The sequence below is a fragment of the Bacillus sp. RHFS10 genome, from assembly GCF_016757475.1.
Classification (GTDB): Bacteria; Bacillota; Bacilli; order Bacillales; family Bacillaceae; genus Bacillus; species Bacillus subtilis_G.
On record NZ_JAESPO010000005.1, the window covers coordinates 112,955 to 292,752 of the forward strand.

Consider the following 179,798-nt stretch of genomic DNA (forward strand, 5'->3'; position numbering starts at 1 on the left):
ACGTTTTCGGGAAATATTGAATCCATTTTAAATAAGCCTCGGAGGACAGTTTTTCTAATCGTTTGTATGCGTGTGAAAAGATATCAATTTTCTCAGATGCGAGTCCTTGAGACTCCAGTTCAGCCTGAAGGGCATTCGCCACATGGTGATGCCCTGTGGAAATGCTTAAAAAAGGAAAAATGAGAATGTTTTTCATGATGGTCCTCCTTAAAAAATATGGTAACTATATTTTGGGGAGAACGTTCACAAAATATAAGGGTGTTTTTGATCATAAGGAAGGTGAAGAGATGAAAACCTGTTTCCTTTCTATTTGGAGAGTGGTTGACCCGATTTATTTCTTTTTTTCAAGACTGACCTTGATTGACAAGGATCGAAAAAGCGTCTTTCGAGTCAGGCTGACGAAGTACAAAGGACATCAGGTCGTGCTGAGCGACGGAACGCATATCAGAAAAAATGATGTGCTCGTTAAAATCCATCTGCACAACATCAAGCTGATCAGGGAGCTGCAAAGCATTGAGAGCACAGTCAGAAAGGGAATCATTATCTATCAAAAAGTATACCAATCGATGCCGATGCTTTTGGATTACATCAACAAGCATAAAAAAAGTGAAAAAATTAAAGGGATTGTGGGCATTACAATGCTTGACAAAGGTGTGGAAAGGCTCGGCTTTGATGTGGTCACCCCGGTCAATCCTTTCTACAGATGTTTTAAAAAGATCACCCATATGCCGATTTTATATCTCACTTCAAAGCCGATGAGCGTGCGGCATTTACCGAATACATCCTATTTGTTTATTTCGAAAGAAAAGCTTCAGAAAACCTATCAAAAAAAAGACTGATGTCTGGGGTCAGCGCAGTCTTTTTTGTTTATATCTGATGAAATGTCACTTCTGGGCGGCTTCCGACACGGATATTTACACCGGTTTGTCCTAAACCTTCGCTGATATAAAACGGTTTATCGTGGTGATAATGAAGCCCTTTAATCATGTTCATGCGCACGAGCTTGCCCATTTTCACCAAGTGATACGGTTTTGGCCAGTGGATTTGCCCGCCGTGAAAATGGCCTGAGAGCAGGTAATCAAAATGAACATCTTTCATATCCAGAATAATGTTTGGGTCATGTGTTAATACGAGCTGATAGCCGTTTTCTAGATCTTGATAAGAGCCGGCAATATTACTGCGGTTCGTGCTGTAATCATCAATGCCGATAATATTGACAGGCCCCGCGGCCGTCTCAATTCGAACATGTTCATTTTGCAGCGTGATACAGCCGTTTTCCTCTAAAACACGCTTCAATCTCAGAAAGTCCCTATCTTTTAATACATAATCATGATTACCGAACACCGCGTACATTCCATATGCAGGTTCCAACTTTTGCAATGCGTTTAAGTAACCTGCCAGCTTCGGAATATTACGTTTCCGATCTAGAAAATCTCCGGTGAGCGCAATGATGTCCACAGGCTGATTTTTTGTTAAACGATATAGCTCTTCAGGTGAAACAGAAATGTTTTCTAAGTGAAAATCTGATAAATGAAGGATATTCAATTTTTTTCTAGCTGGAAGGCCGTCTTTTTGATCAATTGAAATGCTGTTGACCTTCACATCTTTTGTATTGCGGTTCGCTTTATATATAAATGGCACAGATACGAGTATGGCTAATGAAAGTAAGATTGTAAACAAAATATATCCCCTCCCTCCTATCAGTATAGTAAGTGATCATGCCTTAAAGATAGCGGGAATTAATGGGGAAGAGACAAGTTAAAAACGGAATGTCTTCTGATGAATGTTTTGGAAGGGAAAAGGGATAATAAATTTTGACACATGAGGCAGAACATGCCGGATATGGAGTCAGAATAACAGATGGATGTGTAAGCGATGTTACGATTGTTGAGACAACACAAAAAAGAAACATATTATCTCTGGATCGCATTATTTCTCCTTTTGCTGTATGTATCTCCGCTTTTTATTTTAAAGGAAGATGCCCATATTCGCGTCCACGATAATTTAGATTCCAATATCGCTTGGTACAAGGTTTTGGCGGATAGCGGAGAAATCATCGGCAAGGTTGACGCAGCCATTCCGCAAATTATTAACGGGCTGCCGAGAGATGCCTTTGGCACTGAGTGGAGCGGGATTGTTTGGCTGCACGCTTTCTTTTCTTCCATGACCGCCTATGCAATAAGCCAGACGATTACAAGGGTTGTCGCTTTTTTGGGAATGTATGTACTGCTGAAGAAACATGTGATTCCGGAGCCAAAAGCGGCTTTCATCCGAATTGGCGTATCGCTGGCATTTGCTTTAACACCTTTCTGGCCTTCGGGAATGCTGAGTACGCTTGGATATCCTTTGGCACTGTGGGCTTTTTTGAATATCCGAAAAGGGGATATCTCATGGAGAGAGTGGCTGACGCTCGGTTTGCTTCCTTTATATTCAAGCTTTGTCTTAGGTTTCTTCTTTTTCTTGGCAGGAATGGCGTGCTTTTGGCTGTATGATGCCATCACACAAAGAAGATGGAATTTGATGTTTTTAGGCAGCATTGCATTTATGACGAGTATTTACCTTTTCGTTGAATATCGGCTTGTGTATTCAATGCTGTTCTCCCACGCGCCGATGCATCGGATAGAATTTATTTCATCACGGCATGACGTATGGCATTCACTTCGTCTATCCGTAAAAAACTTTGTCTATGGGCATAATCATGTGATGACCGTTCACACCGTTGTCATCCTCCCGATCCTGCTGCTTATATTTGCAGCTATGCTGTTCAAGCGAAACCGGACAAAGCTAGAAAATGTTTATCTGTTTTTATTTACGCTTAATTACGGACTATCTTTATGGTATGCGTTTTGGTTCAACAAAATATGGACTGTGCCAAAGCAGAAATTTGCTTTTTTAGCTGAATTTAATTTTGCGCGTTTCCATTTCCTCCGGCCGCTTGTCATATATGTAAGCTTTGCGATAGCTCTATATCTCATATGGCGGATGGGGAGAGGGTGGAAATGGCTTGTATACGCCGCAGTCGCTGCACAGCTGATGGTTTTGGCGCCTTTTAATGAAGAGTATACGTATGGCGTTCACTACAATGCGCCGACATTCCGGGAGTTTTATGCATCTGAGCAATTCAAGGAGATTAAGGAGTATATCGGGCGACCGCAAGATTCGTACAGGGTGGCGAGCATCGGACTGCATCCGTCTATCGCCCAATATAACGGGTTTTACACGTTAGATACGTATAACAACCTGTACCCGCTTTCATATAAATATGAATTTAGAAAAATCATTGAAAAAGAGCTGGAAAAAAACGCTCGGCTGAAACAATATTTTGATGAATGGGGCAGCCGTTGCTACCTTTTCGTCGATGAGCTCGGGAAACGATATGATTTTAAAAAGAACTCGAAGAAAACGATCAACAATCTTCAATTAAATACAGATGTATTTAAAAAAATGGGCGGTCGTTACATTTTTTCTTCAGTTCCGATCATGAATGCTGATCAAAACCATCTCGCGCTTGTGAAGACGTTTGACCATATAGATTCGGCCTGGCGCATTTATTTATATGAAACAAGATAAGGAGGATATCGATTGAAACAGCCACAGCCAGTGTTAACCATCGTCGTTCCGTGTTTCAATGAAGAGGAAGTGTTTCAGGAGACCTGCCATCAGCTGACAGAGGTTGTAGACGGCTTGATTGAAGAAACATTAATCGCTGAAGACAGTAAAATTCTGTTTGTCGATGATGGCAGCAAAGACCGCACTTGGGCCTTGATTGCCATGGAAAGCATAAGAAACAAGAAGGTTGCCGGCTTAAAATTAGCCTGCAATGTCGGACACCAAAAAGCGCTTTTAGCCGGACTCCATAAAGCGAAGAACAAATCAGACTGTGTCATTTCAATTGATGCTGATCTACAGGATGACATTTCTGTTATCCGGGATTTTATATTGAAATATCATGAGGGCTGCGAGATCGTTTACGGCGTCCGCCGCAGCAGAAAAACCGATACCTTTTTCAAGCGAACGACCGCTTTAGGATTTTATCGCCTCATGAATAAGCTTGGGATTAAATTAATTTATAATCATGCTGATTTTCGACTAATGAATAAAAGATCGCTTGAAGAGCTTGCGCGCTATCCGGAAGCGAATCTGTTTTTAAGAGGAATTGTTCCCATGATCGGCTTTAAATCTGCCGAAGTCTTGTATGACCGAAAGGAACGTTTTGCCGGCAAAACGAAATATCCGCTGAAAAAAATGCTATCATTCGCTTTTAACGGGATTACATCATTCAGTGTCGCGCCGATTCGCTTTTTTACGCTTTTAGGTTTTGTTTTATTTTTCGTCAGCGCTGTGGCGGGAATCGGTGCATTTATTCAAAAGCTGCTCGGCCATACAAATGCAGGCTGGGCGTCGCTCATCATTTCCATTTGGTTTTTGGGCGGTCTGCAATTAATGGGAATCGGGATCATCGGGGAGTATATCGGAACCATTTTTTCAGAAGTGAAAAGCCGGCCGAAATATGCGATTGATATCGATTTGTATAATGAACCGCTGAGCCCGCTCCAGCGCCAGGAAAAAGAGCGGTTAGAAAAAAAGTACAGTTGAACGAAAAGAGCTGACTTATTTGTCAGCTCTTTCCGTTCAACTGATGTAAAATGGCGCTAAGAGGTTCGTCTTGCGGGCTGCGGTAAAAATCGAAAAATGGGCAGCCCTGCTTCTTTATCCGGTCGATGACGGTATCAATTGTAAACATAGCGGGTGTTAAGGACGTTTGTACCTCGTGCCAATAGAGCGGTGCCGCGACAGTGCCAAGCTCGTTCCCCCTTGTCGAATAAGGACAGATAATCGTTTTCCCTTCTGCATGCTGCAAATAATCAAGATACAATTTGCCGTGCCTGTTTTTGATCAGGCGTTCTGTGGTAAATAGCTCGGGAAATGCATTGGTGCAGTACTCTGCGACCAGCTGTGTAAATTGGCGTGTTTCTTCATACGTAAATGCCTCAGGGGACAAGGGGATATAAAGCTGGATGCCCTTGTTTCCGGACAGCTTCGGGTACGATGTGATGCCGAAGGAGTCAAACAGCCGTTTCAGTTCATTTGCAGCCTGCACGGCCATGGGAAAGTCCTCTCGTGAAGGCGGGTCCAAATCAATGACAATCTCAGCCGGGCGCCTGCTTTTAATGGTTTGAAAAGGAACATGAAACTCCAAAGCAAGCTGGTTGGCGAGCCATAACAATGTAGACATATCCTCGCAGACGATATGTTCATGGTTTCCGTCAAAAAAAGATTGAATAAAATCCGGCGCATAGTCCGGCTTATTTTTTTGGAAAAATGATTCGCTTCTTGATCCATGCGGATAGCGGATGACTGTGACAGCACGGTTTTTCAAAAAGGGAAACAGGTAGTCACTGACTTCAATCATGTACTGAATAAAATCTTCTTTTGTTTTTTTATTCTTTTCAAAAATGATTTTATCCAGGCTTGTGAACTGCAGCTTCGGATGGACCGGTTTGGAGTGGCGGATGACTTGCGCATACGTGCATTTGGTCCAGTCCATATGGAATTCAAAACCGACAAACGATACCTCTCTCAATGTGCCTTGGAGAATCGTTAAGTATTGAACGGCTGCACATATCGATGGTTCGAGCGTATATTCGCCTGATGGTGTTTGATGTCCGTGCTGTTCCATAATTTTGCGTACGGCATTTTTTTCTTCATCGCGCATTCCGTGTGAGACAGAGGCAATCGGTGTCATCACGCCGTTTTTTAACACAGATACTGTCAGAAATCCATTGTTGGGGTTGAACCCTGTTATACAAACATAAGCTTGTTTAAAGTTTTTATATTTAAGCCAATCGGATGACCGCTTCTTTTCAAGCCATTTGCTGTTTGTTTTCTTCGCTACAATTCCTTCTCCATCATATTTCGTAACCATCTCCCAAATCGTATCAAAATGGTCAAAGGAGGGGATATACTGAATGGTTTCCTTAGCATAAGGGTTTGGAGATGCAGGAAGTTTTGGCATAGCCATAAGGTCGTACAGCAATTTTTTTCGATCCAGGTACGAAAGTGACGATACATCTTCTCCGCGTCGCTCTAACAGATCAAAGGCGAGAAAGCAGCACGGCCGCGCGTTGGCCGATTCCCGGATTTTATCTGGCCTTTTCAAACGGCCCCGCACTTGAATGTGCTCAAAATCTGAACGATAAGGATTCACTAAACATACAATCTCGCCATCAAGTGTCAGCGGAAGATCTTTTTCTATGTGCTGAAAGGCGGTTTTGGCGAATTGTGTGATTTCAGGGAAGGTGCTGGTAAGCTCCAAGCCATTTCTGCTAGTTAAGGTCACACCTGCCGAATGGATGCGGAGGATACAGCGGTACCCGTCATATTTTACTTCGTAGCGCCATTCTGTTCCTATTGGCGGTGATGAAGTAAGGACGGGCTGCATCGTAAACGCCATGGACTATGAGGTGCCGGAGGCTTTTTTTCTAGTCGTTTTTTGTTTCTTATCTCCGGCTCCTTTCGGTTCAGCGGCTTGTGCTGGTGCAGCTGCCGGAGTTTCCCGGTTCGGCTTTCTGGTGCGGTCGATGCTGGCTTGCAGGGCGCTGACCAGGTCAATGACATCTTCACGAGGAGGCGCTTTATCAGGAGTGACAGCTGTTTCCTTATTTTCGAGCTTATCATTGACTCTTTGCAGCAATGCGTGCCGGTACGTGTCCTCATATTTCTCCGGCTCAAACTCAGCTGTCAGCTCATCTATTAATGTGATTGCCGTTTGCAGTTCCTTATCGTTTACATTCGATTGATCCGGTACACCTGGGACATGGACAGCGCTTCTGACCTCATCCGGATAATGGATAGACTCCATCACGATACAATTTTCATAAACGCGGAGAATGGCTAGCTGCTGCTTCGACCTGATTGTCATATTGGCGATGCCGATCTTTCCGGTTGAGCGCAGCGCTTCACGCAGCAGGGTATAGGCTTTCGTACCGTTATCTCCGGGTCCGACAAAATAGGAGCGATTAAAATAAATCGGATCAATGTCCTGAAGCTGAACAAAGTCAACAATCTCAACCGCTTTCTCCTCATGCTCCTGCTTTAAGCTTTTTAGATCTTCATCCGTCAGCACTACATATTTTCCTTTTACATATTCATATCCCTTCACAATTTCATCAGGACCGAGTGTTTTTTCGCAATTCGTGCAAATTTTTTCGTATTTGATAGGCGCGTGATCCTCTTTATGGAGGCTGCGCAGTTTAATGTCTTTATCTTCTGTGGCCGCATATAGCTTAATCGGGATGTTTACTAATCCGAAACTGATCGATCCCTTCCACATTGTATGCATATCAATAAACCCCTTTTTTCTTTTAGTGTGAAGAGGAGGAGAGCGATTCATGTGTAGTAACTTATGGGTAAAAAAACAGCCGTCGCTGTTAATGCGGCGGCTGTTCAAGAATGAGTTGTTCAAGTTGTTCCGGCGGTATGGGCCTGCTGAAAAAGAAGCCCTGTAAATGGTCACAGCCTTTTTCGTAAAGAAGCTGTTTTTGAGCTGAATTTTCCACGCCTTCAGCAATCACCTGCAAAGACAGCTGGTGGCCCATGGCAATAATGGCCCCGGTAATTTGCTCTGATTTCGGATGTGTCTGAATATCGTCGATAAACGATTTGTCGATTTTCAGCCTGTGAATCGGAAAGTCCTTTAAATAGCTAAGGGAGCTATGCCCCGTTCCGAAATCGTCAATGCTGATTCTAATTCCTAATTCCGTTAAAGACGACAACACCTTCTTGGAGTGATCGAGATTTTCCATTGTCATGCTTTCTGTTACTTCCACTTCCAGAAGCCGAGGAGGAAGCCGGTATTTAACAAGCGCCTCCTTGATTAGGGGAATCAGTTCTTCGGATTGAAACTGTCTGGCAGAAATATTAATGGCGACAGAAAGATCAAAACCTTTGTCATACCAAGCCCTTGCCTGCTTGCATGCTTCATCTATAATCCACTTTCCGATATCAATAATGAGACCCGTTTCTTCAGCAACACTGATGAATTCTCCGGGCGGACGCAGCTGCCCGGCAGGTGTGACAAGCCGTATCAGCGCCTCAGCACCCGTCATTTTTTGATTTTTCGCACTAAATTGCGGCTGATAATACAAGACAAATCTATCGTTTTCTATTGCCTCTCTGAGCTCCATCTCTTGGTTAAGCTTGACTGTTTCTTTGTTGCCGATTGCAAAAGAATAGAATCTGTATTTGCTTTTGTTTCGCTCTTTAGCGGCATACATCGCCATATCGGCTTTTTTCATCAATTCAAGACCGTCCGTCCCATCTTTTGGTGATATCGCAATCCCGATACTGACAGATGTAATAAGCGTTTGATCTTGAATTTCAAAAGGTTTTTTGAATTTTTGGATAATTTTTCTTGCTAAAATATCCGCTTCGCCTGTTCCAGTATTGGCGTTAGTCAAGATAATAATAAATTCATCACCGCCAAGACGAGCAATAAATCCATTATCAGGGACTACAGACGATAGACGTTTAGCTGTCATCTGAAGCAGCTGATCTCCGACATTATGTCCTAATGCATCGTTAATCACTTTAAACCTGTTTAAGTCCAGAAAGAAAACAACGGCGTTATAATTCAAGGTATGCTCGCGATTCAGCACCTCTGTTAAGTGCGAAACGGCATGCCGTCTGTTGGGTAAATCTGTAAGAGAATCATAATGAGCCATTCTATGGATTTCTTTTTCTGCCCTGTACTGCTTTGTCATATCTTTGCAAATGACATAAATGCTGTCCAGCTCTTGATTGACTTCAACAGGTATGAGCGTAATATTTAAGTGAAACTGGCCTTTTTCAGTGATCAGTTTGCTATCGCTGTTGATGGCTTGTTTATCTTTTTTGACCTGCTTAAAAAGGCGTTCAAGCTTCTGTGATATGTAATTTCTCCAATCGTGCATACTAAAGCCAAATTTGGTGATCATGTCCTCACCAGCATGATTGGAAGATATAATCTCTCCTTCTAATGACAAAATAAAGATCGCGTCAATATTATGGACGATTAAAGATTGAAATCTCTGTTCGTTATCCTTTATGCGCTCGCTCTGTTTAATAAACTTTCGATCGGCATGGGAACTGAATAACAATAGCGTTTGAATGCAGAAAATAATTAACGCAACAAAAACCGACCAATGAAATGTATGGATTTCCATATGGCTTCCGGGCGGGTCCGTATCCAAACGGAAAGTTGCCGCAAGCATCCCTGTATAGTGCATGCCTGAAATGCCTATTCCCATTACAATCGAACTGATGACTTTATAGAACATAAGGTGTTCAGAATGTTTTTTCATGGCCAAGTCAAAGAATATTTTTAATGAGATGAAAGATGCCGCAATCGCAATCAGAATGGATGCTGTAAAAAGAAGCGGTTCGTACATAATCATTACCCGGGAAATGGCAGACATTCCGATATAATGCATAGATGCAATAGACGCGCCAAGCACAACTGACCCGCTAAGCAGTCTGTAATATGTAAGAATGTGCCGGCTGACAAAATAGAGGGACACAAATGATCCGGAAACAGCTGCGCCAATCGACGCCATTAAAGGCATGAATTCATATTGCATCGGCATCTTGATATCGACGGCCATCATCCCGACAAAATGCATTGACCAAATCCCGAATCCCATAATAAGTGAGCCGCAGATCAGCCAAATCTTACTTTTTAAGCCTGTATGAATGGTGACTTTCCTTGACAGTTCAAGGGAAATATACGCTGCGGCACAGGCAATTAGAATTGATAAACATATGAGTGTTATATTATACGATACGTGTATTTCCAAATGGAGATTCCCCCCGTATGTTCCAGTCTTGTTGACTCTCATTATTATCGGCTGCTTAACCGCAGAATTTCAGCCTTTGAGACCATAGAAATTGCAAGAGATCTATTTTTAGTTCAGCTGACCGTGAAATATGTGTTAAAATCATGTTGACGTTTTCTGAAAAAAACAAAATGTATGATACATAAAGATGAAAAAAGGGAAGTGATGGATATCGAAGAACTGATTATGTCTTGGATAGAAGCATTTAAAAGCCTATCTTATTTTGGAATATTTCTAGCGCTCTGTATTGAGTTTATTCCTGCTGAAATCGTCCTGCCGCTTGCGGGTTATTGGGTATCTAAAGGTGATATGACGCTTACCGGCGCTGTTTTGGCGGGGTCGCTTGGGGGAGTTGCCGGCCCGCTCACGCTATATTGGATAGGCCGATACGGCGGGAGGCCGTTTCTTGAACGTTTCGGGAAGTATCTCTTCATTAAGCCTGAAGCTCTCGATAAGTCGGATGAATTTTTTAAAAAACACGGGGGGTTTGTGGCCTTCAGCGGCCGTTTCTTGCCAGGCATCCGCACATTGATCTCTATACCGTGCGGCATTGCAAAAATGAACGTTTGGGTATTTTCGATTTACACATTCATCGCCATGCTGCCCATTACATTTGTATATGTGTATCTCGGTGTGAAGCTCGGTGAAAATTGGAAGGAAGTCGGCTCTATTCTCGATCAATACATGCTTCCGATCGGGATTGCAATTTTAGCTTTGTTCGTGGTCTACTTGCTGATCAAAAAGAGGAAAAAACGCGCGCACTCAGAACATTTATCTGCATTTTTAAAAAATAAGCGTTGACAAATGATCTCGCTGCACATATCATTGACATATAATATTATATTTCTTGAAATCCCAAAGGGGAGTAGCGTCCGGATTTGTTTTCCGGAAACAAAGTCGTCATTCCATGGATTGTGATATCCATCGGCTTTGTTGGCATGCCTGAATTCATGTCTAGCAAGACCTTTGCCTTATGACGGCAAAGGTCTTTTTTGCATGGTCCGGCCGCCATAAGATCGGATGAAGAGAAAGAAAACAACTTTTTTGGGAGGGTATCATTTATGGATGCAGCATTATTATTGGAGTATGGTTGGGTTCTTCTCGTCTTGATCGGGCTGGAAGGTATTTTAGCCGCCGATAACGCGTTAGTGATGGCGGTAATGGTAAAACATTTGCCGGAGGAAAAAAGAAAAAAGGCGTTATTTTATGGGTTGGCAGGGGCTTTTGTTCTGCGATTTGGCTCTTTATTCGCCATTTCTTTTTTGGTCAACGTATGGCAGGTTCAAGCGATTGGCGCGATCTACTTGCTGTATATCTCAATAAGCCACTTATTGAAAAGATATGTGTTTAAAAAAGAAGACACGCATAAAGAGACGAAGCAAAGCGGTTTTTGGCCGACTGTTTTAAAAGTTGAATTGGCAGATATCGCGTTTGCGGTTGATTCCATCTTAGCAGCAGTAGCGCTGGCGGTTACGCTTCCTGCAACACCGCTTCCGCAGATCGGCGGACTTGACGGAGGGCAATTTGCCGTCATTTTGGCCGGAGGTATCATCGGCCTGGTGATCATGCGATTTGCGGCTTCAATGTTTGTTAAGTTATTAAAGGAACGACCAAGCCTAGAAACAGCAGCCTTTGTGATTGTCGGCTGGGTCGGAGTGAAGCTTGCTTTATATACACTTGCCCATCATGACATAGCGATTGTTTCTGAGCACTTTATCCATTCTGGAACATGGAAGCTGATATTCTGGGGTGTCTTAGCGGCAATCGCGGTTTCCGGCTGGTTCATGTCAGGTAAAAAACAGCCGGAGGGCACACAAAACGAACAAAATAACAGCAGCCGGGAAAGGGCGTAATCTGAGACTCTGCTTAAAAAGCAGAGTCTTTTCATGTTTAAAACGTTTTCATAGACGAAATAAAATAACATTTTTATAACAGCTTTGTTACAAAAAACACTGATAAAACCCCCTTAATTCTCTAGAAAGGCACGAAATCATGTATAGTACGTCAGAATGGTTTGTCATAATTGAGACATTGGAAATCAATATTTCTTTTTCTCCTTTGCGAATCCCTATCAAATTAGCTATCATTAATGAGTAGTTATAGGGAGGAACTGAGGTGAAACCAGTGCTTAGCCTTTTGTTTAAATTAGGAAAAAAGAAGCAAACGCTTGAAAAAACGGTTGAAAGTATACAAAAAGGCAATAAAGATCTGCAAAATGAATTAATACAGCAATATAAGCCATTTATCGCAAAGACGGTTTCATCCGTTTGTAAACGATATATAGATGAAAAAGACGATGAGTTCAGCATCGGACTCATCGCATTTAATGAAGCTATTGAAAAATACTCATCTGAAAAAGGAAATTCGCTGCTCGCATTTGCTGAGCTTATTATAAAAAGAAAAGTCATTGATTACATCAGAAAAGAAGCAAGAAGCGCACAGAATATCAATATCGATTTACAGGAAGGAGACGATCAGGAGTCATCACAAAGCCTGATCGAAGCCGAGCTTTCCATTGATGAATACCGCCGTCAGATTGAACAGGAGCAGAGGCGGGAGGAAATCCTCTATTTTCAAAAGCAGCTAAAAGATTATGGTTTATCGTTTAAAGAGCTGCTTGAAAACTCTCCAAAACATACGGACGCAAGGCAAAACGCCATAAAGGTGGCGATTACCCTTGTTGAACATGAAGAATTGGCCGCTATCCTGTATACAAAGAAACAGCTTCCGGTGAAACAGCTCGAACAGCTGGTCTCTGTAAGCCGAAAAACGATTGAGAGAAACAGAAAATATATTATTGCGATGTGTATTATCATTACGGGTGATTATATTTATTTAAAAGATTATCTTAAAGGGGTGCTGCACTCATGAGAAGAGGGATTATAGTAGAGAAAAATAGAAAATTCGTCACGTTGCTGACCCCTGACGGACAATTTTTAAAAGCTAAACATGATCGCAGCAGCTATGAAATCGGAGAAGAAATCATGCTTCCGAGTGAAACACGCATGGGCAGAAGGGCCAGCTTTTTTGATTTTTTAAAACTGCGCCCTTTCAAAATGGGGATCTTTGCGATGACTGCTATTATGCTTTTTATTTTTATAGTTCTCCCCGTTTTTTCAAATAATAAGGCCTATGCGTATATGACAATTGATATCAATCCAAGCTTTGAAATGGCGTTAAACAGCGATTACGAAGTGATTGAACTGACGCCTCTAAACGATGAGGGAAAGAAGGTCGTCAATGATATAGATAATTGGGAGAAGACTGATTTTAAAAAGGTGATTGATAATATTATTACCGACTGCAGTGAACATGGATATGTAAAGGAATCGAAAGAAATATTGATTTCCACTGTTTATGAAAATACGGAAGACAATACATATAAAAAAGCTGTGAAAAAACAGCTGAATGATGTGACGGAAAAATATAAAACGACATACCGCATGGAATCTCTTGAGTCAGATATGCAAACAAGGGAAAAAGCGAAGAAGGAAGGCGTTTCAACAGGCAGCTACATCAAATCAAACGAAAAGAATCACAATAAAGATTCAAAAGAGGACCCCAGCAAACCATCCGGGGAAGAGAATCAAAACAGTGCCGAAAATGAGGATGAAAAAAAAGATCAACCTGACGGCCAGGACAGCAAGCAAGGAGATAATGAACAGCAGGATGATATAGATTCCGGAGACCGGAAAAAAGATACTACGGATGGCCAGACTAACGATGGTGACAAAGATAAAAATGTAAAGGAATCAGATGAAAACACAAATGCTGAAAAAGATGGGGATCAGCAAACCCCAATACAAGATCCTCAAGATAAAGGAAATGAAGGAAACAGCGCTGAAAAGGATCAAAGCCAATATCACAGGGACTGGAATAACGGTGAACAAGGCAAGAATCGTTCTTCGTCAAACAGGGATAACGCTTCTGACCGCCGTAATCCAAACGGCTACAGCAGTGAAAATAATTCAGCTCAAACTGAAAATTCGCCGAGTGACCCCGGCGAATAAAGGCCTGAATTTATTTAGTTGTGCCATTTATTTGTGATTGTGCTTGCTGTACCAGCCGCTTTGTCATTTCCCCGCCTACAGAGCCGTTAGCGCGTGCGACTGTATCAGAACCAAGGTTCACACCGAATTCTTGAGCCACTTCGAGTTTGAATTGGTCTAGTGCCTGCTCCACCCCTGGAACAACGAGTTTATTTCTGCTCGCCATCTTTTTCATCTCCTTTTTCTATAAAGAATTCTTAACGCGTAGTTAGTTTGAAATGTACGGGGGTTATTTATGCTGGGAATTGTTGTGGAAAATAAGAAAGCCCCCGGTTTTTTAGCCGGGGGCACCGCAGTCTATAGAATGTCAGCTGTCATTTTATGTGCGGTTGCCTGAATATGGAATGTCAAAATGGAGAGAACTGTTATGGCAATAATCTGTCTGATTTTAAGCCATTGGCTGTCATTTAATTCTTCAAAACGATGGCGGAGACGATCTGTTTCCTGTTCGACGATCTCCTGCAGATTTGATTCCTTCATAGAAGGTGTGTCCTGGTGATGAACGGCATCAAGCACATATGCGCAGCTTTCATAATAAGAAATCGGACTGATGACATCATCGGTTCTGTCTGAGATGGTGTTAAACGCCACTCTTAAAATAGCCCGTATATGTTCAAAGTCATAAATCGATTTTAAATCACGTACAATTAAAAGTATGACTGCCTGTTCAACCGAATATTTTTTGCCCAGCTCAGGATGTCCGATCAGATCTTTGAAATCACGCTTTACCCAGTTTTGGATTGCGGTTGACTTTAACGAAGTCAGCTCGCATAGGTTGCCGAGTTCTACGATTTCGTTTGTAGAGAGACCGTATTCTTTTTTTTGTTTTTTTCGTTCATATCTTGTAAGAAATTCAGGAATTTCAAGATGATTGGCAGCTTTATCTGCTGACATGTTCGCTGATTGGACGACAATGTCGAGCGGGCTTATTTCTCCTTGTCCTTTTAGGGAATAGAGCAGCCGCACCATATCGGTTCGAGTGAGTTTGAAAATGTTCATTGTTCACCTCTTCAAAACAATTTGACGCGAATATAAGTCTATGTATGAATTTAAAATTTAAGCGTCAGCAATACATTAACATCATACGTCTAATTCCTTGCATTTTCAAACAGATGTTTTATAATTTAAATATACAAGTTCTTTTGAACTTAAAATAACGGAGGTTATTATGGCGAAAAGAATTTTTTTGTTTATTTTAACGAATATTTTGGTGCTTACAACAATCGGGATCGTTTTATCTGTTTTAAGCTCGGTTACCGGAGTCGGGACGTACTTTACCGCTGATGGCGGTATCGATCCAATTGCGCTCCTTGTGTTCAGTTTGGTTGTTGGTTTTGTCGGCTCCTTTATGTCTCTTGCGATGTCCAGATGGATGGCCAAGACGATGATGGGCGTCAAAGTGCTGAATCCGGAAAAACATACGCTCAGTTACGAGGAGCAGCAATTGGTTGATCGTGTTCATCGATTAAGCCGTTCTGCCGGTTTAACGAAAATGCCGGAGGTCGGCATTTACCGTTCGCCTGAAGTGAACGCGTTTGCGACTGGACCGTCAAAACGCCGTTCTCTTGTGGCGGTATCGTCAGGACTGCTGGAGCAAATGGATGATGCTGCGGTTGAAGGTGTGCTTGCCCACGAGGTCGCGCATATCGCTAACGGTGATATGGTTACGATGACGCTTTTACAAGGTATCGTCAATACCTTTGTCGTCTTTTTATCCCGTATCGCAGCATGGATTGCAAGCCGTTTTGTCAAGGAAGACCTTGCGCCGATCGTTCATTTTATTGCAGTGATTGTCTTTCAGATTGTCTTTTCCATTCTCGGCAGCCTGGTTGTGTTTGCGTACTCACGCCATCGTGAATTCCACGCTGACAGAGGAGGAGCCGATCTGGCCGGCAAGGATAAAATGATTCACGCGCTGCGGACGCTTAAGAGCTATTCTTCCCGCATTAAGGAAGACGATCAGACAGCTGTCCAAACATTAAAGATTAATGGCAAGAAGCGCTCTTCGCTTTTCTCTACTCACCCTGATTTAGATGAGCGAATCAGAAGGTTAGAAGCTAAATAATACAAACACCTTGTTCCTCTGAGAGAACCTCTCAGAGGTTTTTTATTTGATCCTTTGACTAAAATGATAAAAAAATAAGCAAGTTAAGAAAATGTTGCGTAAAAGCCTTTAAAATTGTGTCCAATATCTTTAGAATAATTACCGTACTTAAAAAGAGAGGCAGAAGGATTTTACATGAAATTAAAGTTTGGAAAATTGATACAGGCATTGTCACCGGCCCAGCTGATCGCGGTTTATTATTTTCTTGCGGTGACGGTTGCAGTTATTTTATTGAGTCTTCCAGTGGCCCATAAACAAGGAGCAGAATGGTCTTTTATCGATGCTCTGTTTACAGCAGTCAGCGCCGTGAGCGTAACCGGGCTTTCTGTTGTGAATACGGCTGATACATTTAGTACAACAGGAATTGTTATTCTTGCGTTTGTTCTGCAGTTTGGCGGAATTGGCATTATGACATTAGGCACTTCTGTTTGGCTGCTAATGGGCAAAAGAATAGGGTTAAAAGAACGGAAATTAATGATGGTCGATCAAAATCAATCACAATTTTCTGGGATCGTCAATCTTATGAAACAGATTCTCTTTCTCATATTATGGATTGAGCTCTTTGGCGCCATCATCCTTGGGACATATTTTTTAACCTACTACGATTCCATTCAAGATGCTTACTTGCATGGTTTTTTTGCGAGTGTCAGTGCAACCACAAATGCCGGTTTTGATATAACAGGCAGCTCTCTGATACCCTATCGGCATGATTATTTTGTGCAATTTATTACACTGTTATTGATTATTTTCGGAGCCATCGGTTTCCCTGTTCTAGTGGAAGTGAAAGACTTTTTGTTTTCCAAAAACCGGAGATATCCGTTTAGTTTATTTACAAAAATTACAACAACAATGTTTGGCGCACTTGTTTTGTTTGGTTCGATAGGGATTTATGTCCTTGAAGCAAATCATTTGTTTGCAGGTAAATCGTGGCATGATATTTTATTCCTTTCTCTATTTCAATCAACCACAACAAGGAGCGGAGGGCTTGCCACGATTGATATAAGCCAGCTGTCTGACCCGACCCTGCTATTTATGAGTGCGCTGATGTTTATCGGTGCGTCGCCAAGTTCAGTAGGGGGAGGCATACGGACAACGACTTTCGCCCTGAATCTTCTGGCGCTGTTTCATTTTGCCCGCGGCAATAAATCCGTAAAGGTATTCAAACGGGAGCTGCATCCTGCTGATCTCATGAAGTCGCTTGTTGTCACAATGATGGCGATTCTGCTCGTTTTTGGCGCGACACTCATTCTTACGATTACTGAAGAGCATTCCCTGCTTGAGATTTTGTTTGAAGTCTGCTCGGCATTCGGTACAACCGGTCTGTCACTTGGAATTACTGCTGATTTAAGCAACGTTGGAAAATGCGTTATTATGATTGTCATGTTTATCGGGCGAATCGGCATCCTGACCTTCCTGTATCTGATCGGAAGGAAGGAAATTGAAGCGAATTATCATTATCCGAAGGAAAGAGTGATTATCGGATAGAAAAACACCGCGTGTTTTGCGGTGTTTTTTGATTGCCAAAAAAAAGATGTGTGCCGCCGTTTGAGTTGGAGAACCTAACATCTACAGGTGCGGTTTAACGCTCCTGCATCTTTAGCGAAATCAAATGTCTGAAAAACAGGCGAGGAGGATTCGTATGAAGCGCAAAGCCGAAGTGGATGAGGCCATTAAAAATAACAATACACCTACCGAGAGCATGGACCCAAATTCATATAAGACACAGTATCATGACAACCCGAATTTTAGGGGTGCCAACCGCAATTCCAAACAGGGCCGGCAAGGAGGCATGTGATTTTGAAGAAAAACCGCCATAGCAGAGAGATGCAAAATCATAAAAAGCCAATGAATAAGAAGGTGCTGGAGGAAGAATTCTCAAGTGAATTAGGGGATTACAATGCCGGGAAGATCATCGAAACGCTAGAAATCACAAAGCCTGAAAAGAAAAAAGAGAACAAACGAAAATAAAAAAGACCTCTTAGGCGGCGTCCGCTTAAGAGGCGCTTTTCTATTTTAAATAAGCATTTTTGCCCGTTCCTCTGACAAATTGCGATAAGCTGGTCATTCTCAGCTCAATGAAGGGCTGAGCAACTGTCTTAACAAAATTGCTTGAGAGTACTGATGTCAGGGCTGCTGTTAAGAGTAAGAGAATCACTAAGTTTTGATAGTCAGTAAGCCCATCCTCAAGCCCGACCTGTCTCAGCGTTTTAATAATAAACCCGTGGAGCAAATACACGTAAAATGTCCGGGTTCCCCATTTCGTAAAGAAAAACCGTTTTTGCGGAACAAGCGCTAAAAAGCTGAAGGTTGCCGCAAAGGCGAGTACATACCAGCCGATTCGGGAAAGCCCGCTTGCCAAGGTAACGTCTCCAAATGAAGAATACGGTTTAGAGCCGAACAGTAAAGAATAGTCAAAGTCGACGCCCCAGCAGATGACGAATACGGCGGCAAGCACCCCGAGTGCAATTTGTTTGCCCCGTTTTGATCTCAATAAATCAAAATGGTGTTTATTCAGATAAAACCCGACAAGGAACATCGGTAAGAACACAAATGTCCGTGACAAGCTCAGCGTGCTGCTGACAAAGTCTAGATAACCGATCAGCACGGCAATACCGCAGCTGACAAACAGCGCCCACAGCTTTGAAAGCTTTGAAAAAGGATAAAGCAGCAGGTTCCAAAAGAATAAGCTTACGAGAAACCATAACGACCATTGCGGATCAATCGGATTCACATTTGCCATGCTTTCGTCTTGCATCATGTAATAAAATACGGAATAGATGATTTGGAAAATCAAATACGGAATAATCAGCTTGACCGCCAGCTTTTTCACATATCCAGCGCGTTTAAAGCCTTTCGCAAAATAACCGGAAACAAGAATAAAGGCAGGCATGTGGAATGTGTAAATGAACTTGTAAAGGTAGAGCATAAAGTTGTTATCATGAATAAAAGAACGAAGAATATGGCCGAATACAACAAGGAATATCAATAAGAATTTGGCATTATCAAAATAACTGTCCCGCGATTTACTCATAGCATCACCTTCTCTTTAATCAGTCATTAAGAGATTATTCCCTGGTGGTTTATATTTTAAAATAAAAGAAGAAAAATGAATTGAAAAACAGCTGATTGTTAGGTCGATGTAAAGTGGAGGTAAGGATCGTAGAAAATGTCTTCGTTATGTAACCGCGCTGAAATTTACTGAAATTTATAGGGCAAATGAAGGAAGTTCCTGCATTTTGTAGAAATATTGAGGGATAGGTTTTGAAGAAGGAGTGTACACGCATGGGAACTCTTGATGTCCAGACTAAGTCAGAGCTGCGGGAAGAACTGAAGCGAATCAAAGAAGAAAATGCACGGCTGAAAAAGGAGTTAGATCAGCATCAAGTGATTGTCAACAATACGCTCGATGCTATTTTTATATGTGATAATGAATTGAGAATCGTTCAGGCGAATGAAGCCACAGAAAGGATGCTTCAAGTTGATTCGGAGGATTTGAAGACTCGCTCCGTTTTGGATTTTTTGTTTTCTATCCCAAAGGATGAACTGAATCTTGCTGTAAAGAAGTTTTTTAAGAAAGGTTTCCTATGGAAGGAGGTGCCGGTCAGGCTTGATGGCGGAGCGACTAAATACATAGAGTTTCTGGCCAAAAGAGGGATTGGCGAGGATTTCTTTTTTGTTGTCATGAGAGACATATCTTCCAAGAAGATTCTAGAGCGGGAATTCTCTATGAATGAACAGCTTTTTAAGGACTTGTTTGACAGAGCGGTTGACGGAATCGTTCTGTTTGATAAAGATGGCGGTTTTATTGATGCGAATTTGTCCTTCTGTAAAAGTTTTGAAATCAATCAAAATGAGCTGTCTCATTTATCGTTGTACAAATTCATAGACAGCGGCTCACGTAAAGATTTCGATAATATTTGGAAGACGCTCAACCGCAAGGGGAAAGCGAAGGGGGAGCTGCCCGTCAAGCTTCGTTCAGGTGTCCAAAAGCTATTTGAATTCACGATCACGTCAAACATCATCAGCGGTTTTTATATGTCCATTATGAGGGACATTACAGAGAAGCGGTCTATGGAGCTGCAGCTCTTTAAAAGCGAGGAGCGCTTCAGAGAAATATTTGAAAATGCGATGGACGCCATTATCATCTGGTCAAATGACGGAAGAATCGTGAAGGCGAATCAGTCCGCCTGTAAAATCTTTGAGCTGCCGATGAATTTGCTGCTGAAACGAAAGGTGTGTGATTTTCTCGTTGACTCGCAGCGGAAATACAGCATAACGAAGAGGAAATACGCAAAATACGGAGAGATCAGAGAAGAGCTGCTGTTTCAAATGGCGAACGGGCAGTTCAAAGAACTCGAATTTACTTCAAAGCGGACCATACTCGAAAACCAGCACTTGACGATTTTAAGAAATGTCAGCGACAGAAAGCGGATGGAAAAGGAGCTTCGGGAAAGCGAGCTGAAATTCAGAAAAGTGTTCAACGGCTCAATGGACGGCAATGTATTGTTCGACAATCAATACAGGATCATCGACGCTAACCCGTTAGCAAGCCATATTTTAGGCCTGTCTTATGAAGAGATAAAAAAGCACAGCCTGTTAGATATTATTTCTTCGTATGAAATAGAAAATCTTGCATCACCGGCAAGGCAGATTAATTTTGATGAAATGGACAACGAAATTCCGTTTTTGCTGAGCAGCAGTGACAATAGAAAACTGGAATTCTCATTTAAACGAAATATCATTCAAAATATGAACCTGGCTATCTTTAAAGACGTAACGGAGCGAAAAGAGCTGGAGGAACGCCTGCGCAAGTCGGATACCCTTCATGTTGTCGGCGAACTCGCTGCCGGCATCGCTCATGAAATCAGAAATCCGATGACAGCACTTAAAGGCTTTATTCAGCTCCTGAAAGGAAGTGTGGAGGAAGACTATACCCTTTACTTCAACGTGATCACCTCAGAACTAAAGCGCATCGAATCCATCATCACCGAATTCTTGATTTTAGCCAAGCCCCAGGCCATTATGTATGAAGAAAAACATATCACCCAAATTATGAGAGACACCATAGACCTTCTGAACGCGCAAGCCAATCTCAGCAACGTGCAAATGCATCTTGATTTAATTGACGACATTCCTCCGATCTACTGTGAACCGAATCAGCTGAAACAAGTATTTATCAATATATTAAAAAATGCCATCGAAGTGATGCCCGACGGCGGAAACATTTTTGTGACGATAAGGACATTGGATCAAGATCATGTTCTCATCTCCTTAAAAGACGAGGGAGTCGGAATGACAGAAGATAAATTAAAACGCCTTGGTGAACCGTTTTACACGACAAAGGAACGGGGAACTGGACTTGGGCTTATGGTAAGCTATAAAATTATTGAAGAACATCAAGGCGAGATCATGGTAGAAAGTGAAGAAGGGAAGGGCACGGTTTTCCACCTTACGCTTCCCGTCAGACAGAATGCTCAAGAAAGAGGGAGTGAAGAGTGAACTACTATACGACAGCTAAAACGCCGCTCGGGGAATTTATGATTGCCGAGGCGGATGGCCATATCACCCGCCTATTTCTCAGCCAGGAAGATTGGATGGATTGGAAAGAAACCGTTCAGCATATAGAGCACAAGGAAACACCTTGTTTGGCGGAAGCGAAAAAACAGCTTCATGAATATTTTGCCGGCGAAAGAAAGACATTCTCACTGCCGCTGAGCCAAAAGGGCACTCCCTTTCAGCGAAAAGTATGGGAGGCGCTGGCGATGATACCATACGGAGAATCGAGAAGCTATGCTGACATTGCCGCTGCGGTCGGCAGTCCGAAAGCGGTGCGCGCCGTCGGACAGGCTAATAAACGAAATGACCTGCCGATTTTTGTCCCGTGCCACAGAGTGATCAGCAAAAACAGCGCGTTAACAGGATACGCCGGGAGCAAAACCGATATCAAAGCATTTTTGCTGAACATCGAGCAAATTTCCTACAAAGAAAAATAAAACGTATGGCACGTTCCCTTTTTTGCGGCCCGACATATCATTTTATTAGGTTAAAAAAGTTGGTCTGACGAAAAAGGAGGACAAAGCCATTGAAGCCGAGCCGCTCTGAAAAAATTGCCGCTTTTGCCGAACTGTTTGTGAAACTGCATATCTTATCAAGCGCTCAAAAAGATGAAATCATTCATATCAATCAAAACAAACAAAAAAACCGTTGACTTGGCCCATAATGAGCAAAGCCCAACGGTTTTTTAGTGAACCTTTTCGCCTTGAAACAGATGTTCAATTTCTTCTTCATAGTTATCGCTCATAATCCCTTTTTCTGTGATGATTCCCGAAATGAGATGATGCGGTGTAATGTCAAAAGCGGGGTTAAAGACAGGCACATCAGACGGAGCGGTCCGCACTCCGGAAATCTGCCTCACTTCCTCAGGATCCCGTTCCTCTATCGGGATATCGGCGCCGCTTTTCACTTTCGTATCAAATGTAGATAATGGTGCAGCGACAAAAAACGGAATATCAAAGGCGTTTGCTAAAATCGCGAGACCATATGTTCCAATTTTATTTGCCGTATCACCGTTCTTTGCAATTCGATCGGCTCCGACGATGACGGCGGAAATTTGTTTTTCCTTCATCGTGTGGGCGGCCATGCTGTCTGTAATCAAAGTGACATCGATGCCCCCCTGCATCAGCTCCCACGCAGTAAGTCGTGAACCTTGAAGGACAGGCCTTGTTTCACAAGCGTAAATATGCAGTCCCAAATCCTTTTGTTTGGCCAAGTAAAATGGAGCGAGTGCCGTTCCATAGCGGCTCGTCGCGATAGAACCGGCATTGCAGATCGTCATAATCCGGTCGCCTTTTTTGAAAAGCTGCAGGGCGTTTTGGCCGATCATCCGGCACGTTTCCTCATCCTCGACCTGTATCTGAATCGCTTCATGGACAAGGTTCGTTTTTGCTTCATTTACGGAAATGGCGTTTTCGATCGAATGGCTCAGTCTTTCAAGCGCCCAAGATAAATTAATGGCGGTAGGCCGTGAGCTGTTTAAATATTGTTTGATATCTTCAAGTCTGCTGCGGAATTCCGTGACATCATCTGTTTCTATGTCTTTTGCAGCAAGCGCAAGTCCGAAGGCAGCCGTAATGCCGATGGCCGGGGCGCCTCTTACCTTGAGCGTGACAATCGCGTCAAATACATCCTCTTTCGTCGTCAGCTCCACATATTCGGTCACGTCAGGAAGCTTTTGTTGATTTAAAATGGTAATAGCTGTTTCTTTCCATTCAACAGAACGTGGAACAGCAAATGAATGGGTCATGAATGGATCATTCCTTTACAAGTAACTTAAATAATTCAATAACATCTGTGATCGTTTTGAAGTCCGAACGTTTTTCAATAAAGGCTGTGCCGGTTTCGAGCGCCAGCCGTTTTCTGATGATTCGTTTATCAAACGGCACGATTGTATCCAGATCAGCCACATGGGAAAGGCCGATCGTCCGGCGTATCAGCTCGCAGCCTGCAAATCCGATCGCCTCTTCAAAAATATGACTGAGGGTGTCAGTAAGGTAACCGTCGATGTTGGCGTAAACATCCAGACTGTCCCTCTCCCAGGCTTCAGTGAATGTCTCTTGAAATGCTTCCCAGACCTGCTTGACATGGTGATATAATGGCTCTCTGTCATCACCGTCACGGCCGAGTGCGTTCAAAAATAAGTTGGAGATAAATTGGCCTATATCAAATCCGATCGGTCCGTAAAAAGCAAATTCAGGATCAATCACCTTTGTTTCAAGTTCGCTGGCGAAAATGCTTCCTGTGTGCAAATCACCGTGAATCAGCGTTTCTGCAGATGTTAAAAAACACTTTTTCAGTTTAGCGGCTTCGATTTTGACGTTGTCATTATTCCAAAGCTTTTCGACAAAAGGACGAAGCTCTTCTTCAAAATCATTTGTGTCATGGTCAAAGAAAGGATCTGTAAAAACAAGTCTTTCCGTAATGTCGCACAGCTCCGGGTTTGTAAACTGCTTAACAAGCTGTTTTTTCACCTTAGGTTCAAGCGCGTAATCTGAAGAATAGAAAAGGGTCTTTCCTAAAAATTCACCGATGTGCTGGGACAGGCGCGGATAGTTTTCGCCCTCAATGAGTCCTTTTCTTGCGATTTTTAAGTGAGAAAGATCCTCCATGACAGTAACTGCCATTTCTGTATCGGAATAAAACACTCTTGGAACCAGATGAGGGACATGCTCGCCTTGGCGGATGAGAGCGCTGCTTTCGATTCTGGCTCGATCGATTGTCAGCGGCCAGCTTTCTCCGACAACTTTTGCATAAGGAACCGCCTGTTTAATAATCAAAGCTCTGTCATGTTTTTGATCATAAATATGAAAAACGTAATTTAAGTTGCCGTCTCCGATCTCCTGGCATGTCAGCGTGCTTTTGCTTGGAAATAAGCCAAGCTTCACCGCAAGTGCCACAGCGGAGCTTTCATTTAACGTTTCGTATAAAGGTGTTTTTGTGACTGCCATTGTCATAACCTCCAATTATGTAATCTCTTGATATGTTTTCAGCTGAATGGCCGTAAAAAAGCCTCCTTCTCAGAGAGAAGGAGGCTTAACATATAATGTCCGCCTCTCTTATCTCTCAGATCAAATCTGATGGAATTAGCACCGTGCCTTAAGAGACGAACGTCTCGGCGCGAAAAAGATGCGCCCCATTTCACAATGGAATTACGGTCGGTTGCTGTTGGGGTCAAAAGGCCAATCCCTCGCCCAACTCTCGATAAGAGAATATATTCACTTGTTAAACAATTCTAATTTATCAGTTGATGAACATAGTAACAGGTGTTTAAGTAAATTGTCAATCTATTTTCTAATATAAATCTTTTCTGATATCATCGAAAACAGGAATGTTTTCCCGCACCTTAACGCTTTCCTGAAGGTCGATTTCCGCTCGGACAACGCCTTCTTCCCGGCCGCCTTCAGCTAGGACGCGCCCCCACGGATCAATAATCAGGCTATGCCCGGCAAATTCATTATTTGGATTTGAACCGGTGCAATTGCAGGCAGCGATAAAGCATTGATTTTCAATGGCCCGCGCAATAAGCAGGCTTTTCCAATGATCAAGGCGGGGAAGAGGCCATTCCGCAGAAATAAACAGCACGTTGGCACCTTTTGTCGTATGTTTTCTGATCCACTCCGGAAAACGGATATCGTAACAGATCAATCCTGAGCTTTTGACGCCATCAAGCTCAAAGTATCCGTCTTCGGAACCGGCTGATAAATACACATGCTCATCCATCAGCTGAAAAAGATGGGCTTTCCTGTACTCTTTAATGATTTGTCCTTCCTTATCCGCGATGTACATTGTATTATAAACATCAGAATCCTTTCTGACAGCAACCGATCCGGCGATAATATGAACGCCATGTTTTTTTGCCGTATTCTTCAGCCAGCTTTGAGCAGAACGTCCGTCTTCATCAGCGAGCTCATCAAGGTTGGCCAAGTCATATCCGGTTGTCCATAGTTCAGGAAGAACAAGAACGTCAGCATGTTTGCTTTCTTTTTCGATGAAGAATTCAGCCTTTTTTATATTTTCTGAAGGTTTTCCGTATGAAATATCAAATTGAAGACAAGATATCGTCCATTTCATCTTATTATCACTCCACATTTTTCTTTACTTTTTTTATTTAACCATATATGATGATGGACTATCATTTCAAGATTTTTTTAGAAGGTGAGAATAGATGAAATTTGAACAATCTGATGTATTGAAGGAGCTGCCTCAACAATTCTTCGCTTCTTTGGTGCAGCAAGTGAACCGAAAGCTCGCAGAAGGACACGACGTCATCAATCTCGGACAGGGAAATCCGGATCAGCCGACTCCGGAACATATCGTCGAGGAAATGAAACGGGCTGTTGCTGATCCTGAAAATCATAAATACTCGTCTTTTCGCGGCTCATACAGTCTGAAATCAGCAGCGGCAGCATTTTATAAAAGAGAATATGGCATTGATCTTGACCCGGAAACTGAAGTCGCTGTATTATTCGGCGGGAAAGCCGGTCTGGTTGAGCTCCCGCAATGCTTGCTGAATCCCGGAGATACCATTTTAGTTCCGGATCCAGGCTATCCTGATTACTGGTCAGGTGTGGCACTCGCGAAAGCGAAGATGGAAATGATGCCGCTCGTAAAGGACAGAGCGTTTCTTCCTGATTACAGCAGTATCGCCGCTGAAGTGAGGGAACAGGCGAAATTGATGTATTTGAATTATCCGAATAATCCGACCGGAGCCGTTGCTACCCCTGACTTCTTTGAAGAAACCGTGAGTTTTGCGAAAGAAAACGGGGTCTGTGTCGTTCACGATTTTGCTTACGGCGCTGTAGGATTTGACGGCGGAAAGCCTTTAAGTTTTTTGCAGACTGAAGGTGCCAAGGATATCGGTATTGAAATTTACACACTGTCAAAAACGTATAATATGGCAGGGTGGCGGGTCGGCTTTGCCGTTGGAAACGCTTCGGTCATTGAAGCGATCAATCTGTATCAAGATCATATGTTTGTCAGTCTTTTCAGAGCGACTCAGGAGGCTGCAGCGGCGGCACTGTTAGCTGATCAGACGTGTGTGGCGGAGCAAAATGCCCGATATGAAAGCAGGCGAAACGCTTGGATCGCGTCATGCCGGAAAATCGGCTGGGATGTGACAGCTCCGGCAGGTTCATTTTTTGCATGGCTGCCTGTGCCTGAAGGCTATACTTCCGAGCAGTTCTCAAACCTTTTGCTGGAAAAAGCGAATGTGGCGGTTGCAGCCGGAAACGGCTTCGGTGAATATGGCGAGGGCTACGTCCGAGTCGGGCTGCTGACAAGTGAAGAAAGGCTGAAGGAAGCCGCTTATCGAATTGGGAAGCTGAACCTGTTTACCCAAAAAAGCATTGACAAGACTTGATAACGATGGGATAATTCGAAATAATTTATAAAATCTATATTTTCTTATCAAGAGCAGGCAGAGGGACGAGCCCGATGAAGCCCGGCAACCGACTTGTAAAGCACGGTGCTAATTCTTGCAGCTGGCGGCTGAGAGATAAGATTCGGACGAGAAACGAAACCTCTTTAGACGCGATTGCTGTTTGAAGAGGTTTTTTTATATGGATGAAAATGAAAGGAGCTCTGGCATGAGTGAGTTATTGGCAACATATCTCCTGACCGAACCGGGAGCCGATACAGAGAAAAAAGCAGAACAAATCGCAACAGGATTGACAGTTGGCTCTTGGACGGATTTGCCCTTGGTGAAACAGGAGCAAATGCAAAAGCACAAGGGACGGGTGATAAAGGTCGAGGAAAGAGAGGGAACTCCTGCATCAGGAAAACAAGCGGTGATCACAATCGCCTATCCTGACATCAATTTCTCTCAGGATATTCCGGCTTTGCTGACAACAGTGTTTGGCAAGCTGTCGCTGGACGGAAAAATCAAATTACTCGATCTTCACTTCTCTGAAGCATTTAAGCGCACACTGCCGGGACCGAAGTTTGGCGTATACGGCATCCGGAAGTTGCTGGGGGAATTTGAGAGACCGCTGTTAATGAGCATATTTAAAGGGGTTATCGGAAGGAACTTGAGTGATATTAAAGAACAGCTCAGACAGCAGGCGCTTGGCGGAGTTGACTTGATCAAGGACGATGAAATTTTCTTTGAGACAGGTCCGGCGCCTTTTGAAACAAGAATTACAGAGGGAAAGCAAATATTGAAAGAAACGTATGAACAAACCGGGCATAAAACGCTGTATGCGGTCAATTTGACTGGACGTACGGCTGATCTGAAAGATAAAGCGAGACGCGCCGCCGAATTAGGAGCGGATGCGCTTTTGTTTAATGTTTTCGCTTACGGCTTGGACGTCATGCAAAGCCTTGCGGAAGATCCCGAAATTGCGATCCCGATTATGGCGCATCCAGCGGTCAGCGGGGCGTTCACATCTTCTCCGTTTTATGGCTTTTCTCACGCTCTTTTGCTCGGAAAATTAAACCGGTATTGCGGTGCTGACTTCAGTCTCTTTCCGTCGCCATACGGCTCGGTTGCGCTTCCGAAAGAACATGCGCTGGCGATTCATGAAGAATGTGTAAGAGAGGATGCCTTTAACCAAACATTTGCCGTTCCGTCAGCAGGCATTCATCCCGGTATGGTTCCGCTTTTAATGCGGGATTTCGGCATAGATCATATAATTAACGCCGGTGGAGGCGTACACGGACATCCGAACGGCGCTCAAGGCGGGGGCAAAGCGTTCAGAGCCATTATTGATGCGGTCTTAGAAGCCCAGCCGATTGATGAAAAAGCCGAACAATGCAAGGATCTAAAGCTTGCGCTTGATAAATGGGGAAAGGTTGAAGCCGTATGACGACCCGAAAACCTTTAATCATTTGTGACTTTGACGGAACCATCACGAGAAACGACAACATTATAAGCATCATGAAAACATTCGCTCCCCCGGAGTGGACGGCATTAAAAGACGGCGTCCTTTCCAAAACGCTGTCGATCAAGGAAGGTGTCGGGCGGATGTTCGGCCTTCTGCCTAGCAGTTTAAAAGAAGAGATTACAAGATTTGTATTGGAAGATGCAAAAATCAGGGAAGGCTTTCGGGAATTTGTAGCGTTTATCAATGAGCACGAGCTTCCGTTTTATGTCGTAAGCGGAGGAATGGACTTTTTTGTGTATCCTTTGCTTGAAGGCATTGTGGAGAAAGAACGTATTTATTGCAACCATGCGTCATTTGACAGCGACTATATTCATATTGACTGGCCTCATTCTTGCAAAGGATCATGCAGCAATCAATGCGGGTGTTGCAAACCGTCGGTGATACATGAACTTTCTGAAGCGGACCAATATCTCATCATGATCGGTGACTCGGTTACAGATGTGGAGGCGGCAAAGCTGTCTGACCTTTGCTTTGCAAGGGATTATTTATTAAACGAATGCCGGGAGCGAAATCTGAATCATCTCCCGTATCAAGATTTTCATGAGGTTAGAAAAGATATTGAGAACGTAACGGAGGTACAGGAATGGCTGCAAAACAAGAACGCTGGCGAGAGCTCGCTGAAGTAAAACGGGAATTGGCTGAAAGAGACTGGTTTCCGGCGACTAGCGGCAATCTGTCTATTAAGGTTTCTGATGAGCCTTTAACCTTTCTCGTAACCGCAAGCGGAAAAGATAAACGCAAAGAGACGGATGAAGATTTTCTGCTGGTGGATCAAAACGGAGAGCCTGCCGAAAGCGGGCATTCTCTGAAACCGTCAGCGGAAACGCTTTTGCATACACATTTGTACAATAAAACCAATGCCGGATGCTGCCTGCACGTCCATACGATAAACAATAATGTCATCTCAGAGCTATACGGAGACCAAAAGAAAATCACATTCAGAGGCCAGGAAATCATAAAAGCGCTCGGACTGTGGGAAGAGAATGCAGAAGTGACCATTCCGATCATTGAAAATCCAGCTCATATTCCGACGCTCGCGGCACTGTTTGCGGAAGAGGTTTCAGAAGATTCAGGAGCTGTTCTAATCCGAAATCACGGTATTACAGCTTGGGGCCGAACAGCATTTGAAGCAAAAAGAGTGCTTGAAGCATATGAATTTTTGTTCAGCTACCATTTGAAATTGAACACAATTCAGCATCAGCTGGTTAAATAAAAGGAGGAACTGAAATGGCAACAATTCGTATTCATGATGAGGCAAATACAACGATTGAAAATCAAGAGGAAGTAGCAAGCTTTCTGGACAGTCAAGAGGTCATTTATGAACAATGGGATATCAGTAATCTCCCGGAACAGCTTTCAGAGAAATATGATCTGACAGAAGAAGAAAACCAGCAAATCCTTGATGCCTTTGAAACTGAAATTAAAGATATTTCAAACCGCCGCGGCTACAAAGCACAGGATGTTATTTCATTGTCAGACAGCAATCCGAAACTTGATGAACTGCTTGAGAACTTTAAAAGAGAGCATCACCACACAGACGATGAGGTCCGTTTTATCGTAAGCGGCCATGGGATTTTTGTCATTCAAGGCAAAGACGGCACGTTTTTTGATGTCCGTTTAAACCCCGGAGATTTAATCTCAGTGCCTGAAAATATCCGCCATTACTTCACCCTTCAGGAGGACCGAAAAGTTGTCGCGGTAAGAATCTTTGTGACAACCGAAGGCTGGATTCCGATTTATGAAAAGGACAGCGTGAATCAATAAGCAGGAAAAGAGGACAACATCCTAAAACTCAAAAAGTATTAGGATGTTGTCAACAATCTGAAAGCCCCTTTCAAATCGAACGGGGCTTCTTCATTGCAAACGCCATTTTTCATATCGTGACATTTCTTTTTTAATCAGTGTCCAAATCAAACCTAAAACAGCTGCATCGTCTATGATCCCAAGACCGAAGATAACGTCTGGAATGATATCGAGCGGCATGACGATATACAAGATGGCAGCAGTTAGAAGTAAAAGCGTTTTAACCTGTGAATGGGGGTAGTCGCCGTTTCTCCAATCACGAAGCATTTGCAAAAAAACAGTAATATGCTGGATACATTTTTTTCGGTTTTTCCTTTTTAAAATCGCTTTTCCGCCTGCCGCTCCGAGCATCAACGCTTTCTTTTTCTTCATGTGGCATACCTCCTGCCTGGCGGCGTGTTTAAGATATTCTTCTTCTGGGTATTGTTCTTCTAATCCTATCAATAAATCTATTATACCTGAAAAATTAACTTATTTAATGAAAATATGTTTACAAATAAAGTATAATCTGTAATAATGCACAATAACCCAATCAAACTTGTTTCCTATTTCTTAGCGGCGAGGGGTGAAGTGAATGGGCGGTTCTTCTGAACAAGAAAGATTGTTGGTGTCTATTGATGAAAAAAGAAAGTTAATGATAGATGCCGCTAGAAAACAGGGATTTACGGGCCATGACACGATCAGGCACAGTCAGGAGCTGGACTGTTTAATGAATGAATATCAGCAGCTTATGCTAGAAAACGAACATTCTCAAGGGATTCAAGGCCTTGTAAAGAAATTAGGCTTGTGGCCCCGCAGAGATGTCATGCCTGCATATGATGCAAATAAATAGCGGCGCTATCAGATGCATATATAAAGAGAGAGCTTTTCAGAAGCGCTCTTTTTTTCTGGAAAAATTCATATGAAAGAGGGAACTGATGAAAGAACTGGCGATTATCATTACTGAAATGATCAATCAATTTCATGATGCTTTTATTTCATTATGCGGAATGTTCGGCATTCATTTAACCGACAAAGAAATGCACTTTTGGGTGATTGGCGTTTTTGGCATTTTCTTTTTCGGCGTCACTCACGCTGTGTTTACTTGGATTTCTAAGTGGAGCATGACAGCCTTGTCCTTTATCTATACCGTTACAGTTATCATTGTCATCGTATTCGCGATTGAAATTCAACAAAAAGTGACGGGGAGAGGGAATATGGAGTTTTTAGATGCTACTGAGGGTTTAAAGGGTTTTTTGGTATTCTTTATGTTTTTTTTGCTTCTGAAAATGCTGCTGCGCTTCATCAAAATACTCTTTTCTGGCAGAACGGCGAGCAAGTCAAGTGGCAATGCCCGGTCACGAAGATAAAAAGCCCTCCTGACACAGTCAAGGGGGCTATGAAGCGGATACGGGGAGGATGATCGTCACCTCTGTACCTCTTCGCACTTCACTTTCGATATGAATGGAGCCTCCGTACATCAGCACAATCCGTTTACATACGACAAGGCCGAGACCGGTTCCTTTTTCTTTAGAAGTAACAAAGGGAAGGAAGATATGATCCAGCATTTCCTGAGAAATCCCTTCACCGTTATCCACAACTTTGATAATGGCCTTTTGATCCGAAGCACCCAAGGAGATCGTCAGTTTTCCTCCCTCAGGCATTGATTCGAGGCCATTTTTTGCTACATTTAAAATCACTTGTTTAATATGATCTTTTGTACATTTAACGAGTAAGGGCTGCCCGGTTAAATACTGTAATTCGACTTCAACATTGTATAGGTTGCCCTCAGAATAGATAATCGGCATAATTTCACCGATAATATCCTGAAGCGAGTTCAGCTCCCATTTTTCAGCTGTCGGTTTTCCGAGAACGAGAAACTCACTCACAATTTGGTTAATGCGCTTTATCTCTTGTTCAATAATGGAGAAGTACAGCTGATCTTCTTCACCTTTATATTTCTTTTGCAGCAGCTGAATAAAGCCGCTTATGCCGGTGAGCGGATTGCGGATTTCATGAGCTGTGCTGGCAGCAAGCGTCCCGATCAGCTCTAATTTTTGCGCCTCATTTTCTGAGCGCTCCAGCTGAGTCTGGCGTTTCAGCAAATAATACAGCACGAGAATAAAAAGGATATTCAGCAAAACAATAGTACATGAAAGTGGCAGAACAAGGCTTTTCGTCAGTTCTTCTATTGTGACCGGCTTCGGATATACTTTCATATTCCAGCTGATATCATCCAGAAATCCGCTGACTGGTTTCTGATCTTTTGCATGAGAGGCTTGTCCGCTCGTAAATATCATTTTCCCGTCTTGGTTCACTACTTCAATATAAACATCAGGGCTCAGCAAGTTAATGATATTTTTCAAATAATCAATTTGAATCGCTGCGACAAGATAATCTGTCACATTTCGTTTTGAGTCCAAAACAGGGACACAAATTGTAAAAATTGGCTGGCCTGTAATTCTGCTCGAATAACTTTCTGAAATGACTGTCTTTTTGGTTTCCTTCGCTTTTGTAAAAAAAGATCTGTCTGCCAGGTTTACTTTCGTTTTTAATTCTGTTGAACTTGCAGTGACGTCTCCTTTTGTATTAAGAAGATAGAGACCGGAAAATCTCGGCTCTGAATCAAAGGCTTTTTCCAAAATAGACTGCATTTTTTTTATATCAACCGGTCTGTCGATGGCGATGGACAGGGAGGTCATTCTCGCCTTTGTTTCTCCGATTAAATAATTAATTTTGTTGCGGTGAAGGTTCAGCATAACACTTGCTTCTTGCTTATGTTCTATAGCTATTGTATCTTTTTCTTTTTCATATACGAAAAAGCTGATGACGAGTGCCGGAATCACGACCAGTATCAAATAAAGTTTGATTCTCCCGCAGGCGCCTTTTAGTATTTTCAATTTGCATCGCTCCAACTTACACCTGATTAGAGGTATTATATCATTGTTTCTTCTTCTTTAATAAGAAAAAATAACCAAAAAAATTAGAAAAAGATGTTGGGTGGTTTACATGATCAAAAAGAAGAGAAATATTGGAAAGATTTTTATTGACATTTCCGTCTTTGTTTATTAATGTTTCTCTGTAACGGTTTCTAAAAGGATGATTGAGACATGACAGAAAAATCACTGAAGTTATTTATCGTGCTGTCGCGCGCGTATCGGTCTATTAACGATCATATGAATAAGCATATTCATAATCATGGGCTGAATCCGACTGAATTTGCTGTGCTTGAGCTGTTGTACCATAAAGGCGATCAGCCGCTGCAGCAGATAGGGGATAAAATTCTCTTGGCTAGCGGGAGCATCACATATGTTGTAGATAAGCTGGAGCAAAAAGAACTTCTCATTCGGAAAGCGTCTCCTACAGACAGACGAGTGACATTTGCACAAATCACTGAAAAAGGCACCGGTCTTTTGAATGATATTTTTCCTGATCACGCTGCGGAAATTGATGAAATGATCAGCGTATTAAGCGAAGAAGAGGTAGAGATGTGTACAGAGATGTTAAAAAGAGTAGGATTAAACGCAAAACAGTTTCATAATAAGTAAAAAAAGGAAGCCTGATCTATCACAAGGCTTCCTTTTTTTCTATTGTTCATTCGTTTCCGCAGCGCCTCTCGGCAAGATGAGAACTTCAACGCGCCGGTTTTTGCTTCGGCCTTCCGCAGTTTTGTTGGAAGCCACCGGTTTATACTCACCATAGCCCTTGGCACTGAACACTTTTGCGTCAAGCTTAGGGTTTTCAACCAGGAGTCCCATAAAGTTTACCGCTCTCATGACGCTTAAATGCCAGTTTGATTGGAATTCAGAATTTTTAATTGGCATATTATCCGTATGTCCGCTGATAATGATATTCCTCGGCGGGTTAATCACAAGAAGAGTGGAAATCTCTTTTGCAAGCCGAACATCTTCCTTACGGATGGTCGCTTTCCCAGAATCAAAGAAAATACTGTCTTTAATCGTAATCAGAAGACCTTCACTAGTCAATTTTGTTTCCAGCTGATGTTCGAGCTTTTTATCTTTGATGAACTTTTCTACCTGGCTCTTGACACTTTCAAGTTCTTCTTGATCAGCCGCTTTTTCTCGATCTTTCTTGTTTTTCTCTTTCTCTTCTTTTTCATCTTTCACTTCATCAATTCCGTCTGAATCGTTTTCAGGAGGGATGACACTGGAGTAGTCCATCACGCCGGTGCCGCCCGTAAAGACTTCATTAAATGATTTTGAAAGCATTTGAAACTTACCTGCGTCAATCGAGCTGCTCGCGTACAGCACAATAAATAAAGCCAGGAGAAGAGTTAGAATATCGGCGTAAGGAACCAGCCATGATTCATCAACGTGCTCGTCCTCATGCTTCTTCTTCTTTTTTCTCGCCATTTTGCGCCTCTCCTTGTTCTGCAAATTTCAAGCGGTCCTTCGCAGGAAGGTACATTAAAAGCTTTTGTTCGATGACTTTCGGTGCTTGTCCTTCAAGTACGGAAAGGACGCCTTCGATCATGACTTCACGCAGTTTTACTTCTTGTTTTGATTTTCGTTTTAATTTATTCGCGAAAGGATGCCATAATACATATCCCGTAAAGATACCGAGAAGGGTGGCAACAAAGGCCGCACTGATGGCGTGTCCAAGCTCATCTGTGTTATCCATATGAGATAGGGCGGCGATCAGTCCGATTACAGCTCCGAGTACTCCAAGTGTCGGCGCATACGTTCCTGCCTGTGTGAAAATAGCGGCTCCGGCCTGATGCCTGTCCTCCATTGCTTCGACTTCCTCTGTCATGATATCTCTGATAAATTCCGCGCTTTGCCCGTCAACAGCCATGCTGAGCCCGTTTTTGAGGAAAGCATCATCTACATCTTCAATGCTCGCTTCTAAAGCAAGAAGGCCTTCGCGGCGAGCAAGCTGGGCCCATTCAGAGAACATAGGAATAAGCTCTTCTATTGTCAGCTGTTTGTTTTCCTTAAATAACACTTGGAACAGCGCGGGCACTTTTTTAATTTCTTTAGTTGGGAACGCAATGACCACTGCTGAGATTGTCCCGGCGATAATAATTAAAATGGCAGCGGGGTTTGCAAGCGCGCTGAAACTGACGCCTTTCAGAACCATCCCCACGCTCAATGCCACAAAAGCAAGAATAACACCAATTAACGAAGTTTTATCCATAGTTTTCACCAAATCCTTTTTTTCTAGCTTGTCTATGGTTAATATCGGTTTCGGTACCCGGAACTTTAGGGAGATTGTGAATTTGTTCATGAAATATTCAAGGAAGAGGCATAGAAGGGAGAAATAAACAAATTCGGGGCCTTTCAAAAATTGAAAAGCCCGCGGGTTTAGCGGTATTGAAATTGGCAGCTTGCTCGCAAGATGTCCTTCAGACGGTTTTCATAACATAATAGAAATAAATATTCACTGTATATAAACATGTTCCATCCCTCCTTAAGAAAAAGTGTAAATGATAAAGGGGAGTAACACTTCGGGGGAAGGGACGGTATTTTCTCCGTCAAGAGTATGAATCCACAAAAAAACGGCTTCCTAAACAGGAAACCGCTCATTGTTATTTCGCGTGCACTTTGATTGTATGATCTTCTGCAGTCACATGGAAACTTGTGATCTCGCTATTGTCAAGCAGGAGATCGGTCATTTCATCTTCCACCCATTCTTGGATGGTTCTTCTGAGCGGACGTGCGCCGAATGAAGGGTGGTAGCCCAGCTCAGCGATTTTTTCTTTCGCTTCGTCTGTCACACTCAAGGTGATTCCGCGTTCTGCCAATGTTTCTTCAAGTTCTCCGAGCAGCAGGCTGACGATTTTGACCAAATGTCCTTTTTCCAGTGAGCGGAACTCAATAATGCTGTCAAAACGGTTGAGGAACTCAGGTTTAAAGAACATGCTGAGTGAATCAATCAATGTTTGTTCTTCGAATACACTGTCATCTGATTGGAAACCGACTTTCATTTGTTTCTCACCAGCACCCGCGTTGCTTGTCATAATAATCACAGTGTCTTTAAAGCTTACGGTTCTGCCTTGACTGTCTGTCAGACGGCCGTCCTCCATGATTTGCAGGAACATATGCTGAACGTCAGGGTGTGCTTTTTCAATCTCATCCAGCAACACGATGCTGTAAGGATTGCGGCGCACTTTTTCTGTTAATTGTCCAGCTTCCTCATGGCCGACATAACCAGGCGGTGAACCGATGATTTTAGATACGGCGTGTTTCTCCATGTATTCGCTCATATCAAGACGGATAATAGCGTCTTTTGTGCCGAATAGTTCATCCGCCAGCGTTTTAGAAAGCTCTGTTTTCCCTACACCAGTAGGACCGACAAAGAGGAAGGAGCCAACGGGTCTGTTTTTGGATTTTAATCCGGCGCGGCTTCGTCTTACCGCTTTTGCCACTTTTTGAACAGCGGCTTCTTGTCCGATCACACGTTCATGAAGTTTTGCTTCAAGCTCTTTCATTTTTGTTTGTTCATCCGCCTGCAGCTTGCCGACAGGGATGCCTGTTTTTTGTTCAATGATATCCTGAATATGGTCAGCTTCCACAGTGACAGCGGAATGAGAGGAAGAGCTGTTTGTTTTTTTCTCTAATGCGATTTCTTCATCACGGAGTTTTGCCGCCAGTTCGTAATTTTCCTCTTCCAGCGCTTTTGCTTTTTCGGCTTCAATCGCAGTTAAGCGTTCCGCCGCATCCTCATCATTCAGCTCATCAATTAACAGGTTGGCTTTTGAACCAGCTTCATCTAATAAGTCAATTGCTTTATCCGGCAGGTGTCTGTCCTGAATATAGCGGGATGATAAAGTCACACATGCTTTGATTGCTTCATCACTGAATGTCACGCCATGGTATGCTTCGTATTTGTCTTTGATCCCTTGCAGAATGAGGATGGCCTGTTCTATTGAAGGTTCCTGCACCATGATAGGCTGAAAACGTCTTTCCAGCGCGGCATCTTTTTCGATTTGACGGTATTCTTTCAGTGTTGTCGCACCGATGACTTGCAGTTCGCCTCTGGCAAGGGCGGGTTTGAGAATGTTGCCTGCATCCATAGAGCCTTCTGCAGAGCCTGCGCCAACGAGAAGATGAATTTCGTCAATGAACAGAATGACATTTTTTCGTTCTTTCAGCTCAGTGATCAGCTGTTTCATTCTCTCTTCAAATTGGCCTCTGATTCCTGTGTTTGCAACAAGGGATGCAACGTCAAGCAAGTAAAGTTCTTTGTTTTTCAGTTTGTTTGGAACATCGCCTTCAGCAATTTTTAAAGCGAGTCCTTCGGCGATGGCGGTTTTCCCTACACCCGGCTCACCAATGAGAACAGGATTGTTTTTGTTGCGGCGGTTCAGAATTTCGATCACGCGAGCGATTTCTTCATCACGGCCGATGACGGGGTCAATGAGACCGGCTTTTGCACCGTTTGTGATATTTTGAGCCAGCTCATCAAGCAACCCTTTTTTCTCGCTTTGTTTTGCTGCGTTTTGTTCTTTCGGCTGGAACGCTTGTTCAAACGGAAAACCGAAAGATTGAGGACCCATGCTCATTGAAGGTTTACGGGTCAGTTCGTTATAGCAAGTTTCACATAATACCATTTGTTTATGAACGGAATTAATTTGCATGTTAAGGCGAATCGTCGCCTCGTTTTGATGACAATGTTGACAACGCATTTGCCAAAACCTCCTTAAAAATTTGATCTATTTTGACCAATGAATGTGAATAAAAAGGCCGATTGAATTTGACCTTCTTTGACTATTAGTATACGGGAAACTTATCGGCTTTCAAAACAATATGCTCAGAGCAGTCTGACTATTTGACTAACTTTGACCAATTGGTTTTTAAAAAAGGCCGGCTCGTTTGACCAACTTTGATTCATAGTATACTCTGACCTTCTTTGACTTTCAAGTCATTTGCGCAAAATGTTTTTAAATTGTTTACAAAGTAAAACAAGTTTTCCCCTTCTTTTCAAGGAACTTGTCTCATAGGTTATAAAAGGCACATGTGGACAAAACTGCGGTTCGTTCGGAGGGGAGAAATGGAACAATCAAAAGGGTCAGCAAGTCAGCTTGCCTTTGTGTATGTCGGCACAGTAGTCGGAGCTGGGTTTGCGACTGGCAGGGAAATTGTTGAGTTTTTTCTGAAGTTCGGCTGGTTCGGTTTATTCGGTATTATCGTCAGCGGCGGAATGTTTACGTTTCTCGGGGCCAAGCTGATGATTATTTCAAAACGAATCAATGCCAAGTCCTATCAAGAAATGAACATATTCTTGTTCGGGGCGAAGGCTGGGCGGTTTATTAATGTGTTTATGCTGTTTGTACTCCTCGGCGTCACTTCTGTTATGCTTTCCGGGGCAGGGGCGCTTTTTGAGGAACAGCTGGGGCTGTCCCCTCAGATTGGGATGCTGATTACAATCGGTTTGAGCTTAATTGTGATGACTGGAGGAGTAAAAGGCATTTTCGGTGTCAATGTGTTTGTTGTTCCTCTTTTAATCATCTTTTCTATGATTGTGGTGGCCGACTCTTTTATTTTCAGCGAGTCGCGGAACGCAGCGCAGTGGGGATGGCCGCACCGTTGGGACTGGCTGTTATCAGCGTTTTCTTACGGCGCTTTAAATTTATCGCTTGCCCAAGCGGTTTTGGTTCCGCTGGCGAATGAAATGTCATCGGAAAAAGTGATAAAAAAGGGCGCTTTAGTCGGAGGTGCGATGCTGACGATTGTGCTGTCCGCGAGTTTTCTGTCTTTGTCGATGCTCCCGGATGTATTTTTGTACGATATACCGATGGCTCAAGTCGTTTATCTCTTTGCGCGGTCTGTCCATTTGATTTATTTGCTCATTATTTTCGGTGAAGTGTTCACATCGGTTATCGGCAATCTATATGGATTGGAAAAACAAGTGCAGAGCTTTCTTCCAATGAAAAGCAAATATATCTTTGCAGCCATTATGACCACGGCTTATATTACGAGCCAAATAGGATACGGCAAGCTCATTTCAACGATTTATCCATTGTTTGGCTATGTGAGTCTGGCGTTCATAGGCGCCCTGATTTGCAAAAAGGTTCCCCGGCGGCGCAGTTTGTAAATACAAGTAATGAAGTGAGCCGTCATTGCAGAACAATGATTGATCGGGAAGTCAGGGCTTACTTTTTTATTGTCAAGAAAAACAACATTATGGTAAGATAGCAGAAGTGAAAAATTGAAGAAAATCCGTGCGATATGCGGGAGAGGTTCTAGCTACACCCTCTATAAAAAACTAAGGACGAGCTGTATCCTTGGATACGGCCTTTTTTATGTTTTTCTAGAGCACCTTCCGAAAAGGTGTTTTTTTGTGTGAATCAGCTGTAGCGATGTCTCTCGCCGATGGTTTTATTGCGGAAAAGGAGAGGAATCATGAAAAAAGAAAAAGCAATTGTCGTATTCAGCGGCGGTCAAGACAGTACCACTTGCTTACTGTGGGCTTTAAAGGAATTCAAAGAAGTCGAAACGGTGACTTTTCATTATAATCAGCGTCATTCGCAGGAAGTTGAAGTGGCAAAATCGATTGCGGAAAAGCTTGGTGTGAAAAACCATTTGCTCGATATGTCACTTTTAAATCAGCTTGCACCGAATGCCCTGACAAGAAATGATATTGAGATAGAGGCAAAAGACGGTGAACTGCCATCCACATTTGTTCCGGGACGGAATTTGGTATTTTTATCTTTTGCATCTATTCTGGCATATCAAATTGGCGCGCGCCACATTATTACAGGAGTCTGCGAGACAGACTTCAGCGGTTATCCTGACTGCCGTGATGAATTCGTGAAATCTTGCAACGTAACGGTAAACCTGGCAATGGAGAAGCCGTTTGTGATTCATACGCCTCTCATGTGGCTCAATAAGGCGGAAACATGGAAGCTTGCAGATGAGCTTGGCGCCCTTGATTTTGTGAAAAACAACACGCTGACATGCTATAACGGCATCATCGCAGACGGCTGCGGCGAATGTCCGGCATGTCACCTTCGTTTAAAAGGCTATGAAGAATATATGGCGATGAAAGGAGAGCGTGCATAAATTGTTATCTCAAATTTATCCCCAGGCCCAGCATCCTTATTCATTTGAATTGAATAAGGACATGCACATCTCAGCTGCTCATTTTATCCCTCGGGAAAGTGCTGGAGCGTGCAGCAGGGTTCACGGGCATACGTATACCGTCAATATAACCGTTGCCGGCGACGAACTTGACGACTCCGGCTTCCTTGTCAATTTCAGCGTGCTCAAAAAACTGGTGCACGGAAACTATGATCATACGCTTTTAAATGATCATGAAGAATTTTCTCAGGACGATCGGTATTCGGTGCCGACAACTGAAGTTGTGGCGAAAACGATTTATGACAACGTACAGGCTTATTTAGACACATTGGAGAATAAGCCAAGCTGTGTACAGGTGTTTGTCCGGGAAACACCGACAAGTTACTGTGTCTACCGTCCGAAAAAGGGTGGTTTGAATGGCTAAAGGAATTCCTGTATTAGAAATTTTCGGCCCGACGATTCAAGGAGAAGGCATGGTAATCGGACAAAAAACGATGTTCGTTCGCACAGCCGGCTGTGATTATTCCTGCAGCTGGTGTGACTCCGCCTTCACTTGGGACGGGTCTGCTAAAAAAGATATTCGATGGATGACGGCTGAGGAGATTTTTGCAGAGCTTAAAGACATTGGGGGAGACGCGTTTTCCCACGTGACGATCTCGGGCGGCAATCCGGCCCTGTTAAAACAGCTGGGTGCTTTTATCGAACTGCTGAAGGAAAATAACATTCGTGCAGCGCTTGAAACCCAGGGGACTGTTTATCAGGAGTGGTTTACGCTGATCGATGATCTGACAATTTCTCCAAAACCGCCAAGCTCAAAAATGGTAACGAACTTTCAAAAGCTTGATTACATTTTGACATCACTTAAAGAGAATAACAGACAGCATGCTGTCAGCTTAAAGGTTGTCATTTTTAATGATGAAGATATGGCGTTTGCCAAAACCGTGCACAAGCGTTACCCGGGAATCCCGTTTTATTTACAAGTCGGTAATGATGACGTTCATACGACAGATGATCAGACATTGATTGCACATTTGCTTGGAAAATACGAAGCGCTTGTTGATAAGGTAGCTGCCGATGCGGAGCTGAATCTCGTCAGAGTGCTTCCGCAGCTGCACACCCTGTTATGGGGCAACAAACGCGGCGTATAATAGAAAGGAAGATAAATATGACGACAAGAAAAGAATCAGAATTAGAAGGTGTCACACTGCTTGGCAACCAAGGAACAAACTATTTGTTTGAATATGCGCCGGACGTGCTGGAGTCATTCCCGAATAAACATGTAAACCGTGATTACTTTGTAAAATTCAACTGCCCAGAATTTACATCTTTATGCCCGAAAACAGGACAGCCTGACTTTGCAACAATCTACATCAGCTATATTCCTGATGAAAAAATGGTTGAAAGCAAATCATTAAAGCTGTACCTATTCAGCTTCAGAAACCATGGTGACTTCCACGAAGACTGCATGAACATCATCATGAATGACTTAATCGAATTAATGGACCCGCGCTACATTGAAGTATGGGGCAAATTTACGCCAAGAGGCGGAATTTCCATTGACCCGTACACAAACTACGGAAAGCCGGGAACGAAGTACGAGAAAATGGCCGAGTATCGTATGATGAATCATGATTTGTATCCGGAGACGATTGATAATCGATAAGGAATCCGTTGTGTGAGACGAAGTGATGCCGATGTAAAATACTGACATTTAGCGTCAATTTTAGGCGGGAATGTGACCCGACTGTGACCTGAGGTGCAACCTGAACTGTGACTTTTTGCAGCTGAAAATTGATAGAACAGAAGCAGTTTAAGGCGTACGATTTAGTACGTCTTTTCTTATTTTATCCACTAAAAAATGCCCTGCAAAGGACATCACTCGTAATCTAGACTTTTAATTGGTTTATATATTTTAGGTTTACCAAATGCAGTTATTTCTTTGAACGCATTGATTAATACGGAAAGAATAATACCGGTTAAGAAAATCGGAAGGACAAGCTTATTTTTGAGACAGGATGTAGAGACCTTGAAAAAGGAACTTGAAGCTAATCAGAAATATCGTCCAAACAAATAAACCCCTCACAACAAAGTGAAGGGGTGTTTTTTAATACTCACATACTTTATCTTCGCACTCAGGCTTCTCGGTTGCATCCACAGTAAATGATCCTATTTCGTCATTAGTTTTGTCGTAAATTCCCCATAATTCTTTTTTCTTATTTCCATTGAGATAACCATTGATTTCAATGCCACCCATTGGGTTTACCTCATAATCATCAGTGTAATCAATTCGTTCAATATCTTTATAGTTTGTTTTAATAAAGTCAGTCATTCTTTTTTTAGCCAAGGAATACAATTCTTCCTTTTGCTGAGTTTCTTGGGCTTCCATTTTTTTGTCGTGTTGTTCCTTCATAAATATCCCTCCAAGTGTTATAACAGCCAGAGTAGTAAGTATAATTATGGATTTCTTCATAAAACCATCCTTTTTGCATAGAATGAGGCTGGATTAACATATAATTTTTTAAAAAAATTAAATTTATTGAAGAGGATTAAGAAAGGTACGATACTGTGAAAATACTCATGAGTTTTGAGAGAGCGATAAACAGTTAGTGTTAGATAAAACTTTTTTTCACTTGTTTTGAATATTGTTGTTTCTATTATTGATGAGATATGGAGAAGGGGGAGAAGGCCCAAGTAAACAACCCCTCCACATTTGGTGAGGGGTTGTTTACTTAATACTCACATACTTTATCTTCACATCCAGGTTTTGGCTCAGCATCGATTCTAGTCAAGCCTATTTTGTCATTGCTTTTATCATATAGCCCCCAGAAATGTTCTTTCTTTTCTCCGTATGTACCTTCCACTGAAATACCACCCATTGGATCTATTTCATAATCCTTTGAGAAGTTAATAGGATTAACGTTACTATAGTTAGCCTCAAGATAATCATTCATTCTTTTTTTGGCTTTCTCAAATAGCTTAACTTCTTGGGCTTTTGCTTCTGCTTCCTGATTTTCATCATATTTATGTTTCATAAATAGCCCCCCAAGTGTTAAAATAACAATTGTTATTATTAGGATAATTATGGGTTTCTTCATAAAACCATCCTTTCCGCCTTTTATTTTACAATAGGACAGGGGCTATGTACATGAGTAAAAAATATGACATTCCTAATCTATCTGATGAAATTTATTATTATCTAAGTTCTGTCACCTATAGAGATAAGGAGCTTAAACGAGCAAGTAAAGATAAAAAACCCTTAATAACTGAGGATAAAAGGAAAGCTTTTTACGTAGATAAAATCAAAAAAGACCCAGACACAGGGCTAGATGTTTACGTATTTGTCCAAGCCAAGAAAAAAGAGGGCAAATGGGTAAAACCAAAAGAACCAGAAAATGTTGTCGTAGGTTTTCAAGGAACAAATCAGGAACAAATTAAAGCTGATGTTATAAGTGCAGATGGCGGAAACGTAGTAATGGGCAAAGATCCGAAAAAGAAAGTCCAATACATAATGAAAAAAGATGCATCTGAAAACTCTAAAGCTATTGCCAAGTATAACGGCAGTATGGAACAAGCAATGATGATTAAGAGCGGAGAATACAAAATTGTCACTAAGACATCTCAATTTGATCAGGGTGATAAGCTCGTTGCCAATGAAGTGAAGAAGTATGCTGGTACTAACACAGTGATTTCGACAACAGGTCACTCACTTGGAGGAGCAGATGCGGAATACGCTGGTGTAAACAACGACGTTTACAGTGTGGCTTTTAACAACCCTTCCATCGTTAAGCTGCATGATGAAGAAACACAGAAGAAAATCAGAAATGGCGAATTTGATTTGTATCACAAAGCAATCATTAATCCTGATGATATGGTGGGTTCGGGCTGGTTTTTAGAATACGACCGACACAACGGAACAACTATATACACGAAAGACCCAAGCATCGCCCGCCAAGATCGTGCTAACCGGCTTAATACGTCTCTGGGGATTCCCGGTGTTTTAGGGAGTCTTATTACCTCCTTCTATGGCCAAGCATTTGCAAAAAATCCTGATACTCATAGTTTAAATGATTCGAACTTTAAGTTTGATAAGAATGGTCATATCCAAAGTGTTGATGGCAGAAACGGAGTGTATAACCAGAATATCGAATCGTTCTCATCTTATTCAGGTATGAATGGACAAACCATTAAAGTGGATGCTAAGTATGCAAAAGAACTGGCTAAACGTTTACAGGCAGCTATCGAAGACTTAAAAACAAAGAAACAAGCAATTGAACAATTCCCTCATGATCACAGCAAAATGGTTTATGACGTAAAATCAATTTGCGGGAAGAGATTAGGAGAATTCAAGGATCTAGATCCAAGCGATGTTGATAAAGCTGTATTGTTTCATGCACCTTATGTGAAAGAGGGGGCAGCATTTTATGACTCAGAAGAGCATTATCAAACTGAGGCTTCTCTTCACTACTTGATAAGAGATTTAGAGGATATCAGTGAGTTCATTGTTAAAATGGCTGAGGATTTAAAAGATAAGGATAATGAACTAGCAAGCTGGTTACGGTTGTAAGGGGGATTTAAATTGCCATATGGAGTTAATATGGATGCAGATGAGTTTTATAGACGGTTGCAACAAAATGAAGAATTAAAAAAACTGGTAGGTGCAAGTCTAAAAACCCATTGTCAAAATCTAAAAGAAGACACAAAAAACGCATCAGATTTTTCTTCAGCGGAACAGGTTATTGCCGAGGTGTATGTTGCTTTACTCTCTTCATTTGAAGGGAAAGCGAAAGAAGCGTTAGTACAAAGGCTTAATGAAAATGCGACTATGTTGACAAATGCCATAGAGAACAGAAGTGCTTTTTTGAGAAGTATTAAGGCTAAATAATTGAAATAACCCCCTTCACTATAGATGTGAACCAAGAGGCGGAATTTCCATTGACCCGTACACAAACTACGGAAAGCCGGGAACGAAGTATGAGAAAATGGCTGAATACCGTATGATGAATCATGATTTGTATCCGGAGACGGTTGATAATCGATAATGAATCCAAATGTTATGTCATAGACGTGTGTAATAGCACGTCTATTTTTTTGTTGCTCAAAGTACCCCAATTCGTCTTTTTTGAATTTTTATTTCCTTAATATTGAAATCGGATTATAATATGGAAAAGGGGGCTGCTGATGAAAAAATTATTGGTTTGTATGTTGTTATGTCTTGCGCTAAGTTTGAATGTCCAAACTACGATTGCATTGGCTGCTAAGGATGAAACAAAAGTCAGTTTTATTATGACAAAAGATCAAACTGGTTTTTTTATAGCAAACCATAATAACCCTTATGATCCAGGATGGCTCTATTACAGATTTACAATATTGAATGCAGAAGGGTGCACGCTTACCATGAAAATGCAGAGGATGACATTAGGCGGAGATTTTATTACGATAAGTGAGAAAGCGTTTACTGGCAACCATTTTGATTATAGCGCCGCCGATTATATACCGGGAACCAAGTTGAGAAACCATTACTTGGACATTACGAAAGGATCTGGCTGCGGAGATGTTAGCATCGAAGGCTATTACGGTGCTGAATATGAGGGGACTGACTGATTGTCAATCAAGGCGAGCAAAAGAGCTTGGCTCGATTAAAGGCGGGTTTTTGTCAGACAAATGAGTATCTTCGCCTATTATATATCAACAACATGATCCGAGAGGAAAAAGGTGAACGTCCGCTATCTTGTATCCGTATCTGCACTGCCGAGCACATATCTTTTCATTTTATCCTAAAAACCATGTCCTAAAACCGTATTCATTGATGGGACTTATGTAAAAAAAGACGAGTGAATCCGGGGGAATTCCACTCGCCGCTTTCTCATGAAAAGACGGGATGCTGGATGGCAGCTCGTCTGTTTTATTATAATTTATCGAACATACGTTTGTAAAGGTGTCTTTTCTAAAGAAATGGGTAACATAACTGTTGTCAGAACAGATTCATTGTAAACGTTCGCTAAGGTATGCTAAGATGCATGGACTTTAAAGGAGTGATACGAAGTGAAGACATTGCGATTAAACGATGTAACGCTAGAAATGGATGCATATAAAGTGGAAAGCGAGCCGAAGCGCAAAATCGCTTTCACCCTAAATGTTACGAGTGAGACTTACCACGATATCGCTGTCCTGTTATATGATAAAACGTTCAACGTCGAGGTTCCTGACGAGAATCTTGCCTTCCGGGGTGAAATCACAAATTACTCAACGTCAATGACCAACCTGTATGAATCAGGATCCGTCAGTGAGTTCCATATAGAAATAACGGAAACAGACCAAAACGCCGATTCATAATCAGTGTTTTTTATGTAAAAAAGCTGCCGGCCGGCAGCTTTTGAGAAAGCGAATTTCATATGTAAGGTGTCTAATTGTCGGTCTTGCAGTTTTTGCGAATGAATGTGGGAGATTAGGAGGTTTTATAGGAGTCTCTGATGATCTTATAATTCTTATGATTAACAACTGTCAATGAATCTAACTCAAGATCCCGGTAGTTATCCATAATCGTCACATCAACGATTACAGAATTCTCATTTACTTTTTCAACAACACCGGTTAATCCATTTTTAAATTCAATGACGTTTCCAACCTTAGCGATTTTCACAAGCTTCCTCTCCTTTTAACATAATAATGCCTTTTGAAAGTATTTTGCAGTATTTTCATTAAGAAGTAAAGCGATAAGGAGTTTTATCTCCCTAATGAATTGTCCTGAGGCGATAAAGATGATATATTGATTTTCGTCAAAAAAAAGAAAGGGGGGAATTTTCGTTGCGTCCCGAAGAGATAATACAAATGATTGAACAGCTGCGAACCGGCGCAATAAACGAACTGAGAGTCCAGAAGGAGCATTTCCTGGATTTCAGGGCCGTGTTATCCAAACAAGATGATTTTAAACATTTCCGAGGAATTGCCCAGCAAGGTGGAGATGTGATATTTCAATACTTAGAACAGCCAAGAAGCTGAAGGTTTCTCAATTGTGAGAAGCCTTTTTATCATATATGACAGGATAAAGGCTCTTTATTACACGAAGCTGTAACAGGCGTAAATAAAATGTAAAACGCCAAAAATGGATAAACATGTTTCTGATTGACAATATTTATAGAATTTCAGGCTGTTTTTCTTCCATTAACAAGCCTGTCATCCGGTATATTCCATCCTGATGCCTCCTTGGGAGAGTTGGAAAATCTTTTTCCGTGAAAATGAATTGATCTCTTGTTAAGGTTATGAAGTGTTTTTTGAGCACTTTAAGGAGGAAACTGTATGACGACGAAATTCACTGCTCTGGCTGTTTTTCTTCTTTGTTTCATGCCTACAGCAAAAATTGAACATACACAAGCTTCACTAATGAGCACAAAGAAGACAAAACAAGAAGCCAAATGGCTTACACATATAGAACGAGACACAGACAGATCTTTCCCTTCACTGTCTGCTGATAAGGACGAGAAAAAAATAAAACCGATCAAGCTATCAGCAAACACTGAAAAGAAAGAGAAAGACAAGCCAGCCAAAACAAATGAAAAGAAAGAAACATATACTCATTCTGAAAAAGATTTGCTGTCCCGTCTCGTACACGCAGAGGCAAAAGGAGAATCATATAAAGGCAAGGTCGCTGTAGCAAGCGTTGTGCTGAACAGAACAGAGAAAAAAGGTTTTCCTGATACCATAAGAGACGTGATTTATCAGACAAACGCCTTTGAACCGGTTTCAAACGGAAGCATTAATCAAAAGCCTGATAAAGATTCAATTGCCGCTGCCGAAGAAGCGCTGTCCTCAGAAAATAGAGAAACAGATGCCGTATTTTTTTATAATCCGAAAACAGCGTCAGATGATTGGATTCGCTCAAGAAAAATTGTAGAAAGAATCGGCAGGCACGTTTTTGCCATCTAAGCATAGAATAGACAATTAGTCTCTTCTATGCTTTTTTTTATATAAAGAGTAAAAATAAAATAATTTTTGAACTTGTCTCATATGATGTTGGTAGTACAAGAGACAAGGAGAGACATCATGAATCGATTTGTGAAAGGGATCATTCTTTTATCCATTGCCGCCTTTTTCGCTGAATGCCTTGAATTTGTCGTGAATATGATTTTGGCGCGGGAGCTTGGCGAGCATGGGATGGGGCTTTACATGAGTATATTGCCTACGATTTTTTTAATTATCGTCATCGCAAGCTTGGAACTGCCGATTTCGATTTCTAAATTCATTGCCGAATCAAACCCTAAGCTACATGAAAGCATGCTGAGGCACGCTTTCAGAATGACAGCCGTTTTTACAGCGTTTTCTACTGCCGCCGCCAGTATTGCGCTTCCGTTTATTCCCGTATTTGATACATACCACCCGTTTATTAAAGGGATTGTCGTTGGCTTAATTCCTATTGTCGCTTTTACTTCAATCGCCAGAGGCTACTTTATGGGTGTGCAAAAAATGGGAAAGATCGCAATCGCCAATGCGCTGAAAAAAATCATTCAGCTCCTGTGCTTATTCCTCTTTTTTCAATGGTACTCATTCGAGTTGGACATGGCCGTGCTGATTTCCTTGTTTGTCCTAGTCGTGAGTGACGTGGTCGTGCTTGTTTATTTATATTCACAATTTATCATGGCGAGGCGGGCGGTATCCGGCCAGCAGCACATTCATTTGCGCGGAAAGGATGTAAGGAAAAGACTGCTTGCCGTTTCAATTCCTACAACAGGACTGCGTATTTTTCATGCCGTTGTCAATGCGATTGAACCCTTTTTAGTAAAAGGGGCGCTTTTGGCAGCGGGCGTTGCCGGGACAGCGGCGATTGATCAATACGGAATGCTCGCCGGTGTGGCTGTAACAATAGGTTCGTTCCCCGCTTTTATTGCCCATTCGTTAATGGTTGTCATGATACCGAATATTTCCGAAGCTTATGCGCTTTCACAGTATGACATCGTATTAAAAAGGCTGAAGCAGTCGATTTTTATTACACTTGGCTATGGTATACCGGCTGTCTGGATCATGTTTCAGTTTGCAGGACCCCTGACACATTTGTTTTTTCACTCTCCTGAAGCGCAGTATTACTTGCAGCTGTTGTGGCCATACTTTCTCTTTCATCTGTTTGTCATGCCGCTGCAGGCGTGCTTAATCGGGATGGGGTTTGTGAAAGAAGCTTTTTATCACAATGTATGGAGTCATATCGTTGCGCTAAGTATGATGTATGTGCTGGGATCAATGGAGAATCTGCAAATGCTCGGTATTATCCTAGGGATGAACACCGGCATGATTTTGCTGACGAGCCTGCACTATGCCACGATCTGCAAAGCGCTGCGAGTATCTGTTTTCCTTACAGGAGGAAACAGAACGCCGCGAATTGAAGGATGATAAAGAAAAAGCGGGGCAAGCTAATTGAAAAGCATGAAAGGAAGATTCCATGTTGACGAAGCGTTTGCTTACTGTATGCCTTATGTTATTGGGGATGATTGCGTTTTTTCCCGATGTGGCAGCCGCTGAGGATAAACAGCCTGCAGTTCCCGCTGTTTTTCTTATGAAAACAATAGAAGGGGAGGATATCTCGATCCCGAATAAAGGACAAAAAACGATCCTGCATTTTTGGACATCGTGGTGTCCGCCCTGCAAAAAGGAGCTTCCCCAGTTTCAATCATATTATGATGCCCATCAAACAGACAGTGTAAAGCTGATAACGGTGAATTTAGTGAACGCCGAACAAAATCAGCAAACCGTTGAAGACTTTATTAAAGCAAACAAGCTGACATTTCCGATTGTTCTTGATTCAAAAGGAGAATTGATGAAGGAATATCATATCATAACGATCCCAACTTCGTTTATGCTGAATGAAAAGGGCGAAATTGAAAAAACAAAAGTAGGCCCGATGACGGCAGAACAACTGAAAGAATGGACGGAAGAATAGCTGAGAGCATAAACTCTCAGCTTTTTTCATATCATGACGAATTGGATAAACATTAATGATAATTATTATCAAAAAGAAATTAAAATAATTATAATTGAAATTCTCTTCGTGCGTGCTATAATAAAGGAAGACATCGAGAAATAATTGACGATAAAGCTGCCTTATGGGCGGCAATTTTGTTTTTATAAGGGAAATGAAGATGATTTGCGTTCTCAATTAGAGAGGGGAATTTAATATGAATGAACAGGTTATCGCTCAACACGATCCGCACGAGCCATTAAAAACAGAACAGAGAGAAAAAAACTGGGCGCAGCATGCCGAGCTTATTGCAGCACTCGTGTCAGGCGCTCTTATTTTGGCCGGATGGCTTTTATCCGGACATCAAGTATTATCAGTAACGCTTTACTTGCTGGCTTTTGTGATCGGCGGGTTTGCTAAAGCAAAGGAAGGAATCGAAGAAACGTTCGAATCCAAAACACTGAATGTAGAACTTTTAATGATTTTCGCTGCCATTGGTTCCGCCGTGATCGGATATTGGGCAGAGGGTGCTATTTTAATATTTATTTTTTCCTTAAGCGGAGCTTTAGAAACATACACGATGCATAAAAGCAGCAGAGATTTAACTTCTTTGATGCAGCTTGAGCCAGAAGAAGCGACACTGATGGTCAATGGCGAAACCAAAAGAGTTGCGGTTTCCGACTTGCAGGCCGGTGATATGATTGTGATCAAACCTGGAGAACGAGTAGCGGCAGACGGTGTCATTGAATCGGGCTCAACAAGCCTTGATGAGTCAGCATTAACAGGTGAGTCAATGCCTGTGGAAAAAAACACCGGTGACGCTGTATTTACGGGGACTGTGAATCGCAACGGCTCCTTGACCGTCCGTGTCACAAAAGCAAATGAAGATTCGTTATTCAGAAAAATCATCAAACTGGTTGAATCTGCGCAAAGCAGTGTTTCACCCGCGCAGGCTTTCATCGAACGATTTGAAAATGCCTATGTAAAAGGTGTGCTGATTGCGGTGGGGCTCTTGTTATTCGTGCCGCACTTTGCGCTGGGGTGGAGCTGGAGTGAAACCTTCTACCGCGCAATGGTGTTTATGGTTGTCGCCTCACCTTGTGCGCTTGTCGCCTCTATTATGCCGGCGGCGCTTTCCTTGATTTCAAATGGCGCCCGCAACGGTATGCTTGTAAAAGGAAGCGTCTTTCTTGAGCAGCTGGGCTCTGTGCAAATGATCGCCTTTGACAAAACGGGCACTGTAACAAAAGGCCAGCCTGCCGTTGAAACTCTTAGAATCGCAGAAGGATTCAGCGAAACGGAGGTTCTAGAGGCCGTCTATGCCATCGAAACACAATCAAGCCATCCGCTCGCTCAAGCCATAACAGCGTACGCTGAAAGCCGCAGCGTGAATCAGCCCGGCTACATATCTATAGAAGAAACATCAGGGTTTGGTGTTATGGCAGAAGTGTCGGGCGCGAAATGGAAGATCGGTAAAGCGGGTTTTATCGGCGAGGAAAAGGCAGCACAATTTATAAATCAAACAGCATCAGAAGTCATTCAAAGCGGCCAAACGGTTGTATTTGTGAAAAAGGATGATCAAATAGCGGGCTGTATCGCACTGAAAGATCAAATCAGGACTGAAGCAAAAGAGGTCATGGAAGAATTGAACCGACTAGGGATTAAAACGGCCATGCTGACAGGAGATCATGAGGATACGGCTCAAGCAATAGCGAAGGAAGCCGGAATGACAACTGTTGCGGCAGAGTGCCTGCCTGACCAAAAAGTGAATGAGATCAAACGATTAAAAGAAGAATTCGGAACGATTGCAATGGTCGGTGACGGAATCAATGATGCGCCGGCCCTTAAAGCGGCGGATATCGGCATTGCAATGGGCGGCGGGACAGATGTCGCTCTTGAGACCGCTGATATGGTCCTCATGCAAAATGATTTGAAAAAACTTGTAAACATGTGCCGCTTGTCACGGAAAATGAACAGGATTGTCAAACAAAATATCGTGTTCTCTCTAGCTGTGATCTGCCTGCTGATTTGTGCAAACTTTTTACAGGTGATGGAATTGCCATTTGGCGTGATTGGTCATGAGGGAAGTACAATCTTGGTGATATTGAACGGATTAAGGCTTTTAAAATAAAAACAGCAGTCCAATCGGGCTGCTGTTTTTTTACGGATTAAATTTTACCTTCTTTTTTGTCTTGATCAGATCTTTTCGTAACCACGATAAGCGCGAGGATGCAGCAAAGGAAACCCGCTGCACAGCCTATGATCGAGCTGTAATAATAAAAGCCAGCCATCTTCATACCGATAAAAGGAGCCGAAATCCCCAAAACCGTCAAGAGAATGACTGCTTTTCGTCTGAAAAAATTCATCAGCAAAACGGAACAACTCCCTGCGATTGAAGTCTACTGTCAGTATACAGGATGAGGGGAAGGAAATAAAATGGATCGGAAAATGAAGGCCCCGCGAAAGGCAAACACCTGTAAAACCTGTTACAATGGAAGACAGAACGATGCATTGAAATGGCAAGGAGGACAAGAAGTGAATAGAATACAACGCGTCTCTTCATGGCTGAAGGAACAGAGGCATACTGCCGCATTTATTCATACGAAAGAAAATGTTTTTTACTTAACCGGTTTTTACACAGAACCGCATGAAAGATTGATGGGTTTATTTATTTTTCAAGAAGAGGAGCCTTTCTTTTTGTGTCCCGGAATGGAAGCAGACCAGGCCCGCAACGCAGGCTGGAATCATGAAATCATTGGCTATGCGGATCACGAAAATCCGTGGGAGCTGATAGAGAAAGCCTTGAAAAAGCGAAATATCAGCATACATACACTCGCAGTAGAAAAGGATTCGATTTCACTATCACGCGCAGATCAGCTGAAGCATTCTGCCGGCGGGGCTCAGTTTGTATCAGCTGAAGAAACACTTAACCAATTTCGCCTGATTAAAGACGACAAGGAAATTCGTTTGCTGCAAGAGGCGGCGAAGCTTGCTGATTACGGTGTTGAAGTTGGCGCAGCCGCTTTGCGTGAAGGCATTAGTGAAGTGGAAGTGCTCGCTCAAATCGAGTATGAGCTGAAGAAAAAAGGAATCCAGGGCATGTCATTCTCCACAATGGTTTTATTCGGAACAAAATCAGGCCAGCCCCACGGAAACCCGGGTTCAGCCACATTGAAGAAAGGTGATTTTGTTTTATTTGATCTCGGTGTTATTCTTGACGGCTACTGCTCTGATATTACAAGAACGTTTGCATACAAGACCATCAATCCGAAGCAAGAGGAGATTTATGAGACGGTGCTTCAAGCGGAAAAAGCTGCGATTGAGGCAAGTAAACCCGGTGTCAGAATCGGCGATCTTGATTTAACTGCCCGAGGAATCATTGAAAAAGCGGGATACGGAGATTATTTTCCTCACCGGCTGGGGCACGGACTTGGGATTTCTGTCCATGAGTACCCATCAATGAGCCAAGCCAACGATACATTGCTGCAGGAAGGCATGGTCTACACGATCGAACCGGGGATTTATGTGCCTGAGATCGGCGGGGTGCGCATTGAGGATGACGTTCATGTAACAAAGGACGGAGCGGTTGCTCTGACCCAATATCCAAAGGAATTAATCATACTGCCGTAACAGGAAATAAAAAAGGACTTTGTTCTCGACATCGTCCTTTTTTGTCTGCATTAAATAAAAAAATCATCAAATGTTCGAAATGGTTTAATTTCATGTTTTTGGTCGAGAGGTTTTACAGCAAGGCAGCTGCCGCCAAGAACAGTCAGACATAACCCGATTAAAATGAAGAAACCCATGTCATCTTCTCCTTTCAGCTGAAAACATAAAATATGTCTGGTATGTTCATATCATATTGTATGAAACGCATTCCAGATCAAGGGGATTTAGAAAGAAGGGAATCTATGGCTAATATTAAAGACATTGCAGAAAAAGCCGGTGTCTCCGTTACAACGGTTTCCCGAGTCATAAACAATCATCCTTACGTCAGTGAAGACAAAAGAAAAAGGGTGCTTGAGGCAATGGAAGCATTGGCGTACGCGAGAAATATTCACGCTGTGCATTTATCGAAAGGATTTTCAAACATGATTGGCGTTGTCTTGCCGACGATTAATCTCCCTTATTTTGCAGAGCTGATTGCAGGGATAGCCGACGCAGCCGCGGAATCCGGAATTCACCTCTCTTTATTCCAAACAAACTATGATGTGGAGAAAGAAATTTTTGCGCTGTCCCAGTTAAAGCAACGGCAGGTTGACGGGTTGATTTTTTGTTCGAAATCGCTTGCTGATGAGAAGCTCATCGAATGGGAGGGCCCGATATTGCTTTGCCAGAATTCAGATATCGGCCGTTTTCCAACCATCAGCATTCCTCACCACCAAGCATTCAGGTGCGGCTTGGACTATTTAATTACCAAAGGGCATAAAAAAATAGCAATCTGTTTGGCAAGAAAAAAGGGCATGAACAGCCATTTTCGAATCAAAGCCTATAAAGAAGCATTGGAAGAGATCGGAGAGGCCTTTCATGAAGACTGGGTGATTGAGAAAGCGATTACAATCAATGATGGAAAGGCGCTTTTTCATAAGTGGAAAAAGTGGAAGGAAAAACCGACGGCGATTTTTGTTGCCAATGATCAAGTGTCAGCAGGGCTTTTACTTGAAGCAAAGGCCCAGCGGATATCGGTACCGGATGAACTTGCAATCTTAAGCGTTGATAACCATGAAATCAGTCAATCGCTTGGTGTCACAACGATCGATATTCAAACAAAAGAAATGGGAAAGCAGGCGTTTGCCATGCTGGAAAAAAGAATTCAGGGACAGCCGATTGAGAGGAAAGTTCTCGATTACCGCCTCATCGAAAGATCGACTGTTTAGTGAAAGCGTCGAAAAAAGGTTTGACGTGCATTCCGTTCGTTATGTACGATATGAGGTATTGAATGACAAAGGAGCTGAGGATCGTGAATGGGTCCTTTACAGTGAAAAAGGTACTGAATAATAACGTATTAATTGCTTCTCATCATAAATACAGCGAAGTCGTTTTAATCGGAAAAGGTATTGGTTTCGGAAAAAAACAAGATGATGTCATTGAAGATAAAGGCTACGAAAAAATGTTCATTTTAAAGAATGAGAAGGAACAAAAACAGTTTAAAAAGCTCCTTGACTATGTTGATGAAAAGCTCGTTGATATTTCAAACGATGTCATCTATCACATCAGCAACAGGACGAACCACTCATTAAATGAACATATTCACATTGCGCTGACTGATCATATCGCATTTGCGATCAAAAGACAGCAGCAGGGCTTTGATATGAAAAATCCATTTTTAATGGAGACTCAGTCACTATATCCTGATGAATACCAAATAGCCAAAGAAGTCATAGAAATGATCAATGAAAAAGCGGGAATCTGTCTTCCGGAGGGGGAGATCGGTTTTATCGCCCTGCATATCCATTCGGCCCTGACAAACCGTCCGCTGTCCGAAGTCAATCAGCACTCGCAGCTGATGGCGCAGCTTGTCGAGGTGATTGAAGACTCATTTCAAATGAAAGTAAACAAGGAAAGTGTCCACTATTTGCGGCTGATCCGGCATATCAGATTTACTATAGAAAGAATTAAAAAAGAAGAACCGACTAAAGAACCAGAAAAATTAATGTTGTTATTGAAAAATGAATATCCACTATGCTACAATACAGCTTGGAAATTGATTAAAATCTTGCAGCAAACATTGAAGAAACCAGTTCATGAGGCGGAAGCGGTTTATCTGACGCTTCATCTGTACCGATTAACCAATAAAATTTCATAAATTCAGTTTATCCTTATAACGTGTTACTGATCCGATCAGGCATGAGTGATTGAGGGGAAAAAACGGGAAGTCTATTCTCGTTCTTTTGTGCACCCGATTTTGCTCATGCCCTTTTTGTTGTGTAAAAGGGCAAATGTAAACGGTTAAACTGGGAGACTTACGCCTGTGAATTCGTTGTCATGATTTTTAGCTGTAAGGTCAGACTAGTAAAAAGAGGAGGTCAATTCTTATGTTTAAAGCATTATTCGGCGTTCTTCAAAAAATCGGGCGTGCGCTTATGCTTCCAGTTGCGATCCTTCCGGCTGCGGGTATCTTACTTGCGATCGGAAATGCGATGCAAAATAAGGACATGATTGAAGTCCTGCATTTCTTGAGCAATGACAATGTGCAGCTCGTAGCAGGTGTTATGGAAAGCGCTGGGCAGATTGTTTTTGATAATCTTCCGCTTCTATTCGCAGTAGGTGTAGCCATCGGGCTTGCCAACGGTGATGGAGTTGCAGGGATTGCTGCAATTATCGGTTATCTGGTGATGAACGTATCCATGAGTGCGGTTCTTGTTGCAAACGGAACCATTCCTTCCGATTCAATCGAAAGAGCCAAGTTCTTCACGGAAAACCATCCTGCATATGTAAACATGCTTGGTATACCTACCTTGGCGACAGGCGTGTTCGGCGGTATTATCGTCGGTGTGTTAGCGGCATTATTGTTCAACAGATTTTACACAATTGAACTGCCGCAATATCTTGGTTTCTTTGCGGGTAAACGTTTCGTTCCAATTGTTACGTCAATTTCTGCACTGATTCTGGGTCTTATTATGTTAGTGATCTGGCCTCCGATCCAGCACGGATTGAATTCCTTTTCAACAGGATTAGTGGAAGCGAATCCAACCCTTGCTGCATTTATCTTCGGGGTGATCGAACGCTCACTTATTCCATTCGGTTTGCATCACATTTTCTATTCGCCGTTCTGGTATGAATTCTTCAGCTATAAGAGTGCTGCCGGAGAAATCATCCGCGGGGATCAGCGTATCTTTATGGCGCAGATTAAAGACGGCGTACAGTTAACAGCAGGTACGTTCATGACAGGTAAATATCCATTTATGATGTTCGGTCTGCCTGCTGCGGCGCTTGCGATATATCATGAAGCAAAACCGAAAAACAAAAAACTTGTTGCAGGTATTATGGGTTCAGCGGCCTTGACATCCTTCTTAACAGGGATCACAGAGCCTTTGGAATTCTCATTCCTATTCGTCGCCCCTATCTTGTTTGCGATTCACTGTGTGTTCGCGGGACTTTCTTTCATGATCATGCAGCTGTTGAATGTTAAGATTGGTATGACATTCTCCGGCGGTTTAATTGACTACTTCCTATTCGGTATTTTGCCGAACCGGACGGCATGGTGGCTTGTCATTCCTGTCGGCTTAGCGATTGCGGTCATTTACTACTTCGGGTTCCGATTTGCCATCCGCAAATTTAATCTGAAAACACCGGGACGCGAGGATGCTGCGGCTGAAACTGCATCAACTGGGAAAACAGGTGAAGCTGGAGATCTTCCTTATGAGATTCTGCAGGCAATGGGTGACCAGGAAAACATCAAACACCTTGATGCTTGTATCACCCGTCTGCGTGTGACTGTAAACGATCAGAAAAAGGTTGATAAAGACCGTCTGAAACAGCTTGGCGCTTCCGGCGTGCTGGAAGTCGGCAACAACATTCAGGCTATTTTCGGACCTCGTTCTGACGGTTTAAAAACACAAATGCAAGACATCATTGCGGGACGCAAGCCAAGACCTGAACCGACAACATCTGCTCAAGAAGAAGTAAGTCAGCAGGTTGAGGAAGTCATTGCAGAACCGCTGCAAAATGAAATCGGCGAGGAAGTTTTCGTATCTCCGATTGCCGGAGAAATTCACCCGATTACTGATGTTCCTGACCAAGTCTTCTCAGGAAAAATGATGGGTGACGGTTTTGCGGTTCTCCCTTCAGAAGGTATTGTCGTATCACCGGTTCGAGGAAAAATTCTAAATGTGTTCCCGACGAAACATGCGATCGGCCTGCAATCCGACGGCGGAAGAGAAATTTTGATCCACTTTGGTATTGATACTGTCAGCCTGAAGGGCGAAGGATTTACGTCTTTCGTATCAGAAGGAGACCGCGTGGAGCCTGGACAGAAACTTCTTGAAGTTGATTTGGAAGCAGTCAAACCAAATGTACCGTCTCTTATGACACCGATTGTGTTTACGAACCTTGCTGAAGGAGAAACAGTCAGCATTAAGGCAAGCGGCTCAGTCAACAGAGAACAAGAAGAAATTGTGAAGATTGAAAAATAAGGTGTTAGTACGCTGTGCTTGTCAGATGACAAGTACGGCTGTATGATATAATATTGTGAAGTAATATAGCTTTAAGTTAAAAGGAGAATGATAAAAATGGCACAAAAAACATTTAAAGTAACTGCAGATTCTGGAATCCACGCTCGTCCTGCGACAGTTCTTGTACAAACTGCAAGCAAATACGACGCTGACGTGAATTTAGAATATAACGGCAAAACAGTAAACCTTAAATCTATCATGGGTGTTATGTCTCTAGGTATCGCTAAAGGCGCTGAGATCACAATCTCTGCTACTGGCGCTGACGAAAACGATGCTCTTAACGCTTTAGAAGAAACAATGAAAAGCGAAGGACTCGGCGAGTAATGCAAGAATTAAAAGGGATTGGCGCTTCAGCCGGCATCGCGATTGCAAAAGCGTACCGGCTTGAAGAGCCAGATTTAACGGTTGAAAAGAAAAACATCTCTGATTCTGAAGCGGAAGTAAGCCGTTTTGATGAAGCGATTGCACGTTCAAAAGCAGAGCTCGAAAAAATCAAAGAGCACGCTTTGAAAGAACTTGGTCAGGATAAAGCTGACATTTTTTCTGCTCACCTTTTAGTTCTCAGTGACCCTGAGCTTCTAAACCCTGTGAAAGAAAAAATCAGCACTGATTCAGTGAACGCTGAATTCGCTTTAAAAGAAACGTCTTCTATGTTCGTTACTATGTTTGAATCAATGGACAACGAATATATGAAAGAGCGTGCGGCTGATATCCGCGACGTAACAAAACGCGTAACCGGCCACCTGCTTGGCGTCGAAATTCCAAACCCGAGCATGATCTCAGAAGAGGTTATTATTATAGCTGAAGACTTAACACCGTCTGACACAGCTCAATTAAACCGTGAGTTCGTAAAAGGATTCACAACTGATATCGGCGGACGCACATCTCACTCTGCCATCATGGCGCGTTCTCTTGAGATTCCTGCAGTTGTTGGTACGAAAGCGGCTACAGGCACGATCCAAAACGGCGTAACTGTTATCGTTGACGGTATTAATGGCGATGTCATTATCGACCCATCTGCGGAAACTGTAAAAGAGTATGAGGAAAAACATAATGCTTATTTGGCTCAAAAAGCTGAATGGGCGAAGCTTGTCAATGAACCGACTGTCTCAAAAGACGGACATCATGTAGAGCTTGCAGCGAACATCGGTACTCCTGATGATGTGAAAGGCGTTCTTGAAAATGGCGGGGAAGCAGTTGGCCTTTACCGTACAGAATTCCTTTACATGGGAAGAGATCAGCTGCCTACAGAAGATGAGCAGTTTGATGCATATAAAACGGTTCTTGAGCGTATGGAAGGAAAATCAGTTGTCGTGCGGACACTTGATATCGGCGGAGACAAAGAGCTTCCTTACCTGCATCTTCCTAAAGAAATGAACCCGTTCTTGGGATACAGAGCGATTCGTCTTTGCCTTGAAGAGCAAGAAATCTTCAGAACACAGCTTCGCGCGCTGCTTCGTGCAAGTACATACGGAAACCTGAAAATCATGTTCCCTATGATTGCGACAGTTAACGAATTTAAAGAAGCAAAAGCGATCCTTCTTGAAGAGAAAGAAAAGCTTGTCAAAGCGGGACAGACTGTATCTGACGATATTGAAGTCGGTATGATGGTTGAAATTCCGTCAACTGCAGTCATCGCTGATCAGTTTGCTAAAGAAGTTGATTTCTTCAGTATTGGAACAAACGATTTGATTCAATACACAATGGCAGCTGACCGTATGAATGAGCGTGTATCTTATCTGTATCAGCCATACAACCCTGCAATCCTTCGCTTGATTACACTCGTAATTGAAGCGGCACACAAAGAAGGAAAATGGGTTGGCATGTGCGGAGAAATGGCAGGAGACGAAATTGCGATCCCGATCCTTCTCGGCTTAGGCTTAGATGAGTTCTCAATGAGCGCAACTTCTATCCTTCCGGCAAGAACACAAATCAGCAAATTGTCTAAACAAGAAGCTGAGTCATTCAAAGAGAAAATTTTATCTATGAGCACGACAGAAGAAGTTGTCGCGTTCGTAAAAGAAACATTCAAGTAATGTATATAAAAACCAGACGGCCTTCGGCCTGTCTGGTTTTTTTCATAAGCAAGGGTATAGAAGGGCACAATAACATGGCGAGGAGGGATAGTATGTCAAACCAATTTAACGCAGGAGATACAGTGTACGTGATCTACAGAAATCCGCACGCCGCCAATGTTGCCCATATTAAGGAAGCTGAAATTATGCACCATCCATACCATGAAGGTGAGCTTTCCCTGTTTATTTTTGAAACTTATCATCCGTTTGCAGAGGATGATGCTGTGTTTGCAAGCTATGAAGAAGCGAAATCACTTTACAAAGAACTATTTGATATCGATCCATACGAGTAACAAGGAAATCATTACAACTCATATCCTTTCCGTCTTATGAGAAAAGTAACGGTAGTAAAGGAAAAGGATGTGGCATTATGCAGAACCCATTTGTTCCGCAGCTTGTGTATATTGAACCGAGAGCGCTGGAATATCCGCTGGCTCAAGAATTACAGGAAAAATTTGAGAACATGGGCATTGAAATCAGAGAAACGACATCCCACAATCAGGTGCGTAATATTCCAGGGAAAAATCATCTTCAGCAATATCGAAACGCGAAATCAACTTTAGTCATCGGTGTCAGAAAAACATTAAAGTTTGACTCTTCCAAACCCTCGGCTGAATACGCCATTCCGTTTGCCACAGGCTGTATGGGGCATTGCCATTACTGCTACCTGCAAACAACCATGGGGTCAAAGCCGTATATCAGAACCTATGTAAACGTTGAAGAGATATTAGATCAGGCTGATAAGTATATGAAGGAGCGCGCGCCGGAGTTCACAAGGTTTGAAGCCTCATGTACGTCAGACATAGTAGGAATTGATCATCTGACACACTCGCTGAAGCACGCCATTGAACATTTTGGACAAAGTGAGCTCGGAAAACTGAGATTTGTAACGAAATTTCATCATGTCGATCACCTATTAGACGCAAAGCATAACGGGAAAACGAGATTCAGATTCAGTATTAATGCCGACTATGTGATTAAAAACTTTGAGCCGGGAACCTCACCTCTTGATAAACGGATAGAAGCCGCAGTAAAAGTTGCAAAAGCAGGATATCCGCTAGGGTTTATTGTTGCACCGATTTATATTCATGAAGGCTGGGAAGAAGGATACAGACATTTGTTTGAAAAACTTGATGCTGCTTTGCCGCAGGATGTCAGACATGATATAACGTTTGAATTAATTCAGCACCGTTTTACAAAGCCGGCCAAACGAGTGATTGAGAAGAATTATCCAAAGACAAAGCTCGAATTAGATGAAGAAAAGCGGCGCTATAAATGGGGCCGTTACGGCATCGGGAAATATATTTATCAGAAAGATGAAGAGCATGATCTTCGGGAAAAGCTTGAATCCTATATTGATACTTATTTCCCTAATGCGAAAATCGAATATTTCACTTAAACGGGCTGTGATGATGAACAGCTCGCTTTTTTATTTAAAGGATCTTTTCATACCATTAAAACGCCGTAATTCAATGATTCTTTATCCTCTAAATAATTGCCGACTAGACGAAGTCGGTGAACGGCCGCAATGAGGGAGAAAGGACAGCACAGGGCCTTTTTTTCCTGCATCAATCACATCTTCAACGTATCGTACAGCGCTGATCTCGTGTGCGTATTTATGATAAAAAGGGAATACGCCCGCCGCCTAGAAGGCGCTCGAGCCGTTTGTCAACAGTCAGCTCATACATCGTGTTCATCAGCCATTTTCCGATTCCAAGCTTCCGATACTGAGGAGAAACTGAAATATCCACTACATATAAAGGATTTCCATGAGGATCATGATTTTTAATTGATCCGCTGTCTGTCGCACGCCCATGTATGGTCAGGAGATTCAGGCTCAAAATGTACGATAAGGGCGGTCATAGAACCGACAATTCAGCCATTGACCAGCGGCCCTTTTATGTCAGTGTCAGTCTCCGAATAGTTTCTGATGGAAGAGCCTCAAATTTTCTGCCGTTGTGCACGTACTGTGTTTTCGTATGATTATCACCCTCCTTATGTTGTTTTCATCATATTGAAGGTTGAATTTTCAGTAAATACATTTCAATGTTCATATAATTTATTTTTTGATTATTCATCTTTCAAACGAAAGGGCCGATATAGAAATTAGGAGGGGATTGGTTTGTTTAAAAAACTTCATATAAAGATTGCTGTTTTTGTTTCGATCATGTTAATTGTCACAGTTGTTCTTTTAATGCTGTCTTCTTATCTGACGCTGAAACCGATGATTACAGAGGATGGGAAAAATACAACTCAAAACGTGACGCAGTCACTTGAACAAAATATTGAATTGCAATTAAAGAGTTATGCCATATCGTTATCGAGATTGGCTAATGGGGAATTAACTCGTACATTTGTAACAAAACCAAGTAAAGAAGCTTCTCGGCTGTTTAACGATGATATTAAACAAATCAAAGATAACGATGATTATGTTGCGATGGCTTACATAGGCACCGCAAAAAAAGAAATGTTTACATATCCGAAAGCCGATTTTGCTGATGATTATGATCCGACATCGAGACCATGGTATAAGCTTGCAGCTGAAACCCCGGACCAAGTCGTTTGGACGGAACCTTATCAAGATGTCGTGACAGGAGATATGATTGTCACAGCATCAAAAGCGGTTCTTGACGGGCAAAAAGTGATGGGGGTTGCCAGCTACGATTTGAAACTCTCTGCCATCCAGAGCATGGTCAATAAGCAAAAGGTGCCTTACAAGGGATTTGCCTTTTTAGCTGATGCGAGCGGCAATCTTTTAGCACACCCGTCAAACCAAGGAAAAAACATATCAAAGGATCAAACACTGAAAACCATTGCATCTGAGAAAAAAGGGATACAGGATGAAAATGGGAAAATGATTGTGTACCAAACGATTGGTGAAACGGGCTGGAAAGTCGGAACGCAATTTGATACCGATAAATTAATGTGGATTTCCGATAAAATGAATCGGGCGAATCTTTGGATATCATTGATTGCGCTTATCGCTACGATCATTCTCAGCTACTTCCTGGCCAAAACGATAACCGGTCCGATACAGCAGCTGATCGCAAAAACGAAGGCAGTTTCCGAAGGCGATTTAACCGTTCATGCTGAATCAAAATCCAAGGATGAAGTCGGGATTTTAACAAGAGATTTTAATCAGATGGTTGAAAATATGAAGGATATGGTTGAACAAGTGAGACTATCTTCAGGGAAAGTATCTGATACCTCTGAGCAGTTAACAGTTGTCTCTGCGGAAACAAATGAAACAAGCGGACAAATTGCAAAAGCGATTGAAGAAGTAGCTGCAGGGGCATCAGAACAGGCTTCTGAAGTAGAGACTATTAACGAAAAATCAGAAAGTCTGTCAACTAAAATCAGACAAATTGCTGCGGAGGCAGGCGGAATGAAAGAACGCTCAAAATCGTCTGAGAATGCAAGCTATAAAGGACTTGACGCGCTCGGCCAGCTGCTGATGAAGTCAAACGAAGCCAACACGGAAACGAAAAAGGTTGAAACGATGCTGCTTGATTTAGAAAATCAAACAAAGAATATCGAAGAAGTCGTTACAGCTATTTCAAATATTTCTGATCAAACGAACTTGCTTGCTTTAAATGCCAGCATTGAGGCAGCCAGAGCCGGAGAAAGCGGACGCGGCTTTGCCGTCGTAGCTGAAGAAGTGAGAAAGCTTGCCGAGCAATCAGCGCTTTCTACAAAGCATATCAGCGAGACTGTGAAGCTTATCCAGGTTGAGACGAAAGAGGCCTCTCACGCAATGGTTGAGGCAAGCAGAATGAATGATGAACAAAACAGTGCCATTCATGAGACTGGAGAGGTATTAAACACGATTACCGTGGAAATGCAGTCACTGGTTCAAGGCATTGATCACATTTACGAAGAAATTCAAAGAATGAGTGAAGAGCAGCTCGCGATTTCTGAAGCGATTCAAAGTATTTCGGCCATATCACAGGAATCGGCAGCTGCAGCAGAGGAAGTGAATGCATCAACTGATGAACAGCTGATCACCCTTGATAAAGTCAAACACTCAACGGAAACATTAAAGCATGCAAGTCAAGAGCTAATGAGCACAATTACGAAATTCACATTGTAATCCAATTAAATCCCCAAAAACTTGGGGATTTTTTTATTTTAAGAGTTACTATAAGATAAATAGATATGGTAGTCTAGAAAATGAAGGAAATATGATAAATTTTAACTAAAATCAAAACGAAACATCTGGGAGGAATGACCTTGAAAAAAACAATTGGTTTTATCGGTCTTGGAGTGATGGGAAAAAGCATGGCATCACATATTCTGAATGACGGCCATCCTGTATTGGTGTACACCCGGACAAAAGAAAAAGCAGACAGCATACTGCAAAAAGGCGCAGTATGGAAAGAAACAGTCAAAGATCTTTCAAAAGAAGCGGATGTTATCATAACAATGGTCGGCTATCCCAGTGATGTTGAAGAAGTGTATTTCGGAAGCAGCGGGATTATTGAAAACGCAAAAGAAGGCGCGTATCTCATTGATATGACCACATCTAAACCTTCGCTTGCGAAGAAGATTGCTGAAGCAGCCAAAGAAAAAGCATTGTTCGCTTTAGATGCCCCTGTTTCCGGCGGAGATATCGGTGCACAAAACGGAACACTCGCGATTATGGTTGGCGGAGAAAAAGATGCATTTGAAGCCTGCATGCCGATTTTCTCTTTAATGGGAGAAAATATTCAATATCAAGGACAGGCTGGAAGCGGACAGCATACCAAAATGTGTAATCAGATTGCAATCGCAGCCGGCATGATCGGTGTGGCGGAAGCGATGGCATATGCTCAAAAATCAGGCCTGCAGCCGGAAAATGTCCTGAAAAGCATCACAACGGGCGCAGCCGGAAGCTGGTCATTGTCAAATCTTGCTCCCCGTATGCTGCAAGACAACTTTGAACCGGGTTTTTATGTGAAGCATTTTATTAAAGATATGGGAATTGCGTTGGAGGAAGCGGAATTAATGGGAGAAGAAATGCCAGGCTTGTCCCTTGCGAAATCCTTATATGACAAGCTCGCTGCACAAGGCGAAGAAAACAGCGGGACTCAAAGTATATATAAGCTTTGGGTGAAATGAAAAAAGATTGCCTGTACGGTACAGGCAATCTTTTTTGTATTATTTTCCGATAAATTGCTGTGTCCAGATGCTTCCGGACTCAACGTAACCGACACCAATATGAGTAAAGTTAGCGTTTAGAATGTTTTTTCTGTGTCCTTCACTGTTCATCCAAGCTTTTACTACTTCTTCTGGCGTTTTTTGACCCTTAGCGATGTTTTCACCTGCTGTTTTGTAGCTGATACCGAAAGATTTCATCATATCAAACGGTGAGCCGTAAGTTGGGCTTTGGTGGTCAAAATAGTTCTTGTCTTTCATATCTTGAGATTTTGCGCGTGCAGATTTGCTTAACGTTTCATCAATTTGAAGCGGCTTTAAGCCTTGTTTTTGTCTTTCTGCATTTGTAAGCTCAACAACTTTTTTCTCATACGCGCTTACAGATGAAGGCGCAGATGTTGTTTTGTTTGTTTTTTCAGCAGCAGCAGGTGCTTTAGCAGCAGTGTTTTTTTCAGCAGCTGCTTTTTCTGTAGTTTTTTGCGCAGGTTTTGCAGTCTCTGTCTTTTGAACATCTTGAATGTTCATGTTAGACTGCTTCGCATGTTTTTGAAGAAGCTGCTTAAGCTCTTTTTCATTTGCAGCGTTTAATGTTTTGATATTTGTTTTAATATGAAGTTTTTTTACTATATCGTTAAGGGACATGTTTTGCACTGTGTTCCCCATTTTCACCTTTACCACATGCTGGCAGGAGAGTTCTTTCGCTGATGCTTGCTGTACGCCCCCGAATGTGAATAATCCAACCGCAGCGGCAGCAGATAAAATAAATGCTTTCTTCATTAGTTCATAACCTCCTAGAGTTGTTTGTTGCTACAAAAAAATCATAACATAGCTTTTTTGTCATAAAGTATCCATCACTTCCCTTTGACAAAGAGAGATTGTCATTTTTGTAACCAATGTGTGCTGAATCCTTGAAAAGCAGGGAATCAGCTGCAAATCATGTTTTATCACACTGTTACATGTATTCCTTTTTTTTGAATCGTTAGTTAAATTTAAATATGTTTTTATATTGACAGTTTTTTTTATTCCTTTTTGCTGTAACAACTATTACAAAGGTGTTACAATTAATCTCAGTATATGTAAATATATTGAATGATCTGAGAGGGGTAACCAGAAGTGACTGAAATAGGACGTGAACCAAAGAAAAAGAGCAAAGGAAACAGAGCGATCAGAATGAACCTTTTTTTCCTTGCTGTCTTTCTTCTATTCACTGCATTAATCTTTAAGCTTGGCGTTGTTCAAATTGTTGAAGGTGAACAGCATGAAGAAGACGCTGAGGTAGCAAATGCAAAAACAGCGTATTATCCCGCGCCTCGAGGGAAGATGTATGACAGAAATCAGAAAGTTGCTGTCGATAACCAGAGCGTGCCTGAAATTGTGTATGTATCAACATCGAGCACAAAAACAGAGGATAAAATCAAAACAGCGAAGAAGCTTGCTGCTTTCATTCATATTGATACCGAATTTTTGAAGGATAGAGATTTGCGTGATTACTGGATCGCATCCCATCCGAAAAAAGCTGCCGCTCTGCTTAAGGAATCTGAAAGCGATCTAAAAGGGGCTGAGGCTTACAAGCTCCAAATTGAGCGTGTTGCGGATGAAGATTTGAAGGCTATTCAGCGAAATGACGAAGAAATGGAAATCGCAGCGATATATACAAGGTTTTCAAGCGGTAATGCTTACGAACCTCAAATCGTAAAGGCGATGAACCCAAATGAAAGCAACAGCAATGGAAAAAACGGAACGCTGCTTGATGAGAAGAAAAGCTCCAGCCAAAGACCAAAAAATGACTTAACATATGATGAAATTTCAATTGTTTCTGAGCATTTAGAAGAGCTTCCGGGGATTGACATCGTAAACGATTGGACACGAAAATATCCTTATGACAAAACCCTCTATTCCGTTTTCGGAGGCGTCACAACACCTGAACAGGGCCTGCTGAGCGACCGGAAAGATTTCTACTTAACAAGAGGCTATGCGAATAATGACAGAGTGGGGAAAAGTTATTTAGAGTATCAATATGAAGACTACTTAAATTCCCATAAAGAAAAAGTGCAATACGTAGAAGACAATAAAGGAAATGTCGTCAGCCAAAAAACCATTGATAAAGGCAGCAGGGGATACGATCTACGGCTTTCTTTCGATATGGAGCTTCAGGCAAAGATAGAAAAAATTATTGAAGAAGAAGTGAGAAACAGCCGTGCACGCGGAAACTATATGCTTGACCGGGCCTTTGTTGTGATGATGGATCCGAATAACGGCGATATTTTGTCGATGGCAGGAAAAAAGATAGATTTAGAAACAAATAAAGTTCAAGATTATGCAATAGGAGCATTCACAACCCAATATGAAATGGGTTCAGCAGTAAAGGGTGCGACTGTACTTGCCGGCTATCAGGACGGGATTCCGCATTATAAATATTTCTTTGATGGGCCGATGTATTTAGGAACAAATCTCATAAAAAAATCCTATACCAACATGGGAACCATCAATGAATTAACCGCTTTGCAAAAAAGCTCTAACGTATATATGTTTAATGTCGCCATGCACATTGCAGGTGTAACATATAAGCCGCATGGACCTCTGCCTGCTGATCAGAAGGATTTGAATAAAATGAGAAATTATTACAGTCAGTTTGGCCTGGGTGTAAAGACAGGTATTGATCTGCCTCAGGAATCAGCCGGTATGCAAACCACGCCTGATGCTGTAGGGGGATTAATATTAGACTTGGCAATCGGTCAATACGATACATACACACCGCTTCAAATGGCGCAGTACATTTCATCCATAGCCAACGGAGGCTATCGTATTCAGCCAAGAATTGTTACAAGTGTTCATGAGCCCAGCAATAAAGACGGTCTCGGAAAAACAATTGAACAACGAAAGCCAAACATTCTCAATAAAATTAACAATACAGAAAGTGATATACAGCAGGTAAAGACTGGAATGAAATTAGTTACCGCTTCAGGGACTGCTAAAAATACGTTTACAGAAGATGTTTCTGGAAAAACAGGAACAGCGGAAACATTTTACTACGGCACGAACCGTAATTGGTGGGGGAAAAAAACATATAACCTAACTTTTGTAGGCTATTACCCGTCGAAAAATCCAAAAGTGGCTTTCAGTGTCGTTGTACCTTCTGTAGCAAACGACCACGATCCAATTAACAAACTCATTGCCAAAAGAGCTATTCACGCTTACGCAGAGCTCGAAAAGAAACACAATAAAAAGTAAAAAGAGGGTGCACATCTGAAAGATTGTGCGCCCTTTCATTTATTCAAAAATTGACGTTCACTATAAGAATAGAAGGAGAATACTCATTTTCTAGCGAATCATACTAGGTAAAAGTCAATCTGTATATGTGAAACAAGATGATCATGCAAAGGAGGGATTCTGTGGAACAGGATACGCAGCATGTTAAACCATTTCAAACAAAAACCGATATTCATGCAGTCTTGGCCTCTAATGGACGCATCATTTATATATCTGCCAACTCCAAACTGCATTTGGGCTATCTCCAAGGAGAGATGATCGGATCATTCCTCAAAACGTTCCTGCATGAGGAAGACCAATTTTTAGTTGAAAGCTATTTTTATAATGAACATCACCTGATGCCGTGTACCTTTCGTTTTATAAAAAAAGACCATACAATTGTGTGGGTGGAGGCTGCGGTAGAAATTGTTACGACAAGAGCTGAGCGGACAGAACGGGAAATCATTTTGAAAATGAAAGTTCTTGAAGAAGAAACAGGCCATCAATCCCTAAACTGCGAAAAACATGAAATCGAGCCTGCAAGCCCGGAATCGACTACATATATAACGGATGATTATGAGCGGTTAGTTGAAAATCTCCCGAGTCCGCTATGCATCAGTGTCAAAGGCAAGATCGTCTATGCAAACAGCGCAATGCTTTCAATGCTCGGAGCGAAAAGCAAGGATGCTATTATTGGCAAATGGTCCTATGAATTTATTGAAGAAGAATATCACGATATCGTGAAAAACAGGATTATACGAATGCAAAAAGGAATGGAAGTCGGAATGATTGAACAGACGTGGAAAAGGCTTGATGGCACACCTGTTCATTTAGAAGTGAAAGCGTCCCCGACCGTCTACAAAAACCAGCAGGCTGAACTGCTGCTGCTGATCGATATCTCTTCAAGAAAAAAATTCCAAACTATCCTGCAAAAAAGCCGTGAACGATATCAGCTGCTCATTCAAAATTCAATCGATACCATTGCGGTGATTCATAATGGAAAATGGGTGTTTATGAATGAGTCGGGAATTTCACTGTTTGAAGCGGCTACCTATGAGGATTTAATTGGCAAAAACATATATGATCAGCTGCACCCTTGCGATCATGAGGACGTAAAAGAGAGAATTCAAAACATCGCCGAGCAAAAAACAGAATCAGAAATTGTCAAGCAATCCTGGTTCACCTTCCAGAACAGGGTCATTTATACGGAGATGGTCTGCATTCCGACGACCTTTTTTGGTGAAGCGGCTGTCCAAGTCATTCTTCGGGACATTTCTGAGAGAAAACAAACAGAAGAATTGATGCTGCAATCGGAAAAATTATCAATCGCAGGGCAGCTCGCGGCGGGAATCGCCCATGAGATCCGCAACCCGCTGACAGCGATCAAAGGATTTTTGCAGCTGATGAAACCGACAATGGAAGAAAATGAACATTACTTTGATATTGTGTTTTCTGAACTCAGCCGCATTGAATTAATACTCAGTGAGCTTCTCATGCTGGCGAAACCCCAGCAAAATGCCGTTAAAGAATATTTGAACCTGAAAAAATTAATAGGTGAGGTCTCGGCCCTGCTGGAAACGCAGGCAAATTTGAATGGCATTTTTATCAGAACCAGCTATGAAAGAGACAGCATTTATATAAACGGGGATCAGAATCAATTAAAGCAGGTATTCATTAATTTAATTAAAAATGCGGTTGAATCAATGCCTGACGGGGGAACAGTAGACATTATCATAACTGAGGATGAGCATTCTGTTCATGTCACTGTCAAAGATGAAGGGGAAGGCATACCTGAAAAGGTGCTGAACCGAATTGGAGAACCATTTTTAACGACAAAAGAAAAAGGCACGGGGCTTGGACTGATGGTTACATATAATATCATTGAAAATCATCAGGGAGTCATCCATGTAGACAGCCAGCCGGAAAAAGGCACAGCGTTTAAAATTTCATTCCCAAAAAAATAAAACAACGGCTTAAACGCCGTTGTTTATCGTCTGCATGGATTCCCGTTTTTTTAATACAAATATTTCTAAGCGGTCCAGCCCTTCTCTTAGCGTGTCCAGCGAGTATGCGAAAGACAGTCTCACATATCCTTCACCATACTTTGAGAATGAGCTGCCCGGCACGAGTGCCACACCAGCATCCTCCAAAAGAGCCATACTAAAATCAAATGAAGACATTCCAAATGATTTAATAGAAGGGAAGATATAAAACGCGCCTGACGGTTTGACAACGTCAAGTCCCATGGAAACAAGGCGGTCATACACATAGTCCAGACGTTTTTTGTATTGTTCCCTCATAATCAGGGCGTCGTCAAAGCCGTTTGTCACAGCTTCAAGCGCGGCTTTTTGAGAAATCGATGACGCACATGACACATTGTATTGATGAACCTTTAAAATGTGCTTTGCGATGTTTTTCGGCGCGAATAAAAATCCAATTCTCCAGCCAGTCATGCTGTGTGATTTTGACAAGCCGTTAATGACAATCGTTTGATCCCGCAAATGCGTAGCGATGGAGTAATGCGGTCTGTCATATGTTAATTCGCTGTATATTTCATCAGACAATACGAAGACATTTCTGCCTTTTAAAAGGGCGGCGATGCTTTTCAGCTCTTCATCAGATAAAGTCACACCGGTAGGATTTGACGGATAAGGAAGCACGACACACTTGGTGTTAGGAGTCAGAGCATCTTCAATCAGGCGGGCAGTAAGCTTAAAGCCGTGTGACCTGGTATCAACAATAACAGGCTTAGCGCCGCACAAATTGATAATAGGTTCATAGCCTGGATAAATCGGGCCTGGCATAATCACTTCATCACCGGGCGATAAAATCGTCCGGAATGCAGCATCAATGGCTTGACTTGCGCCTGTTGTGATGATGATTTCAGATTCAGCATCATAGTTGAAATCCGCTTTTTTCTTCATATAAATCTGTACTGCTTGTCTCAGCTCAAGATAGCCGGCGTTCGGAGTATATGACGTCACGTTTTCATCAATGGCTTTTTTTGCGGCAGCTTTCACATGATGCGGCGTAAAAAAATCAGGCTGGCCGATTGTAAGTGAAATGACATCTTCGTGTTGAGCTACAAGATTTGAGAATTTGCGTATTCCTGAAATTTCAATCTCTCTTGCTTTCGGATTCAGCAAATGTTCCATAATTCATCACCTTAACAAATATAATGAGTTTATCCTATTTTACCACTAGCTGACCATTTGTCATCTTTTTAGCCGATATATTTCGATTGTATGCACCTTTTTTCTAAACATACCTTTCTTTACAGAAAAAAGAAGACAACCAGCGCTTTGATTGTCTTTATTGTATCATGTTCTATTATTGTTTATATGTGCCGATTTCATTAATAACCATAATCAAAATGAAGGTCTTTGTGCCAAATCATATACGGGGGATGCTCTTCTTGAAGGTCAGCTGATTTTTTCTTCATATCCAGGTAAGTCTCTTCACTGATATCTTCTAAAACAGTCATTTCATTTACTTTAAATATTACTAAGGTACCCATTATTTACACCCTTCTTTGGAAAAATCCTTGACTATTTTATCACTGCTAGTTGGAAAGTCAATGGTTATTAGGAAAAAAGTTTCTTTTTTTAAGAAACGCGGCAAGACGCTATCCGAATCCGATTTTGAAGAGCCATGCCATTCACTTTTTACAATTTACGCCGATATATACAGTACAATACTGAATGCGAATAGCGAGGGATTGAAGTGTCGTTACAACAATACGAGATTTTATTGGATTCTGGTACAAATGAATTAGAAATTGTGAAGTTTGGCGTGGGCGATAATGCTTTCGGAATTAACGTCATGAAGGTAAGGGAAATTATTCAGCCAGTCGAGGTGACAACAGTGCCTCACTCCCATCAGCATGTAGAAGGCATGATTAAGATCAGAGGAGAAATTCTCCCTGTGATCAGCCTCTTCTCATTTTTTGGAGTTGAGCCTGATGGATCAAAAGACGAGAAATATATCGTGACTGAATTTAATAAACGGAAAATTGTTTTCCATGTCGGCTCTGTTTCTCAAATTCACAGAGTATCCTGGGAAGCAATTGAAAAGCCGACATCGTTAAATCAAGGAATGGAGCGGCACCTTACCGGAATTATTAAGCTCGAAGACTTGATGATCTTTTTGCCTGACTATGAAAAAATTATTTATGACATTGAATCAGACTCAGGTGTGGATACGTACAATATGCATACCGAGGGCTTCGATCAAAGAAGAGCTGATAAAAAGCTTATCATTGTAGAGGACTCACCGCTTTTGATGCGTCTTTTGCAGGATGAGTTAAAAGAAGCAGGGTACAACAATGTTTCTTCGTTTGAAAACGGAAAAGAGGCTTATGAGTACATTATGAACCTTGCTGAAAACGAAACGGATTTATCAGAACAGATTGATATGATCATCACTGATATTGAAATGCCAAAAATGGACGGACACAGGCTCACAAAGCTGTTGAAGGAAAATCCGAAAAGCTCAGAAGTTCCGGTTATGATTTTCTCATCGTTAATTACCGATGATTTGCGCCACCGCGGAGAAGTCGTTGGCGCAGATGAGCAAATCAGCAAGCCTGAGATCAGTGATTTGATTAAAAAAGTGGATACGTATGTTATCGAATAAATAAAAACAGCCGGTGCCCGAAGGGGCTACGGCTGTTTTTATTTTAAAAGTAACTCTCGCCGAGTTTTTTAAAGACGGGTTTATGATAAGCTGGCTGCTGGCGATTTGTCACAAGCGGCTTTTCTTTCATGCCGACATATTCTTGCAATAGGTGTTTCGCCTTTGTTAAAGACATTTGAGCTTTAGGATTTCGGTACGATTGATTAAGTGTACCTAAATGCGGAAGATGTTCGAAGTCTTCTTTAGTTGGAGGCATGTGAAAATAGTAGTCTCCGATTGAGATAAGCACGTCCGATTGCTGTTGGCTGAACCTTGGATTTTTTGAAAAATGAAGCCCTATTTTCTTTCCTTTACCTTCTTTGACAAGCTTTTGTAAAGCCCGTTTTTTCAGCAGATATAGGTATTTAGGGTTGGGGGCGGTTTTTGCATGGCGGTTCACTGTGTAAACTGCTTTTGAAAGATTTTCTACGGTTGGCTGCAGATCTTTCGTATATGCATGGTCGTCCATTATTTCTCTCCTTTGCTCTTATCAAGTTCTATATGATTAGATTATACTTTTTTAAAGTTGAAATGCAAATATTGATTGTAAAAATGCGCTTTTTTCTGAGAAAAAAAGCGCATTTATAACCTATATTATACAGATATTATACAGATTTTGCTTTCTTTTTGGGCTGCTCTTGAAATGCTTCTTGAACGTTCACTTCCACAGCCTGTGCACTGTATTTTGGCAGTGCAACAAAATAAAAAATAAAAACAATCAAGGTGATAACGCCCATGCCGTAATAAAGATAATCAATGTTTGAAACGAACTTAGGGAATAACAGCGCAACTAAGCCGAGTGTCAGAGACTGTGCAAACATCATAAAAGGGTCCTGCAAGCCGCTTACACGTCCCATCAGCTTAGGGTGAACAATCTTTGGCATCCAGCCTCCGATAGCAATGTTGACCGGTCCGATGCACATTCCCAGGGCAAAAGATGCCGCGTAATACACCCATAAAACATTTGTATAGCCGAGGACGAAAATCAACAAACCCGCAATGAAAATCGGTATCGACATTAAAAAGTGAGGTTTCACTTTTTTTGAGATGATTGTGCCGATAACACTTCCCGCCAGCAGCCCAAAACCGAGTGCGATCGTAAATACAGACGTATGCCATTCATAACGGTCAGGCGCCAATCCATATTTCATTGTAAACATCGGCAATACGGCGAATCCCCCGTTGACAAATCCAAAAATGAAGAAGCCGAAAATCAGAGATGCCAGCAGTTTGTTTTTTGAAATATAGAGAATGCCTTCCCTAAAATCATTTATTGAATCTTTAACAGAAGCTTTTCTCCAGCTGAATGCACCATTTGGCTGTCGGGCTTCCTTTGGAATTCGGCAGCTGCGGATCAGGAGCCCGGAAATGATAAAGCTGACAAAATCGAGAATAATGGCGCCTTCAATGCCGATTGTGTTGTACATAAAAGCACCTATTCCGACTCCGAACACCATAAAAATACTAAAAAGCATCTGATTAAGCCCAGCCGCTTTCGCATAATGCTCCTTCGGCAGAATGGCTTGTACCAAACTGTTTTCTGCCGGAAAGAAAAACTTTGTTACAGCGCTTCTGACAAATAAAATACAGAAAACAAGAGGAATATTGCCGGTAAATAAAGTGAAAAAAAGGACGACAGTCAGGCCTGCTCTAATCCAATCGCAGTTTTCCGCTACCTTTTTTCTGTCAAACCGGTCCGCGACGACTCCCACGATCAGAAATACAAATACGGTCGGGAGAGAATACATCAGCTCTGCCAAGGTCGTATATGAAGGCTGGCTGCTGAAGCGGTCCAGCAAGAAAAAAGCAAATGCCATGTTGCCTACTGTCGTGCCCATTTGAGAAGCGAGTGCTGCGAAAAATAGACGAACAAAATTACGATTTTTAAATATATCCATAAAAACGCTCCTTACCCTAAAGGTCCCACTTTATCATATTATAAACCGCCTGTTTTTGAAACAAATAAGAAAACATTACCGGTTAATGGTGACTCTTGTTCCGTTTGGCACAATTGAAGCGAGTTCGATCACGTCTTTGTTATGCATGCGAATGCAGCCTTTAGAGACAGCCTTGCCAATCGAAGAGGGATTATTCGTCCCGTGTATTCCGTAGTGCTGCTTAGAAAGGCTTAGCCAATAGGCGCCGAATGGGCCGCCGGGATTGCGCTGCCGATTAATAATATAAAACTCGCCAGTCGGTGTTTGGGTCAGTATTTTACCGACCGCAATCGGATAGGTTTTGATTGTTTGATCATTCTGGAAGAGCGTAAGGGTCTTCGCACCGATTGAGACTGATATATGATATGGAATCGTATTAGGGTCCGGCAGCCCGGGGATGGCAATGGACTGTCCCGCAGTGAGCCCTGCCTGCAGTGACGGATTAGCCTTGAGCAATGCAGCGGCGCTGATTCTGAAATCAGCCGCGATGCTGTTTAGTGTTTCACCTTGCTTTACTTGGTACGTAAGCAGTTTCCTCATCCTCTCTTTTTTACTTATAGGTATTGATGAGGAGCCCATCCTGCTACATTAATTTGCGCTTTTTAAGGTAAAGACAGTGATTTCAGGCTTGGCTAGAAACCGCAAAGGCAGTCTGGTCATCCCGAGGCCTCGGTTTACGTAAATATGAGTGCTGCCTGTTTGATACATTCCCTCTGTGTAGACCTTTCCATAAGGAGGCGTAATAATCGGGCCGTAAAAAGGAAGCTGAATCTGGCCGCCGTGTGTATGTCCGGAAAGCTGAAGATTCACCGGATAGCCTGTTGTTTTTAACGCTGCATCAGGCTCATGGACGAGCAGAATAGAAAAAAGTCTGTCGCTTAGCCTTGAAAGGATGCCTTCATAGTCCGGGCTTCCTAGCATTAAGTCATCAAGTGACGCAATCTCGATTTCGCTGCCATCTGCAAGCGACAATGTTTCATACCCATTGCGGTATACCGTAAAACCGCCGGCCGTCATCAGGCTTTTGTAAACGGCAGTTCCATAGCCTCCGTGATCATGATTGCCGTAAATACAAAACTTGCCAAAGGGCGCATGTAGTTTTCTCAATAATGGAATAACTGCCTGGTGTTGCTGGTACGTATCAGGATTATCGATGATATCACCTGTAAACACAATGAGATCAGGTTTATATTCATTAATTGACTGGATAACAGTCTTTAAATCTTCAAGAGTAAAAGAATCACTCAAGTGTGTATCACTAAACTGCACGATTTTAAAACCGTCAAATCCGTGCGGGATGAGAGAGCTTTTGATTGTGTGTTCGGTTGTCTCGATCATATGCGGCTCCAGATATCTGGCATAGCCGTATCCGCCGCCGGCCGCTAAAGCCCCGGCAGCAAGAGCGCCGAACGTTCCTTTCAAAAATTGCCTTCTGGACATCTTTTTCATTTTCAAACCAACCTTTAATAGAGTTTTTCTATTATATCATCTGTATCTTGAAAAAATCTCATGTGAGCATGTACTGACAGAGGCAGGCATATAATGATAGAATAATATTGAATGAACACTCATTCATGACAAAGGGGGAGAAACATGGAAAAAAAGACGGTTATTATTACCGGCGGGTCAAGCGGCATGGGAAAAGCAATGGCAAAAAAACAGGCTGAATTAGGCTGGTACGTTATGGTGACAGGGAGGAACGAGGAAGCACTTGAGGAAACGAAACGAGACATTGAAACCTTTGAGGGGCAGGTCGCCTGTTTTCAAATGGATGTCCGTTCTGATTCAGCCGCTTCAGACATGATGACAGAAGCGATAAAAACCTTTGGCCGGCTTGATGCGCTGATTAACAATGCGGCCGGAAATTTTATTTGCCCGGCAGAAAAGCTGACGCCAAATGGATGGAAAGCCGTTATTGAGATTGTTTTAAACGGCACATTCTTTTGCAGCCAAGCTGCAGCCAGACATTGGATCGAACAGCAGCAGAAGGGTGTCATTTTAAATATGGCCGCCACATACGCTTGGGGAGCGGGGGCGGGGGTCGTCCATTCCGCTGCAGCCAAAGCAGGGGTATTGTCACTGACAAGAACGCTGGCCGTGGAGTGGGGGAGCCAATACGGAATCCGCACAAACGCGATAGCCCCCGGTCCTATTGAACGAACAGGCGGTGCGGAGAAACTATTTGAATCGGAAAAAGCGATGACACGTACCATGAACAGTGTACCGCTCGGCCGGCTGGGCACACCGGAGGAAATCGCCGCTTTGGCTGCGTTTTTGCTTTCTGACGAAGCATCTTATATAAACGGGGATTGTATCACAATGGATGGAGGGCAATGGCTGAATCCTTATCCGTTTTAAAGCATATTAATCTTTGGATTCAATGTGGTATAATCAGACAAAGATAGAGAAGCAGGTGATAACATGTTGGATCCACTTGATATTTTAACGAACATTGATGATGTCCTTCCATATTACCAGGCGATTTTCAGTGCCGAGGAACAGAAGATCATCGGTTATGAGGTGCTTGGACGAATTCTGGCAGATTCGGAAATCCAAAGTCTCGGTCCCTTCTTTTTAGACGCTGGGATACCCGAAGAATATAAATTAGAGGTTGATAACAGAATTATCCGCCAAGCTCTTGACTGCTTTTTAGAGGCGGATTCTGATCTGCTGATTTTTATGAATCAGGATGCCAATCTGCTGATGCTTGATCATGGTGAAAGCTTTCTGGAGCTTTTGAAAGAGTATGAAGCAAAGGGAATCGAACTTCATCGTTTTGTGCTTGAAATTACGGAGCACAATTTTGAAGGGGATATGGAACAGCTCTACCATATGCTTGCCTACTATCGTACATACGGAATTAAAATCGCAGTTGATAACATCGGGAAAGAAAGCAGCAACCTGGACAGAATCGCACTGCTTTCACCAGATCTGTTAAAAATCGATTTGCAGGCGCTGAAAGTATCACAGCCGTCACCGTCATATGAGCATGTGCTGTACAGTATATCTTTATTAGCGAGAAAAATCGGTGCGGCGCTGCTGTTTGAAGACATTGAAGCGAACTTCCAGCTTCAGTACGCTTGGAGAAACGGAGGCCGCTATTTTCAGGGGTATTACTTGTTGTCTCCATCTGAAAAGTTTCTAGAGAGAGATGTATTGAAGCGAAGACTTAAGACTGAATTTCACCAATTTATTACACATGAGAAAAAGAAGCTTGAAACCGTCCATGAGCACTCTGAACAGTTTTACAAACGAGTGCATCAAGCTGTGACATCTTTAAGAAAAAACAATCTGTCTTCTGATGATGACTTTATTAAAAAGCTGGCGGAAGAGCTGACAGATTGCAGCTTTAGAATTTACATGTGTGATGAAGAAGGCGATCAGCTGACGGGAAATGTGTTTAAACAAGATGGAGAATGGATTTACCAGCCGGAATACGCGGAAAAGAATTGGAGCTGGCGTCCTTATTTTCTGGAGAACATTATGAGAATGAGAAATCTCAGAAAAGGGTTTTTCAGTGATCTGTACAGTGATTTGGAAACAGGTGAAATGATCAGAACGTTTTCGTATCCGATGGATGATCAGATGTATTTATTTATAGACTTGCCCTATTCTTATTTATATGAGCAGGATGGGTTGATTTAAGCGGCTGAAAGGCCGTTTTTTTATTAAATTGAAAAAAATATGTAAAAACGATTGACATTGATACTGATAATCATTATCATTTGTTTATAGAGAGAACCTACTCTCTGTTCCCCAACCCCTCTATCAGATCAAGATCCGAAAAAGCTTGGCGCTACCCCCGCCAAGTTTTTTTTATTTACCAAAGCATAAGACAATCCACTGAAACAATAAATCTTACTAGTGGAAAACGTTGAACGCCGGAGGAACAGAAATGGTCCCGCGCCCGAACACCCCGATGCCAATGCGGCAGCGGCCGTGCAAGGCCTATTAGGCGGAGAATTTCGCCGTGATGCCCACTCTGAATCATTCCATGTTCCAGTCGTTTAACTTTCGAAGCAAGAAGACATGAAAAACTGTTTTACGATCTCGTATCTCCAGTATGACGGGTCCAGAAGTTGACTCCAAAAGGGCGGGCCGATTTCAGATTTCAGAGAACGCCGGAGGAATTTGCATCAGGAATATCAAAAGAAAATGTTTAGGAAGTTGCAAATAGGCTTTTTGATTCTGAGGGTATATCAAAAAAATCATAATTGTGTGCATGACATTCAAAAAAAGCCTCAAACTAATTAAAAATAGTTTTTTCACTTTTTTTCTTTTCTTAAATTCAGCAGGGAAAATGCCATCCTGTCCGACTTTATGGTATGATGCTCAATAGAACTTGTATTATAATAAATACTTGTTGATTTGAAGTTGCTTTTTGAAAGGAGTCTTTTTTTAGAATGTCACAATTAATGGGTATCATCACACGGCTGCAAAGTCTGCAAGAAACAGCGGAAGCGGCTAACGAGCCAATGCAGCGTTATTTCGAAGTAAATGGTGAGAAAATATGCAGTGTTAAATATTTCGAAAAAAATCAAACGTTTGAGCTGACGGTTTTCCAAAAAGGTGAAAAACCTAACACATATCCGTTTGATAATATCGACATGGTTTCCATCGAAATCTTTGAACTTCTTCAGTAAGATTCCTGAAATAGGGGGAACCAGCTCTCGCTTCTGCAAAAAGTAATCGCAATAAACGATAAGGAACATACTTGTTTCATGGTTGTAAATCCTTGAAAAGGAGTGTCGGCATGGCTGATTCTTTTCTGTTTTATAATCTTTCAGAAGCACAGATGACCTTTCAAGATGTGATGGAACGGCTTAAAGCCTTTATTCGAAAGGACCCCCGTTCCTCCTATGTGTTATCTATTGGAACTGATTCACAGGTTTACCGCGATTACACAAAGTTTATTACCGCATTGCATTTGCATCGTACAGGCAAGGGAGCTTGGGGCTGCTTGAAAAATCATACAGTCGACAGACCCATACATAGCCTTCGGGAGAAGATTTCGTTAGAAACGGCGTACAGCCAAGAAACGGCCGCTTATATTCTTGATGGACACTTAATGGATATTACCGATCTGCTCCTGCCCTTTACCGGTGAGGGAGCGGATCTTACCTTTGAGGTCCACTTGGATATTGGGAAAAAAGGGCTTACAAAAGAACTGATTCAAGAAATGACAGGACGCATCACTTCCATGGGGATAGAGGCAAAAATTAAACCGGATTCATACACTGCCTTCAGCTATGCAAATCGTTTCACAAAATAATTCCGGCTGAAAAGCCAAGGGAATTGTCGAATTATGCGGTTGACGTTTGTTTTCTGATTACTTATTCTAGCGGTAGAGCTGAAAGTAAGTTGTCTTGCTTTCAGAGGTATTCAGTATAAAACAGGGGGCCTGATTGCGAATGAGTCTTATCGGTGAACGATTTACAGAAGAAGAACAAAAACTTCTGCTGAATATCCTGATCAACCATGAGTATGCTATCGAGCTTTTAAGCAGTGAGATCAACGATATAGAGACAGGAACCAAAAACGTTGACGGAACCACCTACAAAAAACTTGTAACACTATACGACCGATTTCGATTTGAAAATTAATGGAGCACTCTATAATTGATACTCGTATAAAGAGTATCTTTTTTATTGAAAGGAAACTTTTCGACAATTATTGATAAAGCTTATATTATTGTAGTATAGGGAATGTATTGTTGATGAAAATGAAAAGGGGTCGAAAACATGATAAGCTTACAATCAGACCAGCTTCTTGAGGCAACAGTCGGACAATTTATGATTGAGGCGGACAAAGTAGCGCACGTTCAAGTCGGCAACAACCTTGAGCACGCGTTATTAGTGTTGACAAAAACCGGATACACAGCCATCCCGGTTCTAGATGCTTCCTATCGTTTACATGGTTTAATCGGTACAAATATGATTATGAACAGCATTTTTGGGCTTGAGCGAATTGAGTTTGAAAAGCTTGACCAGATTACGGTTGAGGAAGTTATGCTGACAGACATTCCGCGCCTCCATATAAATGATCCAATTATGAAGGGATTCAGCATGGTCATTAATAACGGATTTGTCTGTGTTGAAAATGATGAACAGGTGTTTGAAGGGATTTTCACGAGAAGAGTGGTATTAAAGGAGTTAAATAAACACATACGATCATTGAATAAGTAGGCTTTGCGGCCTATTTTCATTATATTGGCAGAGCAACAAAGAAAGCGCATACATATTTTAAACCGGAAAAGGACTTGAATCAGCCCCAGAGAGTTTATTAGAATGGGAGATAAGAAAAACTTATTGATCATAAAAAGGAGGACGACATGCAGCTTCAAGAGCTTCATATGCTCGTAGTTTTAGCTGAGGAGTTAAATATGAGAAAGGCGGCGGATCGGCTTTTTGTATCTCAGCCGGCTTTATCTCAGCGTTTACAAACGATTGAAAAGGCGTGGGGCACAAAAATCTTTTTACGGTCTCAAAAAGGATTAACGGTAACCCCAGCCGGTGAGAAAATCATTCAGTTTGCGAATGATGCAACGTTAGAGCAGGAAAGAATAAGAGAAAATATTGATGAGCTCGAAGGTGAAATTCACGGCACATTGAAGCTTGCTGTCGCCTCGATAATCGGCCAGCATTGGCTCCCTAAAGTCCTGAAGACGTATGTGGAAAAGTACCCGAACGCAAAGGTCTCGCTTATTACCGGCTGGAGCAGCGAAATGCTGAAAAGTTTATATGAGGATCAGGTTCATATCGGCATTATAAGAGGAAACCCTGAGTGGAAGGGCCGTAAAGATTACTTAATGACAGATCACCTGTATTTAGTGGACACTGAAATTTCCTGCATCGAAGATATTGCCCATACAGAACGGCCGTTTATCCAGTTTAAAAGTGACAGCACTTATTTTCAGGAAATTCAGCACTGGTGGCATCAAAAATTTAAAACGTCGCCAAAACAGACGATATTGGTTGATCAGATTGAAACGTGCAAACAGATGGCGCTGCATGGAATCGGTTATGCCATTTTGCCGTCAGTTACTCTTCAAAACGAAGATAAAGTCAATAAAATGCCTCTGTTAGACACAAAAGAGCATCCGATTGGGCGGGATACATGGCTATTAGGCTATGAACCTGCCTTTGAGCTGAAGCAAGTTCAAGCTTTTGTTCAAGTCATAAAGGATATGTTGGATCAAGAAAATCCATTTTAAAAGACAGCGATATGCTGTCTTTTTTAATTTGTATATTGACAATGAAAATCATTATCATTTAAAGTGATACATATGATATTGAAAATCATTATCAATTGATGAGGTGATAACATGGCTAAAGCCTTGATTACATATGCCAGTATGTCAGGAAATACAGAAGACATTGCGGCTGTTATAAGAGATACATTTCAGGAATATGAGTTGGACATTGACTGCATCGAGATAGATGACGCGGATGTATCTGCTCTGACCTCCTATGATTACGTGCTGATTGGCACCTATACATGGGGAGACGGCGATTTGCCTTACGAAGCGGAGGACTTTTTTGAAGAGGTCAAACAGCTTCAGCTTAATGGCTTAAAAACAGCCTGCTTCGGATCTGGCGATTATTCTTATCCAAAGTTTTGTGAGGCGGTTAATTTGTTTAGTGCCATGCTGCAAGAGGCGGGGGCTGCTGTTTATCAGGAAACTTTGAAAGTCGAACTGGCGCCTGAAACAGAGGAGGATGTGGAAAGCTGCCGAGCGTTTGCGAGAGGTTTTCTTGCATGGGCAGATTATTTGAACAAGGAAAAAATCCATGTTTCATAAAGGAGCGACTGCTGTCACAGCATCGGTATTTTCTGGTTATTTTGTGGCGGTACAAAGAGAAGGCATTTTTCATTATTCTTTGGAGCAGGGCTGGAGAAAGCTTTTTCGTTTGAAAAGCAAAATACATTGCATCAGTTACATAGGGCCTTACTTATTTGGCGTCGGTGAAAAGGGAACGGTGATTCGCTCGTCTGACGAAGGGAAAACCTGGACGATATCGAGTTTTCCGACAAATGCAGCAGTGTGGGCGATTACCGGCCGAAACGACGGGGTTGTCTGCGCTCACGGCAAGCATTGCGTTTATGTATCGGATGATTTTGGGCTTTCGTGGCGCGTAGCCAAACCTTTTGCAGAATTTGATCACCCGCCTGTTATTCGTTCGTTGTGTCTGCACGGCGGCAGTCTTTTTATCGGCACGCAAATACACAAATATTTTGGAGGCATTTGGGCTTACGATTTTAAACGTGGCACTGTCCAAATCGTTAAAAAAGAAGAAACCCGGATGACGGCATCCATGCTCGTGTTCAATGAAAAATGGCTGGTGGCGGCGATGGGGTCTGTGAAAGGAAAGCACGGTGCTGTCACTGTACGGAATATGTTGACTGACGAAGAATTCACTATACAATCCAGCATGATTAGAAAAGAAGAATCATTCCTTGATATTTCAGAGGATGATGGAATTATATATGTTACTACAACGCAAGATGAAAATGGTTATTCGAGAATTTACCAGGCTGATCTCGGAGCCAGGTCGTTGAAATGGTTCGATACCGTTAAGGGGCATGGATGGAGAGTGGCCAATCGGAAAGAGAATTTCTTTTGTGCAGGCTTGTATGAATGTAAATTTGTCCAGCCGTACGAAGTTTCAGCAATGATTCATTAGAGGAGGAAAATAGAATTGGGAAAGATTTTGCTCGTTTATGCAACAATGTCAGGCAACACTGAAGCAATGGCAGATTTGATTGAGAAGGGGCTTCAAGAGGCGGAAGCGGAAGCAGACCGTTTCGAAGCGATGGATATTGATGATGCACAGCTGTTAAACGAATATGATCATATTATTATGGGAACCTATACGTGGGGAGACGGAGATCTGCCTGATGAATTTTTAGACCTTGCTGAAGACATGGATGAGATTGATTTTTCCGGCAAATCATGTGCTGTATTCGGTTCCGGTGATACTGCATATGAATTTTTCTGCGGAGCAGTTGATACGCTCGAAGCAAAAATAAAAGAACGCGGAGGCGAAATTGTGCTGCCTTCAGTTAAAATCGAAAATAATCCAGAAGGTGAAGAAGAGGAAGAATTAATGGAGTTCGGGAGACAATTCGCAAAGAAAAGCGGATGCGCTGTCTAATCGCCCAATGGGAACTGCTAAAGCGGCTGTTCCTTTTTTTCTTGTCTTTGCATCTTTCCTTTGATACAGTAATGAGGTAGAAAATCAGGAGGAGGACTTTACATATGAAAATGATGGACGCAAATGAAATTATTTCATTTATTCAAAATAGTACAAAATCTACACCTGTAAAGGTTTACGTGAAGGGTGAGCTGGAAGGAATCAATTTCGGCGAATCTGCGAAAGCTTTTATCAACGGAAACACTGGTGTCGTTTTCGGTGAATGGAGCGAAATCCAAACAGCAATTGAAGAAAATCAAAGCAAAATCGAAGACTATGTGGTTGAAAATGACCGCCGCAATTCTGCGATTCCAATGCTTGACCTTAAAAATATCAAAGCGCGTATCGAGCCGGGCGCGATCATTCGTGACCAAGTTGAAATCGGTGATAATGCAGTCATCATGATGGGTGCCTCTATCAATATCGGTTCAGTCATTGGCGAAGGTACAATGATTGATATGAACGTTGTCCTTGGCGGACGAGCTACTGTCGGTAAAAACTGCCATATCGGAGCGGGTTCAGTACTTGCGGGCGTTATTGAGCCGCCATCCGCTCAACCGGTTGTCATTGAAGACGATGTTGTGATCGGCGCAAATGCTGTTGTTCTTGAAGGCGTAACAGTAGGTAAAGGAGCCGTTGTTGCTGCGGGCGCGATCGTCGTAAACGATGTTGAGCCATATACTGTCGTTGCGGGAACACCTGCTAAAAAAATCAAAGACATTGATGAGAAAACAAAAGGCAAAACTGAGATCAAACAGGAATTACGCCAGCTGTAACAAATCGTTTGATGAAAAAAGGCGTGGATGATATATCCACGCCTTATTCGTATAGGCAGGAGGAATGAAAATGAAGAAAGAGGAGCTCATTGCAATCCGCAGAGATCTGCACCGTATACCGGAGCTTGGATTTCAGGAGTTCAAAACCCAGCAGTATTTATTAAATGTATTGGAACAATATCCGCAAGACAGAATTGAAATTGAGAAATGGCGAACAGGGCTTTTTGTAAAGGTGAACGGGACAGCGCCGGAAAAAATGCTGGCATATAGAGCGGATATCGATGCGCTTTCCATTGAAGAGCAGACCGGTCTTCCATACGCATCAGAGCATCACGGCAACATGCACGCCTGCGGCCACGATTTGCATATGACGATTGCACTCGGCATTATTGACCATTTTATTAACAACCCGGTAAAACATGATTTGCTCTTTCTGTTTCAGCCGGCAGAGGAAGGACCTGGCGGCGCGGAACCAATGCTTGAGAGTGATGTGTTAAAAAAGTGGCAGCCTGATGTTATCACCGCACTGCATATTGCTCCAGAGCTGCCCGTGGGCACGATCGCGACAAAAAGCGGACTCCTTTTTGCGAATACATCAGAGCTTGTCATCGATCTGGAAGGAAAAGGGGGACATGCGGCCTATCCGCACTTAGCCGAAGACATGGTTGTAGCAGCAAGCACACTCGTCACACAGCTGCAAACGATCATCTCTAGAAACACAGATCCGCTGGACAGCGCGGTTATTACGGTGGGTACCATTACAGGAGGCTCGGCACAAAATATTATTGCGGAAACAGCTCACTTGGAAGGCACGATCCGCACGCTTTCTGAAGAATCGATGAAACAGGTAAAGGAACGGATTGAAGCTATAGTGAAAGGAATCGAAATCGGATTCCGCTGCAAAGGAAAAGTGACATATCCGTCTGTGTATCACCAAGTTTACAATACGAGCGGACTGACAGAAGAATTTATGTCTTTTGTTGCTGAACATGAACTGGCAACAGTAATCGAAGCAAAAGAAGCAATGACTGGAGAGGATTTTGGCTACATGCTGAAAAAATATCCCGGCTTCATGTTCTGGTTAGGTGCTGACTCTGAACATGGGCTTCATCACGCAAAGCTGAATCCCGATGAAAATGCGATAGAAACAGCGGTTAACGTTATGACAGGTTATTTTTCTGTTTATGCCAATTAAGTACAAATGAAAGAATAAAATTCCAAGAAATGAGCACTCTAGTAAGCGGAGGTGTTCAATAATGGCAAAAAAAATTGGAATTGAACAATCGTTATCAGATGTAGAAGCCGCATTAAAAGAAAAAGGATATGACGTTGTCATGATGAAAAGCCCTGACGATGCAAAAGGCTGTGACTGCTGTGTCGTAACAGGTCTTGATCATAATGTGCAAGGCATAGCCGATACGGTAACACAAGCACCTGTCATTACAGCTTCCGGGATGACTGCTGAAGAAATTTGCAGCGAAGTTGAAAGCAGAATTCAGTAAAATAAAAACCGAAGCAAAAAGCTTCGGTTCCAGATTGTTGACAAAATGCTAAAACGGTTTTCATTTTAGCATTTTGTCATCTTTTCAGCGTGATTGAAAATCTTTGAAGTCTAGGAAGGACGAGCATTGGAGCACAGCGAATGTAGGAATTCGTGAGCACCAACGCGCAGGACTGACAACGAATGCGAGGGTTTGTCGACACGCTGAAACCGAAGCGAAAAGCTTCGGTTCTTTTATTTACTCTGTTTCTTTAGGAAAAGCGCGGTCAAGAGCGGTTTTTATTTCCTTTCGCAGCACTCGCTCGACTCGCCACTGCTCCATATTTTCTGTTTTGGCAATGACTCTGATCACAATTTCGGAAGTACCCAGTTCTTGAATCCCAATGACATTAGGTCCTTCTTTTATTTGCGGAAGAGCGGCTGCCGTTTCATCGCATACTTGCTGTAAAATGTGAATCGTTTCATCAATGTTTCTTTCAGCCGGCACTTTGATATCAACCAGTGCCTGCATGATTCCCCGGGAATGATTGCTTACGTTTGTAATGTTTCTATTTGGGATGTAATGCAGTGTTCCGTCAAAGCTGCGGATTTGAGTTGTTCTTAAGCCAACCTGTTCGACAATCCCGTCAAAGGTGGAAACCGTAATATAATCTCCGACATCCAATTGTTTTTCAAGCAGAATAAAAAAACCTGTCACAATGTCGCTGACAAGCCCTTGAGCGCCAAATCCGACAGCCAGTCCGACAATTCCTGCTCCCGCTAAAAGAGCGCTTGGATTGTAATGAAACAAATCCAGAACCATGACGAAGAATATAAAAATCAATATGTAAGAAAATATGTTAAAAGTCAGACTTTGGAGCGTATATGCACGTCCTTTAGACAAGCTGTTCTGATCCTCGAATTTTGCAAACAGATGCTTTATAATTTTCATGCTAAATGATCGAACAATAAAGTAGAGAAAGATCATAATGACGAGTTTAACGAGCAGAACACTGGCATTTGTAATAAGTCCCGCCCAATCGTATTGTTTAATAAAATCCATGTTGGAGCTCCTTTTTCTGAAGTGATTACTGCGTATTGAGATTTGTTACCCCATGTTTGACCATGTTAAACTGTTTATTCAAAAATGTCCCAGCCAAAGATATCTATAATTTGTTAAAAATTGACTCGGAAAATTTGCTCCTTTATAATGGGCATTGTGATGTTGTTAACGAAATATGGGTAAACACCCTTTATTATCATGTGATTCCGGCTTTTAAGCCAAACTATAAATTGGAGGGATACATATGGCAGAGCGTATGGTAGGTAAACAAGCTTCTCGTTTTGAAATGGAAGCAGTCCTTGCAAGTAAAGAATTTGGCAAAGTAAGTCTTGAGGAAAACATGAAAAACGACAAATGGACAGTGCTGTTCTTCTATCCAATGGACTTCACTTTCGTTTGTCCGACGGAAATTACAGCAATGTCTGACCGCTATGACGAATTTGAAGATCTTGATGCAGAAGTAATCGGAGTTTCAACTGATACTATCCATACTCATTTGGCGTGGATTAATACGGACCGTAAAGAAAATGGTCTTGGCCAGCTGAAATATCCGCTTGCGGCTGATACTAACCACGAGGTATCCCGTGAATATGGCGTTTTAATTGAAGAAGAAGGGGTGGCTCTGCGCGGATTGTTTATTATCAATCCTGAAGGCGAGCTCCAATATCAAACTGTTTTCCATAACAACATTGGCCGGGACGTTGATGAAACGCTACGTGTTCTACAAGCGCTGCAAACTGGCGGACTCTGTCCGGCCAACTGGAAACCGGGCCAAAAAACACTTTAATTCTTTCTAAGAAGGAAAAAAGGTCTAACATATTCGTTAGGCCTTTTGTTTAATAGGAGGGTAAAGCAATGAAATTACGTCAGCCAATGCCTGAATTGACTGGAGAAAAAGCTTGGTTCAATGGTGAAGTAACGAGAGAGCAATTGATCGGAGATAAACCGACACTTATTCATTTCTGGTCCATCAGCTGCCATCTATGTAAAGAAGCGATGCCGCAAGTGAATGTATTTCGTGATCAATATCAAGATAAACTGAACGTTGTAGCTGTGCATATGCCTCGTTCCGAGGATGACCTTGACCTCGGCAAAATTAAAGAAATAGCTGATGAACATGATATCACTCAGCCGATTTTTGTCGACAGTGATCATGCTTTAACTGATGCATTTGAAAATGATTATGTGCCTGCATACTATGTGTTTGATAAATCAGGACAGCTCCGTCACTTTCAAGCTGGCGGGAGCGGGATGAAAATGCTTGAAAAACGTGTGAACCGCGTTCTGTCTGAAACAGAACAGGATTCTGAATAATTCTTCATAAAAAACCTGATCTCATCAGGTTTTTTTATTTGTACAAGAAAGTAATCGGAAAGGTAAGAAGCTTATTTTTCCAAATATGGGCGTAGTGAAAGGTGATTTATTGGATTGATACGCTAAAAAAACAGCTGATTTTTTATGTTTTTCCACAATTTTAGATAAATTTCATATGCCATAACTCGAAAATTGTAGATAATACACTAAATTTCATTAAAGAAGTAAGTAAAATATATATTTTCAACATTATACCAAATGAACTTGAAAGACGCTTAATCCCTTGAGAATAAAGGACTCTTTTGAAAAGTTGATTTTTTTTCAGAAAATAAGGAATTTTTCATAGAGTAAATATAATAGTAAAATGCTAAAATAATAGTTGATAAAATTACTTTTGTAATCTAATATCTTAATTAAAGATGTTAATTTTGATAGGGGGTACATTGAGGAATGTTTAATGAAAGAGAAGCTTTGCGCTTGCGGTTAGAACAATTAAATGAAGCTGAAGTGAAAGTCATTCGTGAATATCAAATCGAACGTGATAAAATATACGCAAAATTAAGAGAGCTGGACAGAAATGGAAGCCCTTCCGAAATCAAAAAGGATTTTCGTTCTGAAAAAAAACCTGACTCTTTGCCGGTTCTCGCTGAGCTTGCGGCTCAGGAAATCAGAAGCTATCAGCCGCACTCACAGCAGCAGTCTGTTCAGCCTCAGCTTCAATCTGCTTCCTCCCTTCCTGCCGGTATACCAGACGGAACAACACGAAGAAGAAGAGGAACGGCAAGACCCGGATCAAAAGCAGCTAAGCTGCGCGAAGCTGCCATTAAAACCTTAAAACGCCACAACGCGGCGATTAAGAGCTCCGAGCTTCAAAAAGAGATTGAAAAAGAAAGCGGTCTTGAAATCCCTAATATGACAACATTCATGCAAAGCTTAATTAAAATGTATCCGGAAGTGAAAAAGCCGTATCGCGGCCAGTACATTTTAGAAGGCGAAATCGAACCTGCAGAATCAGCTGAATCTGCAGAATCAGCAAATGGATAAACATACAGAAAAACTGCTTGGCATAGTGCGCAAGCAGTTTTTTTATTGGTTTTTTTTCTGTGAAGATTTGGTTTCTCTTTCAAGATTAAGCTTATAGACCCATTTTTGATAGGGCTTTTCCTCAGCGGCTCTGCTTTTCAGTTCTTCGATTGTATGGCTCATGGCCTGATCTGATGATTGGGCGCGGGCGAGCTGTTTTTGAAGCGCATGTATCTGTTTGGTGACATCTTCAAGTATAGTATCTACATGATTTGGCTGCTCGTAGACCGCTGGAGCTTCTTCTTCCGTTTTTTCTTTTTGTTTCGTGCCGCCATCAATATCGGCAAAATGAGAAGCAATCCAGGCATCACTTTCATCAAGCTGCCGTTTATACGATATAATAGTTTCGTGAAATAATTTTTCTTTTGTTTTTTCTATTTCGAGCAGCCTTTCTTTCGTTTCTATGATTCGATCTTTCATATGATCGACTTCTATTTTAATATGTTTTAGCTGATATTCTTTTTCTGCCATTTGCTCTTTTAGACGTCCGTTTTCGGTTTTTATCTTTTCAGTTTGCTGTTTTGCCTGAAGCAATGCGTTCTGTTCCTGCTCAATAGAGGCCTGAAGATGGCTGAGTCGTTTTTGCAGATTTTTATTTTCTTCTTCCATTTTAATTTTAGCAATATGAAGTTTATGTTTTTCTTCAATTTCGGCTTTGCGTTTATAGGTTTCAGCAGAAAGGAGCTCTTGCAACGCAACGATTTTATCAAGCAGTTCAGCTCTTATTTGATGCAGGGTTTGGCTGGTGTGGAAGGCGTGTTTTTCTTTCGTTGACATTTGTGTTAATTCGGCAGACAGCTGCTGAAGTTTTTCTTTCATATCGTTATTTTCTTTGAGCAGTTTGTTATTTTTCTGATGGAAGTAGGTTGCTTCAAGTTCGGAAATCAGCTTATGGCATCTTGAAAGCTCTGATTTTAAATAAAGGTTCTCCTGAGACACGTCATGGAAAAAAGGACCTGATCTTTTCATTCGAACCATCTCCCTCATGATGTTAACACTACAATATGCAAATACTGAACAGCTATTCCTCTTTAATAAACAGACAAGCAGTGGCGTTGGGACCTTGCTTTTGCTATGCTTTTAACGAAATAGGGGTGAGATGATATGGAGCATATAAACGTACTGCTGGCAGGAGGAGCCTCACGGCGCTTTGGAGAACCGAAGGCGTTTGTGAAATGGAGGGGCAGGATGTTATACGAATGGGCCAAAAAGGCGCTTGGAGAACATGCGGTTATCATCAGCCGTCCTGAGTTTATTGATAGATTTCAAGAAAACGGTGAAAATGAAGTGTATCAAGATGCTGAGCCATTTCAAGGCATGGGGCCATTGGCTGGTATATATACCTCTTTTAAAAAGACAGACGGCGAGCTTTATACTGTGCTTTCCTGTGACACGCCGCTGATCCAAAGAAGGACGATGCTGGAGCTCGAGCGTCTGATGACTCCCGGTACAGACGCGATCGTCCCGATTTCAGACGGACGGGAGCAGCCGTTGATTGCAATTTACCATAAACGAATCATGCCCATTCTATATGATCAGCTTTCTGAGAAGAGATTAAGAATATCAGATTTGTTAGGCCGAATTTCGGTTTGTTACGTACAGGCTGAAGAAATTGGAGCCAACCCGGCGGAGTTTATCAACGTGAATACACGTGATGATTTCAGCTGTTTGGAAGAAAAAACGGACTCCTTCAGGCGGGACTGATGGGGCAAAAACATGTTAAGATGACATAAAAGATAAGGAGAACAGGTTTGATGGAGGAGCGTTATTCGCGGCAAATTAGATTTAAGCAAATAGGGGAAGAGGGCCAGAAAAGACTGGCAGACAGCCATGTGCTGGTTGTCGGTGCAGGAGCGCTCGGGACTGCAGGAGCTGAAGGGCTTTCGAGAGCGGGGGTCGGTGCCATTACAATCATTGACCGTGACTATGTGGAGTGGAGCAATCTGCAAAGGCAGCAGCTTTATACAGAAAGCGACGCCAAGCTCCGCATGCCGAAAGCCATGGCTGCCAAAGCGCATCTATCAGCGATTAACAGCGGAATACATATTGAGGCATATGCTACCGAAGGAACAGCCGAAACGCTCGGGCCGCTGATTGAAAAAGCAGATGTCGTTATCGACGCGACAGATAATTTTGAAACCCGCATGCTGATAAACGATCTTGCCCAGAAAACAAAGACACCGTGGGTCTATGGCGCTTGTGTAAGCAGCCAAGGGATGTTCATGACGATTGTTCCGGGAGAAACCCCATGTCTGTCTTGTTTGTTTGAACAAATTCCTGTCGGCGGGGCGACGTGTGATACTGCCGGCATTATTCCGCCCGCTGTGCATATCGTTTCGGCCTATCAGCAGGCTGAGGCTTTAAAACTGTTAACAGGGCAAACAAAAGCGATACAGCATGGGTTTGTGACATTCGATGTTTGGAACAACTCGCATATGAAGATTAACGTTAATCATGTGCGCCGTGAGGATTGCCCGTCTTGCGGAGCACAAGCGGTTTATCCTTATCTCCAAGACTGGAACACACCAAAAGCCGCTGTACTGTGCGGCCGTGATACAGTCCAGATAAGGTCGGAGTCATTAAAAAGAATTCCGAAACAGGAGCTCATCGGGCGGCTGAAAACAATCGGCAAGGTCGAGGCCAATGCGTTTTTGCTGCATATTTTTTACGAGGATTTCAGAATCGTCATTTTCAATGACGGACGGGCACTGGTGCATGGAACAAATGATGTGAAAGAAGCCAATTCCGTGTTGGCAAGAGTAATTGGATTGTAACAACAGGAGGGGTCAGAATGCTGGAGAAAAGAACACCAATTCCGGTAGACGAGGCAGTTCGGCGTGTCAGCCATTTTCAAAAACAAGGGGAAACAGAATGGGTGGAGCTTGAAGGCAGCCTTCATCGATTTTTAGCTGAAGATGTAACAGCGGATCACCACGTACCCGCATTTGACCGTTCGCCATACGACGGTTTTGCTGTCAGAGCGTGCGATACGGCTGAAGCTTCACGTGAGAACCCCGTTCGGTTTGAGGTCATTGACCATATTGGAGCGGGAGCTGTATCTGAAAAAGAACTTGGCCCGTTTCAGGCCGTGCGGATTATGACTGGCGCGCAAATTCCCGAGGGAGCAGATGCTGTCGTCATGATTGAGCTGACTCAAACCTTTGAAGAGAATGGGAAGGCGTTTATGTCTTTAAAACGTCGCTTTCAGCCGGGAGACAATATTTCAAAAACAGGTGAAGACGCCCAAAAAGGGAGCGTTTTATTGAGAAAAGGCACCAGAGTGACACCAGGAGTGACTGCGCTTTTGGCAACCTTCGGATACGCATCTGTTCCTGTCGTGAGAAAGCCTGTTGTCGGGATTATTGCAACTGGCACCGAATTGCTGAATGTCAGTGATCCGCTGGAGCCGGGGAAAATTCGCAACAGCAATGCCAGCACGGTGTATGCGCAAGTAATTGAAGCAGGCGCAACACCGCTTTATCTAGGGAAAATTTCTGATGATCTGGATAAAAGCTTTGCCGCGGTCGAAGAAGCGATGAAAAAGGTTGATTTTCTGATCACAACTGGCGGTGTGTCAGTGGGTGATTTTGACTTTTTGCCTGCGATCTATGAAAAACTCGGAGCGGACGTGCTCTTTAATAAAGTTGCCATGCGCCCGGGCAGCGTGACAACGGTGGCGCATGCAAACGATATGCTGCTGTTTGGCCTGTCAGGTAATCCGTCAGCATGTTATGTCGGCTTTGAACTGTTTGTCAAACCAATGATCCAGACATGGCTGCTCAATGAAAAACCGCATTCGATTTGTGCGGAAGCGGTTTTGACCAAGGATTTCCCAAAGCCGAACCCATTTACCCGATTTGTTCGTGCTTTCGTGTACCATCAGGAAGGAAAGCTGTTGGCGGAACCCGTCGGATTGGATAAGTCCAGCTCCGTCACGTCACTTGCAGAAGCAAATGCGTTTATTATCCTGCCGGGCGGCACGAGAGGATATGAATCAGGCAGAACGGTTCAAGCGCTGCTCATCAGAGAAGAGAATGGAAGTGAATGGCCTTGGTCCGCCCTTTCCCAATCGTCCAAGTCGTAGGATTTCAGAACAGCGGGAAAACAACGTTTATCGAGCGTATTCTGGAAAAGGCCTCAGAACAGGGGCTCAATTTAGGCTGCTTGAAGCATCACGGTCACGGCGGTGAACCGCAAACATTCACTAAAGGAAAAGATACTGATCGTTACCAAGCGGCAGGTGCTGGTGTGACAGCAGTAGAAGGTGCTGGTGTGTTGCAGCTGACAGCCCGCCGCAAATGGGATTTGCCGCGCCTGATCGAGTTATATTGGTTTCTCGAAATAGACTGCCTTCTGATTGAAGGCTTTAAAAAAGCCCCTTATCCTAAAGTGGTTTTACTAAACGAAAAGGAAGATCTAGAAGCACTGCAGGCAGTCAATACAATCGCCATCATCTATAGGAAAAAAGAGCATATGACAGAGCGCCATGGATTACCCGTTTTTCATGCGGATGATCCGGTTGCTGTGGATTTTGTGCTTTCACAGCTGAAGGGGGAATCGGCGTAATGGAACGGTTTGAGGTCACAAAAACACCCATTATTACGGAAGATATCATCAAAAAAGTGGAGAAACGGGAAGTCGGGGCAATTACCACATTTATTGGTACGGTTCGGGAATGGACAAACGGAAAAAGAACGGTTCGGCTTGAATATGAGGCATATGAACCGATGGCTGTGCAAATGCTGGCTCAAATCGGTACTGAAATCGAAGAAAAATGGGAAGGTGCTTCAGCCGCGATCACACATCGTATAGGTGTGCTGGATATCGGTGAAGCGGCGGTTGTGATCGCTGTATCCTCTCCCCATCGAAAAGCTGCTTATGAGGCCAATGAATATGCGATCGAACGAATCAAACAGATTGTGCCGATTTGGAAAAAAGAAATTTGGGAAGATGGTGAGCAATGGATCGGCGACCAGCTTGAAACAACAGCTTATCCGAACGGAAAACCAGATTTAAGCGAGGGAGAGCGGCATGATTAAAATTCTTTTATTTGCAGGGCTTGCGGAACAGGCCGGCACACAAGCATTGGAAATAGATATGGAACAAGCAACGACAGACGAAATAAAAGCGAGTTTAAAAGAACAATACGGCCTCGAATCGATTGATACAGCTATGATTGCCGTTAATGAAAGCTATGTAAAAGAAAATACCTCCGTATCTTCAAGGGACACGGTAGCCATCATTCCGCCTGTCAGCGGGGGATGAGACCGGACGGCATTCAGCCGTCCGGTTTTTTGTATTTCATTCGCATATTCCCAAGCACCCCCAGCATACAATGATTTTCTGTAAGCGTTTATTTTACATACGTAACTCCCTATAAAGTAAGAGACTCACCCCATCATTAGACTGAATTTTAAAAAAACAATAGAAATTTATTTCGGGTATCGATATAGTAAAGATGATAATAAATGGAAAGGTGCTGAATATGGAGATATTTAAAAGATTAAAAATGTTTTATTGGCCTTACAGAAAGGTGTTTATGTGGTCGCTTCTGGCCATGCTTTTTATGACTGTGATTACTGTCGTTTACCCGATTATCCTGCAAATCACGATTGATGAAATCGTGCTGGGGAGGCAGTATCAGCTTGCAGCATGGGTCAGCTTAGGTTTTATTGCGGTAATGGCCCTGAAAGGAACCGCCACTTTTTTTCATCAATATTTAGGAGATATGTTCGGCATCAAATCCGTTTATCGGCTGAGAAATGGCCTGTATGAAAAACTGCAGAGGCTTTCTTTTTCTTATTATGATAACGCGAAAACAGGTGATTTGATGTCCAGACTGACAGCTGACGTTGAGGGGCTTCGTTTTTTCTTATCATATGGTTTAGCTGAACTCATTCGATTCGGTCTGCTGGTCGCCATCAGCCTTTCGGTCATGTTTTACTATTCTGTTCCTCTTACGCTTGTAACAATCGCTGTTCTGCCATTTCTCGCTGTTGCGGTATATCAGTTCGACAAAAGAGTCCATCCCGCCTTCAGAGGAATTCGCAAGTCGTTTGCGAAACTCAACACAAAAGTCCAGGAAAATATCAGCGGCATCAATACGGTTAAATCTCTATCAAGAGAAGATTTTCAGATCAGCACATTCAATAAGGCCAATGCGGAATACAGAACACAGTATTTACAAACATCATCCATCTGGTCTGCGTATTTCCCTTTAATGGAGTTCATCGGTAATGTTTGTATTGTGGCTCTCCTCTCCTACGGCGGCTACTTGGTTATGCAGAACCAGCTCAATCCCGGTGAGCTTGTCGCTTTTTTCAGCCTTGTCAATTATATGATGTGGCCGATTATGAACTTAGGTTTTGTCATCAATATGTTCTCTCAAGCAAAAGCGTCAGGTGAACGCCTGCTGGAAATTCTCGAAAAAGAAGAAGACATCACAGACCATGCCCACGCTTTGCATAAACAAAAATTAACAGGAGATGTCCTATTCAAAAATGTTTCTCTTGCATACGGTAAAGAACAAATAAACGCGCTATGCAATGTCAGTTTTGAGGCAAACAGCGGGAAGGTAATCGGACTATTGGGCCCTACAGGTTCAGGCAAAAGCTCAGTTACACAGCTCCTCACCAGATTTTACAGTCCTGTTGGCGGAATGATTACGATTGATCATAAACCTATCACTGATTACTCGTTAAAAACCCTTCGCTCCAATATCGGGGTCGTTCTTCAAGAATCTTTTCTGTTTTCATCTACAATTCGATCAAACATTTCGTACGGGAGGCCGAATGCATCAATGGAAGACATCATCGAAGCGGCAAAAAGTGCTCAGGCACACGACTTTATTATGGAGCTTCCTGATGGATATGACACTATGCTGGGAGAGAGGGGAATGGGGCTTTCCGGCGGACAGAAACAGCGTATCGCCATTGCGAGAGCCATTTGTTTGAACCCGGGCATTTTAATATTGGATGACGCCACAAGCGCAGTAGACATGCAAACTGAGCACAGCATACAGCTTGCTTTAAAAGAAGTCATGAAAAACCGCACAACCTTTATCATCGCTCACCGCATTTCTTCACTGAAACATGCCGATGAAATTCTCGTTTTTGATAAAGGGCGCATTTGTGAAAGGGGAACACATCATGAGCTTCTCGAAAAAGGCGGCTACTATCAAAAGATATACGATTTGCAATACCGTGATGCCAAAATGATCAATGAGCCGCATCAGGTCGGATAGGGAGGACTTATGAAACAAGCAAAAAAACAAGGAATTTTGGAGCGTTTCTATTATTCTTCAGATGAAATCATTGAAAAGCCGTTTAACTGGGCTCAAATGTGGCGGCTGCTGGGCTATGTCAAACCATATCGAAAAACCATTTTGCCGCTTTCTTTTCTCACCGTTTTGATTGGGACTGCTGTGAAGCTTGTGATCCCCATTCTGATCGGCGTGTATGTTCTCGATCAAGCCATTGCAGAGAAAAACTCGGAGCTGCTGATCCAGCTCATTTTCATCATTAGCGGTTTATACGTCCTTAATTATGCCGCCAATGTGTTAAGAATCAGATGGATGAATCAGCTTGGCCAGCATGTGATTTACGACTTGCGCCAGCATTTGTTTACTCATGTGCAGCGCTTATCACACCGATTTTTTGATCAGCGGTCGGCTGGATCTATTTTGGTCAGGATTATGAATGACATTAACTCTCTTCAGGAGCTCTTTACAAGCGGAGTCATCAACTTATTGACCGACTTGCTGCTTCTGGCCGGCGTTATGATCATTTTGTTTACGCTGAGTCCTGAGCTGACCATAGCCATTATGGTGACACTGCCGATTATGTTTTTTATTTCAACAAGTCTCAGAAAAAAAATACGCCGCTCCTGGCAAAAGGTGCGTCTAAAGCAATCAAAGCTGAACTCTCATTTGAACGAAAGCATTCAGGGCATCCGTGTCACACAGGCATTTACGCAGGAAGAAGAAAACATGGCGTATTTTGACGGCGTCAATCAGGAGAACTATCAATCATGGCAGGAAGCCACAAGAAAAAACGCCATGTTCCGTCCGCTGGTAGAAATGACGAATGCGATTGGAACGGGTGTGTTGATTTGGTATGGCGCCACACTCATCATGAATGAAACCATCACGATTGGCGTCTTCGTTTCTTTTGCCTTCTATCTCGGCATGTTTTGGGAACCTATTTCGAGACTGGGCCAGGTCTATAACCAGCTGTTAATGGGGATGGCGTCATCTGAGCGCATTTTTGAGTTTCTGGACGAACAGCCAAATGTCAAAGAGAAGCGGGACGCGATTCATAAGCAAAAAATAAATGGGGAGATCAGCTTCGAAGAGGTTGAATTTTCGTATGATGAAAAACGAAAAGCCCTCCGCGCTGTTTCCTTCTCTATTCCGGCGGGGTCGACGCTTGCGCTTGTCGGGCATACGGGGAGCGGGAAAACGACGATCGCCAATTTAATCAGCCGTTTTTATGATGCCGCGGGAGGCACCATAAAAATAGACGGTATTCCGATTCAGGATCTTTCCCTTGCCGGTTTGCGCTCTCAAATCAGCATTGTGCTGCAAGATACATTTATTTTCTCCGGGACCATCATGGAAAATATTCGTTTCGGCCGGCCGGGTGCTTCAGACGAAGAAGTGATGAAAGCAGCCCGAGCGGTCGGAGCGGATGAGTTTATCTCTGGTTTAAGAGAAGGGTACGAAACAGAGGTGGAGGAAAGGGGCAGCGTACTGTCTGCCGGACAGCGCCAGCTCATTTCGTTTGCAAGAGCATTGCTCGCCGATCCAGCTATTATCATCCTCGACGAAGCAACGGCAAGTATTGATACAGAGACGGAGGTGAAAATTCAACAGGCTTTAAAAACCCTGCTGAAAGGGCGTACAGCAGTGATGATCGCCCACAGATTATCCACGATCCGCGATGCCGACCGCATCATTGTGCTTGATCACGGCAAGAAAATGGAAGAAGGAAACCATGAGCAACTGCTTGCTAAAGGGGGCATTTATGCCGGGCTCGTAAAAGCGCAATACAGCACAGAGATAAAATAATATAAAAAGCCTTCAGTATAGATTGAAGGCTTTTGGAAATTTATTAGAAAAACATGAAACTTTTCGCTATCACTCTCGTATTATCTGTTAGACATTCTCAAGGAGGTTTTGAAATGGAAACAAATGTAGAAAAAAACAACGCAACGGCGACTGAAAAGCCGTCACTTTTTGGAGTGATCACAAATCCGTCCGTTCAATTTGAAAGAATAAGAGAAAGACCGGCTGTATGGGGACCGCTATTTATTGTTGCAGCCATTATCATCGTCGGTGCCGTGCTGCAATCTCTCGGTACGGATTATAGTGAGCTTATGAAAAGCAGTGACACTCAAGGATTAACAGCTGAACAAATTGAAACTGTCGCCACAATAACCAAATTTGGAGGAATGGCAGGCGCGATTTTCGGCGGTATCGCAGCGTTATTTATTGCCCCTCTTATTTATTGGCTCTGTGTAAAACTATCAGGCGGAGTTACGACATACAAAAAAATGCTTTCTCTCGGTCTGTTTGTCTCTTTGATTAGCAGTCTTGGATTATTGGTTAACGGAATCGTTGCTTTTACGACTGACACGAATTCGCTTTACAGCATGACATCATTGGCGGGGATTATTCCGTCTGACGGGGCTCTCGCCAGCGTGTTAAATACTTTTGAGATATTTAGCATATGGAGCTATGTATTATTAGCAATCGGCCTTCACAAAACAGGCGGCATCTCAAAAAAAGCAGGATGGATTTCAGTGATTGTTCTTTTCGGAATTTTAGTTGCATTTTCGTTCTTTTCAGGTTTAATCAATTCTGCGGCGGGTGCATAAACTCATGAAAAAAGTATGGATCGGAATTGGAATCGCCATTTTAGTCGCTCTTTTTATTGGAATCAATATATACCGGTCTGCTGCCCCTACAAGCGGCAGCGCCGGCCAAAAGATACAGGCGGGAAGCCTTGAAGAAAAAGAAATCTCGTCAACGGTTATGGTTCCCGGCACACTTCAATTTTCAAATGAACAGTATGTCTTTTATGAAGCGGATAAAGGGACATTAGAAGACATTAAAGTGAAGGAAGGCGACAAAGTGAAAAAGGGCACGCCTTTAGTCACCTATACAAATGAGCAGCTGAGCCTGGAAAAAGAACAGAACCAGTTAACGGCTGAATCCAACCAGCTTCAAATTGACCAAATTCAAGTAAAGATAAATGCGTTAGATCATAAAGAAAAAGAACTGGCAAAACAGGTTGGAAAGAAAGAAGCAAAAAAACAAATTGAATCTGAGCGTACGGAGCTTCAAATGCAGAAAAAAACGACTGAGATCGATTTAAAACAAACCGAGCTCCAGCGGCAGTCACTTGCCAATCGGGTGTCAGATCTTGAAGTGAAAAGCGAAATCGAAGGTACGGTTATTAGTGTCAACCAAGAAGCGGCATCTAAAAAATCAGATATTCAAGAGCCTGTCATACATATCGGCAACCCAAAAGACCTTGTCGTCTCAGGGAAATTGTCTGAATACGATACACTGAAAATCAAAAAAGGCCAGAAGGTCACACTCACTTCAGATGTTATTCAGGATAAAACATGGAAAGGCACAGTTTCCGCAGTCGGACTTGTTCCGGATCAGCAGGAAAGCGCTGCGGTACAAGGAACAGAACAAGCGGTTCAATATCCGCTTCAAGTGAAAATAAAAGGGGATCTTCCAGAAGGAAAGCCCGGCTTTAAATTTATCATGAATATTGAAACAGACAAGCGGAAAGCAAATACGCTTCCTTCAAAGGCAGTCAAAAAAGAAGATGATCAATATTATGTGTATACAGTAAAAGACGGAAAAGCAAAACGAGCTGATGTCAAAATCGGTGAAGTAACAGATGATCTGACAGAGATTAAAGAGGGGATTTCTCAAGAGGATCAAGTCATTTTGAATCCCTCTGATCAGGTGACCGATGGAACGGAAGTGAAAGCATAAATGATTCAGCTTTCTAATGTGAGAAAAAGCTATCAGATCGGCAGGGAAACGTTTGATGTTCTCCATTCTATTGATTTGGACATTCATCAAGGGGAATATGTATCGATTATGGGGCCGTCAGGTTCAGGGAAATCGACAATCATGAATATTATCGGCTGTCTTGACCGGCCGACTTCCGGTACGTATAAATTGGACGGCGAAGATATTTCTTCATATAAAGATAAAGAACTGGCGGCAGTCCGTAACCGGTCCATCGGTTTTGTATTTCAGCAATTCCAGCTTCTTCCGCGGCTGAACGCCAAAAAAAATGTCGAGCTGCCGATGATTTATTCCGGTATAGGCAAAAAAGAACGTCAAGAGCGGGCTGAGAGAGCGTTGAAAAAGGTCGGGTTAACCGATCGAATGCTCCACATGCCCAACGAGCTCTCGGGCGGGCAGAAGCAGCGGGTAGCCATTGCGAGGGCAATCGTGAATGAGCCAAAATTGATTTTAGCTGATGAACCGACCGGCGCGCTGGATACGAAAACAAGCGCGGCGATTATGGAGCAATTTACAGCATTAAATGCCGAGGGAACAACTATCGTTCTTGTTACTCACGAGCCGGAAGTCGCAGATTGCACGAATCGAATCGTCATGGTGCGTGACGGAAACATTGTTCCTGCCAGCTCCGGACAAAGGAGCGTGGGAGAATGAGCCTGTTAGAGAACATCAGAATGGCTTTAAGCTCAGTCCTTGCCCATAAAATGCGTTCGATCTTAACGATGCTCGGCATTATCATTGGTGTAGGCTCTGTCATCGTCGTGGTTGCGGTAGGACAGGGCGGCGAGCAAATGCTGAAACAGTCGATCAGCGGCCCGGGAAATACTGTGGAGCTGTACTATATGCCAAGCGATGAGGAGCTTGCAAGCAATCCGAACGCCTTAGCCGAATCTACTTTTACAGAAAATGATATAAAAGGTTTAAAAGAGATAGAGGGCATCAAACAAGTCGTTGCCTCGACTTCTGAAAGTATGACAGCGCGTTATCATGAGGAAGAAACTGATGTCACCATTAACGGAATAAACGATGGATACATGAATGTCAATTCTTTAAAAATCGAAAACGGCAAAACCTTTACCGATCATGATTTTTTTGCGGGGAAAAGAGCCGGAGTGATCTCTCAAAAGATGGCTGAAGAACTGTTTGATAAAACATCCCCTCTCGGAGAAGTTGTCTGGATCAACGGACAGCCTGTTGAAATCATCGGCGTGCTGAAAAAAGAAACAGGCTTGCTTTCTTTCGGTTTAAGTGAAATGTATGTGCCATTTAATATGATGAAATCTTCTTTTGGCACAAGTGATTTCAGTAACGTATCATTGCAAGTCGAATCAGCAGACGACATAAAAACAGCTGGAAAAGAAGCGGTACAGCTTGTAAATGACAATCATGGCACAGAAGATTCATATCAAGTGATGAACATGGAAGAGATAGCGGCCGGAATTGGCAAAGTAACGGCGATTATGACGACGATTATCGGTTCGATTGCAGGTATCTCTCTTTTGGTCGGCGGAATCGGTGTCATGAATATTATGCTCGTATCAGTTACAGAACGGACGCGGGAAATCGGAATCAGAAAATCACTCGGTGCGACGAGAGGACAGATTCTGACTCAGTTTTTAATTGAATCAGTCGTATTGACGCTGATCGGAGGACTGATTGGAATTGGAATCGGATATGGAGGGGCCTCTCTTGTTTCTGCCATTGCGGGCTGGCCGTCACTCATATCCTGGCAGGTTGTAGGCGGGGGCGTGCTGTTCAGTATGCTCATTGGCGTTATTTTTGGCATGCTTCCCGCAAATAAAGCCGCAAAGCTTGATCCGATTGAAGCGCTGCGTTACGAGTAGCCTCATGCAACATGCATGAGGTTTTTTTATGTTTAGTTTTTCTACTATGAATATAAAAGACTTTTTTCATTAAAATAAGAAGAAAATGTCGTACAATTGTCCTTATTTTTGTCGAATTTACAGTTTACAAACCCTATAGACATACGTTAATATGGATAAACGTGAAAGATTTTGATAGTTATTGAATGAATTTGAATGATTCTAGTTGCCTAAATTGAAAAAAGCGTTTACAATGAAATTGTATTCAAAATGAATACGTTTTCATTAGGAGGTGAAGCATGCTAACTCCTGAACGGCATCAATTGATTATTGATCAAATCGAAAAGCATGATGTGGTAAAAATTCAAGAGCTTATAAATCTTACAAACGCTTCTGAATCAACTATCAGAAGAGATTTATCAACACTTGAAGAACGCGGTTTTTTAAAGCGTGTTCATGGGGGAGCAGCCAAGCTTTCCGATATCAGACTTGAACCCGATATGCTTGAAAAATCATCCAAAAACCTTCACGATAAATTGAAAATTGCTGAAAAAGCAGTTTCTCTTTTAGAAGAAGGAGATTGCATTTACCTTGATGCAGGCACGACGACTTTGCACATGATTGATTTTATGGATAAAAGCAAAGATATTGTCGTAGTCACAAACGGGGTGATGCATGTCGATGCATTAATAAGGAAAGAAATTTCTTTTTACCTGCTTGGAGGATACGTAAAGCACAGAACGGGCGCGATTATTGGAGGAGCTTCACTGATTGCCATGGATCAGTACAGATTCGACAAGAGTTTTCTGGGGACAAACGGTGTTCATACAGAGGCTGGATTCACAACGCCGGACCCTGATGAGGCTCTTTTAAAACAGAAAGCTGTCAAACAGGCAAAACACGCTTATGTCTTAGCAGACCCTTCGAAATTCGGAGAAATTTCATTTTCGGCATTCGCCGGAATAGGCGACGCAACAATCATTACGACTGGCGCTGAAGAGCTTACATTCGATAATTACCAAGAAAAAACTGTCGTAAAGGTAGTGAAACCATGATTTACACTGTAACACTTAATCCATCTGTCGATTATATTGTTCACGTTGAAGATTTTACTGTAGGAGGACTGAACCGTTCCTCATACGATACAAAGTATCCAGGGGGCAAGGGCATCAACGTATCGAGACTGCTGAAAAGACACCATGTACCGTCTAAAGCGCTCGGATTCGTCGGCGGATTTACCGGAGAATATATCAAAACATTTTTGCGGGAAGAAAATCTGGAAACAGCCTTTTCTGAAGTGAAAGAAGATACCCGAATCAATGTAAAGCTGAAAACGGGTGATGAAACTGAAATTAACGGTCAGGGACCGACAATTTCAGATGAAGATTTCAAAACCTTTTTAGAACAGTTCCAGTCTTTACAAGAAGGGGATATCGTCGTCCTTGCAGGAAGCATTCCATCTTCACTGCCCCACGACACTTACGAAAAAATCGCAGAGGCCTGCACACAGCAGAACGCGCGAGTTGTTCTGGATATCTCAGGCGAGGCGCTTATGAAAGCAACAGAAATGAAACCGTTTTTGATGAAGCCAAACCATCATGAGCTTGGAGAAATGTTCGGCACAACAATTACATCTGTTGAAGAAGCTGTTCCTTATGGGAAAAAGCTTGTAGAACAAGGGGCTGAACATGTAATCGTATCCATGGCCGGAGACGGAGCGCTTCTATTTACGAAGGAAGCTGTTTATTTTGCAAACGTGCCAAAGGGGAAATTGGTCAACTCAGTCGGAGCGGGAGATTCCGTCGTTGCAGGTTTTCTTGCCGGTATTTCCAAACAGCTGCCGCTTGAAGAAGCATTCCGTTTAGGTGTTACATCAGGCAGTGCTACCGCGTTCTCTGAAGAACTTGGAACAGAAGAATTTGTCCAGCAGCTTCTTCCTGAAGTTAAGGTCACACGTCTATAGAGGAGGAAACAAAAGTGAAAATAACTGAGCTTTTAACAAAGCATACAATAAAGCTTAATATTGAGAGCAAAGAAAAAGAAAATGTTATTGACGAAATGGTCACTGTTCTTGATAAAGCTGGAAAATTAAATGACCGACAAGCCTACAAAGAAGCCATTTTAAATCGCGAGAGCCAAAGCTCGACGGGAATTGGTGAAGGAATCGCTATCCCGCATGCGAAAACAGCAAGCGTTATCAACCCGGCGATCGCGTTCGGGCGTTCAAAAGACGGTGTCGATTATGAATCATTAGACGGCCAGCCGGCTCACTTGGTGTTCATGATAGCGGCGACTGAAGGCGCAAACAACACTCACCTTGAAGCATTGTCAAGACTTTCAACACTGTTAATGCGTGAAGAAATTCGCAAGCAGCTCCTTGAAGCTGAGTCAGAAGATGCTATTATCGACATTATTAATCAGCACGATAAAGATGATGACGAAGAGGAAGAAGAAGAAGCGGCACCTGCACCTGCCGGAAAAGGGAAAATCCTAGCGGTTACTGCATGTCCGACAGGTATTGCACACACATTCATGGCTGCGGATGCCCTTAAAGAAAAAGCGAAAGAGCTTGGTGTGGAAATTAAGGTCGAAACAAATGGTTCAAGCGGTATTAAGCACAAGCTGACTGCCCAAGAAATTGAAGATGCACCTGCCATCATTGTCGCAGCGGACAAGCAGGTTGAAATGGAACGATTTAAAGGTAAGCGCGTGCTTCAAGTACCTGTTACAGCTGGTATCAGACGCCCGCAAGAGCTTATCGAAAAAGCGAAAAATCAAGACGCGCCGGTTTACCAAGGCAGCGGCGGCGGTTCTTCAGCTTCAAACGATGAAGATGAAGCGAGAGGCAAGTCTGGCGGCAGCATCGGAAGCATGTTTTATAAGCATCTGATGAGCGGTGTCAGCAACATGCTTCCGTTCGTAGTCGGCGGTGGTATCCTCGTTGCGATTTCATTCTTCTGGGGGATTAATTCTTCCAATCCGGATGATCCTACTTACAACACGTTCGCTGCCGCTCTTAAGTTTATCGGCGGTGACAATGCATTAGGATTAATTGTGGCAGTTCTTGCCGGTTTCATTGCAATGAGTATTGCAGACCGTCCTGGTTTTGCGCCTGGTATGATCGGCGGATTTATGGCAACTCAAGCAAATGCTGGATTCTTAGGCGGACTAATTGCCGGATTCCTGGCTGGTTATATCGTTGTTCTTTTGAAAAAAGCATTCGTCTTTATTCCTCAGTCACTTGACGGACTGAAACCAGTGTTAATCTATCCGCTGTTTGGTATTTTCTTAACTGGTATTATCATGCGTTTCGTGGTCAATACACCGGTAGCGGCATTTATGGATTTCTTAACAAATTGGCTTGAAAGCCTTGGGACTGGCAACCTTGTATTAATGGGTATTATTTTGGGCGGTATGATGGCGATTGATATGGGCGGTCCGCTTAATAAAGCAGCCTTTACGTTCGGTATCGCGATGATCGATGCAGGCAACTATGCGCCTCACGCAGCGATCATGGCCGGCGGTATGGTTCCGCCGCTTGGTATCGCACTTGCAACAACCATTTTCAGAAATAAATTCACTCAGCGTGACCGTGAAGCTGGTATTACATGCTACTTCATGGGGGCTGCTTTCGTAACAGAGGGAGCGATCCCGTTTGCTGCGGCTGATCCGCTTCGCGTGATTCCAGCTGCTGTCGCTGGTGCAGCTGTTGCCGGAGGATTAACTGAATTCTTCCGTGTAACGCTTCCGGCACCTCACGGAGGAGTATTCGTAGCCTTCATTACAAACCATCCGCTGCTTTACCTATTAAGTATCGTGATCGGTGCTGTCGTGATGGCAATTATCCTCGGTATTCTTAAAAAACCTGTTACAGAGAAATAAGAAAAAAGCGTCCTTCATTCGAAAGGGCGCTTTTTCTTTATCCTGCTGGCGGGAGCGCGGTTAAGTTATGTATTTTATTATCATTTATGATAAAGTAAAAGAAGGGAAACAACTGACACAGCAACCGTCTAGGAGGAAACACTTTGACCGAGGAAAAAAACACGAAAACTGAAAAAACGGCGAAGAAAAAAACCAATACGTATTTGGAATGGGGAAAAGCGATTGTCATCGCTGTCCTGCTGGCTCTCTTGATCCGTCACTTTTTGTTTGAACCTTATTTAGTCGAAGGTTCATCTATGGATCCCACATTACATGACGGCGAAAGGCTGTTTGTGAATAAAACAGTCAACTATATCGGCGAGCTGGAGCGCGGAGATATCGTTATTATCAACGGTGAGACGTCGAAAATCCATTACGTAAAAAGATTGATCGGAAAGCCTGGAGAAACCGTTCAAATGAAGGATGACACGCTTTATATAAACGGAAAAAAAGCAGCTGAGCCTTACTTGTCTAAAAACAAAAAAGAAGCAGAAAAACTTGGTGTGAGTCTGACTGGCGATTTTGGACCGGTTAAGGTTCCCAAAGGCAAATATTTTGTCATGGGAGATAACCGGCTGAATTCAATGGACAGCCGAAACGGGCTCGGACTGATTGCCGAAGACCGGATTGTCGGCACATCGAAGTTTGTCTTTTTCCCGTTTAACGAAATGCGTCAAACAAAATAAAAACGCCTTGCTGGCCTTGGGACAGCAGGCGTTTTTTAATTTGAAAAAGAAGCGACTAATGCAATGCATAATACCGTGATAAACACTGAACCGATAATGGCCAGCACGCTGAAGAAAAGATGAACCTGTTTGTTTTCTTTGCCACGCTTTTCTAAAAGTCGTTTAGAAAAAATATGTGAAAATATGTAAATGAGGGCTATGCCAATATATAAGCCGATATCTTTAGCGGTAAAGCCTGTTACGGCAAGGTAAAAGCCCGTAAAAAAGATCAATAAGCAGTATTCAGTAAGTGTTAAAAGCTTCAACGTGTTCCTCCATGAGAGTGTGTAATTTTCCCGGCTGGATGTATCCTCTCTGCTTTATTGTAACATAGCTGGCAGCATTGAGTGTATAAGTGTTTTCTCTCCGATTTATCAGGGAATCATTTCTCTTGCCCAGCATTCATGGTATACTTTTATTGATGATAGACATGATGGAGGATAATAAATGATTGCTGTAAATAATGTAAGCTTGCGGTTTGCGGATCGCAAGTTATTTGAAGATGTCAATATTAAATTTACCCCAGGCAACTGCTATGGGTTAATTGGTGCAAATGGTGCCGGTAAATCAACGTTTCTGAAAGTGCTATCTGGCGAAATCGATCCTCAGACAGGCGATGTCCATATGAGTCCTGGAGAGCGTCTTGCCATCTTGAAGCAGAACCATTTTGAGTACGAAGAGTATGAAGTGCTGAAAGTGGTCATTATGGGCCACAAACGCCTGTATGAAGTCATGCAGGAGAAAGACGCCATTTACATGAAGCCTGATTTCTCAGATGAGGATGGAATTCGTGCGGCAGAGCTCGAAGGTGAATTTGCAGAGCTGAACGGATGGGAAGCCGAAAGTGAAGCTGCGATTCTTTTAAAAGGCCTTGGTATCTCAGAAGATCTTCATACGAAGAAGATGGAAGACCTTGGCGGTTCAGAGAAAGTAAAAGTTCTCTTGGCACAGGCATTATTCGGAAAGCCGGATGTTCTGCTGCTTGATGAGCCGACGAACCACTTGGACCTTCAGGCCATTCAGTGGCTGGAAGAGTTTCTGATTAACTTTGAAAACACAGTTATTGTGGTATCCCATGACCGTCACTTCTTAAATAAAGTGTGTACGCACATTGCTGACCTTGATTTTAATAAGATCCAAATCTATGTCGGAAACTATGATTTCTGGTATGAATCGAGCCAGCTGGCGTTAAAGCTTTCTCAAGAAGCGAACAAGAAAAAAGAAGAGCAAATTAAACAGCTTCAAGAGTTTGTCGCTAGATTCAGCGCCAACGCGTCTAAATCTAAGCAGGCAACATCAAGAAAGAAACTTCTCGAAAAAATTACGCTCGATGATATTAAACCGTCTTCCCGCCGCTATCCTTACGTTAACTTTACACCAGAACGGGAAATCGGAAATGATGTTCTTCAGGTGGAGGGCTTAACGAAAACAATCGATGGCGTAAAGGTGCTTGACAATGTCAGCTTTATTATGAATAGAGAAGATAAAATTGCTTTCACTGGCCGCAACGAACTGGCTGTTACCACGCTGTTTAAAATCATTTCCGGGGAAATGGAAGCTGACAGCGGAACGTTTAAATGGGGCGTAACGACATCTCAAGCGTATTTTCCAAAAGACAACAGCGAATATTTCGAAGGCAGTGATCTAAATCTTGTAGACTGGCTTCGCCAATATTCTCCTCATGACCAAAGTGAGAGCTTTTTACGCGGTTTCTTAGGACGGATGCTGTTCTCAGGAGAAGAAGTCCACAAAAAATCAAACGTACTATCTGGGGGAGAAAAGGTTCGCTGTATGCTGTCTAAAGCGATGCTTTCCGGCGCCAATATTTTAATTTTGGATGAGCCGACCAACCATTTAGACTTAGAATCCATTACAGCGCTCAATAACGGTTTAATCAGCTTTAAAGGGGCTATGCTGTTTACATCCCATGACCATCAGTTTGTACAGACTATTGCCAACAGAATTATCGAAATTACACCTAACGGCATCGTCGATAAGCAAATGAGTTATGATGAGTTCCTTGCAAATGCTGATGTGCAGAAAAAACTGGCTGAACTTTACGCGTAATCAAAAAAGCAGAGATTCCTCTGCTTTTTTTGATACATAGAGTTGAAAGGAGATACAACATGAAATTTTTGGTTGTCGGAGCAGGAGGAGTAGGCGGGTATATTGGCGGACGGCTTGCAGAGAAAGGCAATGATGTGACATTTCTCGTACGCCAAAAAAGAGCTGAGCAGCTTAAAGAAACCGGGCTTGTCATCCATAGTGAAAAAGGGGATATATCATTTCAGCCCGCATTAATCAGTGCTGGAGAAACAGGGCAGTTTGACGTCGTTATCATTGCTTCTAAAGCCTATTCACTTGAGCAAGTAATAGATGATGTCAAACCGTTTATCAATCGGGAATCTGTCATTATACCTTTTTTAAACGGGTACCGCCATTATGAGCAGCTGTTTACGGCACTTTCAAAAGAACAGGTGCTGGGCGGTTTGTGTTTTATAGAAAGTGCCTTAGACAACAAGGGGGAAATTCATCATACGAGCGCATCACATCGTTTTGTATTCGGAGAATGGAACGGTGAGCGTACGGAACGAATAACAGTGATTGAAGAGGCATTTTCAGGCGTGAAAGCAGACGTCATCATCAGCGGGCATATCGAGAAGGACATTTGGAAAAAGTATCTGTTTATTTCGGCGCAAGCAGGGATCACAACGTTATTTCAAAGACCGCTTGGCCCAATCCTCGAAACAGAAGGCGGACGTCACACGGCCCAAGCCCTTATTGGAGAAATTGGCGCTATTTTGCGAAAAGAGGGTGTTCCGGCTGATCCGGATCTTGAGGAAGAGAGCTTCCGAACGATGACAAGCATGTCTTACCATATGAAATCCTCTATGCTTCGGGATATGGAAAACGGACAAACGACTGAAGGTAACCACCTGCATGGCTTTTTACTTGAAAAAGCAAAGCGTTTATCTCTTGCAGCACCCATATTAGAAACGGTGTATGCCAATCTGCAAATGTATGAAGCAGAAAAATAAAAAGGAGGCGAAAAGCCTCCTTTTGTTTATTTAAAAAGCCCAATTCCCATTTCTGAAGATAGGCTCTCTTTTTCCGTCTGCCGTAATGCCGTCAATATTCATATCCGGAGAACCAATCATAAAGTCCACGTGTGTAATGCTTTCATTTAAGCCTTCTTTGACAAGTTCCTCACGAGACATCTGCTTTCCGCCTTCAATGTTAAAGGCGTAGGCGCTGCCGATCGCCAAATGGTTTGACGCGTTTTCATCAAACAATGTGTTATAGAAAAGAATATTTGATTGTGATATAGGCGAATCGTAAGGAACAAGTGCCACTTCACCTAAATAGTGAGAACCCTCATCTGTTTCCACTAGTTCTTTTAAAATCTCCTCTCCTTTTTCGGCTTTAATGTCGACTATACGGCCATTTTCAAATGTGAGGGTGAAGTTTTCAATAATATTTCCGCCGTAGCTTAGCGGTTTTGTGCTCGATACGACTCCGTCGACCCCATCTTTTTGCGGCAGCGTGAATACTTCTTCTGTCGGCATATTGGCCATAAACTCATGGCCGCTTTCACTCACGCTTCCCGCACCAGCCCAAACATGCTTTCTAGGCAGCTTAATGGTTAAATCAGTTCCTTCTGCTAGATAGTGTAAAGCAGTGTAATGTCTCTCGTTCAAATGGTCAACTTTTTCATGAAGATTTTGATCATGCTTGATCCACGCTTGAACCGGATTGTCTTCGTTTACGCGCGTCGCTTTAAAAATTTCTTCCCACAGAAGCTGAGTCGCTTCCTCCTCTGATTTGCCAGGAAAGACTTTTTGGGCCCAGCCCGCTGATGCCGCACCTACGACAGTCCAGCTGACTTTGTCCGATTGAATATATTGTCTGTATGTATGTAATGCCTTGCCTGCTGCTTTTTGGAATGCAGCGATCCGTTTGGAATCTGCACCTTTTAGTAAGTCTGGGTTTGACGACACAACAGAGATGAAAGCGGCTCCTTTTTTAGCAAGCTCTTCTCTGCCTTTTGCTTCCCATTCAGGGTATTCTTCAAATGCTTCAAAAGGCGCGAGTTCATATTTTAATTTGGCGACTTCGTCGTCCTGCCAATTCACCGTGACATTTTTGGCACCTTTTTCATATGCATGTTTCACAATTAAGCGGACAAAATCCCGTACGTCTGTTGAAGCATTTACGACTACATACTGGCCTTTTTGGACGTTTACGCCGACCTCTACCGCCAGCTGCGCATATGTATTTAATTTCTGTGAAAATGAATCCATGAATCATTCCTCCTCGAGCTTTTTTCTCATCATATCAAATATGATCCTATAAAGGAAAGAAAGGAGGCTAAAGTGAAAAACCCAAAACAACATGTCTTGGGTCTTTCGATATTACGGATGATTCAGTTTTACGGTGCCGCCTCCAGGTGAATGGGGCATGTTGGCCAAAGAAATGCTCATGCCTCCAAGAATGATTCCGCTTAAAATGGCTGCGATCGCTACTCTTCTTCCTAAATCTCTTAGCATCTGTTTCCTCCTTAACGTTTCTCCATTTCCCACAATATGAAGGGAGTGAGGAAAAAAGAAGCAAGAAATTTGCTGCGTGTGAGATTTTTTGAAGGGAAATACTATTTAATCGCCTTTTGAAGCTTATCGATCACTTCTAAAGAACGGCCTGTGCCGATTGCCACAGATTCAAGCGGATTTTGCGCCACGTGTACAGGCACTACAATCTCTTCTGTGAGCCATTCTTTAATCCCGTTAAGAAGCGCGCCGCCGCCTGTTAAAATAACGCCGCGGTCAACAATATCTCCGCTCAATTCAGGCGGGCAGTCCTCAAGTGTAGCTCTGATGGCTTCAAGAATATGGAGGAGAGATTCACGCATTGCGTCTTGAATTTCATTAGATTGAAGCATAATGGTTTTTGGAAGGCCTGTTACGAGGTCGCGTCCCCGAATTTCCATTGCTTCCGGCACATGCTCAATCAGTGCATGTCCAATTTCCATTTTTACCTGCTCAGCTGTCCGTTCGCCAATCAGCAAATTGTATTTTTTCCGGACGAAGGAAACGATATCTTCATCAAGCTGGTCTCCGCCGATTCTGATAGAGTGGCAGGAAACAACGCCGCCGAAGGAGATGATAGCGACTTCTGTCGTCCCTCCGCCGATATCTACCACCACATTGGCAACCGGCTCATCGACAGGCAAATCCGCTCCGATGGCGGCCGCTACTGGCTCTTCAATTAAATGGACGTTTTTCGCGCCGCAATTTTTCACCGCATCACTGATGGCGCGGCGTTCTACTGCTGTTGAGCCTGACGGTGTGCAAACGACTACGTTCGGTTTTCTGAACGACATGCCGATGCTTTTTCCGGCTTTTTTCATAATGTGCTTTAGCAAATCGGTTGTCATATCATAGTCTGCGATAACGCCATCTTTCATTGGTCTGACAGCGACAATTTTTCCCGGCGTTTTGCCGATCATGTTTTTCGCGTCAGCCCCGATTGCAAGCACTGCTTTAGTCGTTGTATCCACTGCGACAACAGATGGTTCATTTAAAATAATCCCTTTATTTTTGCTGTAAACAAGTATATTAGCTGTTCCTAAGTCAATCCCGATTTCAGTTGATTGAAACATGTTATTCACCCAATCTCTATCCTGATTTTATATGATTCTACATTTAAAGTTTCTAAGAAATGAAGCGATTTTTGGGGGTGTTCGTCGGGAAAGAAATGTTTTTGTAAAAAATCACGGAACTGTGTAACAGAAGTAATACATTTTTCGGTTTTATGGTAAAAATATCTTGCGATTCTTATAGAAATCGGGAAACTTTTTCTTAGTTTCATACGTCTACGATATATTGAGGTGCATCCTTAAACATTACATGAGAAAAGAAACATTTAAAGGAAGAAGGGTTTTTTATGAAATCAATAGGTGTTGTGAGAAAAGTAGATGAATTAGGGCGCATTGTCATGCCGATAGAATTAAGACGGGCACTGGATATTGCTATAAAAGACAGCATTGAGTTTTTTGTTGACGGAGATAAAATTATCTTGAAAAAGTATAAACCTCATGGCGTTTGTTTAATGACCGGAGAAATTACTTCAGAAAATACTGAATACGGCAACGGTAAAATTACGTTAAGCCCTGAGGGTGCACAGCTGCTTCTCGAAGAAATTCAAGCCGCTCTAAAAGAATAATATGATGTTGAAAAAGGCGGAGAGATACAATCTCCGCCTTTTTTGCCTCAGGTGATGAATGATTTGGGATACTTTACATATTTTACTCAATTATTTGTCGAAGAATGGTACAATAAATAGAGAAACACAAGCGGCAGGTGGTCATATGAGAAAATATCAAGCACGTATCATTTCCATCATCTTGGCAATGATTTTTATTATGTTTTGGGATTATTTATTTTATTTTATAGGCAAAAATCCGATTAATTGGCCTGTTGATATTGTGTATACTGCAGTCACGTTAGCAAGTGTCTGGATGCTGGCTTATTATATTGATGAGAAACAGCAGCTGGTTAAGACAATGAAGGATAATGAATGGAAGTATAAACAGCTTTCTGAAGAAAAAAACCGCATCATGGATAATTTGCAGGAAATCGTATTTCAAACGAATGCAAAAGGCGAAATTACATATTTAAACAAAGCGTGGTCATCCATAACCGGCTTTTCAATCAATGAATGTATGGGAACGATGTATAATGATTACTTCATAAAAGAAAAACACGTAGCCGACCACATCAACACCCAAATCCAAAACCAAGCGTCTTCTGGTATGTTTACTGCAAAATACGTGACAAAGAACGGCACGATTTTTTGGGGAGAAGTTCATTATAAACTTTATTACGATCGGGATGACCAATTTACAGGCAGCTTGGGAACAATGTCAGATATCACTGAGCGGAAAGAGGCTGAAGATGAGCTCATTGAGATTAATGAACGGCTGGCGAGAGAATCACAGAAACTGTCAATCACAAGTGAACTTGCCGCCGGTATTGCACATGAAGTCAGAAACCCTTTAACCTCTGTCAGCGGTTTCCTTCAGATTATGAAAACACAATATCCCGACAGAAAGGGCTATTTTGACATCATCTTTTCAGAGATTAAAAGAATCGATTTGGTGCTCGGCGAGCTGTTGCTGCTTGCAAAACCGCAGGCGGTCACATTTAAAATGCATCAGCTCAATGAGATCCTGACACAAGTCACGACATTGCTTGATACCAATGCTATTCTGTCCAATATCGTCATAGAAAAAAATTTCGAAGAGACAGATAGCTGTATCATTAACGGGGATGAGAATCAGCTGAAGCAGGTCTTTATCAATATCATTAAAAATGGGATTGAGGCAATGCCAAAAGGCGGTGTCGTTACCATTTCGACTGCTAAGACAGCCTCTCACGCCCTGATAAGCGTCAAAGATGAAGGAAACGGCATGCCGCAGGAAAAGCTTAAGCAGATTGGCAAACCTTTTTATTCAACAAAGGAAAAGGGCACCGGACTTGGACTTGCCATTTGTTTAAGAATCCTGAAGGAACACGACGGAGAATTGAAAATCGAAAGTGAAGCTGGAAAAGGCAGTGTCTTTCAAGTTGTTTTGCCTTTCAAATCAGACAGCTGAGAGGGGGAAAATAAGATGAACTCGCTTCTCTTTGTATACGGGACATTGAGAAAACATGAAAAGAATCATCATCTGCTTGCACAATCGGCATGTATTAATGAGCAGGCCAGAACGCAGGGATGTCTGTTTGCTGCAAATGAGGGGCCCGCAGCTGTTTTTGAAGATGAAGGTTATATATGCGGCGAGTTATATGAAGCAGATGAATGGTGTATACATAAGCTCGATCAATTTTATCAAGGCTATGAAAAACAAACGGCGCTTGTAGAAACGGATGCCGGAATCAAAAAAGCGCTTGTTTATTTTATGAACAAGGACGTGTGTGCCGGCTTTCCGAAAATAAGCAGCGGTGACTGGAAAGCACATCAGATGATCAGCAAATCGCAAAATCCTGTTTATTATTTTGCCTATGGGTCCTGCATGGACAATGCCCGCTTTCAAAAGGCGGGAGTCGATCACTATTTTCAAGATCCAGTGGGAGGAGCTGTTTTAAAAGGGTACACAACCCGCTTCACGCTAAAAAGGGAAGACGGCTCAAGAGCGGATATGATGGAAGACGGAGGAACAACAGAAGGCGTTTTATATCGCATCCCTTTTTCTGCTCTCACCTACCTATATAAAAGGGAGGGCGTTGCATCTCTTACGTATCGGCCTGCATTTGTAGACGTTGAAGCTGGCGGAAGGCGCTACACAGATTGCTTAACCTTTCTCGTCCTCCAAAAAGAAGCGGAAACCGCTCCGCCTCAGCACTATCAGATGGAAATTGAACGGGGAGCGGAGATGTATTTATCACCGGGGTTTACTGAAAAGCTCAAGCGGCATATGAATTCGCTGCCAAAAGGATAACGAAATTAACACTGTTACAAAAGAATATGATAAAATTTGTTCAATATGATGTTAGGTAAAGGAGCACCACTATGAAAAAAGAATTTGCGGTAATTGGACTGGGCCGTTTTGGTGGCAGTATTTGCAAAGCATTAAGCGAAGAAGGCGTCGAGGTTATGGCGATGGATATCGATGAAGATAAAGTCAACGAGTATGCCAAGATCGCATCTCACGCCGTTATCGGTGATTCAACAGATGAATCTGTCCTGAAAAATTTAGGTCTGCGAAATTTTGACCACGTTATTGTAGCAATCGGTGAAAATATCCAGGCGAGTATTTTAACGACTCTCATTCTGAAAGAACTGGGCGTTCATACCATTACAGTGAAGGCACAGAACGATTATCACGAAAAAGTGCTTTCTAAAATTGGTGCGGACCACATCGTCCACCCGGAACGCGATATGGCAAAACGAATTGCGCATAACATCGTGTCCAACAACGTACTTGATTATTTGGAACTGTCTGACGAGCATAGTCTAGTTGAAATCGTAGCCAACAGCCGCCTGGCCGGAAATACGCTTCTTGATTTAGATATCCGTGCGAAATACGGGATTAACATTGTAGCCATTAAAAGAGGCAAGGAAGTCATCGTGTCGCCGCTTGCGACCGAAGTCATCCATCGAGAAGATATCCTCATCGTTATTGGTTCTGTTACAGACATTTCCCGTTTTGAAAAAAGAGTTCTTTATACAAAATAGCAGTAAGACAAACCGTCCTCAAAGGGCGGTTTTTCATATTATCAGAATATAACAACTTTAATGAAGTGAGCGGCAATTTCTTAAAATTTTATTGACTAAGCACAGGCGTTCCGATAGCATGTTGTACCATATAATAAAAAAGAGGAGGGGCCTATTTGAATAAAGAAGTGCTGGTGAATAGGCTGAATGCTTCAGCCCGAAGACAAAAAGCTGATATCGTCATTAAGAACGGAAAAATCATGGACGTATTTAATCAAGAGTGGATTTATGAAGATATTGCGATTACGGACGGAGTCATTGTAGGCCTCGGCGAGTATGAAGGCGAAAATAACATTGATGCAGAGGGACAAATGATTGTTCCGGGTTTTATTGATGGACATGTACATATTGAGTCATCAATGGTTACACCGATTGAGTTCGCTAAAGCGGTATTGCCGCATGGTGTGACGACAGTTGTTACCGATCCGCATGAGATCGCGAATGTGTCTGGTGAAAAAGGGATTGCATTTATGATTGAACAGGCTCGGCAAACACCGCTGAATATTCATTTTATGCTTCCCTCCAGTGTGCCTGCCGCAAGCTTTGAGCGATCAGGCGCAGTTCTTAAAGCTGCCGATTTAAAGCCTTTTTACGAAGAGAAAGAAGTCTTAGGGCTAGCTGAAGTCATGGACTTTGTATCAGTTCAGCAGGCTGAAGAAGATATGGTTCAGAAACTGCTCGATGCCCGTATTGCAGGAAAGCGGGTTGACGGTCATTTAGCGGGTTTAACGACAGACCTCATTAACATTTATAGAACAGCATTTGTCTTAAATGATCATGAAGTAACGACGAAGGAAGAAGCGCTTGATCGTATTAGAAGAGGAATGTATGTCATGATGCGCGAGGGATCAGTCGCAAAAAACACTCTCAATGTGCTCCCGGCGGTGAATGAAAAGAATGCACGCCGTTTCTTCTTCTGTACGGATGATAAGCATGTGGATGATTTATTGTCAGAGGGAAGTGTGAATCATCAGGTGAAAATGGCGATTCAAGCCGGACTTGACCCGTTTTTAGCCTATCAATTAGGGAGCCTCAATGCAGCTGAATGCTACGGATTAGATACAAAGGGAGCGATTGCTCCGGGTTTTGATGCTGATTTGCTTTTTGTTTCTGATCTGGGAAACGTCACTGTCACAAAGACAATGGTACATGGGCAGACTGTTGCTGAAGGAGGCGAAGCAGTCTATCACGATAGCGCTTCAGCTCCCGCACCAGAACCGGCACTGCTTGATTCTGTTAAGCTTGCTGCTCCGCTTAACAAACAGAATTTAAATATGCCAATCGATTCAAAGCGGCAAATCCATGTGATTCAAATCATTCCTAATCAGCTTGAAACACGGTTGGTGCGTGTGCCGTCTCCTGATGCCCATGTTTTTGAGCCTGACACTGAGCTCGATTTGTTAAAGATTGCAGTTGTTGAGCGGCATAAAGGGTTAAAAGAAACCGGTCTTGGTGTTGTGAAAGGATTTGGATTCAAGAGCGGAGCGATTGCCACAAGCATTTCGCACGATTCCCATAATATTATTGCCGTTGGGACAAATGATGCCGATATTGCGGCTGCAGTTAATAAGTTGCAGGAAATTGGCGGAGGATTAACGATTATAAAAAATGGAGAAGAGCTTCATTCAGTACCGCTGCCGATTGCGGGGTTACTATCAGACCAATCTGCGGAGCAGGTGAATCAAAGCTTGCTGACGCTGCATGATCAATTGTCGTCAGTCGGTTTCACAGGCGAGTTTAATCCATTTTTGACGCTGTCGTTTTTAGCTTTGCCTGTCATTCCTGACATTAAAATGACGACAACAGGATTATTTGATGTAAAGTCATTTCAGCACATAACACTGCAATAAAAAAGATGCACTCACTTTGGAGTGCATCTTTTTTTAAACCTCCATAATGATCGGAAGGATCATCGGACGGCGTTTCGTTTTTTCGTATAAGAACGGCGCAAGCGTATCTGTAATCTCGTTTTTGATTTCAGACCATTGAGTCGTTTTTCGTTCCATCACTTTTTGTAAGTGGTTTGAAATGAGCTCTTGAGCGTCATTGATCAAGTCGCCAGATTCTCTCATGTAAACAAACCCTCTGGAAATCAAATCAGGTCCCGCTGAAACCTTAAAGTCCTCCATGTCAATGCTGACAACCACAATGACAAGCCCTTCCTCAGAAAGAATTCTGCGGTCACGAAGTACGATATTGCCAATATCACCGATACCGCTTCCGTCAATGTATACTGAACCGGACGGGATTTTACCGGCAACTGAAGCTTCATCGCCCTTAAGCGCCAAAACCTCACCATTATCCATGATAAAGCAATTTTCTTCAGGGATGCCGCAATCAGTTGCAAGCTTGACATGCATTTTTTGCATTCTGTACTCACCGTGAATCGGCATGAAGAATTTAGGCTTGATTAAACGAAGCATCAGCTTCTGTTCTTCCTGCCCGCCGTGACCGGATGTATGGATATCATTAAGAGGCCCGTGAATAACCTCAGCCCCAGCACGGTACAGCTGATTGATTGTACGGCTCACGCTGATTGTGTTTCCTGGGATAGGGGATGAAGAAAATACGACTGTATCCCCAGGAATAATCGAAATCTGGCGGTGTGTGCCGTTTGCAATTCTTGATAAAGCTGCCATCGGTTCCCCTTGGCTTCCGGTACATAATATCGTTACTTTATTGGCAGGTAAACGATTGATTTCGTTATGCTCAATAAATGTATTTTTAGGACAGCTAATATAACCGAGCGTTTGTCCGATTTCGATAGCTGATTCCATACTGCGTCCAAATACGGCAACTTTTCTCCCATTTAATACAGCAGCCTCAATCACCTGCTGCAAGCGGTGAATATTCGACGCAAATGTAGCGAAAATAACTCGGCCGTCCACCTTGCGGAAAATGTCATGAATGCTTTCTCCGACACGGCGCTCAGACATGGTGAACTCCGGGTTTTCACTGTTTGTGCTGTCTGATAGGAGACACAGAACGCCTTCTTTGCCGATTTCGGCCATTTTCGTTAAGTTTGCCGGCTCACCGACTGGAGTAAAATCGAATTTAAAATCTCCAGTATGTACAATGTTTCCGGGCGGCGTTTTTACAACTATACCGTAGGAATCCGGAATACTATGTGTTGTTCTGAAGAATGACACAGCCGTTTTACGGAATTTTACGATATCATCCTCACCGATAATGTTCAGTTTCGTCTGTCGTAATAATCCATGCTCTTCAAGTTTATTCCGAAGTAAGCCGATCGCGAGTTTACCGCCGTAAACAGGAATATTCACTTGTCTGAGCAGGTACGGAATACCGCCGATATGGTCTTCATGGCCGTGGGTGATAAAAAGCCCTTTAATTTTATCTTCATTTTTGACTAAATACGTGTAATCAGGGATAACGTAGTCAATGCCGAGCAGTTCGTCCTCGGGAAACTTGATCCCCGCATCAATTAGCACAATCTCATCCTGAAATTGTACTGCGTACGTATTTTTACCGATTTCGCCCAATCCTCCGAGGGCGAAAACAGCAGTCTGATCATTTTTTACAAATTTCATACCGCTCATAACTCCAATACTTTAAAATTTTCGCTTTGTTGTTCATATTCTAAAAATGCACCATTCACAGGTGTAATAAACTCAATATTAAATTTCTTCTCTTTCAGCTTTGTTCTGACGTCACGCTCAGATACGCCTTCAATATAAAGTGAATCTGTCTTTTCCCGAACAGGTACTTCGTCAGCCTTTTCTTGATAAAATACCTTATAAATCATCCAAATCTCTCCTTAAATGCCGTATGTTAGACTCGCTTATTCTATTATATTCGAAAACGGAATATAAGGAAAGCCTTGAGAAAAATAAGGCCCCCTCGAAAAGCGAAAGATCCCTTGTCAGGCAATTGCTTTCTTGCGGAGCATTCCGTTCCATTGTCTTCTGAGTTTCTTTCTTAATTTGCGCAGCATTTGTTAGTTCCTCCTTTCATCATAACTTGTCCAGAGTTCTTTTATACAAATAGTATACGGAGATTATGGAAGACTTCTCGTGGTTATTAATGGAATTTAATATGAGTTTTGAACGAAATAGTTTGCTGAATGGCAATCTTTTTGTATGATGAGGGTGGGAATTGCAGATCAAGACGATAAAGGGGAAGTTATAATGGATTCAAAATTAATTTTTTTTGATATTGACGGTACGATATATGATCATGACAAAAATATACCGGAAAGTACGAGGGAAACGGTGGCGGAGCTGCAGCGCCAAGGGCATCATGTGTTTATTGCCAGCGGGCGGTCTCCGTTTTTAGTTAAGCCGATTTTAGAGGAGCTGGGCATACACTCGTTTATTTCCTATAATGGGCAGTATGTTGTCTTTGAAAATCAAGTGATTTATAAAAATCCACTGCCTGAAGAGGCAATCAGCCGATTATTAAAGCGGGCGGGAAAGGACAAACATCCTGTCGTGTTTATGGCTGAGGACACGATGAAAGCGACTGTTGCGGATCATCCTCATGTAATGGAGGGAATCGGAAGTCTTAAAACCGATTATCCAGAAACCGATGAGCTTTTCTATGAAGGAAAAGAAATTTTTCAGCTTCTTTTATTTTGCCAGGATGAAGAAGAACAGGTTTATGTCGCTTTTCCTGAATTTGATCTAGTGCGCTGGCATGAGCTTTCGACTGATGTTCTTCCGCATGGAGGTTCGAAGGCGGAAGGGATTAAAAAAGTCATCGAGCGTCTTCCTTTTGCTATCAGCGATACATATGCTTTCGGCGACGGATTAAACGATCTGCAAATGATTGAGTATGTCGGGACAGGCGTAGCTATGGGAAATGCTGTACCTGAATTGAAAGAAATCGCGGATTTTGTAACAAAGCCGGTAGACGAGGATGGAATTGCGTACGCTGTCAAAGAATTGGGCCTTTTAAAATAAAGAAACGGCTGGCACTGTGCCAGCCGTTTTTATTTTTAGCGTTCAATCGCGATTGCATTTTCAGGTTCTTTGAAAGGATTTTCTTTATCAATATAATCATAGAACATCACGCCGTTCAAATGATCGATCTCATGCTGAAACACAATAGCCGGAAATCCTTTTAAACGAATATCAATGTTTTCGCCTTCAAGGGTTGTTCCTTTTACTCTGATGCGAGCATGGCGGGGAACATAGCCTGGAATCGCTTCATCAACAGACAGGCAGCCCTCGCCGCTAGTTAAGTAGCTTTTTTCGACAGAATGGCTGACGATCCTTGGATTAAATAAAGCATAGCTGTATAACGTTCCGGAAGCATCTTCCGCATGAACTGCGATCATGCGTTTTTTAATATTAATTTGAGGAGCTGCGAGACCTACGCCTGGACGCAGCTTGTATTTTTCGGCTAATTCGGGATTTTGGCTGTTCTTAACAAATTCGATCATGTCGGCCAGCTGCTGTTTTTCTGTATCACCCGGAGGCAGCTCGACAGGTTCGGCTGTCTCTCTTAGGGCTGGATGGCCGTCACGTACGATGTTTTCCATAGTAATCAAGAAACTTCACTCCTAAAGCTTAATATGTAAATTATATCGGATTTCTTCACAAAGGTGCAATGAAACAAATGACCAGCCATCTCGGCTGGTCAAGTTCATGCTGTGTAATTAGCAACAGCCTCCGCCTAAATAAGCAGCTCCGACAATGATTAACAGAATGAATAAAACAACGATTAACGCAAATGTGCGGCCATATCCTGCTCCGCCATATCCGTAACCACCATAACCGCAGCAGCCTCCGCCGTAACCATATCCATACATATTACAAAACCTCCTCTTTAAATTACGCCAGAGCCTTTATTAGTAGGCATAGCGTCTACTATAACCTATGTAAAAACAAAAAAGTTGTATGGTCATATGCCTTGTTTTCTCAAGTTTTTGGTCGGTTATCTTCGACAATTTACTGACAGACACATCAGGTGACCCTAAGAAAGTAATTTCAGCTTGGCTATTGTCAAATGGCGATTAGGCATCTATAGTCGAAAATGTCAAAATTGTGGAATTTCTATATGGGAAATTTTCTGAAACCATGTTTTTGGGCATGGGAGCAATTGGGGCAGCAAGTATACTGCTTGCAGGTTGTGGAGGAAAGCAGCCGGTTGAATTACTTCATGATTCAATGGAAAAACTGTATAAGTGGAAAAGCCGATTCAAAAAGAACAAAAACTGGTAATGAAAAATGAAAAATGGAAAATATAGAGCGCAAGTTTTGCGACAGTTTGCTTAATTTTAATATAGATTATTACTCAAAAATTGTCTCAATACCCAATCAGGCATTAAATAATGCAAACCAGCGCAAGAAACATTTGGAAGCAGAAAAAGACAGTATTACTGATTGTAAAATAGAATTTGAATGAGCAAAAAAATCAACTGAAGATATTAAGGATAAGAAAGTGAGAGAAAAAGCAAATCGTGTAATCGCTTTCGAGGAAAGAGATATGCTGTATCGACACAATGTGCCATAAATAGAATAAGGCTTTTTCGTGTGACAAAGATTTATACAAGCAGATAATGCGACATTCGTTCAGCTTGCAGAGCAAATTGAAAAAATAAATTCAGTTTATGAAAAAGTGCATAAACAAATGGATGAATTTAATACTTATGCTGAGGATTACAACAAAGAAAAAGAAAAACTGTTTACTAGGTAATATGGAGTAAAGTATATTAAGCATATGAGTTGATATTAAATGAGCTAAGCCGTCCGTAAAAAGACAGTTTAACCAGGATATAAATGTATTTGATATTGACAATGTGAAATTAATACTCTAAAATTTATTTAGAGATAAATTCACATAAAACCAATCGTTGTTTCGGCACGTTGGTAGGATTCATTATGTCTTATTATGATGCAATAGGAACATATTTGCAGAATAAATTAACTGAATATTCTTAATTTTATATGAGTGAGAACCCTATAGAATGCGATGACTTGCACCATTTGAAGTTAGCCCGCTAATTCAAATCAAATATGAACTTAAACCTTTTATTAAATAAAAGGTTTTTTGCTGTTTTCAAAGATGTTGTGTTTAAATCAAGAGAAGAAATTTGGGGAGATAAAATAACATGCAAAAGTCCAACATTTTGATGTTTTCAGGGCAAGGTTCTCAATACTGGGGAATGGGCAAAAAGCTTTTTAACAAGGACACAGTTTTTCGAGAAACAATGCACCGACTTGATGCCATTGCTATCGAGCTGAAAGGATATTCAATCATCGAGTATATATATGATGAAAAACGAAAAAATTCTAATTTCAGCAATATACTATATTCTCACCCGGCAATTTATATGACGGGGTACGCTGCTGCACAAACACTGATACAAAAAGGTATCGAGCCTGACGGAGTTATCGGAATGAGTTTAGGTGAATTTGCAGCAGGAGCAGTAGCAGAAATACTGTCGCCGGAAGAAACGATGGAGTGTGTTTTAAAGCAGGCCGAAATTTTAGAAAACTACAGTCAGCAAGGCGGAATGATGGCTGTGCTGGGTAAGCCTTTGTTATATGATACTGAGCCTTTTTTACGACAGAATACCAATTTAGTTTCGGTGAATGGCCGTAATCATTTCGTTATTTCCGGTGAAATAAAAGCATTAGATCAGGCATCCTCTCTAATGCAGAAAAAAGGAATTGCAAGTCAAAAATTGCCTGTTTGTTTTGGTTTTCATTCCGAATTAATCGATGGTGCTGCACAAAAGTTTAAAGAATATATGAAACATAAAGTTTTTAAGAAACCAAATATCACTTTCATCTCTTCGGTGTACGGTAAAGAACTGAAATATATTCCTGAAAACTACCATTGGGATGCAATAAGAGAGCCCATTCGATTTCTGGATGCAGTTGATTTTAATGAAAAAAGAAACCCAGCATTCTATATCGATACAAGTCCCTCCGGCAGTCTTGCGGGGATTGCCGAAGAGAGTGCTGCAGATTATTCAAAATCGTCGTTTCATACAGTGTTGAGTCCGTTTGGAAATGAGATCAACCGCATGGAACAGATAACCAAACGTATTGAAGAACAAAGGCAGAAATATGGGACAGGGGGAGAAAAACAAATGCTGGCTTACGTTTTTCCTGGGCAGGGTGCACAATTTAAAGGAATGGGTGGAGACATATTTAATGAGTTCAGTGATCTGGTTCATAGAGCAGATGCTATTTTAGGGTATTCCATAAAGGATTTATGCCTATCAGACATAGACAACAAATTAACTGATACAAAATATACACAACCTGCGATTTATACAGTGAGCGCACTTCAATATTTAAAGCTCAAAAAAGAGGGGAAAGCATCCCCGGATTTTACAGCAGGACACAGTCTCGGCGAATATACAGCTTTATTTGCAGCGGGTGTCTTTGACTTTGAAACAGGGCTCAAATTAGTTGCAAAAAGAGGAGAATTAATGAGTGCGTCTTCACAAGGCGGAATGGCGGCTGTCATTGGACTCAATGAAAATAAAATAAGAGAGGTGCTTAAACAGTTTGATTTTGATCAAATAGATATTGCTAATTACAATACGTCGTCTCAAATTGTGATAGCAGGGGAAGTCGAGGACATAAAGCGGGCAGCCGTATATTTTGAACAAGCGGGGGCAACGGCATATGTTGTTCTGAAAGTCGGGGGAGCTTTTCATTCTCGTTTTATGGAGGATGCGAAAAAGCATTTTGCCAAATTTATCGAACCCTTTCAATTTTCGAAATTAAACATTCCGGTCATATCAAACTATTTAGCTAGACCTTATAAGCAAGAAGACATTAAACATAACTTGATTGAACAAATAACACATTCAGTAAAATGGACTGAAAGTATCAGATACCTAATGGGACAGGGGGTAACTGCTTTTGAAGAGGTCGGACCGGGCAACATCCTGACGAAGTTGACACAAACCATTCAAAAAAATGAGCTGCCGCTTATCATCAACGCACCTGAGGTCATTGACTCTATTCCTGAAGATGATGATATAAATTCTGGAATAGAGCTGACGGCAGAAACCAACCCAGGGAAAGAATCTACTGGGGAAAATTCTCCAAAATCTCAACTGGGAGATCAATCTTTCAAAAATGATTATAATTTGAAATATGCATATTTGGCAGGGGGCATGCATAGAGGAATTTCTTCAGCTGAAATGATCATCCATCTTGGTGAAAAAGGAATGATGGGTTTTTTCGGAACTGCAGGCTTAGAAATTGAGGATATTGAGCAAGCGATTATTTCGATTAAGAATGGACTCGAAAAAAGTCAGTTTTATGGAATGAATATTCAATCGGAACCAGATAATCTAGATAAAGAAAAACAGCTGATTGATTTATATGTAAAACATGATGTAAGGGTGATAGAAGCGTCTTCGTACCTTTCCGTTAATGAGGCATTAATTTATTACAAAGCGCAACAGTTGAAGGAAGACAAAGACGGTCATGTCATGCCTTATAATCGAATCATTGCAAAAGTGTCCCGACCGGAAGTTGCAGCGGCGTTTCTGAGTCCAGCTCCTGCAAACATAGTCGAGAAAATGGCCGAACAGGGCATTTTAACTTCACAACAAGTAAAATGGCTAAGCCGAATTCCTGTAGCTGACGATATGATCATTGAAGCGGATTCCGGCAGTCATACTGATCAAGGAGCGTTATCAGTTATGCTTCCGTTTTTTATGAGGATGCGTGACGATATGATGAAAACGAATAACTATAAAAAGAGAATTAGAATTGGAGCTGCCGGAGGTATCGGAACTCCCGAAGCAGCAGCCTCTGCTTTTTTAATGGGAGCTGATTTTGTTATGACAGGGTCTATCAATCAATGTACAGCTGAGTCCGGCACAAGTGAATCTGTCAAAGAATTATTGAGTGAAATGGAAATACAGGATACTGCTTATGCACCTTCCGAAGCTATGTTTGAGTTCGGCGCAAAGGTCCAGGTAATGAAAAGGGGAATGTTGTTCCCTGTCAGAGCAAATAAATTGCAGCAATTGTATCAGCAATTTCAGTCTCTTGATGAGATAGATGATAAAACAAAGATCCAGTTAGAAAGTAAGTATTTTAAAAAAACTTTTGATGAAATCTATGAAGACATTAAAAGAACATATCCAAATCTAGTTGAAAAAGCGGACTGTAATCCAAAATTTAAGATGTTATTAATTTTTAAGTGGTATTTGCGAAAAGCCAGTTTGTTTGCATTGGAAGGGGACGAAAAAAGAAGGGTGGATTATCAGGTGCATTGCGGTCCGTCTCTGGGTGCTTTTAATCAGTGGGTGAAGGGAACAGAATTAGAAGCATGGAGAAACAGGCATGTTGGGGAAATCGGTGAAAAGATAATGATTGAAGCAGAAAACTTACTAAGGCATCGATTGAAAACGATATTTTAATAAAAGAGAGGGGTGCTGGAAACGAATGGTTCATCATTTGAATAAAAAGACTGGGAGCGATAACTCGTATAAATCATCTGATATAGCAATTATAGGAATTTCATGCAGATTTCCTGATGCTAATGATTATCATGAATTCTGGGAGAATATACATAGCGGTAAAGATTCCATTCGAGAAGTGCCGCTTGAACGGTGGAACCCTGAACAATATTATTCTGCTGACATCAACATTCCAAATAAAAGTATCAGTAAATGGGGAGGGTTTATTGAACAGGCCAGATACTTCGACCATAAATTCTTTCATATTTCTCCTCGTGAAGCAAAAAACATGGATCCTGAACAAAGAATTCTTTTAGAGGAGACATGGCGCTGCATTGAAGATTCAGGTGTATCATTGAGTGAGCTTCAGGATAAAACTACTTCTGTCTTTACAGGTATTATGAACTCTGACTATCGTCAGATGGGCTGTGCTGATTCGGAAATTGACAGCTATGCTTGTCTCGGGAGCTTTGAGTCTATTCTTTCCAACCGCATTTCATTCGCATTTGATTTTACGGGGAAAAGCATGTCTGTAAATGCTGCGTGCGCGTCATCGCTTGTTGCTTTGGATGAAGCGGTTAGATCACTGAGGGAAAAGGAAAGCGATTTTGCCATTGCTTCGGGCGTGAATTTAAATTTTCAGCCTTGGAAATACATATCATTCTCAAAGGCCAGAATGCTGAGCCCCGATGGTAAATGTAAGAGTTTTGACGCGGCTGCAAACGGCTATGTTCCTGGCGAAGGCGCAGGAGTTTTATTGATTCAACGACTGGATGAAGCAGTAAAAGCCGGTCATCATATCTACGGCATTATTAAAGGAACAGCTGTAAATCATGGCGGGAAAACCCGTTCAATTACTGCGCCTAGTGTGGATGCTCAATGTCAAGTCATTTTAGCTGCTTTAAAAAGTGCCAATGTAGATGCTTCAACGATTTCTTATATTGAAGCACACGGCACGGGAACATCTTTGGGCGATCCAATCGAAATTGAAGCTTTGACGAAGGCGTATCTGCAATATACTGATCATACACAATATTGCCGGATCGGAAGTGTCAAAACGAATATCGGTCATTTGGAAGCAGCAGCCGGTATGGCAGGATTAATTAAAGTGTTAATGATGATGAAACATCGAAGGATACCGAAAACGCTAAATGTAAATATGGTTAATCCAATTATCCAATTTGAAAAAACACCATTTGTTCTGGCAATGAATTCATGTGATTGGCAGGCTCCGGACGGAGAACCGCTTAGAGCGGGAATAAGTTCTTTCGGCTTTGGGGGCGTTAACTCTCATGTCATTATCGAAGAATTTATACACAAAGAAGTATCAAAAGCAAGCTGTAACGGTAAAATACAACCGTTTCTTTTCTCTGCAAAAAGTGAAAAAAGCATGGAGCAAATGTTACAGCAGTGGAAATTATTTTCCGGTGAGTCCGAGGAATTTCAAAAATTTTCACATGAAGAAATTAGCAGCACGCTTCTGACCGGCAGAGCAACGTTTGAGTATAGAGCAGGTATATTAGCAGACAGCAAGGCCGAATTAAGGAATCATATTGAAAATGGACTGACGATTCATAAGAAAAATGATTGTAAGTGGATACTTGTTATTGGTGACTTAAAGTGGGAAAGCTACGAACAATTTACAGAGATTAAAAGGGTATTCCCTAATATAGAAAAAGAAGTAGAGAAAATGCTGCAAGGCATTTCGACTGTAGATTATACATTTAAAGAGAAATGGACAACTGAAAAATCCAGACTGTATTCTGTAGTTATCAATACTGCAATAGTAAAAAGCATGCTGACTGCAGGTTTTAGACCAAGCTGTATTACTGGTGTTGGAGACGGGTATTTTATTGCTCTTGCTGTAGCCGGTATACTAAAAATTGAAAATGTATACGCTTTTATCGCGAATGTTGAGAAGGCAGCGGCATTATTTTGTGATCCGCCGTCCATTCCGTTTCTGAGTCCGTATACCGCGAAAACCTATTTTCCAGTTCAGTTGGATGAGAATTATATCAGGATGTTACTGAATGGTATTCAATTCTCAGTTGAATCTGCGATTCATTTACGGAAAAAAGCACAATTACTTCTTAAGCATCAATATACATTTAAAGGCTACATAGAGGAATGGGAAAAGTCGGCGCACTCTCAGCAAATCAGTGTCTTGAAGAATATTATTGATGGATCAGGATTTAGCGGAGAAAAACTGACGGATGAGGAAGTAGTAACGTTAGTAGCAATCCTTGCTTCTTTGCAAAGACTCTATAAGAAATGGGATTTAACAGAGCAAGAAGGCTTATCAGAAAACCGATATTCTCAAGAACTCTTGTACCTAATTGATGCCGGTGTGCTGTCTAAAGAGCTTGTTATGAGCATGTTATTGAAACAGCCGGAAGGAATAAAACAGGCAGTTAAGTATTTACAACAGGCACCGTCCGATTTTTATGAAAAAGACCGATTTCCATTAATGGTTGATCACAACCAAATACAGGATTTAAATCAAGAGATAACTGACCTTGTTCTAAAAATATCGGAAAAAACAATTGAGCCGAATAGAGATATTGAAATTCCTAACTTTTGCACCTTTAAATTCGGAACCTTGCCTCTTACGATGAATATTAAGCATGAAGCATATTTTGAGCCGAGCAAATCGCCTGATGAGTCTCTTTATCAGGTGTTTATGCAAATGTGGCTAAAAGGAGAAGAGATTGTTTGGGCAAGACTGGGTGATCACAATAAGAAAAAAGTAGTTTTGCCTGTTTATCCATTTGAACGGTATCATTTTGACTTGAAACCTGAAATATCAAAAACAGACGCATTTTCTGTGGAGAATATAAAACGGTCATTATATGCACCGGTATGGAAGGAATCACCGCTGTCGGAAGTTCTCACAGATGGACAAAGGAGTACGATTTTGCTTTTTTCGGATCATAAAAGGTATTCGGAAGTATTGCAAGAGAGAGAGAACACTTTTGTATATCTTGTCACGAAAGGTGATCGTTTTGAGCAAATAAGCGATGATGTGTTCACAATAAATAGAGAAAACCCTGAAGATTATATAAGCCTGATCCGATTGTTAAAACAAAAAAATGCAATACCAGATTCGATTTTGCATGCATGGGCTGACAAACAATCAGAATTTGATGAAGCGTTGCAAACAGGAATATACTCCGTTTTTTACCTGACAAAGGCATTAATAAGTGAAAACCTTATAAACAAGGTGCGGCTTATATATGTATTCAGTAATGATAAGGAAAAGAGACTGCCCTGTTTTGAAGGGATCGGCGGTTTTTTTAAGTCAGTAAAGCAAGAATATCCTGAGCTGTGCTGCAAGGCGATTCGCTTTACAAATGGCTCAATGTCAATTTCGTATTCCGAAGAGTCAGACATCTTATATAAAGAAATAGATGCAGCCCCGGACCATAACATAAACATTATGTACAAAGACGGTGTAAGGTATGCCCAGGTATTAGAGAAGAAGACTAAAACGAACTTCTCCCCAGTCCAATATCCCGGGAAAGATAAAGTGTACTTAATTACAGGGGGATTAGGGGGGATTGGCAGTAAAATTGCTGAGTATTGTGCAAAATCCGAAACATGCACAATCATTCTGTCAGGACGTTCTCCATTACGCGGGAAAAAACAGAAGCTGTTGGAATTTTTAAATCAATTTAATGCGGAAGTCTTTTATATGCAGGCGGATATATCAGATAAAGAAACCGTAATAAAACTGGTCGATGATATTATGGAACGATATTCAGGCCTTAGCGGGATTATTCATTGTGCAGGAGTTATCAGAGATTCATTCCTTTTTCAAAAAACAAAGCAAGAGCTTTCAGAAGTCATAGCTCCGAAAGTGCAAGGAACGTTGTATCTGGATAATGCGACGAAGGAGATTGAATTGGACTTTTTCGCTGTTTTTTCATCAGTGGTCTCTATTGCAGGAAACGAAGGTCAGACTGATTATGCATATGCAAACAGCTTCTTAGACCACTTTGCTGAGTATAGGGAACAGAAGCGTCAAAAATCTCAGCGCAACGGGCGTACTTTAACAATCAATTGGCCGTTATGGAAAGAAATCGGAATGGGAGTGAGTATATCAGATCAGGCGAGAACATCACTTTTTCGTGATTCCGGTCTTGAAGAATTGTCTTCTGAAGCTGGGGCGGATTGGTTCGCCCAGATTGTGATGTCCGGACAGCTGCATAATATTGCAGTCTGCGGAGATTCAGATCGTTTTGAACAATTTATGGAGCAACGATTTCAAACGAATTACACACAAATAAGTGACACAATTCAGTTGGCTTCGGGTGATGTGAAAATACAGACGAGATCATTTTTAGCAAGCATTATTTCAGCCGAAGTTGGTGTTAAACCTGAGGAAATAGACCATTCTGTGCACTTAGCTGAATATGGTATGGACTCGGTCATGATACATCAATGCAATTCAAAGCTGGAGCAGGCGTTAGGAGCTATTTCAAAAACGCTTTTATTTGAGTTCCAGACCATCACAGACTTGGCAGACTATCTCATAAAGGAATATCCGGATCGGCTGGAAAGTTTATTTCCTGCGAAAAAGAAAGAAAAACTAATTCAGAGTTCTACAGCTGTTAATCCAGCTCAATTACATATTGCGCCTGTAATGAAGGAGAAAGAAAAACACGATGGTATAGCTGTCATCGGCATAAGCGGGCGATATCCCGGTGCGGAGAACATCGAGGAATTATGGGATGTATTATCTCAAAAGAAAGATACTATCACAGAAGTTCCGATAGAACGCTGGGATGCCCACGCTTATTATGATTCTGATCCTGCTAAAGCCCAAGAGGGAAAGATTTATTGTAAATGGGGCGGTTTTTTACCGAGTGCTGATTCATTTGATTCTTTGTTTTTTCATATATCGCCAAGAGAAGCAGAAGCCATGGATCCTCAGGAACGTATCTTTCTAGAAACTGTGTGGAAGGCGTTTGAAGATTCAGGGTATACCCTGAATCGTTTGCAAAAAACAGCGGGAAAACATGTTGGGGTTTTTGCTGGAGTCACGACTAATTCTTATAAACTGCTCGGTGAACGAATACCGACAGATAAAAATACTGTGATCCCAAACTCGTTTCCATGGTCTCTTGCGAACAGAGTTTCTTACACATTTGATTTTACAGGGCCAAGTGTACCTGTTGACACAGCTTGTTCTTCATCATTAACTGCAATCCATATGGCGTGTGAAAGCTTAAAAAAAGGTGAGTGCTCTATTGCTGTTGCCGGGGGAGTTAACTTGTATTTACATCCGTCGGACTACTTGTACCGCTGTCAAATGGGGATGCTTTCAAAGACAGGGCAATGCAGGAGCTTTGGTGCAGGGGGTGACGGTTTTGTACCCGGAGAAGGTGTAGGAGCAGTTATTCTGAAACCGCTGAAAGATGCAATACGGGATAATGATACGGTGTACACAGTGATTAAAGGGACAGCGATCAACCATGGAGGGAAAACGAACGGTTATACCGTTCCTAATCCAGCAGCTCAAGCAAGCCTTATTCAAGAGGCTCTTGCTGCAGCTGATTGGAGCGCAAGAAGCATCGGCTATATTGAAGCCCACGGCACAGGTACCCCGCTGGGTGACCCAATTGAAGTCAGAGGCTTGACAAAAGCCTTTAGAGAATATACGGACGAGTCATCATATTGCTCGCTTGGGTCCATTAAATCAAACATAGGTCATCTTGAAGCAGCAGCAGGTATTGCCGGCCTGACAAAAATCATATTACAGATGAAATATAAAAAAATAGCTGCCACACTTCATGCTGAGCGAATACATCCAGATCTTCATCTTGACGAGACACCGTTCCATCTTCAGCAGGAAACATCTGAGTGGGTGAAGCTTACTGATGAGAAAAATCCCGAAAAAACATACCCAAGACGAGCGGGACTAAGCTCTTTTGGAGCTGGTGGGTCAAATGCACATATCCTTGTTGAAGAGTACGAGCCTCCTGCAATTTCTGATACCAGCTGGCAGGAAGGTGAAGAACTTATTGTACTTTCAGCAAAACATCCGCTAAGTTTACAGGAGTATGCAAAACAGCTTGCAGGGTATCTCCAAAGGGCCAGTCAAAAACATGACCATTCACTTGTGAAAGCAGTTAAGGAAGAGTTTAAAAAAGCAGCTGAAAAATGCGGCGTTGACATAAAGACTGCGAAAAGCACCGATTGGCAGTCAGACCTGTTCATGTCATGGATTGACGAAATTTATAACTTTTACAATTTAAGAAGCAGGCAGCCGCAAGATACAGAAGATTTTACGGCAGAACGCTTTTTGGAACAAAATAAGAAACAAGTCAGTGATTTTTACGAGCAAGAGGGACTTTACAAAAACGTAGGTCTTTCAAATATTGCTTTTACGCTCCTGAATGGACGTGAGCCTATGTCTGAAAGACTCGCCATTATATCAAAAGATGTCTATGATTTAATCTCTAAACTGAATAAGTACATTAATGGGGATACAGATCAAAGTATATTCAGAGGAAAAAAGATCAATCAGAAGCGAAGACAAAAACAAAACGGTATACAAATGAAGGCGGATAAACGAACAATGGCAGAGATGGCTGAATATTGGGTCTCAGGGGGAGATTTGGCATGGGAAGATATCCATATTGAGCGAGCTGCAAGCAAAATTGCGCTTCCCACATATCCTTTTTTAAAGAATAAACTTTGTGTTTCGAAGTCTGTTCATATGCAGAAAAAAGAATTGGTCGATCCAGACCCTTTGTTTAATTTTTCAGAGGGAGAAAGCCGGTTTAACAAAAAGCTGTCAAGTTCTGATTATTATCTGAAAGACCATATCATAAATGGCGAGTTTGTTTTACCGGGAGCTGCGGTCATTGAAGCCGCAAGAGAAGCAGCAGAGAGATTAAATGGAAAACAAGTTGTGAAGTTGAGTCAAATCGTATGGTCACTTCCAATTACCGTTCAGGAAGAAAAGACAATTGCTATTGATCTGTTACCCAATCAAGAAGGCAGCAGCAGGTTTATAGTAAAAAGTAATTTGCATTCTGAAACCGCTGTTCATTCACAAGGTAAACTTAAGTTCTACGAGGCAGAAGCAGCACGTGAAATAGAACGATTTGAATTGAATAATTTGCTAAAGGAGCAAAAAAGCACAATCAATGGTGATGAGTGCTATAAGAGCTTTAAGCAGGCAGGCTTGAACTATGGCAGCAGTTACCAAGTGATTAAGCAGCTGTTTATCCTTCCAAACGCGGTTCTTTCACGCATATCTCTTGCTGACAATCTTCAGTTAAATGGAGCCAGAGGAATGCTGAATCCATGTTTGTTAGACGGTATTTTCCAGTCAACTATCGGATTTACGCTTGAGCATGATGGCGGTCAAGTGCCATATTTGCCTTTTGAATTAGGAGAGCTGGAGATTTTGAGTGCTCCCTCGGATAGCGGTTATGCTTATGTCATACCAGCTGATGAAAAGAATGCTTCATCTGTAAAAAGATTCAATATTATGTATATGGATGATAAAGGCCAAGTAAGTTTGAAACTGAGAAACTTAGCTCTCAAAGCACTAAAGAGCCCACAGCACAATCAAATTGTAAAAACGGAGCATTCAATCACTTATTATAAGGACAAATGGGTTCAGGAATTTAATCACCATTCAGATGAAATCTGCCGTTCAAACACCTGTTTGGCTATTGTGCTCCATGACGATATAACAGAGCAGCACATTCGCAATGCGTATGAAAGCATTGGCCTGAAACTAATCTTTGTTCGAGGCGGGAACCAATTTAAAGAAAAGGGAATCTATTCATATGAGCTGAATAGTCATAAACTTGACGATTACAAGACACTGCTGGGGATTCTTACGCGAAGGCAAGTAACAATCGGACATGTGGTTTTGTTTGGAAAGAGTCCCGAAACGAAAATTTCCCATGATATTAAAAGTAAACTTAATGAGGCTGTTTTTCCGGTTTTCTATATAACGAAAGCACTTATATCAGTGAAGCCCAAAAATAAAATAAAAATATCTCATGTGTTTTTTACAGAAAAAAATCAAGTTTTACCTTATCAAATGGCGTTAAGCGGTCTTTTTCAGGCGCTTCATCTAGAACAGCCTATGATTACAGGTAGAAATATTGAAATATGCAGCGGGCAGAAGTTGCTGCCGAATGGCCTTCTCCCGGAGTTGGACTGCATCGTAAAAGAAAGTGTTGCTAGCGACAGCGGTTCCACAGAAATCAGATATGTGGATGGAATCAGATACGTGAAGAAGTCCGTCAGTATTAAATATACGGACGGCATTTCAAAAGTTGAAATAGAAGAAAATGGAGTTTATCTCATTACAGGAGGAGCAGGCGGACTAGGACTGATATTTGCCAAGCACCTTATACAAAAAGGCAGAATAAAGATAGTGTTGATAGGGAGGTCAGAACTTTCTGAGGAATCTGTCAGGTGTATAAAAGAACTGGAAGCCTCCGGATCGGAAATTTTTTATGTTAAGACTGATATTTCTGAGGAAAAAAATACCGCCGATCTGATAAATCTTATAAAAAGCAAACTAGGCTCTTTAAAGGGCATTATACACAGCGCGGGCGTTATAAGAGATTCATTACTCATTAACAAACGTGAAGAGGATGTGAGAGCTGTCTTAGCAAGCAAAGTACATGGTACGATTTGGCTTGATCAGTACACAGCAAAAGAGCCACTGGACTTTTTTGTCCTGTTTTCATCAATTAGTGCAAAAATAGGGAATGCGGGACAGACGGATTATGCTTATGCTAATCGTTTCATGGATTATTTTGCGGAGCTGAGAGCAGCTGAAGACAAACCTGGAAAGACACTCTCTATTAATTGGCCGTTATGGAAAGAAGGCGGCATGCAAGTTGACAGACACTCAGAGAGATTTCTATATGAACATTTTGGGATGCTGTCCTTAGGTGAACAAGAGGGTCTATCAGCATTTGATAAAGCAATGACAGGGTGTGAACATCAAATCATGGTATTTAGCGGCAATGAATTAAAATTGGAGCGAATCATAGGTATCGCCGAAGAAAAAGGTAATAGAGAAGCCATTGAAGAAAATAATGAGCCAGATAGAACTATATCTTCACTGAGAAACACTTTGGCACGCATTATATGCACCGTATTGAAGATTAATGAAAGTGAATTTGATTTTGAGCTGCCTATAAGTGAATATGGATTTGATTCAATTATGTTTACAATGCTGGGTAATGAATTAAACGAATCATTAGGAATTTCAATAATGCCATCCCAGTTTTTTGATTTTTATGATTTTTATGAATTGCTTGATTATATACATGACGAATGTTCACAAGAACAGGTGCAGAATAATCTATTAGATCATGAGAATAAGAACACCAGAGAATATCTGAAAGAGGAAATTGCACATATCATTTCAGCTCTTTTGAAGATAGAAAGGCAAGAAATAGAAGGAGAAACTTCATTTGGTGAATACGGGTTTGATTCTATCACTTTTACAAGGCTTGGAAATGAAATTAATCAAAGGTATGGAACAGACCTGCTGCCTTCCATTTTCTTTGAATACAATTCGTTAGATGAAGTTGCAGGTTATTTAATAGATCAGTATGGGGACAGTTACAGTTTTTCAACCGATTCTTCTTCCAAAACAGACGCTGAAAAAATAGACGAAGTGGAACCGTCTTTGGATTATGATGACGGATATGCTGATCTTGCTCTTACCTCTTCGGAAGAAAACAGTGAAGCAGAAGGCACGTTAAATGAGCCTGTTGCAATAGTGGGGATAAGCGGACGATTCCCTCAATCAGACACAATAGAGGAACTTTGGGAACAAATCGAAAAGGGCCGTGATTTGATTACAGATATTCCTGAAGACCGCTGGGACTGGAGAGAATTTGATGGTGATCCGATAAAAGAGAGAAATAAAACGAATATAAAAAGAGGGGGATTTATAAACGACGCAGATAAATTTGATCCCTTGTTTTTCGGAATTTCTCCTGCGGAAGCAGAATTAATGGATCCACAGCAAAGGATTTTTATAGAGACAGTTTGGAAGGCAATAGAAGATGCAGGTTATAAACCTTCTGATTTGGCAGGGACTAAAACCGCTGTATTTGCAGGTGTTGCTACAACAGACTATGCTGAACGTCTCAGTGAAAATCTTACCCCGATTCAGGCACAGACAGCTACTGGCCTAAATCATTGTATATTGGCGAATCGAATCTCTTATCTGCTGAATATTACGGGCCCAAGCGAACCGGTTGACACGGCTTGCTCTAGTTCATTGGTTGCGCTGCATCGTGCGGCAGAGGGAATTCAGAGGGGAGAATTTGACATGGCCATTGCAGGGGGCGTTCATATTATGACAAGCCCGACCCTGTTTATAGCTTTCGACAAAGCAGGTATGCTGGCAAAAGACGGAAAGTGTAAAACGTTTGATAGAAGAGCGGACGGCTATGTGAGAAGTGAAGGAGCAGCGGCGGTATTGCTTAAACCGCTCAGTAAAGCACAAGCGGATGGGGATCACATATATGGCCTGATTAAAGGAACAGCGATAAACCATGGGGGACACGCCAATTCCTTGACTGCACCAAATCCGAAGGCGCAGGTAGATTTATTAACTGAAGCTTGGAGGAAAACCGGTGTCAGTCCTGCAACGGTCGGATATATTGAAGCTCACGGGACAGGGACAAGCCTTGGCGATCCAATTGAGGTAAACAGCATTGTAAAAGCATTCAAAACATTATATGAAGAATGGGGCATTCCTTTTACTGAACAAAAGTCTTGCGGGATAGGCTCCGTTAAAACAAATATAGGTCATCTAGAAACGGCTGCTGGAATAGCTGGGGTGATCAAAGTATTATTGGCGTTTAAATACCAAAAACTCCCTGGAATTGTTAATTTTTCTGAACTTAATCCATATATCAAACTAGATGGCACACCATTTTATATAACAGATACAAATGAAAAATGGAAAAGAATGAAAGATGAACTGTACGCTGACATACCAATGCGAGCAGGTGTCAGCTCTTTTGGATTTGGAGGTGTAAATGCACATATTGTTTTAGAAGAATACAGAGAAAAGAACAGGAGAATATCGGAAAGTGGAAGAAACCACATTTTTGTGTTGTCAGCGAAAACCAAAGATCAATTGCTCGACTATATTAAGCTGATGATTCAGTATTTGGATCATGCAATCAGAAAAGAAGTTTCGGTTAATCTGACTGATATGGCAAGTACGCTGCAAAACGGGCGCGAAGAAATGGAAGAAAGAATCGCTATATGTGCTTCTGATATAAGAGAGTTAAGAGACAAATACATCAGCTTCCTTGAGTTTAACAAGAAACAAGAAGGCGTATTTATCAATGAAAATAAAAAGAAATACACAGTTATAACTGAAGAGCTTCTTCTAGAGGCTATTCAAAGCGGTAAAGAGGAATTGGTGGCTCAATGGTGGGCCGAGGGAGCAAAAGTGAATTGGCGGCAAATATTCAATAAAACATATAACAAAATGCCGTTGCCATCCTACCCCTTTGCAAGGGAGAGTTATTGGTTCAGACAGAAAATCAAAAACGTTGAACTGGAAAAGCGGATTCATCCTTTGTTAAGCGAAAATTTGTCAACTTTAAAGAGCTTGAAGTTTAAAACAAATATTACCGGCTCTGAATTTTTTATCACTGATCACCTTGTTTCTGGGCGTCCTGTTTTACCGGGAGCAGCATATCTTGAAATGGCTCTTGTCTCCGCGGAAATAGCTGCTGAGAGCACTATATGTAAGATTAAAGATGTCGTATGGAACAAACCAATTACCTACGAAGGAACACCGTTTCACATCTATTCAAGTCTTCAAATGCAAAAAGATAAACTGAATATAACAATCTGCACAGGAGAGCCGGAGGGTGAATTGCAAATCTGCTCACAAAGTATTGCAGAGTTCGAGGAATCAAATATTATCAGACCGCTTGAACACTTTGATATTGAACTGTTTAAACACAGCAGTGATACAAAAATTAGCCGCAAAGAATGTTATCAGCATTTTAGCAGAATGGGGCTGGATTATCGCTCTGGGTTTCAAAGCCTGACCGCCGTCTACTGCAGCGGTCAGGAGGTACTGGCAGAACTTGTTCTGCCAGAGCAGCTGAAAAACGATTTTGAGCATTTTAAACTTCACCCGTCATTGATTGACGGAGGATTTCAATCGGTCGCATTTTTGTTAAATGATAATGATAAAGGAAGCTTATATGTTCCTTATTCACTTGAGGAGCTTGTGATTTGTAGCCCGCTTGAGGAAAAATGTTTTGCACGTGTAAAAGAGACTGGATTTTGCACGTATAGCATCCAATTTATTAATGAAGACGGAGAAATTGCTGCAAGCATGAATAACTTTTCTGTCAGAAAAGTAAACGCGGGAGGATTACTGCCGGAAGACAGTGAAGATCAGACAATTCTTTTACTATTAAAACAATTGAAAAACGGTGAGCTTTCCGCTGACCAAGTCTATCAACTGCTGGAGGTAAAATAGTGCATATTAAACAAATACTTTCCTTGATTGAAGAACAGCAGATGTCTCCTGATACAGGATTAGAACTAATTCGCACTTACAGAAAAGAACAAATAAAAAATGGGACGGAGCAGCAATCGCAAGCTGCGTCCCAAACTGTCTTTTTTAAAAGAGATTGGATATCGTCAAAAAATGATGATGTACAGAAACAACAGGCGCCAAGAAGCATATTAATTTTTGATCGAGATAAACGACTTACAGAATATATTAGTATGCTTTACAAAGATCAAGTGCATGTTATTCTCGTAACTCCTAATGTTTATTTCAGCTGTCTGGAGCAAAATGTATACACAATAGACCCGTCAAATGAGGCTCATTATGAAAACCTGTTTGCAGACTTGGAAAAAAGCAAATTTACACCTGGATGTGTTCTATATCTATGGAACAGCGCTGTTCCGGAATTAAGTGAAGAGTTGATTCATAAGGCACTTCTCAACGGGATTTTGCCATTGTTTGTTTTAACAAAGGCTTTAATAAAAGCAAAATATGATAATACGAAATTATTGCATATGTATTGGACAAACGGTCAGAATCAGCCGTTTAATGAAGCGGTCGGGGGTTTTATAAAAACGGTAAATATGGAAAGCTCCAAATTGAAGGCGAAAACGCTTCAAATTCATAGAGAAGAGCCTGATTCAGATCCTACCGCTTCGCAATTGTGGGAGATGGCATGTAATGAATTACAAAGCTTTCAATCAAATGAATGCGAAATTTTAATTGACTCTCACAGCAGGTATATTAAAGGAATGCAGCATATTGATTTAGAAAATGCAAAGTCATTAGCTCCGAAGCATGTATCATATCATAAAGGCGGCGTGTATATCATTACCGGCGGTGCAGGAAAACTCGGTCTTATGTTTGCGGAACATATCGCGAACGAAGTTGAGGCGGTCATCATATTGACAGGCCGTTCAGCTTTAAGCGAAGTTCAGAAGGAACAGCTCAGAAAACTAAACGCAAAAGGGTCTTTTGTTGAGTATATACAGACGGACATATCGGAACGAATAAAGGCTGAGCAATTTATCTGTGACGTGAAACAGCAGCGTGGCCAAATAAGCGGCATTATCCATGCTGCAGGTCTCATTCAAGATTCTTTTATTGCTAAAAAAAATCTGAGTGAGTTTGTTGAAGTATTAAAGCCGAAAGTATTCGGAACGATTTGGATGGATGAGCTGACAAAAGATGAAAATCTTGATTTCTTTATTCTGTTTTCTTCTGTTGCTGCGAACGGAAATGCCGGTCAGAGTGATTATGCGTACGCCAACAGTTTTATGGACAGTTATGCGATGTTCCGAAATCAGCTGAACAGAAATGGAAAGACACTTTCAATAAATTGGCCGCTATGGAAAGAGGGCGGAATGAATCTTGATGACAGTGCTGTTGTCCATTTGAAAGAGAAATTCGGAATGATTCCGATACATTCAACAGCGGCTTTTAAAGCTTTTGATAAAATGATGCAATCTTCATTTAGTAACATAATGCCTGTGGAAGGAGACCGGGACAAGCTCTTAAAAACAATCCCTTTCCGCAAACTGACTCCTTCAGACAATCAAACGGAAATAGAGAAAAACACTGAAGATAATGAAATTGTAATTAAGGATAAAGTTAATGATTATCTTATCAAAACCATTTGCAGTGAATTGAAAATCCCTAATCATAAAATAAATGCTTATGATTCTTTTGAAAAGTTCGGGATTAATTCACTTATAATCATGTCGCTTATATCAAAGCTTGAAGATACGTTCGGGGATTTGCCTAAAACGATCTTTTTCGAATACCGGAACGTCGATGAGCTTGCTGATTTCTTTCTGAAATCGTTTAAAGAGACAGTATTAAAAGAAGTTGGGATAGCTCAAATAGAAGCCGCACCAAAACTGAAAAAACATACAAAAATGCAGCAGGAAAGACAGCCGGCACATGCAGTGAGTGTAAATACACCAATTAATGAAGATATTGCAATTATTGGAGTAAGCGGCAGATATCCAATGGCAGATAATGTTATGGAATTCTGGGATTGCATCATTGGTGGAAAGAATTGTATTACCGAGATCCCTAAAGAACGGTGGGATTTCAGATCGGACTACAGTCCTGACAGAATGGACAGAGGGAAAATCAACAGTAAATGGGGAGGGTTTATTAATCGTGTTGATCAATTCGACCCGCTGTTTTTTCACATTTCCCATAAAGAAGCTGAGATGATGGACCCTCAGGAACGTATTTTTCTCGAAACCGCTTGGCATACGTTTGAAGACTCCGGGTATACGAGAGATCGGCTTGACGGTATGAAAGCCGGGGTGTTTGTAGGAGCAATGTACGGGCAATATCAATTATTTGGTGCGGAGGAGACAGCAAAAGGCAATGCTGTTGCGCTCAGTTCTTTTTTTTCTTCTATAGCTAATAGAGTTTCATACTTTTTTAATTTCTCTGGACCAAGTATTGCTTTAGATACGATGTGCTCGTCATCTTTGACAGCCATTCATTTGGCATGTGAAAGTATAAAAAGGGGAGAAAGTGAGATTGCGTTAGCTGGGGGCGTAAATGTGTCCATACACCCTAACAAATATCTTTGGCTGAGCCAAGGGAATTTTGTTTCTACAGAAGGTCTATGCAGAAGCTTCGGGGAAGGTGGGAACGGCTACGTTCCAGGAGAAGGGGCGGGAGCCGTACTATTAAAACCGTTACATAAAGCAATCAATGATCAAGACTGTATTTATGGTGTGATTAAAGGAACAGCTGTAAATCATGGAGGGAAAACAAATGGTTTTACTGTTCCAAATCCAAATGCGCAAGCTGAGCTGATCGCCGAAAACTTTAAAAAGTCAGGTATTAGTCCAAGATCCATCAGTTACTTGGAAGCACATGGAACGGGTACTTCACTTGGAGATCCGATTGAAATTGCGGGGCTGACAAAAGCTTTTGAACAATTTACCGATGATAAACAATTTTGTGCAATTGGTTCAGTTAAATCAAATATCGGACATTTAGAATCCGCTGCAGGCATAGCGGCGCTTACAAAGGTATTGCTTCAGTTTAAGCACCGAAAATTGGCGCCTTCCATTCATTCTGAGCGATTAAATACTAATATAAATTTCGAAAATACGCCTTTTTATGTTCAGCAAAAAGAAGAGGAGTGGCGTAAAGAAGCCAGTATAACTCGTAGAAGGGCAGCGGTTAGTTCATTTGGAGCAGGGGGGGCGAATGCCCATATTATTCTTGAAGAATATGAAAATCATATTGATTCTGTTAAAAATACAGGTAGCGGTCCTTATGCCGCAGTTCTCTCCGCAAGAAACGAAGACAGGCTGAGGGAATACGCCCGTCGTCTTCTTCAATACACAGACCAGGTGACAGCTGTATCGGTCGATGATATTGCTTATACACTACAAACGTGTAGGGAGCCGATGGAAGAGAGAATTGCTTTTGTGGCATCGGATCTGCATGAACTTAGGGGGAATTTGAAGCTTTTCTGTGATGAAGGAATAATTGGAGACAATGTATACAAGGGCAATGTGACTAAAGATTATGATAAAGTCTTTGTTTTCCATGATCGGAAAATGAAAGAACAATTCCTTAAAGCTGTTATGGAAAAAAGAGATGTCAATGACCTTGCTAAGTTATGGTCTTACGGTGTCGATATTCAGTGGAGAAATTTATATGAAGATAGACCTAAAGCACGGCGGGTGGATCTTCCTTTGTACCCGTTTGCTGAGGAATCTTATTGGGTGCCCCGTGTTTCTGATGAAAAGCTTTCAGCATTGCAAAATAAAACCGTCTTGCATCCGTTGCTTGATTCTAACGAATCTACCCTTGAGCAGCAATATTTTAAAAAAACAGTAATGGAAAAAGAGATCTGGTTAAAGGATCATGTGGTGAAAGATAAGCGTATTTTGCCTGCGGCGGTTTTTCTTGAAATGGCATGTGCCGCAGGAAATTTATCGTATCGCAGGAAAAAGGTCTCTGGTTTGAAAAACATTACATTTATTAGACCGGCAATGTTATATCAAGAGAGCGTAATTGTTTACTCCTTCATTTCTGTCGAAGACGGACGCATCCTTTTTAAAATGACGGCTGACGAAGATGCAGGTACAAAAGCCGTATTTGCATCAGGAGAATTAAGCTATGATGCTCATCAAAATGTCAAGCCCATAGAGAGTATTGATAGACACGAGATCATCAAGAGAAGCGCTTTTATCCATGAACATGATGAATGTTACCGACACTTCCGGGAAAACGGTTTTGACTATGGCCGCAGCTTTCAGTCAATTCAACGATTATGGGGCGGAGACACAGAAGCTCTGGCGCATTTAATACTACCTCAAGAAGCAGCACATACCTTTAATAACAATATACTGCCGCCGTCTCTGCTTGATGGGGCTTTGCAATCATTGTTTGGCATCACCGAAGGAAGAGAACGTGCTTTTGTATATGTACCTTATTCAATTGGTGAGATTTATATCCACCAGAAAGTACCGGAAGAATGCTGGGTGTATGCACGCAAAACAAGCCAAAAAGATCAATTCGAGTTTACTTACGATATTATGCTGGTGAATCATCAAGGAGACCTGCTTGTGCAACTGCAAAACGTAACACTTCGAAAAGGCGAGGTATTTTCAGATCGAGATCCGTATCAAAAGAAACAGGTTTCTTCCGTGACACAAGAAAAATTGACCGAGCTGCTCGGTCAATTGCAGGCTGGCGAGTTGACGACAGAGGAAGCTGATCATTTGCTTGCTCAAATGCTGGATTAACACTGGATGTTCAACAATGTAATTTGTAAAGGGGATGATATGTTTTATGAGCGTAACTCGTGATGTAAGAAAAAAAATACTTTCTGACATTAAAAGCGGCCTGATTTCCTTGGAAGAAGGAGTAATACGGATTAAGCAACTTGATTCTGGTATGGCTCAGCGAAGGGAACAGACTGTTTATTATAAGACGGATTGGCAGCCAGCTGATCTCGATTTAGATCCAAAAGACAGCCGAAGAGAGGGCAGTCTTTTATTATTTGATACAAATGAGGATTTGCATAAGGAACTGACTGTACGGCATGATAGAAGTATTATTTTAGTCATGCCTGGGAAAGAATTTCGACGTATTCGGAGTGGTGTGTTTGAAATCAACCCTCGGTCTGAAAAAGATTATACAAGCTTGTTTGCGTTACTGAAAGAAGAGAAAGCAGACATAAGGGAAGCCGTCCATCTATGGTCTGACCAACCGTTTAGCAGTAATGAGAAAGCGATTGAAAGACAATGTGACAGCGGGGTTTATTCTTTATTTTTATTAAACCGGGCTCTCTTCAAGAGTAAAATGCGCAAAAAAGTAAACGTATTGTATGCGTATTTTTCCGAGCGTTTAGGAGAACAGCCCCTTTATGCATCGGCAAGCGGCTTTTTGCGGACTTGGCAGCAGGAGAACCCGCTAATTTCGCCAAAAAGCATTGAATTAGAGCGGTCGGCTTTCGCAAACGGCAGCTTAGGCGATATTTTGATCAATGAACTGAGAGACTTCAGCTCTCCTGAGATCGAAATCCGTTACCAAGGAATGGAGAGATTTGTTAAACGCCTGATAACATATAAACCTGCAAACAAACATACAAGTGAGGAATATATACTGCGGGACAATGGTGTTTATATTATCACAGGAGGGGCGGGCGGATTAGGATTCACCTTTGCTGAATATTTGGCTCAACAAACCAAATGCCAGATTGTCTTAACGGGGAGATCACCTTTTTCAGACAAAATACAAAATAAGATAGCACAATTAGAAGCCTTAGGAGCCTCTTCTATTTATTTACAGGCTGACATTTCAATAAAAGAAGAGGCAGAATATATAATCAATGAAACCAAAAGAGCATATGGAAAGATAAACGGAATCATTCAAAGCGCGGGTATCATCCGCGACTCATTTCTTCATAAAAAAACAATAGAAGAATTCAATCAGGTGATTAAGCCGAAAGTATTGGGCACACTTTGGCTGGATGAAGCCACAAAGCAGGAGCGTCTCGACTTTTTTATTTGTTTTTCCTCTACTTCAGCCGTTTTAGGAAATATTGGACAGGCTGATTATGCATTCGGAAATAGTTATATGGATCATTTGATGAACATGCGTGCCGCTCAGAATCCGGGCAAAATGTTCCTATCTCTGAATTGGCCACTTTGGAAAGAAGTCGGCATGCAAGTAGATGAGCGCACGTTGGAGACGATGAAAAAATCGGGCTTTTATCCCTTGGAGAAAGAGGAGGGGATCAGAGCGTTTTCAGCAGGTTTGTCATCTGGGCTTTCCCAATTCACGGTATTTTGCGGAGATGATCATATAGACAGACATGTACATAAATTGTATGAACGTGATAGCGGTCTGCTTCAAGAAGAAACAACCGTCAGTGAGACGGTAAAGCCTGATAAAAAGCTGAAAGCTGACACTTTGACATTTATAAAAGAAATTATTTCAGCAGAATTCAGAATGCCAGCAGACAAAATAGACGCAGAGGCAGCGCTGGATAAATACGGACTTGACTCAGTCATGATCATCAATATAACCAATGAGCTGGAGAAGCATTTTGGTGCGCTTTCAAAAACCCTGTTATTTGAGTTTCAAACTGCATCCGAATTATCAGCTTATTTCATTGAAAAGCACCATGATGCTCTGGTTCATATGCTGAAATTAGGAGTAAACGACAGCGGTAATGTTCAACAGGCGGCGGAAGCTGCTGATCCAGTAGTACCGAGCTTTCAACATAAATCAAAAGGGCTGGCTCATCAGTCAAACCTGAAAATAGCAGAAAAATATCAGGACAATGATATTGCCGTCATTGGAATCAGTGGCCGCTATCCGATGGCAAACGATCTTGACACTCTCTGGAGAAATTTAATGGAAGGGAAAGATTGTATAACTGAAATTCCTAAAGACCGCTGGGATTTTAGCCTGCATTATCAGCCGGAAGCTGATCATGACATAAAAAATCAAAGTAAATGGGGAGGATTTATTGATGACGTGTATCATTTCGATCCGTTGTTCTTCAATATTTCTCCGGCTGAAGCGGAGTTAATAGATCCTCAAGAAAGAATTTTTCTGGAAACAGTGTGGCATACCATAGAAGATGCGGGGTATGCGAAGAAAATGCTTGAAAGGAAAAATGTCGGCGTGTTTGCAGGTGTCATGTACGGGCAATATCAGCTGTACAGTGCTGGAAATCATGAGCAGGCCGTTTCTTCTTCATATGCATCCATCGCGAACAGAGTATCTTACTTTTTTAATTTCAGCGGACCTAGTATTGCTTTGGATACAATGTGTTCCTCGTCTTTGACTGCTGTTCATTTGGCATGTGAGAGTTTAATAACGAATGAATGTGAGCTTGCAATTGCCGGAGGAGTTAATCTTTCCATTCATCCTGATAAATATAAACTCCTCACTCAAGGCGGTTTTTTGTCCAGCGATGGTCGCTGCAGAAGCTTTGGATCTGGGGGAGACGGCTATGTTCCCGGGGAGGGAGCCGGTGCTGTTTTACTGAAGCCTGTAAAAAAAGCAATTGCTGACGGTGATCAAATTTATTCCATCATTAAGGCAACAGCTGTCAACCATGGGGCAAAGACGAATGGATATACTGTGCCTAACCCGACCGCTCAAAGTAAGGTGATTAGCAGAGCCCTGAAAAAAGGAAAGGTTGACCCGGAAAGTATCAGTTATATAGAAGCTCACGGCACAGGCACTGCATTAGGAGATCCGATTGAAATTGCCGGATTGCACAAAGTATTTGCCGATGCAATGACAGACAGAAAGACATGCGCAGTCGGGTCTATTAAATCTAATATCGGACATTTGGAGGCAGCTGCAGGCATAGCTGGAATTACAAAAGTAATATTACAAATGAAACATAAAACAATCGTTCCATCGCTGACTCATTCTTCTAAATTGAATGAGCATATTCAGTTTCAAGAAACGCCTTTCTATGTACCGGAAAGTCCTGAAAAATGGGTGTCTTCCGTTGCAGAGCGTGACGGAAAAAAAATATCAATTCCAAGGCGTGCAGGTATAAGTTCATTCGGAGCCGGAGGGGCAAATGCCCATATCATCTTGGAAGAGTACGTAAATAGTGAGAATGCCGTATTTGAAACAACCGAGCTAGAGCCGCTTTTATTTGTTTTTTCCGCCAAAAATGCTGAAAGACTGGTTGACTATGCAAAGGGTGCAGCGGAGTACATACAGTCAAAAGATTATACTTCAGATGCACTTAGGAATATAGCATATACTTTACAGACAGGCAGAGAAGAAATGGCATACCGATTGGCCGTCATTGCATCTTCAAAAGAGGAATTGATTAAGAAGCTTTTAGATTATTCACAGGGAAAAACATTATCAGAGCAGCTATTTACATCTGAACTTACATCCGTATCAAACACCATTGAATTTGAAAGTCATGAGACAGAAAAAGAAATTGAAAAAGCAATTGCAGAGAGAGATCTTTCAAGGGTTGCTGAGTTTTGGATCAGCGGATACACGATAAACTGGTCGTTCCTCTATGGAAATGACAAACCTAGACGGATTTCTGCACCGACATATCCATTTGCCAAAGAATTATGCAGAATAAGCGCCTCTAAACCTAGAAGCCGCCAAAAGGCAGATGCAATTGATGTTCTGCATCCGCATATTAACTGCAATGTTTCAGATTTTAATGACCAAAAGTTCAATATAAATGTCAAAGGTGATAATTTATACGTAAAAGCAAAACACGATGAAAGGATGTTTCCGTATCTTTTACAAATAGAAATCGCGAGGGCGGCAGGAGAAATAGCTTCAGGGCATCCGATTACTCGATTGACAAATCTTTCTTTTTCAAAACCGATCGTACAAAGCGGTCTAAATGACCAAATTCAAATTGTGCTGGCACCGGAAGGCGATACTGCTTCATTTTTTATAAAAGATCAGAATGAATCATCATTTTATTTCTCCGGCAAACTTGTATTAGAGGGGCTTAAGGAAAAGGGACAATTTATCAATATTAAACCGTTTATGTCAGAGTATACTGACTGGATATCAGGAGAAGCGTTTTATCATCGGCTTGCTGAAAACGGCTATGATTGCAGCAGTAAACTTAAAGGCATAGACCGTTGCGTGATACGGGACGGAAAGGCGCTTACAATCTTAAAGGCAAGCGACAAGGCAGAGGGTTATACGCTCGATCCCGCTGTTCTTGAAAGTGCTTATCAGACGATATTATGTCTCTTAGAGAAAAATACGGGGACAGTACCTAAAACAGTAGAAGAGTGTACCATTTTTGATGAAGAGGCCAAAGCTGTATATGCATACGCAGTACCAAGTGAATATGGCAAATCGTCTTATCACGTATTTCTGTTAGACGGTAACGGACGGGTGCTTGTAGAGCTTAAGGGACTGACTGTAAATCCACAGCCGCATACTGAGGTGAATTATTGTTTGCAGAAGTGGGTGCAAAAGAACCTTTCCCCTGTGAAAGTTGGAAATGAAAATGCAGGTACGATCTTGTTGTTTGCAAATGATAAAGAAATTGCTGAGGCGCTAATAGACCAATCTGCCTACCGGATAATTCTTGTAACGCCGTATCAACGACAGCTTATAAAGAATGCTCTGACATTTAGCATAGACCCTAAAATACCGTCAGATTATAATCGTTTGTTTGAAAAATTAGAAAAAAACAAGATGCTCCCAGACATTGTTCTGCATACAGGGGGAGATTTTGATGCAGGCGAACATCCGGTTAGAGGACTGTATTCGGTCTTTCATTTATTAAAGGCGCTGAGTGACCGAAAAAATTTATCTCTTAAACATTTACTGATTACTCAGTCTTATAGAGAAGATATGAGTGATCCTTTTGGTGAGACTTTACCAGGTTATTTGAAAACGATAAACATGGTGCTGCCTTCTGTAGAGCATGCTGTATCAATCAGCTTTTCTGAACATATTTCAGCCGACAAGCAGGCTGAACACTGCCTTCAAGAAATTGTATCTGCAAAAGGCCATATTACTGCTGAAGAAGTCAAATATGTAAAGGATATAAGGTATGTCAAAACCCTGGAAGATAGAGCGCTAACGAATGCAGGCGGCATAATGCTTAAAAATAAAGGGGTTTATATGTTAACAGGCGGTTTAGGCGGTCTTGGAATGACATTTGCTAAATATTTGGCGTCTGAATATAAGGCGAGATTAGTGTTAACGGGAAGGTCAGCGTTAACAGCTGAAAAACAGCATGAAATTGAAAAATTAAAGGCACATGGTGCTGCAGTGCTGTATTTTCAAGCTGATGTAACAGATAAAGATGCGATGAAACAGGTATTAGATGAAACGAAACGGAACTGGGGACCCCTTCAAGGTGTTATTCACGCAGCTGGTCATGCTGATGATCGTCTATTTACGGAAATGAGTCTCGCTGATTTTTCGAAGGGGCTGGCTGCTAAAATTGAAGGGACGATATGTTTAGATCAAATAACGAAAGAAGAACCGCTCGACTTCTTTGTGGTGTTTTCTTCCATCTCTTCGATATTTGGTGACTTAGGACAGGTTAATTATTCGTTAGGTAATTATTTCCAAGATCGATATATCCACTGGCGAAATGAAAAGAGTCTAAAGCATGAGAGACAGGGTAGAAGCATTTCAATTAATTGGCCATTATGGCGAGAAGGCGGCATGCATTTAAGTAAAGAAGCTGAATCTGCATACCTTTTAACTTCGGGGTTCCGCTATTTAGAAACAGAAGACGGAATAACAGCATTTGAGGCAATCTTATCAAATGAAGATCTGCAAATAGCCGTGCTTACTGGTAACAACGGCAGGTTTACAGCAGCTGATGATAAGTCTATTCAAGAATTAACAGCTGAGTTGGATCAAGAAAAAGGTGATTATACACAATTATTTAGACAGGCTCATGTATTAGATGAGTTGAAACGGATGGTGTCTGAATTACTGAAAATTAATATCGATCGCTTGGATATATCAGAGAATTTCGGCAATCTTGGCTTCGATTCCATCAGTTTGAAAACTTTCTCCGTCCAAATAAACCAAAGATATAAGCTGGAATTAACACCGGCGATTTTCTTTACTTATAGTAATATCGAATCGCTTTCTGACTTTATAATTGGTGAACTGCCTGTGGAAGCTAAAGAAAATGTGAAATCTGATATAGATATTCAAGAAAAAAGAGAATCACGGCACACTGAGAAGTTGAAAAAGTCTGAAATCCGCTTTCCGCCTGCAAAAAAGCAAACAGGTCAGTTAAAAAAGCCTCTGCAGAAAGAACCGATTGCAATTATCGGAATGAGCTGCGTTTTTCCCGGAGCAAAAAATTCGGGTGAATTCTGGTCAAACTTGATCAACGAAAAAGATATGATTCAGGAAATTCCGCTCGAGCGGTGGGATTGGAAAAACTATGCAGATAACAAAGCAAACAGCCGTATAAATTCTAAATGGGGCGGTTTTATCACGGATGTTGATAAATTTGATGAATCTTTTTTCAACGTGAATCCTCGAGAAGCTGAACTTATGGACCCGCAGCACAGAATATATTTAGAAGAAACTTGGAAAGCGATAGAAGATGCGGGTTACAAGGCATCAGAACTGTCAGGCAAAAACATCGGAGTGTTCACCGGCATTCAATTTAATGATTATCGCCAACTGTTAATGAAGCATTTAGACAAGGCACATGCATTAGTTGGAACTGGAAACAGCCAGGCGCTCATCAGTAATCGGGTATCTCATTATTTTAATTTCAGAGGTCCAAGTGAATCTATTGATACAGCCTGCTCAAGCAGTCTTGTTGCCATCCATAGAGCAGTGAGTTCGATTCAAGCTGGTGAAAGCGAGCTGGCAGTAGCCGGAGGCGTGTCATTGCTATTAGATCCCGTGACCCACTTATATACAGATAAACTTGGAATTTTGTCCGCAGATGGCAGATGCAAAACGTTTGATAAGCTTGCCAATGGTTATGTTCGAGGTGAAGGTGCAGCTGTGCTGCTGCTAAAGCCTCTGCAAAAAGCTATTGATGACAAGGACAATATTTACGGAGTATTGAAAGGAACCGGTGAAAATCACGGGGGGAGAGCTGCTTCGCTGACCGCCCCAAATCCGGAAGCTCAAGCAGCGCTGTTAACATCAGTTTATCAAAATGCCGGTATTCCTGCTGAAACAGTATCCTATATAGAAGCACATGGAACCGGTACGGAACTTGGAGATCCAATTGAAATCGAGGGCTTAAAAAAAGCTTTTGTATCCCTTAAGTCGGACAGCACAAGAAATACGGACCAATATTGCGGAATCGGTTCTGTGAAAACCAATATCGGACATTTAGAGCCTGCTTCAGGGATGCCGGGTCTGATAAAAGTATTGCTCGCCATGAAGCATAAAATCCTGCCGGCTACCCTGCATGTTAAGGAGTTGAACCCTTACATTCAGTTAACTGGAACGCCATTTTATATTGTGAATAAAACAATAAAGTGGAATAGATTGATAGATTGGGAAGGAAACGAAATTCCCCGTCGAGCGGGAGTCAGCTCATTTGGATTTGGAGGAACTAATGCCCATGTCATTGTAGAAGAATTTGAGGAAAGCCAGGAAAATCAAGTAAATAGGGAACAAGAACATGTAATTGTGCTCTCAGCTAAATCAAAAGAAAGATTAATTGCTTACGCCAAAGATTTTTCAAGCTTTTTAAAAGAGAAGCAGACAACTGGCCGGTACGGAGAGCCTAAGGTGAGAGAGCATAATCTACGAGAAGAAATCAGAATAGAGGCAGCAAAAATCCTAAGTTTAGATGCAGATGAAATAGACATGGAGACACATTTAACAGACTTGGGATTTGATCCGATGACCTTAACTGCATTAAGCTCTTTCATCAGCACAATATCCGGGAAAGAGGTCCCGATTGGCATATTTACAGAGCAACCAACACTCAACGATTTGTTCCATTATATCTGTCATGAATCGAATATGCCTGTTGACAATCAGGTTACATCTCAGCATGGAGATCAAGCAGGGTACAGCCTTGAACAAATAGCTTACACGCTTCAAACCGGCCGTGAATCGTTCGAATCGCGTCTTGCTATTATTTGTTCAAGCTTAGAGGAGCTTTCTGAAAAGATAAACGGTTACCTTCAGGGGGAAGATCTACAAGAGGTTTTTGAAGGAAATGCTAGAGAATTTCATAAAGTGTATTTCCCGATTTTTGATGGACCCGAGGGTCACTCATATATTCAATCGCTAATTCAAAAAAGAAAATTGACAAAACTGGCTCAAATGTGGACGATCGGTTATGAAATCAGTTGGGGAGATCTGTATGAGGGAGAAAATAAACCTATGAGACTTTCCCTTCCAGTCTATCCTTTCAGAAAAAACAGACATTGGATTAAACAAGAATTTACGCCTCAGGCTGAAAGACCTTCAATAATGCCGGCGGTTCACAAATCAAATGAAGAAAGCTCGGATGTTAAAATTATATCGCTTCTTGAAAAAGCACAATCAGGTGAGGTTAATACGAAGGATACAACAGAGCTGATAGAGGAGTTGCTTTTACATGAATGAACAAACTATACAAATTGAACAAATAGTTAGGAAAGTGAAAGAACGAGAGCTGACTCCTGAAGAGGGATTGGGACTAATTAAAGGTTTGGGTAAAACGCATATTTATGAAAAGGAATGGGTAAAATATATCTTTCAACGTACTGGGCAGCCTCGTCAGATGACAGAGCCAATTTTATTTTTGGCCAGTGACGAAAGTTTGTACAGCGTAATGAAGAGACAATTAGAAGGCGCCGCGGCGCCTTTTATTTATGTTTCTCCCGGAGACCGATTCGAAGCTGGCCGAAATGGCTGTTTTAAAATGAATTTTACACAAAAAGAAGATTATGAAGCTTTGTGCCGTGCGCTTGTCTCTCAGAATATAAAGCCTCGGCATATTGTTCATTTCCTCTCGGTCGGGGCATTTCGTGACACGGACAAGACAATGAGAGAGCAGCTCGATAAAAGCCTGTATTCTGTATTTTATTTGCTGCAAGCCATAATGGAGAATAAACTTTGTCCGAAAGCAGAGGTCTTATATTTATATGAAAATGTCCAGGGAGAGGCTCAGCCTATTTATAGAGCGGTTGAGAGTTTCCTCAAGACCGTTCAAGCCGAAAACCCGAATTTTAGGTGTAAGACTGCAGAATTGAAGGCGATGAGTAATGAGCCGTTTACAAAGGAACTTATCGCTGATGTCATTTTTTGTGAATGGAATAATCAATGTGTATCGAGCAGTTTTACATGTTATGACCCAAGACATTATTATATACAGCAAATTAAAAAAGTGAATAAAGGTGGATCCCCGGAAAATAACTTTAACATCAAAGAGAACGGTGTGTATTTGATTACGGGAGGTGCCGGCGGTCTTGGGTTTCTATTCGCGGAATATTTGGCGAAACGGGCAAAAGTTAATCTTATATTGACTGGCCGTTCACCGAGCTCTATGGAAATAGAGCAAAAAATTAACACGCTGAAAAAGCTCGGGGCTGAAGCTGTTTATATCCCAGCAGATATATCGAAGGAAAAAGAGACCGACATATTAATTGATCAGATCCGGCGGACATTTGGAAGATTAAACGGCATTTTACACAGTGCCGGACTTGTAGATGATGCATTTGTTATTAAAAAGAGGAGAGACAGAATAGAAAAGGTCATCGCACCCAAAGTATTTGGAACCGTTTGGCTTGACAAAGCTGCGAAAGGGGAATCTCTTGATTTCTTCGTCATGTTTTCGTCCCTGTCCTCCATCCTGCCTAATGCGGGCCAAAGCGATTATGCATTTGCAAATGGCTGTATGGACAGTTATACCGATTACAGGATCATGAAGAATCGTCCGGGAAAAACTCTCTCTATTAACTGGCCGTTATGGAGCGCAGGGAATATGTCAGTCGGTCCGAGAGAGTTGCAAGTTTTAAGGGAAACCGGTTTGGATCTTTTATCAGCGGAATCCGGTCTTGCCTTCTTTCAGAATTGTATGAGCAGCAATGCTTCTCAGCTGGCAGTTATTAACGGAAGTGAAGAAAAGATCTTCCAATTGCTTTCGGTTGATAATACAGAGACAGATGTAACATCCGAATCTGATCACGAACTTCCTCAAATTAGTGAAAATCAATTAAAAAAGCAAACGGTCTGTCTATTGAAAGAAATCATCGGAGCTGAGACTGGGAGACCAACTGACAATATTTTGTCCGGGGATACGTTCGACCGCTACGGTATTGATTCCTTAACGATCTTAGGACTAACTTCCAGGCTAGAAAAACACTTTGGCAGTGTATCTAAGACTTTATTTTTTGAATACAGCAGCATCGACCAGTTAGCGGAGTATTTTTTAGAACATCATTATGACAAGTTAGTCAAGGCTTTTTCGCCGCAGTCAGAACAGAGAAGGAACATAACGGCCGAAAAAAAACAACTGAAGCAACGAGGACGCTGCAGATCCTCAGCGGTTACCGAAGAAGATATTGCAATTATCGGCATAGCCGGACGTTATCCGATGGCTGAGAATGTAGAAAAGTTTTGGGATAATATTGCCTCGGGGAAAGATTGTATAACGGAAATCCCAAGCGAACGCTGGGATCATCGAAGATACTTTAATACTGGTGAAAAAGCTCGTCATAAAAGTAAATGGGGAGGTTTTATTAAAGACGCTGATAAGTTCGATCCGCTGTTTTTCTCAATTTCTCCTCATGATGCCGAGTTAATAGATCCGCAAGAACGGTTGTTTTTAGAAACTGCATGGCACACATTTGAGAATGCCGGTTATACAAGGGGAAAATTAAAACGGTATAAGACAGGTGTATTTGTAGGAGTGACATACAGTCACTATCAGCTTTTTACAGCAGGAGCATCTGATGATGACCGTAAGGCACTTTTGTCTTCTTATTCGTCAATCGCTAACCGGGTATCATATTTCTTCGATCTTCACGGTCCAAGTCTTGCTATTGATACAATGTGCTCATCTTCACTATCTGCCGTTCATTTCGCATGTGAAAGCATCAAAAGGGGAGAATCCAGCCTTGCAATTGCCGGGGGAGTAAATTTATCTTTACATCCCGATAAATATACATTGCTTTCTCAAAATCATTTTGTTTCGAGCGATGGACGCTGCAGAAGCTTCGGGGCTGGAGGTGACGGTTATGTACCAGGTGAAGGAGTAGGAGCTATTTTATTAAAATCGCTTTCGAAGGCAGTTGCCGAAGGAGACACTATTTACGGCGTTATTAAGAGTACTTCAGTTAATCACGGAGGAAAAACAAACGGCTACACTGTCCCGAATCCAAATGAACAAGCAAATGTTATCAGCGAAACGCTTGATAAAGCTGGAATTGGTGTAGACAGCATCAGTTATATAGAAGCGCACGGGACAGGTACATCGCTGGGAGACCCCATTGAAATTTCCGGACTGTCTAAGGCTTTCAGCAATCCCAAAAGTAGCTTTCGCTGTGCAATCGGTTCCGTAAAGTCAAATATCGGACATTTAGAGGCTGCTGCTGGGATAGCGTCAATCACTAAAGTGTTGATGCAAATGAAATACAAACAGCTGGCACCTTCCATTCATTCTCATGAGTTAAATCCTAATATTGATTTCGATGAAACACCGTTTTATGTCCAGACTGAACTAAAAAACTGGGAGGTTCCTGAAAGTCATGTTAGAAGGTCAGGCATCAGTTCATTTGGTGCTGGGGGATCTAATGCTCATATCATTATTGAAGAGTATATAGACGAAATAAATACCAATCCTGCAAAGAGCGAAGAAATGCAAATCATTCTTCTGTCCGCTAAAAACGAAGAGCGGCTCCGTATCTTAATTGATTCACTCATAAATGAACTTGATTCGAATACATCACTTACTGATGTGGCATATACATTACAAACGGGACGAGAAGCCATGGAAGAACGGCTGGCTGTAGAAGCACGGGACGTTGGTGAACTTGTCGATAAGCTCACCAAGTATTTACAATCAGATCAGGAAGTACACGGATTATATAGAGGAAATGCCCGTATTAGTTCCGATAATCATAAGACCTTATTAGCATCATCACAATTCCAGAACTTATATGATATAGCGCTTCATTGGGTAAATGGCGGTGAAATTGATTGGGAAGACAAGTACAGAACAGAATCACCGAAAATAATTTCTCTGCCAGCATATCCGTTTGAAAGGAATAGATATTGGGTGCCAAGCTCAAAAATCACACAAACAAATAGATTGACAAGAGTACAATCGGGGTTGCATCCTTTACTAGATCAAAATGTCTCGACCTTGAAGATGCAAAAATTTATTACTGATTTTTCAGAAGCATCTTTTGCATGGCCTGCCTTATGTATCAATCAGCAAAAAAATCTGCCTTTTAGCTCACTAATTGAAATGGCAGCTGCCGGTGGAGCAATGTCTGCCGAACAGAATGTGTGGAGAATGAAAAATATTTGTTTACATGCCCTATTGGAATTAACAGAACAACCCGTGCGAACTGAACTTAGACTATTTGATCAACAAGGTGCGGTATCTTTCGAATTGTCTGAACGGTCAGAACGCGAGGCTGAACAGATCATTTTAAACGGAGAACTGGAATACAAGGAAGCGAATCGTGAAACAGGTGCTCGTTTTAAATGTGCAGCTGACTATAAAGCGAATTGTAAAGAGTCTATGACCGGGTCCGAATGCTATGATCTTCTGGAAACCAATTTGATATATTATGATGCGGATTTGCGCGTTCTCACAGATTTATTTTTGCATAATGATTTCTTGCTTGCCGATGTCGCTATACCGGAAAAAGACTTGTATACAGAATGTATTGTAAATCCTGCTGCAGTTGAAGGAGCCATTCAAGCAGCAGCTGTTTTAGCAGCAAGGCACACTGGTGATCAAGGGTTTTACTTACAGGAGATTGAAGAGATTTGTTTTTATCAATCTGTTCCAAATGAATGTTACGTGTTTGTAGATCTGAACGAATCAAACGTTGAAGAGAGGCAGTTTACAGTTTACTTACTTTCACACGAAGGAGAATGTATGGCGGTCTTCCGGAATATGTTTTTCTCAGGATGGGAGACAGTAGTAGATAAGCCTGATAATATACCGTTTGATTTACTATGTAAATCTTGGGAAGAAAGCCAAGTCTCATCGTCTTTTCTTTCAAAAGGCCAGATCATTATTTTGGCTAACATTGAAAATGAGCAGTTTGCTTCTGAGTTGTTCGCTTCAGATCCTCTCATGGGCTGCACTGTCATTTGCAGGAAAGCTGATAGTCAATTACATCTGAGCGGCGAAGGCTTTAGCTTTGACAATCCTCTGCGTGCAAAGGAGACGGCTTTGGCGATCCTCAAAGAGAACACGGACATCACCGGTATTGTTGACTTGTCTGATTTATGGAGAGAGCCGGTAAAGGCTGCAGCCGACTCTGTTGGGAAACTGACGCTGTTGCAGGAAATAATAAAAGCTCAAAAGCATCTATTTGTTTTACACATTACAGAAGGACTGCAAACGTTTAAGAATAAACAGCCGACCTTAGCCGGGGCGGAAACAGCAGGATTAATTAAGATGTTAAGCGCCGAGTATAAAAAAATTAAAGCGAAAACAATAGATATAGATCAGCATTCAAAAAGTCTGGACGAACTACAACAATTGATCAAAAACGAAGCAGCAGCTGACGATCTTTACAGTGAAATTTGTTATCGTAACGGAGCTCGATATACGCAGTGTGTGAAGAAATTACATCCATCCGAGTTTAGCAGGGAAATCCGCCTGCCTGTATGCCAACCGGATCAAACACTTGTTATTACTGGCGGAACGAGGGGAATTGGCGCAGAGCTTGCCAGACACTATTCTGACAAGGGAGTAAAAAAATTTGTACTAATGGGGCTAACTGAATTGCCTCAGTCTGATGAAAGAGATGACCTGTTAAAACAGACAGATAAAAAATCCACCTTATATTCAAAATTGAAGCTGCTCAAAGAGTTAGAGCAAAAAGGGGTTCAGATAGAAATATATGGAGGTTCGCTTACTGAGAAAGAAAAATTACAGCAGTTCTTTTCAAAAGTGAGAAAGAAGCTCGGGCAAATTGGAGGAGTCATCCATTGTGCGGGGGTAGCCAATCATGTGAATCCGGCTTTCATTCATAAAACCAGTCAAGAAATAAAGGAGGTATTTGAGCCTAAGATACAGGGACTCCAAGTGTTGCATGACATTTTTCTGGAGGACAACCTCAAGTTCTTCATTTTATTTTCTTCAGTCGCAAGCGCATTTCCGTTGTTAGGAGCGGGAACGAGTGAATATGCTGCGGCAAACGCTTTTATGGATTATTTTGCGGCTTATCAGCATGCGTGTGGCCGAACTTATTATAAATCAATAAACTGGCCTAGTTGGAAGGAAATTGGAATGGGCGAGGTGAAAAGCCCTGCATATCAGGCGTTAGGGCTATTGTCACATCGGACTGAAACAGGCATAGGCATGCTCGACCAAATAATGAAAGTGACTGGATATCCATGCCTTATACCGGTTAAGACAAACCATGAGAAATTCTCATTACAGCAGCTGCCTCTCACAAAAATTCAAACCAGTGTTCATGAGCCATCGGTTGTAAACGAACAGTTCTCTGATGATACTGATAACGAAGCGATTATTAGTATTTTAAAAGATATTTTCTCAACAGAGCTTAAAATTCCTTGCGAGAAATTAGATCAAGATACTTCTTTTTCGGAATACGGGGTAGATTCTATTTTGCTGGTTCAGCTTGTAAAAAAAGCAGAAGCTGCTTTCCAAATAAAAATTGAACCGTCAGCCTTTCTGGAATACCCCAACTTCAAACAGCTTGCGTACTATTTAAATCAATTATTTGAAGATGAGGATGTATCCATTCAGCATATTTCTGACGCTCTGGGAAATGAAAGAGAAGTAAAGCTGGAGGACCGCTCATTAAAAAGCAATGGCTTACTAGGCTTTAAAACACGCATGAATAAAAAAACGATTCCGAAACAAAACGAATTTCAAGAGAAGCAAAAAAAATCGAATCAAATCGCAATTATCGGGATAGGCTGTGATTTCCCGGATGCCGAAAATAAAGAGATGTTTTGGCAAAATCTCGAAAAAGGGAAAGATAGTGTCCGCGAAGTTCCAACATCACGCTGGGATATTTCTCAATATTACTCGGATACTTACAAGAAAGGAAAAAGTATCAGTAAGTGGGGCGGATTTCTCGAGGATATTGAACATTTTGATCCAGTGTTTTTCAATATGAGTGAAAGTGAAGCATCTCAGCTTGATCCATTAATTAAAAAATGTCTGGAGGTCAGCGTACAGACACTGAGAGATGGCGGCTACCGAAAAGAAGAGGTGTCAAACAAAGAGGTTGGAGTCTTTATCGGTTCACGGGCAGGGACGTTCATGTCTAGAATAAGTTCACCTTCAAAAAATACGATAGTGGGAATTGGACAAAATTTCATCGGAGCTCATATCTCGCATTTTCTAAATTTAAAAGGACCGAATTTGGTTGTGGACACGGCTTGTTCTTCCTCATTAGTCAGTGTTCACCTTGCTTGTCAAAGCCTGATATCAAAAGAATCGGACATGGCTATAGCAGGAGGGGTTGATATTTTACTTGACCAAAAGCCTTACTTAATGTTAAGTGAAGCCAGAGCGCTTTCACCTGAGGGAAAATGCCGTACATTTGATGAAAAGGCGGATGGATTTGTACCGGGAGAAGGATGCGGCACCGTTCTGCTGAAGAGGCTTGATGAAGCTCTCACTGATGGGGACCGAATTTATGCGGTAATTGATGGATCTGCAGTAAATAACGATGGACAGACGATGGGAATGACAACACCGAATCCGAAAGCGCAAAGTGCAGTGATCAAAAAAGCGTTGAAAAACGGAGGAATCGACGCTTCTTCACTCAGTTATGTCGAGACACATGGTACTGGTACGATGATAGGCGATCCGATTGAATTAAAAGCACTGACTGAAGTGTTCCGGGAAGTAACGGAAGAGAAGCAATTTTGCGGTGTAGGTAGCGTAAAAACGAATTTTGGGCATTTAATGAGTGCGGCTGGAATAGCAAGCGTTATTAAAGTGGCATTATCCATCTGGAGTCAGAAGCTGCCTCCAACATTGCATTGCCAAACGCCGAATCCTAGATTTAAATTTGATCAATCTCCTTTTTTCCCGAACACTGCTTTAAAAGATTGGAATCCTAGAAAAGGAGTGTTAAGGGCTGGAATCAGTTCTTTTGGATTTGGCGGAACAAATGCACACATGTTATTGAGCAACATGCATTTTATAATGGGATATACAGAGCCGAAAAGACAGTCGCTCCCGCCGGCTGTCTTCAATAAAAAACGGTGTTGGATTGATAAGAGACATTCTCATAAAGAGGAAGAAGCAGACATGCTGATACCTTTACTAGAGTTTAAAGAACTATGATGAAAAAGACTAAAGAGGGATGAGACAGGTGGCTAGTAATCAAAACTATCAGTTCACATTAACAATAAAACACACAGACTATATTGTTAGAGATCACCGGGTGCATGGCACCCGGATCATACCTGGTGTTACGTTTTTAGATATTATTTATCGAATGGCACTCAGCAAAGATTTGCCTATTGAAGAACTGGAATGTCAAAATATTCTCTATTTAGAGCCCGTAGCAACATCTAATACCTTTGACAGAGAAATTCTTATTTCCTTTCAAGGTTCACACCAGGGATGGGAGATTCAAGCGAAAAGCAGAAAAGTGAAAGACGGACATGTTTTAAACGAAAATTGGGATAAAAATATGCAATGCCGCCTAATGCCGAAAACAGGCGGCGACTTAATTTCAATAGATATTGACAGGATAAAAAATACAGCTGAGCGTGTTTCTGATATGGATACATGCTATGCCTATTTAAGAAAAGTCGACATTGAGCATTTTGAATTTATGAAAAGTCTCGGAACAGTCTATGCAACGGAAGATTATGTACTTGCCGAGTTAAAACTCAGCAAGATAGCGAAACAATATGTCGGTTACTTTCAGATGCATCCTACTTTTCTTGATGCATCCACCATTATCACAGTTCTATATCAGGCATGTCCGGAATATTTCACTAAAGGAGCGGCTGCCAGCCGTTTCAAAACGTATATTCCTATTCATATTGAATCATTTCAAATGATAAATCGTCTGTCGGATACATGCTATGTGTACATCGAGAAACAAGACCAAAATCATGATACCGGAGATGTTATCAGAGTAAGCTATGGCTTATACGATGTATCGGGAAATAAGATCGCACAATTTACCCGGTTATCTGTCAAACATATCCGATCTAAAGAATTAATTGAAAATCTTAAAAAGACATCAGGTAACTTGCAAAATAATCCAATCCTTAAACTGAAAGACAATCAAACAATTAAAGAAACGAACAAAAAGCGGATTAATGATATTGAATCAGAGCTGAAGGAACTAATAGCTGGGACAGCGAATATCAGCAGCCATGATATTAGGGCTGACATCGGTTTTTATGAACAGGGGTTGGACTCTGCATCTTTGTTGAGTATCGTCAAAGAACTGGAGCGTAAAACCGGGGAACAGCTGTATCCGACACTCCTGTTTGAGTATAAAACAATCCGGGAACTGGCCGCTTATATTGAAGAAAATAAAAAAATGAATAACCATTTCTTAACTCCTGAGATATTGACTGAAAATCCTAATGCACAAGAAAATTTAGCATCACCCGGTCAAGCTTTATGTTCACCGCATATGACAGAGAGAGAGATTCAGCTGCTGATTGCAGATGTTCAAGGAATAAACCCTGATAACCTTTCTATTGAAAAAGGATTTTATGAGCAGGGTTTAGATTCTGTAACGCTTCTGGAGGTTGTTAAGGCGTTAGAGAAAAAGTCGGGCAGGGAGTTATACCCTACTCTGTTGTTTGAATATACAACAATTCGAGAGCTGGCAAATTACTTTGCTGCAAATAATGAGAAGCTTTCGGCGATCAGAAACCCTGAGAAAGACCACCATATTACAGCTACAACTTATTTAACGCCGCAATGGAGACGAAAAGATATTCCTATAAAAGGCGTTAAAACAGCTAAAAAAACGTATTTGCTGTTTCAGCATGACAGGGCGCTGTTCAATTACATGCAAAGTGATTTTAATAACGATACCGAACAAATTATATTAGTTTTGTCAGGAGACACTTTTCACTATCATGGCGGTGGTGTATATGAAATAGATCACGATGAGGAAGCTCATTTTGAAAGATTGGCATCTGAACTAAAGCAAAAACAGCAAATACCTGACACCGTGATCTACGGATGGCCGGATGGATCGTTTGCGCCCGGTGCCGGCATAATAAATGAACAGCTTTCTAAAGGTGTCTACCCGCTTTTATTTTTCAGCAAGGCTTTAATGCGAAGCAAGGCATCAAAGGAGATTGTATCCCTTTATCTTTATCCGGCGGATAATAAAAGCGCTCAGCCGTTATACGCTTCAGTACATGGCGCCGGACAGTCAATATCATTGGAAAACCCGAAAATGGTTTTTAAAACAATAGGCATTTCCTTATCAGGTAAACCAATTTCAGTTCAAGAAAAAGCTGGAATAATCGTTAATGAATCCGTTGAAGTGCTTTCAGAGGAAACTGACATTTATTACGAAGCGGGAGAACGCTTTGTCCGTATCCTCCGAGAGGCTGAACCCATAGATAAATCCTACTCCGCATTTAAAGAAAATGGAGTGTATCTCATCACTGGAGGCGTCGGAGGCCTCGGACTTTTATTTGCAGAACATATTGCCGCACAAACAACGGCCTGTATTATTTTAGCTGGCCGTTCAGAGTTATCGGAAAGCAAAAAAAACAGAATCAGACAAATAGAAGCCTGCGGGTCGTCAGTCCAATATATTAGAGGCGATATTTCAGATAGCCGCGATGCTGAACGAATGATAATGAACATTAAACGGCAGTTCGGGAAAATTGACGGTGTTATACACAGTGCCGGGATAATTAATGATGCATTTTTAATACAGAAAACAAAAAGTGAAATTCAAAAAGTGCTTGAACCGAAAATATATGGAACCGTTTTACTGGACAGCCTGTTGCAAGATGAACCACTTGATTTCTTTATAATGTTTTCATCAAGCAGCTCAATCTTCGGTAACATTGGTCAGACAGATTATGCGTTAGCCAATCGTTTCGTTGATCTTTTTGCTGACTGGCGGGAAGGACTGAGACAAAATAAAGAACGGTCTGGTATCTCAGTAGCCATTAGCTGGCCGCTATGGGAAGACGGGGGCATGAAAGTGGATAAACAAACCGAAGACTGGATGAAGGAAAAAATCGGTATGATCCCCCTTAGGAAAAACAGCGGGATTAAAGCCTTTTATGACTCTATTTATCTGCGTCTGCCTCAGCTAATTGTATTTGAAGGTGACAAAGAAAAATTGAAGGCGGCCCTTCATGAGAAATTGGTGAAGGGTAAAGCAGGTGATACACAAAAAGCTGAACCTGCGGTTGTGAGAGACCAAGATATAGCCATTATCGGCTTAAGCGGAAAGTACCCAATGGCTGATAATCTTAATCAATTTTGGGAGAATTTAAAAGAGGGGAAAGATTGTATCACTGAAGTTCCATCTGATCGTTGGGAGCTGAATGGATTCTTCAGCGAAGAAAGAGATGTGATAGGGAAGTCATACAGCAAGTGGGGTGGCTTCGTCAACGGAACTGATCAATTTGATCCGCTCTTCTTTAATATATCACCTCGTGAAGCAGAACTAATGGACCCGCAAGAAAGGCTCTTTTTAGAATCAGCTAAAGAATGTTTTGAAGATTCAGGATATCAAAAAAACAAGCTGGAAAAAATGAAAGTCGGTGTATTTGTAGGTGCAATGTGGGGGCAGTATCAATTATTTGAAGGAGAAGAAAACGGACTGTCTTTCACACCTGCTTCTGTCTACTCTTCAATTGCTAATCGGGTTTCTTATTACTTTAATTTAAAAGGTCCTAGTTTAGCTCTTGATACGATGTGCTCTTCCTCTTTGACTTCTATTCATTATGCATGCCAAAGCATACATTGTGGAGAGAGCGATATGGCGTTAGCCGGAGGAGTGAATCTGTCATTACACCCTAATAAATATAAATTTCTCAGTATGGGACAGTTTTTATCAAGTGATGGCAGATGCAGAAGCTTCGGAAAGGATGGGAATGGTTATGTGCCGGGCGAAGGAATAGGAGCTGTTTTGTTAAAACCGTTGAAAAAAGCCATTGAAGATCAAGATCAAATATATGGTGTGATTAAGGGCAGCTCTGTTAACCACGGCGGAAAAACAAGCGGATATTCTATTCCGAATCCAGATGCGCAGACAACAGTCATTTCAGAAGCGCTTCGTAAAGCTGATATTGATCCAAATTCCATCAGCTATATTGAAGCGCATGGCACAGGTACATCATTAGGCGATCCTATTGAAATTCAGGGCCTTCGAGACTCTTATCAATTGGATCATCCTTGCGCCATTGGATCTGTAAAATCAAACATCGGTCATTTAGAATCGGCAGCCGGTATAGCTGCAGTAACGAAAGTGCTTCTTCAGATGAAGCATAAGCTGCTTGTTCCTTCGTTACATTCCGATACTGTCAATCCATATATAGATTTTGATCAAGTTCCTTTTAAAGTGCAGCAGAAAACAGCTGAATGGAAAAATCCTGAAATCAATGAAACCGTTTATCCACTGAGAGCAGGTGTAAGTGCTTTTGGGGCAGGGGGGTCCAATGCACACCTCATTCTGGAAGCATATGAATCCTTGAATACTAATCAACCTCAAAGCAGCAGAGTTATTTTTATTTTGTCTGCACAAGATAAAAACCGTTTGAAAAAGTATGCGGAGGTTATGGCCCGCTTTTTATCTGAAAATGAAATGCAAAACGAGAATGATCGTGTGAAACTTCAAGATATTGCCTATACCCTGCAAACGGGACGTGAGCATATGGAGGAAAGGCTTGCAATAGTAGCAGATTCAAGCTTGTCGATCGCTGAAGAACTTTTAGGCTATACCAGAGGGGAAACCAGTGAATCAAGCTATACAGGAAATATTTTAAAATGTGAGGTTAAAGCTGAAGCTCCCCGCATTCATAAAGATTATGAAGAAGTTGCACGGAGATGGGTAAAAGGTGAGCCAATAGATTGGGAGGCTTTTGAGGAAAACCGGCATTCTTTTCGAGTCTCTATCCCCGGGCAGCCGTTGATTAAGAAGCGGTACTGGATCAAAGAACAGACGAGAGAATATGTTTTAAATAGCGAGCTTAAACCAAGGCACCCTTTCTTAGGAGTTAATACGTCTACTTTTAATCAGTACAGTTTTACGAAAACAATCGACAGGGACAATCCATTTGTAATGAGTCTTACAGAATACGGAAAGTCCTTTTTCTCTGTTGTGTCTTTAATTGAAATGGCTGCAGCAAATGCGTCCGAGGCATTTGGGTATACCGTCAATAAAATAACCGAAATATCTTGGAATCAAGGCAGGTGCGACGCCGCTGACATACAAGAGCTGACCATAGAATTAACGCCTCGAGAAGATTTTGCACAATTCGAAATATACGCAAAAAACTCATGTAAGAATAAAATAAGGCTTGTTCACGGAAAGGCGCATATTGTCGAGCAAAAAGAAAACGATTTACTCCCTTCTGTATTAGATATCTCGAAAGTGAAATCGGATATGCTTGAACATGGTTTCGCAATACCTTATGCGTCTGAAACAGCAAAAAACAACAGTGAAATGCTGTCACTATTTTTCATTCCGGATCACTTTTATGAAAACAGCGGAGATTTCACTTTTCTTCCATTTGCATTTGAGTCTGCGATTCAGACATCCGGTCTATTTGTAAACGGCGGGACCCCTGCTGAACTGATTGGAATGAATGAAGTGACCATCTATCAAGCTTTTACTCAAGATTTTTATATTTATACTCAAATTGAAAAACAATCTAACAATATTGATTTGACGTGCCATATTACATTTGCAGACACAAATGGCAGCATCCTGGCTGAATGCAAAGGGCTAGTGTTTAGCAATAGCTATACTGAAAAAGCTGATCAATCCGATGATGAATTAATTTGTTTGCTTCGCAAATTGGAGGCAAATGACATTGATCAAACGGCTGTATTGAAGCAACTAATGGGGGAAGAATCATGAGGGGAAAACGTGAACAAATCAGCGAAATTCTTGAGCTGGTCCAAACAGGAAATATAACGGCTGACGAAGGATATGCCCGTGTAAAATCTATTCAAGACAATGGCGAACTAGCAACTGATAATCCGCCTTTATATTATAAGCCTGAATGGATAGAATCAAATATTCCGAATACGAAAAATGCAGACTTGCCTGGCTTAGTTCTTATTTTTGCTGAAAATGAATGGCAAATAAAAGAACTAAGCGATTCATTAGTGGATTGCAACCTTTTGTTTGTTTGTCGAGGAGAAAAATTTTCTACCAGCAATCGCAATGCGCTTACTATTAATCCATCGAAAAAAGCAGACTATATAAAACTTTTTAAGTATATCCAAGATCACTTCATGCTGCCTGAGAACATCCTTCATTTATGGTCTGACAGTCAGGATAATATAAGCCAAGAAGGAATAAAAAAACAACTGGAAAACGGTATATTTTCTCTTCTATACATTACACAGGCATTGATTGAGATGAAATGCAAGAATACTGTAAAGCTGAAACATCTATTTCAATCTGAACATAAGGCTCAGCTGCCATTACATCACGCTTTAGGCGCTTTTGCTAAAACGGTTCATCAGGAGTATCCAAATTTTCACTATCAGATCATCAATGTCAATCATTTACAGGATATGGATATCGACAATTATTCGGAGATTGCGGATATTTACCGAAAAGAATGTGAAGGCGATCAAACTTCGCAATTCGAAGTGCGCTACGAAAATGGTAGCCGATTCACGAAACGTTATAAAAGCGCAAACATTGACGGATTATCTCAGCCGCTTAAACGTAAGGGATGTTATCTGATTACAGGAGGATTAGGCGGGATCGGCTATATTATTGCGAAATATTTGGCGGAAAAATGGAAGGCTAACCTCATTTTGACCGGACGTTCTTCTTTAACTGCAGAGCAGTCTCGGAAGATTAATGATTTGAGAAGCTCAGGTTCTCACATCGAGTATATACAGTCAGATATTTCAAAAAAAGATGAGACAGAGCGGGTATTTACTTTTGTAAAAGATCAATTTGGTCATTTAAACGGTGTTTTTCACATCGCCGGAGTGCTCCGCGATTCGTTTATTTTAAGAAAAACAAAAGAAGAAATCGATCAGGTAACAGCATCGAAAGTTTACGGAACGGTATGGCTGGCGAATGAAATAACAAAATTAAATCTTGATTTGTTTGTATTGTTTTCTTCAACATCATCTATTTTCGGTTCAATCGGCCAATGTGATTATGCCTTTGCCAATGCTTTTCTAGATCAGTATGCAGCAGTTATTTCAGCAAAAGGATATGCCCAAAAAACAGTTTCCGTCAATTGGCCGCTGTGGGCAGCCGGCGGGATGAATATTGACTATGAAGGAATACAAATAATGAGAAGGGAACTCGGCCTTGAACCTTTAGATGAAAGTGCTGGGCTGCGAGCCTTAGAAGATAGCTTGTGCCAGACATCTGAACAGCTGATTGCAGTAAAAGGTCAAAAAGAAAAAATTGACGACGCGTTGAACCGTGCTGATAAAATCAATAGCCTTTTTGAACAGCGAGATGAAAAAAATGAACGCAACGATGAATTAAAACAAGAAATTATTCATTATTTGAAAAAACTGCTTTCTGAAGAATTAAAATTATCGGCTTCATTCATTGATGAAAAACAATATCTTGAGAAATACGGTATTGATTCAATTATGATTATGCGTTTAACCAAAAAGTTAGAGCAGAATGTCGGCAAACTATCAAAAACCTTATTTTTCGAATATCACTCGATTACTGAATTGGCGGATTATTTTCTGAACCACCATAGTGAGCGCATGCTGAAACTGTTGAATCCTATTGCAAAACCCCAACATGAATTGCGTCAGAAAAGAATAACATCAGTAAAAACCGATGCTCCAAACTCTATGAAAGAGAACGTACAAAAGAAAGATCCGGGGCGTTCAATTTCTGCTGATATTGCCATTATTGGAGTAAGCGGCAGATATCCTGGCGCAGAAAGTATTAGGGATTTTCAAAATGTACTGCTGAATGGAAGGGATTGTATTAGTAAAATTCCCGATGATCGAAAGGAAATGTTGGAAGGGAGCTGTTATAACTGGGGGGGATTTCTTAAAAATGTAGATCGATTTGATCCTTTGTTTTTCCGGATATCACCGAAAGAAGCAGCTTATCTTGATCCTCAGGAACGGCTTTTCTTAGAAACAGTCTGGAACACTATAGAGGATGCGGGGTATACAAAGTCAGATTTGGCTCAGGAAAAAGTCGGGGTATTTGCAGGAGTCACATACGGGAGTTATCAATTTTTCGGCGTTGAAGAATCTATGAATGGAAATGAATTAGCCGTGGGTTCTCCTTTTTCTGCAATTGCAAACAGAGTCTCGTACTATTTCAATTTTACGGGACCTAGTATGGCGGTTGATACAATGTGTTCATCCTCTCTCAATGCTATTCATTTAGCCTGTGAAAGTATTCTGCGGGGAGAAAGCAGCATTGCTGTTGCAGGCGGTGTCAATCTTACGCTTCATCCAAATAAGTATACTTTATTGAAACAAAGTCGCTTTTTTGCGAGTGATGGGCGGTGCCGTACATTTGGTGCAGGCGGCGACGGTTATGTACCGGGCGAAGGAGTAGGCTCTGTTCTATTAAAGCCGGTGGCAGATGCAATAAATGACGGAGATCATATTTATGCGGTGATAAAAGCAACGGCAGTAAACCATGGAGGCAAAACAAACGGATTTACTGTTCCTAATCCTAATGCTCAATCTGAACTGATAGGAGCCGCACTGAAAAAAGCTGATATTGATCCTCGAACGATCAGCTATATTGAAGCACACGGAACGGGTACTTCTCTTGGAGATCCAATTGAAATAACCGGATTGACGAAAGTGTTCCGCCAATATACGGACCAGACTCAATATTGTTCGATCGGTTCTGTTAAATCGAATATCGGACATCTTGAGGCTGCTGCAGGTATTGCAGGTCTGACAAAGGTTCTAATACAAATGAAGCTTAAAAAGCTTTTCCCCTCTATTCATGCAGAGACATTAAATCCGAATATCGATTTTGAAGCATCGCCTTTTTATGTACAACGGTCACTGCAAGATTGGGAGAAACCAAATCTGAAAGAAAGCGGAAAAGAGGTTTCGGTTCCGAGAAGAGCGGGGATCAGTTCATTTGGGGCGGGAGGAACAAACGTTCATGTGATTCTGGAAGAATATGAAGAAGCCAACAAATCGGCAGAACAATTTGAAAAAGAGCCGCACGTCGTTCTGTTGTCGGCAAAAAATAACGAAAGGCTTCTCGAGTATGCAGATAAAATGAAAGAGTATATCAAAAACTCTCTAAAACCCGCAATGCGAAGCGGACAGCCGGATATGGTTGAAAAGGTGAATGAAATACTGAAACCATTTGTTTCAAAATTGATTCATGTCAATCCGAAAGAAATCGATCCGACAGAGAATCTGGCGGAATTTGGGTTTGGGCCTGTAGAGTTAAGCAGTATCACAGGTTTTATTAACGAAACGTTTCAAATAGAGCTTTCCATGCATCATTTAACAGATTTTCGTTCAATACAATCTATAACGGAATACTTATTGAAAGAGTATACTGGGCAGGTTAACAGACTCTTTCCTAAGAAAGGCTATGGAAAAGAACAAATGGACGAAATAGTTTTACGAGATCTGGCTTACACAACACAAGTCGGCAGGGAAGCCATGGAATCCAGATTAGCAATTGTCGGTTCAACACTGAAAGAGATACAGGATAAATTAAACGATGTTTGTCTAGAAGTTCAACGTATTCCTGGCGTATATTTAAATCAGCATGCTCTACAGCAAGTTGAACAAATGAAGGCATTGACAGAAGGTAAAGCAGGTGAGCAGTTTGTAAAAAGCGTGATTGAGTACGGTGAAATGGAAAAGCTCGCTCAATTGTGGGCATGGGGCGCGGATATCGACTGGAAAATATTCCAAAAGTATTCGCAGCAAACAGGCAAACGTATTTCCATCCCTACATATCCGTTTGCAAAAGAATCCTATTGGGTTCCTGGTCTAATTGAGAAGAATTCAGAGGTGAAAGCTTCAGCTCCGAAAATCCATTTGCAAAAAAAATGGAGAGAGTTTAATATTGCGAAAAACTCAGAAAAACCGGTTTTGGGGCTAACAATAGCATTGGTGCATCATGATACCGAATTAATTGCTCGTTCTGTATGCTCAGAGATAGAGGAGAAAAATCTTATTATTATAAGACATAATTCTTCTTTTATAAGACAATCAGATTATTTGTATGAATGTTCTTTTTTAGACGAAAAACAAGCATACACCGCTGTCAATGAAATTTTGATGAGCCGGAAGCAGCAGATCGAGAACCTATTCGATTTTTCTGATATCAGCAATCTCAACGATAGTCAAAATCTTATACCGTATGGGAAAATTGTTATTATTCAAGAGCTTATTAAACGGAGCAAAAAGGAATCTCCGTTATCGATTCTACAATTGACAAACGGCCTTCAAATTTTTAAAACAGAGAAGCCAAGAATGAGAGGAGCAGAATTAGCCGGTCTTTTAAAAGCTGTTTCCTCAGAATACACTTATGTTAATGGTAAAACAATTGATACAGACAGTGTGCAGAATCCGTATGAGCTGAAGCAAATGATAGAAAATGAACAAGAAAATCATGCTGGAGAGGTTGAAGTATGCTATCGCCACGGTATCAGGTATATTCCGTTTTTTGAAGAAGAAAGGGTTCAACCGAGTGAGTCTTTTTCATTTCGTTTAGATAAAACCATAGTAATAACTGGCGGAACAGGTGGCATTGGCAGGGAGATAATAGATGAACTGGTAAAACGGGGAGTAACAAAACTAGTGCTTACGGGCACGCACCCATTACCTTTGCGTAGTGAATGGGCGGGTTTGTTGGAGGATGCAAGTATAGATCAGAAGATCATCGACAATATTAAACTATTTATGAATCTTGAAGAGAGAGGCATTAGCTATCGGTATTACAGCGGCTCTCTTACAGATAAAGAGAAACTGCGTTCGTTTTTTCTTGAAGCCAGAAAAGACCTCGGGGATATATGCGGAGTGATTCATTGTGCCGGCCAGCACAGCAACGGAAATCCAGCATTTATTCATAAAGGCATTGAAGATTTCAAAACAGTTTACGGACCAAAGATCGTCGGTCTGCAAAATCTGCATCAGATTTTTGAAGATGATCCGTTGGATTTCTTTATTCTATTTTCATCAATTGCAGCTCAAGTCCCGCAACTATCTAAAGGGATGTCTGATTATGCATCAGCCAATGCGTATATGGACTATTTTGCGGCTTATCATTTTCAAATGGGAAAATCCTATTTTACATCTATCAATTGGCCGAGCTGGAAAGAGGTGGGGATGGGAAGGGTAACGAGTCCTTCATATAATGATTTAGGATTGGGTTCACTATCGACGCAAGAAGGAATGGCAACTTTACGCAATGCACTAAGCAAAAAAACAGCTGCTATGATGCCTATTGTGAAAAATAGTGCAGTCTTTAAGGCAGACACGCTTCTGAAAGCTTATAAGAGTGATCTGAGTGCGGTTTCAAGCAGCAAAGCGGAGATTTCAGATATTTCTAACAACCGTACTGATGCTCTTGTTGGAGAGCTGTCAGGCATTTTTGCCGAAGAATTAAGCATCCCGATTGAAAAGCTAGACCCGTTTGTTGCCTTTCAAGAATATGGCGTAGATTCTATACTTCTTGTAAGTATTATCCATCGCATAGAAGCTATTATTCAGAAGAACTTAGATCCTACTATACTTTTCGAACACAACACTATTCATAAACTTGCAGAATATGTAAAGGGAACAGGGTTTCAATTGAAGGAACAAACGGCACAACTTGACACTTTTTCTGTTCATAATGTCTTTGAAAAAGTACCCGAATCAAGAAGACATATGGAAAAACATGAAAAGCTGCAAACGTCATCTGCAAAAATAGCCGTTATTGGAATCGGATGCAAATTTCCAGGCGCAGCGAATAAAGAAGAATTTTGGCGCAACTTAAAAAAAGGAAGAAAGCATATAAAGGAAGTTCCAGAATCCCGCTGGAGCATTGAAAAATACTATTCCCCTGTAAAGGAAAAGGGAAAAAGCATTAGTAAATGGGGAGGCTTTATTGATGGGATTGGAAGTTTTGATCCAGTTTTTTTCCGGATGCATGAGGAAACAGCCGTCCAAACTGACCCATTAATCAGACACTTTTTAGAAACTAGTGTACAGGCTGTCAGGGATGCGGGTTATGAAGAAACAGAATTATCCGGAAAGAAAATCGGTGTGTTTGTCGGTTCAAGAATGGGGGGGTACGGTCATAAATTACGAGAAGAAAACACTCATAATATAGTTGGTCTCAGCCAGAACTTTATTGCCGCACATGTATCGCATTTCTTTAATTTTCACGGCCCAAGCATCGTATCGGATACAGCTTGCTCTTCTTCGTTAGTGAGTATTCATTTGGCTTGCCAAAGTTTAAAAGAAGGTGATTCAGAGATGGCAATTGCAGGCGGGGCAGACCTGCTGCTGGATGAAGTTCCTTACTTGATGCTAAGCGAAGGCGGGGCCCTTTCTCCGGACGGTCAGTGTTTTACCTTTGACGAAAGGGCAAACGGTTTTGTACCTGGTGAGGGTTTTGGAGCTGTATTATTAAAGCCGCTGGAAAAAGCGAAAACTGACGGTGATCAGATATACGGTATAATTGATGCATCCGCTATTAATAATGACGGTGCAACGATGGGCATTACAACTCCTAACCCAAAACTGCAGGAGCAAGTGATTCAGGATGCCTTTGAAAAAGCAAAAATAGAGCCTGACTCAGTCAGCTACATTGAGACACATGGAACCGGTACTATGATTGGAGACCCGATTGAACTTCAGGCGTTAACAAAAGTATTTCAAAAAAATACAAGGCGAACTCAATATTGCGGAGTTGGCAGTGTGAAAACAAATGTGGGACACTTATTAAGCGCAGCCGGAGCGGCTAGTTTTATTAAAGTGATTTTGTCACTATGGCATAAAAAAATCCCGCCTACATTGAATTGCGAAACGCCAAACCCTCGCTTTGAATTCGGGCAGTCGCCTTTTTATCCAAATACAAGGCTGAAAGAATGGAAAGAAGAAAAAAGGAGAGCAGGCATCAGTGCTTTCGGTTTTGGCGGAACAAACGCCCACATTTTGGTCAGTGGGTATGATGAATTGCACAATATTGTTCGAAAACCGCTGACACCGGCCGTATTCAATAAAAGAAAGTTTTGGCCTAAAGCTTATTCGCATAAACAAAAGAAACAGCATAAAAAGCAGTTTCTTGAGATTATTGATGAAACAGAGTGACACTCACTCTGTTTCTTTTAATTGCAAAAGAGAAAGGTTGTCGAATTACATGAGGTTTAGCGTATTAGTCAAAAATGACGATTATATAGTCACAGACCATGTCCTTCATCAAGTGCACACCGTTCCCGGCGTTACATATTTAGATTTAATTACAAGATTTTTATCTGCAAAAGGGATTAACACTAGAAGCTTTGAAATCAAACATGTATTATTTCAGGAACCGGTTGCAACTTCTGCCCAATTTGATAAAAAAGTTACCTTTCAGTTTACGGAACAAAAGAATGGATGGCTAGTTGAAACAGTTAGCAGAAAATGGATCGATAGAAATGTTGCAGATCATGAAGTGTCAGTCAATTTGCAGGCGGAAATCACCAGCGGAGGGCAACAGGTAAGCGAAAAAAAAATCCGGCCTAAGGATTTAAAGAAAGGGGCACTCCGAACAACAGATGCTGAAACCGCTTATAGTAATTTGCGGAAAGGCGGCTTAATCCATAAAGAGTTTATGAAACTAGAAGGGACAGTGTATGAAGGGAAAGATTATATTCTGGGAGAGGTCAGTTTAAGCGGACTTGCAAAAGAGTATATTGATGATTTTTATTTGCATCCCGCTTTTCTGGATGGTTCTTTAAGCCTTCTGGGAGTGCTTGCGTCTGCTGAATCGGATGCATTAAACGATGCGTTTATTCCGATTTATATTGAAACTTTTCGTTCTCTGAATAAAACGGGTGAGACTTGTTTTGTTTATATTGATAAAAATAATATCACGCAGCCATCTTCTAAAGATATTTTATATGCGGACATACAAGTATACAACTCGGATGGTGAACTTTCGTTTTATTATGAACGGTTCGGTGTGAAAAGAGTTAGGAACGAGGAGTCAATACAAAGGCTGGAATACAAGGGAATAAAAGATGCAGAGGATAGAGACATTAAAATTGCGGATGATTCTCTCGACAAGAGTCTTATTAAACAGGTAGCGGCCATGATTCAAAAGCCCGAAGAATCTGTCAAAACTGATATCACATTTTATGAGCTTGGATTAGACTCTAAACAGTTATTAAACTTGTCTAAAACATTAGAACAACTTTTGCAGACCAAGCTGTATCCAACATTATTATTTGATTACTCTACAATTGGAGAATTAACTGAATACCTGTGTGGGAAATATGGTGACAAAATCATGCCGCCTGCAGCATCTGTTACGAAAACAGATCTCAAAGAAACTTTATCCAATGAGTTGGCGTTTATTATTGGTGATTTAACAAGGACCTCAGCATATGAAGTAAACCAATATCGGTCGTTTTATGAATTGGGTCTTGATTCAAGACAGCTATTGCAGATATCTAAAATGATAGAAGAAAAAATTGGTGCTTCGTTATACCCGACTTTATTATTTGATTATAACAATATTCATGATTTGGCAAGTTATTTAGAAGAAAAATATGAGATGCTAACACAAACGGAATCAGAAGAAGATAAAAAACAAAGCAAGGAAGCACCTGATGCAGGGCATTTGGAAAATATATATATGCAAAAAGAGTGGAGCGAGTCGCCTTTATTATCTGAAGGTGTTCCTAAAGGTAATATTTTAATTTTAGATTTTGAACGATCTATGAGTGATGATATTCAAAAGCATGCAGGCAGTAAAACTGTTATTTATGCACAAGCCGATTCCGAGTATCTTAAAATAAGTGATAGGCATTACAAATTCCATCCTGAAAATCCTGAGCATTACATGAGAATATTAAATGATGTAAAGTTATCAGGACTATTTCCCGAGACAATTATTCACTTTTTGTCAAAAGAAACCCAGGATAACAGATTAGATCCGGATTTAACACACAGTTTTTATTCTGTTCTTTATGTAAGTAAAGCTTTACTGAGTCAAAAATTAACCAGCAGATTAAAATTTCTGTACATGTATAGCAAAGATCAATATACGAATCCGTCTTATGCGGCTGTCTCAGGCTTTTTTAAAACTTTGCAAGCAGAGCAGCCGAATATTGAATGCAAAACAATAGAGTTTACAACAAATCAAACCATCCAAATAGCACCTGTATTACTCGATGAAATAAATGGAGATTTTAATCAAACCGTTAAGTATGAAAACAATAGAAGATTTGTCTCAAAATATAGAGAAGTCCCGTCAGTAACAATGCATAAGACAGAAGCAACATTAATAAAAAACGGGGTCTACCTTGTAATTGGCGGATTAAGGGGCATTGGCTGGATATTTTCAAAATTTATTTATTCAGATATTCGCGCCAATGTTGTTATTGCTGGCCGGTCAGAACTGACTCCAAAGATGGAAGAAAAATTAGAAAAGATTCGTTCCCGCGGTATAAGAATCACCTATATTCAAGCTGACATGACAGTTAAAAAACAAGTAACCCAATTACTCGAAAAAGTCTATTCAGACTTTGCGAAAATTAATGGCGTTTTTTATAGTGCCGGTGTAATCAGAGATTCTTTTATTATGAATAAAACGAACGATGATGTACATTCGGTGCTTCAATCTAAAATAAGCGGAGTCATTCATTTGGACGAGGCACTCGCCGATATGCCTTTAGACTTTTTTGTTTTATTTTCCTCTATTTCCGCGGAAATAGGAAGCTTGGGGCAAGCAGATTACGCATATGCCAATAGTTTTTTAGACAATTTTGCAGAATGGAGAGAATGTATAAGAAAGACAGCAGGAAGACAAGGTAAAACAATCTCTGTAAATTGGCCTTTTTGGAAAAACGGAGGTATGTCAATAGATAATGAAGTACAGAAAATTATGAAAACCCATCTCGGTCTGCACCCGCTTGAAACTTTTTACGGCATAGAAGCTATAAAAAGGTCGCTTGCTCAGACCGGCCATCAAATGATTGTGTTATATGGAAAAAAAGAAAAAGTAATAACATACTTTCAACCGTTACCTTCCAGTTCAGGGGTAGTGCTTGTAAGAGACTCATCGATAGCAGCAGATATAGATGCTTCATCGTACATTCCCGAAAAAACAGGCTCTGCCGTTCAATTACTGGGCACAGCAGACAACAGCGATCTTGATGATTATTTAAACTTTTGGAGCAGAATAAAAAAAGGTGTTCCTTCGCAAAATCATCATATAGATGCCGCTAAAAAACTGATCTCATTTTATCAGAACAGGAAAATGGAGACAGTTCATTTTCTGATAAACACTGCAAATGTCCGTAATATGGAAATAGTGATGAGCGGAAAAGGAGAAACAATTTTACTTATTTGCGGTTTTGCAACGACGGCTTATATGTGGAAAGAGCAAATAAAGGAGTGGGCGAATCATTTTAATGTAATCGTCATACACACCCCAGGTTATGGATTGAGTAAAGGAAGTGATGATTTTACATTGAGTGGTTTAAGTAGTGCTTTTATTGAGGTGTTAGAAGATATAGGAGTAACATGGCCAATTCACATTGCAGCAGCTTCTTGGGGAGGAATGGTAGGGCAAAGAATAGCCTATGAATATCCTGAAAAAGTGAAAACACTAACTCTATCAGGCAGTTACACCACCTATAAAGAAGATCCTGACCATAGTGTGGAGGAGAAGCTTAAGGAGGATTTTGCAAACATCGGAAGATTGAATGAATATGAAATGTTATATAGCAATCAATTTTTAAATGCATCTATTGAGCACTTTATGGAGATTCATAATAGAGAAGGTTATTCTACTATAAGTTTCTTAAAGGAGATTAAAACAAGAACGCTTATACTTACAGGTGAAAATGAAGCGGTTGTTGACCTAGAGGAGACAAACTTGCTTCAGAAATATCTTACAAATGCCGTTTCAAAGGAAATCGAAGGAGCGGGACATCTTTCTAATGTTACACATCCAAGAGAATTTAATAAGACTGTCATTGATTTTATAAAGAATTGAACATATTTATTTAGAAAGTCTAAAACGATAATTCTATAAGGGGAGAAACAACTGTGAAACATACATTGAGTAATCCAGCTTTTGATACCAAGCAAATTGACGCGCTGCGCCGTCACTATCAGACTATGATAGATGATGGAGACTTACAATGTGCAAGTTACATTATGTCAAGGGGCGGAGAAATCTTTGCAGCCGATTCGCTTGGAGAGTTTCTGGGTAAAGAGAATGAGACGAAAAAATTCAAACTTGATTCAATCAGAGAAATTGGTTCTCTAACAAAAGTCTTTACCGCAATTGCTGTTATGCAGCTGGTGGAAAAGGGACTGCTCGACTTAAAAATGCCTATTAAACTATTTCTCTCTGCATTTGATAAACCTGGATTTAACGAAATTAAAATACTTCATCTGCTTACTCATACGGCAGGATTGGCTTTTGATCTGGATCTTCAAAAGGCAAATGGCATTGACTTAACAAATGAGAATGAATGGGTCGCTTATCTGGTCAATACGCCTCTAGAGTACAAAGTTGATGAGGCCTGGAATTATTCCAGAACTGGATTTGTTATTTTAGGAATAATCATTTCAAAAGTAACCGGTATGTCTTACGAAGAGTATGTGACAAAGCATATTATTAAAGCGCTTGGTATGGATAGAACATTTTTTTATGTCCCTAATGCTTTAAAATCTGAAGTTTGTATTATCAATAATAACGAGAGTGAGCAGCTGGTTGAAGAACGACACCCCTACTTTCCGAATAAAGCGACTACAGGGCTGTATTCGACATTGAAAGACATTTGGAAGCTGGCAGAAATGTTTAGAAATAAAGGCCGGTTTGAAGAGAAGAAACTACTTGGTAAAAAAACAGTCGAGTCTATGTTGCGAAATCAAATAAAGGAGGGACTTCCCTTTTACTTCTTCGGAGCTCCGAGAGAAAAAGGGGATTTTGGTTTAGGAATCAATCTATGGCCTGCCGGGGAACATTATTTTATGAGTGAAGGAACCTTTTCGCATCTCGGAATGGGGTGGTGCGGTCTTTTTTCAGATCCGGCAGAAGAGTTTACGTATGTGTTTTTCACGCCGATTTCAGAGTTTAATCCTCATGCTGTTTTAACTCCGCTGAACATTGTGTGGGCTGGCATTGAATAAACGGATAACAGATTAAAATTAGTAAAAGTATTTTTGGGTTCCGCCTGCCAAGCAGG

At 41.6% G+C, this 179,798-nt stretch carries 137 protein-coding genes, 5 pseudogenes and 4 riboswitches (1 of these 146 cut by a window edge); of the genes and pseudogenes, 103 read left to right on the forward strand and 39 right to left on the reverse strand.

Features of this window, described 5'->3' with window-relative positions; translation table 11 throughout:
- A pseudogene (locus JMN17_RS16910) lies at window positions 1-196 on the reverse strand (MGDG synthase family glycosyltransferase); it reaches 919 nt to the left of the window's first position.
- Window positions 197-287: 91 nt separating this feature from the next.
- Here JMN17_RS16910 and JMN17_RS16915 point away from each other — a divergent pair.
- Window positions 288-839 (forward strand): YkoP family protein, encoded by a 552-nt coding sequence (locus tag JMN17_RS16915; protein WP_087990957.1) that lies wholly within the window; start codon window positions 288-290, stop codon window positions 837-839.
- Between the two features lie 28 nt (window positions 840-867).
- Here the strand turns inward: JMN17_RS16915 and JMN17_RS16920 are convergent, their stop codons facing one another.
- Window positions 868-1,680, reverse strand: coding sequence for a metallophosphoesterase (locus JMN17_RS16920; RefSeq protein WP_087990958.1), 813 nt, complete (start codon window positions 1,678-1,680; stop codon window positions 868-870).
- A 195-nt stretch (window positions 1,681-1,875) separates the two neighbouring features.
- Between JMN17_RS16920 and JMN17_RS16925 the strand changes: the two genes are divergently transcribed.
- Together JMN17_RS16925 and JMN17_RS16930 are read left to right on the forward strand one after the other, a co-directional pair.
- On the forward strand, window positions 1,876-3,570 hold the full coding sequence (locus tag JMN17_RS16925; RefSeq protein WP_087990959.1) for a DUF6044 family protein: 1,695 nt from the start codon (window positions 1,876-1,878) through the stop codon (window positions 3,568-3,570).
- Between the two features lie 12 nt (window positions 3,571-3,582).
- On the forward strand, window positions 3,583-4,596 hold the full coding sequence (locus JMN17_RS16930) for a glycosyltransferase family 2 protein (RefSeq protein ID WP_087990960.1): 1,014 nt from the start codon (window positions 3,583-3,585) through the stop codon (window positions 4,594-4,596).
- A 22-nt stretch (window positions 4,597-4,618) separates the two neighbouring features.
- Here the strand turns inward: JMN17_RS16930 and JMN17_RS16935 are convergent, their stop codons facing one another.
- The 3 genes from JMN17_RS16935 to JMN17_RS16945 all read right to left on the reverse strand — a co-directional run bounded on the left by JMN17_RS16935 (window position 4,619) and on the right by JMN17_RS16945 (window position 9,833).
- Complete coding sequence (locus tag JMN17_RS16935) at window positions 4,619-6,454, reverse strand: DNA ligase D (protein WP_087990961.1); 1,836 nt, start codon at window positions 6,452-6,454, stop codon at window positions 4,619-4,621.
- A gap of 3 nt (window positions 6,455-6,457) precedes the next feature.
- Window positions 6,458-7,342 (reverse strand): non-homologous end joining protein Ku, encoded by an 885-nt coding sequence (ku, locus tag JMN17_RS16940; RefSeq protein WP_442893317.1) that lies wholly within the window; start codon window positions 7,340-7,342, stop codon window positions 6,458-6,460.
- 88 nt (window positions 7,343-7,430) lie between these two features.
- Window positions 7,431-9,833, reverse strand: a complete 2,403-nt coding sequence (locus tag JMN17_RS16945; RefSeq protein WP_202328593.1) for an EAL domain-containing protein — start codon at window positions 9,831-9,833, stop codon at window positions 7,431-7,433.
- A gap of 174 nt (window positions 9,834-10,007) precedes the next feature.
- Between JMN17_RS16945 and JMN17_RS16950 the strand changes: the two genes are divergently transcribed.
- From JMN17_RS16950 to JMN17_RS16965, 4 genes are all read left to right on the forward strand, one after another.
- On the forward strand, window positions 10,008-10,673 hold the full coding sequence (locus JMN17_RS16950; RefSeq protein WP_202328594.1) for a DedA family protein: 666 nt from the start codon (window positions 10,008-10,010) through the stop codon (window positions 10,671-10,673).
- Between the two features lie 47 nt (window positions 10,674-10,720).
- A riboswitch (yybP-ykoY riboswitch) is annotated at window positions 10,721-10,828 on the forward strand.
- A gap of 105 nt (window positions 10,829-10,933) precedes the next feature.
- The gene (locus tag JMN17_RS16955; RefSeq protein ID WP_202328595.1) at window positions 10,934-11,725 is read left to right on the forward strand and encodes a TerC family protein; all 792 of its coding nucleotides are present in this window, start codon (window positions 10,934-10,936) and stop codon (window positions 11,723-11,725) included.
- Between the two features lie 262 nt (window positions 11,726-11,987).
- Window positions 11,988-12,743 (forward strand): RNA polymerase sigma factor SigI, encoded by a 756-nt coding sequence (gene sigI / locus JMN17_RS16960; RefSeq protein ID WP_202328596.1) that lies wholly within the window; start codon window positions 11,988-11,990, stop codon window positions 12,741-12,743.
- Entirely contained in the window at window positions 12,740-13,882 is a 1,143-nt protein-coding gene (locus JMN17_RS16965; protein WP_202328597.1) for an anti-sigma-I factor RsgI family protein, read from the forward strand. The genes sigI and JMN17_RS16965 overlap by 4 nt, the downstream gene beginning before the upstream one ends.
- A gap of 10 nt (window positions 13,883-13,892) precedes the next feature.
- Here the strand turns inward: JMN17_RS16965 and sspD are convergent, their stop codons facing one another.
- Both sspD and htpK read right to left on the reverse strand, forming a co-directional pair.
- Window positions 13,893-14,087: an acid-soluble spore protein SspD gene (sspD, locus tag JMN17_RS16970; protein ID WP_010330194.1), complete on the reverse strand. Its 195-nt coding sequence runs from the start codon at window positions 14,085-14,087 to the stop codon at window positions 13,893-13,895.
- A gap of 131 nt (window positions 14,088-14,218) precedes the next feature.
- The gene (gene htpK, locus JMN17_RS16975; RefSeq protein ID WP_087990967.1) at window positions 14,219-14,920 is read right to left on the reverse strand and encodes a transcriptional regulator HtpK; all 702 of its coding nucleotides are present in this window, start codon (window positions 14,918-14,920) and stop codon (window positions 14,219-14,221) included.
- A gap of 169 nt (window positions 14,921-15,089) precedes the next feature.
- On the opposite strand from htpK, the gene htpX reads away from it, so the two are divergent.
- From htpX to JMN17_RS16995, 4 genes are all read left to right on the forward strand, one after another.
- Window positions 15,090-15,986, forward strand: coding sequence for a protease HtpX (gene htpX, locus JMN17_RS16980; protein WP_087990968.1), 897 nt, complete (start codon window positions 15,090-15,092; stop codon window positions 15,984-15,986).
- Between the two features lie 174 nt (window positions 15,987-16,160).
- On the forward strand, window positions 16,161-17,510 hold the full coding sequence (locus JMN17_RS16985; RefSeq protein ID WP_087990969.1) for a TrkH family potassium uptake protein: 1,350 nt from the start codon (window positions 16,161-16,163) through the stop codon (window positions 17,508-17,510).
- Between the two features lie 154 nt (window positions 17,511-17,664).
- Window positions 17,665-17,820, forward strand: a complete 156-nt coding sequence (locus tag JMN17_RS16990) for a hypothetical protein (RefSeq protein ID WP_087990970.1) — start codon at window positions 17,665-17,667, stop codon at window positions 17,818-17,820.
- 2 nt (window positions 17,821-17,822) lie between these two features.
- Window positions 17,823-17,993: a hypothetical protein gene (locus JMN17_RS16995; RefSeq protein ID WP_087990971.1), complete on the forward strand. Its 171-nt coding sequence runs from the start codon at window positions 17,823-17,825 to the stop codon at window positions 17,991-17,993.
- A 40-nt stretch (window positions 17,994-18,033) separates the two neighbouring features.
- On the opposite strand, the gene JMN17_RS17000 is transcribed toward JMN17_RS16995, so the two are convergent.
- Complete coding sequence (locus tag JMN17_RS17000; protein ID WP_087990972.1) at window positions 18,034-19,056, reverse strand: acyltransferase family protein; 1,023 nt, start codon at window positions 19,054-19,056, stop codon at window positions 18,034-18,036.
- 251 nt (window positions 19,057-19,307) lie between these two features.
- On the opposite strand from JMN17_RS17000, the gene kinE reads away from it, so the two are divergent.
- From kinE to JMN17_RS17015, 3 genes are all read left to right on the forward strand, one after another.
- On the forward strand, window positions 19,308-21,524 hold the full coding sequence (gene kinE / locus JMN17_RS17005; protein WP_087990973.1) for a sporulation two-component system sensor histidine kinase KinE: 2,217 nt from the start codon (window positions 19,308-19,310) through the stop codon (window positions 21,522-21,524).
- Complete coding sequence (locus JMN17_RS17010; RefSeq protein ID WP_087990974.1) at window positions 21,521-22,018, forward strand: methylated-DNA--[protein]-cysteine S-methyltransferase; 498 nt, start codon at window positions 21,521-21,523, stop codon at window positions 22,016-22,018. Before kinE ends, JMN17_RS17010 begins: the two co-directional genes overlap by 4 nt.
- An 89-nt stretch (window positions 22,019-22,107) precedes the next feature.
- Window positions 22,108-22,233, forward strand: a complete 126-nt coding sequence (locus JMN17_RS17015) for a hypothetical protein (RefSeq protein WP_141113380.1) — start codon at window positions 22,108-22,110, stop codon at window positions 22,231-22,233.
- A 33-nt stretch (window positions 22,234-22,266) separates the two neighbouring features.
- On the opposite strand, the gene mtnA is transcribed toward JMN17_RS17015, so the two are convergent.
- The 3 genes from mtnA to JMN17_RS17030 form a co-directional block, all read right to left on the reverse strand.
- On the reverse strand, window positions 22,267-23,328 hold the full coding sequence (mtnA, locus tag JMN17_RS17020) for an S-methyl-5-thioribose-1-phosphate isomerase (protein WP_087990975.1): 1,062 nt from the start codon (window positions 23,326-23,328) through the stop codon (window positions 22,267-22,269).
- 7 nt (window positions 23,329-23,335) lie between these two features.
- Complete coding sequence (gene mtnK, locus JMN17_RS17025; protein WP_141113381.1) at window positions 23,336-24,529, reverse strand: S-methyl-5-thioribose kinase; 1,194 nt, start codon at window positions 24,527-24,529, stop codon at window positions 23,336-23,338.
- A gap of 105 nt (window positions 24,530-24,634) precedes the next feature.
- Window positions 24,635-24,789: riboswitch (SAM riboswitch) on the reverse strand.
- An 83-nt stretch (window positions 24,790-24,872) separates the two neighbouring features.
- Window positions 24,873-25,652, reverse strand: a complete 780-nt coding sequence (locus JMN17_RS17030; RefSeq protein ID WP_087990976.1) for a carbon-nitrogen family hydrolase — start codon at window positions 25,650-25,652, stop codon at window positions 24,873-24,875.
- A gap of 94 nt (window positions 25,653-25,746) precedes the next feature.
- Here JMN17_RS17030 and mtnE point away from each other — a divergent pair, with 94 nt between their 5' ends.
- The 5 genes from mtnE (at window position 25,747) to mtnD (ending at window position 30,226) form a co-directional block, all read left to right on the forward strand.
- Window positions 25,747-26,940 (forward strand): methionine-glutamine aminotransferase, encoded by a 1,194-nt coding sequence (gene mtnE, locus JMN17_RS17035; RefSeq protein WP_087990977.1) that lies wholly within the window; start codon window positions 25,747-25,749, stop codon window positions 26,938-26,940.
- A gap of 41 nt (window positions 26,941-26,981) precedes the next feature.
- Window positions 26,982-27,082, forward strand: a riboswitch (SAM riboswitch).
- Window positions 27,083-27,166: 84 nt separating this feature from the next.
- The gene (gene mtnW / locus JMN17_RS17040) at window positions 27,167-28,384 is read left to right on the forward strand and encodes a 2,3-diketo-5-methylthiopentyl-1-phosphate enolase (protein WP_202328598.1); all 1,218 of its coding nucleotides are present in this window, start codon (window positions 27,167-27,169) and stop codon (window positions 28,382-28,384) included.
- Entirely contained in the window at window positions 28,381-29,088 is a 708-nt protein-coding gene (gene mtnX, locus JMN17_RS17045) for a 2-hydroxy-3-keto-5-methylthiopentenyl-1-phosphate phosphatase (protein ID WP_087990979.1), read from the forward strand. Before mtnW ends, mtnX begins: the two co-directional genes overlap by 4 nt.
- Window positions 29,046-29,675 carry a methylthioribulose 1-phosphate dehydratase gene (locus tag JMN17_RS17050; protein WP_087990980.1) on the forward strand — a complete coding sequence of 210 codons (630 nt, stop codon included), beginning with the start codon at window positions 29,046-29,048 and terminating at the stop codon, window positions 29,673-29,675. Before mtnX ends, JMN17_RS17050 begins: the two co-directional genes overlap by 43 nt.
- A 14-nt stretch (window positions 29,676-29,689) precedes the next feature.
- Window positions 29,690-30,226 carry an acireductone dioxygenase gene (gene mtnD, locus JMN17_RS17055; protein WP_202328599.1) on the forward strand — a complete coding sequence of 179 codons (537 nt, stop codon included), beginning with the start codon at window positions 29,690-29,692 and terminating at the stop codon, window positions 30,224-30,226.
- 90 nt (window positions 30,227-30,316) lie between these two features.
- On the opposite strand, the gene JMN17_RS17060 is transcribed toward mtnD, so the two are convergent.
- Window positions 30,317-30,637 (reverse strand): YkvA family protein, encoded by a 321-nt coding sequence (locus tag JMN17_RS17060; RefSeq protein ID WP_087990981.1) that lies wholly within the window; start codon window positions 30,635-30,637, stop codon window positions 30,317-30,319.
- A 202-nt stretch (window positions 30,638-30,839) separates the two neighbouring features.
- Here JMN17_RS17060 and spo0E point away from each other — a divergent pair, with 202 nt between their 5' ends.
- Together spo0E and JMN17_RS17070 are read left to right on the forward strand one after the other, a co-directional pair.
- A complete protein-coding gene (gene spo0E / locus JMN17_RS17065) occupies window positions 30,840-31,097 on the forward strand; it encodes an aspartyl-phosphate phosphatase Spo0E (protein WP_087990982.1) in 258 nt (85 codons plus the stop codon).
- An 85-nt stretch (window positions 31,098-31,182) separates the two neighbouring features.
- Window positions 31,183-31,614 (forward strand): hypothetical protein, encoded by a 432-nt coding sequence (locus JMN17_RS17070; RefSeq protein ID WP_087990983.1) that lies wholly within the window; start codon window positions 31,183-31,185, stop codon window positions 31,612-31,614.
- 27 nt (window positions 31,615-31,641) lie between these two features.
- Here JMN17_RS17070 and kinD read toward each other — a convergent pair whose 3' ends face one another.
- Window positions 31,642-33,159 carry a sporulation kinase KinD gene (kinD, locus tag JMN17_RS17075; protein WP_202328600.1) on the reverse strand — a complete coding sequence of 506 codons (1,518 nt, stop codon included), beginning with the start codon at window positions 33,157-33,159 and terminating at the stop codon, window positions 31,642-31,644.
- Between the two features lie 195 nt (window positions 33,160-33,354).
- On the opposite strand from kinD, the gene mhqR reads away from it, so the two are divergent.
- A complete protein-coding gene (gene mhqR, locus JMN17_RS17080; RefSeq protein ID WP_087990986.1) occupies window positions 33,355-33,792 on the forward strand; it encodes a MarR family transcriptional regulator MhqR in 438 nt (145 codons plus the stop codon).
- A 39-nt stretch (window positions 33,793-33,831) separates the two neighbouring features.
- On the opposite strand, the gene motB is transcribed toward mhqR, so the two are convergent.
- From motB to clpE, 3 genes are all read right to left on the reverse strand, one after another.
- Window positions 33,832-34,617, reverse strand: coding sequence for a flagellar motor protein MotB (gene motB, locus JMN17_RS17085; protein WP_087990987.1), 786 nt, complete (start codon window positions 34,615-34,617; stop codon window positions 33,832-33,834).
- The gene (gene motA, locus JMN17_RS17090) at window positions 34,589-35,401 is read right to left on the reverse strand and encodes a flagellar motor stator protein MotA (protein WP_087990988.1); all 813 of its coding nucleotides are present in this window, start codon (window positions 35,399-35,401) and stop codon (window positions 34,589-34,591) included. The genes motB and motA overlap by 29 nt, the downstream gene beginning before the upstream one ends.
- Before the next feature lie 391 nt (window positions 35,402-35,792).
- Window positions 35,793-37,892, reverse strand: a complete 2,100-nt coding sequence (gene clpE / locus JMN17_RS17095; RefSeq protein ID WP_087990989.1) for an ATP-dependent protease ATP-binding subunit ClpE — start codon at window positions 37,890-37,892, stop codon at window positions 35,793-35,795.
- 365 nt (window positions 37,893-38,257) lie between these two features.
- On the opposite strand from clpE, the gene JMN17_RS17100 reads away from it, so the two are divergent.
- The 5 genes from JMN17_RS17100 to queF all read left to right on the forward strand — a co-directional run bounded on the left by JMN17_RS17100 (window position 38,258) and on the right by queF (window position 41,950).
- Window positions 38,258-39,301 (forward strand): YkvI family membrane protein, encoded by a 1,044-nt coding sequence (locus JMN17_RS17100; protein WP_087990990.1) that lies wholly within the window; start codon window positions 38,258-38,260, stop codon window positions 39,299-39,301.
- Between the two features lie 136 nt (window positions 39,302-39,437).
- Window positions 39,438-39,482, forward strand: a riboswitch (PreQ1 riboswitch).
- A gap of 127 nt (window positions 39,483-39,609) precedes the next feature.
- The gene (gene queC, locus JMN17_RS17105; protein WP_087990991.1) at window positions 39,610-40,269 is read left to right on the forward strand and encodes a 7-cyano-7-deazaguanine synthase QueC; all 660 of its coding nucleotides are present in this window, start codon (window positions 39,610-39,612) and stop codon (window positions 40,267-40,269) included.
- A complete protein-coding gene (gene queD / locus JMN17_RS17110; protein WP_087990992.1) occupies window positions 40,262-40,711 on the forward strand; it encodes a 6-carboxytetrahydropterin synthase QueD in 450 nt (149 codons plus the stop codon). Before queC ends, queD begins: the two co-directional genes overlap by 8 nt.
- Window positions 40,704-41,435 (forward strand): 7-carboxy-7-deazaguanine synthase QueE, encoded by a 732-nt coding sequence (queE, locus tag JMN17_RS17115; protein ID WP_087990993.1) that lies wholly within the window; start codon window positions 40,704-40,706, stop codon window positions 41,433-41,435. Before queD ends, queE begins: the two co-directional genes overlap by 8 nt.
- 17 nt (window positions 41,436-41,452) lie before the next feature.
- Window positions 41,453-41,950: a preQ(1) synthase gene (gene queF, locus JMN17_RS17120; RefSeq protein WP_003218613.1), complete on the forward strand. Its 498-nt coding sequence runs from the start codon at window positions 41,453-41,455 to the stop codon at window positions 41,948-41,950.
- A 441-nt stretch (window positions 41,951-42,391) separates the two neighbouring features.
- On the opposite strand, the gene JMN17_RS17125 is transcribed toward queF, so the two are convergent.
- On the reverse strand, window positions 42,392-42,757 hold the full coding sequence (locus JMN17_RS17125; protein WP_087990994.1) for a DUF1433 domain-containing protein: 366 nt from the start codon (window positions 42,755-42,757) through the stop codon (window positions 42,392-42,394).
- A gap of 259 nt (window positions 42,758-43,016) precedes the next feature.
- Window positions 43,017-43,382: a hypothetical protein gene (locus tag JMN17_RS17130; protein ID WP_087990996.1), complete on the reverse strand. Its 366-nt coding sequence runs from the start codon at window positions 43,380-43,382 to the stop codon at window positions 43,017-43,019.
- A 50-nt stretch (window positions 43,383-43,432) separates the two neighbouring features.
- Between JMN17_RS17130 and JMN17_RS17135 the strand changes: the two genes are divergently transcribed.
- The 5 genes and pseudogenes from JMN17_RS17135 (at window position 43,433) to JMN17_RS17155 (ending at window position 46,620) form a co-directional block, all read left to right on the forward strand.
- Window positions 43,433-44,851, forward strand: coding sequence for a lipase (locus JMN17_RS17135; RefSeq protein WP_087990997.1), 1,419 nt, complete (start codon window positions 43,433-43,435; stop codon window positions 44,849-44,851).
- A 12-nt stretch (window positions 44,852-44,863) separates the two neighbouring features.
- Window positions 44,864-45,169 carry a hypothetical protein gene (locus JMN17_RS17140; RefSeq protein WP_087990998.1) on the forward strand — a complete coding sequence of 102 codons (306 nt, stop codon included), beginning with the start codon at window positions 44,864-44,866 and terminating at the stop codon, window positions 45,167-45,169.
- Window positions 45,170-45,200: 31 nt separating this feature from the next.
- Window positions 45,201-45,326: pseudogene (locus JMN17_RS17145) on the forward strand (preQ(1) synthase); the annotation flags it as partial.
- 139 nt (window positions 45,327-45,465) lie between these two features.
- The gene (locus JMN17_RS17150) at window positions 45,466-45,888 is read left to right on the forward strand and encodes a hypothetical protein (protein WP_087990999.1); all 423 of its coding nucleotides are present in this window, start codon (window positions 45,466-45,468) and stop codon (window positions 45,886-45,888) included.
- Window positions 45,889-46,329: 441 nt separating this feature from the next.
- A complete protein-coding gene (locus JMN17_RS17155) occupies window positions 46,330-46,620 on the forward strand; it encodes a DUF3219 family protein (RefSeq protein ID WP_202328601.1) in 291 nt (96 codons plus the stop codon).
- Between the two features lie 112 nt (window positions 46,621-46,732).
- Here JMN17_RS17155 and JMN17_RS17160 read toward each other — a convergent pair whose 3' ends face one another.
- Window positions 46,733-46,927, reverse strand: a complete 195-nt coding sequence (locus tag JMN17_RS17160) for a YkvS family protein (protein WP_010328531.1) — start codon at window positions 46,925-46,927, stop codon at window positions 46,733-46,735.
- A 164-nt stretch (window positions 46,928-47,091) separates the two neighbouring features.
- Between JMN17_RS17160 and JMN17_RS17165 the strand changes: the two genes are divergently transcribed.
- The 5 genes from JMN17_RS17165 to pfeT all read left to right on the forward strand — a co-directional run bounded on the left by JMN17_RS17165 (window position 47,092) and on the right by pfeT (window position 52,361).
- Entirely contained in the window at window positions 47,092-47,286 is a 195-nt protein-coding gene (locus tag JMN17_RS17165) for a hypothetical protein (RefSeq protein ID WP_087991001.1), read from the forward strand.
- Between the two features lie 297 nt (window positions 47,287-47,583).
- A complete protein-coding gene (locus JMN17_RS17170; RefSeq protein WP_087991002.1) occupies window positions 47,584-48,210 on the forward strand; it encodes a cell wall hydrolase in 627 nt (208 codons plus the stop codon).
- Between the two features lie 117 nt (window positions 48,211-48,327).
- Window positions 48,328-49,665 (forward strand): sporulation protein YkvU, encoded by a 1,338-nt coding sequence (gene ykvU / locus JMN17_RS17175; RefSeq protein WP_087991003.1) that lies wholly within the window; start codon window positions 48,328-48,330, stop codon window positions 49,663-49,665.
- Window positions 49,666-49,714: 49 nt separating this feature from the next.
- A complete protein-coding gene (gene stoA / locus JMN17_RS17180; protein WP_087991004.1) occupies window positions 49,715-50,212 on the forward strand; it encodes an endospore biogenesis thiol-disulfide oxidoreductase StoA in 498 nt (165 codons plus the stop codon).
- Between the two features lie 235 nt (window positions 50,213-50,447).
- Window positions 50,448-52,361: a metal-transporting ATPase PfeT gene (pfeT, locus tag JMN17_RS17185; RefSeq protein ID WP_202328602.1), complete on the forward strand. Its 1,914-nt coding sequence runs from the start codon at window positions 50,448-50,450 to the stop codon at window positions 52,359-52,361.
- Window positions 52,362-52,398: 37 nt separating this feature from the next.
- Here the strand turns inward: pfeT and JMN17_RS17190 are convergent, their stop codons facing one another.
- Window positions 52,399-52,602 (reverse strand): hypothetical protein, encoded by a 204-nt coding sequence (locus tag JMN17_RS17190; protein ID WP_202328603.1) that lies wholly within the window; start codon window positions 52,600-52,602, stop codon window positions 52,399-52,401.
- Window positions 52,603-52,765: 163 nt separating this feature from the next.
- Here JMN17_RS17190 and papB point away from each other — a divergent pair, with 163 nt between their 5' ends.
- The gene (gene papB / locus JMN17_RS17195; RefSeq protein ID WP_202328604.1) at window positions 52,766-53,860 is read left to right on the forward strand and encodes a di/tri-peptidase; all 1,095 of its coding nucleotides are present in this window, start codon (window positions 52,766-52,768) and stop codon (window positions 53,858-53,860) included.
- 50 nt (window positions 53,861-53,910) lie between these two features.
- Here the strand turns inward: papB and JMN17_RS21955 are convergent, their stop codons facing one another.
- On the reverse strand, window positions 53,911-54,036 hold the full coding sequence (locus JMN17_RS21955) for a hypothetical protein (RefSeq protein WP_277986990.1): 126 nt from the start codon (window positions 54,034-54,036) through the stop codon (window positions 53,911-53,913).
- A gap of 105 nt (window positions 54,037-54,141) precedes the next feature.
- On the opposite strand from JMN17_RS21955, the gene JMN17_RS17200 reads away from it, so the two are divergent.
- The 7 genes from JMN17_RS17200 to splB all read left to right on the forward strand — a co-directional run bounded on the left by JMN17_RS17200 (window position 54,142) and on the right by splB (window position 61,878).
- Window positions 54,142-55,107 (forward strand): LacI family DNA-binding transcriptional regulator, encoded by a 966-nt coding sequence (locus JMN17_RS17200; RefSeq protein WP_202328605.1) that lies wholly within the window; start codon window positions 54,142-54,144, stop codon window positions 55,105-55,107.
- A gap of 62 nt (window positions 55,108-55,169) precedes the next feature.
- Window positions 55,170-56,036: a glucose PTS transporter transcription antiterminator GlcT gene (gene glcT, locus JMN17_RS17205; RefSeq protein WP_202328606.1), complete on the forward strand. Its 867-nt coding sequence runs from the start codon at window positions 55,170-55,172 to the stop codon at window positions 56,034-56,036.
- A 229-nt stretch (window positions 56,037-56,265) separates the two neighbouring features.
- Window positions 56,266-58,365 carry a PTS glucose transporter subunit IIABC gene (gene ptsG, locus JMN17_RS17210; protein ID WP_202328607.1) on the forward strand — a complete coding sequence of 700 codons (2,100 nt, stop codon included), beginning with the start codon at window positions 56,266-56,268 and terminating at the stop codon, window positions 58,363-58,365.
- A gap of 96 nt (window positions 58,366-58,461) precedes the next feature.
- Window positions 58,462-58,728 (forward strand): phosphocarrier protein HPr, encoded by a 267-nt coding sequence (locus JMN17_RS17215; protein WP_003218637.1) that lies wholly within the window; start codon window positions 58,462-58,464, stop codon window positions 58,726-58,728.
- Window positions 58,728-60,440: a phosphoenolpyruvate--protein phosphotransferase gene (gene ptsP, locus JMN17_RS17220; RefSeq protein WP_202328608.1), complete on the forward strand. Its 1,713-nt coding sequence runs from the start codon at window positions 58,728-58,730 to the stop codon at window positions 60,438-60,440. The genes JMN17_RS17215 and ptsP overlap by 1 nt, the downstream gene beginning before the upstream one ends.
- Before the next feature lie 92 nt (window positions 60,441-60,532).
- Complete coding sequence (gene splA, locus JMN17_RS17225; RefSeq protein WP_087991011.1) at window positions 60,533-60,772, forward strand: splAB operon transcriptional regulator SplA; 240 nt, start codon at window positions 60,533-60,535, stop codon at window positions 60,770-60,772.
- Between the two features lie 77 nt (window positions 60,773-60,849).
- A complete protein-coding gene (gene splB, locus JMN17_RS17230) occupies window positions 60,850-61,878 on the forward strand; it encodes a spore photoproduct lyase (protein ID WP_202328609.1) in 1,029 nt (342 codons plus the stop codon).
- Between the two features lie 47 nt (window positions 61,879-61,925).
- Here the strand turns inward: splB and JMN17_RS17235 are convergent.
- Window positions 61,926-62,443: pseudogene (locus JMN17_RS17235) on the reverse strand (GNAT family N-acetyltransferase).
- A 158-nt stretch (window positions 62,444-62,601) separates the two neighbouring features.
- On the opposite strand from JMN17_RS17235, the gene mcpC reads away from it, so the two are divergent.
- Together mcpC and JMN17_RS17245 are read left to right on the forward strand one after the other, a co-directional pair.
- Window positions 62,602-64,569 carry a methyl-accepting chemotaxis protein McpC gene (gene mcpC, locus JMN17_RS17240; RefSeq protein ID WP_202328610.1) on the forward strand — a complete coding sequence of 656 codons (1,968 nt, stop codon included), beginning with the start codon at window positions 62,602-62,604 and terminating at the stop codon, window positions 64,567-64,569.
- A 140-nt stretch (window positions 64,570-64,709) separates the two neighbouring features.
- Entirely contained in the window at window positions 64,710-65,576 is an 867-nt protein-coding gene (locus tag JMN17_RS17245; RefSeq protein WP_202328611.1) for an NAD(P)-dependent oxidoreductase, read from the forward strand.
- A 39-nt stretch (window positions 65,577-65,615) separates the two neighbouring features.
- Here JMN17_RS17245 and JMN17_RS17250 read toward each other — a convergent pair whose 3' ends face one another.
- Window positions 65,616-66,389, reverse strand: coding sequence for a CAP domain-containing protein (locus JMN17_RS17250; RefSeq protein WP_148963742.1), 774 nt, complete (start codon window positions 66,387-66,389; stop codon window positions 65,616-65,618).
- Between the two features lie 336 nt (window positions 66,390-66,725).
- Here JMN17_RS17250 and JMN17_RS17255 point away from each other — a divergent pair, with 336 nt between their 5' ends.
- Together JMN17_RS17255 and kinA are read left to right on the forward strand one after the other, a co-directional pair.
- A complete protein-coding gene (locus JMN17_RS17255) occupies window positions 66,726-68,843 on the forward strand; it encodes a peptidoglycan D,D-transpeptidase FtsI family protein (protein WP_202328612.1) in 2,118 nt (705 codons plus the stop codon).
- 161 nt (window positions 68,844-69,004) lie between these two features.
- Window positions 69,005-70,825, forward strand: coding sequence for a sporulation histidine kinase KinA (gene kinA / locus JMN17_RS17260; protein WP_202328613.1), 1,821 nt, complete (start codon window positions 69,005-69,007; stop codon window positions 70,823-70,825).
- Window positions 70,826-70,834: 9 nt separating this feature from the next.
- Here the strand turns inward: kinA and JMN17_RS17265 are convergent, their stop codons facing one another.
- Window positions 70,835-72,016: an aminotransferase A gene (locus JMN17_RS17265; protein WP_087991016.1), complete on the reverse strand. Its 1,182-nt coding sequence runs from the start codon at window positions 72,014-72,016 to the stop codon at window positions 70,835-70,837.
- A 200-nt stretch (window positions 72,017-72,216) separates the two neighbouring features.
- Complete coding sequence (locus tag JMN17_RS17270) at window positions 72,217-72,378, reverse strand: hypothetical protein (protein ID WP_202328614.1); 162 nt, start codon at window positions 72,376-72,378, stop codon at window positions 72,217-72,219.
- A gap of 206 nt (window positions 72,379-72,584) precedes the next feature.
- Here JMN17_RS17270 and cheV point away from each other — a divergent pair, with 206 nt between their 5' ends.
- Window positions 72,585-73,496, forward strand: coding sequence for a chemotaxis protein CheV (gene cheV, locus JMN17_RS17275; RefSeq protein WP_087991018.1), 912 nt, complete (start codon window positions 72,585-72,587; stop codon window positions 73,494-73,496).
- A gap of 43 nt (window positions 73,497-73,539) precedes the next feature.
- Here the strand turns inward: cheV and JMN17_RS17280 are convergent, their stop codons facing one another.
- The 4 genes from JMN17_RS17280 to JMN17_RS17295 form a co-directional block, all read right to left on the reverse strand.
- Window positions 73,540-74,004: a YkyB family protein gene (locus JMN17_RS17280; RefSeq protein WP_087991019.1), complete on the reverse strand. Its 465-nt coding sequence runs from the start codon at window positions 74,002-74,004 to the stop codon at window positions 73,540-73,542.
- 136 nt (window positions 74,005-74,140) lie between these two features.
- On the reverse strand, window positions 74,141-75,433 hold the full coding sequence (locus JMN17_RS17285; protein WP_087991020.1) for an MFS transporter: 1,293 nt from the start codon (window positions 75,431-75,433) through the stop codon (window positions 74,141-74,143).
- Between the two features lie 75 nt (window positions 75,434-75,508).
- A complete protein-coding gene (locus tag JMN17_RS17290; RefSeq protein ID WP_087991048.1) occupies window positions 75,509-76,003 on the reverse strand; it encodes a L,D-transpeptidase family protein in 495 nt (164 codons plus the stop codon).
- Between the two features lie 57 nt (window positions 76,004-76,060).
- Window positions 76,061-76,921: a metallophosphoesterase gene (locus tag JMN17_RS17295; RefSeq protein WP_202328615.1), complete on the reverse strand. Its 861-nt coding sequence runs from the start codon at window positions 76,919-76,921 to the stop codon at window positions 76,061-76,063.
- A 144-nt stretch (window positions 76,922-77,065) separates the two neighbouring features.
- Between JMN17_RS17295 and fadH the strand changes: the two genes are divergently transcribed.
- From fadH to JMN17_RS17360, 14 genes and pseudogenes are all read left to right on the forward strand, one after another.
- The gene (gene fadH, locus JMN17_RS17300) at window positions 77,066-77,830 is read left to right on the forward strand and encodes a 2,4-dienoyl-CoA reductase (protein ID WP_087991022.1); all 765 of its coding nucleotides are present in this window, start codon (window positions 77,066-77,068) and stop codon (window positions 77,828-77,830) included.
- 63 nt (window positions 77,831-77,893) lie between these two features.
- Window positions 77,894-79,117: an EAL domain-containing protein gene (locus JMN17_RS17305; protein ID WP_087991023.1), complete on the forward strand. Its 1,224-nt coding sequence runs from the start codon at window positions 77,894-77,896 to the stop codon at window positions 79,115-79,117.
- 219 nt (window positions 79,118-79,336) lie between these two features.
- Window positions 79,337-79,536 (forward strand): annotated as a pseudogene (locus JMN17_RS21805) (manganese catalase family protein); the annotation flags it as partial.
- Window positions 79,537-79,875: 339 nt separating this feature from the next.
- A complete protein-coding gene (locus JMN17_RS17310) occupies window positions 79,876-80,115 on the forward strand; it encodes a YkuJ family protein (protein WP_003218671.1) in 240 nt (79 codons plus the stop codon).
- Between the two features lie 110 nt (window positions 80,116-80,225).
- On the forward strand, window positions 80,226-80,744 hold the full coding sequence (locus JMN17_RS17315) for a ribonuclease H-like YkuK family protein (protein WP_087991024.1): 519 nt from the start codon (window positions 80,226-80,228) through the stop codon (window positions 80,742-80,744).
- Between the two features lie 133 nt (window positions 80,745-80,877).
- A complete protein-coding gene (gene abbA, locus JMN17_RS17320) occupies window positions 80,878-81,075 on the forward strand; it encodes an AbrB antirepressor AbbA (RefSeq protein ID WP_010886502.1) in 198 nt (65 codons plus the stop codon).
- 138 nt (window positions 81,076-81,213) lie between these two features.
- Window positions 81,214-81,657, forward strand: a complete 444-nt coding sequence (gene cbpB / locus JMN17_RS17325) for a cyclic-di-AMP-binding protein CbpB (RefSeq protein WP_010328502.1) — start codon at window positions 81,214-81,216, stop codon at window positions 81,655-81,657.
- A 146-nt stretch (window positions 81,658-81,803) separates the two neighbouring features.
- The gene (gene ccpC / locus JMN17_RS17330) at window positions 81,804-82,685 is read left to right on the forward strand and encodes a transcriptional regulator CcpC (RefSeq protein ID WP_087991026.1); all 882 of its coding nucleotides are present in this window, start codon (window positions 81,804-81,806) and stop codon (window positions 82,683-82,685) included.
- Between the two features lie 111 nt (window positions 82,686-82,796).
- On the forward strand, window positions 82,797-83,273 hold the full coding sequence (locus tag JMN17_RS17335; RefSeq protein ID WP_087991027.1) for a flavodoxin: 477 nt from the start codon (window positions 82,797-82,799) through the stop codon (window positions 83,271-83,273).
- Complete coding sequence (locus tag JMN17_RS17340) at window positions 83,263-84,156, forward strand: exo-alpha-sialidase (protein WP_202328616.1); 894 nt, start codon at window positions 83,263-83,265, stop codon at window positions 84,154-84,156. The genes JMN17_RS17335 and JMN17_RS17340 overlap by 11 nt, the downstream gene beginning before the upstream one ends.
- Window positions 84,157-84,171: 15 nt before the next feature.
- Complete coding sequence (locus JMN17_RS17345; protein ID WP_202328617.1) at window positions 84,172-84,627, forward strand: flavodoxin; 456 nt, start codon at window positions 84,172-84,174, stop codon at window positions 84,625-84,627.
- A 104-nt stretch (window positions 84,628-84,731) separates the two neighbouring features.
- Window positions 84,732-85,442 carry a 2,3,4,5-tetrahydropyridine-2,6-dicarboxylate N-acetyltransferase gene (gene dapD / locus JMN17_RS17350; RefSeq protein ID WP_087991030.1) on the forward strand — a complete coding sequence of 237 codons (711 nt, stop codon included), beginning with the start codon at window positions 84,732-84,734 and terminating at the stop codon, window positions 85,440-85,442.
- A 70-nt stretch (window positions 85,443-85,512) separates the two neighbouring features.
- On the forward strand, window positions 85,513-86,637 hold the full coding sequence (locus tag JMN17_RS17355) for an N-acetyldiaminopimelate deacetylase (RefSeq protein WP_087991031.1): 1,125 nt from the start codon (window positions 85,513-85,515) through the stop codon (window positions 86,635-86,637).
- A gap of 61 nt (window positions 86,638-86,698) precedes the next feature.
- Window positions 86,699-86,944, forward strand: coding sequence for a YkuS family protein (locus JMN17_RS17360; protein WP_087991032.1), 246 nt, complete (start codon window positions 86,699-86,701; stop codon window positions 86,942-86,944).
- A gap of 237 nt (window positions 86,945-87,181) precedes the next feature.
- Here JMN17_RS17360 and JMN17_RS17365 read toward each other — a convergent pair whose 3' ends face one another.
- Window positions 87,182-87,985 (reverse strand): mechanosensitive ion channel family protein, encoded by an 804-nt coding sequence (locus tag JMN17_RS17365; protein WP_087991033.1) that lies wholly within the window; start codon window positions 87,983-87,985, stop codon window positions 87,182-87,184.
- 244 nt (window positions 87,986-88,229) lie between these two features.
- Here JMN17_RS17365 and ahpA point away from each other — a divergent pair, with 244 nt between their 5' ends.
- The 3 genes from ahpA (at window position 88,230) to rok (ending at window position 90,343) form a co-directional block, all read left to right on the forward strand.
- Window positions 88,230-88,772 carry a biofilm-specific peroxidase AhpA gene (gene ahpA, locus JMN17_RS17370; RefSeq protein ID WP_087991034.1) on the forward strand — a complete coding sequence of 181 codons (543 nt, stop codon included), beginning with the start codon at window positions 88,230-88,232 and terminating at the stop codon, window positions 88,770-88,772.
- A gap of 68 nt (window positions 88,773-88,840) precedes the next feature.
- Window positions 88,841-89,299: a TlpA disulfide reductase family protein gene (locus tag JMN17_RS17375; RefSeq protein WP_202328618.1), complete on the forward strand. Its 459-nt coding sequence runs from the start codon at window positions 88,841-88,843 to the stop codon at window positions 89,297-89,299.
- A 450-nt stretch (window positions 89,300-89,749) separates the two neighbouring features.
- A complete protein-coding gene (rok, locus tag JMN17_RS17380; RefSeq protein WP_087992236.1) occupies window positions 89,750-90,343 on the forward strand; it encodes a transcriptional regulator Rok in 594 nt (197 codons plus the stop codon).
- Between the two features lie 42 nt (window positions 90,344-90,385).
- Here the strand turns inward: rok and JMN17_RS17385 are convergent, their stop codons facing one another.
- The gene (locus JMN17_RS17385; protein ID WP_087992235.1) at window positions 90,386-91,351 is read right to left on the reverse strand and encodes a sporulation protein; all 966 of its coding nucleotides are present in this window, start codon (window positions 91,349-91,351) and stop codon (window positions 90,386-90,388) included.
- A gap of 135 nt (window positions 91,352-91,486) precedes the next feature.
- Here JMN17_RS17385 and JMN17_RS17390 point away from each other — a divergent pair, with 135 nt between their 5' ends.
- The 16 genes from JMN17_RS17390 to sipT all read left to right on the forward strand — a co-directional run bounded on the left by JMN17_RS17390 (window position 91,487) and on the right by sipT (window position 107,865).
- Window positions 91,487-92,086 (forward strand): molybdenum cofactor guanylyltransferase, encoded by a 600-nt coding sequence (locus JMN17_RS17390; protein WP_087992234.1) that lies wholly within the window; start codon window positions 91,487-91,489, stop codon window positions 92,084-92,086.
- A gap of 50 nt (window positions 92,087-92,136) precedes the next feature.
- Complete coding sequence (locus JMN17_RS17395; protein ID WP_087992233.1) at window positions 92,137-93,156, forward strand: MoeB/ThiF family adenylyltransferase; 1,020 nt, start codon at window positions 92,137-92,139, stop codon at window positions 93,154-93,156.
- Between the two features lie 17 nt (window positions 93,157-93,173).
- Window positions 93,174-94,466, forward strand: coding sequence for a molybdopterin molybdotransferase MoeA (locus JMN17_RS17400; protein WP_087992232.1), 1,293 nt, complete (start codon window positions 93,174-93,176; stop codon window positions 94,464-94,466).
- Entirely contained in the window at window positions 94,427-94,948 is a 522-nt protein-coding gene (gene mobB / locus JMN17_RS17405; protein ID WP_202328619.1) for a molybdopterin-guanine dinucleotide biosynthesis protein B, read from the forward strand. The genes JMN17_RS17400 and mobB overlap by 40 nt, the downstream gene beginning before the upstream one ends.
- A complete protein-coding gene (locus tag JMN17_RS17410; RefSeq protein WP_202328620.1) occupies window positions 94,948-95,421 on the forward strand; it encodes a molybdenum cofactor biosynthesis protein MoaE in 474 nt (157 codons plus the stop codon). The genes mobB and JMN17_RS17410 overlap by 1 nt, the downstream gene beginning before the upstream one ends.
- Window positions 95,414-95,647 carry a molybdopterin converting factor subunit 1 gene (gene moaD, locus JMN17_RS17415; RefSeq protein ID WP_087992229.1) on the forward strand — a complete coding sequence of 78 codons (234 nt, stop codon included), beginning with the start codon at window positions 95,414-95,416 and terminating at the stop codon, window positions 95,645-95,647. Before JMN17_RS17410 ends, moaD begins: the two co-directional genes overlap by 8 nt.
- Before the next feature lie 220 nt (window positions 95,648-95,867).
- Complete coding sequence (locus JMN17_RS17420; protein ID WP_087992228.1) at window positions 95,868-97,625, forward strand: ABC transporter ATP-binding protein; 1,758 nt, start codon at window positions 95,868-95,870, stop codon at window positions 97,623-97,625.
- Window positions 97,626-97,634: 9 nt separating this feature from the next.
- Complete coding sequence (locus JMN17_RS17425) at window positions 97,635-99,449, forward strand: ABC transporter ATP-binding protein (protein WP_202328621.1); 1,815 nt, start codon at window positions 97,635-97,637, stop codon at window positions 99,447-99,449.
- 113 nt (window positions 99,450-99,562) lie between these two features.
- Window positions 99,563-100,258, forward strand: a complete 696-nt coding sequence (gene yknW, locus JMN17_RS17430; RefSeq protein WP_087992226.1) for a toxin SDP protection protein YknW — start codon at window positions 99,563-99,565, stop codon at window positions 100,256-100,258.
- Between the two features lie 4 nt (window positions 100,259-100,262).
- Window positions 100,263-101,396 (forward strand): efflux RND transporter periplasmic adaptor subunit, encoded by a 1,134-nt coding sequence (locus JMN17_RS17435; protein ID WP_202328622.1) that lies wholly within the window; start codon window positions 100,263-100,265, stop codon window positions 101,394-101,396.
- Window positions 101,397-102,089 carry an ABC transporter ATP-binding protein YknY gene (gene yknY, locus JMN17_RS17440; RefSeq protein ID WP_087992224.1) on the forward strand — a complete coding sequence of 231 codons (693 nt, stop codon included), beginning with the start codon at window positions 101,397-101,399 and terminating at the stop codon, window positions 102,087-102,089.
- Window positions 102,086-103,279, forward strand: coding sequence for a sporulation-delaying-protein transporter subunit SkiZ (gene skiZ / locus JMN17_RS17445; RefSeq protein ID WP_087992223.1), 1,194 nt, complete (start codon window positions 102,086-102,088; stop codon window positions 103,277-103,279). The genes yknY and skiZ overlap by 4 nt, the downstream gene beginning before the upstream one ends.
- Before the next feature lie 278 nt (window positions 103,280-103,557).
- Window positions 103,558-104,313, forward strand: a complete 756-nt coding sequence (locus JMN17_RS17450) for a DeoR/GlpR family DNA-binding transcription regulator (RefSeq protein WP_087992222.1) — start codon at window positions 103,558-103,560, stop codon at window positions 104,311-104,313.
- Complete coding sequence (gene pfkB / locus JMN17_RS17455; protein WP_087992221.1) at window positions 104,310-105,221, forward strand: 1-phosphofructokinase; 912 nt, start codon at window positions 104,310-104,312, stop codon at window positions 105,219-105,221. The genes JMN17_RS17450 and pfkB overlap by 4 nt, the downstream gene beginning before the upstream one ends.
- Before the next feature lie 14 nt (window positions 105,222-105,235).
- On the forward strand, window positions 105,236-107,140 hold the full coding sequence (locus JMN17_RS17460; RefSeq protein ID WP_087992220.1) for a PTS fructose transporter subunit IIABC: 1,905 nt from the start codon (window positions 105,236-105,238) through the stop codon (window positions 107,138-107,140).
- A gap of 143 nt (window positions 107,141-107,283) precedes the next feature.
- The gene (gene sipT, locus JMN17_RS17465) at window positions 107,284-107,865 is read left to right on the forward strand and encodes a signal peptidase I sipT (protein ID WP_087992219.1); all 582 of its coding nucleotides are present in this window, start codon (window positions 107,284-107,286) and stop codon (window positions 107,863-107,865) included.
- A gap of 35 nt (window positions 107,866-107,900) precedes the next feature.
- On the opposite strand, the gene JMN17_RS17470 is transcribed toward sipT, so the two are convergent.
- Window positions 107,901-108,170 (reverse strand): hypothetical protein, encoded by a 270-nt coding sequence (locus tag JMN17_RS17470; RefSeq protein WP_087992218.1) that lies wholly within the window; start codon window positions 108,168-108,170, stop codon window positions 107,901-107,903.
- Between the two features lie 181 nt (window positions 108,171-108,351).
- On the opposite strand from JMN17_RS17470, the gene JMN17_RS17475 reads away from it, so the two are divergent.
- Both JMN17_RS17475 and JMN17_RS17480 read left to right on the forward strand, forming a co-directional pair.
- On the forward strand, window positions 108,352-109,971 hold the full coding sequence (locus JMN17_RS17475; RefSeq protein WP_087992217.1) for an ABC-F family ATP-binding cassette domain-containing protein: 1,620 nt from the start codon (window positions 108,352-108,354) through the stop codon (window positions 109,969-109,971).
- 59 nt (window positions 109,972-110,030) lie between these two features.
- On the forward strand, window positions 110,031-110,942 hold the full coding sequence (locus JMN17_RS17480; protein WP_087992216.1) for a ketopantoate reductase family protein: 912 nt from the start codon (window positions 110,031-110,033) through the stop codon (window positions 110,940-110,942).
- 30 nt (window positions 110,943-110,972) lie between these two features.
- Here the strand turns inward: JMN17_RS17480 and JMN17_RS17485 are convergent, their stop codons facing one another.
- The 3 genes from JMN17_RS17485 to mreBH form a co-directional block, all read right to left on the reverse strand.
- Window positions 110,973-112,205, reverse strand: coding sequence for an aminopeptidase (locus tag JMN17_RS17485; RefSeq protein WP_202328623.1), 1,233 nt, complete (start codon window positions 112,203-112,205; stop codon window positions 110,973-110,975).
- A 111-nt stretch (window positions 112,206-112,316) separates the two neighbouring features.
- Window positions 112,317-112,451: a protein YkpC gene (locus JMN17_RS17490; RefSeq protein WP_087992214.1), complete on the reverse strand. Its 135-nt coding sequence runs from the start codon at window positions 112,449-112,451 to the stop codon at window positions 112,317-112,319.
- Between the two features lie 101 nt (window positions 112,452-112,552).
- The gene (gene mreBH / locus JMN17_RS17495) at window positions 112,553-113,560 is read right to left on the reverse strand and encodes a cell shape-determining protein MreBH (protein WP_087992213.1); all 1,008 of its coding nucleotides are present in this window, start codon (window positions 113,558-113,560) and stop codon (window positions 112,553-112,555) included.
- Window positions 113,561-113,844: 284 nt separating this feature from the next.
- Between mreBH and abhA the strand changes: the two genes are divergently transcribed.
- The 5 genes from abhA to ade all read left to right on the forward strand — a co-directional run bounded on the left by abhA (window position 113,845) and on the right by ade (window position 119,024).
- Window positions 113,845-114,123 carry a transcriptional regulator AbhA gene (gene abhA / locus JMN17_RS17500; protein ID WP_087992212.1) on the forward strand — a complete coding sequence of 93 codons (279 nt, stop codon included), beginning with the start codon at window positions 113,845-113,847 and terminating at the stop codon, window positions 114,121-114,123.
- 145 nt (window positions 114,124-114,268) lie between these two features.
- Complete coding sequence (kinC, locus tag JMN17_RS17505; protein ID WP_087992211.1) at window positions 114,269-115,555, forward strand: two-component sensor histidine kinase KinC; 1,287 nt, start codon at window positions 114,269-114,271, stop codon at window positions 115,553-115,555.
- 15 nt (window positions 115,556-115,570) lie between these two features.
- Window positions 115,571-116,398, forward strand: a complete 828-nt coding sequence (locus JMN17_RS17510; RefSeq protein WP_202328624.1) for a gamma-glutamylcyclotransferase — start codon at window positions 115,571-115,573, stop codon at window positions 116,396-116,398.
- 71 nt (window positions 116,399-116,469) lie between these two features.
- Complete coding sequence (gene ktrC / locus JMN17_RS17515; RefSeq protein WP_202328625.1) at window positions 116,470-117,135, forward strand: Ktr system potassium transporter KtrC; 666 nt, start codon at window positions 116,470-116,472, stop codon at window positions 117,133-117,135.
- Window positions 117,136-117,290: 155 nt separating this feature from the next.
- Complete coding sequence (gene ade, locus JMN17_RS17520) at window positions 117,291-119,024, forward strand: adenine deaminase (RefSeq protein ID WP_202328626.1); 1,734 nt, start codon at window positions 117,291-117,293, stop codon at window positions 119,022-119,024.
- A gap of 33 nt (window positions 119,025-119,057) precedes the next feature.
- Here ade and rnjA read toward each other — a convergent pair whose 3' ends face one another.
- A complete protein-coding gene (rnjA, locus tag JMN17_RS17525) occupies window positions 119,058-120,725 on the reverse strand; it encodes a ribonuclease J1 (RefSeq protein ID WP_148963702.1) in 1,668 nt (555 codons plus the stop codon).
- Window positions 120,726-120,730: 5 nt separating this feature from the next.
- Window positions 120,731-120,940 (reverse strand): RNA polymerase subunit omega 1, encoded by a 210-nt coding sequence (gene rnpZA, locus JMN17_RS17530; RefSeq protein WP_003238840.1) that lies wholly within the window; start codon window positions 120,938-120,940, stop codon window positions 120,731-120,733.
- A 382-nt stretch (window positions 120,941-121,322) separates the two neighbouring features.
- Here rnpZA and JMN17_RS17535 point away from each other — a divergent pair, with 382 nt between their 5' ends.
- Entirely contained in the window at window positions 121,323-122,096 is a 774-nt protein-coding gene (locus JMN17_RS17535; protein WP_087992206.1) for a Cof-type HAD-IIB family hydrolase, read from the forward strand.
- A gap of 35 nt (window positions 122,097-122,131) precedes the next feature.
- Here the strand turns inward: JMN17_RS17535 and def are convergent, their stop codons facing one another.
- Together def and JMN17_RS17545 are read right to left on the reverse strand one after the other, a co-directional pair.
- The gene (gene def, locus JMN17_RS17540; RefSeq protein ID WP_202328627.1) at window positions 122,132-122,686 is read right to left on the reverse strand and encodes a peptide deformylase; all 555 of its coding nucleotides are present in this window, start codon (window positions 122,684-122,686) and stop codon (window positions 122,132-122,134) included.
- A 108-nt stretch (window positions 122,687-122,794) separates the two neighbouring features.
- The gene (locus JMN17_RS17545; RefSeq protein ID WP_087992204.1) at window positions 122,795-122,947 is read right to left on the reverse strand and encodes a YjcZ family sporulation protein; all 153 of its coding nucleotides are present in this window, start codon (window positions 122,945-122,947) and stop codon (window positions 122,795-122,797) included.
- Between the two features lie 425 nt (window positions 122,948-123,372).
- Here JMN17_RS17545 and JMN17_RS21810 point away from each other — a divergent pair, with 425 nt between their 5' ends.
- From JMN17_RS21810 to JMN17_RS17595, 12 genes and pseudogenes are all read left to right on the forward strand, one after another.
- Complete coding sequence (locus tag JMN17_RS21810; RefSeq protein WP_242519920.1) at window positions 123,373-123,543, forward strand: YkyA family protein; 171 nt, start codon at window positions 123,373-123,375, stop codon at window positions 123,541-123,543.
- A 192-nt stretch (window positions 123,544-123,735) separates the two neighbouring features.
- On the forward strand, window positions 123,736-123,834 hold the full coding sequence (locus JMN17_RS21815; protein ID WP_250621903.1) for a hypothetical protein: 99 nt from the start codon (window positions 123,736-123,738) through the stop codon (window positions 123,832-123,834).
- Window positions 123,835-124,270: 436 nt separating this feature from the next.
- A pseudogene (locus tag JMN17_RS22180) lies at window positions 124,271-125,101 on the forward strand (acyltransferase domain-containing protein); the annotation flags it as partial.
- 135 nt (window positions 125,102-125,236) lie between these two features.
- The gene (gene fabD / locus JMN17_RS17555; RefSeq protein ID WP_437177784.1) at window positions 125,237-127,537 is read left to right on the forward strand and encodes an ACP S-malonyltransferase; all 2,301 of its coding nucleotides are present in this window, start codon (window positions 125,237-125,239) and stop codon (window positions 127,535-127,537) included.
- A gap of 25 nt (window positions 127,538-127,562) precedes the next feature.
- Window positions 127,563-140,090 carry an SDR family NAD(P)-dependent oxidoreductase gene (locus JMN17_RS17560; RefSeq protein ID WP_202328628.1) on the forward strand — a complete coding sequence of 4,176 codons (12,528 nt, stop codon included), beginning with the start codon at window positions 127,563-127,565 and terminating at the stop codon, window positions 140,088-140,090.
- Window positions 140,090-144,877 carry a type I polyketide synthase gene (locus tag JMN17_RS17565; RefSeq protein ID WP_202328629.1) on the forward strand — a complete coding sequence of 1,596 codons (4,788 nt, stop codon included), beginning with the start codon at window positions 140,090-140,092 and terminating at the stop codon, window positions 144,875-144,877. The genes JMN17_RS17560 and JMN17_RS17565 overlap by 1 nt, the downstream gene beginning before the upstream one ends.
- 46 nt (window positions 144,878-144,923) lie before the next feature.
- Window positions 144,924-153,671 carry an SDR family NAD(P)-dependent oxidoreductase gene (locus JMN17_RS17570; protein ID WP_202328630.1) on the forward strand — a complete coding sequence of 2,916 codons (8,748 nt, stop codon included), beginning with the start codon at window positions 144,924-144,926 and terminating at the stop codon, window positions 153,669-153,671.
- Window positions 153,664-161,565, forward strand: a complete 7,902-nt coding sequence (locus tag JMN17_RS17575) for an SDR family NAD(P)-dependent oxidoreductase (RefSeq protein WP_202328631.1) — start codon at window positions 153,664-153,666, stop codon at window positions 161,563-161,565. Before JMN17_RS17570 ends, JMN17_RS17575 begins: the two co-directional genes overlap by 8 nt.
- A gap of 28 nt (window positions 161,566-161,593) precedes the next feature.
- Complete coding sequence (locus tag JMN17_RS17580; RefSeq protein WP_202328632.1) at window positions 161,594-167,314, forward strand: SDR family NAD(P)-dependent oxidoreductase; 5,721 nt, start codon at window positions 161,594-161,596, stop codon at window positions 167,312-167,314.
- Window positions 167,311-174,702 carry an SDR family NAD(P)-dependent oxidoreductase gene (locus JMN17_RS17585; protein WP_087992198.1) on the forward strand — a complete coding sequence of 2,464 codons (7,392 nt, stop codon included), beginning with the start codon at window positions 167,311-167,313 and terminating at the stop codon, window positions 174,700-174,702. The genes JMN17_RS17580 and JMN17_RS17585 overlap by 4 nt, the downstream gene beginning before the upstream one ends.
- A gap of 49 nt (window positions 174,703-174,751) precedes the next feature.
- Window positions 174,752-178,597, forward strand: a complete 3,846-nt coding sequence (locus JMN17_RS17590; RefSeq protein WP_202328633.1) for an alpha/beta fold hydrolase — start codon at window positions 174,752-174,754, stop codon at window positions 178,595-178,597.
- Window positions 178,598-178,650: 53 nt separating this feature from the next.
- Window positions 178,651-179,742, forward strand: coding sequence for a serine hydrolase domain-containing protein (locus JMN17_RS17595; protein ID WP_087992196.1), 1,092 nt, complete (start codon window positions 178,651-178,653; stop codon window positions 179,740-179,742).
- Window positions 179,743-179,798 lie beyond the last annotated feature (56 nt).

Bases quoted from the DNA above. Each gene is read 5' to 3' on its own strand.
- JMN17_RS16955 (WP_202328595.1), top strand. From the start codon at position 10,934: ATGGATGCAGCATTATTATTGGAGTATGGTTGGGTTCTTCTCGTCTTG.
- fabD (WP_437177784.1), top strand. From the start codon at position 125,237: ATGCTGGCTTACGTTTTTCCTGGGCAGGGTGCACAATTTAAAGGAATG.
- mobB (WP_202328619.1), top strand. From the start codon at position 94,427: ATGGCCTTGGTCCGCCCTTTCCCAATCGTCCAAGTCGTAGGATTTCAG.
- JMN17_RS17070 (WP_087990983.1), top strand. From the start codon at position 31,183: ATGAAAGAACTGGCGATTATCATTACTGAAATGATCAATCAATTTCAT.
- ktrC (WP_202328625.1), top strand. From the start codon at position 116,470: ATGAAAAAAGAATTTGCGGTAATTGGACTGGGCCGTTTTGGTGGCAGT.
- JMN17_RS17125 (WP_087990994.1), bottom strand. From the start codon at position 42,757: ATGAAGAAATCCATAATTATACTTACTACTCTGGCTGTTATAACACTT.
- JMN17_RS17285 (WP_087991020.1), bottom strand. From the start codon at position 75,433: ATGGATATATTTAAAAATCGTAATTTTGTTCGTCTATTTTTCGCAGCA.
- mtnE (WP_087990977.1), top strand. From the start codon at position 25,747: ATGAAATTTGAACAATCTGATGTATTGAAGGAGCTGCCTCAACAATTC.
- mtnA (WP_087990975.1), bottom strand. From the start codon at position 23,328: ATGACCCATTCATTTGCTGTTCCACGTTCTGTTGAATGGAAAGAAACA.
- htpX (WP_087990968.1), top strand. From the start codon at position 15,090: ATGGCGAAAAGAATTTTTTTGTTTATTTTAACGAATATTTTGGTGCTT.
- JMN17_RS17410 (WP_202328620.1), top strand. From the start codon at position 94,948: ATGGAACGGTTTGAGGTCACAAAAACACCCATTATTACGGAAGATATC.
- JMN17_RS16965 (WP_202328597.1), top strand. From the start codon at position 12,740: ATGAGAAGAGGGATTATAGTAGAGAAAAATAGAAAATTCGTCACGTTG.
- skiZ (WP_087992223.1), top strand. From the start codon at position 102,086: ATGAGCCTGTTAGAGAACATCAGAATGGCTTTAAGCTCAGTCCTTGCC.
- JMN17_RS17295 (WP_202328615.1), bottom strand. From the start codon at position 76,921: ATGAAAAAGATGTCCAGAAGGCAATTTTTGAAAGGAACGTTCGGCGCT.
- JMN17_RS17310 (WP_003218671.1), top strand. From the start codon at position 79,876: ATGTCACAATTAATGGGTATCATCACACGGCTGCAAAGTCTGCAAGAA.
- spo0E (WP_087990982.1), top strand. From the start codon at position 30,840: ATGGGCGGTTCTTCTGAACAAGAAAGATTGTTGGTGTCTATTGATGAA.
- mtnK (WP_141113381.1), bottom strand. From the start codon at position 24,529: ATGGCAGTCACAAAAACACCTTTATACGAAACGTTAAATGAAAGCTCC.
- queC (WP_087990991.1), top strand. From the start codon at position 39,610: ATGAAAAAAGAAAAAGCAATTGTCGTATTCAGCGGCGGTCAAGACAGT.
- mtnD (WP_202328599.1), top strand. From the start codon at position 29,690: ATGGCAACAATTCGTATTCATGATGAGGCAAATACAACGATTGAAAAT.
- pfeT (WP_202328602.1), top strand. From the start codon at position 50,448: ATGAATGAACAGGTTATCGCTCAACACGATCCGCACGAGCCATTAAAA.
- JMN17_RS17265 (WP_087991016.1), bottom strand. From the start codon at position 72,016: ATGGAACATTTGCTGAATCCGAAAGCAAGAGAGATTGAAATTTCAGGA.
- ptsP (WP_202328608.1), top strand. From the start codon at position 58,728: ATGCAAGAATTAAAAGGGATTGGCGCTTCAGCCGGCATCGCGATTGCA.
- kinE (WP_087990973.1), top strand. From the start codon at position 19,308: ATGGGAACTCTTGATGTCCAGACTAAGTCAGAGCTGCGGGAAGAACTG.
- abhA (WP_087992212.1), top strand. From the start codon at position 113,845: ATGAAATCAATAGGTGTTGTGAGAAAAGTAGATGAATTAGGGCGCATT.
- ku (WP_442893317.1), bottom strand. From the start codon at position 7,342: ATGCATACAATGTGGAAGGGATCGATCAGTTTCGGATTAGTAAACATC.
- stoA (WP_087991004.1), top strand. From the start codon at position 49,715: ATGTTGACGAAGCGTTTGCTTACTGTATGCCTTATGTTATTGGGGATG.
- JMN17_RS16915 (WP_087990957.1), top strand. From the start codon at position 288: ATGAAAACCTGTTTCCTTTCTATTTGGAGAGTGGTTGACCCGATTTAT.
- yknY (WP_087992224.1), top strand. From the start codon at position 101,397: ATGATTCAGCTTTCTAATGTGAGAAAAAGCTATCAGATCGGCAGGGAA.
- JMN17_RS21810 (WP_242519920.1), top strand. From the start codon at position 123,373: ATGGAAAATATAGAGCGCAAGTTTTGCGACAGTTTGCTTAATTTTAAT.
- JMN17_RS17335 (WP_087991027.1), top strand. From the start codon at position 82,797: ATGGCTAAAGCCTTGATTACATATGCCAGTATGTCAGGAAATACAGAA.
- rnjA (WP_148963702.1), bottom strand. From the start codon at position 120,725: ATGAAATTTGTAAAAAATGATCAGACTGCTGTTTTCGCCCTCGGAGGA.
- rnpZA (WP_003238840.1), bottom strand. From the start codon at position 120,940: ATGATTTATAAGGTATTTTATCAAGAAAAGGCTGACGAAGTACCTGTT.
- ccpC (WP_087991026.1), top strand. From the start codon at position 81,804: ATGCAGCTTCAAGAGCTTCATATGCTCGTAGTTTTAGCTGAGGAGTTA.
- JMN17_RS17585 (WP_087992198.1), top strand. From the start codon at position 167,311: ATGAGGGGAAAACGTGAACAAATCAGCGAAATTCTTGAGCTGGTCCAA.
- JMN17_RS17365 (WP_087991033.1), bottom strand. From the start codon at position 87,985: ATGGATTTTATTAAACAATACGATTGGGCGGGACTTATTACAAATGCC.
- kinC (WP_087992211.1), top strand. From the start codon at position 114,269: ATGAGAAAATATCAAGCACGTATCATTTCCATCATCTTGGCAATGATT.
- JMN17_RS17590 (WP_202328633.1), top strand. From the start codon at position 174,752: ATGAGGTTTAGCGTATTAGTCAAAAATGACGATTATATAGTCACAGAC.
- splA (WP_087991011.1), top strand. From the start codon at position 60,533: ATGTCAAACCAATTTAACGCAGGAGATACAGTGTACGTGATCTACAGA.
- JMN17_RS17575 (WP_202328631.1), top strand. From the start codon at position 153,664: ATGAATGAACAAACTATACAAATTGAACAAATAGTTAGGAAAGTGAAA.
- JMN17_RS17250 (WP_148963742.1), bottom strand. From the start codon at position 66,389: ATGAAGAAAGCATTTATTTTATCTGCTGCCGCTGCGGTTGGATTATTC.
- JMN17_RS17315 (WP_087991024.1), top strand. From the start codon at position 80,226: ATGGCTGATTCTTTTCTGTTTTATAATCTTTCAGAAGCACAGATGACC.
- JMN17_RS16990 (WP_087990970.1), top strand. From the start codon at position 17,665: ATGAAGCGCAAAGCCGAAGTGGATGAGGCCATTAAAAATAACAATACA.
- JMN17_RS17150 (WP_087990999.1), top strand. From the start codon at position 45,466: ATGAAAAAATTATTGGTTTGTATGTTGTTATGTCTTGCGCTAAGTTTG.
- htpK (WP_087990967.1), bottom strand. From the start codon at position 14,920: ATGAACATTTTCAAACTCACTCGAACCGATATGGTGCGGCTGCTCTAT.
- ahpA (WP_087991034.1), top strand. From the start codon at position 88,230: ATGGCAGAGCGTATGGTAGGTAAACAAGCTTCTCGTTTTGAAATGGAA.
- yknW (WP_087992226.1), top strand. From the start codon at position 99,563: ATGGAAACAAATGTAGAAAAAAACAACGCAACGGCGACTGAAAAGCCG.
- JMN17_RS17215 (WP_003218637.1), top strand. From the start codon at position 58,462: ATGGCACAAAAAACATTTAAAGTAACTGCAGATTCTGGAATCCACGCT.
- JMN17_RS17305 (WP_087991023.1), top strand. From the start codon at position 77,894: ATGTTGGATCCACTTGATATTTTAACGAACATTGATGATGTCCTTCCA.
- JMN17_RS17385 (WP_087992235.1), bottom strand. From the start codon at position 91,351: ATGAAAAGATCAGGTCCTTTTTTCCATGACGTGTCTCAGGAGAACCTT.
- motB (WP_087990987.1), bottom strand. From the start codon at position 34,617: ATGGCGAGAAAAAAGAAGAAGAAGCATGAGGACGAGCACGTTGATGAA.
- JMN17_RS17435 (WP_202328622.1), top strand. From the start codon at position 100,263: ATGAAAAAAGTATGGATCGGAATTGGAATCGCCATTTTAGTCGCTCTT.
- JMN17_RS17390 (WP_087992234.1), top strand. From the start codon at position 91,487: ATGGAGCATATAAACGTACTGCTGGCAGGAGGAGCCTCACGGCGCTTT.
- JMN17_RS17400 (WP_087992232.1), top strand. From the start codon at position 93,174: ATGCTGGAGAAAAGAACACCAATTCCGGTAGACGAGGCAGTTCGGCGT.
- glcT (WP_202328606.1), top strand. From the start codon at position 55,170: ATGACAAAGGAGCTGAGGATCGTGAATGGGTCCTTTACAGTGAAAAAG.
- JMN17_RS17450 (WP_087992222.1), top strand. From the start codon at position 103,558: ATGCTAACTCCTGAACGGCATCAATTGATTATTGATCAAATCGAAAAG.
- JMN17_RS17000 (WP_087990972.1), bottom strand. From the start codon at position 19,056: ATGAGTAAATCGCGGGACAGTTATTTTGATAATGCCAAATTCTTATTG.
- JMN17_RS17485 (WP_202328623.1), bottom strand. From the start codon at position 112,205: ATGGATTCATTTTCACAGAAATTAAATACATATGCGCAGCTGGCGGTA.
- JMN17_RS17030 (WP_087990976.1), bottom strand. From the start codon at position 25,652: ATGAAATGGACGATATCTTGTCTTCAATTTGATATTTCATACGGAAAA.
- JMN17_RS17130 (WP_087990996.1), bottom strand. From the start codon at position 43,382: ATGAAGAAACCCATAATTATCCTAATAATAACAATTGTTATTTTAACA.
- moaD (WP_087992229.1), top strand. From the start codon at position 95,414: ATGATTAAAATTCTTTTATTTGCAGGGCTTGCGGAACAGGCCGGCACA.
- mhqR (WP_087990986.1), top strand. From the start codon at position 33,355: ATGACAGAAAAATCACTGAAGTTATTTATCGTGCTGTCGCGCGCGTAT.
- JMN17_RS17570 (WP_202328630.1), top strand. From the start codon at position 144,924: ATGAGCGTAACTCGTGATGTAAGAAAAAAAATACTTTCTGACATTAAA.
- JMN17_RS17480 (WP_087992216.1), top strand. From the start codon at position 110,031: ATGAAATTTTTGGTTGTCGGAGCAGGAGGAGTAGGCGGGTATATTGGC.
- mreBH (WP_087992213.1), bottom strand. From the start codon at position 113,560: ATGTTTCAATCAACTGAAATCGGGATTGACTTAGGAACAGCTAATATA.
- JMN17_RS17060 (WP_087990981.1), bottom strand. From the start codon at position 30,637: ATGAAGAAAAAGAAAGCGTTGATGCTCGGAGCGGCAGGCGGAAAAGCG.
- JMN17_RS17355 (WP_087991031.1), top strand. From the start codon at position 85,513: ATGAAGAAAGAGGAGCTCATTGCAATCCGCAGAGATCTGCACCGTATA.
- queE (WP_087990993.1), top strand. From the start codon at position 40,704: ATGGCTAAAGGAATTCCTGTATTAGAAATTTTCGGCCCGACGATTCAA.
- JMN17_RS17510 (WP_202328624.1), top strand. From the start codon at position 115,571: ATGAACTCGCTTCTCTTTGTATACGGGACATTGAGAAAACATGAAAAG.
- ykvU (WP_087991003.1), top strand. From the start codon at position 48,328: ATGAATCGATTTGTGAAAGGGATCATTCTTTTATCCATTGCCGCCTTT.
- JMN17_RS16985 (WP_087990969.1), top strand. From the start codon at position 16,161: ATGAAATTAAAGTTTGGAAAATTGATACAGGCATTGTCACCGGCCCAG.
- JMN17_RS16925 (WP_087990959.1), top strand. From the start codon at position 1,876: ATGTTACGATTGTTGAGACAACACAAAAAAGAAACATATTATCTCTGG.
- JMN17_RS21955 (WP_277986990.1), bottom strand. From the start codon at position 54,036: ATGGGTTTCTTCATTTTAATCGGGTTATGTCTGACTGTTCTTGGCGGC.
- JMN17_RS17360 (WP_087991032.1), top strand. From the start codon at position 86,699: ATGGCAAAAAAAATTGGAATTGAACAATCGTTATCAGATGTAGAAGCC.
- JMN17_RS17545 (WP_087992204.1), bottom strand. From the start codon at position 122,947: ATGTATGGATATGGTTACGGCGGAGGCTGCTGCGGTTATGGTGGTTAC.
- rok (WP_087992236.1), top strand. From the start codon at position 89,750: ATGTTTAATGAAAGAGAAGCTTTGCGCTTGCGGTTAGAACAATTAAAT.
- JMN17_RS17560 (WP_202328628.1), top strand. From the start codon at position 127,563: ATGGTTCATCATTTGAATAAAAAGACTGGGAGCGATAACTCGTATAAA.
- JMN17_RS17535 (WP_087992206.1), top strand. From the start codon at position 121,323: ATGGATTCAAAATTAATTTTTTTTGATATTGACGGTACGATATATGAT.
- sspD (WP_010330194.1), bottom strand. From the start codon at position 14,087: ATGGCGAGCAGAAATAAACTCGTTGTTCCAGGGGTGGAGCAGGCACTA.
- JMN17_RS17425 (WP_202328621.1), top strand. From the start codon at position 97,635: ATGAAACAAGCAAAAAAACAAGGAATTTTGGAGCGTTTCTATTATTCT.
- JMN17_RS17395 (WP_087992233.1), top strand. From the start codon at position 92,137: ATGGAGGAGCGTTATTCGCGGCAAATTAGATTTAAGCAAATAGGGGAA.
- JMN17_RS16935 (WP_087990961.1), bottom strand. From the start codon at position 6,454: ATGGCGTTTACGATGCAGCCCGTCCTTACTTCATCACCGCCAATAGGA.
- JMN17_RS17170 (WP_087991002.1), top strand. From the start codon at position 47,584: ATGACGACGAAATTCACTGCTCTGGCTGTTTTTCTTCTTTGTTTCATG.
- pfkB (WP_087992221.1), top strand. From the start codon at position 104,310: ATGATTTACACTGTAACACTTAATCCATCTGTCGATTATATTGTTCAC.
- dapD (WP_087991030.1), top strand. From the start codon at position 84,732: ATGAAAATGATGGACGCAAATGAAATTATTTCATTTATTCAAAATAGT.
- mtnX (WP_087990979.1), top strand. From the start codon at position 28,381: ATGACGACCCGAAAACCTTTAATCATTTGTGACTTTGACGGAACCATC.
- JMN17_RS17100 (WP_087990990.1), top strand. From the start codon at position 38,258: ATGGAACAATCAAAAGGGTCAGCAAGTCAGCTTGCCTTTGTGTATGTC.
- JMN17_RS17375 (WP_202328618.1), top strand. From the start codon at position 88,841: ATGAAATTACGTCAGCCAATGCCTGAATTGACTGGAGAAAAAGCTTGG.
- JMN17_RS17340 (WP_202328616.1), top strand. From the start codon at position 83,263: ATGTTTCATAAAGGAGCGACTGCTGTCACAGCATCGGTATTTTCTGGT.
- JMN17_RS17135 (WP_087990997.1), top strand. From the start codon at position 43,433: ATGAGTAAAAAATATGACATTCCTAATCTATCTGATGAAATTTATTAT.
- JMN17_RS17420 (WP_087992228.1), top strand. From the start codon at position 95,868: ATGGAGATATTTAAAAGATTAAAAATGTTTTATTGGCCTTACAGAAAG.
- fadH (WP_087991022.1), top strand. From the start codon at position 77,066: ATGGAAAAAAAGACGGTTATTATTACCGGCGGGTCAAGCGGCATGGGA.
- JMN17_RS17490 (WP_087992214.1), bottom strand. From the start codon at position 112,451: ATGCTAAGAGATTTAGGAAGAAGAGTAGCGATCGCAGCCATTTTAAGC.
- mtnW (WP_202328598.1), top strand. From the start codon at position 27,167: ATGAGTGAGTTATTGGCAACATATCTCCTGACCGAACCGGGAGCCGAT.
- motA (WP_087990988.1), bottom strand. From the start codon at position 35,401: ATGGATAAAACTTCGTTAATTGGTGTTATTCTTGCTTTTGTGGCATTG.
- splB (WP_202328609.1), top strand. From the start codon at position 60,850: ATGCAGAACCCATTTGTTCCGCAGCTTGTGTATATTGAACCGAGAGCG.
- cbpB (WP_010328502.1), top strand. From the start codon at position 81,214: ATGATAAGCTTACAATCAGACCAGCTTCTTGAGGCAACAGTCGGACAA.
- JMN17_RS16950 (WP_202328594.1), top strand. From the start codon at position 10,008: ATGATACATAAAGATGAAAAAAGGGAAGTGATGGATATCGAAGAACTG.
- JMN17_RS17280 (WP_087991019.1), bottom strand. From the start codon at position 74,004: ATGGACGACCATGCATATACGAAAGATCTGCAGCCAACCGTAGAAAAT.
- JMN17_RS17200 (WP_202328605.1), top strand. From the start codon at position 54,142: ATGGCTAATATTAAAGACATTGCAGAAAAAGCCGGTGTCTCCGTTACA.
- JMN17_RS17475 (WP_087992217.1), top strand. From the start codon at position 108,352: ATGATTGCTGTAAATAATGTAAGCTTGCGGTTTGCGGATCGCAAGTTA.
- ptsG (WP_202328607.1), top strand. From the start codon at position 56,266: ATGTTTAAAGCATTATTCGGCGTTCTTCAAAAAATCGGGCGTGCGCTT.
- JMN17_RS17050 (WP_087990980.1), top strand. From the start codon at position 29,046: ATGGCTGCAAAACAAGAACGCTGGCGAGAGCTCGCTGAAGTAAAACGG.
- queF (WP_003218613.1), top strand. From the start codon at position 41,453: ATGACGACAAGAAAAGAATCAGAATTAGAAGGTGTCACACTGCTTGGC.
- JMN17_RS17270 (WP_202328614.1), bottom strand. From the start codon at position 72,378: ATGGGTACCTTAGTAATATTTAAAGTAAATGAAATGACTGTTTTAGAA.
- clpE (WP_087990989.1), bottom strand. From the start codon at position 37,892: ATGCGTTGTCAACATTGTCATCAAAACGAGGCGACGATTCGCCTTAAC.